The organism is Proteus sp. PR00224 (genome assembly GCF_016238105.1).
Taxonomy (GTDB): domain Bacteria; phylum Pseudomonadota; class Gammaproteobacteria; order Enterobacterales; family Enterobacteriaceae; genus Proteus.
In genome coordinates this window covers 1-230,686 of record NZ_JAEHQU010000005.1, presented here as the reverse complement: position 1 = coordinate 230,686, position 230,686 = coordinate 1, and the positions used below count along the sequence as shown (strand labels likewise).

The 230,686-nt window shown below is 38.6% G+C and carries 195 protein-coding genes, 6 tRNA genes, 4 pseudogenes and 2 riboswitches (1 of these 207 cut by a window edge); of the genes and pseudogenes, 119 read left to right on the top strand and 86 right to left on the bottom strand.

Annotation, left to right across the window (positions count from 1 at the left end):
- The 4 genes in view from JEP71_RS11160 to JEP71_RS11145 are tightly spaced (at most 59 nt apart) and all read left to right on the top strand, a layout consistent with a single transcriptional unit that may run on beyond the window.
- Window positions 1–88: the final stretch of an ABC transporter permease gene (locus tag JEP71_RS11160; RefSeq protein ID WP_416303606.1), read on the top strand. The gene continues 896 nt to the left of window position 1, outside the view; 88 of the gene's 984 nt are visible here — the last part of the coding sequence; the start codon falls outside the window, past its left edge; the stop codon is at window positions 86–88.
- Window positions 85–897 carry an ABC transporter permease gene (locus JEP71_RS11155; RefSeq protein ID WP_198626234.1) on the top strand — a complete coding sequence of 271 codons (813 nt, stop codon included), beginning with the start codon at window positions 85–87 and terminating at the stop codon, window positions 895–897. The genes JEP71_RS11160 and JEP71_RS11155 overlap by 4 nt, the downstream gene beginning before the upstream one ends.
- Window positions 891–1,688 carry an ATP-binding cassette domain-containing protein gene (locus JEP71_RS11150; RefSeq protein ID WP_198621045.1) on the top strand — a complete coding sequence of 266 codons (798 nt, stop codon included), beginning with the start codon at window positions 891–893 and terminating at the stop codon, window positions 1,686–1,688. The genes JEP71_RS11155 and JEP71_RS11150 overlap by 7 nt, the downstream gene beginning before the upstream one ends.
- Window positions 1,689–1,747: 59 nt before the next feature.
- Window positions 1,748–2,386: an ATP-binding cassette domain-containing protein gene (locus JEP71_RS11145; RefSeq protein WP_198626233.1), complete on the top strand. Its 639-nt coding sequence runs from the start codon at window positions 1,748–1,750 to the stop codon at window positions 2,384–2,386.
- Between the two features lie 75 nt (window positions 2,387–2,461).
- Here JEP71_RS11145 and JEP71_RS17555 read toward each other — a convergent pair whose 3' ends face one another.
- The 4 genes from JEP71_RS17555 to JEP71_RS11125 all read right to left on the bottom strand — a co-directional run bounded on the left by JEP71_RS17555 (window position 2,462) and on the right by JEP71_RS11125 (window position 9,063).
- Complete coding sequence (locus JEP71_RS17555; protein WP_232797592.1) at window positions 2,462–5,218, bottom strand: autotransporter domain-containing protein; 2,757 nt, start codon at window positions 5,216–5,218, stop codon at window positions 2,462–2,464.
- Between the two features lie 510 nt (window positions 5,219–5,728).
- Complete coding sequence (locus tag JEP71_RS11135) at window positions 5,729–6,595, bottom strand: YjjW family glycine radical enzyme activase (protein WP_198626232.1); 867 nt, start codon at window positions 6,593–6,595, stop codon at window positions 5,729–5,731.
- Window positions 6,567–8,108 (bottom strand): YjjI family glycine radical enzyme, encoded by a 1,542-nt coding sequence (locus JEP71_RS11130; RefSeq protein WP_198626231.1) that lies wholly within the window; start codon window positions 8,106–8,108, stop codon window positions 6,567–6,569. Before JEP71_RS11130 ends, JEP71_RS11135 begins: the two co-directional genes overlap by 29 nt.
- A 226-nt stretch (window positions 8,109–8,334) precedes the next feature.
- A complete protein-coding gene (locus tag JEP71_RS11125; protein WP_196532861.1) occupies window positions 8,335–9,063 on the bottom strand; it encodes a YtjB family periplasmic protein in 729 nt (242 codons plus the stop codon).
- 109 nt (window positions 9,064–9,172) lie between these two features.
- Here JEP71_RS11125 and serB point away from each other — a divergent pair, with 109 nt between their 5' ends.
- The 4 genes from serB to JEP71_RS11105 all read left to right on the top strand — a co-directional run bounded on the left by serB (window position 9,173) and on the right by JEP71_RS11105 (window position 14,356).
- On the top strand, window positions 9,173–10,150 hold the full coding sequence (gene serB / locus JEP71_RS11120) for a phosphoserine phosphatase (protein ID WP_109374385.1): 978 nt from the start codon (window positions 9,173–9,175) through the stop codon (window positions 10,148–10,150).
- A gap of 38 nt (window positions 10,151–10,188) precedes the next feature.
- The gene (gene radA / locus JEP71_RS11115) at window positions 10,189–11,580 is read left to right on the top strand and encodes a DNA repair protein RadA (RefSeq protein WP_075672711.1); all 1,392 of its coding nucleotides are present in this window, start codon (window positions 10,189–10,191) and stop codon (window positions 11,578–11,580) included.
- An 11-nt stretch (window positions 11,581–11,591) separates the two neighbouring features.
- Entirely contained in the window at window positions 11,592–12,836 is a 1,245-nt protein-coding gene (gene nadR / locus JEP71_RS11110) for a multifunctional transcriptional regulator/nicotinamide-nucleotide adenylyltransferase/ribosylnicotinamide kinase NadR (RefSeq protein WP_109374384.1), read from the top strand.
- Window positions 12,837–13,216: 380 nt separating this feature from the next.
- Window positions 13,217–14,356, top strand: a complete 1,140-nt coding sequence (locus JEP71_RS11105) for an ElyC/SanA/YdcF family protein (RefSeq protein ID WP_198620698.1) — start codon at window positions 13,217–13,219, stop codon at window positions 14,354–14,356.
- A 73-nt stretch (window positions 14,357–14,429) separates the two neighbouring features.
- On the opposite strand, the gene JEP71_RS11100 is transcribed toward JEP71_RS11105, so the two are convergent.
- Together JEP71_RS11100 and JEP71_RS11095 are read right to left on the bottom strand one after the other, a co-directional pair.
- Window positions 14,430–14,780 (bottom strand): type II toxin-antitoxin system RelE/ParE family toxin, encoded by a 351-nt coding sequence (locus JEP71_RS11100; protein ID WP_198620701.1) that lies wholly within the window; start codon window positions 14,778–14,780, stop codon window positions 14,430–14,432.
- Window positions 14,781–14,794: 14 nt separating this feature from the next.
- Entirely contained in the window at window positions 14,795–15,064 is a 270-nt protein-coding gene (locus tag JEP71_RS11095; RefSeq protein WP_072069015.1) for a hypothetical protein, read from the bottom strand.
- Between the two features lie 231 nt (window positions 15,065–15,295).
- Here JEP71_RS11095 and JEP71_RS11090 point away from each other — a divergent pair, with 231 nt between their 5' ends.
- From JEP71_RS11090 to JEP71_RS11070, 5 genes are all read left to right on the top strand, one after another.
- Window positions 15,296–16,855, top strand: a complete 1,560-nt coding sequence (locus JEP71_RS11090; protein WP_332872273.1) for an alpha/beta hydrolase-fold protein — start codon at window positions 15,296–15,298, stop codon at window positions 16,853–16,855.
- Window positions 16,856–17,042: 187 nt separating this feature from the next.
- A complete protein-coding gene (gene phoA / locus JEP71_RS11085) occupies window positions 17,043–18,482 on the top strand; it encodes an alkaline phosphatase (protein ID WP_196532858.1) in 1,440 nt (479 codons plus the stop codon).
- 420 nt (window positions 18,483–18,902) lie between these two features.
- Window positions 18,903–20,528: a Na/Pi cotransporter family protein gene (locus JEP71_RS11080; RefSeq protein WP_198626230.1), complete on the top strand. Its 1,626-nt coding sequence runs from the start codon at window positions 18,903–18,905 to the stop codon at window positions 20,526–20,528.
- Between the two features lie 2 nt (window positions 20,529–20,530).
- On the top strand, window positions 20,531–21,079 hold the full coding sequence (locus JEP71_RS11075; protein ID WP_198620702.1) for a GNAT family N-acetyltransferase: 549 nt from the start codon (window positions 20,531–20,533) through the stop codon (window positions 21,077–21,079).
- Between the two features lie 207 nt (window positions 21,080–21,286).
- A complete protein-coding gene (locus JEP71_RS11070; RefSeq protein WP_198620703.1) occupies window positions 21,287–21,550 on the top strand; it encodes a DUF1435 family protein in 264 nt (87 codons plus the stop codon).
- 66 nt (window positions 21,551–21,616) lie between these two features.
- On the opposite strand, the gene JEP71_RS11065 is transcribed toward JEP71_RS11070, so the two are convergent.
- The 3 genes from JEP71_RS11065 to rsmC form a co-directional block, all read right to left on the bottom strand.
- Window positions 21,617–21,703: transfer RNA gene (locus tag JEP71_RS11065), tRNA-Leu, on the bottom strand.
- 35 nt (window positions 21,704–21,738) lie between these two features.
- Window positions 21,739–21,825: transfer RNA gene (locus JEP71_RS11060), tRNA-Leu, on the bottom strand.
- 169 nt (window positions 21,826–21,994) lie between these two features.
- Window positions 21,995–23,011, bottom strand: coding sequence for a 16S rRNA (guanine(1207)-N(2))-methyltransferase RsmC (gene rsmC / locus JEP71_RS11055; protein ID WP_198620704.1), 1,017 nt, complete (start codon window positions 23,009–23,011; stop codon window positions 21,995–21,997).
- Window positions 23,012–23,140: 129 nt separating this feature from the next.
- Between rsmC and JEP71_RS11050 the strand changes: the two genes are divergently transcribed.
- The 14 genes from JEP71_RS11050 (at window position 23,141) to deoD (ending at window position 36,876) form a co-directional block, all read left to right on the top strand.
- Window positions 23,141–23,551 (top strand): DNA polymerase III subunit psi, encoded by a 411-nt coding sequence (locus tag JEP71_RS11050; protein WP_023582915.1) that lies wholly within the window; start codon window positions 23,141–23,143, stop codon window positions 23,549–23,551.
- Window positions 23,520–23,966: a ribosomal protein S18-alanine N-acetyltransferase gene (gene rimI, locus JEP71_RS11045; RefSeq protein ID WP_109374374.1), complete on the top strand. Its 447-nt coding sequence runs from the start codon at window positions 23,520–23,522 to the stop codon at window positions 23,964–23,966. The genes JEP71_RS11050 and rimI overlap by 32 nt, the downstream gene beginning before the upstream one ends.
- Window positions 23,967–24,599: 633 nt before the next feature.
- Window positions 24,600–24,830 carry an AbiEi antitoxin N-terminal domain-containing protein gene (locus tag JEP71_RS17550; RefSeq protein WP_232797591.1) on the top strand — a complete coding sequence of 77 codons (231 nt, stop codon included), beginning with the start codon at window positions 24,600–24,602 and terminating at the stop codon, window positions 24,828–24,830.
- Window positions 24,831–24,833: 3 nt separating this feature from the next.
- The gene (locus tag JEP71_RS11040) at window positions 24,834–25,442 is read left to right on the top strand and encodes a type IV toxin-antitoxin system AbiEi family antitoxin domain-containing protein (protein WP_232797590.1); all 609 of its coding nucleotides are present in this window, start codon (window positions 24,834–24,836) and stop codon (window positions 25,440–25,442) included.
- Entirely contained in the window at window positions 25,442–25,678 is a 237-nt protein-coding gene (locus tag JEP71_RS11035; protein ID WP_196564177.1) for a hypothetical protein, read from the top strand. Before JEP71_RS11040 ends, JEP71_RS11035 begins: the two co-directional genes overlap by 1 nt.
- Before the next feature lie 277 nt (window positions 25,679–25,955).
- Window positions 25,956–27,545, top strand: a complete 1,590-nt coding sequence (gene prfC / locus JEP71_RS11030) for a peptide chain release factor 3 (RefSeq protein WP_109374372.1) — start codon at window positions 25,956–25,958, stop codon at window positions 27,543–27,545.
- Window positions 27,546–28,127: 582 nt separating this feature from the next.
- The gene (locus JEP71_RS11025; RefSeq protein WP_198620706.1) at window positions 28,128–28,472 is read left to right on the top strand and encodes a BON domain-containing protein; all 345 of its coding nucleotides are present in this window, start codon (window positions 28,128–28,130) and stop codon (window positions 28,470–28,472) included.
- 129 nt (window positions 28,473–28,601) lie between these two features.
- Window positions 28,602–29,666, top strand: coding sequence for a patatin-like phospholipase family protein (locus JEP71_RS11020; RefSeq protein WP_109372965.1), 1,065 nt, complete (start codon window positions 28,602–28,604; stop codon window positions 29,664–29,666).
- A complete protein-coding gene (locus JEP71_RS11015) occupies window positions 29,659–30,453 on the top strand; it encodes a TatD family hydrolase (RefSeq protein ID WP_198620707.1) in 795 nt (264 codons plus the stop codon). The genes JEP71_RS11020 and JEP71_RS11015 overlap by 8 nt, the downstream gene beginning before the upstream one ends.
- Before the next feature lie 342 nt (window positions 30,454–30,795).
- Window positions 30,796–32,097: a NupC/NupG family nucleoside CNT transporter gene (locus JEP71_RS11010; protein WP_109372967.1), complete on the top strand. Its 1,302-nt coding sequence runs from the start codon at window positions 30,796–30,798 to the stop codon at window positions 32,095–32,097.
- Window positions 32,098–32,616: 519 nt separating this feature from the next.
- Window positions 32,617–33,396, top strand: coding sequence for a deoxyribose-phosphate aldolase (gene deoC / locus JEP71_RS11005; protein ID WP_109372968.1), 780 nt, complete (start codon window positions 32,617–32,619; stop codon window positions 33,394–33,396).
- Between the two features lie 70 nt (window positions 33,397–33,466).
- A complete protein-coding gene (gene deoA / locus JEP71_RS11000; RefSeq protein WP_198626229.1) occupies window positions 33,467–34,789 on the top strand; it encodes a thymidine phosphorylase in 1,323 nt (440 codons plus the stop codon).
- A gap of 66 nt (window positions 34,790–34,855) precedes the next feature.
- Complete coding sequence (deoB, locus tag JEP71_RS10995) at window positions 34,856–36,082, top strand: phosphopentomutase (RefSeq protein WP_099074519.1); 1,227 nt, start codon at window positions 34,856–34,858, stop codon at window positions 36,080–36,082.
- 77 nt (window positions 36,083–36,159) lie between these two features.
- On the top strand, window positions 36,160–36,876 hold the full coding sequence (deoD, locus tag JEP71_RS10990) for a purine-nucleoside phosphorylase (RefSeq protein ID WP_100158856.1): 717 nt from the start codon (window positions 36,160–36,162) through the stop codon (window positions 36,874–36,876).
- 83 nt (window positions 36,877–36,959) lie between these two features.
- Here deoD and JEP71_RS10985 read toward each other — a convergent pair whose 3' ends face one another.
- Window positions 36,960–37,409, bottom strand: coding sequence for a hypothetical protein (locus JEP71_RS10985; RefSeq protein ID WP_196532848.1), 450 nt, complete (start codon window positions 37,407–37,409; stop codon window positions 36,960–36,962).
- 693 nt (window positions 37,410–38,102) lie between these two features.
- Here JEP71_RS10985 and JEP71_RS10980 point away from each other — a divergent pair.
- Window positions 38,103–39,839: a pyridoxal phosphate-dependent decarboxylase family protein gene (locus tag JEP71_RS10980; RefSeq protein WP_198620710.1), complete on the top strand. Its 1,737-nt coding sequence runs from the start codon at window positions 38,103–38,105 to the stop codon at window positions 39,837–39,839.
- Between the two features lie 96 nt (window positions 39,840–39,935).
- Here the strand turns inward: JEP71_RS10980 and JEP71_RS10975 are convergent, their stop codons facing one another.
- The 4 genes from JEP71_RS10975 to JEP71_RS10960 all read right to left on the bottom strand — a co-directional run bounded on the left by JEP71_RS10975 (window position 39,936) and on the right by JEP71_RS10960 (window position 44,077).
- Window positions 39,936–40,202, bottom strand: coding sequence for a DksA/TraR family C4-type zinc finger protein (locus tag JEP71_RS10975; RefSeq protein WP_198620711.1), 267 nt, complete (start codon window positions 40,200–40,202; stop codon window positions 39,936–39,938).
- Between the two features lie 158 nt (window positions 40,203–40,360).
- Window positions 40,361–41,521 carry an MFS transporter gene (locus JEP71_RS10970; protein ID WP_099660231.1) on the bottom strand — a complete coding sequence of 387 codons (1,161 nt, stop codon included), beginning with the start codon at window positions 41,519–41,521 and terminating at the stop codon, window positions 40,361–40,363.
- 27 nt (window positions 41,522–41,548) lie between these two features.
- Window positions 41,549–42,850, bottom strand: coding sequence for a hypothetical protein (locus tag JEP71_RS10965; protein ID WP_198626228.1), 1,302 nt, complete (start codon window positions 42,848–42,850; stop codon window positions 41,549–41,551).
- Window positions 42,851–42,889: 39 nt separating this feature from the next.
- The gene (locus JEP71_RS10960; protein WP_285714945.1) at window positions 42,890–44,077 is read right to left on the bottom strand and encodes an ROK family transcriptional regulator; all 1,188 of its coding nucleotides are present in this window, start codon (window positions 44,075–44,077) and stop codon (window positions 42,890–42,892) included.
- A gap of 285 nt (window positions 44,078–44,362) precedes the next feature.
- Here JEP71_RS10960 and JEP71_RS10955 point away from each other — a divergent pair, with 285 nt between their 5' ends.
- A complete protein-coding gene (locus tag JEP71_RS10955; protein ID WP_109372974.1) occupies window positions 44,363–44,767 on the top strand; it encodes a Rap1a/Tai family immunity protein in 405 nt (134 codons plus the stop codon).
- 106 nt (window positions 44,768–44,873) lie between these two features.
- On the opposite strand, the gene pyk is transcribed toward JEP71_RS10955, so the two are convergent.
- On the bottom strand, window positions 44,874–46,325 hold the full coding sequence (pyk, locus tag JEP71_RS10950) for a pyruvate kinase (RefSeq protein ID WP_198626227.1): 1,452 nt from the start codon (window positions 46,323–46,325) through the stop codon (window positions 44,874–44,876).
- A gap of 65 nt (window positions 46,326–46,390) precedes the next feature.
- Window positions 46,391–47,728, bottom strand: a complete 1,338-nt coding sequence (locus JEP71_RS10945) for an MFS transporter (RefSeq protein ID WP_109372976.1) — start codon at window positions 47,726–47,728, stop codon at window positions 46,391–46,393.
- A gap of 313 nt (window positions 47,729–48,041) precedes the next feature.
- Here JEP71_RS10945 and JEP71_RS10940 point away from each other — a divergent pair, with 313 nt between their 5' ends.
- The 10 genes from JEP71_RS10940 (at window position 48,042) to JEP71_RS10895 (ending at window position 60,564) form a co-directional block, all read left to right on the top strand.
- Complete coding sequence (locus tag JEP71_RS10940; protein ID WP_109372977.1) at window positions 48,042–49,331, top strand: ABC transporter substrate-binding protein; 1,290 nt, start codon at window positions 48,042–48,044, stop codon at window positions 49,329–49,331.
- A 57-nt stretch (window positions 49,332–49,388) separates the two neighbouring features.
- Window positions 49,389–51,764 carry an ATP-binding protein gene (locus JEP71_RS10935; protein WP_198620716.1) on the top strand — a complete coding sequence of 792 codons (2,376 nt, stop codon included), beginning with the start codon at window positions 49,389–49,391 and terminating at the stop codon, window positions 51,762–51,764.
- Entirely contained in the window at window positions 51,742–53,019 is a 1,278-nt protein-coding gene (locus JEP71_RS10930; protein WP_196532842.1) for a sigma-54-dependent transcriptional regulator, read from the top strand. The genes JEP71_RS10935 and JEP71_RS10930 overlap by 23 nt, the downstream gene beginning before the upstream one ends.
- A 1,223-nt stretch (window positions 53,020–54,242) precedes the next feature.
- On the top strand, window positions 54,243–54,809 hold the full coding sequence (locus JEP71_RS10925) for a fimbrial protein (RefSeq protein ID WP_109372980.1): 567 nt from the start codon (window positions 54,243–54,245) through the stop codon (window positions 54,807–54,809).
- Between the two features lie 94 nt (window positions 54,810–54,903).
- Complete coding sequence (locus JEP71_RS10920) at window positions 54,904–57,399, top strand: fimbria/pilus outer membrane usher protein (protein ID WP_198626226.1); 2,496 nt, start codon at window positions 54,904–54,906, stop codon at window positions 57,397–57,399.
- Between the two features lie 26 nt (window positions 57,400–57,425).
- Complete coding sequence (locus tag JEP71_RS10915) at window positions 57,426–58,172, top strand: fimbrial biogenesis chaperone (protein ID WP_198626225.1); 747 nt, start codon at window positions 57,426–57,428, stop codon at window positions 58,170–58,172.
- A gap of 4 nt (window positions 58,173–58,176) precedes the next feature.
- Window positions 58,177–58,662, top strand: a complete 486-nt coding sequence (locus JEP71_RS10910) for a fimbrial protein (protein WP_109372983.1) — start codon at window positions 58,177–58,179, stop codon at window positions 58,660–58,662.
- A 16-nt stretch (window positions 58,663–58,678) separates the two neighbouring features.
- On the top strand, window positions 58,679–59,170 hold the full coding sequence (locus tag JEP71_RS10905) for a fimbrial protein (protein WP_109372984.1): 492 nt from the start codon (window positions 58,679–58,681) through the stop codon (window positions 59,168–59,170).
- The gene (locus JEP71_RS10900) at window positions 59,170–59,706 is read left to right on the top strand and encodes a fimbrial protein (protein WP_198626224.1); all 537 of its coding nucleotides are present in this window, start codon (window positions 59,170–59,172) and stop codon (window positions 59,704–59,706) included. The genes JEP71_RS10905 and JEP71_RS10900 overlap by 1 nt, the downstream gene beginning before the upstream one ends.
- 6 nt (window positions 59,707–59,712) lie before the next feature.
- Window positions 59,713–60,564, top strand: a complete 852-nt coding sequence (locus JEP71_RS10895; RefSeq protein WP_198620722.1) for an MrpH family fimbial adhesin — start codon at window positions 59,713–59,715, stop codon at window positions 60,562–60,564.
- 104 nt (window positions 60,565–60,668) lie between these two features.
- Here JEP71_RS10895 and dhaM read toward each other — a convergent pair whose 3' ends face one another.
- The 4 genes from dhaM to JEP71_RS10875 form a co-directional block, all read right to left on the bottom strand.
- Entirely contained in the window at window positions 60,669–62,117 is a 1,449-nt protein-coding gene (gene dhaM, locus JEP71_RS10890; protein WP_198626223.1) for a dihydroxyacetone kinase phosphoryl donor subunit DhaM, read from the bottom strand.
- 41 nt (window positions 62,118–62,158) lie between these two features.
- Window positions 62,159–62,791, bottom strand: a complete 633-nt coding sequence (gene dhaL / locus JEP71_RS10885) for a dihydroxyacetone kinase subunit DhaL (protein WP_198620724.1) — start codon at window positions 62,789–62,791, stop codon at window positions 62,159–62,161.
- A gap of 29 nt (window positions 62,792–62,820) precedes the next feature.
- On the bottom strand, window positions 62,821–63,885 hold the full coding sequence (gene dhaK / locus JEP71_RS10880) for a dihydroxyacetone kinase subunit DhaK (protein WP_198620725.1): 1,065 nt from the start codon (window positions 63,883–63,885) through the stop codon (window positions 62,821–62,823).
- 272 nt (window positions 63,886–64,157) lie between these two features.
- On the bottom strand, window positions 64,158–64,418 hold the full coding sequence (locus tag JEP71_RS10875) for an ogr/Delta-like zinc finger family protein (protein ID WP_109372990.1): 261 nt from the start codon (window positions 64,416–64,418) through the stop codon (window positions 64,158–64,160).
- A gap of 504 nt (window positions 64,419–64,922) precedes the next feature.
- On the opposite strand from JEP71_RS10875, the gene JEP71_RS10870 reads away from it, so the two are divergent.
- Window positions 64,923–65,258: a hypothetical protein gene (locus JEP71_RS10870; RefSeq protein WP_198626222.1), complete on the top strand. Its 336-nt coding sequence runs from the start codon at window positions 64,923–64,925 to the stop codon at window positions 65,256–65,258.
- A gap of 63 nt (window positions 65,259–65,321) precedes the next feature.
- On the opposite strand, the gene JEP71_RS10865 is transcribed toward JEP71_RS10870, so the two are convergent.
- Window positions 65,322–66,266, bottom strand: a complete 945-nt coding sequence (locus JEP71_RS10865; RefSeq protein ID WP_198626221.1) for a sugar kinase — start codon at window positions 66,264–66,266, stop codon at window positions 65,322–65,324.
- A complete protein-coding gene (locus tag JEP71_RS10860) occupies window positions 66,266–67,285 on the bottom strand; it encodes an SPFH domain-containing protein (protein WP_198620728.1) in 1,020 nt (339 codons plus the stop codon). Before JEP71_RS10860 ends, JEP71_RS10865 begins: the two co-directional genes overlap by 1 nt.
- 153 nt (window positions 67,286–67,438) lie before the next feature.
- On the opposite strand from JEP71_RS10860, the gene JEP71_RS10855 reads away from it, so the two are divergent.
- Complete coding sequence (locus tag JEP71_RS10855) at window positions 67,439–68,152, top strand: NUDIX hydrolase (protein WP_198620729.1); 714 nt, start codon at window positions 67,439–67,441, stop codon at window positions 68,150–68,152.
- Here JEP71_RS10855 and aes read toward each other — a convergent pair.
- Entirely contained in the window at window positions 68,149–69,117 is a 969-nt protein-coding gene (aes, locus tag JEP71_RS10850) for an acetyl esterase (protein WP_198626220.1), read from the bottom strand. The two genes, JEP71_RS10855 and aes, sit on opposite strands and share 4 nt — an antisense overlap.
- Before the next feature lie 257 nt (window positions 69,118–69,374).
- Here aes and JEP71_RS10845 point away from each other — a divergent pair, with 257 nt between their 5' ends.
- The gene (locus tag JEP71_RS10845; RefSeq protein WP_198626219.1) at window positions 69,375–69,791 is read left to right on the top strand and encodes a TonB family protein; all 417 of its coding nucleotides are present in this window, start codon (window positions 69,375–69,377) and stop codon (window positions 69,789–69,791) included.
- A gap of 67 nt (window positions 69,792–69,858) precedes the next feature.
- Here JEP71_RS10845 and JEP71_RS10840 read toward each other — a convergent pair whose 3' ends face one another.
- The 13 genes and pseudogenes from JEP71_RS10840 to JEP71_RS10785 all read right to left on the bottom strand — a co-directional run bounded on the left by JEP71_RS10840 (window position 69,859) and on the right by JEP71_RS10785 (window position 82,263).
- Window positions 69,859–71,358 (bottom strand): helix-hairpin-helix domain-containing protein, encoded by a 1,500-nt coding sequence (locus JEP71_RS10840; RefSeq protein WP_198626218.1) that lies wholly within the window; start codon window positions 71,356–71,358, stop codon window positions 69,859–69,861.
- Between the two features lie 27 nt (window positions 71,359–71,385).
- Entirely contained in the window at window positions 71,386–72,882 is a 1,497-nt protein-coding gene (locus tag JEP71_RS10835; RefSeq protein ID WP_232797588.1) for a PP2C family serine/threonine-protein phosphatase, read from the bottom strand.
- Window positions 72,882–73,922, bottom strand: coding sequence for a TerY-C metal binding domain-containing protein (locus JEP71_RS10830; RefSeq protein ID WP_198620733.1), 1,041 nt, complete (start codon window positions 73,920–73,922; stop codon window positions 72,882–72,884). Before JEP71_RS10830 ends, JEP71_RS10835 begins: the two co-directional genes overlap by 1 nt.
- Before the next feature lie 105 nt (window positions 73,923–74,027).
- Complete coding sequence (locus JEP71_RS10825; protein WP_075672662.1) at window positions 74,028–74,666, bottom strand: vWA domain-containing protein; 639 nt, start codon at window positions 74,664–74,666, stop codon at window positions 74,028–74,030.
- Complete coding sequence (locus JEP71_RS10820) at window positions 74,666–75,307, bottom strand: TerD family protein (protein ID WP_198626217.1); 642 nt, start codon at window positions 75,305–75,307, stop codon at window positions 74,666–74,668. The genes JEP71_RS10825 and JEP71_RS10820 overlap by 1 nt, the downstream gene beginning before the upstream one ends.
- Before the next feature lie 17 nt (window positions 75,308–75,324).
- Entirely contained in the window at window positions 75,325–75,963 is a 639-nt protein-coding gene (locus JEP71_RS10815; RefSeq protein ID WP_198626216.1) for a vWA domain-containing protein, read from the bottom strand.
- A gap of 513 nt (window positions 75,964–76,476) precedes the next feature.
- The gene (locus JEP71_RS10810; protein ID WP_109373001.1) at window positions 76,477–76,974 is read right to left on the bottom strand and encodes a tellurium resistance protein TerW; all 498 of its coding nucleotides are present in this window, start codon (window positions 76,972–76,974) and stop codon (window positions 76,477–76,479) included.
- Window positions 76,975–77,258: 284 nt separating this feature from the next.
- On the bottom strand, window positions 77,259–78,203 hold the full coding sequence (locus JEP71_RS10805) for an HpcH/HpaI aldolase/citrate lyase family protein (RefSeq protein ID WP_109373002.1): 945 nt from the start codon (window positions 78,201–78,203) through the stop codon (window positions 77,259–77,261).
- Window positions 78,203–78,409: pseudogene (locus tag JEP71_RS17755) on the bottom strand (RNA-binding protein); the annotation flags it as partial. The pseudogene JEP71_RS17755 and the gene JEP71_RS10805, both read right to left, overlap by 1 nt.
- Before the next feature lie 125 nt (window positions 78,410–78,534).
- A pseudogene (locus JEP71_RS10800) lies at window positions 78,535–79,279 on the bottom strand (cysteine protease StiP domain-containing protein); the annotation flags it as partial.
- A 2-nt stretch (window positions 79,280–79,281) separates the two neighbouring features.
- Window positions 79,282–80,052 (bottom strand): hypothetical protein, encoded by a 771-nt coding sequence (locus JEP71_RS10795; protein WP_198620738.1) that lies wholly within the window; start codon window positions 80,050–80,052, stop codon window positions 79,282–79,284.
- The gene (locus tag JEP71_RS10790) at window positions 80,045–81,181 is read right to left on the bottom strand and encodes a phosphoribosyltransferase domain-containing protein (RefSeq protein WP_198626215.1); all 1,137 of its coding nucleotides are present in this window, start codon (window positions 81,179–81,181) and stop codon (window positions 80,045–80,047) included. Before JEP71_RS10790 ends, JEP71_RS10795 begins: the two co-directional genes overlap by 8 nt.
- 14 nt (window positions 81,182–81,195) lie before the next feature.
- Window positions 81,196–82,263, bottom strand: a complete 1,068-nt coding sequence (locus tag JEP71_RS10785) for an ATP-grasp domain-containing protein (RefSeq protein WP_198620740.1) — start codon at window positions 82,261–82,263, stop codon at window positions 81,196–81,198.
- A gap of 324 nt (window positions 82,264–82,587) precedes the next feature.
- Between JEP71_RS10785 and JEP71_RS10780 the strand changes: the two genes are divergently transcribed.
- From JEP71_RS10780 to JEP71_RS10755, 6 genes are all read left to right on the top strand, one after another.
- Window positions 82,588–83,172: a TerD family protein gene (locus tag JEP71_RS10780; protein ID WP_198620741.1), complete on the top strand. Its 585-nt coding sequence runs from the start codon at window positions 82,588–82,590 to the stop codon at window positions 83,170–83,172.
- Window positions 83,173–84,351 (top strand): TerD family protein, encoded by a 1,179-nt coding sequence (locus tag JEP71_RS10775; protein ID WP_198626214.1) that lies wholly within the window; start codon window positions 83,173–83,175, stop codon window positions 84,349–84,351.
- A gap of 25 nt (window positions 84,352–84,376) precedes the next feature.
- Entirely contained in the window at window positions 84,377–84,832 is a 456-nt protein-coding gene (locus JEP71_RS10770; RefSeq protein ID WP_109373009.1) for a tellurite resistance TerB family protein, read from the top strand.
- Window positions 84,833–84,866: 34 nt separating this feature from the next.
- A complete protein-coding gene (locus tag JEP71_RS10765; protein ID WP_198620743.1) occupies window positions 84,867–85,907 on the top strand; it encodes a TerC/Alx family metal homeostasis membrane protein in 1,041 nt (346 codons plus the stop codon).
- Window positions 85,908–85,960: 53 nt separating this feature from the next.
- Window positions 85,961–86,539: a TerD family protein gene (locus JEP71_RS10760; protein ID WP_100158820.1), complete on the top strand. Its 579-nt coding sequence runs from the start codon at window positions 85,961–85,963 to the stop codon at window positions 86,537–86,539.
- A gap of 79 nt (window positions 86,540–86,618) precedes the next feature.
- Window positions 86,619–87,194 (top strand): TerD family protein, encoded by a 576-nt coding sequence (locus tag JEP71_RS10755; protein ID WP_109373011.1) that lies wholly within the window; start codon window positions 86,619–86,621, stop codon window positions 87,192–87,194.
- Between the two features lie 90 nt (window positions 87,195–87,284).
- Here the strand turns inward: JEP71_RS10755 and JEP71_RS10750 are convergent, their stop codons facing one another.
- Window positions 87,285–87,959, bottom strand: a complete 675-nt coding sequence (locus tag JEP71_RS10750) for an HAD family hydrolase (RefSeq protein WP_198620744.1) — start codon at window positions 87,957–87,959, stop codon at window positions 87,285–87,287.
- A 417-nt stretch (window positions 87,960–88,376) separates the two neighbouring features.
- Here JEP71_RS10750 and JEP71_RS10745 point away from each other — a divergent pair, with 417 nt between their 5' ends.
- Together JEP71_RS10745 and JEP71_RS10740 are read left to right on the top strand one after the other, a co-directional pair.
- The gene (locus tag JEP71_RS10745) at window positions 88,377–89,903 is read left to right on the top strand and encodes a methyl-accepting chemotaxis protein (RefSeq protein ID WP_198620745.1); all 1,527 of its coding nucleotides are present in this window, start codon (window positions 88,377–88,379) and stop codon (window positions 89,901–89,903) included.
- 267 nt (window positions 89,904–90,170) lie between these two features.
- The gene (locus tag JEP71_RS10740; protein WP_198620746.1) at window positions 90,171–91,700 is read left to right on the top strand and encodes a methyl-accepting chemotaxis protein; all 1,530 of its coding nucleotides are present in this window, start codon (window positions 90,171–90,173) and stop codon (window positions 91,698–91,700) included.
- A 158-nt stretch (window positions 91,701–91,858) separates the two neighbouring features.
- Here JEP71_RS10740 and JEP71_RS10735 read toward each other — a convergent pair whose 3' ends face one another.
- The 7 genes from JEP71_RS10735 to rpsU all read right to left on the bottom strand — a co-directional run bounded on the left by JEP71_RS10735 (window position 91,859) and on the right by rpsU (window position 99,218).
- On the bottom strand, window positions 91,859–92,776 hold the full coding sequence (locus JEP71_RS10735; RefSeq protein ID WP_198620771.1) for a bestrophin family protein: 918 nt from the start codon (window positions 92,774–92,776) through the stop codon (window positions 91,859–91,861).
- A 207-nt stretch (window positions 92,777–92,983) separates the two neighbouring features.
- Entirely contained in the window at window positions 92,984–93,703 is a 720-nt protein-coding gene (locus JEP71_RS10730; protein ID WP_198620747.1) for a scabin-related ADP-ribosyltransferase, read from the bottom strand.
- An 87-nt stretch (window positions 93,704–93,790) separates the two neighbouring features.
- Window positions 93,791–94,150: a hypothetical protein gene (locus tag JEP71_RS10725; RefSeq protein ID WP_198626213.1), complete on the bottom strand. Its 360-nt coding sequence runs from the start codon at window positions 94,148–94,150 to the stop codon at window positions 93,791–93,793.
- Between the two features lie 554 nt (window positions 94,151–94,704).
- Window positions 94,705–94,781 (bottom strand) — tRNA-Ile (locus JEP71_RS10720).
- Window positions 94,782–95,098: 317 nt separating this feature from the next.
- Window positions 95,099–96,955, bottom strand: a complete 1,857-nt coding sequence (gene rpoD, locus JEP71_RS10715; protein WP_198620772.1) for an RNA polymerase sigma factor RpoD — start codon at window positions 96,953–96,955, stop codon at window positions 95,099–95,101.
- 186 nt (window positions 96,956–97,141) lie between these two features.
- Window positions 97,142–98,890 carry a DNA primase gene (dnaG, locus tag JEP71_RS10710; protein ID WP_198620773.1) on the bottom strand — a complete coding sequence of 583 codons (1,749 nt, stop codon included), beginning with the start codon at window positions 98,888–98,890 and terminating at the stop codon, window positions 97,142–97,144.
- A gap of 112 nt (window positions 98,891–99,002) precedes the next feature.
- Window positions 99,003–99,218 carry a 30S ribosomal protein S21 gene (gene rpsU, locus JEP71_RS10705; RefSeq protein ID WP_001144069.1) on the bottom strand — a complete coding sequence of 72 codons (216 nt, stop codon included), beginning with the start codon at window positions 99,216–99,218 and terminating at the stop codon, window positions 99,003–99,005.
- 342 nt (window positions 99,219–99,560) lie between these two features.
- On the opposite strand from rpsU, the gene tsaD reads away from it, so the two are divergent.
- Both tsaD and JEP71_RS10695 read left to right on the top strand, forming a co-directional pair.
- Window positions 99,561–100,580 carry a tRNA (adenosine(37)-N6)-threonylcarbamoyltransferase complex transferase subunit TsaD gene (gene tsaD / locus JEP71_RS10700; RefSeq protein ID WP_198626212.1) on the top strand — a complete coding sequence of 340 codons (1,020 nt, stop codon included), beginning with the start codon at window positions 99,561–99,563 and terminating at the stop codon, window positions 100,578–100,580.
- Between the two features lie 137 nt (window positions 100,581–100,717).
- A pseudogene (locus JEP71_RS10695) lies at window positions 100,718–101,504 on the top strand (IS3 family transposase).
- A 49-nt stretch (window positions 101,505–101,553) separates the two neighbouring features.
- On the opposite strand, the gene plsY reads toward JEP71_RS10695, so the two are convergent.
- Window positions 101,554–102,210, bottom strand: coding sequence for a glycerol-3-phosphate 1-O-acyltransferase PlsY (gene plsY, locus JEP71_RS10690; RefSeq protein ID WP_023582777.1), 657 nt, complete (start codon window positions 102,208–102,210; stop codon window positions 101,554–101,556).
- Window positions 102,211–102,314: 104 nt separating this feature from the next.
- Between plsY and folB the strand changes: the two genes are divergently transcribed.
- Entirely contained in the window at window positions 102,315–102,665 is a 351-nt protein-coding gene (gene folB, locus JEP71_RS10685; RefSeq protein ID WP_099074474.1) for a bifunctional dihydroneopterin aldolase/7,8-dihydroneopterin epimerase, read from the top strand.
- Here folB and JEP71_RS10680 read toward each other — a convergent pair whose 3' ends face one another.
- On the bottom strand, window positions 102,666–103,904 hold the full coding sequence (locus tag JEP71_RS10680; RefSeq protein WP_198626211.1) for a multifunctional CCA addition/repair protein: 1,239 nt from the start codon (window positions 103,902–103,904) through the stop codon (window positions 102,666–102,668).
- A 26-nt stretch (window positions 103,905–103,930) separates the two neighbouring features.
- On the bottom strand, window positions 103,931–104,551 hold the full coding sequence (locus JEP71_RS10675; protein WP_109373056.1) for a TIGR04211 family SH3 domain-containing protein: 621 nt from the start codon (window positions 104,549–104,551) through the stop codon (window positions 103,931–103,933).
- Window positions 104,552–104,770: 219 nt separating this feature from the next.
- On the opposite strand from JEP71_RS10675, the gene JEP71_RS10670 reads away from it, so the two are divergent.
- From JEP71_RS10670 to hldE, 3 genes are all read left to right on the top strand, one after another.
- Complete coding sequence (locus JEP71_RS10670) at window positions 104,771–105,694, top strand: CYTH domain-containing protein (protein ID WP_198626210.1); 924 nt, start codon at window positions 104,771–104,773, stop codon at window positions 105,692–105,694.
- Window positions 105,695–105,720: 26 nt separating this feature from the next.
- Window positions 105,721–108,561 carry a bifunctional [glutamate--ammonia ligase]-adenylyl-L-tyrosine phosphorylase/[glutamate--ammonia-ligase] adenylyltransferase gene (glnE, locus tag JEP71_RS10665; RefSeq protein WP_198626209.1) on the top strand — a complete coding sequence of 947 codons (2,841 nt, stop codon included), beginning with the start codon at window positions 105,721–105,723 and terminating at the stop codon, window positions 108,559–108,561.
- 95 nt (window positions 108,562–108,656) lie between these two features.
- Window positions 108,657–110,081 (top strand): bifunctional D-glycero-beta-D-manno-heptose-7-phosphate kinase/D-glycero-beta-D-manno-heptose 1-phosphate adenylyltransferase HldE, encoded by a 1,425-nt coding sequence (gene hldE / locus JEP71_RS10660; RefSeq protein WP_109373059.1) that lies wholly within the window; start codon window positions 108,657–108,659, stop codon window positions 110,079–110,081.
- Window positions 110,082–110,188: 107 nt separating this feature from the next.
- Here the strand turns inward: hldE and JEP71_RS10655 are convergent, their stop codons facing one another.
- The gene (locus JEP71_RS10655) at window positions 110,189–110,893 is read right to left on the bottom strand and encodes a GntR family transcriptional regulator (protein ID WP_198626208.1); all 705 of its coding nucleotides are present in this window, start codon (window positions 110,891–110,893) and stop codon (window positions 110,189–110,191) included.
- A gap of 301 nt (window positions 110,894–111,194) precedes the next feature.
- Here JEP71_RS10655 and JEP71_RS10650 point away from each other — a divergent pair, with 301 nt between their 5' ends.
- Both JEP71_RS10650 and JEP71_RS10645 read left to right on the top strand, forming a co-directional pair.
- Window positions 111,195–112,823, top strand: a complete 1,629-nt coding sequence (locus JEP71_RS10650) for an alpha-glucoside-specific PTS transporter subunit IIBC (RefSeq protein ID WP_198620758.1) — start codon at window positions 111,195–111,197, stop codon at window positions 112,821–112,823.
- Window positions 112,823–114,145 carry a 6-phospho-alpha-glucosidase gene (locus JEP71_RS10645; RefSeq protein WP_198626207.1) on the top strand — a complete coding sequence of 441 codons (1,323 nt, stop codon included), beginning with the start codon at window positions 112,823–112,825 and terminating at the stop codon, window positions 114,143–114,145. Before JEP71_RS10650 ends, JEP71_RS10645 begins: the two co-directional genes overlap by 1 nt.
- Before the next feature lie 101 nt (window positions 114,146–114,246).
- Here the strand turns inward: JEP71_RS10645 and ubiK are convergent, their stop codons facing one another.
- Window positions 114,247–114,567, bottom strand: coding sequence for a ubiquinone biosynthesis accessory factor UbiK (gene ubiK / locus JEP71_RS10640; RefSeq protein ID WP_160230658.1), 321 nt, complete (start codon window positions 114,565–114,567; stop codon window positions 114,247–114,249).
- A 202-nt stretch (window positions 114,568–114,769) separates the two neighbouring features.
- A riboswitch (FMN riboswitch) is annotated at window positions 114,770–114,928 on the top strand.
- A gap of 124 nt (window positions 114,929–115,052) precedes the next feature.
- Here ubiK and ribB point away from each other — a divergent pair.
- The 4 genes from ribB to JEP71_RS10620 all read left to right on the top strand — a co-directional run bounded on the left by ribB (window position 115,053) and on the right by JEP71_RS10620 (window position 117,586).
- On the top strand, window positions 115,053–115,706 hold the full coding sequence (ribB, locus tag JEP71_RS10635; RefSeq protein ID WP_023582768.1) for a 3,4-dihydroxy-2-butanone-4-phosphate synthase: 654 nt from the start codon (window positions 115,053–115,055) through the stop codon (window positions 115,704–115,706).
- A 178-nt stretch (window positions 115,707–115,884) separates the two neighbouring features.
- Window positions 115,885–116,670: a 4,5-DOPA dioxygenase extradiol gene (gene ygiD / locus JEP71_RS10630; RefSeq protein ID WP_198620760.1), complete on the top strand. Its 786-nt coding sequence runs from the start codon at window positions 115,885–115,887 to the stop codon at window positions 116,668–116,670.
- A 344-nt stretch (window positions 116,671–117,014) separates the two neighbouring features.
- Window positions 117,015–117,266 (top strand): type II toxin-antitoxin system CcdA family antitoxin, encoded by a 252-nt coding sequence (locus tag JEP71_RS10625; RefSeq protein WP_198626206.1) that lies wholly within the window; start codon window positions 117,015–117,017, stop codon window positions 117,264–117,266.
- A complete protein-coding gene (locus tag JEP71_RS10620) occupies window positions 117,266–117,586 on the top strand; it encodes a CcdB family protein (protein WP_198626205.1) in 321 nt (106 codons plus the stop codon). The genes JEP71_RS10625 and JEP71_RS10620 overlap by 1 nt, the downstream gene beginning before the upstream one ends.
- Before the next feature lie 98 nt (window positions 117,587–117,684).
- Here JEP71_RS10620 and JEP71_RS10615 read toward each other — a convergent pair whose 3' ends face one another.
- From JEP71_RS10615 to tolC, 3 genes are all read right to left on the bottom strand, one after another.
- Window positions 117,685–118,848, bottom strand: a complete 1,164-nt coding sequence (locus JEP71_RS10615; protein ID WP_109373065.1) for a glutathionylspermidine synthase family protein — start codon at window positions 118,846–118,848, stop codon at window positions 117,685–117,687.
- Window positions 118,849–118,856: 8 nt separating this feature from the next.
- Window positions 118,857–119,585, bottom strand: coding sequence for a DUF1190 family protein (locus JEP71_RS10610; protein ID WP_072070058.1), 729 nt, complete (start codon window positions 119,583–119,585; stop codon window positions 118,857–118,859).
- A 329-nt stretch (window positions 119,586–119,914) separates the two neighbouring features.
- A complete protein-coding gene (tolC, locus tag JEP71_RS10605; protein WP_109373066.1) occupies window positions 119,915–121,312 on the bottom strand; it encodes an outer membrane channel protein TolC in 1,398 nt (465 codons plus the stop codon).
- A gap of 213 nt (window positions 121,313–121,525) precedes the next feature.
- On the opposite strand from tolC, the gene nudF reads away from it, so the two are divergent.
- The 10 genes and pseudogenes from nudF (at window position 121,526) to JEP71_RS10560 (ending at window position 136,365) form a co-directional block, all read left to right on the top strand.
- Window positions 121,526–122,161, top strand: coding sequence for an ADP-ribose diphosphatase (gene nudF / locus JEP71_RS10600; protein ID WP_198620761.1), 636 nt, complete (start codon window positions 121,526–121,528; stop codon window positions 122,159–122,161).
- A 226-nt stretch (window positions 122,162–122,387) separates the two neighbouring features.
- Window positions 122,388–123,227 carry a 3',5'-cyclic-AMP phosphodiesterase gene (gene cpdA / locus JEP71_RS10595; protein ID WP_109373068.1) on the top strand — a complete coding sequence of 280 codons (840 nt, stop codon included), beginning with the start codon at window positions 122,388–122,390 and terminating at the stop codon, window positions 123,225–123,227.
- 3 nt (window positions 123,228–123,230) lie between these two features.
- Complete coding sequence (gene yqiA, locus JEP71_RS10590) at window positions 123,231–123,806, top strand: esterase YqiA (RefSeq protein WP_198620762.1); 576 nt, start codon at window positions 123,231–123,233, stop codon at window positions 123,804–123,806.
- Between the two features lie 124 nt (window positions 123,807–123,930).
- The gene (parE, locus tag JEP71_RS10585; protein ID WP_198620763.1) at window positions 123,931–125,826 is read left to right on the top strand and encodes a DNA topoisomerase IV subunit B; all 1,896 of its coding nucleotides are present in this window, start codon (window positions 123,931–123,933) and stop codon (window positions 125,824–125,826) included.
- Window positions 125,827–125,857: 31 nt separating this feature from the next.
- Window positions 125,858–128,038: pseudogene (parC, locus tag JEP71_RS10580) on the top strand (DNA topoisomerase IV subunit A); the annotation flags it as partial.
- Window positions 128,039–128,089: 51 nt separating this feature from the next.
- Window positions 128,090–128,815 (top strand): DNA gyrase C-terminal beta-propeller domain-containing protein, encoded by a 726-nt coding sequence (locus JEP71_RS17750; protein ID WP_406588771.1) that lies wholly within the window; start codon window positions 128,090–128,092, stop codon window positions 128,813–128,815.
- A 64-nt stretch (window positions 128,816–128,879) separates the two neighbouring features.
- On the top strand, window positions 128,880–129,629 hold the full coding sequence (locus tag JEP71_RS10575) for a 1-acylglycerol-3-phosphate O-acyltransferase (RefSeq protein WP_198620765.1): 750 nt from the start codon (window positions 128,880–128,882) through the stop codon (window positions 129,627–129,629).
- Between the two features lie 387 nt (window positions 129,630–130,016).
- The gene (ftsP, locus tag JEP71_RS10570; protein ID WP_198620766.1) at window positions 130,017–131,438 is read left to right on the top strand and encodes a cell division protein FtsP; all 1,422 of its coding nucleotides are present in this window, start codon (window positions 130,017–130,019) and stop codon (window positions 131,436–131,438) included.
- 451 nt (window positions 131,439–131,889) lie between these two features.
- On the top strand, window positions 131,890–135,120 hold the full coding sequence (pta, locus tag JEP71_RS10565; protein WP_198626204.1) for an autotransporter Pta: 3,231 nt from the start codon (window positions 131,890–131,892) through the stop codon (window positions 135,118–135,120).
- 108 nt (window positions 135,121–135,228) lie between these two features.
- Window positions 135,229–136,365 carry a hypothetical protein gene (locus tag JEP71_RS10560; protein ID WP_198626203.1) on the top strand — a complete coding sequence of 379 codons (1,137 nt, stop codon included), beginning with the start codon at window positions 135,229–135,231 and terminating at the stop codon, window positions 136,363–136,365.
- Window positions 136,366–136,415: 50 nt separating this feature from the next.
- On the opposite strand, the gene JEP71_RS10555 is transcribed toward JEP71_RS10560, so the two are convergent.
- Window positions 136,416–137,030 carry a LysE family translocator gene (locus JEP71_RS10555; RefSeq protein ID WP_109373076.1) on the bottom strand — a complete coding sequence of 205 codons (615 nt, stop codon included), beginning with the start codon at window positions 137,028–137,030 and terminating at the stop codon, window positions 136,416–136,418.
- 175 nt (window positions 137,031–137,205) lie between these two features.
- Here JEP71_RS10555 and folA point away from each other — a divergent pair, with 175 nt between their 5' ends.
- On the top strand, window positions 137,206–137,691 hold the full coding sequence (gene folA, locus JEP71_RS10550) for a type 3 dihydrofolate reductase (RefSeq protein WP_088494660.1): 486 nt from the start codon (window positions 137,206–137,208) through the stop codon (window positions 137,689–137,691).
- A gap of 438 nt (window positions 137,692–138,129) precedes the next feature.
- Here folA and apaH read toward each other — a convergent pair whose 3' ends face one another.
- From apaH to lptD, 6 genes are read right to left on the bottom strand one after another with little or no spacing between them, the layout of a single operon-like run.
- On the bottom strand, window positions 138,130–138,951 hold the full coding sequence (gene apaH, locus JEP71_RS10545) for a bis(5'-nucleosyl)-tetraphosphatase (symmetrical) ApaH (protein WP_198620961.1): 822 nt from the start codon (window positions 138,949–138,951) through the stop codon (window positions 138,130–138,132).
- Window positions 138,952–138,953: 2 nt separating this feature from the next.
- Window positions 138,954–139,331 carry a Co2+/Mg2+ efflux protein ApaG gene (apaG, locus tag JEP71_RS10540; protein WP_006535978.1) on the bottom strand — a complete coding sequence of 126 codons (378 nt, stop codon included), beginning with the start codon at window positions 139,329–139,331 and terminating at the stop codon, window positions 138,954–138,956.
- Between the two features lie 25 nt (window positions 139,332–139,356).
- Window positions 139,357–140,175, bottom strand: a complete 819-nt coding sequence (gene rsmA / locus JEP71_RS10535; RefSeq protein WP_156734007.1) for a 16S rRNA (adenine(1518)-N(6)/adenine(1519)-N(6))-dimethyltransferase RsmA — start codon at window positions 140,173–140,175, stop codon at window positions 139,357–139,359.
- Complete coding sequence (gene pdxA / locus JEP71_RS10530) at window positions 140,168–141,166, bottom strand: 4-hydroxythreonine-4-phosphate dehydrogenase PdxA (protein ID WP_198620960.1); 999 nt, start codon at window positions 141,164–141,166, stop codon at window positions 140,168–140,170. Before pdxA ends, rsmA begins: the two co-directional genes overlap by 8 nt.
- On the bottom strand, window positions 141,156–142,493 hold the full coding sequence (gene surA, locus JEP71_RS10525) for a peptidylprolyl isomerase SurA (protein WP_198620959.1): 1,338 nt from the start codon (window positions 142,491–142,493) through the stop codon (window positions 141,156–141,158). The genes pdxA and surA overlap by 11 nt, the downstream gene beginning before the upstream one ends.
- A gap of 50 nt (window positions 142,494–142,543) precedes the next feature.
- Window positions 142,544–144,916 carry an LPS assembly protein LptD gene (gene lptD, locus JEP71_RS10520; protein ID WP_198620958.1) on the bottom strand — a complete coding sequence of 791 codons (2,373 nt, stop codon included), beginning with the start codon at window positions 144,914–144,916 and terminating at the stop codon, window positions 142,544–142,546.
- Window positions 144,917–145,346: 430 nt separating this feature from the next.
- On the opposite strand from lptD, the gene djlA reads away from it, so the two are divergent.
- Window positions 145,347–146,147: a co-chaperone DjlA gene (gene djlA / locus JEP71_RS10515; protein ID WP_023582748.1), complete on the top strand. Its 801-nt coding sequence runs from the start codon at window positions 145,347–145,349 to the stop codon at window positions 146,145–146,147.
- Between the two features lie 243 nt (window positions 146,148–146,390).
- On the opposite strand, the gene rluA is transcribed toward djlA, so the two are convergent.
- From rluA to thiB, 6 genes are all read right to left on the bottom strand, one after another.
- Complete coding sequence (gene rluA / locus JEP71_RS10510; RefSeq protein ID WP_072064290.1) at window positions 146,391–147,044, bottom strand: bifunctional tRNA pseudouridine(32) synthase/23S rRNA pseudouridine(746) synthase RluA; 654 nt, start codon at window positions 147,042–147,044, stop codon at window positions 146,391–146,393.
- A 55-nt stretch (window positions 147,045–147,099) separates the two neighbouring features.
- The gene (rapA, locus tag JEP71_RS10505; protein WP_198626202.1) at window positions 147,100–150,003 is read right to left on the bottom strand and encodes an RNA polymerase-associated protein RapA; all 2,904 of its coding nucleotides are present in this window, start codon (window positions 150,001–150,003) and stop codon (window positions 147,100–147,102) included.
- 185 nt (window positions 150,004–150,188) lie between these two features.
- A complete protein-coding gene (locus tag JEP71_RS10500) occupies window positions 150,189–152,543 on the bottom strand; it encodes a DNA polymerase II (RefSeq protein WP_198626201.1) in 2,355 nt (784 codons plus the stop codon).
- A gap of 88 nt (window positions 152,544–152,631) precedes the next feature.
- Window positions 152,632–153,333, bottom strand: a complete 702-nt coding sequence (gene thiQ / locus JEP71_RS10495; protein WP_198626200.1) for a thiamine ABC transporter ATP-binding protein ThiQ — start codon at window positions 153,331–153,333, stop codon at window positions 152,632–152,634.
- Complete coding sequence (gene thiP, locus JEP71_RS10490; RefSeq protein ID WP_198626199.1) at window positions 153,326–154,906, bottom strand: thiamine/thiamine pyrophosphate ABC transporter permease ThiP; 1,581 nt, start codon at window positions 154,904–154,906, stop codon at window positions 153,326–153,328. Before thiP ends, thiQ begins: the two co-directional genes overlap by 8 nt.
- Window positions 154,906–155,868: a thiamine ABC transporter substrate binding subunit gene (thiB, locus tag JEP71_RS10485; RefSeq protein ID WP_198626244.1), complete on the bottom strand. Its 963-nt coding sequence runs from the start codon at window positions 155,866–155,868 to the stop codon at window positions 154,906–154,908. The genes thiP and thiB overlap by 1 nt, the downstream gene beginning before the upstream one ends.
- Before the next feature lie 115 nt (window positions 155,869–155,983).
- Window positions 155,984–156,075: riboswitch (TPP riboswitch) on the bottom strand.
- A gap of 112 nt (window positions 156,076–156,187) precedes the next feature.
- Between thiB and rppH the strand changes: the two genes are divergently transcribed.
- The 7 genes from rppH (at window position 156,188) to JEP71_RS10450 (ending at window position 162,628) form a co-directional block, all read left to right on the top strand.
- Window positions 156,188–156,718 carry an RNA pyrophosphohydrolase gene (rppH, locus tag JEP71_RS10480; protein ID WP_036934096.1) on the top strand — a complete coding sequence of 177 codons (531 nt, stop codon included), beginning with the start codon at window positions 156,188–156,190 and terminating at the stop codon, window positions 156,716–156,718.
- Window positions 156,719–156,726: 8 nt separating this feature from the next.
- The gene (ptsP, locus tag JEP71_RS10475; RefSeq protein ID WP_196532776.1) at window positions 156,727–158,973 is read left to right on the top strand and encodes a phosphoenolpyruvate--protein phosphotransferase; all 2,247 of its coding nucleotides are present in this window, start codon (window positions 156,727–156,729) and stop codon (window positions 158,971–158,973) included.
- Between the two features lie 79 nt (window positions 158,974–159,052).
- Entirely contained in the window at window positions 159,053–159,943 is an 891-nt protein-coding gene (gene lgt / locus JEP71_RS10470) for a prolipoprotein diacylglyceryl transferase (protein ID WP_109373089.1), read from the top strand.
- 46 nt (window positions 159,944–159,989) lie between these two features.
- Window positions 159,990–160,841 carry a thymidylate synthase gene (locus JEP71_RS10465; RefSeq protein ID WP_198626198.1) on the top strand — a complete coding sequence of 284 codons (852 nt, stop codon included), beginning with the start codon at window positions 159,990–159,992 and terminating at the stop codon, window positions 160,839–160,841.
- 181 nt (window positions 160,842–161,022) lie between these two features.
- Window positions 161,023–161,532, top strand: coding sequence for a potassium:proton antiporter (locus tag JEP71_RS10460; RefSeq protein ID WP_232797586.1), 510 nt, complete (start codon window positions 161,023–161,025; stop codon window positions 161,530–161,532).
- Complete coding sequence (locus JEP71_RS10455) at window positions 161,526–162,170, top strand: prepilin peptidase-dependent protein (protein ID WP_198626197.1); 645 nt, start codon at window positions 161,526–161,528, stop codon at window positions 162,168–162,170. The genes JEP71_RS10460 and JEP71_RS10455 overlap by 7 nt, the downstream gene beginning before the upstream one ends.
- Window positions 162,167–162,628 (top strand): DUF2509 family protein, encoded by a 462-nt coding sequence (locus JEP71_RS10450; RefSeq protein WP_198620951.1) that lies wholly within the window; start codon window positions 162,167–162,169, stop codon window positions 162,626–162,628. Before JEP71_RS10455 ends, JEP71_RS10450 begins: the two co-directional genes overlap by 4 nt.
- 87 nt (window positions 162,629–162,715) lie before the next feature.
- Here the strand turns inward: JEP71_RS10450 and JEP71_RS17660 are convergent, their stop codons facing one another.
- Window positions 162,716–162,838 carry a hypothetical protein gene (locus JEP71_RS17660; RefSeq protein WP_269812639.1) on the bottom strand — a complete coding sequence of 41 codons (123 nt, stop codon included), beginning with the start codon at window positions 162,836–162,838 and terminating at the stop codon, window positions 162,716–162,718.
- A gap of 134 nt (window positions 162,839–162,972) precedes the next feature.
- Here JEP71_RS17660 and recC point away from each other — a divergent pair, with 134 nt between their 5' ends.
- The 4 genes from recC to recD are packed head-to-tail and all read left to right on the top strand — an operon-like array spanning window position 162,973 to window position 174,781.
- Complete coding sequence (gene recC / locus JEP71_RS10445) at window positions 162,973–166,356, top strand: exodeoxyribonuclease V subunit gamma (protein WP_198626196.1); 3,384 nt, start codon at window positions 162,973–162,975, stop codon at window positions 166,354–166,356.
- 15 nt (window positions 166,357–166,371) lie between these two features.
- On the top strand, window positions 166,372–169,260 hold the full coding sequence (gene ptrA, locus JEP71_RS10440; protein WP_198626195.1) for a pitrilysin: 2,889 nt from the start codon (window positions 166,372–166,374) through the stop codon (window positions 169,258–169,260).
- On the top strand, window positions 169,257–172,868 hold the full coding sequence (gene recB, locus JEP71_RS10435; RefSeq protein ID WP_198626194.1) for an exodeoxyribonuclease V subunit beta: 3,612 nt from the start codon (window positions 169,257–169,259) through the stop codon (window positions 172,866–172,868). Before ptrA ends, recB begins: the two co-directional genes overlap by 4 nt.
- Before the next feature lie 2 nt (window positions 172,869–172,870).
- A complete protein-coding gene (gene recD / locus JEP71_RS10430) occupies window positions 172,871–174,781 on the top strand; it encodes an exodeoxyribonuclease V subunit alpha (RefSeq protein ID WP_198626193.1) in 1,911 nt (636 codons plus the stop codon).
- Between the two features lie 72 nt (window positions 174,782–174,853).
- Here recD and argA read toward each other — a convergent pair whose 3' ends face one another.
- Window positions 174,854–176,188 carry an amino-acid N-acetyltransferase gene (gene argA, locus JEP71_RS10425; RefSeq protein ID WP_196532769.1) on the bottom strand — a complete coding sequence of 445 codons (1,335 nt, stop codon included), beginning with the start codon at window positions 176,186–176,188 and terminating at the stop codon, window positions 174,854–174,856.
- A gap of 240 nt (window positions 176,189–176,428) precedes the next feature.
- On the opposite strand from argA, the gene amiC reads away from it, so the two are divergent.
- The gene (gene amiC / locus JEP71_RS10420) at window positions 176,429–177,691 is read left to right on the top strand and encodes an N-acetylmuramoyl-L-alanine amidase AmiC (protein ID WP_109373098.1); all 1,263 of its coding nucleotides are present in this window, start codon (window positions 176,429–176,431) and stop codon (window positions 177,689–177,691) included.
- Between the two features lie 204 nt (window positions 177,692–177,895).
- Here the strand turns inward: amiC and JEP71_RS10415 are convergent.
- The 3 genes from JEP71_RS10415 to JEP71_RS10405 form a co-directional block, all read right to left on the bottom strand.
- A tRNA-Met gene (locus JEP71_RS10415) sits at window positions 177,896–177,972 on the bottom strand.
- 22 nt (window positions 177,973–177,994) lie between these two features.
- Window positions 177,995–178,071 (bottom strand) — tRNA-Met (locus JEP71_RS10410).
- A 30-nt stretch (window positions 178,072–178,101) separates the two neighbouring features.
- Window positions 178,102–178,178 (bottom strand) — tRNA-Met (locus tag JEP71_RS10405).
- Window positions 178,179–178,474: 296 nt separating this feature from the next.
- Between JEP71_RS10405 and mltA the strand changes: the two genes are divergently transcribed.
- Together mltA and tcdA are read left to right on the top strand one after the other, a co-directional pair.
- Entirely contained in the window at window positions 178,475–179,569 is a 1,095-nt protein-coding gene (mltA, locus tag JEP71_RS10400) for a murein transglycosylase A (RefSeq protein ID WP_198620946.1), read from the top strand.
- 110 nt (window positions 179,570–179,679) lie between these two features.
- Window positions 179,680–180,528, top strand: coding sequence for a tRNA cyclic N6-threonylcarbamoyladenosine(37) synthase TcdA (tcdA, locus tag JEP71_RS10395; protein WP_198626243.1), 849 nt, complete (start codon window positions 179,680–179,682; stop codon window positions 180,526–180,528).
- A gap of 77 nt (window positions 180,529–180,605) precedes the next feature.
- Here tcdA and csdE read toward each other — a convergent pair whose 3' ends face one another.
- Both csdE and csdA read right to left on the bottom strand, forming a co-directional pair.
- Entirely contained in the window at window positions 180,606–181,046 is a 441-nt protein-coding gene (gene csdE / locus JEP71_RS10390; protein ID WP_198620945.1) for a cysteine desulfurase sulfur acceptor subunit CsdE, read from the bottom strand.
- 5 nt (window positions 181,047–181,051) lie between these two features.
- A complete protein-coding gene (csdA, locus tag JEP71_RS10385) occupies window positions 181,052–182,263 on the bottom strand; it encodes a cysteine desulfurase CsdA (RefSeq protein WP_198626192.1) in 1,212 nt (403 codons plus the stop codon).
- 664 nt (window positions 182,264–182,927) lie between these two features.
- Here csdA and JEP71_RS10380 point away from each other — a divergent pair.
- The 3 genes from JEP71_RS10380 to rlmM are packed head-to-tail and all read left to right on the top strand — an operon-like array spanning window position 182,928 to window position 185,377.
- Window positions 182,928–183,848 carry a transcriptional regulator GcvA gene (locus JEP71_RS10380; RefSeq protein WP_023582728.1) on the top strand — a complete coding sequence of 307 codons (921 nt, stop codon included), beginning with the start codon at window positions 182,928–182,930 and terminating at the stop codon, window positions 183,846–183,848.
- A 43-nt stretch (window positions 183,849–183,891) separates the two neighbouring features.
- The gene (locus tag JEP71_RS10375) at window positions 183,892–184,287 is read left to right on the top strand and encodes a DUF423 domain-containing protein (protein WP_036913817.1); all 396 of its coding nucleotides are present in this window, start codon (window positions 183,892–183,894) and stop codon (window positions 184,285–184,287) included.
- Window positions 184,280–185,377, top strand: coding sequence for a 23S rRNA (cytidine(2498)-2'-O)-methyltransferase RlmM (gene rlmM, locus JEP71_RS10370; RefSeq protein ID WP_109373102.1), 1,098 nt, complete (start codon window positions 184,280–184,282; stop codon window positions 185,375–185,377). The genes JEP71_RS10375 and rlmM overlap by 8 nt, the downstream gene beginning before the upstream one ends.
- 132 nt (window positions 185,378–185,509) lie before the next feature.
- On the opposite strand, the gene xni is transcribed toward rlmM, so the two are convergent.
- The 3 genes from xni to queF form a co-directional block, all read right to left on the bottom strand.
- Window positions 185,510–186,259: a flap endonuclease Xni gene (xni, locus tag JEP71_RS10365; RefSeq protein ID WP_198626191.1), complete on the bottom strand. Its 750-nt coding sequence runs from the start codon at window positions 186,257–186,259 to the stop codon at window positions 185,510–185,512.
- A 6-nt stretch (window positions 186,260–186,265) separates the two neighbouring features.
- Complete coding sequence (gene ppnN / locus JEP71_RS10360; RefSeq protein ID WP_109373104.1) at window positions 186,266–187,633, bottom strand: nucleotide 5'-monophosphate nucleosidase PpnN; 1,368 nt, start codon at window positions 187,631–187,633, stop codon at window positions 186,266–186,268.
- A 90-nt stretch (window positions 187,634–187,723) separates the two neighbouring features.
- Window positions 187,724–188,569, bottom strand: coding sequence for an NADPH-dependent 7-cyano-7-deazaguanine reductase QueF (gene queF, locus JEP71_RS10355; protein WP_198626190.1), 846 nt, complete (start codon window positions 188,567–188,569; stop codon window positions 187,724–187,726).
- Between the two features lie 156 nt (window positions 188,570–188,725).
- On the opposite strand from queF, the gene syd reads away from it, so the two are divergent.
- The 7 genes from syd (at window position 188,726) to JEP71_RS10320 (ending at window position 194,792) form a co-directional block, all read left to right on the top strand.
- Window positions 188,726–189,277 (top strand): SecY-interacting protein, encoded by a 552-nt coding sequence (gene syd, locus JEP71_RS10350; protein WP_196532763.1) that lies wholly within the window; start codon window positions 188,726–188,728, stop codon window positions 189,275–189,277.
- A gap of 465 nt (window positions 189,278–189,742) precedes the next feature.
- Entirely contained in the window at window positions 189,743–190,066 is a 324-nt protein-coding gene (locus JEP71_RS10345) for a YqcC family protein (RefSeq protein ID WP_109373107.1), read from the top strand.
- Between the two features lie 8 nt (window positions 190,067–190,074).
- Window positions 190,075–190,839, top strand: coding sequence for a tRNA pseudouridine(65) synthase TruC (truC, locus tag JEP71_RS10340; protein WP_198626189.1), 765 nt, complete (start codon window positions 190,075–190,077; stop codon window positions 190,837–190,839).
- Window positions 190,840–191,141: 302 nt separating this feature from the next.
- Window positions 191,142–192,587, top strand: a complete 1,446-nt coding sequence (gene ptsG, locus JEP71_RS10335) for a PTS glucose transporter subunit IIBC (protein WP_198620940.1) — start codon at window positions 191,142–191,144, stop codon at window positions 192,585–192,587.
- Window positions 192,588–192,745: 158 nt separating this feature from the next.
- Entirely contained in the window at window positions 192,746–193,234 is a 489-nt protein-coding gene (locus JEP71_RS10330) for a hypothetical protein (protein ID WP_198626188.1), read from the top strand.
- The gene (locus tag JEP71_RS10325; protein WP_198626187.1) at window positions 193,198–194,259 is read left to right on the top strand and encodes a hypothetical protein; all 1,062 of its coding nucleotides are present in this window, start codon (window positions 193,198–193,200) and stop codon (window positions 194,257–194,259) included. Before JEP71_RS10330 ends, JEP71_RS10325 begins: the two co-directional genes overlap by 37 nt.
- Before the next feature lie 89 nt (window positions 194,260–194,348).
- Entirely contained in the window at window positions 194,349–194,792 is a 444-nt protein-coding gene (locus JEP71_RS10320) for a flavodoxin (RefSeq protein WP_198626186.1), read from the top strand.
- A 146-nt stretch (window positions 194,793–194,938) separates the two neighbouring features.
- Here JEP71_RS10320 and JEP71_RS10315 read toward each other — a convergent pair whose 3' ends face one another.
- From JEP71_RS10315 to map, 4 genes are all read right to left on the bottom strand, one after another.
- A complete protein-coding gene (locus JEP71_RS10315) occupies window positions 194,939–195,325 on the bottom strand; it encodes a DUF3461 family protein (RefSeq protein ID WP_006535910.1) in 387 nt (128 codons plus the stop codon).
- Window positions 195,326–195,395: 70 nt separating this feature from the next.
- Window positions 195,396–196,220 (bottom strand): 2,3,4,5-tetrahydropyridine-2,6-dicarboxylate N-succinyltransferase, encoded by an 825-nt coding sequence (dapD, locus tag JEP71_RS10310; RefSeq protein WP_160230642.1) that lies wholly within the window; start codon window positions 196,218–196,220, stop codon window positions 195,396–195,398.
- Window positions 196,221–196,254: 34 nt separating this feature from the next.
- Window positions 196,255–198,900: a bifunctional uridylyltransferase/uridylyl-removing protein GlnD gene (gene glnD / locus JEP71_RS10305; RefSeq protein ID WP_198626185.1), complete on the bottom strand. Its 2,646-nt coding sequence runs from the start codon at window positions 198,898–198,900 to the stop codon at window positions 196,255–196,257.
- 157 nt (window positions 198,901–199,057) lie between these two features.
- The gene (gene map / locus JEP71_RS10300; RefSeq protein WP_075671708.1) at window positions 199,058–199,855 is read right to left on the bottom strand and encodes a type I methionyl aminopeptidase; all 798 of its coding nucleotides are present in this window, start codon (window positions 199,853–199,855) and stop codon (window positions 199,058–199,060) included.
- Between the two features lie 597 nt (window positions 199,856–200,452).
- Between map and rpsB the strand changes: the two genes are divergently transcribed.
- The 19 genes from rpsB (at window position 200,453) to tilS (ending at window position 222,470) form a co-directional block, all read left to right on the top strand.
- On the top strand, window positions 200,453–201,178 hold the full coding sequence (rpsB, locus tag JEP71_RS10295) for a 30S ribosomal protein S2 (RefSeq protein WP_023582712.1): 726 nt from the start codon (window positions 200,453–200,455) through the stop codon (window positions 201,176–201,178).
- Between the two features lie 135 nt (window positions 201,179–201,313).
- Window positions 201,314–202,165, top strand: coding sequence for a translation elongation factor Ts (tsf, locus tag JEP71_RS10290; RefSeq protein ID WP_109373115.1), 852 nt, complete (start codon window positions 201,314–201,316; stop codon window positions 202,163–202,165).
- 136 nt (window positions 202,166–202,301) lie between these two features.
- Complete coding sequence (gene pyrH, locus JEP71_RS10285; protein ID WP_023582710.1) at window positions 202,302–203,030, top strand: UMP kinase; 729 nt, start codon at window positions 202,302–202,304, stop codon at window positions 203,028–203,030.
- 112 nt (window positions 203,031–203,142) lie between these two features.
- Window positions 203,143–203,700, top strand: a complete 558-nt coding sequence (frr, locus tag JEP71_RS10280; RefSeq protein WP_109373116.1) for a ribosome recycling factor — start codon at window positions 203,143–203,145, stop codon at window positions 203,698–203,700.
- A gap of 192 nt (window positions 203,701–203,892) precedes the next feature.
- Window positions 203,893–205,086 carry a 1-deoxy-D-xylulose-5-phosphate reductoisomerase gene (gene ispC / locus JEP71_RS10275; protein ID WP_198626184.1) on the top strand — a complete coding sequence of 398 codons (1,194 nt, stop codon included), beginning with the start codon at window positions 203,893–203,895 and terminating at the stop codon, window positions 205,084–205,086.
- Window positions 205,087–205,369: 283 nt separating this feature from the next.
- A complete protein-coding gene (gene uppS / locus JEP71_RS10270) occupies window positions 205,370–206,071 on the top strand; it encodes a polyprenyl diphosphate synthase (RefSeq protein WP_232797595.1) in 702 nt (233 codons plus the stop codon).
- Window position 206,072: 1 nt separating this feature from the next.
- The gene (gene cdsA / locus JEP71_RS10265) at window positions 206,073–206,936 is read left to right on the top strand and encodes a phosphatidate cytidylyltransferase (RefSeq protein WP_198620934.1); all 864 of its coding nucleotides are present in this window, start codon (window positions 206,073–206,075) and stop codon (window positions 206,934–206,936) included.
- Window positions 206,937–206,945: 9 nt separating this feature from the next.
- Window positions 206,946–208,298 carry a sigma E protease regulator RseP gene (gene rseP / locus JEP71_RS10260; RefSeq protein ID WP_198626183.1) on the top strand — a complete coding sequence of 451 codons (1,353 nt, stop codon included), beginning with the start codon at window positions 206,946–206,948 and terminating at the stop codon, window positions 208,296–208,298.
- 39 nt (window positions 208,299–208,337) lie between these two features.
- A complete protein-coding gene (gene bamA, locus JEP71_RS10255) occupies window positions 208,338–210,731 on the top strand; it encodes an outer membrane protein assembly factor BamA (protein ID WP_196532754.1) in 2,394 nt (797 codons plus the stop codon).
- Between the two features lie 92 nt (window positions 210,732–210,823).
- On the top strand, window positions 210,824–211,321 hold the full coding sequence (locus tag JEP71_RS10250) for an OmpH family outer membrane protein (RefSeq protein WP_036934019.1): 498 nt from the start codon (window positions 210,824–210,826) through the stop codon (window positions 211,319–211,321).
- A 3-nt stretch (window positions 211,322–211,324) separates the two neighbouring features.
- Window positions 211,325–212,353, top strand: coding sequence for a UDP-3-O-(3-hydroxymyristoyl)glucosamine N-acyltransferase (lpxD, locus tag JEP71_RS10245; protein WP_109373121.1), 1,029 nt, complete (start codon window positions 211,325–211,327; stop codon window positions 212,351–212,353).
- A gap of 123 nt (window positions 212,354–212,476) precedes the next feature.
- Window positions 212,477–212,929: a 3-hydroxyacyl-ACP dehydratase FabZ gene (gene fabZ / locus JEP71_RS10240; RefSeq protein ID WP_006535887.1), complete on the top strand. Its 453-nt coding sequence runs from the start codon at window positions 212,477–212,479 to the stop codon at window positions 212,927–212,929.
- Window positions 212,930–212,932: 3 nt separating this feature from the next.
- Window positions 212,933–213,736: an acyl-ACP--UDP-N-acetylglucosamine O-acyltransferase gene (gene lpxA, locus JEP71_RS10235; RefSeq protein ID WP_088494703.1), complete on the top strand. Its 804-nt coding sequence runs from the start codon at window positions 212,933–212,935 to the stop codon at window positions 213,734–213,736.
- 7 nt (window positions 213,737–213,743) lie between these two features.
- Window positions 213,744–214,916 (top strand): lipid-A-disaccharide synthase, encoded by a 1,173-nt coding sequence (lpxB, locus tag JEP71_RS10230; protein WP_109373122.1) that lies wholly within the window; start codon window positions 213,744–213,746, stop codon window positions 214,914–214,916.
- Complete coding sequence (gene rnhB / locus JEP71_RS10225) at window positions 214,916–215,506, top strand: ribonuclease HII (RefSeq protein WP_006535883.1); 591 nt, start codon at window positions 214,916–214,918, stop codon at window positions 215,504–215,506. Before lpxB ends, rnhB begins: the two co-directional genes overlap by 1 nt.
- Window positions 215,507–215,527: 21 nt before the next feature.
- Entirely contained in the window at window positions 215,528–219,010 is a 3,483-nt protein-coding gene (dnaE, locus tag JEP71_RS10220) for a DNA polymerase III subunit alpha (protein WP_198620932.1), read from the top strand.
- Window positions 219,011–219,022: 12 nt separating this feature from the next.
- The gene (gene accA, locus JEP71_RS10215) at window positions 219,023–219,982 is read left to right on the top strand and encodes an acetyl-CoA carboxylase carboxyl transferase subunit alpha (RefSeq protein WP_109373124.1); all 960 of its coding nucleotides are present in this window, start codon (window positions 219,023–219,025) and stop codon (window positions 219,980–219,982) included.
- A 239-nt stretch (window positions 219,983–220,221) separates the two neighbouring features.
- Window positions 220,222–220,965 (top strand): SDR family NAD(P)-dependent oxidoreductase, encoded by a 744-nt coding sequence (locus JEP71_RS10210; RefSeq protein WP_198626182.1) that lies wholly within the window; start codon window positions 220,222–220,224, stop codon window positions 220,963–220,965.
- 173 nt (window positions 220,966–221,138) lie between these two features.
- On the top strand, window positions 221,139–222,470 hold the full coding sequence (gene tilS, locus JEP71_RS10205) for a tRNA lysidine(34) synthetase TilS (protein WP_198626181.1): 1,332 nt from the start codon (window positions 221,139–221,141) through the stop codon (window positions 222,468–222,470).
- Window positions 222,471–222,503: 33 nt separating this feature from the next.
- Here tilS and rof read toward each other — a convergent pair whose 3' ends face one another.
- The gene (rof, locus tag JEP71_RS10200; RefSeq protein ID WP_109373127.1) at window positions 222,504–222,764 is read right to left on the bottom strand and encodes a Rho-binding antiterminator; all 261 of its coding nucleotides are present in this window, start codon (window positions 222,762–222,764) and stop codon (window positions 222,504–222,506) included.
- A gap of 262 nt (window positions 222,765–223,026) precedes the next feature.
- On the opposite strand from rof, the gene nlpE reads away from it, so the two are divergent.
- Window positions 223,027–223,707 (top strand): envelope stress response activation lipoprotein NlpE, encoded by a 681-nt coding sequence (gene nlpE, locus JEP71_RS10195; protein WP_160230640.1) that lies wholly within the window; start codon window positions 223,027–223,029, stop codon window positions 223,705–223,707.
- An 89-nt stretch (window positions 223,708–223,796) separates the two neighbouring features.
- On the opposite strand, the gene proS is transcribed toward nlpE, so the two are convergent.
- The 6 genes from proS to metN form a co-directional block, all read right to left on the bottom strand.
- Complete coding sequence (proS, locus tag JEP71_RS10190; RefSeq protein ID WP_198620929.1) at window positions 223,797–225,512, bottom strand: proline--tRNA ligase; 1,716 nt, start codon at window positions 225,510–225,512, stop codon at window positions 223,797–223,799.
- A gap of 478 nt (window positions 225,513–225,990) precedes the next feature.
- Window positions 225,991–226,698, bottom strand: coding sequence for a tRNA (N6-threonylcarbamoyladenosine(37)-N6)-methyltransferase TrmO (gene tsaA, locus JEP71_RS10185; protein ID WP_198626180.1), 708 nt, complete (start codon window positions 226,696–226,698; stop codon window positions 225,991–225,993).
- Window positions 226,695–227,105 (bottom strand): Rcs stress response system protein RcsF, encoded by a 411-nt coding sequence (gene rcsF / locus JEP71_RS10180; RefSeq protein ID WP_109373131.1) that lies wholly within the window; start codon window positions 227,103–227,105, stop codon window positions 226,695–226,697. Before rcsF ends, tsaA begins: the two co-directional genes overlap by 4 nt.
- A 130-nt stretch (window positions 227,106–227,235) precedes the next feature.
- The gene (locus tag JEP71_RS10175; protein WP_109373132.1) at window positions 227,236–228,051 is read right to left on the bottom strand and encodes a MetQ/NlpA family lipoprotein; all 816 of its coding nucleotides are present in this window, start codon (window positions 228,049–228,051) and stop codon (window positions 227,236–227,238) included.
- 66 nt (window positions 228,052–228,117) lie between these two features.
- Window positions 228,118–228,771, bottom strand: a complete 654-nt coding sequence (locus JEP71_RS10170) for a methionine ABC transporter permease MetI (RefSeq protein WP_109373133.1) — start codon at window positions 228,769–228,771, stop codon at window positions 228,118–228,120.
- Window positions 228,764–229,795: a methionine ABC transporter ATP-binding protein MetN gene (gene metN / locus JEP71_RS10165; protein ID WP_099074391.1), complete on the bottom strand. Its 1,032-nt coding sequence runs from the start codon at window positions 229,793–229,795 to the stop codon at window positions 228,764–228,766. The genes JEP71_RS10170 and metN overlap by 8 nt, the downstream gene beginning before the upstream one ends.
- 192 nt (window positions 229,796–229,987) lie before the next feature.
- Between metN and gmhB the strand changes: the two genes are divergently transcribed.
- The gene (gene gmhB, locus JEP71_RS10160; RefSeq protein ID WP_109373134.1) at window positions 229,988–230,554 is read left to right on the top strand and encodes a D-glycero-beta-D-manno-heptose 1,7-bisphosphate 7-phosphatase; all 567 of its coding nucleotides are present in this window, start codon (window positions 229,988–229,990) and stop codon (window positions 230,552–230,554) included.
- Window positions 230,555–230,686: the final 132 nt, after the last annotated feature.

Genomic DNA, 230,686 nt, shown 5'->3' with positions numbered 1-230,686 from the left:
TTTCAGCACTATTTTGATTTTCTTCGGTAATAGCATTTCTAACGGTCTATTACGGCGTATTAATAAAGGAATTTTGCGAGACTCATGATTTACGATCCGAACAAGCCATTGTTGCGACTTTTGTTAGTTACCCTCGCGTTAATTGGGTTAGTGGCGTATGGCTTTTCTGTTTCTCATACTGATATCGCAATGGATTTTCTGGCTAGGAATCAAGCCCCATCAGGTCAATATTGGTTTGGGACGGATAACTTAGGTCGTTCATTATGGCTACGTTGTTTTCAAGGCATGTTAAGTAGCTTAAATATTGGTGTAACAAGTGCGGTTGTGAGTGGCACGATTGCGTTGATTTTTGCGGGAATTTCTTCCATTAATCGCTATTGCGATTTTTTTGTAAGAGGTGTTGTTGATGCGCTCTTAGCTCTACCTCATTTATTACTGCTGATTTTGATCTGTTTTACGTTAGGTGGTGGGCAACAAGGGGTGATTTGGGCAGTGGCATTAACTCACTGGCCTAAACTTGCATTGATTTTACGAGGTGAAATACAGCGTATCCGTGAAGCGGATTATGTGATGTTATCGCGTCGTATTGGCAATTCACCTTTTGAGTGCGTAAAAAAACACTATATTCCAATGCTATTACCTCAGTGGATCGTGGGAACCTTGTTAATGTTCCCTCATGCAGTATTGCATAGCGCAGCGTTAAGTTTCCTCGGTTTTGGTCAGGCTGCGCATGAACCTTCACTCGGCTTATTACTGGCAGATGCACTACGCTATTTAAGTACTGGCTCTTGGTGGATGGTGGTGTTTCCGGGGTTAATTTTGATGTGCTTAGTATTGATTTTCGATCAATTTGCTAAAGCAATGCAGCAATTATGGCTAAGAGGGGCAGGATGTTAAGTTTTGAACAGCTTTCCATTGATATCGCACAGTTTCGTTGGTTAGGAAAACGAAATTGGCAGCCGTTGCTAAAATCAATCTCATTGGATATTAAACCCGGAAAGATGCTGGCATTAGTGGGCGGCAGTGGTGAAGGTAAAAGTCTGTTATTACAAAGTGCGCTAGGACTTTTGCCTGCCAATATGCGAGTTCGTGGCGCGATTAAACTGAATGGGCATACATTAAGTGAACGAGAGCTTATTGCTTATCGTGGCAATACTTTTTGTTATATTCCGCAAGGCGTCAGTGCTCTCAATCCATTGATCTGTATCGGTGAGCAGCTTAGCCGTTCTGCGCGTTTAAGTGGTGCTGATATCACAACCGAAGATATTGTCGAGCAACTCGGTCTTTATCATCTTTCTAGCTCATTAGTAAAAACCTATCCAGCAAAACTGTCTGGTGGAATGGCAAAACGAGTATTAGCCTGTAATGCAACACTCTCTAATGCACAATATATTTTGGCTGATGAAATCACCTCGTGGCTTGATGATGAACATGCGTGTTTGTTATTAGGGCATTTAAGAGCGTTATGCAATCAAGGTAAATCAGTGCTTTGGGTTACACATGATTTAGCTTTAGCTGCACGGTTTGCGGATACGATAGCGGTGCTTAATCAGGGAGAGGTTAACGAAATTATTCCCGCTAATGTGCTTAATCGTCATGAAGGTAGTGAGTGGTTGAAGACACTCTGGAGTGCATTACCTGAACAACAATTTATAAATACAAAAGAAACATCACTTAACCCATTATAATATTGTGTTCTTAAGTCTTATTTTTATACATTTCATCTGTTATTTCTGGAGTTATCTTTATGCCACTTTTAGAGTTAAAACAATTATCTGTGGAACAAGCAGGTAAGGTGTTATGGCAAGATCTCTCCTTTTCGTTAAATGCGGGAGACCGACTTGGTATTTCAGCGCCAAGTGGCACAGGAAAAACAACCTTAGGTCGTGTTTTAGCACAGTGGCAAGCACCCACTCAAGGTTCAATTCTTGTTAATGGCAACCCATTGCCTAAAAAGGGTTATTGCCCCATTCAATTAGTTCCTCAACATCCTGATAAGTGTTTTAATCCTTTTCGAACAACAGGGGATAGCCTCCGAGATGCTTGGACGCCTGATGAAAGTTGGTTTGAGAAATTACGGATAAAGCAAGAGTGGTTAACGCGTAGGCCTAATGAATTATCGGGTGGAGAGCTGGCGCGTATTGCTTTATTAAGAGCGTTAGATCCTCGCACTCAAATATTGATTGCGGATGAAGTAACGGCACAATTGGATGCCCAAATTCAAGCTGAAATTTGGAAAGTTTTAATTGATGAAAGCCAAAAAAGACCTTTAAGCTTGATTATCTTTAGTCACAATAAGGCGTTACTTGAAAAAGTCTCGACTAAAGTGTGGTGGGTTGATACGGAAAAAAGTATTTCTACTATTAAAAATAACGGACTATCTTAATCCGTTAGTGAAAAAAATGGCTTCCTATATTTTTATAGGAAGCCAAATATTACTGCTAAACGTAACAATATGGAATTAGAAACGATAGGTGTAGTTAATACCAAATTGCATATCGTGATTGCGATACGTGGTCATTTCCCAATTTGCTTTAGTACCAATAGATGAGTGTTTATCCACTTGATACGTTAATCCAATATGAGCAAATGGGCGTTGTTTTAACTGCTTTTTATTTTCTGAATAATCAATATCCTGTTGACCTAAATAATCAATATGGCTACGAAAATCACCTTGATGATGTGATAGGTTCCATAATAAACCCGCTTTGGTGTTTAGTATGAAAGATGAACCCAATAAATGATCCATGCCTAATCCCATTTTGGCTAACAATGAGTGTGCGTTAAGCGCATCATAGTGTACGGCAAATTGTGCATTTTGAGTTTCACTATAAGCTGAACGTGAGATTTGATTAAAAGTAAGCCCAGCAAAGGGTGTCAGTAATAAATCATTGTTTATTGAATAAGGGTAGTAACCTTGTAACTCAATGTGATAACCAGAAATCTTAGCATTACCTTTACCCGCTTCAGTATCTTCTAATACCAGTCTTTCGATAGAAACTTTTCGATTTAAATAAGCCCCTTTTAATGACAGATGTAATGCATTGCTATTTAATTCTGCATTGAGTGATGGCATTAAATCTAGGCTAAAACCAATTAAAGGTAATGCATAACCTTGATATTGATACCCTTTAGGTAATGAGGAATAGACATCAGTATCAATGGCAAGTCCGACAACGAATGGAATAGCGTTGATATCAAAACGATAAGCACCACTTAATCCCGTTTGTGTTGCATTGGCTTTATTTATGTTTTGGTAGTGTGCAAAGCCACTAATACAGGCTTTTTCAGTACCCACAGAACAAGTTGCTGAAGCTAAATGGCGCAGTTGTCCTTGTTGCATATCCATCAGTTTATAACCGTTTTCAGCCATTAATTGCATTGATTTATAAGTATTTTCAATGTCGATAGGTTTGCTGATAACGATCGATGGTTTTGTGTTTTCTTTCTCTTTGGCCTTTTCTTTAGTGCGTTGTGCAAGTTCATCTTCTACAGAGATAGTGTTTCCAATATTTTTATCTATCTCAACATTAGTATTTTCTTGGCGTTGTTTCTCTTCTTGTTCAAGGCGCTTAGCCTCTTCTTGTCGCTGTTTCTCTGCGAGTTCTTGGCGTTTAGCTTCTTCTTGGCGCTGTTTCTCTGCGAGTTCTTGGCGTTTAGCTTCTTCTTGTCGCTGTTTCTCTGCGAGTTCTTGGCGCTTAGCTTCTTCTTGGCGTTGTTTCTCTGCTAGTTCAAGGCGCTTAGCTTCTTCTTGGCGTTGTTTCTCTGCTTGTTCTTGGCGTTTAGCTTCTTCTTGTCGCTGTTTCTCTGCGAGTTCTTGACGCTTAGCTTCTTCTTGGCGTTGTTTCTCTGCGAGTTCTTGGCGTTTAGCCTCTTCTTGTCGCTGTTTCTCTGCGAGTTCTTGGCGTTTAGCCTCTTCTTGTCGCTGTTTCTCTGCGAGTTCTTGACGCTTAGCTTCTTCTTGGCGTTGTTTCTCTGCGAGTTCTTGGCGTTTAGCCTCTTCTTGTCGCAGTGTTTCTTCATCGATAATTTGTTTATCTTCTTTTGTATTATTTATTTTCCATGCGACAAGTTTCCATTTATTATCTCCATCTTGTGCAACACCAAAAATAGAATGACCATCTCTAGACAATGAGTGGGCTTCGGATTCATTATCAGCATTTCCTAGACCTTGTAATGAAATCATTTCGTTCTTATTATAAAAATAAGCAAAGCCATTTCTCAGATTTTCTGATTCAATATCACTATTTTCATCGTTGTATTCTTTTACAAAATTCTTTCTTTTTTTATTATTTTCTGACCAACCAACAATAATGTTACCATCACGAGAAATATCGGTTGCTTCGGAGTTGTAATTTTCGTTTTTAGTGAATGCTTGAGGTGTTATTATTTTATTTAATTTTGCATCATAGACGAATGCTTTACGTAACAGTTTGATATCTTTGCCAATAACATTATCAATACCATAATCAATAGCTACTTTTTCGGTTAACATTGTCTCTAACCAACCAATGGCTATATTGTTATCAGAAAAAGCATTTATTTTTGATGAACCATAACCATAAGTAGTTTTTCGAATAATATTTAACTTATTTTTTTTTCTATCATAAACATAACCTAATCTTATTCTTTTTATTACCTCGTAAGCTAATGCACCAGTTTTCTCTATTTCTTCAATATCTTTTTCAGTTAGTTTTAAATCTTTTCCATCCTTTAAACTGGGTATTATTTTCTCTAATTTTTTCCATTGAGCCGGAAAGCGTGGATTACCTTTTCTGTCTAGTGAACCATATAGAAAATGACCATCTGCTGATACTCCCATAATATCAGGACTTTGATCTTCGATTATGTTATCACGATCATATTCATCTTGTTGATTATCTTTTAAAAAATCGAGAGTTTGATAAGCTTTAAATTTCTCTTTTTCTTGATGATCTTTTAGTGCGCTATTTTCAAGTTCAGAAAGTAATATCTTTGTTTTATTATTAAGATCATAAATAAAAAATGTTCTTTTTTTAAAAGGAACATAAGTTTTCTCTCTATCATTATCTCTTGAATAAAGACTGAATAAACCGTCATGAGTAGTGAAATAATGATTGTCTATATCATCAATAGTTACAATTTCTTTTGATTGTGTATCATAGATGAAAAAAACATTTTCTTTGTCATCTGTTTTTCCATAACCTGTCGCAAATTGTCCATTATCTGATAAAGACAAAAAATTTATTCTGTGCAAGTTGTCTATTTTTATTTCTTCAAAGCTCGCTCCAGAATTGTAGCTAATAAGATTTCTTTTTCTTTTACTTAAAATTTTATCTTTACCATCAAGGATTATATCTGTAATAATTAGAGTGTTTTTCTGATTTAAAAAATGAGGTAAATCTCTATCGGAAAACGTACCATGTAAATGTCTATTATTACCTAAGTTTAAATTATTACGATTAATCTCCTGAAATTTAAATTCAATGTCATTTGTTTCTATTAATGGTGATGGACTATTTAAAGCGTAGCTATATGTAGAATTAATTATTATTGAAGCAATAATTGATAGTTTTAGTTTTTTTTTATTCATAAGCATAAATTGTATTCCATTTATATTGGCAGGTTTTTTTGAAGACTAATTTGATCTTCTTTTTCTGTCAATATAAATGGATTTTATTTTAAAATGCATTGCTAATTATATTTATTATAATTTTAAATTATTATTTTTTGTTTTTATTGATTTTTGTTATGAATATATTTCAGGGGTTTTAACGTTGAATATATTTCTTTTATTTAATTCTTTACTAAATAAATCAATATGTTGTTTTTGTGCTGATGTCCATTTACTTGCTTCGCCATATACGCCATGCTGATGAAAAGCATTAATTCTAACTAATACTGATTTACCAAGCGAATTAATAAACTGAGAAAGTAATTCAATATTCTCTAAATAATCAGTTTTTTCTGGAATATATAAAAGGCGTAATTCTGTAAGCAAATTATTATTAGCTAACCATTTGATTGATTCTTTAATACGCTGATTGCTACGACCGGTTAAATAAACATGTGTCTTTTCACTCCAACTTTTTAAATCGATCATGGCACCATCCATATAAGGGGCTATTTTTTGCCAACCATTAAGAGAAAGTGTGCCATTGCTGTCGATTAAACAGGTGAGATGCTTGAGATCGGGGGCTTGCTTAATTGTTTTAAAGTATTCGATTAAAAAAGGAAGTTGTAACGTCGATTCTCCGCCACTGACAGTGACACCATTAATAAATGCAGCGTATTTACGTGTAATAGTGATTAACTCATCAACGGTATAACTTAATGTCATCGGGCTTGATTGACGAGGGCATTGCTGAATACAGGTGTCGCATTGTTCACAACTGGCACTGTTCCAACTTATAACACCATTTTGTAATGAAAGTGCTTGTTGTGGGCAAGTCAGAATGCAGTCACCACAATTGTCACAGATCCCCATTGTGTAGGGATTGTGGCAATTTTTACAGCGTAGATTGCACCCTTGTAGGAAGATGGCTAGGCGATTGCCCGGGCCATCGACACAAGAGAAGGGCAGTATCTTATTTATCGAAACGCATCTGCTGTTCATAACTGATCACACGCGGTTTACGCTCAGTAATATGGCAGTTCGCGGTGGCTTCATCGCCTAACCAAGTGGTGTTTAAACGAGAGCCTTCTTCTTTGTATTTTTTCAAATCAGATAAGCGCACCATATAACCGGTGACTCTCACTAAATCATTTCCACCCACATTTGCTGAGAACTCCCTTAGCCCTGAAGCGAAAGCGCCTAAACACAGTTGCATTAATGCATCAGGGTTTTGTTTAATGGTTTCATCTACCGTTAAAATATCGCTAATACCTGAAGTATAAAACGCATGATGTGGTGCAACAGTCATTAAGTGGGTAACGGGATCTGGCTCTTTACCATAAGGAATACGCGTTGCAGGAGTGGTGCCAATATCCGAACTAATGCCCGATTGTGCATGTAGCATGGCACGCTGTTTCCAGCCATATTTCACAGGGGTATCCGCGACAAATTGCGCTAATTTTTCACTAATAATATAGCTGAGTTTATTTGCTGATTCGTTATCGCCATAAGCGACTTGTTTGCCTTCTTTTTCAAGTAATAAAGCAACGGCTTCTGCCATACCGTAAATTCCAAACATAGGGGCAAAGCGATCAGGTGAGATCAAACCTTCTTCCACTAAGAAGCTTTGTTTAAAGAAGTGGGATTTTTCATAGAGAAACTCACAGCGGGCATCGATGATCTCGATTTGTTTTTGCATATAAAATGGCAAGACATTTTCAAGAAAATCGCAGCTATTTTGGCTGCGCTTTGCCACTTCTTTAAGGTTAATCCGTACTAAAGTGCTACCACCACCACTTTGAGGTAAAGAGTTATAACAACTCACAATACCGTATTCATCTTTACCAAATACGGCATCTTGTAAAGTACCGTTGGCAATATGGGGTTTACTGCTATGGCAAATATTGGTTATAGCTTGATGCAATAGGTCAGAAGGCGTCGAATTCGCATCATAAATAAAGGTGAGATTAGGCGCGACTTGTTGAAGCTCGACATCTACTTTTAGAATTAATCGCGTGATGATGGAGTCTTCAGGGCCAATATTGGCATGCATAAACGCATCAGGCAGTGTTCTATCAAGATAGCGCCAAAAACGTTTTAATTTAGGATAAAGCTGCTCTTCGGTAAGAGAACCGACATAAGGCAGTAAAATTTTATCAATACGTCCTAAGTAAACGGGCATTGAGGTAACTGATGGAACATGATGATAAAGAATGGTCAGCATGTTTAGTGCATCATCAAAATCTTGTGCAGGTTCTAGCTCTAAATAGCGAGAGCCTTGTGCTAAAAATTTCGCGTAATCAGGTAATACATAACGAGGTTTATAAGGTGCATGACCTTCATACATATCGCAAATGACCCGTTCATCTAATGCGCTAGCTGCATCTTTAGGAAGTGCAGGATAAGGCAGCATATTTTCAGCTTCTAAAGCGAGAAAATGACGTTTTTGTTCAGGGGAAAGGGTTGGGTTTTCTACGATTTGTTGACAACGTTGGATAACAGATTGTTCAGTCATAACCACCTCAGCACTCAAAGAGCCAGAAAAAGATTTAAAACTTATCTTTTTAGATTAATGAATTGGCTAAGGTTTACTGTGATTTTAAACAAATCCCTTTTAAAGATTAAGGGAATAGCACGAAAATACGCATAAATTAGATATATCTAAATTCAATTTGTGTTGGCTAAAAAGTGAGTTCAGCTCATCACTCAACTCACTTTTTATTTTTTAATCGGATAAGAGTTTATGCTTTATTTGAGCTATTTTCGGTGTCGTTATCTCTCTCTTTGACATTATTTTCTTCTCCTTCTTCTTCATCACTTTCTTTTTCTTCAATATCATCTTTTTCAGTGCGAGGTGGTAAATTGGCCGTTAATAAATACGGCGATTGTTGCCAATGAACAGGTGTTAATTGAAGAAGGTTATGAGAAAGCAAAAAGCCAATGGCAAGTGCGACCAATAACATCACACGTAATAAATTCGTGGTGTTATCCACTTGGCTAGATTCAGTGACAAGCTGATGAGTATCCAGTGTGAGCCTTAAAAAGCCTTTGGGTTTATCTTTACCTGGCACAGGCACAACAAGCTGGTGATTAAACGAGCCCCCACTTTTTTGCCCTTCTAGTGCTAATCGCTCTTTAACCGTGACATTTTCACCACTATGCGCTATTTGTGTGCCATCTTCTAAATAAAGGCTGGCATCAAGTACCCGACTATCATGAGTTAGATGATTTAAATTAGCCATAATGAGGGGATTTACGTTATCTTTGCTACTGTCATCTATATAAGTGGATAAAGAGAACGCAACTTGTTCTGCCAGCGTTTTTGCAAGCTCTTCAAACTGAGTAATACGGGCATGCTGATTAGCACGGCTAAAATAAGACGCGCCTTGCATAAGAAATGCCAATAGTGCGATACAAATCAGTATAATCGCCGTTTTTTGGAGTTTGAATTTTAGTTTGTCTTTAAGCATGTTCATCCTTTTGCGTAAGCAAGTATATGCATGTTGCCAGATGAGCCAGAGATAGAATAGGCTGAATAACGATTATTTTGTTCCGACAGGGGAAAACAGGAGAATAAGTATGTCAAATAGTCTGACCTATTGCTATTTACCGGATGAGATCCGTAAATGGCCAGGTCTGCCGTTATCACTCAGTGGTGAAGAGGTGATGCCACTGGATTATCGTGCGGGTGATAGCGGATGGTTACTTTATGGACGTGAACTTGATAAGAAAAGAATAAGTGAGTTCCAACATAAATTAGGCGTGGCAATCGTGGTGGTTTCTTCATGGCGCATTGACGATTACCAAGTGGTACGTATCGCAGGTAGTCTAACCCGTCGAATTCGCCGTTTATCTGATGAATGTGGCCTAGATGTCGTTCCTCTAGGTGAAATTCCTCGCTTACGTTCTCCAGGACTTTTAGTGATGGATATGGATTCAACGGCGATTCAAATTGAATGTATTGATGAAATAGCCAAACTTGCTGGCGTGGGGGATAAAGTTGCAGAGATAACAGAACGTGCCATGCAAGGGGAAATGGATTTTAGTGAAAGCTTAAAGTTGCGTGTTGCTGAACTGAAAGGCGCTGATGCATCTATCTTGCAAAAGGTGATGGATGATTTGCCTCTTATGCCGGGATTAACCAGCTTAGTGCGTAAACTTCAGGCGATGGATTGGCATATTGCTATTGCGTCAGGTGGCTTTACTTATTTTGCGGATAATTTAAAACAAAAATTACGCTTAGTGTCTGCTGTTGCTAATCATCTTGAAATTAAAGATGGCAAGTTGACAGGTAAAGTCAAAGGTACGATTGTTGATGCGAAGTACAAAGCACAAGTGTTAGCGCGTTTAGCGAAAGATTTAGAGATCCCAATGGAGCAAACCATTGCCATTGGTGATGGGGCAAACGATCTTAAAATGTTGAGAAAAGCAGGGCTTGGTATTGCTTATCATGCAAAACCTAAAGTGTATGCTCAAGCAAAAGTCGCTATTCGTCACGCCGACCTAATGGGTGTATTGTGCGTTTTAAGTGGTGGTCTAAAACACGAAGAGCGTTAAGCGCGTTTTTCTAAAATTGTTATTGTTGGGAGAGAAGTGTGGCAAAAGCAGCAAAAAGAGCCTTTGTATGTAATGAATGTGGTGCAGATTATCCTCGTTGGCAAGGGCAATGCTCTGCTTGTCATGCGTGGAATACAATTACAGAAGTGCGCCTTGCTGCCGCCCCTTCTTCCCGTAATGAGCGCTTTAGTGGATTTGCGGGTGATGCAAAAGGCGTTAGCCGAGTTCAAAAGCTCTCTGAAATTAGCCTTGAAGCCTTACCGCGTTTCTCAACGGGCTTTAAAGAGTTTGATCGCGTATTAGGTGGTGGTGTAGTCCCTGGAAGTGCCATTTTAATCGGGGGAAGCCCGGGCGCGGGTAAGAGTACCTTATTGCTACAAACCATGTGTCGTTTAGCAACAGAAATGAAAACGCTATATGTTACAGGTGAAGAGTCACTCCAACAGGTAGCTATGCGTGCACATCGATTAGGTTTACCGACAGCAGAGCTAAATATGTTGTCAGAAACTAGCATTGAGCAAATTTGTTTAATTGCCTCACAAGAACAACCTAAATTAATGGTGATTGACTCTATTCAAGTGATGCATATGGCAGATATTCAATCTTCACCGGGTAGTGTTGCTCAAGTGCGAGAAACCGCTGCTTATCTAACTCGTTTTGCTAAAACCAATGATGTTGCCATTATCATGGTTGGTCATGTGACAAAAGATGGCACATTGGCAGGGCCTAAAGTATTGGAACACTGTATTGACTGTTCTGTCATGCTAGATGGTGAAACGGATTCTCGTTTTCGTACCTTACGCAGTCATAAAAACCGTTTCGGCGCCGTTAATGAGTTAGGCGTTTTTGCGATGACAGAGCAAGGATTACGAGAAGTGAGCAATCCATCTGCTATCTTTTTAAGTCGAGGTGATGAAATCACATCAGGTAGCTCTGTTATGGTTGTGTGGGAAGGTACAAGACCTTTGCTGGTGGAGATACAAGCCTTAGTTGACCACTCTATGTTGTCCAATCCTCGCCGTGTTGCAGTGGGATTAGAGCAAAATAGATTAGCTATTCTGCTTGCTGTATTACATCGTCATGGCGGGTTACAAATGTCTGATCAAGACGTTTTTGTGAATGTGGTTGGTGGGGTAAAAGTCACAGAAACCAGTGCAGATTTAGCCTTGTTATTGTCATTAGTATCCAGTTTTCGTAATCGTCCTTTACCTCGTGATTTAGTGATATTTGGCGAAGTCGGACTTGCAGGTGAAATTCGACCAGTCCCTAGCGGACAAGAGCGTATTGCAGAAGCAGCAAAACATGGATTTAAACGAGCGATTGTACCTAGTGCAAATATGCCGAAAAAAAATCCCCCTGATATGAAAGTGTATGGTGTGAAAAAGCTGTCAGATGCGTTATCTGTCCTCGATGATTTAGAAGATTTCTAAAGGAGTGAAATATGGGACCTTTTGATTATATCAAACAGGCTATCAGAAAAAATGGTTATACTTTACAACAGGTTGCTGATGAAAGTGATATGACAAAAGGCTATCTTAGCCAATTAATTAATAATAAAATCAAAAGTCCCAGCGCTCAAAAGATGTCGGCTTTACACCAATTTTTAGGGTTAGAATATCCCGTAAAAAAGAAAACGATTGGTGTTATTTTTGGTAAGTTTTATCCGCTTCATACGGGGCATATTTATTTAATTCAACGTGCTTGCAGCCAAGTAGATGAATTACATGTCATTTTATGTCATGACGAGCCTCGTGATAAAAATCTATTTATCAACAGTGCAATGTCACAACAGCCAACGGTGAGTGATAGATTGCGTTGGTTATTACAAACCTTTAAATATCAAAAAAATATTCGTATTCATGAGTTTGACGAGCACGGTATAGAGCCACAACCCCATGGCTGGGAAATGTGGAGTGAAGGGATCAAAATGTTTTTGCGAGAAAAGCAGATAACCCCTGATTTTATCTATACCAGCGAACGAGAAGATGCGGATCAATATAATGCTTTCTTGGGGATTGAAACGGTTTTGATTGATCCTGAGCGTTCATTTATGAATATCAGTGGCAGTCAAATTCGCCAAGCACCATTTAAATATTGGGAATATATTCCAACGGAAGTAAAACCCTTCTTTGTGCGCACAGTGGCGATTTTAGGCGGTGAATCCAGTGGTAAATCCACGTTAGTCAATAAGCTCGCCAATATTTTCAATACCACCAGCGCATGGGAATATGGTCGTGATTATGTGTTTTCTCACCTTGGTGGGGATGAAATGGCCTTACAATATTCTGACTACGATAAAATTGCATTGGGACATGCTCAATATATTGATTTTGCTGTTAAATATGCAAATAAAGTGGCATTTGTTGATACGGATTTTGTCACCACACAAGCATTTTGTTTACGTTATGAAGGTAAAGAGCATCCCTTTGTTCAAGCGCTGATTGATGAATACCGTTTTGATTTAGTTATCTTGCTAGAAAACAATACGCCGTGGGTAGCAGATGGCTTGCGTAGTTTAGGCAGTGATAAAGAGAGACGTTATTTCCAAACCTTACTGATGGAAATGCTCGATAAAAATAATATTGAATATATTAAAGTTAATTCCCCTGATTATGACGAACGTTTCTTAAGTTGCGTTGAATTAGTGAGAGAATTATTGATGATGCAATCAAAGCATATTGAATAATATAAAGATTAAAAACGCCATTAGTGGCGTTTTTTACATTGAATAATAAAAATAATTACTCAATTTTAAACGTCTCTCTTCCCTCTAAAGAATAGATCGTTTGTATTCTTTATCACTGATGATCTATCAGAACAAAATCACTTACCAAAAGATAAAAATACATAAAAAAATCTGTCAAATAAGCTATCTACGTAATAATGCTATTTTTTTCAATAAGGTGAAAAAGATTACTGAAAATTAATGCAGGGATCTCTATTATAGATAGCAGGTATAGATTTATCGGTGTGTATTTCTTTTGCCATTAGGTGTGGGGAGTCACACTCTCTATCTTCATTCGCTCAGGTGAAGAAGCAGACTATTTTTCGTAAAAGGACAAGATAATGGCGCAACCTTCCCGTGTTTCACTTCATATCAAGAAAACAGTCATTTCGTTAGCGATCGCTGCTTTAGGTTTTACCGTCTCATCAAATGCATTGGCTTACCAAAAAGTTCATCAACCAGATAATAGCTATCAACAGTATGTCTCTCAGCGCCAAACGGTTGATAGTTTGATCCAAGATGCATTAGATGCTTTTAAGTCACCAGCGCGTGTCTCTGATGCTGGCTTTACGGGAAAACTGCCATCCAATATGGAAATTGTGGCGCAAAAACTACAGCAAGCTTATAAGTTAGAACCTTATCGCCTCGATTTATTATTTAGTACCGCGAGTGCTTATATCTATAACAATGATGTTTCTCGCGCAATTACGATTTATAAACAGATTTTAGAAGCGGCTCCTGATGATATTGATGCGCTAATTTATGTCACTTCATGGACTCGTTTTGAAGGTAAAGATAAAGAGAGCGAAGCGTATTTCAATAAATTGAAATCATTAAATCCAGCAAAAGCAGAAGAAATCAGTCGTTTCTTTGCACAAATTGATCGCGTTAGCAAAATGCCGTTAAGCGATAAATTAACGCCTGCTGATTTAGCGAAATTGAAGAAAACCAAAGATAATAATGCGATTGTGACATTAGGTTATGCGTTAAATCCTGATGGCACTATGAATAAGATTTTAATTGAGCGCTTAAATAAAACTTTAGAAGTCGCTAAACAATTGCCTGAAGCAATGATTGTTGTGACTGGGGGCGTACCTAAAGCGCACCAAACTGAAGGTAAGTTAATGGCAGATTGGCTGGTGAAAAATGGGATTGCACCAGAACGTATTTTCCAAGAGAACTATGCGCGTACAACTGTCGAAAATGCGTTATTTAGTCGCTATGCTTTAACCAAACATCGTATTAAAACAGCAGTGATTATTAGCTCTGGTAGCCATGTTCGTCGTGCTGACGCAATTTTCACTATCGCAAGTTGGCAAAGTGGCCCAAGTGATATTACTTACTTAACGGTTGTCGCTCCTGATAAACCATTGGCCGAATTACAAAAAGCCAGCAAATCAGATATACAGGGCATTTATCGTGATGGCTTAAAAGCGTTGGGCTTATGGAGTTTCCGCAGCTATCCATTAGAAGAGCGTTGATGGGAGCGTTTTAACGTTAATTAACTTAGAAAGAAAGTCTCCTCAATAACAAAAATGATTGAGGAGGTTTTCATCATTTTTTCAATATTAAACAACGATAAAGCATTCCTTCAATATCTTGTTTTGTACTTATAAAAAGTAATATATCGACCGTATTATTTTCTTCATTGAATTCATATAAACAACGAAACTGACTGTTTACATCAATACGTTCACGAATAGCGATCCCTTTATCTGCCAACATTGCATTATAACGATAACGGGTAGGATCTTGAGAAATAGCATCAATAGCTGAGTCAAAAAGTTGATCTATAAATACAGCCGCGGTTTCACTGTTATTGGTGCAACTGAGTTTAAATGATTCCGCATCTTTTAATGACCATAGAGCCGTCTCTGATACTCTAATGTTTACAGTTTTTTTCAAAAGCACCTCTAATATTAAGTTCGAGATCCACGTAGTTTTCTTTTGACATCTTCAGGAGACATAACTTGCTCATTTGCTATATCTTCTTTCGCTATCATTACCAATTTCAATAGAGCATTTGATTGACGCTCTTTTTCTCTTTCTTGTAACTCCAGTTGTCTTTCTTCGGCTGTTTGTACAAAAAGCTCCGCTTGACCATTTTTTGTAATATAAACACCACCTTGAAATAATTCTGGATTACCAAGTCCTTCTCGAGCTAGTTTTTGCGACATCGTTATAGACATAATAATTACCTTCATTTAATTGCTATTCATATGCAAGATAGACATAAATAGCGAACTCCTATAATTATTGACTTTATCTTGCTATCACATAGGGTGTGATAATGATTATTTTATTATTTTTCGCTGGGGTGTCAAATTTATTATAAATTTGTACACGCTTAATTTTTATTGAATTGATAACAATTATCATTACTATTGTTTCTCACAATAGTTTATAACGAGAATAATAAAGTGAGAATTCCTCTGATGATATGTGCATTAATGGCATCTTTCCCTAGTTTTTCCAATTGCTTAACCGTAACCGAAGGCAAAGAAATAACAGGTCAGTTTGATAACAACAACACGTTGTGTTTTACCACGCAACTAGAGAGTCAACGTTATGCCGAACTGAATGTGAAAGGGATACAAAACCTGCGATTAGAAACCCCAAATGGCACACATATCCGTAGCTTATTAAAAGATATTCCTGCGGATGGGCAACAAAAAGTGCGTTTTTTATTGCCTGAAACCGCAAGTTATCAATTAGTTGCACAGGGTGAAAAGGGAAAATCATGGCAACTCATACTGACAACACAGCCTTATCAACCTTTAGATAAAGATGCGAAAATTGCACCTATTAGTCCTCGTTTACAAACACTTGCTCAACAACTCAATCAACAAAGTATTCAGGCATTTTGGCAACAAGTACGCCATGAAGGTACACCCCTTATTGAGCCTTATGATAAGGATAAAAAGTTAGTCACTTTCTTATGGCAAGGTGCAAAGAAGAATGTCTATTTATTGGGATCACCAGAGGGTAATCATGATCCATTAACCCATTTAGCCAATAGTGATATTTGGTATCGTAGCTATATCGTACCTAACGATACATTAATGCAATATAAATTAGCGCCTGATGTGCCTATCATTGAAAATGCAGAGCCATTCGAACAACGTCGCGCTATTTTAACCACAGCACAGGCAGATCCGCTGAATTCTCAAGATTCACCAAGCAAATCTGAGGATATTTATAATCACTTTTCTTTATTATCGTTAGATAGTCAACGTGAATGCCAATTGCCTGATATTCTTGATAGAAAAATGAAAGGCAACACAGAAATTGTGCGTTTTTACAGTCAGCTCTTAAATAACGATCGTGAAATAGCGCTTTACCAGCCCGCTCAAAAAATGGAAGTACCTCGACTCTTAGTGTTATTTGATGGTCAAACTTATCGTCGTCAATATGGTATTGATCAGTTTTTTGATAAGCAGATCGAAGACGGGAAATTGGCGCCGATGATGATCCTCTTTGTTGATAGCATTGATAGTGATCGCCGTAGTATTGAATTACCGCCTAATCCTGATTTTTATCGCTTTTTAGCCGACGAATTATTTGTTTGGTTGGAAAAAGAGAAAGGTATTCACGTATCAGGAGAAGAAACCATTGTGGCAGGTTCGAGTTATGGAGGATTAGCGTCTTCATGGGTGGCATTTAATCGCCCTGATCGCTTTGGTAAAGTGCTGAGTATGTCAGGCTCTTATTGGTGGGCGCCTGAAAATGAAGAGCCTGAATGGCTTATTCGACAATTTGAGCAAGCAGATAAAAAGCCATTACAGTTTTTCTTAGAGGCGGGGTTATTTGAAAACCGTGGTGATAAAGGGGGGATTTTAAGTAATAATCGCCATCTTAAACGGGTTTTAGAACAAAAAGGTTACCCAGTTCAATCGCTAGAAATGGCAAGTGGGCATGATTATATCTCTTGGTGTGAAACGCTATATCTCGGTGCGAAAGCATTAACTAAAGAACATTAATATTGATAATGACAGGAGCTTATGAGTGATGATAAACGGCATAAGCTTCTGATTTGTCACCAACCTGTCATAAAGCTGTCATCAAAATCGCATTTACTCTTCATTTCTCTGTCATTTAACTGCCGTAAGCTTTTCCTGACTTAAAACATTAACCCTGTTTTTTACTTTAGAGTGCAAGGAAAAAGCTATGTCTCATCGTTACCAACGTTCTATTTTATCCGTTATTGTAACAACGCTATTAGCTGGCGCGAGTTTCTCTTCTTTTGCTGCTCCCGTTGCTGCTGATGCCATTTTAGCTCAAGATCGTGCAGCAAAAGGTAATATCACGGAATTTGGCGGTGCTCGCCGTATGACTCAAGATCAAACTGAGGCATTAAAAGCCGCTTTAAATAATAACCAAGCGAAAAATGTAATCCTCTTTATTGGTGATGGTATGGGGGATTCTGAAATCACCGTTGCACGTAACTATGCCGAAGGTGCGGGTGGTTTCTTTAAAGGTATCGATGCCTTACCTATTACGGGTCAATACACACACTACGCTTTAGACAGAAAAACCCAAAAACCTAATTATGTAACAGACTCTGCCGCTTCTGCGACAGCATGGGCTTCGGGTGTGAAAACCTATAATGGTGCATTAGGGATTGATGTGTTTGGTAAGGATCATCAAACTATTTTGGAATTAGCAAAAGCCAATGGAAAGGCGACAGGGAACGTGACAACCTCTGAAATTCAAGATGCAACACCTGCGGCTCTGTTCTCGCATGTAACAGGACGTAAATGCTATGGCCCTGTTGAAACCTTAGAGAAATGCTCAACAAACGCATTGGAAAATGGCGGTAGAGGTTCTATCTCTGAGCAATTATTAGTGACTCGCGCTGATGTCACATTAGGTGGTGGAGCAAAAAGTTTTGCTCAAACGGCTGTAGCGGGTGAATACAAAGGCAAAACGTTAGAGCAACAAGCCATTGAGCGTGGTTATCAAATCGTGAAAGATGCCAAATCACTCGATGCGATTACGCTTGCGAACCAAGATAAGCCTGTACTAGGTTTATTCCATGAAGGCAATATGGCAGTGGCATGGGAAGGCCCTAAAGCGACTTACCACGGTAATTTAAACAACCCACCTTTAGAGTGCAAACCTAACGCTAAACTTGATCCGAATGCGCCAACACTGGCACAAATGACCAAAAAAGCGATCGATTTGCTGAAAACCAATGAAAATGGCTTCTTCTTACAAGTCGAAAGTGCCTCTATCGATAAGCAAGATCATAATGCGAATCCTTGCGGACAAATTGGTGAAACTGTTGCGCTAGATGAAGCCGTACAAATCGGTTTAGATTTTGCTAAACAAAACGGCGACACTCTGATTATCGTGACTGCTGATCATGCTCATTCAAGCCAAATTATTGAAGCTGATGTGAAATCCAGCGGGTTAACACAGGCACTTATCACTAAAGATGGTGCGGTTATGGTGGTGAATTACGGTAACTCAGAAGAAGAGTCTCAAGAGCATACAGGAGCACAATTACGCGTTGCCGCTTATGGTCCACATGCGGCTAATGTGGTTGGGTTAACTGACCAAACAGATTTGTTTTTCACAATGCGTGATGCGATGGGTCTGAAGTAAGTTCAAGTTGAATTTATAGTCTGTCTGAACTTGTAGTCGAATTGCCTTACTAAATTGTTGTATTTTCGCGCGACTTAGAGAGATACCCTCTAGTCGCGTTTTTTTATTAAGAATTGAGTCTGCTAAAAATAAAATGATAATAAATCAATAGGTTATTTATAGTCTGATTTTGAAAGTGACACTTTCTCTGCTATAATTAGCAGAATTCACACATTAATCCATATAATATTCTCAACTTCTCCATTGATTATTGCACTTAAGTTGCAATATCTTTTTGTCTAATAACCCAATGTGTTATTAAGGCATTACCAGCAAATATCTTTTCTCAGAGCGTTATCTGCTCATGGTCTTTCTCTTTTTTATGAGATTGAAGGAGAACAGAGTCAAACAAACAACGATAAGAATAAGGTTATTTTTTCTATGCTGACACTGCTTCATTTACTCTCATCTGTCGCGCTTCTTGTCTGGGGAACACATATTGTTCGTACAGGCATTATGCGTGTTTTTGGCTCTGATTTACGCCGAATTTTAGGTAAAAGTATTAATAAAAAATCCAACGCCTTTCTTGCGGGGGTGGGCGTAACGGCATTAGTGCAAAGCAGTAATGCGACGGCACTTTTGGTTATCTCTTTTGTGACGCAAGGACTGATTTCGATTACACCAGCACTTGTTATTATGCTAGGCGCGGATGTGGGTACTGCGTTAATGGCGCGTGTGCTGACATTTGATCTCTCTTGGTTATCGCCACTCCTTATCCTTATCGGTGTTATTACTTTTTTAAGTCGTAAAAAAGAGCGAGTAGGACAACTAGGACGTGTGGGCATTGGTCTTGGTTTGATTTTGTTGGCTTTACAACTCATTGTGGCATCGGCAGAACCTATTATGCACGCAAGTGCAGTCCAAGCTATTTTTACCTCTCTCAGTGGCGATACTATTTTAGCGCTATTGGTGGGGGCACTCTTTGCAATGGTGAGTTACTCGAGCCTTGCGGCAGTGTTGTTAACGGCAACATTAAGTGCAACAGGGTTAATGCCATTATATATCAGCCTTTCCATTGTAATTGGCTCAAATATTGGTAGTGGGTTGCTTGCATTAATAAGTAGTCGGGGACAAAGCGTTGCCTCTCGACAAGTTGTGTTGGGAAGCTTATTTTTTAAACTGATTGGCGCATTGATTGTTTTACCATGGATAACGTATCTTGCTTCTGAAATACAAAAATATGGCTTTTCACCGGCTGAAGTCGTTATCTATTTTCATGTTATTTATAATCTTGCTCGCTGTATTTTGATGATCCCTTTTGTCGGCATAATGGCGAAATTATGTCAGCGACTCATTCCTGAATTACCGACCACGGGCTCTGAAATGGCACCGCGTTATTTAGATCAATCCGCTATTGATACGCCTTCATTGGCAATTGCTAATGCGGTTAGAGAATCACTACGATTAGGTGATGTTATAGAACAAATGCTGCAACGTTTTACTGCGTTAATGGAAGGCGATCGTCAGCAAAAAAGGGAAATTAGCCAGTTAGAAGAAGAGGTAGAATTACTCCACAGCAGCATTAAATTGTATATGGCACAAATTCAACAGCATGATCTAGGAGCTGAAGATTCTCGACGTTGGGCTGAAATTATTGATACAGCGATGAATTTACAACAATCATCCGCTATTATTGCGCGTATGTCGGCTGAAGTGGTTAGCAAAGGTTTAAATCACCACTTGTTTTTATCGGAGGAAGGACGTCGTGAATTACAGACACTCCTTGAGCGTCTGCAAAGTAATCTGAATCTGGCGATGTCGGTATTTGTTTCCGGCAACATGGAACATGCTCGTAAATTACGTCGAGCAAAACATCGTTTCCGTTTACTCAACCAGCGTTACTCGTTTGCCCATGTAGAACGTCTTCATTTGCATAATATGCAAAGCATTGAAACCAGTTCACTGCATACCAGTTTGCTCGGTGATATGAAACGGTTGAATTCCTTGTTCTGTGCTGTGGCTTATCACGTACTAGAACGAAGTGAATCATCATCAGAACAGGTTTAATAATGAAATACATTATTCGTCAATTAACACGAAATGAAATTCCACAAGTATGGGCAATTGATAGAACCGAGCTTATTGAAAAGCTATATGTCTTAAAAGAAGGAATATTGCTTTTATCAGAGCAACGCTTTGATATGAAAGGTTGGCCAGAAGGTGAATCAGAACATTACACACCTGTTTTACTTGAAAGTTTTGATCGAGGAGCGCCTTTTTGGGGTGTTTTTAAACAAGATCAGTTGGTCGCGGCGGCAAGTGTTGATCCACAAAAACGGGGTCAAAATGGCACTTTACTTCAACTCTCTTTTTTACATGTTAGCCACCAGCAACGTGGGCAAGGTTTAGCACGAATATTATTTGATTATTGTGTGGAATATGCGAAGAAAAAAGGGGCTGGTGGATTATATATCTCATCAACACCTTCTGAAAATAGCGTGAATTTTTATCAGCATTTAGGGTGTCGTTTAATTGATATTCCTGATCCTGAGCTTTATGAAAGAGAGCCTGAAGATATTCATTTAGTCTTTCATTTTATCGAGCCAAATAACGCTTAATTTTGTTTATTGACTATGATAACAACATAATAAAATGAAATGCTTTATCGTGAAAATGATAAGGCATTTTTTATGCCTGAGACTAAAGAATACACATAACCATTTAAAAAATAAGGATATAAGGTAAGTTTTTTTCTTTATATAAGTTGATTTAGCATAAGTGTTATATATAATAATGAAAATCATTATCATTAATGGTGAGTTATTATGGCTAAATCAACGCGCTTATCTCCAGTTACGTCTTGGACATCTCGCATTAGTTTATGGGAAATGTTGGCGGTTTCTTCTTTACTAACAGTGATCACGCATTCTATTGCAGGAACATCCGCTTTTACGCTGGTTTTAGTGGTTTCAATGCTGTTATCAACCTTGATGCTGTTCCATAAAAAATTACAAATGTGGGTAATGATCCCCGCAGGCGTTGTATTAACCTACAGTTTGATGACACTTTTAGTCGCGTATCATGGATAGAGAAAAGAACACTCGGTGTGTAATCGAATGGGTGTTATTACAAGGAAAAAATAAAGGCTCATTGAGTGGTGCGAAGAGGGGGACTTGAACCCCCACGTCCGTAAGAACACTAACACCTGAAGCTAGCGCGTCTACCAATTCCGCCATCCTCGCAGTTTTACTCAATCATTTTTGCTCTACAAATTGTTTGGTGCGAAAGGGGGGACTTGAACCCCCACGTCCGTAAGGACACTAACACCTGAAGCTAGTGCGTCTACCAATTCCGCCACTCTCGCAATATCAACATCATCTGTGCAGATAGGTGGCGAATTTTATGCTTTTTATTTTTGGCGTCAATTATTTTTTATCAATAAATTATCTTGGTGATGAAAAATAAAACACCTTGGAGCATTACTTAAAATCAGTCCAAAAATAAAGCCCTGTTATAAATAACAGGGCTTGTGATTACTCTTTTTTAGTTGCTTGGTAAACTTTGAATTTACCTGTTGATGCAAGCACTTCATGAGAGCCAAATACATGATCCAGTATATCTGGATAAGGGATAAATGAATTCGCCACAATGCGTAATTTACCGCCTCTTTTTAGATAATTTGGTGCAAGGCGTATAATATCTTCAGCTGCTTCATAGCTTGTACCTAAACCATCATGGAAAGGTGGGTTTGAGATTATCCAATCATAAGTCTCTTCAACTGCTGAATAGACATTACTCGCAATCACTCGACCTTCTAATTCATTCACGTTTAAGGTAGCGATACTAGAAGAAATTGCCGCAGCATTCACATCACACAGTGTTAGTTTCAACATTGGGTTTTTCTTGCCAAGTACAGTAGCAAGAACACCACAACCACATGCCATATCCAGTAAATCTCCAACCATTGCATCATCAAAAGTTGATAGTAATAAACGGCTACCCTCATCTAATGCATTTTGGCTAAATACACCCGGTAATGCCATTACAGTAAGATCGTCATGGCGATAAGTTTGCCACCAGTTATTACGGTCAAACAGTGTTTGATATGTTTGAGTACCAAAAAATAAGCTACAACGGCGTGCTGAATCTATTTTTTTAAGTTTAGCGATACCGTTCATTAATTCTGTGGCACTTTTAACACCGCTACGGTTTTCACCGACGATAAAGATTTCAGTACCCACTTGTAAGTTAGAGCAAAGGCTACGCAGTTGGAAAGTGGCTTCGTTTTTATTTTTAGGCCAAAAATAGATCAAGGTATTGCAATATTTCACAAAGGATTGATCAGCAACTAAACCAAAGAGTACGTTATCACCCATTGATTTTAGTAATGGTAGCCATTGGTGATATTGGTTGGTATATGCTCTGACACTTTTCGCCTGAATTTGCGCCGCGAAAGTATCTTGAAGATCACCTGCAATAAGTACATGCCTGTCTGCGAAATGATCTAGGTGACGAAGAATAACTTCGCTAGCAGGGGACAGTGAGGACATTATGATTATTACTCCTTAAAAAACATGAGACGCATGATATCAGATATAAAGAAACCGACGCTATTTATTGGCGTAGTTTATGCCCTCTGATACTATGTACCGTTGTTCTACACTTGATAGGTAAGCATAATGAGCCGTAAAGACAGAATGTTATCCCAACTTGGAATTCGTCAGTGGGTACTTCGTAAGCCTGCTGTGTTAAAAGGCGAGCATTCTGTTCAATTTCCGGATACAACACGTTTACTTATCATTACTGATGATACCGTTGATCTAAATAACGGGCTTTTCTCTGATATTTTTAGCGCCATGGGGATAGATAAAGACGAAATCTATTGTATTACAACAGATGATGTGAGCATGCTCACAGAATCATTTGATCTTCCCTGCTGGTTATTAGGCACTGATCTCATACTTCCCTCTGAATATACTTCTCTGAGAAGCCCTTCATTACATCAGTTATATTTTGATGCTGATGCAAAACGCGATCTTTGGAAACAAATCTATCAATATGAAGACCATTTCACTCTTAAACCCTGCTGATTTACCTTTAGCATGGCAAATTGAAAAATTAAGTCACTCATTCCCTTGGAGTGAAGAAACATTTTATAGTAACCAAGGAAGTCATTATTTTAATCTGAAAATTTGCATTGATAATATTATTGTAGGTTTCGCAATTACGCAATTAATATTAGATGAGGCAACACTTTTTAATATTGCAATCCATCCTGATTATCAGGGAAAAGGTTATGGCAAAGCGCTTTTACTAGAACTAATTGAAAAACTTGAGAAAAAAAATATCACCACCTTGTGGTTAGAGGTGCGAGAATCTAATGAAAAAGCGTTCAATCTCTATGAATCTATAGGATTTAATTTCGTTTCGAAACGCAAAAACTATTACCCAACAAAGACGGGGAATGAAGATGCGATTATCATGGCTTATCCTATTTCTTTCTAATTAAATTTTTATTTAAGTTAAATTTTAAACGCCTTCTATTAGGCGTTTTTTATTTTATTTAAAGTATTAGAATTTTATTTTTTATTAATTGTATTTAAAATTTATCTTTATTTTTACTTAATGTAAATTTATAAAGTTAATTTCACTTTTGTCATCGTTTAATTTTAAAACACTAGGTGATTATCACGGTGTTAAAAAGGTGAATAGTATTTAAAATAAGTAAATTGAGTATTTATTTTTGTTTTAAATAAAGTGATTGATCTCTAAATATAGAAAAATTAAATCTAAATAAAGGTGTATTTATTTTGGTTTTTATATTCAATCCCAATTTTAACCGAAAATAAATAGGCTAATTCTTTGCTTTATTAGTAGCTCAAAAAGGTAACTTGTAAAATTTTTAGTAAACATCGGTATGCTGAGAGTTTCAATGAAAACAAGGTTACTCTATGAGGCGATAGTTAGATTGGTTCTTACAAAGCAAACAAACCAAAGCATTGCAGATGTTACTCGCAGACTGAACTAAGTAAGCCTTCTAGGTTTTAGTAATGTGGGTTTAAAAATTGGCTATTATACGGCGATTCTCGCCGTAAAATGATAAAAAGATAAACTAGAGAAAGGATTTGGTGTTTAGAAATGATTAGTCATTCCCTGCGAGAAACGGTGAAAGAGTCTTATAAACAGTCTCTTAAAACTCTTTTACCTTATGGCATGTTAGCTACAAAGAAATGGCTTGCAGAGCAGGGCTTGAGTGCGCATTCATTAGATAACGCTGTCAAAACCGATACGTTATTGCTACTAGCTACAGGTGTTTACAGCCAGTATTCCCGATCTGTCACTTGGGAAGGCGTAGTAGCTTCTATGTAGCGTATGATGGGTAAAAGTGTAGATGAACAACTTCCGCCTGTTGTGGTAGGTGGATTATCAGCGCTTTCCATATCTGGTTTGTCACAATATTTGTCATTAGGGAGTACACCTCATATTCATTTATATGCAGCGAAAAAGCTTCCCTCCTGGCTTGCGAGACTGTCATTACCAATTAAGTTCGAAGGGCATAGTACAAGTAAACTTTGGCCTGATAGCTTATTCAAAGATAGAGCATTTGTTAAAGAGTATAAATGGGAAGAGCAATTGCCACCTGTGTATTTTTCATGCCCGGAAAAAGCCATATTGGAGGTGTTGGTGGATTTGCCTGAAAGTGAGTCATTTGAACATGCCGATGAGTTAATGCAGGGGTTGGTGAACTTATCTCCAAGAAAGCTTGATACGCTCTTAAAAGCATGTAAAAGCGTAAAGGCCAAACGCTTGTTCTTTTGGCTTGCAAAACGCCAAGCTTATCCTTGGTTTGATAAGTTAAATGTAGAAAATTACGATTTAGGCTCAGGTAAACGTGTTGTTGCTAAAGGTGGAAAGTTGGATACAGAGTATCTAATAACAGTACCTCAGCATATGGCATTGGCAAGTAAAGGATCAGTTTAGTGGAACTAGAAGCCGTAAGGGTGCGCCTAGTAGACCTCATTCACCAAGGACTGACCAATATTGAAAAGGCTTTTTTGCTATCCTTTAAAAATCGAAAGCCCAATTGGTCTTTACTCAGCTTGGATGGAGCCAGTGAGCTTCCTGCCATCAAATGGAAACAAATCAATTTGGCAAGAATGCCGAATGAAAAACATGCACAAGCCCTAGAAAAGCTGAAAGATGTTCTCGGTATATGATTTCTAAAAAATAGACATTTATGTCGTGTTGAACACTTCCATGCCGTGCTCCTGTTACAATATTAACTGTTACAAGATCGAGTATTGCAGTTTAAATTGTAGAAATGGTAACCAATTACGCAACCATTGATTGTTTATACTGACAAGATAGGCGAAAATAAGCGCCAATTAAGATTAACTTACGGGTTGAATGTCTTTATAGTCACTTTAATTGTTACTTATAGCAATATATCAGTGTTTTACATTCTCTCGTCTATCAACTAGAAGATCACCATTGATGTCTAATCCTATTTTTCAGCAAGAAGTTGCTCGTCGTAGAACTTTTGCCATTATTTCCCACCCCGATGCGGGTAAGACAACCATCACTGAAAAAGTGTTGTTATTCGGACAAGCAATTCAACGTGCAGGAACCGTAAAAGGCCGCGGTTCAAATCAGCATGCAAAGTCTGACTGGATGGAAATGGAAAAACAACGTGGTATTTCTATTACAACCTCAGTCATGCAGTTCCCTTATGCAGATTGCTTAGTTAACTTATTAGATACCCCGGGGCATGAAGACTTCTCTGAAGATACTTATCGTACTTTAACCGCAGTTGACTGCTGTTTAATGGTCATTGACTCCTCTAAAGGTGTCGAAGATCGTACTCGTAAGTTAATGGAAGTAACACGTTTACGTGATACCCCAATTCTGACCTTTATGAATAAACTCGACCGTGATATTCGTGATCCAATGGAAGTCATGGACGAAGTTGAAACAGAATTAAAAATTGCGTGTAGCCCAGTTACTTGGCCTATTGGTTGCGGAAAGCTCTTCAAAGGGGTTTACCACATTCTGAAAGATGAAACTTATCTTTATCAAACAGGTCAAGGTCACACTATTCAGGATTCTCGTGTCATCAAAGGGTTAGATAACCCTGAGCTTGATGAAGCTATTGGTGATGATTTAGCAAGTCAATTACGTGATGAATTAGAATTAGTATTAGGTGCTTCTCATGAATTTGATCATGAGGCATTTTTAGCTGGCGAATTAACTCCAGTGTTCTTTGGTACAGCATTAGGTAACTTTGGTGTTAACCATATGCTTGATGGCCTTGTAAAATGGGCGCCAGCACCAATGCCACGCGAAACCGATGTGCGTAAAGTTACCGCTTCTGAAGAAACGTTCACAGGTTTCGTCTTTAAGATCCAAGCAAATATGGATCCTAAACACCGCGACCGTGTTGCATTCTTACGTGTTGTATCTGGTATGTATGATAAAGGCATGAAACTGCATCAAGTTCGTCTCAAAAAAGATGTGGTAATTTCAGATGCATTAACCTTTATGGCGGGTGACCGTTCTCATGTTGAGCATGCTTATCCTGGGGATATTATTGGTCTTCACAACCACGGAACCATTCAAATTGGTGACACCTTTACTCAAGGTGAGATCCTGAAGTTTACAGGTATTCCAAACTTTGCCCCAGAATTGTTCCGCCGTATTCGTTTACGTGATCCGTTAAAACAGAAACAGTTACTTAAAGGATTGGTACAGTTATCAGAAGAGGGTGCTGTACAGGTCTTTAGACCATTGGCAAATAACGATTTAATCGTAGGTGCCGTGGGTGTGCTTCAGTTTGATGTGGTTGTTGCAAGACTGAAGAGTGAATATAACGTTGAAGCAATTTATGAATCCGTTAACGTTTCAACAGCACGCTGGGTTGAATGTAATAACGAGAAAAAACTCGAAGAGTTTAAACGTAAAAATGAACAAAACTTGGCACTTGATGGCGGCGATAATTTAACTTATATCGCACCAACGATGGTCAACTTGAATTTAACGCGTGAGCGTTATCCTGAGGTTGAGTTCCATCAGACCCGTGAACACTAAATACTCGTTCTTACTCGTCATACTTCAAGCTGCAACGTTGTTGACTGTGGCGTTCACTCGCACTAGTCACATACTGATGTATGCTCCTAGCGACTCATTCACTTGTCGCCTAGTTGCACCTTGAATTATTTAGAGTAAGGGTGCTGTTATTTGAATATTTAACTCAATGAAAAGGCTATATTTTTAATATAGCCTTTTTTGTTTTTTTACCTCATTGCACATTATTTAACAATAACACTCTGTGAGATACTCGATTTCTCTATCAAATTCGTTTTGTATACCCTGAATATCCTGCCCAAAACCCTTCTTCATTCGGAATTACTCTTTTTTTTTTCTGCTAAAATTATACTCGTTTTTATACTTATTTATAAATAAATGTAAAATTTTTTATAATTTTATGGGTTGTTAATAGAATAAAATCATTAGGATTAGTCTTTATTTGTTATTTTTTGCTTTATTAAATGCCAATAGATTATTAGTGTAATAGCTTAGTTTGTTAAAATTTTTTAGTACTTAATAAAAATACACATATTAAAAATACACATATTTCCTATCGCAGTTATTGTGATTAGGGGGAGAGCAATGAAACAATATAAAACGCTAAAATTAGCGTTAGTAATGTCAATGGGCTTAACTTTTTTCAGTATGGGCGCGTCAGCCGAAACATCGTGGTATAGCGAAATTAATACTGTAACGAATAACACAGGGCAGAATCTAAGCGATACTTCTATTTCTAATAAAATTAAAGATACGCTATTGGCAATGCAAGATATCGATAGTGACAATATTTCTATTCGTACTGAATTTGGGCATGTCTTTCTTTCAGGTTTTGTTGATAGTAAAGCGCAAGAAGAAAAAATATTGCAAGTTATTGAAAAAATTGCAGGTGTTAAAAGCGTAGACTCAGATGTAAATATCAAATCATAAATATGATTTTCTTTTATATTCGTCATATTCTAAGAAGATATTGTCTAAATTATTTATATGAATACGTAAAAAGAATGACGCCAAAAAAATGTGAGGGTATCCTTTGTTAAGTTGTATAAAGGAGACATTATGGGGAAGTATATACCTGTCACATTAAATAATATTACAGCACTCGAATTTCAATCATCACTGCCACAAGGTAAAGTTGCTTTAGTTTGTGAAGGCGGGGGGCAACGCGGGATCTTTACTGCGGGTGTTCTTGATGAATTTATGCGTTCACAGTTTGATCCCTTTGATATTTTACTTGGGGTATCTGCGGGAGCGCAAAATTTATCTGCTTTTGCCTGTGGTCAGCGTGGGTATGCACGTAAAATTATTAATCGCTATACAACCAATAATCAATTCTTCAATCCTATTCGCTTTGTTCGTGGCGGTAATTTACTCGATCTTGATTGGTATATAGAAACAACGGCTAAAGAAATGCCTCTTGATATGCCAACAGCATTACGCCGTTTTGATGCGGGTCGCGAATTTTATATGGTGGCAAGTCGTTCTGATAATTTTCAGGCAAATTATTTTCAGCCCGATGAACCGACTTGGCTTGAGATAATCAAAGCATCCAGTGCCATTCCTGCTTTTTATCGTAATGGTGTCTTATTTCATGATGTTGTTTATCATGACGGCGGTATCAGCGATGCTATTCCTGTGAGAGAAGCTTATCGACGTGGTTGTCGTACTATTGTCGTTGTTCGTACCGTTCCTTCTGAATATCAATACACAACAGAATGGGTTGAGCGTATGGGAAAATGGTTTGAAAATAGCCGTTTACAGCGCTTTATGGCGATGGCTCAAGTCCATATCGAAACCTATACCGACACAATTAAATTTATCCAATCTCCCCCAGAAGATGTTGTTGTTATTGAAATATATCCACCAACTACATTGCAATCTAGTGCATTAGGAAGTCGTTTAAATGCATTAAATCATGATTATCATGTGGGTAGACGTTGCGGGCGTTATTTTCTGGCGACAATTGGCCAGCATTTTTCTAAGAAAAAATTCAAACAGTACGATAGAAAAGTCTTTAGTTTGTTTGAACAAGAAGCGAAGGCTGATAAAGCGGAGAATGCTTCTATTATTCAACAAGGAACTCGGAGCGTACATCCTGACGTGAGGCAAATTCAGAATGAATAAATTTATTGATACTCACTGCCATTTTGATTTTCCGGTTTTTTATGATGATATTGCCAACAGCTTGTCACTAGCACATCAAGCTCATATTGAAAAAATAATTATTCCCGCCGTTGCACGTTGGAATTTTGATGTTGTTGCAGAGTTAGCGAATAATCATCATCAATTATATTGTGCATTGGGGTTACACCCTTTATATATTGAAGAGCACACTGAACAGCATCTCTTGGAATTAAAACAGAAATTAAAAACAGCTTCTCGTTGTGTTGCCATCGGAGAGATAGGGCTTGATGACTATATGGATAATCCTCAGCCTGAGAAGCAAGAGGCGTTTTTAATTGCACAGCTTAAACTAGCGATTGAATTTGATTTGCCTGTGATCCTACATTCACGTAAAACCCACGATAAGTTAAGCGCACTTTTACGCCGTTATGATGTGCCTCGCAAAGGGGTTATTCATGGTTTTGCAGGAAGTCTGCAACAGGCAGAAAAGTTTATTCAGCAAGGCTATTTTATTGGCGTTGGTGGAACTATTACTTATGAGCGAGCACAAAAAACTCGCCGCGCAATTGCCTCGTTACCACTAGAATATCTGTTATTAGAGACAGATGCTCCTGATATGCCTGTGAGTGGTTTTCAAGGTGAACCTAATCGCCCTGAGCGTATTCAGAACGTTTTTTCCCAACTCTGTGAGCTGCGTCAAGGATCACCAGAGGTGATCGCAGAGCAACTCTATCTCAATAGCCTACAATTATTCCGATTAAAAGATAACACCTCGTCTTTATCCTAAACTTATTTAATCAAAAAGATTAAAAATACGCCTTATTTTAATTGTACTTATACAAATAAAACGTTCATTTATTTCTGCTATTTAAGATTAAAGCCATCATTTGTTAATCGAATGATATTTTTTTTAAATTAGCCTATTCAATAAGTGCGTTTTTTAGGTTTATTTATGTGATCTACTTCTCATTTGTGGGTTTTGTGTTGCTTTTTTCAAGCGCTATTTGTGATGGATATAGAGGGTTCTTTTTCTGGACTAGGTATAATTATCTGGCAAAAAGAGTCAATAATCTCAGGCTAGAGCATTATTGATAATCCATTAAATTTTTATGTGAACAGGGATCCTTCAATGCAACTCATTATGAGCTTGGTCGGAATGGCAACATTAATATTGATAGCCATTCTATTTTCCAGCAATCGACGTGCAATTAGACTACGTACAGTTGGTGGCGCATTCCTTATTCAGATTGGCTTAGGTGCATTTGTTCTTTATTCCGACGGTGGTCGCGAAGTGCTTCTTGCGGTTTCTGATGGTGTTAAGAATGTTATTGATTACGGCAATAATGGGATGAGCTTCCTATTTGCAGGCCTAGTATCAGATAAAATGTTCGAGTTGTTTGGTGGTGGCGGTTTCGTATTCGCCCTACGCGTACTGCCTGTTATCGTGTTTTTCTCCTCTTTAATTGCTGTGCTGTATTACCTCGGCATTATGCAAATTGTGATTAAGATTCTTGGTGGTGGTTTACAAAAAGTCCTTGGTACATCACGTACAGAATCGATGTCTGCAACAGCCAATATCTTTGTGGGTCAGACCGAAGCTCCGCTTGTTGTTCGTCCTTATATTGCAAGAATGACAACCTCTGAGTTATTCGCTGTTATGTGTGGTGGTCTTGCTTCTGTTGCGGGTTCTGTTCTTGCTGGATATGCAAGCATGGGTGTGCCATTAGAGTATTTGATTACGGCATCATTTATGGCAGCACCAGGTGGTTTACTCTTTGCTAAGCTGTTGATCCCTGAAACAGAAACGCCAGACGATCAAAAAGATGCGCTGGATAAAATGACCGATGAAGAAAAACCAGCAAATATTATTGATGCGGCCGCAGCTGGCGCATCTTCAGGTCTACAACTGGCACTTAACGTCGGTGCTATGTTACTTGCTTTCGTTGCGTTAATTGCATTAGTCAATGGTATCTTAGGTGGCATTGGTGGCTGGTTTGGTTATGAGAATTTCTCATTAGAATTAGTATTAGGTTGGGTTTTTGCACCTATTGCTTTCTTAATCGGTGTACCTTGGAGTGAAGCGACCGTTGCTGGCTCATTTATTGGTCAAAAACTAGTTATTAATGAATTCTATGCTTACTCTGAATTTAGCAAATATCTACAAGATGAAGCTCAAGTTGCTGCATCAGGCTTAATCATCTTATCAGAGCAAACAAAGATAATTATCTCCTTTGCACTGTGCGGTTTTGCTAACCTCTCTTCCGTTGCTGTACTGCTAGGTGGTTTAGGCGGAATGGCTCCAAATCGCCGTAAAGACGTGGCTCGTTTAGGGATGAAAGCCGTACTTGCTGGTACACTCTCTAACTTAATGAGTGCGACGATTGCAGGTTTCTTCTTTGCATTAACCGCAATGGCTGTTGTTGCTGCTTAATTGATTTTGATTATAAAGAGCAGATGGGTTTTGCCTGTCTGCTCTTTTATGTTTGTTTTCTGCTGTAATGTTAACTACTTTTATTGTGAGAGATATTTCGCAATTTGTATTGAATAGGGTCAATAGCGATATCATTTCATATTGATCTCGCTTTTTTTGCGTTATAAAGACGACTTAGAGGCGTTATTCGAGTAACATTAAACCAGAAAATGACCTAATTGTGATGTTGGTCACACTTATATGTCATTGTTTGCAAGTTGCATTTGATTAGTGTGACGTAAAGCACATCTAATTGTTCCTTAGCGTGTTCAAATAAGATGTGCTGAAACTTCATGGAATGGCGAAGGCTCAATGACGGGTCGCCGAAGTGAGCATAGCGCGGTGAGAGGGAGCTCAGCTGTCGTTGTAGCGCAAGTTACAACAACATCTTCAAGGAACCAAGTCCGCTCGCCAACAAATTTAATCGCTAACCTTAAGCGTACGCCCAAAAGGGCTTGAGAAACATCGTTGGAGAGTTTTATGACAGATTTAACCGCTGCAGCGCGCCTTGCGCTGTCTTTGATGGATTTAACTACATTAAATGATGACGACACTGATGCAAAAGTGACTGCATTGTGTCATCAGGCTAAAAGCCCTGAAGGGAATACAGCCGCTATTTGTATCTATCCACGTTTTATTCCGTTAGCACGTAAAGTGTTACGCGAACAGGGTACTCCAGAAGTCCGTATCGCAACCGTAACTAACTTCCCTCATGGTAATGATGATTTAGATATCGCATTAGCAGAAACCAACGCGGCATTAGCTTATGGCGCAGATGAGGTTGACGTAGTTTTCCCTTACCGTGCATTTATGGCAGGTAACGAGCAAATCGGTTTTGATATCGTTAAAGCATGTAAAGAAGCTTGCGCAGACGCGGGTGCTTTACTGAAAGTAATTATTGAAACGGGTGAGCTGAAAGATCCAGCGCTTATCCGTAAAGCATCTGAAATTTCAATCAAAGCAGGTGCTGACTTTATTAAAACTTCCACAGGTAAAGTACCTGTAAATGCAACACTGGAAAGCGCTGAGTTAATGATCCAAGTGATCCACGATATGGGTGTTGGCAAAGAAGTTGGTTTCAAACCAGCGGGTGGTGTACGTACCGCTGAAGAAGCTGCTCAATACCTTGCATTAGCTAACCGCATTATGGGTGACAACTGGGTTGATGCCCGTCACTTCCGCTTTGGTGCGTCAAGCCTGTTAGGTAATTTATTAGCCACTTTAGGTCATGGCGAACAAAAATCGTCTAGTGGTTACTAATCCATTCGTGAAATACGCCCACTTTTCGTTATTGTGGGCGTTACCAATGCTATAAAACCAGGAGGTTGCAGTGTTTCTTGCCCAAGAGATTATTCGTAAAAAGCGTGATGGTCATCCTTTAACTGAGGAAGAAATTCGTTTTTTCATTAATGGCGTCAGAGATAATACTGTTTCTGAAGGTCAAATTGCTGCCTTAGCAATGACTATTTATTTCCACGACATGACAATGCCAGAGCGTGTTGCTTTGACATTAGCTATGCGTGATTCCGGTTCAGTACTGAACTGGAAAAGCTTAAACTTAAATGGCCCAATTGTTGATAAACATTCAACCGGTGGTGTGGGTGATGTTACTTCACTGATGTTAGGGCCAATGGTTGCTGCTTGTGGTGGTTATGTTCCTATGATTTCTGGTCGTGGATTAGGTCACACAGGCGGAACATTAGATAAGCTTGAAGCAATACCGGGCTTTGATATTTTCCCTGATGATGAGAAATTCCGCGACATTATTCGCAATGTCGGCGTTGCCATCATTGGACAAACTAATTCATTAGCACCTGCTGACAAACGCTTTTATGCTACCCGTGATATTACTGCTACAGTTGATTCAATCCCGCTTATCACTGCATCTATTTTAGGTAAAAAATTAGCTGAAGGCTTAGATGCATTAGTGATGGACGTTAAAGTTGGCTCGGGTGCTTTTATGCCGACTTATCAAAAATCGGAAGAGCTGGCTGAGTCAATTGTCCAAGTAGCAAATGGCGCTGGCTGTCAAACCACTGCACTGTTAACTGATATGAACGAAGTATTAGCTTCTAGCGCAGGTAATGCGGTTGAAGTTCGTGAAGCGGTTCAATTCTTAACAGGCGAATATCGTAATCCACGTCTATTTGAAGTCACTATGGCGCTGTGTGTTGAAATGTTAGTATCAGGTCGTTTAGCGGATGATCGTCAACAAGCTCGCCAAAAACTGCAAGATGTGTTGGATAACGGTAAAGCAGCAGAAGTCTTTGGTCGTATGGTTACAGCACAGAAAGGCCCAACTGATTTTGTTGAAAACTACAATAAATACCTGCCAACTGCGGTATTAAGTAAACCTGTATTCGCTGAGAAAACAGGATTCATCACAGAAATGGATACACGTGCATTAGGTATGTCTGTTGTGACATTAGGTGGCGGTCGCCGTAAAGCGACTGATGCTATTGATTACAGTGTTGGCTTAAGCGACATCGCAGCACTTGGTGCTGAGATCAATACAGATACACCTTTAGCAATGATCCATGCTAACAGTGAAAAGTCATGGCAAGAAGCTGCGGCTGAAGTCCGTAAAGCGATGGTAATTGGTGACAGCAAACGCGAAGCTTCACCAATGGTGTACCGCCAAATCAGCGAATAAGAACTCAATTACGATTTATAAGTGACATATCCGTAGCCTACGGAGAATGACACAGGAGAGAGAATTATGAAACGTGTACATATCATGGTATTAGATTCCTTCGGTATCGGTGCTGCCGGTGATGCGGAGAAATTCGGTGACCAAGGTTCAGACACTTTAGGGCATATCGCACAAGCGTTTGCTGACGGTAAAGCAGATAGAGACGGCCGTAAAGGTCCTCTTCATTTACCTAATCTTTGCCGTTTAGGTTTAGGTAAAGCTGCGGAAGAATCAACAGGTAAATTCCCTATCGGTTTAGACAAAAACGCAGATATTATCGGTGCTTATGGCTACGCGAGTGAAATCTCTTCTGGTAAAGATACTCCGTCAGGCCACTGGGAAATCGCAGGTGTTCCTGTTCTATTTGATTGGGGATACTTCAAAGAACTGAAAAATTCATTCCCACAAGAGCTGTTAGAAAACATCGTTAAACGTGCCAAATTACCTGGATACTTAGGTAACTGCCACGCATCTGGTACAGTGATTCTGGATGAACTGGGTGAAGAGCATATGAAAACTGGTAAGCCGATTTTCTATACCTCTGCTGACTCTGTATTCCAAATTGCATGTCATGAAGAAACTTACGGTTTAGATGAATTATATGAGCTGTGTGAAATTGCTCGTGATGAACTAAACAAAGGCGATTACAATATTGGTCGTGTTATTGCGCGTCCATTTATCGGTGACAAACCAGGTAACTTCGCTCGTACAGGTAACCGTCATGATTTAGCGGTTGAGCCACCAGCACCAACTATGTTGAAAAAACTGGTTGATGAAAAACAAGGCCACGTTGTTTCTATCGGTAAAATTGCTGACATCTACGCAAACGTAGGTATCACTAAGAAAGTGAAAGCAACGGGTATTGATGCTCTGTTTGATGCGACACTTGAAGAAATGAAACTTGCGGGTGATAACACTATCGTCTTTACCAACTTTGTTGATTTTGACTCCTCTTACGGTCACCGTCGTGATGCTGTAGGTTATGGTGAAGCACTTGAGTTATTCGATCGTCGCTTACCAGAACTGATGGAACTGGTAAAAGAAGATGACATTCTTATTTTAACCGCAGACCACGGTTGCGACCCAACTTGGCCAGGTTCTGATCATACTCGTGAGCACATTCCTGTTCTGGTTTATGGTCCTAAAGTTAAACCAGGTTCATTAGGTCATCGTGAAACCTTCGCGGATATCGGTCAAACTGTTGTGAAATACTTCGGTTTATCACCAGTCGATTACGGTAAAGCGATGTTCTAATTTTATTTCGGTAGGTATAGCAATATACCTACCGAATAATATTTAAATAGTAAAAAGATCAATTAAAAGGAAGAGTTATGGCTACCCCTCATATTAACGCAGAAATGGGCGATTTTGCTGATGTCGTTTTAATGCCGGGCGACCCGCTTCGTGCTAAATACATCGCTGAAACTTTTTTACAAGATGTCCGTCAAGTAAATAACGTTCGTGGTATGTTAGGTTTTACAGGTACGTATAAAGGCCGTAAGATTTCTGTTATGGGTCACGGTATGGGTATTCCTTCTTGCTCAATTTACGCAAAAGAATTAATTACTGATTTCGGCGTAAAAGTGATCATCCGTGTGGGCTCATGTGGTGCGGTATTACCAGACGTTGAACTACGTGACGTTGTTATCGGTATGGGTGCATGTACAGACTCTAAAGTTAACCGTCTACGTTTCAAAGACCAAGACTTTGCCGCTATTGCAGATTTTGAATTAGTTCAAAATGCAGTATCTGCAGCTAAAGCAAAAGATATTAAAGTTCGTGTTGGTAATATCTTCTCTGCTGATCTGTTCTACTCTCCAGATCCAGAAATGTTTGATGTTATGGAAAAATACGGCATCCTTGGTGTTGAAATGGAAGCTGCTGGTATCTATGGTGTTGCCGCTGAATATGGTGCAAGAGCACTAACTATCTGTACTGTCTCTGATCACATCAAAAAAGGGACACAAACTACAGCAGAAGAGCGTCAAACGACTTTTAACGAAATGATTGAAATTGCATTAGAATCTGTTCTGTTATTAGAAGACTAATCAATACATCTCGTTGCTTAATAATAGTAAAAACCCAATTCTTTGAATTGGGTTTTTTTATGTCTAATCAATAATATGGCAAATTAAGGCGCATAAATATAGGTTTCTAAATAAGGATCCATTTTAATTGAGTAATTTTTTAAATTATCCAGACTTGGTGTTAATGGCCCTTTGCACTCTTTTTTACTGATAATATTATTGTCTTTATAAACAATAACACCATTAAATTGCCATCCTCTACCTTCACCGTCGTAAACAACGTAGCTGTAGTTCCCATTCTTAAATCGAACATAAGTCGATGCCCCTGCAACAAACATCTGATGCCCGTAAAAGACATTATTATTGGGTTGTTGAGGTACTGGTAGTGTTATCTCTGTTTTAGCAAGTGTGCCATAACGATACACAGGGGGTTTTCCCTGTTCAGCGGATACACTGACATACTTACCATTTTCAAGTTGGCAGGTAAATTCTTCAGCATGGACACTTGCGGATAATAATACGAATACAGCAACAACAGCCATATGTGCTTTCATATTGTGTTCTCCGTTAATTACCTACTCTATTACTTTAAGTATCGGCAAAGAAAACAAAATATGTAGAGTAAATATTCTGATTATTTAGCCAAGTTACTAATTTTCATTTTAACCAATATTTGTTTTATTTCCAGAATAATCAACTGTGATAATTTCTTTGTTTATTTTTTCATTGAATGTTATCTGCCAAACCAGCCTTATCCAATATTTTATACCTAATAATAGTTAAAATTAGAATTAATTTGCTAATTATGAAAAATATCATAGTGATTTCTTTTGATTTTGTTCTTTTTAATTAAATTAAATGTAATTTTCACTGTGCCAATTGTAGAAATAACAGATTAATTCAATTAATTAAATTAAGAGTTCAGTAATATCAGTTGGTTAGCATTCTATTGTTATATTTTGATTATATTTCAAATAGTTAATAGTATTGCAGGTGATTATTTTTGTTTTTATCTTTATTTTCATTGTGATGTCAGTCACATAAGCATATAAATGAAATAATCACATCTGTAAATTTAACTTTCCGAAAATTTCTATTGTATTGATATTAAATAAAATATTTTGTTTTATGTGGTTGCCAGCAGAACCTATGCGATCGCATGAAGCACTAACTAATTTAATTAGAAAATGTATAGTATTGCTATGCAATCAATTTAAAATTTTGTCGGTTTCTATTTGGAGAATATAGTGAAAAATCAAGATTTATTAGGTCTATCTTCTGCTAACATTCTAAATGCGGAATTTGAGAAGAAATACCACGACGTTATTGCTCACTTTTTCAGCCGAGATCCGAAGTATTGGCCGATATTTCAGGATAAAACCATCCAATCGATTACACAGTTTAGAAAAACAACGACTAATGATAATGACCAATTACAGCGTTATTCTAATGGGCCACAATTACTTGAACGTTTAATGGCAGATACACAAATCCAACAAAACATTAATTACCCAGAAAACGATCCTAATGAATTACTGATGTTAGTTTCGACACTGTGTAAAAACTGGGAAAACCCACTCGCTGTTGAAAACGTTATTGCGATGCCAAGTGATCCAGGTGTTTATGGATCAATCTTAGGATTAATGGGCAATCCTAATATGGTGTATTGCGAATATTCAGGTGTTGCTGATGCGTTAGAAAAAGTGACGATCAAAAAAGTCGCAAAATTAGTGGGATACGATCCTGAAGTTGCCTCTGGTGTATTCACTCAAGGTGGCACCATGTGTAACTTATATGGTTATCTTTTTGGCTTACGTAAATCTATGCCAAATTCTAAACATTTAGGTATGGCAGCAGATCAAGACTATCGCATTATTAACTCTCAAGGTGGTCACTATTCAAACATGACCAACCTTGCACTATTAGGTGTTGATGTCGATAACAAAACGATCCGCATTAAAGTATCTGAAGATAATACTATTAATTTAGAACACTTAGAGCGTGAATTAAGAGCCTGCTTTACTGTTAAGTGTAAAGTGCCAACTATCATGTTAACCACAGGCACAACAGATACCTTTGGTGTCGATGATGTGAAAGGTGTTTGTGAATTACGTGACCGCTTATGTGAAGAATTTGAGATCCCTGTTAAGCCACATGTCCACGTTGATGCTGCCGTTGGTTGGCCGATTATTTTCTTCTTAGAATATGACTTTAGCGGTAACCCTCTAGCAATTAATGATGTCACTTTAGAAGGCTTACGCCAGAACGTTGAGAAATTCAAACATCTGAAATATGCCGACTCTATCACTATCGACTTCCACAAATGGGGATATGTACCTTACACCTCAAGCTTAGTACTAGTGAAAAATGGTAATGACTTCGTTGCACTGGAAAACGATCCTGAAAACTTCACCTATTTTGAGCACGAATTAGAAGGTCAAACCCACTTACAATCAACTATTGAATGTACACGTAGTGGTGTGGGTATTTTTGGTGCTTATTCTGCGATGCACTATATGGGCATTGAAGGTTACCAAACTATTATTGCCCACTGTTTGCAAAACGCGAACTATATGCGCCATCAGTTATTAGAGATGGGCAATGCAAAAGTGATCGTGCCACAAAACCAAGGGCCAAGTGTTGGCTTTAAATTGTATGATCCAAACTTAGTGAAAGATCCTAATGTTGCTTTTGATCTAGAGTTAACGTGCGCTACAGACAAAGAAGCGTATGATTTTATGGTTCACAATACTCAGTGGCATAGAAAACTTTTCTTACAGCGCGGTAGAGAAGGCTTATTTACTAACTGGGTTGATTCTATTGCTTGTTCTAAATATGCAAAAAATAACCGTTATATTTATCTTCCAGGTGAAAAAGCGGTATTTATGAACCCAAATACTGAACGCGCACATATTGATAATTTCATGAAGATTTTAACTGAAATGAGTCAAAATATGAGCTGGAAAAAGGCTGCAAAAATCTAATTAAATCCTTGTCTGATTAAATAAAACAAACTGTACTTTAGTAGAGGAAACTCATATTAAGGTACAGTTTTTGTTTTATATGATAATAGTTGCAGATTATCTGAGTTGGCTATCTTTACTACCACGGCGATTATATCCACTAAAGGCATTATTCTTTTTATCAATTACCTCTTGGCAATTTAAACAATAACGTACGCCAGGAACGGCTTTTTGCCGAGCCACAGAGATTGGCTCACCGCACTCATCACAAAACGCAGCGCTTTCGCCGTGTGTCATTTGATTGCGAGCTCTTGCAATTGCATCATCAATGGTGGCATCGATTTGCTCTTGAACAGCACTATCATTAGCCCATCCACTTGCCATCATATTCTCCTACTTTAACAGTGAATATAAACATTATTATTGGGGCTTTGGTGAAAAAATCAACAGAGAGAAAGGGGAAATGCGTCTTAGGATATTGCAAGAGAAATAAAAAACCCCTCATGCAGAGGGGTAAATTTTAGAGGCATAATACGTCGTTGTTATTGTTTTTGTTCTCTAATAAACAGAGAAATAATAAAGAAGAGGGCGACGAATACGATAATTAGGTTAAAGCCAACAGAAACATTATAGCTTTCTGAAACCTGACCTATTAATGAACCAGCTAAGGCTCCGCCCAATCCTGAAGCAACATAAATAAGTCCCATCACCGAGCCACTTTTGCTGGTTAATTTTGTAGCAACCGCTGCGGCTGTTGGAAATAGAACAGATAATGCAAAACCAAACACCATAAATAGATAAACAACATCTTGCACAAAAATACGGCTGACAATAATGGCTATCAGAGAGAACAGTGAGAACAGAATAAGCGTTTTGCGATCACCTAATGCAAGGTTAATAAAGCCACCAATAAAGCGACCGATGGTAAATAAGAAAGCAAAACTAGAAATAACATAAGCCGCTGTTTCTGCTTTTTGCGCATTGCTCATATTCCCAATATCCATAGAGGTATAGAAAATAGGGAAGAAGTTTAAGAACGCGGCTTCGGCGGCAACATATAAAGTGATAAATAAAATAACCAGTAACAGTGACTTTTGTGTCAGTAACTCTAAAAAGTCACTGAATTTCATATCGACTTGTGCGCTACTTTCTATTTTTAAGGTGCTTAATACTAAAATAATCACAGCAACAATAACAGCAACACCCACATAAAAGGTACGCCATGAAATAGAGTGTGAGAAGAGATATTGTAAAATAAGTGGGGTGACAATCATCCCTACACCAAACATGGCGTTAGAGACGTTAAACATCATCCCTGCTTTCTCTTTATAGAAAGTCGGAATAACCGTCACGATAGAGACAAGCATCGAGCCAATCCCTAAACCAATCACCAGATAAAAGCCAAAAAATAGCATCACATTGAAAGCAAGGCTGGTTCCTGTTAAACCGACAGCCATCATTAATGAGCCAATAAACATCATGACTTTTAACCCTTTCTTATCGGTAAAATAGCCCGTTAATAAACTGGCGACTAAAAAGCCGATTTGGAAAAAGGTAATTAATGAGCCTACTTGGCTCATATTTAATGAAATATCATGTTGAACCTGTTCGAGAATAAGCCCTTTTGTATTTTGAATGCCACCGAGTAAAAACATCGTGACAAACAGAAGGAAAAAAACTTTCCATTTTTGTTGTTTAGCCATAATTTGATCCTGATTTTCCACGGTGTATTATTTTTTAACTGTGTTGTTGTTATAAGAGTTATTATTAGGTGTATTGTGTTCACCAATCGCATCAAATAATTCTTGCGTCGCCCATCCGTAGCAATAATAAAGCAGAGAATCACATGCACTTTCTTCTGCAGCAATAACCGCTTCAATTAATTGAGAGGCTGGTAAATTCCACATTTGAATACCGCTATAAATAAAGGTATTTGGCTGTGAAAGCTGGCGAACTTTATTATTTTGTTCTGCAACAAAGTGAATAGGGAAGCCTTGCTGTTTAAAGGTTTCATATGAAATATCATAAGGTAGTTCAAATAAACGTTTAAACGCAGTAAATGCACGCTCTTGGCTTTCACTGTCATGAGTAAAATGATTAATTAACCCTTGAACATCTGCACCACCCCCTAATTTATGATAAGGGAAATGTTTGAGTGTTGAAGAATAACGCGTTAATTCATGATAGTTCTGACCTAAGATCCAACTGTAAGCGGGTGGCCACAAATCGAGCCATAACGTAATTCCACCTGCTGTTTGTTTTGCATCAGACAGTAATCTTTCAACCAATTGAGTCACACTTTGTTGGCGAAATAGTTGCCATGCTTTTAACAGAGGTTCTTCTTTTAATGCGGTAACAGGCGTTTCGAAATCCCCTTGTTTTAATGAATCAGCTAAAGCAGCAAGGCGATGTTTGATTTTATTAACGGGTAAACCTTGTTGCACCATTTTCTTTTCACAGTGAGGGCAAAAACAGGTAAATAGCCCTGCTGGATTCACTTCTTTGCCTGCCCAATCAGGGAATCGAATTCGATCAATTAAAAAGGTGTCATAACCGTAGTTTTGTTTTAATGCTGTGAATGTCTTTTGCCAAAGTTGTGCAACATCGGGAGCGTTAGGGCAGAGCCAATGCGCTTGTGGACGGCCTTTAAAGTCCACTACTTGATTATGTTCTACATCCCCGATGAAGTCGCCATTAAGAATATTAGCCCATGGAATGACTTTATATTTTCCACCATCAGTGGCTTTTTTTATCGTCATTAGCGGATCTGCACCCGATAAAATTGTGGGATCAACACGTTGGCTTAGACGAGGAAAATCGGTATGAGTATTGATGTGTAATGTACCTGTTCCCATAACCACATTATGAATAGGGTTATGAGGCAGATCGCCAACAGGGTAAGGGTTACGTTCAAAAATCGTATTAATTTCGACAAATAAATGCTCAACATGCTTCATACCGTCAAGGCGTTGAAGAATAGCGGGCATGCCTTCGTCTAAAATATCATGTGGGTGAAGATGTATTCCTGCCATGAGTCGCTCCCATCTCGTTTAAAGACTTTTTTATTAGGGTTATCTCAATTGGATCTCGGGCATAAATTGAATTGATGGATAAACCGTAGCTAAGGCGAGAATAGCAATGCCATAAAGCGGGCCTTTTTCCCATAATTCAGAAAGCTCGATATTCACTTTGGTGTTAGCAAATAAATGTCTATCTAGATTTGCCTGAACACGCGGTAAAAAGGTGTCAGCAGAACGGGTGATCCCGCCTGTTAATACCACTTTTTCCAGATTTGCAATGGCGACTAAATTCATAATGCCGATAGCAAGATAATCTGCCATTTCCTCAACTAAGGATTGAGCAAGCGGATCACCTTGTTGTGAGGCTTGAATAATCTCAATCGCACTAAGATTTTCCCCTCGCAAGCTCGCCATTCGCTCACTTAAACCTGAGCCGGAGCAGAAACTCTCAAAGCACCCTTTATTGCGCCAATTACGAAAAAGATGATCACGAGCAAACATCATATAGCCGATTTCACCAGCCGCATTGTTTGCGCCGCGGATAACTTTTCCATCCATCAGCAAGGCGGAGCCTAATCCTGTGCCAATACCAATCAGTGCACAACTGTGTGTATGACGGCAGCGGCCTTTCCACATTTCACCCACAAGTGCTGCACGAATATCATTTTCGAGTACAACGGGTACATTGAGTTTTTCTGTAAGCTGTTGTGCTAAAGGTAAGTTATCCCATTGAGGTAAGTTAGGGGAGCCTTCTAGCACAACACCATTTTTGATATCGATGATCCCTGGTGTGGCGACACCGATAACATTGATCTTTTGACGGTCTACGCCGCTTTTTTCGATCACATTTTCAATACTTTGTGCAAATTGCGTAATAAAGTCATCACGGTCGTCAGTATCAAAGGTAGGTTCTTGATATTCATACAACAATTCGGCATCTAAGTTAAAAACCGCATAAGCTATCTTGGTTCCACCTAAGTCAATGCTGACACCTAAACTGTGTTGAGGATCGAAGTTAACTAAAATACCTTTTCTGCCTTGTCCGGCTGGCGAACTGACTCCGCTTTCATAAACGATTTTTTCTTCAAGGAGATCGTTAATAATTTCAGACACCGTCGCTTTTGTAATTCCGCTAATTTTGGCTATCTGAGCCCGTGACAAAGGACCTTGATGACGAATGACATTTAATACAAGCGAGGCATTCATTTGCCGTAATGTATTGGGTACGTTCGGTGTCACGTTACTACTCCATTTGTTTAGAAACAAAACTAAAAGATGTTTTTTTTATATAAAATCGTCTGTGTTTGACAGTTATGCACCGTTTTATTTACTTTGTAAAGTATAAAGCAACTAATTAGTTTAGAAACCATCCTAAATGAGTTTATGATCACAATTTGATGAGTTTGATTTGCACAATGTGATCCTCTAAAAAATCTTCAGTGTATATATTCACTGCACATATTCTTAACGCAATAAAACGGCTAGAATTAAATCCATATCTATTGAAATAAAGAGAACATTAGAATGAAAAAAGGAATGTTATTAAAGGGGGTGATAGGGATGTTATTGTTATTCCCAGTGTATTCACAAGCGATAACGCTGAGTGCTTATCTTCAAGTTAAACAATTACTTACTCAAGATAATCCTGCTAATAAACAATTAGAGTCCGTGACACAAGCTTATTTAAACGGTATTGCGAATGGATTGAATTTTTATGCTGTTGCTGTGAAAATTGAGAATCAAAATAACGATGATTTTCGTCCTCTTTATTGTCCACCGCCTAAAATAGAACAAAATGGAGATTTTATGGTTAAGCATATTGATGCTTATTTAGATAAAAATCCCATTGTTAAGCAGAAACAAAAAAATGCACCCATAGAATTGGTTTATATTCTTGCATTACAAGATGCTTATCCTTGCGATAAGTAGAAAGAAAAATAGCCACACTCCTTGTGGCTAAAATGATTTTGGTGTGCTCTTTTTCTTGTTATTTACTTCAGGTTGCCTCTCTCATAAGCCCCTTGATGGAAGACACTCAAGCCGTCGCTGCTTCAACTTGTTTTACAGGAACAAGATGACAACAATCGCTTTCACCGGTTTTCTCAAAAGTTGATAAACGGGTGATCAAGAGTGAATTCATGTCTGTTAATAATCCCTCTGTTTGCAGTTTTTGCATGATGCTTTCATCGCAGTCATTGTTATTTTGACGTTGATAAGCCACAGGTGTTACACCACGTAATACAGTTAATTGACCTGCAAGTGCGGGATTATCTGTTAATGCATATACGTTGTTGTTCGGCATAAAGCGTGACAATAAGGTCACTGATTTGCCATTTTCTGTTAATGCGGCAACACTTAAATGCTTGTCGTCATGGAATGCTGTGGTTGCCGCGGCTAATGCAATCCAACGACCTGTTTGTGAATAGTAAGACGGTGATTGCCATGGGTTTTCTGTGTTTGCTGCAAAAGAACGCTCAGCTCCCTCAGCGACTCGCGCCATTGCACTAACGGCTTCTACAGGGTATTTCCCTGCTGCCGTTTCTGCTGAAAGCATCACAGCATCCGTTCCATCACCTACGGCATTAGCGATATCCATCACTTCAGCACGCGTTGGCATTGGGCTTTCAATCATCGATTCCATCATTTGAGTTGCGGTAATAACAGGGCAACCTAATGCGCGACAACGTGCAATGAGTTGCTTTTGTGCGCCTGGTAAGCTGGCATCACCAATTTCTACTGCTAAATCACCGCGTGCCACCATAATGACATCAGATGCTTTAATGATGTCATCCATGTTTTCTTCACAAGAAACCACTTCTGCTCGTTCAACTTTAGCAACGATTTTGGCGTGACTCCCTGCTGCAATCACTAAGCCTCGTGCATATTCAATATCAGCACCATTACGTGGGAATGAAACGGCGATGTAGTCTGCTTGAATAGCCGCTGCTGTGTGTATGTCTTGTTTATCTTTGTCTGTTAATGCAGGAGCAGATAAACCACCACCAAGTAAGTTAATGCCTTTACGGTTAGATAATTTGCCTCCAACAGTAACGACAGTCTCTATTTTATTATTATTGACGGCGCTGACTTGTAATTGAATATTGCCATCATCAAGTAACAGAATATTCCCTGGTGTGACTTCTTGAACAAGTTGTGGGTAGTCCAAACCAACTTGTTGTTCGTCGCCTAATGTGCTGTCTAAATCTGCATTTAGAATAAAGCTATCGCCTTGTTTTAATTGAACTGAATCATTTTTAAAGTTAGCGATACGAATTTTCGGGCCTTGCAGGTCAGCTAAGATCCCGATAAATACACGATGTTTTTCTGCGACCTGACGGATAGTTGCGGCTGTGGCCTGATGCTGTTCGCGAGTGCCGTGTGAAAAGTTTAAACGAAATACGTTAGCACCCGCCATAATCAGCTTTTCAATCATCTGTTCTGAACAGCTAGCTGGGCCAAGAGTCGCAACAATTTTTGTCTTACGCATAATGACATTCTCTTTTTAAAGAGGGATACCCAAAGGTATCCCTTGATGACAACTTAATTAATTCATTAATCCATGGTAACTTTTTTCGCATTCCAGACTAGCGTCGCTAAAATCATGGAAACGATGGCAGAACCAATCCAGAAATACTGTACTGTGGTGAAGTCGTAGTGAGTGATATCGCCAACTTGTGTGACTTTAATCAGTGATGCTGAAATCAGTTCTTGAGCCGATGCTGCAATGTAAGCGAACAGTCCGATAAAGCCTTTTACTGCACCTACTGCGTTTTTCGGCATCAGGTCACAAGCGGTTAAACCTGCTAAGAACACAACCAGACCACCCATTGCAAAACCAACCATACTTAATGCAACAGCATCCATAACACGGCTTTGTGGACCCCAGAACATCAGTGCAAAACCAGCGATGTTGGCGATACCATAAATTAGAGTTGGAATATGACGGTTAGCGTTAAACAGTTTGTCTGAAGCCATACCCGCTAAGATTGCGCCGAAGAAACCCGCGATTGGGTAAGTAGACATGGCGAAACCCGCATCAATCAGTGAGTAGCCTTTTGAACCTTGTAGGTAAAGAACGGCCCATGAACTGATTGCATAACGAGAGATATACATAGCCGCACATGCTGCTGCGATGATCCACACTGTTGGTTGTTTTAATACGAATAACTGAGCGCGACGTGTTTCTTTAGGATCGCTTGATTTAACGGCTTCTGACTCTTCGCCATATGCGGTTGCTGGATCAGGTAAGCCATAAGTACGAGGACGATCTTTCAAAATCATCAGCAAGATGATGCCCGCAGCAATACCTGCGATACCTGCACCGATAAAACCTGCACGCCAGCCGAAGAAGCTCACTATGGTTGCCGTTAAGATCCACGTAATTGCTTCACCGATATTACGCGAGCCACCCCAGATGGAATAAACTGTACCGCGCTGTTTTGGCGAGAACCATTGGAAGATAGAGACACAAGAAGGTGCCGAACCGACAGATTGGAACCAGCCGTTAATACCCCATAATAGGATAAAGAATAGGCTCGCCGTTGACATTCCCATGAAGATACAAACAAAGGATGAGGCAATCAACGAGATGGACATAAAGCGTCCAATATTGGCATAATCTGACAAGAAGCCGTTAGAGAACTTACCAAAAGCGTAGGTAAAGAAGAACGCAGAACCCATTAAACCGAGTTCAGCGGTGGTTACGATACCTGCATCCAGCATAGGTTTTTTCACCACACCGAGTGCCATACGAACCACATAGAACATGGCATAACCAAGAACAAGACCAAAGAAGACCTGCCATTGGTGCTTTTTATATATTGCGCGGATCTTTTCACTTGACGCTTCTATTAGCGGCAGATCCTTTCTGGTTTTAAAGAAACTTAGCATAGAGATGACTCCGAATATTATTCATGTCTGAAGCTGATTTTGGTTTTCAGAGCTGATGCTATTCATTTAGGTCATCTTGGTGCAAAAGAGGGAATTTGAGTCATCGATGACACATTCTGCTGAATCGGTGAGTCAAATTTGTAACATCGCTATTAGGCGTTGGTTTAAAAATGAGTGAAGATATCGTCGTATCATTGTTAGAAATGAGTCATTAAGGACTCATTAGCCCAAAATAATAAATATTGCTAAATATCAGAAGTTTGAAGTTCGACACATTTTTATGTTTATTCAAAACAAAACCAGGGGTATGTCCATGAGAATAAAAATAACACTGAGCCTCGTCTGTTTACTGTTTAGTTGGCTGTTTATCACACCGGTGCGTAGTGATGAGCAGCCACTTGTTATACTGACGACACTTTCAGATACACCAATGCGACCACTTACAGAGGCTTTTAGCGCTCGTTATCCAGATACTAAGGTGCAAGTGGTTTATCGTCGCGTCGCGATTGCAACACGGATGATGAAACAATATCCCACACAGCCAGTTGATATTGTGATGTCGTCATCGGCTAATTTTTTCCATCATCTAGATAGAGAAGGGCTACTAGCTCGATTACCCGTAAATTACGAAACGCCAAAATGGTTAACGCGCCATAGTGATATCTTAAACGATAAGATAACCACGGTTGGTTATTCCGGTATTGGGATTATGAGTAATACGCAATACTTACAAAAACTCGGTATTCCTGCACCTAAAAGTTGGGTTGATTTAAGTGATCCTATTTACCAAGGGCACTTAACCATGACCACTCCAGCGAACTCTGGCACGATGCAATTAATGGTGGAAAATGTGCTACAAGAGTACGGCTGGGAGCGTGGATGGCAGATCTTACTCGAAACCAGTGGTAATCTTTCCTCGATTTCGGCACGTAGTTCCCGTGTCAGTGATGCTATCGCCAGAGGCATTGTAGGTGCAGGCCCAATTATCGATAACTACGCTTTTAATCATCAGAAACGCTTTGATTTTGTCGAATTTAGCTATTTTGATAAGTCGATTATTTTACCGGCTTATGTTGCTATTGTTGCCGAAAGCAGTAAAAGAGACACCGCAGCTAAATTTATTGCCTTTCTTTTATCGGATGAAGGACAAGAGATCATCTATAAAAGTGATATGGCAAAGATCCCATTAAGCAAAGAGATTTTACGTAATAACGATGAACTTGCTAATAACACGGAATTTATTTTAAACAGCAATGAGGCGTATCGCCGTAGTGAAGTCGTTAATGCGTTATTTGATCAAATGATCACCCATAATTTTCCTTTAATGCGCCAAGTTTGGAATGATATCCACGAAGCAGAAAGACAGGAAAATAAAACGCCAGAACGTATTTCTGCGATCAGTAAAGCGCGAAAAATAGCAAGTTCAGTGCTTATTAGCGAAAAAGAGGCTAATTCACCGACATTACAAGCGTTATTTATGAAAGAAGCCGATCAGCGAGAATACTCTGATCAAGCATTAGCTGTGCTGTATCAATGGCGCACATTAGAAGCTGAAAGGCTTGAACAAGCACTGGTTTTATTGAAAGAGACAAAATCACCCTAACCGCCTTGTGGTTCAAATATACAGCAGGAAGCGCTGTTTTTATGAAAGGTATTACGGATGAAATTATTAGTGCCTAAACAATTTGGCAAACTAGGTAGACGCCTGTATATGGCGTTTATCTTTAGTTCTTTACTCACCTTATTGATTGGTGTGGTTATCTTTTTTATGTGGGGAAAACTGGCGACACAAATTAATGCGTCAGTGGGAGAGTCTCTACCGATGTTAACCACCAGCTATACCATGGAGCGTTATAGCACCAATTTACAGATGCTATTAAAAGAGCGAGAACAGACTCAACGAAAATCGATTTCAGAGCAACAACAGCAGGAAATTCATCAGTTATTAGATAATTTGCGTGAGTTTCCTATTGAGCAAAAGCCACAGCGTGATTTTTATACTCAACTTGTTGATGAGTTATCGGAGCTTATTAATCAACAAGATGTATTATTGGATAAACGACGTGAATTAGAAAACCGCCTTGCACAATTATTAGGGCAATTGGCGTGGATGCATGACGCCGTTGGTGAAGACATTAAACCACTCCTTAATGAAATTGAGTGGCATGTCAGCCAAATGATCAATGAAAAAAATGTACAGGAAAACAGCCTACAACTCCTATTGGAATCAACCTTATTACAAGAGTTGTTTACGACAGAAAATGAATTAATCAGCTTGGTTGAAGAAATTGCACATCAACGTTATAGCCGTGATATTGATGTCGCTTTCCACTATATCAGCGTCAAAATTGATGAAATTATTGCCTTAAATCAGAAACTAAAAAGCTATCCATCGACTATTGCCCATCGTCAGGTATTACAAGAGATTATTGCGATCACCCGTTATGACGGTGATATCTATCAAACACTGATTGATGATGTGGAAAACGAGAAAAAGCTCAAAGCATTAACTCCTGAATTAAATGAAAAATTATCACAATTTGATAATGCCGTCAGAGGTAATGTTTTTGCTACAAGTGAAGCGCTAAATAAGCTTAATGATAATACCCGCAAACTAATGGCAACAGGGAAAATCGTTATTGTAGTCATCATTATTGCATCACTATTGCTGAGTATTATTGTGATGAAAATCTTGATTGATAGAAGACTTATCGCAAGATTGAATAAACTAAGTGATGACTTAGCGCATGTAGCCAAAGGTCATTTAACCGAGCCTGTACTGATTGAAGGACAAGATGAAATTGGCCTGTTAAGTCGCCGGCTTCGTCGATTTTGGCGTCAAATGAAAGAAGTTGAAACCAGCAATGCGTTAAATCTTATTAATAATACCGATGCAAGTTTAATTACCTGTCACCACGATGGCAGAATAGAAACGGTAAACCCAAGTGCAGCAACACTATTAGGTACAGGAAAAGAACAAAATAATAAGCCACTTTGGTTACTGTTTAGTGGTGAGGCGAGCACCATGCTTAAAGCGCAATTTAGTTCAAGTGGTCAGCTTTACTTATTAGGGCAGAGTGAATGTACTATCAGGATGGTAAAAGAAGGTGAGCCTCATTTCTTACAATTTAATATTCGAGAATATCCTCATAAAGATGAACACAAATATATTGTGACGATCACGGATATTACGCGCCAAGAGCTAAGCAGATTAGAGCTTCAACGGCTGGTGGCATTAAAAACACAAGATTTGCAGGATAAAAACCAGCAATTAAATGAAGAGATATTGCGCCGTGAACAGGCACAGAAACATTTAATTCAGACACAAGAAGAGTTAGTACAAGCAGCTAAAATGGCAGTTGTAGGGCAGGCGATGACAAGCCTTGCACATGAGCTTAATCAGCCACTCTCTGCAATCAACACCTATCTATACAGTGCAAAACTGACTATGCAGATGGAAAAATACGATCAATTACCTGATTCTATCGAACGCATTGAAAAGCTGTGCGCACGAATGAATCGAATAATTACTGCATTGCGTAATTTTTCACGTAAATCTTCGTCTGAAATTAGCTTTGTTTCAGCGCCATTAAAAGAGCTGGTAGATAGTGCGATGGTGCTGGTGGAGTCCCGTTCTAAACGAGAGCAGTGCATTATTACGAATAATATTCCTGATGAATTAACCATTTGTGCAGACCCGACACAAATTGAGCAAGTCTTGGTTAATTTGTTTGTTAATGCAATGGATGCTATTGCGGGTGTTGGTGAAAGCCAAATCACAATTGATCTTTTATCTGTTGATCCTAAACGAAAATTAGTGGCGATCGCGGACAGTGGAAAAGGATTCAATTCAGATGTTTTACCAAAACTATTTACCCCATTTACAACAACAAAAGATGTGGGGCTTGGGTTAGGGTTATCCATTTGCCGTTCAATTATGCAACGGTTTGGTTATGAAATTTACTTGGCCTCTACATTAAATGGTGGCGCCATGGTTGTTTTGGAGTTTACAGATGACACAATCACACATGCCTGATATCGACGTTTTATTAATTGATGACGATGAAGATATTCTTGAATCTTATCGCCATTTACTCAATCTTGCGGGAATGGTTGCTAGAGTAACCGACTCACCAGAAAAAGCATTAAGCCTTTTAACACCAGAATGGCAGGGTGCTGTTGTACTTGATATCTATATGCCAGCAATGAATGGCATGGAAGTATTAGAGCGCATTAAACAAATTGACTCTCGTATCCCCGTTATCATGATCACAGGACATGGCGATATACCGTTAGCAGTAGAAGCGGTAAAAAAAGGCGCTTATGATTTTATTGAAAAACCGATTAATCCACCTGTTTTCTTAGAGTTAGTGGCGAAGGCACACAAAGAGCGTCAATCCATTCTTTCGCTTAGGAATGCGGTAATAAGTACCACACAAGAGCGATTAGTGGGAGACAGTGCGCAAATCACCGCGATTAGAGAGCAAGTACAACAAATTGCCGATATTGATAAAGATTTAATGATAGAAGGGGAAATGGGAACAGGGCGTCATCTTCTTGCTCAGCTATTGCATGAATTAAGCCCACATAGTGATAAAGCTATCCAAACAGTCGATTGCCAAAATTTATCAGATATCAAACAGGTTATTGCTCAAATTGAAGCGGATGAAGTAGGAACGCTGATTTTACGTTCTCCATATGATTTATCATCTGAGGCACAACGCTGGTTAAGTTCTTATCTATTAGATATGGAACGCCAAGGAAAGCGCCACTTTAGAACGATTGCGATTTTAGAAAATAATACACAGCAACTGGTAACAGAAGGACGATTAATCCCTGAATTCTATTACTATTTTTCACAAATCACTTTTTCACTGCCTCCGTTAAGTGCCAGACGCCCAGACATTATTCCGTTATTTAGGGCTTTCTTACGACAAAGTGCACAGAGGCTCGGTATTGCGGTACCGAAAATTGATCGTAATTATCTCGATATTTTAAAGCGTTACGATTGGCCGGGTAATATTCGTGAGTTACGAAATGTTGCTGAATTATATGCGGTAGGCATTGTGAAAATGGTTGATAGTGAACAACATCGCGCCATTATTCCACCTGAAGGCCCTTTGGATAATCTTGTGGATGAATATGAGCGTCGATTAATCGAAGATGCGTTATATTTATTTGCGGGACGTGTTAGTGATGTGGCGGATTATTTGGGTATTCCACGTAAAAAGCTGTATTTACGAATGAAAAAACATGATCTCGATAAAGATAGCTATAAACCAAAAGTTTGATTTACCCACTATTCAATAACAAAGAAGCGCCATACTGGCGCTCTTTCACAGTTTTCTTTTGTTGTTATTATATTTAATATTTTATATTAAGTTTATTTTGCCTTTTATTTTACCTGTAATCGTAAAAAGATAGAATTTATCATTTTTTATATTTTAATAGGTCTTGTTGTGGATAAAAACTCTGTTATTTTTTTATTCAATATTTACACCTTTTGCGTGTCAAAATAGTGAGCTGTTTTAAATTTATTTTTCTTAAAATCTTATTAATAGCTAAATATAAAAATTGGGTGTCTTTATTTGACGTTAATAATGGTATTTTTTATATAACAGTTACGAGATATTATTGTTATTGCTCCATAATTGACTATATTAAAAAGAATGCTCTTTAAAGGAGTATCATATTTAATTTGTATTTATAATTTATTTTTAATTCTTGTTGAGAACAAATTAACGATATTTAAATATGTTGTCATAATTAGATTATCTTATTTCTAATTAAATTAAAGAATATAATATAATTTCTCAATTGAGATGAATCCTAAGTGTTTTTGTATATATGCTGGCTTTATCGTGTCAGCAAGATATTATTTTCTATATTTTGATATTTTTTCGTTATAAAAAACTTATTATTTTTATTTGTTTGGTTTTTATATTCATTTTACTTGCTATGAGTGTTAATGATGGCGGCTTTATTTTTTATTAAGTAATAATATCTAATCTATATGTAATTTTAGTTTAAAATACTTTAATTGCTCATCTAAAGAATTGTTTCATTTGATAACTATCCTCTTATTATACTAATAATATCATTTTTTGACTTTTGACTTAATTTACGCCTTTTGCGAGTATTTCATTGCAAAACAAGTAAAGAAATATTATTTAAATTGTTTCTTTTCTTTAATTTCTTACTCTTACTTTCTGATTAAAATTTATTAATTATTTATATGTCAAATTAAGATGTTTTTATTAATTAAGAAACTTAATTTCTAAAATATTTAAAAATGACGTTTAAAAAGTTAATAAGGTTAACTTATTCCGTAAATTAATTTGAATATGAATGCATAAAGGACACATTCGTAGAATATCCCCTATTTTGGTTTTATATGGATCTGTGAAGTTTAAAGAAGTTTAAATTGTAGAAGGGCGATGTATTTATTATTTATCGCTTATTTAGTCAGAAGCCAAGAAATATCACTATCTTTATTGTATATAAAGGAAATTTTATGAAATTTACTAAATTAGCTTTAGGTGTTGCGTTATCTTTAGTTGTTGCTGCTCCTAGCTTTGCAGCAGATCCAGCGGAAAGCCGTGAAGGTAAAGTGCGTTTTACTGGCTTTATCAATGATGTTCCTTGTTCAATCGATGATAAAAGTTTAGATCAAACTGTTAAGTTTGGTGAAATCGCATTGCATGAACTGACTAGCAATAAATTCCGTTCAGATAGCGAAAACTTCGATATTATTCTGAAAAACTGCTCAACTGAAACTTACAAAACTGCAAAAGTATCATTCACTGGTGCAACCGTAAGTGGTTTTGACGGTTATACTGGCGAATTACTGGGCTTAGGTGGCAAAGTACAAAATGCAGGTATCGTTATCACTGACCGTGGTAATAATCCAATTACTTTTGGTCAAGGTTTCCCAGTAGCAGGTCACGCTTTAAATAATGGTGACGGCTCTCTCACAACATTGCAGTTCTCAGCTTACGTGAAAGGTAATGAAGCTGTTGATAAGAAAGCAACAACGGGTTCTTTCGACACAGTAGCTAATTTCAAAGTTATCTACGAATAATTGTTGTTTTTTTTTATAAGATGTGTGGCGCTTAGGCGCCATGCATCTCATCAATATTGTCTTCTGTTAATAATGCTGAGGATGGCATAGCAAAATGAAAAGCATGAAAATAAATACGATCACAAAAGTAATGCTTTTATTCTTTGTTCCTTTTTCGTTGCCTATTTTTGCAGAAGAAGCTGTAGATTTTAATACCGATTTCTTAACAGACAAAGGTATTGAAAATACTGACTTTACTAAATTCTCTTACGCAAATTATATTCAACCAGGCACTCATTTACTGGCAACTGACGTTAATAAACAAAGAGTAAGAAACGAAGAGCCTATTTTATTTTTTTCCCCAGATTACAACGCAGAGTTATCTATTCCTTGTATCACCCCAGAGGTTTACCCCATTTTAGGTTTAAAATCTGAATGGGAAAAAAAAGTCACTTGGTTAACAACGAATAATACCCAGTGTCTTGATTTCCGCTCCGTGCCAAATATGAATGCTGTGGGTGATCTCTACACCGGTATTTTAAGTATCAGCATTCCTCAAGCCTTTATGGAATATCAAGATCCAAGTTGGGATCCGCCATCACGTTGGGATGATGGTATTGCGGGATCCTTTCTTGATTACAATATGAGTAATCGCCTTATTCGATATGAAAACAACGATAAAAGGACCGAAACGGGAACCAATATTAGTGGTGTAATGGGCATTAATATGGGCGCTTGGCGTTTTCGTTCAGATTGGCAAGCCTCTGGCGGTAATTTAAATAGCAACGATAAATCATGGCGTTGGAACCAGCTTTATATTTTCCGAGCTATTCGATCTTTAGGTGCAAAATTAACGTTAGGTGAACAATATCTCTCATCAGAGCTTTTTGATAGCTTCCGTTATCTTGGTGCTTCATTAGAAAGTGATAACGCGATGATCCCGCCTCGTTTACAGGGCTATGCACCTGAAATTGCGGGAGTTGCAAGAACGAACGCCACGGTTATTGTGCGTCAAGATGGTCGTATTGTTTATCAAAATGAAGTAAGTCCAGGGCCGTTTCGAATTCAAGATGTCAACACATTTGGGGGCGGTACCTTAGATGTTTCTATTGAAGAACAAGATGGTTCTGTTCAAACATTTAAAGTAGAAACCTCGCGTTTAGGTACACTGACAAGACCTGGCCAGTTTTTATATAAGCTGGTGATGGGTAAGCCAACTAAAAATGAACATGACACTGAAGGTCCTGCATTTTCATTAGGCTCCTTTTCATGGGGGGCAGCGAATAACACCACGATTTATGGCGGATTATTAGCCTCAACTGAATATCAAAATATTGCTTTAGGTCTAGGGCAAGACTTAGCGCCATTTGGGGTGCTTTCTTTTAATATTTCGGCTTCGCGTGCTGAGATGGGCAGTAATTTTGATGATAAGACACTATCTGGTACTTCTTATAACGTTACCTATTCGAAACAATTTGATCAAATAAATAGCCAGATTACGTTTGCGGGTTATCGCTTCTCTCAACGAGACTATTTAAGTATGACTCAATTTTTAGATGGTCGTTATCGTGGGCTTCATATTGATAGTGGTAAAGAGCTTTATACCGCCATCTTTGGTACAGCTTTCCCTGATTACAATATCAATACGTATTTAAACTATTCTCGCCAAACCTATTGGAATCGACCTTCAACTGATAACTACAGTTTTACGGTTTCTAGTTATTTTGATTGGGCTAATTTTAAAAATTTATCCATTAACTTATCCGCGTATAAAGTGGAATCTAGCCATAATAATGATGAAGGGGTTTATGTGTCATTAGGTGTACCGCTAGAGCGTAATGATGCCAATATTAGTTATTCGGGATCATTTAATCGCCATAATACGAGTAATTCTGTTAACTATTATGAGCGACTGAATGAAAGAAGTACCTATAACTTATCTGCGGGTACGTGGGATAGCGATAAAGTGAATCTGTCAGGTTTCTATAATTACGACGGTAATTTAGCAAAACTGACGACAAGTGGAACTTATACCCAAAATAATCAAAGCGCTTTATCGATGCAATTAATGGGTGGGATAACGCTAACCCCAGAAGGGGGAGCATTGCACCGAGTCACTTCAATGGGAAATTCACGCATATTGGTTGATACCAATAATGTTGAAGATATTCCGATTAAAACAGGTTTAACACCAATTGAAACTAACCGTCACGGTAAAGCAGTTTTAATGGGTGTGCAAAACTATTCTCGTAGCCATATTACGATTGATATCAATAATCTTCCTGAAAATGCTGATGCTGTTCAATCATCCCAATACGCTACCTTGACAGAAGGGGCGATCGGTTACCGTAAATTTAACGTGATTGAAGGTGAGAAAGTCTTAGCGGTGATCACGATGGCTGATAAGAAACATCCTCCTTTTGGCGCCAGTGTTTATAACAAAGATAAATTAGAAGTCGGCATTATTTCAGATGATGGTTTTGTTTATTTATCAGGTGTAAAAGCAGGTGAAACATTAGATCTTGCTTGGAATGGCGAAACTTGCCAATTCCAATTACCTCAAGTGCTAGAAAATAATTTAAGCAACATGTTGTTGCTTCCTTGTAAGTAATTAAATTTAAGTCAACGGTGAATGAAATGAAATATATCAATACAAAAACATTGGGCGCTATCGTTACACTTTGCCTTTTTTCTCAATCCGCTTATTCCGCTATCGCATTAGATAGAACTCGTGTTTTATATAATGAAGGTGAGCGCTCAGTCAGTATGGTTTTAGAAAATGAAAATGAATCTAAACCTTATTTAGCACAGTCTTGGCTTGAGAATAGTAAAGATGAAAAAATCAATTCTCCTTTTGTGGTAACACCGCCAGTTCAGCGTATCGAAGCCGGTAGCAAAAGCCAAATTAAAATACAGGCATTACCAGCAACAAATATGTTGCCCACAGACAGAGAAAGTATTTATTACCTTAATGTTCGTGAAATTCCACCTCGTAGTGATTCTCCTAATGTTTTACAGATTGCATTGCAGACAAAAATTAAAGTGTTTTATCGACCAAAAAGCATTGTTGCACCAAGCCGTTTAGAGGCTAATCCAATGGAAAAAGACATTGTGATTGACAAACAAAGTGACCATTACAATGTGAAAAATCCGTCGCCTTATTACTTAACCATTACCAAAGTCAGAAAGAACAATACGGAAGTAAAAGACTTTGAAGCGGTGATGATTGAACCTTTTGGTCAACGTTCACTGGGAACAAAAGTGGGTGATTTAGGTACGACACCTACCCTTGAATATCTCAATGATTTTGGTGGGCTGGTTGACTTAACATTCCAATGTCGTGGAGATATTTGTTCAGCAAATATCAAAGATAAGAAGGCGTAATATTATGCTTATATTCCGAGGTGTAATACTTTTTCTTTGTATGAGTTTTCTCGCTCCTTCTGTATGGGCTGTTTCTGGCTTTTTAAGAGTGACTGTGAGTGGGAGTGTGGAGTCACGCCCTTGCAAGATTAACGATGGTAAACCTATTGAAGTGAACTTTAATGATGTGATGACCACAAGAATAGAAAACGAAAATTATAAACAAAAAATGGATTACACCTTGGATTGTAAAACAACAGGTGACCCAAGTATGTCACTGAAATTTACCGGTGACGGCGCTGGGTTTGATACGCGTTATTTAAAAACAAGCGTGACAGATTTAGGGGTGTTATTTAAAACCGCTGACACCAATGTTTATATGACAGAGCCGTTTAAGTTTAACTATCAAACTCGACCTGAGCTTTATGCTGTACTCGTGAAAAAAAGTGGCGCCGCGCTACCAACTGGCTCCTTTACGGCGACTGCAACTATGCAGGTTTATTACAACTAACGGAGGAATAAACAGTATGCGTTATTATCCATTCCTCACGATGTTATTTTTATTTTCAATATCATCTTCACCTAGTCTAGCGAAAGATAATGAGACACAGGTGCTGATTAAAGGTAATTTATTAACGCCACCACCTTGCAAAGTGAATGACGGTAATATGATTGAGGTGAATTTTGGTCCTGTGGCGATAAAAACGATTAAAGGCTATGACCAAAAAAGAGAAATTAATTACCAAATTACCTGTGAAGAAAATTTAAATAACTGGAATATGTATTTATCGATTGATGGTAATAAAAGTAGCTTCGATCCTAATGGGCTGAGAACCAATATTAATGAGTTAACCGTAAAATTTATGATGGGTGATTCCATTATTGATTTAAATAAAAAGTATTCGGTTAATTTAAATAACCCTGAAAAAATTTGGGCAGTATTGGTGAAAAAAGAAAATAGTGAACTGGTACCAGGTAATTTTACCGCGGGTGGTACCTTGTTTGTGGAGTACCAATAATGAATAAATCAATGTTATCTGGTTGTATTATTGGTAGTTGTTTATTGTTTTCATCTTCTGTCTTTGCGGCTGAAAATCTTAATATCTTTGGTTCATTAATTATCGCACCTTGCAAAGTTCTACCTGAACACTCTCAGGTTGATGTGGTATTTGATGAAATTCGCTTAGATGATATTTATAAAAGTTATTTTGAATTCGAGAAAAAGGATTTCAAAATTACTTTATCAGAGTGCGATATCTCTATTGCCAAGCAAGTGAAAATAAAATTTGAAGGGGCAACTCATAATGAACTTGCCGGATTATTAGCATTAGACGATAACGCTAATAATCCTGATTTAGGAATACAAATTACGACTAAAGAAGGAGTCCCTATTAAATTAGGGGATTACACTAGCTTATATAATATTCCTAATAATGGCATTTTTGAGCTTAATTTTATTGCTTATTTGCAAGCGACAGCAAAAGCGATCGCAGATAAATCAATTAAGCCGGGGCATTTTTCTGCTACTGCCGTGTTTTCTTTGAAATATGAGTAAAAGATAATGAAAAAAATACAGCAAATTTTAAAGTTATTAATTGTACTATGCAGTTTTTCTCTATTTAGTGTACAAGCAGGTTATTTTACTTATATTACTAAATCAGGTCCTTCTCCAGAAATTAAAGGTAATATTCGTTATGACTATGTGTTGGAATATTGGACGGAAATGGGATTTACGCCAAACCCTTGTAAAAGTTTAGGTTTGAGTGGTCGGTGTTATATTCAATTAAACCACTTCCACTCAAAACCTGATAAAGGAGGAACGGGTACTGAGCATCGAGCGAGATGGCGGTGTGATGTAGATTTACAACATTTAAGCTCTATGGCTGAAATACGCGATGTGGCTGTTAATCAATGCGGGTTGACTTTCCCTTATGTGAATTATAGTACTCATGCTGGATCTGTTACTGTTGATGAATGTATTGCTTTTTTTATGACGAGTAGTGCAACGGGAGGAAGTGGAAGAATGGTACCTGGTGGCGTATGTGGTATTGCTCCACCGCCTGAAGGTAAATGTGCATTTGTTTCTAATAATCTTACTATTTCACATGGTGTACTTGATGTGACACAAGTTGATGGTAATGAGGCGGAAGAACAATTTGCGCTCACTTGTAATGAAACTATGCCAGTAAAAATTACCAGTTCGATGGAAGATCATTTTTTAAACTTAAAACCAGATGGTAGCATCCGTTCTTTTTTAACGTTAAATGGTTCACCTGCATCAATTGGTACACAAGTTAACGCAATAATGAATGAATACACCTATGTAAGAGTGAAGTCAAAACTTCAAACTAATGGCACTCCTTCATTAGGTAACTTTAGTGGTGCTACGACATTGGTATTATCAATACCTTAATAAAATTAGAAGAGTCAATAATGACCTAGATTTGATAGCGTTTTTCGTTGACTTACCCGCACATTATTGTGCGGGTTTTTTTTGTGGTTAATTTGAAAAGCGGTTTATAACATTATCGGTTCGATAACTAATTCGCTCTTATTGGTATCTAATTTTAACTTTTGGGATTCAGTGACTTTTAATAGTTCGGAACCTAAATTGACTAACATCGGTAAGCGCATTTCAGCCGCGATAATGGCGCTGTGAGAGAGACTATCACCTTTTGCTAAAGCAATACCGACCAATTGACTATCAACTAATTGAATTAATGTGGAAGGGAAAAGCTCTTTTGCGACCAAAATAGCGGGTTGTGAAGGGGTAAAGCTTGGGCGAGTTTTATCTTGTAAATGGTAAAGCACTTGATTACGTAGATCACGAAGATCGAGTTCACGCGCGCGTAAATAGGGATCGGTAAGTGCGCAATACATCTGTGTTCTTTCTTGCATTTCATCCGACCAACTTTGCTGGGCACTGATCTTCTCTGTTTTGATGCGATCTATCACGCTTGTTATTAACTCATCATCATCTAACATCATGATATGACCGTTAAAAATAGCACCAATATGCTCACCTAATTTTTGGCTAGCTTTATTGGCACTCTGTTTTAGTGCTTTTAGCGTACTCTTTATTGCAAAATTAAGTTTGCCAATTTGAGCATCAATATCAATCGGTTCTGATAAGTTTTCGACGGGTGAGAGCTCTATTTCATGCCAAACAAAAGCAGGTGCTTTAATTTGAGATACAGGGGCTAAAATACCGTTTAATGTTATGGTATTAGAATCAGAAGGTAGCTCTTCACCAAAGCCATTTCGGGCAAGTTCAAGAAAAGCCGCAATCGCCTCATTTTCTTGTTCACCAGAGGCAATTAGCGTTATCTCATCGCCTTGGCGAATTTGTATTAATGAAAGCTGATTTAAACTGAGAGGATTAATACGTCTATCCCCTTTAACTAATTGATAATCAGCTTGAAAAGTAGAAAGCACCTCAACTAAAGTTGCCGCCGGTCTTACGTGTAAACCATGAGGATTACGAACTACCCAACTTGCCTCTTTACCATGAATTTTGACAGGGGCATTAATATCATTTTTAGGTTGAACGAAATTTTCACCAAGTTGGATTTTCTTTGGATATAAAGAATTTGAAGCTTCTTCAATCACTTTTTCTAGTGATGCCCCTGAAGATGCCGCTACAACTGCTGCAAGTGTACCTTCAACTAAAGGTGCTGAGCAGAGAGTGACTTTCTCAGCTAGCTCGGGATCAAGTAACTCAATCGCAGTTTCTGCACTTAAGATTGCACTGCCTAAATCCATCATCACAACAATAGATTGTGCTTGTGATAGCGATTCTATCGCCGTCATAATTTTAACGGCATCAGTACCAATCGCATGTTCTTCATCGTTGATACCTGCGGCAACCGCAAGTTGGCAATGAGTCGGATTAAGCATCTGACTGGCAAGTTCTGCCACACCATCAGCGAGATGTTTACTATGAGAAACAATAACAATATTTATCATGGTAGACCTTTATTGGTTGCTTGTATTGGTTGCTTGGTCAGTTATGCATTAATACTATTAGCAAGGGCTTGTATCATCAGTACCACAGAAGCACTGCCAGGATCTTTATGTCCGATACTGCGCTCACCTAAGTAACTTGCTCGCCCTTTTCGAGCTTGCATCGCAATGGTGTTTTCAGCGGCTTTTTCAGCGACAACTTGTGCTTGAGAGAGGGCTTCTTTGATAGAAAGGTTTTGTTCATTAGCGTGTTTTAATGACTCAACCACAGGCCACCAAACATCACACATGGTTTTGTCATTTGGCTCTGCTTTTCCTCGGCTTACAATGCCTTCTACACCTTCTGTTACCATTTCAACAAGTTGATTTAGTTCTAGGTTTTGCAATGAAGCTGTAGGTTTGGCTGCACGAATAAAGAAGGTACCAAATAAAGGACCACTTGCACCGCCAATATTTGAAAGCAATGTCATGCCCGTAGTTTTGAGGATAGTGCCAATATCTTGTCCTGCAAACTCAGGTAGTTTTTCCTGCACTTTTCTAAAGCCACGGTTCATATTTAAACCGTGGTCAGCATCACCAATTTCACGATCTAAATCCGTTAAATAATCACTATTTTGTTCAAACAGTAGTGCACATTGTTGTAACCAAAGAATAATTTGAGCGTGAGTTAAAGCCATTTTGTGTTCCTTTTCTTGTTATTAAAGACTTATTTCACCATCGCAGGTGTATTCACAGGGGCATCCCATAAGGTAAGTAACTCGTTATCAACTTTTAATAACGTAATTGAGATCCCTGACATATCAAGCGAAGTACAATAAGAACCAATTAAAGAACGTTCGATGGTTAAGCCAAATTTTTCACAGCATTGAGTTAAACGGTTATAAACACCATAAAGTTCAGATTGTGGTGTGGCACCAAGGTTATTAACTAAAACAATGACGCGATCGCCAGATTTTAAAGGCTGTTTTTCCTGATTTTCCTCGATCCAAGTGCCGCTTTCACGATCCCAATTGCGGATCACTCGTTGATAGTGACCATTCTCAATCAAGGTATTAAACATGGCATCAACAGTATCATTGAGAGAGGTAAATTTACGACGGTCAATACCTGGTTCGCCGTGAATACCGACACCAAACTCCATTTCATTTTCAGGTAAAGTAAAAGAAGGTTTTCCTGCGGCTGGAACGGTACAAGCTTCCAAGGCAATGCCGATAGAAAAACCATTGTTATTAATGTGATGACCTAATTTAACCAGTTCATCAAGAGAGTCGCCTCTTTCAGCTGCCGCACCCAGTAGTTTTTCTATTAAAACGGTATTGGCAACACCACGGCGTCCTGCGGTATATAAGCTATCTTTTACCGCCACGTCATCATCAACTAATACCGTTGCAATTTTTACACCATCGTCATGAAGCAGTTCTGTCGCTGTTTCAAAGTTAAGCACATCACCGGTGTAGTTTTTTACGATCATTAAAACGCCTTCACCGCTATCAATCTCTTTGGCACAGTCATACATTTTATCAGGTGTTGGTGACGTAAATATTTCACCAGGACATGCACCATCAAGCATTCCTTTACCGACAAAACCTGCATGCATGGGTTCATGTCCGCTACCACCGCCAGACAATAGAGCAACTTTACCTTTTACTGGAGCATCTTTTCGCGTGACATAAAAAGAGGAGGGATGAAGTTTGATTTCAGGATGGGCTTTAGCAAAGCCTTGTAGTTGTTCAGATAACACATCATCAACTCGATTAATCAGCTTTTTCATCTTAAATGCTCCATTTGAAATTTGTGTTTAGTCTTCAAACCAGAAATGAGGTTTCTGGTTTAGGGGCTGACACATTATTTATTAAAGGATTGGTAAACACGGCATCAATAGGCGATGTTTGTTTTATTTAAAACATAAGAATTATTTTTATTTAGATTAAAAATGAATCTACATCATTTATCTTTCTATAAGAATAGGTTAGTCAAATAACCTGTCAGAATGGGAGCAAGATCATAAAAATAAATGAAAAAAAGAGTGTCTGTTCGAGATGATTACATGCCTTGCAAAAGAGTAAGTGCTTTCTCTCGTTGCTCTGGAGAAAGATTTTTAATCACGTCTAATAACAACGTATCTTTGTTTTTTGCACTTGGCATAAGAGTGTGACTAAACGTGAGGTTTAAAACAAAGGTATGTCCGCATTCAGGATCACGACAAGCACAATAGAGATCAGATAACTCTTTGTGTTTACGATTACTTTTCTTTATAAGCGCTTTTTCGCCACATTCAGGACAATAAATAGTTAGGACACGCATGTTATTTTTCTCTTTATTATCAGTTCTATTATGCTTTCTATATTAGCTTAAATTTGTATTATAACCAGTCTTATTATTGTTTTTTGATGTAAATAATTGTTTTGAAGCGATTTAAAGGTGCTAAAAACAAATAAAATTGTTTTAAGTGGGTGGGTTAGTTCGGTTATTGTCGGATAAACACACATAACCGATGTTAACCGAACAAACTTACTAGCCTAAAATACAAAGTTTGTAGATAATGGCTTCACGTTAAATCATACGGAGATGAGCAACATATTGAATTTATTATTTATTTTTTCTGTTGTTTTTCAGTGTGAGTAGAAGGCAATAGACAAGGATGTCTATTACAAGTTAACAAGGAAGTGAGTAAAAATACTTTTCAATAGTTGAGGGCTGGGTGTGAAAGGATTTCGCATAGCGTTCAAGTGAAAAGTGTTAAAAGCTGATCTTTATAATAAAAGTCGATGAAATAAGTTTTGTCTCGAATGACTAAGGAGTTAGGTCATGTTCAACACACAAGCGTTATATGCATGGATTGCACTCATGGCGTTTAGTTTGGGTTGGATTGCTCAAGGATGGCATCGAGACAATATGACGTTAGAACAACGGATGTTAATAACGGTAATCGAAGATCAGGTGAGCATGGATGCTTGCCCTGATCTTCAACTTTTTTCTTCTTTTTTTGGCGATAAATCACTAGAACACGCTTCTTCACTTCGGTTTTCTCCGTCATATCAAGAGATGGTGAAATTGAGTTTAAATAATCAGTGTGCCAATGCTGACTTTATTACTGTGTTTAATAATACACAATGTGAAGTTGGTGGCGATTTAATTAACTGATAATTAATAGATTTATTCTATTTTTGTCATGTCTTTATTGTTATTTATTCACCCTCATCAAGCCTAAATACGCTGACGCCCTTTAGGGCTAATAAGTTGGCCTTGTATGTCCGCGATACCAATATGTGCTATACAGCCTGCATTAAACTGTAAATAGTCATCTTCGATACCATCAGAAAAAATAACCCCATTTTCAGGCATTAAAGATTCTAATTGTAAAGGTGAATCAGGCTCAATTGTTCCAAAGGTTAGAGCTACGCCTGTTGTTCGACTTGGAAAAGGTTCTCTCACACTAAATTGCAGCTTTTTGTCACCCCAGCTAAATCCTTGTAACAGGGGATGTGATGCTTCTCCTGTGATTGCCATCGCGCCAGCGAGAATAGATTGAAACCAACCTGTCGAGCCAAGTCCCGTAGACACAATAATTCCTGATGAAGATTGTGCTTCTTGAGCACCACTCCATTGTAAAATATAGCGTGCAGACGTGTGGCTTTTGGGGCCAATAAATAGATCATTAACGGCTAACAGTGATTGGCCATCATTGGTTGTCGCTTGTGCAAAGGTCACGGATTTAAACGGCATTTTCTGATTAATGGTATTAATCACCGTCTCTTTTAATTCACCTATTTCAAAAGGAAGTAATTTGCCATCCCATCTTGAAGGATCGGGATTGATGGCAATAATAGGCTGTCCATTAAGGTATTTCAGTGTATTGGCGACCAGCCCATCTTGACCAATCACCACCACAATATCGTGGGGTGAGAATTGATAGCTAGGCAATAAGTTTCTTTCTAATAGCTGAAAACGTCCCAATGATTTTAAAACCAGCTCTGCTTCTGTTAGTTGTTTTTGATATAAGTTGTGTTCGTTGAGGTAATCCGTTACCTCAACATTGTTGTGTTCTAAATAGAATTTGGCTTGTGACCACGTATTAAAACGCTCAATTAATTCCTGTAAGCGGCTTTTTCTCATCACCAGCACAAAGCGAAAATCTTCGTTACGTTGCATTATTTACTCCCTTTTTTCATAAATTGGCTAAATAAATCAGGAGTGATATTTAACTCACCAATTTTCCCTGAATTCAGCGCTAAGGTTTCAAATGCCATTGCCATTAATTGCTGAGAGTCCATTTTTGCTAGTGCCATGGCTTTTAGGTTTTCAACTGGCAGTTCACGATAAGCACGCATGGTCGCTTCAATAGCATAAGCATCAGCTTCTGATTGTGTTCGCTGATTTTCAGCACTTAACGCGACCAGTTCTTTACGTTTTGCTTCAGCATTTACTTTGGCTTCAAGGCGCTCTTTTTCAATCTCCGCTTGTTCCCGTAATAATGTGCGTTCGTTTTCTAAACGTGCTTCTTCAATTTCTTGTCGTTTACGTTGAACAGATAAGTCGGTTTCCAATTCAGCCTCTTTAATGGTGCGTTCTTGTTCTACCGAGAATTTACGACGAGCATAAATGGCATCGTCGGCTTCTTTCAGTAAGGATTCTCTTGCTTCGGCTTCGAGTGCTTTTAAGGTTTCTGGTGATGGAGTGATTGCTGCAATAGAGACATCTAAAATCGCAATACCTAATGCATCTAATGATGGGTGTTCAATTAATTGTTCCATCACCAAAGTAACTAATGATTGGCTAAGTAATAACGCTTCTCTAAGTGGTGTACTTTGGATCTTTGCTTGGATTAAGGTTTGTGCAATACGCACAACACGATCACTGAGTTTTAGTGGATCTTCTGATGCATAAGATTTGCCGTTTTTGCTCAAGTTAAAATTGAGCACTTCTGCGGCTTTTTCAGGTGTTTTGACCTGAAATGAAATTTGTCCTTGAATGCGTAAGCCCTGAAAGTCCGAGGTTTGAAAGTTGAAAATAAATGGCGCTTCTTGGGCGTTTAAAGGTAGTGCGGCAATAGAGGTTGTGGCTGAGTTATACCAAAAACTCAATCCTTTACCTTGCTGGCGAATTTTGCCGTTTACCGATTTAATAATGAAAGTTGATGAGTCTGCTTTGAAATAATTTAAGTTAAACATAGGATATCTCCAATTAGTGTCCTTATGACAATAACTTGATTGTGTCCTATCGACACTATGCTTGTCAACTGATTTAGTGTCTTTATGACAAAATTTGATTTTTTGCTGTTTAGGCTTAAAATAGTTTCATCGTTTTCTAATAAAGCTTACGCCATGAATGAACAAGATTTTTTAGCCAGTTATAACCGCCGTGATTTCCTATCCCCACTGATTACTGTTGATGCGGTACTGTTTACTTATCATGAAGAGCAGTTAAAAGTATTGTTAGTGAAAAGAGGAGAGCATCCTGAAAAAGGAAAATGGGGTTTACCTGGTGGATTTGTCGATGAAGTTCAGGACAAATGCCTTGAAGATACTGTGCTAAGAAAATTAAAAGAGAAAACGGGTGTGATCCCTCCTTATATTGAGCAACTTTGTTCCGTGGGAAATAACCAGCGTGATGTAAGAGGTTGGTCTGTGACGGTCTGTTATACCGCGTTGATTGCACATCAAGTGTGTGAAGCACATATTGATTCCGTGGATTCGGTAATGTGGTGTCCTATTGATGAGATTGCACAACAACGCTTAGCTTTTGATCACCATGAATTAATTACACAAGCAAGAGAGCGATTAAAGCAAAAATCACTCTATTCGATTGTTCCCGGATTTGCATTGCCAGAAGTTTTTACCTTGCCAGAGTTGCAACATGTTCATGAAATTCTGATTGGTAAAGAGATCCAGAAAAAATCCTTTAGACGACGCATCGAACAAGCCGATTTATTGATTGATACAGGAGAAAAACGGGCAGAGAGAGGACGCCCTGCAAGTCTGTATCGACTTAAAGAGGCGTCTGCGGATTATCGTTTTATTCGAAATCTTGAGTTTTAATTCTTAAGTTGTTTTACAAAGTAATGAGCGCCATCTCGAATGGCGTCATCAGCCACTTTCATCATGCGTGAGTAGTGTAAAAAGGCATGTAATGTGCCTGGATACATTTTATATTCACAAGGTGATTGATGTGCTTCAAGGGTTTTAAAGAGAGTCACGCTATCATCAATAAGTGGGTCGTATTGTGCGCTGGCGATAAAGCAAGGGGGAATATCTTGCGTTAAATCGTTATTAAATAAGCAATAATAAGGTGCATCACGATTGCCTAACGCGGTTAAATACGCATTATCATATTCTTCTAGATCTTGCTGGCGCAACCCATCCCATTCACCACCATAAAGCCGACGGCTAGTGGAATCACGTAAACCGTATAATCCATACCATAATAAAGCTGCACTTACCTTGCCACAGTGGATTTGTTTGTCGCGTAACCACAGTACAGTAGCAAGCGATAACATGGCTCCCGCAGAATCGCCTGCAAAACCAATGTGTTGAGTGTTAATACCGTAGTGTTCAGCATGTTGATCATAAAACTGGCAGACTTGCGCTGATTCATCAATCGCTTGTGGATAATGTGCTTCTGGTGATAGTGAGTAATCAATACCAATCACTGCACAACTTGTATAAGACGCGAGTAAACGCATAATGCGATCGTGGGTATCTAAATTCCCTAAAATAAAGCCCCCACCATGAAGATAATAGAGTGTTGCGGGTGTTTTTTCTGTGGGTTGATAAAGGCGTGTTAGAACCTCGCCATAAGACGTGCTAACGGAAATATCTTGAATGCTAAACATTTCGGGTGCATCTGCATTCCAATAACGTCTGTCTTGATTGTAAGCAAGGCGCATAGAAGGGTAGTCATTACTTTCTGGCGCAGGTTGCGGATTATCTGCATAAAATTGCATAACTTGCTGCATTTCTGGCGAAATAAGTTCTAGTACATTGATTTTATTTTTAGTTTTCATTAGCCCCTCCAATTATCACTGCTCGGTATTGTAAATACTGGGGCTTAATAAACTGGGATCTTGATATCCAATATTGAACGTTAGCGCTAAATAGCAAGGGTGAGACGTGAATATGTGATCTGACTTTGATTTAAATAGGACGACTGAAATATGATTAATTGCACAGTTTTTCTTAACTAAATATTTAATTGAGAATAGAAATGATAATGAGATATATTATTGTGTCTTTATATTTAATCTTATTTCAGAAAAGAAAAATGAAAATAAAATTAGCTATTTTAAGTTTACTTTGCAGCACCATTTTATTAAATGGATGTGCTATTCAATCAACACAGTCGGATGTGCAATTATTGAAAGCAAAATTAGCCGATAAACCAGAGGAAATAACTCAGAGTGAAATAAATGAGTCAAATCTTACGGTTAAAAATCATCCTAAGAATTTATTACGAGTATTTCCTAATTATCCTGCAAAAGCGTATTCTCAAGGCATTGAGGGAGCGTTAAATATAAAATTTGATATTGATGAAAATGGATATGTGCAAAATATTAGGATGTTAGATTCCCCTTTAGTGGAGGTTTTTGGTTTATCGACTATTCGAGCTATGGAAAAATGGCGTTATGAGTCAGGAAAACCGACAAAAGATTTAAATTTAACAATGGAATTTAAACGTTGATTTAAAAATAGCTTATAGCAAAGAGAATAACCCACGATAAATTAAATGGATTATTCTCTCTTTATCGTTAATTTGAGACTAATTGCACCACAACCAGTCGTCCGCCTTCTTCTGTTGATAATACAAATTGCAACCCATCTGTTAGCGCAATTTTATCGCCAATGGCTATCTGTTTTTTCTCTGGCAATACCATCAATCCCTCAATACGTTCATTCACCAGCCACCATGTTGAATTGTGAAAAACGAAATAACCGACACGTTTTTTCTGTTCATCAGTAGTGCGTTCATTGGGCGCAATAAGGCGATTAACATGCCAAGGAAAGAGTGATTGATTACTCCATACCATTAAGCGGTGATCGTCAGGTCTGAAACTGCCTGCCTTACGTGAAGAGTAGAGATTTAAAATCGGCAATTGGCCTTTATAAGGCGTATGGCAATAAGGACAAACGGGCTGTGTTTTTCCAGAAAAAACATACCATTGCTGTTCACAATCTTTATTTTGACAAGGCTGAACTAAATCTACCGTTTTGACTAAAGCCGTCTCCCATTCATCTGCGGTAGGGCGTTGTGAAGGATCGTGTAATCCCGTGATAAACGCTCTTTCAAAAAGAGGCGTAAGGTAAGGCCCCATAATGGTATAAGGGATTTTTTGGGGATCAGCCCAAGGTAGCGATGACGGTTTTACCTGATTAAGTTTTACCGCATTGCTACGATCAGTTGGGTGCTCAATAAATAACGCTTTTTCACCCATAGAGAGCGTTTCATCACGCATTTCATCGTCAAGATCGTGAATTTTACCGCCCCGTAATGGGTGACGATAAAACAGATACATATAGATTAATACTGCAAGTGCGTGTCTATCTGTCGTGATGCTTGGCAAAATACGGTTAGGATCTTCTTTCGGTAAATGGCTGGTTTTTACTACTTCAGATGCAATAAAGTCAGGGGTTCCCACCACATCAGGCGGATATTTACCGGGAACCACTAAACCGTCAATATCAATCACACAGGCATGACCTTGCTCAGGATCGATAAGGACGTTTTTATAGCTTAAATCACTGTGGCATAAGCCTGCTGCATGCATTCGTCGTACTGCACGAGAGAGCAATAAACAGACTTTAAGGTAATTTAATAGATTGCCTCTTTCACGAGGATCGAGAAATTTATTTTGGTTATTGGCACTTGCAAACCATTTACCTTCTTTTTCTCGACCTTTTATCGCAAGAAAGTCATTGTTTTTAGAACCATATTTAAAGAAAAAGTGGGATTGATAAGTTGGAACAACAATACCAATTTTGCCTTGATGTTCGACAACATCCGTTGGCCAGCAAAAGAGGTTTTTCCAATATTCTCCACCACTTTGTTCAAAGATATTATGTCGATAAGAGCCTGTTATCATATCGATTCTATCTTTGGCTTGTGCATTCTGTTGTGTTTTATAGAAGGCAACAACGTAGGTTCGGTCAGGGGAAAAATAGACATCTTTCATTGAGCCAGAGCCAATGATCTCATTGACGTACTGAACTGTTTTTCCACTTTGCGTTGTACAGGTAATGATCTCTGCCATGAAACTCACCCATTCTCTCTTTTATGATTACCAAGCCACAACCAGAGTGCGGTCATCGTGATTGCCTGCTGAAAAGAAATTCAGCCATTCAGCCAATGCGCTATCTGCATGTTCAGGAGAGGCTAAACAAGGCGATATTTCATCAATGAATGCAGCCCATTTATTGGGATCTTGTAAGCCATTATCCGTTTCAAATACGGGATCGGACACTCCGTCTGTCATTAAAATAAGATGTGAAATTTCTTTCCACTTACCAATAATAATGCGTCGATTAAATTCAGCATCGTTGAGCGCACTATCATCAAGAAAACGGGTTTGTCCTGCATATTCACCACTATCAGGAATACCTAAAATACGCACTTTTCCAGCAGGACCATAAGCGGCAATCGCACCATCTCCCATCCAAAATGAGGCAGCAAATAACTCATCATTGATACGCAAAGAAACCGTGGCTAATAACGTTGTTGAAAATGATTTTACGGGTTCATTAATATGAATCGCTTCATTTTTGAGGTTATTAATTGCTAATTGGGCGGCATTACGAAAGAGTTGTGCAAAGAAGCTTCCTACTTGATTAATGGCGCTGTTGTTATTCCATTGATGGATGGTTTCAAGATGAGGTTTAATTGCTTCATTTTCCACATTTAATTGTGATTTTAAATAGTGGCTGACCGTATTGATAGCAATGCGTGAGCCTTCGCGAGAATAGCGAGCACTGCCTGCACCATCAGCAACAATTAAAATATTCCATTGGCTTTGGTTATCGTGGTGAATATAAAAATCATCATCACGGAATGTGCCTGCATGTTCATGAGAACGCCCACGACGGCTTGCTCCTACAATTCGAATGTCTTCTTCAAGAATAAGTTGGCTATCGATGTGGGCTTTGGGATAAGGGCTATCAGCGGGAGGTTCATTGATTTGCCATAAGCTACGCGGATCAGGATTGATGATTAATAAGACTTCATCTTGATAACGAATAGCATTAACAGACCAATGGACAACCAATATGAAATTGCCACTTTTTGTTGGCATTCCTACTAAGCAACAACTTTCATGATCAAAGGTTATTCCAACTCCTTCAGGGACATCAACCGCTTCAATTTCGGCAATTTCGAGGGTATTTAGCTCGATACTGAGCGTAGAATTGAATGCAGTGCCTACTTTTGCATTAGAAAGGGTAATTTTTGCCGTAGGGCGATGAATAATCGGTTTTTCTGTTGGCATTGGTGATGAGTGTGTTGGAATTTGACCTGGCTTTAATGGACACTCTTCTGGTAATGATGTTTCTTCAGCAGCTAAATTGCGAGCTGGTGGCAATAACAGAAGAATAGGGGGGATTTTGTCTTGTGGTGTTATTTTTTCTGCCGCTTTAGCATTGATTTTATCAATAATAAAATCAATGTATTGAGCGATTTCCACATCTTCATACAACGCAATAACGAGCTCCTCATGTACAGGAATGCGATGTTGTGTCAGTGTGTCATCAATAATCAGTTTTGTGAGTAGGGCTTTTTTATCCATTAGCCTTTACCTCGTGTGACATCAAAGTCAGATTGGCTGCTGTTATCACCAAAGGTGATGTTGTTATCACACCAAGGGCAAACAACGCTTTCAGGGCCATTCACACAAAGTAATTTACCACATTGGCAAACGGCAAAAGCAGTAGCATTGCCACAATAAGGGCAGCCAGGTGTACCATGAAGTTCGCTGGTGTTAACTTGATATGCCGTGGCACTGAGATCACTCCATGCAAAGTAATCTTCATTTAAGGTGTAGCAACCCGTTAAGTTAAAACCATTAAGATTGAGGTTAAAATCGAGCCCTGAAGCTTTCATTGGTGGTCGTTCATATTTCATTAAATAAGGTGAACGTGTGTGGCTACAACGCCCGACAAAAGTGACACAAGACTCATCATAGGCACGAGCAACATCATCTTTCGCAAGACGAACAATATACTCTGTTTGATTTAAAAGTGGCGGTGGCTCTTCGCCAACACTTCGGCTATGAGAAACCACTGACATCGTTATCCATTTAATGAAACGAGTAAAATCGCCTTCTTGTGCTTCGGTAAATAACAGCACGTTTTCAGTTAATTGCGATAGCACATGTAAGTCTGCACTTAAGCCTAATCCAATCGCAATTAAGTTAACTTTGTTGGCGTAGTGAGCTTTCCAGCGCTTGATCTCTTGCGCGTAATCATCAGTAGGTCTGCCGTCAGTTAAAAGATAAACGACAGGTTTCCAATCGCCTTTTTGCTCAAGTGTGGTTTTTCTTACTTGCGTGTCGATTTGGTGAGAAAGTTCTCGTAATGCGCTGCCTAATGACGTGCCTCCGCCTAAAGGAAGTTGAGGAGGATAAAAAGAGACGACTTCAGTGAGTGGAACAATCGTTTTTGCAACACCAGCAAAGGCGATAACAGAAATACAAGCCGTTTCAAGGGCGTGCGGATCTCTTCTCAGATCGTTAATAATAGTTGTTAGACCGTCATTCATCTTTTTTAGGTTTTCACCGATCATTGATTCTGAACAATCTAAAACAAAGAAAATGGGTAGCCTTCTCATTGTTATACCTTATCTCTTTATCGTGGCTGTTATGTATTGTGATGGATAAACCAAAGTCTGAATAAAATAAAAGCAAAGCCTTTTGGAGCGCTTTGCTTTTATAGATCACAGTACCAGTTGGATTTCAGGAGGTGGCGGCGGTAGGGTGTCTTTATCCGTATTCACTCCTGCACTTGAACTGCCAGATGCGACACTGGCAGAAACCCATTTAAAAAAGCCAGAGAAGGCATTGGAGTCTAGCGTTTCTAAAGCTACCACTTGAGATGTAAGCTCTTTAAGGTGATCGTGTTTGGCTTTAGGGCCAACAGCACAAGCGATGATCGAACCAAATGAACGCTTTTTCACTTCTTTAATCGCTTCACCATAGGCGTAAGCATCAGACGGTGTGCCATCCGTCATTAAAAAAACGAGAGGACGCCAGTCACCTTTTTGGTCACCATCGGAACGTTTAATATCACGATCGACACACTTGATTAAACATTCCAGCGCAGCACCAGTGAAAGTACCGCCAGAGCTAGGTACGGTGATATCTGAGAATTGGAAATCTTCTAATGCAGTTAATGGGATAAATTCACGAGCCTCGTTATCATAGGTAATGATAGAGATATGCACGCTTTCTAATGCGTAAGGATCTTGTCTCAATGCATTAAGCATTGTTTGTATCCCAACGTTAACCGCATGAATAGATTCACCTCTCATTGATCCTGAAGTATCAATCAGCAGGTAAACGGGAAGTCTTCTCATTAGGCGAAATCCTTTAAGTAAGAAATAAAGCTATCTGAACTTGAAGGCTCTCCAATGGCGTTCAGTTTCCAGCCATTATCTTCTCTGACTAATTCAGCAAACAGCATTGAACGTTGGTTGTTGAAGGCTTCGCCTCCAGATAAATCAAAACGAGCCATTTCTACATTTTTCGCATCAACAGCGCGGATAAAGGCGTTTTGTACTTTACCAAAATGTTGTTGTAGTTCTCGACCATTGTAAATCTGAACAATAAAGACAATTTTGGTAAATTTAGGATCAAGTGTGTTTAATTTCACAATGATCTGTTCATCATCGCCATCACCTGCGCCTGTTCGGTTATCACCCGTTAACCAAATTTGTCCTGATTTGTGTTGTAGGCTATTAAAGAAAATAATATCGCCATTAACGAGAGAAGGTTGCCCACCTTCAATTTGACCTAAATCGTTTACTTTGCCATTTTCACCACATAAGAAGGCAATAACATCTAAATCGTATTCTTCGCTTTTTTTACCAAAAAGCCCACCAAGGAATCCGCGTTTTTCTTCGTTGATATCCCAGCCTAAACCGATAGTGACAGAGGAAAGGTCATATTCATTTTTCTTTAAACTAACACCTTGTCCTTTTTTTAAACTAATAGACATATTCATTCCTTTTTTATTTAAAGTACAACGTTAACCTCAGGAGGTGGCGGTGGTAAGTCATCAAGATCACTAATATCTTTCTTAGTTAAATCGACTTTTTGACTACCGACAGAAATACTGGCTGAAACCCACTTAAAGAATGACTTAATGGTATTGGAGTCCGCAGTATCTAGCTGTAATACAATTTCAGTGATATTTTTTAGTACATCAGTTTGTGCTGATTGTCCTGCTGCACACGCAATAACAACGCCAGTGCGTGCCGCTTTAAATTTCTCAACGCCTTTTTTCCAATCGTCTGTGGGGGCGCCATCTGTCATCACAAAAACTAACGGACGCCAATCTCCTTTTGTTTCAGCTGTAGTTTTTTGTACTTCTTTTTCAATACGACTAGAAACTAAAGTGAGCGCAGAACCTAATGCTGTTGTTCCACTTGCGACTAAATCTGGTACTTTAAAATTGATTAAATCAGTGAGTGGCACAACCTGTTGCGCGATTGAGTCAAAGGTGATGATAGAAATATAAGCAGTTTCTAATGCGTAAGGATCTTGGCGTAGTGTTGATAAGAGCATTTCAACGCCATTTTTTACTGCTGCAATAGGCTCTCCATACATGGAAGTCGATGTATCAAGCAAAAGGTAAACTGGCAATCTTCTCATGCATTTATCCTGTGAGTGAGATAGAAATAAGCGATTAATATACTAACCGACCCATGAAGGTGTTCAATTGAGATTATGCTTAGTTTAATTAAATTAGAGAAAAAACGCAGTGATGATTGTCCAATATTATTAATCTGAATGAAGATAGTATGAAAAGTAAAATAAAAGAGAAATTAGCCTGTTTGTCATCCTTAAATTGAGTGATGGAGCGATTTTATTTTATTAAAGAAAATATATTTTATTGAACCGTCTTAATAAGAGTAATGCTAAATGAATGACTAATAGTGATTAGGTATAAATACTCTTTTTAATTAAAAAATAACAATTATAAAAGTCAATAAATTCAAAGTATTAGTTAATTGGTGTTTTTTGTTTTTAAAGTAATTTAAAATAAATTAAGAGTGTGAGGAAATATATGAAACAATTCTATTAGATAAGTGTTTTTATATATTTTCTGCTTTTGTTGTTTTTATAAAATAACTTGATACCGAAGTATCAAGTTGCTTTTTTTATTTAATTCGAATTCTTTTTTTCTTTTTCTTTCTCTGCTATTTCAGCGAGTGTTGATTGAATTAAATTTTCAATATAGTGATCAACTAATAATTCAACAGCTTCACTACGTGTGGAATTATTTAAATAAGATAATCTATCAATCTTGCGCAATGCTGACATTTTTAATGAAAGTGAAACAGATTTCTTCTTATCTTTATCGAGATAAACTCGGCTTGTCATTCCATTGTGGCGTAGATCTTCGCTGGCGGATAATGCCTCACGCATACGGCGTAACGCCTTACTATCGAGTTGACCTCGTTCAGTCATTTGATATGCACGAGAGGCTTTGCTGTATTTTATTTCAGCACCATAAGAATCTCTTATCTCTTTTAATACACGAGTTAACGTAGGCTCTGAGCATTCAAGAGCAGAAATAATCTTAATGGTTGGAACCTTTTTTCCTGAGCTTAAAAGGGTTGCCAGTGTAAAGACTCTGACCTGACGAGTGCTTAATTGCATGCTTAGTTACCACTTATTTTGTCATTGGTGTGTTAAAATATTCAGCAATAATTTCTATTATTCTTGTTCTGTGTTGACAAGGATAAATAAAATAAGCTGCCTATTAAATGTAGTATAAATTAATAACTGAAATAAAAAAAATACACTTTTTTAAATAAAAAGATTCACGTTGTTCTTATAAGTTCTAGTTAAAGATAACATGCTTTAACTAGAAACTTATAAATCGAAATCAATATAAGATAATTATTTTATCTTATCGAATTTATCACCTGCTATAGAGTATTTTATGTTGCGTTAAAACGTTGAGCATTATTTTGTTGGTTAGGAATAATGCCATAAATTTTAGCTCTGGTTAAAATACTCAATGCCCAGCGACGATGTGTTGCTGGTTCACACATTGCACCTTGTGATTTAAAGACGGCTTGTGTTGAATTTAAAATACGTAATGCATCTGAATGATCGGATTGAGACACCATGAGAGCTTGTTCAATTTTATGAATTTGCTTTGGATGGATCGCTGTTTTACCGACAAGGCCATTAGCAATATCAAGTGCCAGCTCTTTATCCATAATATGGTGATCATCAATATGCTCACAAACAGGTGCTGTGAGGGCAAATTGGCGAGCGCCAAAGACAGCAACTAACATTTTTATCACGTAACCCATTGGGCCATCATAAAGTGTTAATTGGCGATTACGTCTAAGAGAAATGACATTCATTAAATCATTACCACCAATACGTAATGCAATAATTCTGTTATGACAAGGGTGAGTTAGTAGGTGGTTTGCAAGCTCTGTCATTTGAATAACATCAAACACTTCTTCTGTTTCAAGTGTTGGCATCATACATAAATGCGTATTTTCAATAATATTCCACCAAATTGGCAGAGAAACTTGTGTGAACTTAGGCAAAACAAGACCATCGATGGCGCTGACATCAAGATTTTCAGTGATCCATTGACCCATTTCAGTGTGGCGAGGGCGAATAAACAGCAGTGGCCAATGGCTACAATCGCTGTTTTTTTTGTGCTCTGCTAAGGTATTTAATAAGGCTGCCAAGTTTTCTAATGCAACAGGAATATCTGCATCACTCACGGCATCTTCTAAACAGATAATTAAAGAGCGTAACCCTTCAATTTTCTGATTGATGATTGTGGGTGCGATATCTGTTCGTGTCGCGGGCATATAAAGCGTTGCCCCTAAATTCCATGGGGATAATCGTTCAATCATTATTTCACCTTTTTAATGATAGTCACTGCACGATATTGACCAAGCGCTTGCCCTATTTCAATAACAGCAATATTTTTTTCCTGCGCAAGATAAACCAGTAACGCGACATCAGGATCGGTTATTTCTCTCACAAGAACATGATCAGGTACACGGCGTAAAACAGCGCGTGTAGCTTCAGCAATACCGGGTTTTATACGATTGATATTTGAAATATCATATTTGTTTGCAAGTGAACTAACGACGTTTTCGCTCAGCTTTTTTAAGTCTGATTGTTGTTCTTTAAATGTAGCTAGTGGAGTATCGTTATCGATTAATGTATCAACAACTTTTCCAACAGTATCAACAAGGTAACGACTGCATTCATACTGTTTTAAATGTTGGCAATCCACAAAACCGTGAAAGCCTTCTTCAGTCCAAATTGAACGTGAAATTAATCCTGAAACAGGCGCTCCCATGATCCCAAATGGGATAAGCCAATCTTCATCGCTGGCACTTAACCATGCACAGCCACAAGGATCAGCAAGGACGACAAGACGAGGCTGAGCTGGATAGCCTTTTCGCCCTGATAACGAACGAATAAGTTCACCTGTAATAGCGCCTTTTCCTGTCCATCCATCGACAAACACAATACCTTCTGTACCGTGGCGTTGTTCTATCCATGAAAGCGCTTCGCTATCAATGCCTCTATCTCGAATAATACTAATGCCGTAGTGATAAGAGGTTTTTCCCATTTTACGTAATGTTTGTTGCAACATGACGCCTAAAGGAACACCTGCACGAACAAGGCTTGTCAAGATAATTGGGGTATCACCAAAGCGTTCAATCAATGATTTAGCCAGCATTATGACTTCAGTTGCTAAGCGTGTAGCGCCTGTTTCTAGCGCTTTTTCAAAGAGATCTAGATGCCATGTTGTTGGCTCTGGCTCTTGACTTAGCATGTCAGAATAGTGGCGCTTACCCGATTGTATCAGCTCTTCTTTTAACTCAACGGGCGTCATTTCGATATTAACCGGTTGAAGTAGAAAATCGACATCCCCTGATACATAAGAGCCCGAAAAAGGCTTATGATCCATCATGTTTATTCTCCAAAAATTTTTGTGTTGATCGCATCCGCAAATTGGCTTTGACGAGGAAGTCCATACCAACTACATAATTTCATAAAGCGATGATCACTTAGGCTGTCACCGAGTCCAATCACAGGAAAAACACCACGCTCAGTTTTTAATTTATTGAGCAAATAGGTGGCAGCTTTGCCTTTTTCGATAGGCTCAGGTAACCAAGCAATATTGTTGCTGTTACGATGAATATAAAAACCTTCAGTTGAGAATGTTTTTTCTATCTCATCACCTATGGTGTATAGCTCGTCTAATCGTGTGCTATCGTTATGCTTCATGACTAAATAAATAGGCAAATCACCGTATTCATAGTTAATTCGCGCCCAACCATCAATATTTCGTTCCGCCATTAATTGCGTGATTGATTGTTGTAGAGTCAATAAACGCTGTGTATATGGCGCTAAGCTTTGAGTGATGTGGTTTTGCCATTGTGTATCAGCATTGCCTTCTGGCGTTAATATCACCGCACCATGTGTAGTAATCGCCCAAGAATGAAAAGGAATGGTCACTCGGCTAATCTCTTCTGTTCCACGAGCAGTAACAGGAATTAAATCCGCGTGCTCTAACATCCAATCTACAAGCATGGCTTGCTCTTGGGTCATAAAGCTACGGGGTTCTAAGCTTCTATCTAGCGCGCCAGTCTTATAGGGTTCTAGTGCTAATTCATCCACCATCTTACGACGTGTTTGAAATAGTGTGTCATCGAGATCAGTTAAAATAACGGGCTTAGTCATAACTAATTACCTCAACAATAGGTGCAACTTTATTGAGGGCTTCAATCAGTTGGCTATCAATGCTTTCAGCTGGTGTTTCACAACAAAGCAAAATGCGATCAAATTGTTGATGCGCCACGTTATAGACGAAGTTAGGAATACCTAAACCATAATTATCAGTAAATGTGATCGCTGATTGAATGGCAAAATTAGTTGAAATAGGTGAACGCGTTGTCGAACTATATTTTACGATAGCACCTTGTTTTTCAAGACGTTCAGCCAATAAAAACGGCTCCCAAACAAATTCTCCCGATCCTAAAACAAGGATTTTTTCACCTAAAGAAGCATTGATGGATAAACCCAGATCGCTTGCGGGCGTTGTCATCCCTAATCGACCCCAGCTCTGTTTACCAGTGATAGCAACTTGCCCTGATGCAGTGATATTAACGTTAGGCATAACAGGTAAAGGCGCATTTGGATCGGCATCCCATTGCCACTTCCCTTGAACTAAAGAGAGGGTTTTAATCGGTAATGGGGAGCGCTCAGCGATAGAATCACCACTCCAATCGGTTAAGGTTACCGCTATAACCTGCTCAATATGGGTTAATCCACCTTCTTCACGTAGTGCTGAAAGCAGGTTGATAAAGGTATTACCTGTAGTCGCTTCATCATCAATTAATACAACGGTTTTTGCTTTTTGTACCCACTGGCGTTGCTCTGCTGTTGTAGGTAAATAGAGTAAGTGATCAGTCGCGTGGCTGTGATTTTCTTTAAATTCACACAGCAACTCACCTTTATCAACAGGATGACGTGTTGATGTTAAATAAATGGCTTGTTGATAGCGATTTCTCACTTCATCAAAAATGCCAGCACCTAAACCCACCGCCGTTTCTGCCATACCAATAAACAGTACAGGACCTTCAAGTGAGTCAGGAAATTGATGGGCAAGTTTTTGGTAGGTTTCACGCATTTTTTTCGGTGAAACAGGAATATGACGACCTAATACTTTACTGACAAATAGAAATGCACGCTTAGGATTGCGTCTTTCTGCAATATCAAATAATTCATCAAGTAACTCAATAGAACAATTTGGCGTCACACTTAATGTGCCACAAGAAAGAAGGCGACGATAAACGGATGAGTCACTCATACTATTTTTCATTATTAATTATTATCCGTACTGATTAAGTTTGTTAACGCTGAATTGAAAACAATAGAATCGGTGATTGAGCGTATTTTTGTTGGTGTAAAATGGTTATTTTGGGCTTCAGCCTCTTCAATACTTATTAATCCTAATTGGCGTAAAGCAAAAATACCTGCAAGATTAATTCCACAATGTTGGGTATAACCAATACCACCAGAAGGGCGCATATTAATTTCAAGTAAGAGTGGGCGACCTTGATGATTATTTCGAGTTTGCACATTCACAAGACCATCGGCTTTCATCGCCGTTGCGCACGCTTTACCTAATTCATAAGCCTCGCCTGAGATCTCTAGATGTTGTATTGCACCCTCTTTGCGTCGAGCTACAGCTGCAATAACATCACCTTGTTCAACCACCATATCAACAGAGTATTCAGGACCAGGCAAATAAGGCATTAAGACTAAAGGTTCAAAATGTTCAACTGCCTTTAATGCATCAAGATATTGTTGAGGATTGACTTGGCGATTTTCTGGGTGATTAAACAGTGCCATCGGTGAAACTTGATTATCAAAGCGCCAAAAACCCATACCATAAATCCCTTTTACAGGTTTGATGCATAAAGGTATTTCGCCAAAAGGAGGCTCTTTTATATGCGTTTCTAATTCATCGATAGATTTAATGTAAATAGAAGGTACTGCAGGAAGCCCACATTGTTCCATCGCTTGTGCAAATGCAACTTTATTATCAGCTAACTGAAGCTGTTCAAGTTGTGTGGCCCCAGTTGTTAATTTTACCCCAAATGACTCAATTTCTTGGCGGTGTAATTCAAACCATGCGCTATTACGACCGGTGTGAATGGCACGGACTTGATGCTGTCTTACAACATCATCGATAAATTGTAAGCGTAATGTCTCTTCAAGAGGTTCATAAAAAGCCCCATCAGCAAGCGATAAAATCTCATTTCGAGTATGACGATGAGATGCGAGCACAAAGATCTCTTGGTGCTGCTGTTTTGCAAAGTCTTTAACACTTTGAATTATATCGCGTTGTGATGATAAACCTTCCATAAACCAAATTGTGTTATTCATTACTCTGTATACCGTGAAATAAAAGTGTAGGGTTCAATGCTTATAATCATGAAGATTTCGAAGAACTGTGTCAATCATAATATGATTTATTTGAGTTAATTTTTAAATTGGGTAATTGAGTAAGTTATTATTATGATTTTTTTGTGTTTTTAATATTTTATTACAATGAAAATATCATTAATATCAATAAATTGACAAAACTTTAAATTTAAGTGAGAAAAATAGTCTTGCTCGTGTACTTCATCATGATATGATGATTTTCATGATATGGAATTAATCACAAATGGCGTTATTGTTTCACTCTACCTCTGAAGGAATTTAATTATGGTTTCATTAAGCAAGAATCAAACAGTTTCTCTCAGTAAACAAGTACCTACACTGAGCCACTTAATGTTTGGTTTGGGCTGGGATCCGATTAAGAAAAAAGGATTATTAGGCGGTCTTTTTGGTGGTGGTGGTTCTATCGATTTAGATGCAAGTTGCGTATTACTTGACGCAAATGGTAATCAAATCGATACCATTTGGTTTAGAAAATTAAAATCAAGTTGTCAGTCGGTTATTCACTCTGGTGATAACTTAACGGGTGACGGTGATGGCGATGATGAAACAATTTTCGTTGATTTAAACCGTTTACCAACAAATGTTGAATACTTGGTATTTACAGTAAATAGTTTCCGTGGACAAACATTTAATGAAGTTGAAAACGCATTCTGCCGAGTTGTTGATAAAACAACGAATAAAGAGCTAGTGCGTTATACCTTAACAGAGCAAGGCTCTCATACAGGTATCGTGATTGCTTCTTTACAACGTAATCATGGTCAATGGGATTTCACTGCGTTTGGTGCGCCTTGTAAAGGCCGTGTTATTAATGACATGATGCCTGATATTGTGGCTACGGTGGTGCGATAAATGAATATGACTCCAGGCGGTAACGTACCTGTTCCTAATCAAACATTAATCATTAGAATTCAATCAGGTGCACCAGTTGATGTGTCTGCTTTTAGACTTTATGCGTCAGGTAAAGTGAATGGCGACACCGATATGGTGTTTTATGGACAGACAGCTAATGATGATCGCACCGTTATTTATGCGACAGCAGGAAACAGCACATCTTTTACGGTGGATCTAACGCGCTTACGTCCAGATGTTGAAAAAATTGCGTTTACGGCGACTTGTGAAGGTCAACAAACTATCGCAAATTTACAACGATTATCAATTCAAGTTGATGCTAATAACGAAGTTGTGGCAAACGGTAATGTTGATATTAACGGTCGTCCTGAAGCGGCATTAATTTTAGGTGAATTGTATCTTCGTAATGGTAGTTGGAAGTTCCGTTTTATCGCTCAAGGATTTAACGGCGGTTTAAAGCCATTAGCTGAACATTTTGGTGTTGATATTGCAGACTCTGCACCAGCACCAGCACCAGCACCAGCACCAGCACCAGCACCAAAACCGGCGCCAGCGCCAAGTTCGGTGAACTTAAGTAAGGTTTCTTTAACTAAAGAAAAACCGGCAATTAGCCTAACGAAGAAAGATGACTTCGGTAAAATTCGGATCAACCTTGATTGGCATCGAGAAAGCAAAAGTGGGGGTTCTGGGTTATTAGGTGGGTTGTTCGGTGGCAATAAAGGTATCGATTTAGATATCGGTGCTTTTGTTGAACTTCAGCAAGGACATAAGTCCGTTATTCAAGCATTAGGAAACGGGTTTGGTGATTTCAATCGTATTCCTTATGTTGAATTGCAAGGCGATGATCGTACGGGAGATGTTGCTGGTGGTGAATGGATCTTTGTGAATGGACGTGAATGGAAAAATATCAAGCAAGTGCTGATTTTCGCGTTTATTTATGAAGGTGTACCGAATTGGAGCAAAACAGATGGTGTTGTCACCATTCATGTACCAGAACAACCTCCTATCGAAACCCGTTTAACTGACGGTAATAATGGTCGCAATATGTGTGCGATTGCACGACTCGTTAATGAGAATGGTTCGATAAAAGTTGAACGTCTCAATGAGTTTTTTAAAGGTCACCGTGATATGGATAATGCCTACGGGTGGGGATTTCGCTGGACAGCGGGTTCTAAGTGATCAAGTTGATATAAGGAAAAATAGCATGAGTTTTTTTAACAAATTAAAAGATGGTTTTAATTCAGGTCGCTCTGAGTTAGCAAAGCAAGTTGGTCGCTTTAAAAACAAAAAATTTATGCAAGGCACTGTTGCTGTTTGCGCACGTATTGCCATTGCCAGCGGTGGAGTGAGTTCTGAAGAAAAACAGAAGATGCTCGGTTTTTTAAAAGCATCGGATGAACTTAAAGTTTTTGATACTTCTGAAGTTATCGAATTCTTTAATAAGCTAATCCTGAGTTTCGAATTTGATACTGAAGTCGGTAAAGGCGAAACCATGAAGTATATTCTGGCAATGAAAGATCAGCCAGAAGCTGCGCAATTAGCTATTCGTGTCGGTATTGCTGTTGCGAAAAGTGATGGTGATTTTGACAATGATGAAAAAGAAGCTGTGCGCGCTATTGCCATTGCATTAGGTTTTGAGCCCGCAGAATTTGGTTTGTAATTAATTTAATATAGGGAACCGTTTAGGAATTATTATGGTATCCACACATATTGGTTTTCCGACAGAAACTGTCATTGTCTTTGTTGTACTTGCGATTGGCGCTATTTTTATCGACTTATTTATGCATCGCTCAGATAAGCCGATAACATTAAAGAATGCCATATTTTGGTCTATATTCTGGGTTGCTATTGCAATGGTATTCGCAGGATTCCTTTATATTCACCATGGTGCAGAGGTTGCGAGCTTATTCGTAACAGGTTATGCGCTAGAGAAAGTGCTTTCGGTTGATAACTTGTTTGTCATGATGGCGATTTTCTCTTGGTTTGCTGTGCCTGATCGCTTCCGTCACCGCGTTCTTTATTGGGGTATCATCGGTGCTATTGTTTTCCGTGGGATCTTTGTTGCCATCGGTACAGGACTGTTAAGTTTAGGACCATATGTTGAGATAGTATTTGCCTTAATCGTGGCTTGGACGGCAGTTATGATGCTGAAAAGCGGTGATGATAGTGAAGAAATTGAAGACTATTCGCAGCATCTTGCTTATCGCTTAGTAAAACGATTTTTCCCTATATGGCCAAAAATCACTGGACATGCATTCTTACTAACACAAAAAGAAGTTGATGTAGAGTTAGCGAAACCTGAAAACAAAGATATTACTATCGGTCGTGGTACAAAAGCTGCGCTATATGCAACGCCACTGATGCTGTGTGTGGCAGTCGTAGAGCTTTCTGATGTGATGTTTGCTTTCGACTCGGTTCCCGCTATTATCGCAGTAAGCCGTGAACCTTTAATTGTATATAGTGCAATGATGTTCGCAATTTTAGGCTTACGTACGCTTTACTTCGTGTTAGAAGCGTTAAAACAGTATCTCGTTTACCTTGAAAAAGCGGTTATTGTGTTGTTGTTCTTTATTGCTGTAAAACTGGGTCTAAATGCAACAGATCATATTTGGCAACATGGATACAGCATCTCCGCGACAACCAGCCTATTTGTTGTGCTTGGTGTTCTTGCTCTGGGTATTATTGCAAGTTTCTTATTCCCAGAGAAAAAGGATAATGAAGGTAAGTCAGAATAATTAGTATTCTTGAGAAATCAGAATATCAAAAACTAAATTAAAGAGGTTAAAAAATGAGCGTTTCTCTTTCTAAAGGTGGTAATGTCTCTCTGAGCAAAGCAGCCCCAACGATGAAAAACGTCCTTGTCGGACTTGGTTGGGATGCCCGTTCTACAGATGGTCAAGATTTTGACTTAGATGCATCTGTATTTCTGTTAGCGGCTAATGGAAAAGTACGTAGCGATGCCGATTTCATTTTTTATAACAACTTAAGATCTGCTGATGGCTCTGTTGTTCACACGGGTGATAACCGTACTGGTGAAGGCGATGGTGATGATGAAGCGCTGAAAATCAAATTAGACATGATCCCAAATGATGTCGATAAGGTTATCTTCGTTGTGACTATCCATGATGCGCAAGCTCGTCGCCAAAGCTTTGGCCAAGTATCAGGTGCATTTATTCGTTTAGTTAATGATGACAACCAAATTGAAGTTGCTCGTTATGACTTAACGGAAGATGCATCAACAGAAACAGCAATGTTATTTGGTGAGCTATATCGCCATAACTCGGAGTGGAAATTCCGTGCTGTTGGTCAAGGTTATGCAGGTGGTTTAGGTTCAGTTTGTGCTCAATACGGTATTAATGCCTCTTGATAGTGGATTTATAAGACACTAACCGCTGGCAGTCATAAGATGTGATTGCCAGTTTATTCAATAAAGTAGGAGCTTTGATATGGCAGTTTCCCTTGTTAAAGGCGGTAATGTTTCTCTGACTAAAGAAGCACCAACAATGTCGGTTGCTATGGTTGGTCTAGGATGGGATGCCCGCGTGACTGATGGCGCAGAGTTCGATTTAGATGCGTCAGTGTTCATGGTAGGTGAAGATGGAAAAGTACTTTCAGACGCAAGTTTTATCTTCTTTAATAACAAAGTGAGTCAATGTGGAAGCGTTGAACACCAAGGAGATAACCGTACTGGGGAAGGCGATGGTGATGATGAGCAAGTAAAAATCACCCTATCAAAAGTCCCTGCTGAAGTGAAAAAATTGGTATTCGCAGTCACTATTTATGATGCTGAAAATCGTAAACAAAACTTCGGTATGGTGAGCAACAGTTTTATGCGCGTTTTTAATAACGACAATAATACTGAAATTGCACGCTTTGATCTTTCTGAAGATGCATCTACAGAAACTGCAATGATCTTTGGTGAGTTATATCGCCATGGTACAGAGTGGAAATTTAAAGCTGTAGGTCAAGGTTTTGCGGGTGGTTTAGGTGCATTAGCATCACAACACGGCGTGAATATCTAATCTCTACACTATTAGTACATATAGTACATAGTGCATGGTAAAAACCCTCGTTAATCGAGGGTTTTTTTGTGCTCAATTTTGTGGGTAAGATTATTTTTTTGTTTCTATCTTTATGGGGGATTTTTTCGATTTACTTTTACCTGTATGAAAGTGGCGCCAATGAGGATCTTGTGCTGCAAAAAGCAACTCATGATCACCTCGAGAATCTCCCCAAGCTCTTAAATGATATTGTGTGAGATCCCCATAAACACTTTCTAACCGCTTGATTTTTTCACCACAGCGACAGTTATTACCAATAATTTTCCCCGTTAATACACCTTCAACAACCTCGAGCGTTGTACCAATTAATTTAATGCCTAAGCGATCAGCAAAGGGTTGTAATACCATTGCTGGTGATGCTGAACAAATGGTGACTTCAGCGTGACTGTTCACCTCTTCAGCAACGGCTAATAAACCGGTAGGGCGCATTAGTTTAGCCCAGTAAAGTTGGCAGAAGGCTTCGGCTTTTTCTTTTAACCAATTCTCATCAATGTTGGTTAAAAAGGTTTTAATAAGTACTTCTTTTAATTCATCACGAGTAAGTTTGCGTCTAAAGCAACGTAATGTGGGCAATACCATCTTAATCAAACGGCGTGAAAATTTACGTTTACCAAAAGCAAACTTTAAAAAAGGAATAAAACTGTCGTGATAGGTCAGCGTGCCATCAAAATCAAACACTGATAATGTTTTTACGGTGTTTTTTGAGTTTTCAAACTGAGGTTGCATAAAAAGTTAAGCTCCGTAAATCATCAGAGTTTTTTAAGGTCATGGTGCATATTATATCATCGTTCTCAAAATGAGATAGTACGGTTGTTACTTATTGAAAATAAAACTATTTATACTTTTATGAATAATAGGGTGTAGGAGTAATCGATGAAAAGCATCAGTAGATATTGGCTACCCAATAAAGTAATGCGTGATTGATAAAAAATAGCGTATTTATTATTAACATTATTGGTTGCATTATTTTATAAAATAAGAATAAAGCGTGATTTATTTAAAATATGATTAGTGGTTATTTATAGAATAAAAATTTTTAAATAAAAATTATTAACTTATATGTATCAATGATAATTAAATAAAAAAATAACTTCGTCGATAAAAAATAAAGTTTATCGATATGTACATATAGGTATTTTTATTATGAGTATTAAACAAAGTGCTAAAATAGGCGCATCTGCACTGTTATTAATTTTTATTTTATCCTCTGTATTATCTACATTTTTCATCTATAAAATGAAAAATAATTTTACTCAAGTTGAAGTATTATTGACACGTTACACCGATGTTTTGATGGCGCGTTATCAATTAGCGATTATGCGTTCTAATGTGAATTTTCTGATACAAGATACCGCCGAAACAAATGCTAAAGATGCTGAAATTATTGAGAAAAACAAAAAAATTGCGGTAAGTGCTAAACATGCAATGGATATATGGGTAAAAGAAAAGAAAGTCACAGTAGAAGCACAAAAAAGTGCAGATGAAATAGCAAAGTTATTTTATAGCCTAATTGATAGACTCTTGATTGCGTCAAATGGCTCAGAAGCAATACATATAAAGGATACAGAGTTTGCCAATGATTTTGATAGATTAAATAATTTATTTGATAACTATGTTTCTGTTAAAGCCAAAAATAGTGCTGGGCTCAGAAATAGACAAGATACGATGGTTCAGCTTTCTATTTATTCCACTCTCATATCCTTATTAATTCTATTCGTTATTTTATATTTTGCTATTCGTTGGATAAACAAAACCTTTATTTATAACCTTAATACGTTGTCTAATGTGTTAAATAAAGTTGGTAAAGGGGAATTAGTTTTCGATTTACCTAAAATGAAAAAAGATGAATTTGGTGAGTTATTTTCACATGTGAGTGATATGCAAAAAGCGTTAACTTCTACCATTCTTACCGTAAAAAGAGAAACGTTAGAGATAAAACGAGGAGCTTCTGAAATTGCATCAGGTAATCAGGAGCTCTCTGCTCGTACTGAAGAGCAAGCTAGTGCATTACAACAAACCGCAGCCAGTATGGAAGAGATTAAAACCGCAGTAGCCAATAACACCGAAAATACTCAAGAAGCCAATGAGATTATTAATCAATCCAATGACATCGTTATAGATGGTGCTAGTGTAATGAAAGAAGCTATCTCATCGATGAAAAAAATAGAGCAAGGCGCGTTAAAAGTGGGTGAGATTAACGAAGTGATTAATAATCTTGCGAGTCAAACGAATATTTTAGCGCTAAATGCAGCAGTAGAAGCTGCGAGAGCAGGGGAACAAGGGCGAGGTTTTACCGTTGTTGCTGCTGAAGTAAGAAATTTAGCAGCCAAAAGTGCAGATGCTGCAAAAGAGATCAGCCAGATATTAAAAGCATCTATAAAAGATGTCGCAGAAGGAACCGCTCTCGTTAATAAAACGGGAAAACATATGCAAGAGATCGTTTCTTCAATTACAAAAGTAAATAATATTATGCAAGGGATAAGTCTCGCTTCTGAAGAGCAACGGGTTGGTATTGAACAAATTGCGGTGGCGATTAATCAGATGGATACGGTTGTGCAACAAAACGCCTCTTTAGTGGATCAAGGCGCATCTTCAACGATGATGTTAGACGAAAAAGCGCAGGTATTGATGGATAATGTAGCGGTATTTCAGATTGAGGAACCGATGTAATAACGATTAAAACAGCTCACTTTGAAGTATTGTATTGAAGTGCGCTGTTTTATTTTTAACTTATTAATAACACTAAAATATTATTTCATTGTGAGATATTATCAAAGTTAAAATATGAATATCAGTATAAAAAACTAGTCGCAATCATTGATTGAAAACTGTAATAAGTGTTTGTATCGATAATTCTGATTAATAAGTAAATAAAATCTATTTCGTGCCGATAAATGAGTACATTTGTATCACTTTATTACCGGGGTGGATTATTTCATGAGTATTGAAAGATCAGCTAAAGTAGGTTCTATCATATTATTAGCCATTTTCTTATTATCATCTGTATTGTCGTCATTTTTTATTTATAGGATGCAAGAGAACTTCGCATCATTGGATTCTTTGAATACCAGATTGAATAGTGTTCAAGAAGCAAGGTATGAATTAGCGACCATTCGTTCTCACGTCAACTACCTAATGTTGTTGAAAACAATGACGGATGAGAATAAGCAAGAAACAATTAAATCACTTGTTGCTGAAGCGAAAGAGTTGGCGACAAAATCAAAAGCGACTATCACACATTGGGTAGGCGTGAAGAAGATAAGTCCTGACGCTCAACGTAATTCAGAACAACTATCAGTGTTATTCTATTATCTTCTAGATGAACTTATTGCACCTATAGATACGCTAGATTACACAGAATCAAACCTCTCTGGTGACTTTAATCGTTTATCTGATCTCTTTGATGAATATCTTATGATCACTAAAGCTGTGAATGATGATATTAAAACACAGCAAGCTTGGATGGTTCATCTTTCTATTTATACCTCGATTATTGCGTTAGCCATTATCCTTTCTCTGCTTTATATGGTTATTCGTTGGATAAACAAAACTTTTATCTTCAATCTCAATACATTGTCTTCGATTTTACAAAAAGTGGGAGAGGGAGATTTAAGTTTCACTCTACCTAAGAAACGAAATGATGAGTTTGGAACTTTGTTCTCTAATGTAGGGGATATGCAAACAGCGCTAACATCGACTATTCAACTTGTTAAAGAAGAAGCGCTAGAGATCAAAAAAGGTTCGGCAGAAATTGCTTCTGGCAACCAAGATCTCTCTTCTCGTACTGAGGAGCAAGCAAGTGCTTTACAACAAACAGCAGCAAGTATGGAAGAGATAAAAATCGCAGTAGTGAATAATACGGATAATGCGATTTTAGCAAACTCCATTACCGCAGAAACACGCGATTTAGCGATTGATGGTTCTAACATTATGAATGATGCGATTAACTCAATGAAGAAAATTGAGGTAGGAACATTAAAAGTTGCTGAAATCAATGATGTGGTTAATAACATAGCAAGCCAAACCAATATTCTGGCATTAAACGCAGCCGTTGAAGCGGCGCGTGCAGGTGAGCAAGGCCGTGGATTTACTGTTGTTGCAACAGAAGTGAGAAATTTAGCAGCAAGAAGTGCAGATGCTGCGCGTGAAATTAATCAAATTATCAGAGAATCCGTTGCTGATGTGGCTCATGGCCGTGAGTTGGTTAATAAAACGGGTGAGCATATGCAAGAGATAGTCTCTTCTATTACTAAAGTCAGCGATATTATGCAGGGCATTAGTATTGCATCAGAAGAGCAAAAAGTCGGGATCGAACAAATTGCTGTCGCAATTAACCAAATGGATTCTGTTGTACAGCAAAATGCTGCCTTGGTTGAACAAGGTGCAACATCAACAATGATCTTAGATGAGAAAGCACAAAACTTAACAGATAAAGTTTCAGTCTTTCAAATTAAAGAACAATATTAATCCGTTAAGTTAGTCTGTTAATATTGTATTCAAAACAAGCTCACTCTGAGTGTAAAACTCAAGTGAGCTTTATTATTATTGGCTTTAGCCAGTTTAAGTCGCGTCAGCGTCTTAAATATAAAATCACCCGCTTACGGGTGGTTATGATTATTTATTGATCATAGTAAGTTATAATGTTTATCTGGTCTTACAGTTATCGGTAATGGGGTAATATCTTGCATTTCTAATAAGTTTCTTTCAATCGTATTACAAATGGCATTTAAGGGTAAGTCATTTGCAGATACACCAAAAGGATCTTCTAATTCTTCAGCTAATGAATCCCAAGATAAAAAAGTATAAGAGATAAAAACTGATACAAACGGTGTCATATAATGGAGATCTGCTACCAAAGCAAAAGGTAATAATGTACAAAATAAATAAACAGTACGTTGCAATATCAAAGTATAAGCAAATGGAACTGGGGTATTTGAGATCCGTTCGCAACCTCCGAGTACATCAGATAAATTATTAATATCTTTATTAATTGATTGAAAAATAACATCACTTATCATCTTGTTATCTCTCAGTTCACCTATTTTTAAACCGATATGTAATAAAATACGATTAGTGGGATAAGGGCTATTCATTATTTCATTAAATAAAGTTCGAGGTAATAGGCGGTAAAGATCAACCATTGGATCTGTTTTTCTTAGCTCGTGCTTTAAGCTCCAACTAAAAGCAATTAATAGATTAGAAAAGTCTCGATTAAATTGTTTATCTTCAGGTAATAATGCTTTTATATTTCTTAATATATTACGATGAGTAATTAACATATTACCCCATAGGGTTCTGGCTTCCACAAGCCTGCTATAGCTTGCATTATTTCTGAAACCAAGGAATATTGCGATGGCAATACCGAGTAAACTAAAAGGAGCAACTGTTAAGTGTATTCCTAATTGTTCATACCATTGATAAATCAAAATAGCGATAATTGACATGATAACATTAAGGCATAAACGAAAGATTATTTTTGAAAGCACTGAACCATGCCAATCAAATAACCGAAAGAACCAGTGTTGATTAGGACGAATGACCATAATAGTAATTATATAAGACAAGATTTGAATTGTGAGAATATTATCTCAATAAAAGAAGTAATAAGCCAATTAATTCTATTAAAATAATTAATAAGTATGAAAGTTCTGATTCATATATACCTATATGAATCAGAAAGATAAATTTATATTATTAGACATGAGTATCGTTAATGTAATAATGCAGACATAGTTGATTTGATTTATTAATCATAATGCTTCAGCCACCTCCATAACTGTACTTAGTACAGAACCCCAAGTGAATGAAGATGAAGGTAGCACTGCGGATGCTTCTGCTAACTCATTGTTTATATTTGTCATAGATAATCCCATCACTAGATGAGGTAAATTATCTATTTTTAATGGGTTATAACCTTTATAGGGTTCATCAGATGAATGTGTTTTTTCTGGTGAATAATGAGGATTTACCATTGTTTCTTCAAGGATCTCACTACCTTCTTTAGTGTAAATAGTGACAAGTTCTATTAATTGATTTGGAATATTTATATATGCAGAATATTCTTGCTCTTCAGTTAATACTGATCTTAATACGTCACTAACACGTTCTTTAATTTTATCATGATAATAATAGACAGTCTCAAGTGCAGAATAAAAATTATTTGTTGCTCTTATCTTATAAATATAAGATTTATTTTCGCTTGAGACATTGAGTAAATCTTTTGCGAATTTTTCACTTGATTTAAAACTTGATGTTGTCGGAATAAATGCAGAGTCTTTACTCCCTCTTCTCCCTGAAACACCGTTTACATGGGAATGAAAATTGATATTATTTCCCCAAGCGACAAATCCTTTTTTAAATACCTCCTCGGGTGGTCTTGAGTCTGCTCGGTACACTTTACTAACAGGTCTTGCATATGATAGTTGTATATTAAATAAAATAAATAATATAATTAAAATTATTTTTTTCATTATAACCTCTATTTTTCAATAAATGCTTTATAGTGTTATGTCATTTCCCTTTTTTATTTAGTCATGATTTCTTTTACTTTTGGATAATTAGTGTCTTGATAACCCAATCATAAAGAGGGCATCGTTACCAGGAAAAGTTTTTTCACTTCCAATACATACGGCTATATTTGTTTGTGTCAGAAATGAAACCTTAGCGATATCGTAAAGTGCAGTTGCGTTGTACATAATGCCATAATGATAAGAGCCACCAGTGGTAGGGACAAATTTTATATTGGCTGCTAACACTGGTTTTTCCCCATCGTTATAACTATTAGTTACAACCGTGAGGCTGGAAATTTTGCCATTTTTTACTTTTCCATTTAGTTTTTTGCAATAACCGTCAAAATCAATACCGGCATGCGAAAATGCTGAAAAGGAAAGAATACTAATAATAAGTAATTTTTTCATTTATAACCTCTATATTTGTTTACGGTATTTATATGTGATTGTTGTGTATTCCATTCAATAAATAATTAATGTTTATTGTGGGGGCTAATATGTACATCAAGGTAATGGAAACGATTTAAATATACAGAGGTGAATTATTTTTTAAATATTTTATTTTAATATGTTGTAATGGAAAAATAATATGCTTTTTTAGATCAAGAAATTTTCATATTCTATTAATGAAAGAATAAAGTTTGAGATGTGGAAAAAGGAACACGATAAAAAATAACACATTAATAGTAAAAGAAATTTCATGCTTTACGTGGGATTGATGATCCATATTTTACGCGAGAGAATTTTAGAGAATATTTATTTTTCAGTGAGTTATAGATTTTTGAAACTGAAATAGAATGGAATTCAAAACAAATAATAAAAAATTTTTAAAATGTAGTGATTCTATAAATATTAACGTAGCTAAAAATATCTGATGGGGCAAAAATGGGGCAATGGTTTATAGAAACAAAAAAGCCACTTGCTAAGAAGTGGCTTAATATGCTGATTTAACAGCTAAAATTTGGTGGCCCCTACTGGACTTGAACCAGTGACCAAGCGATTATGAGTCGCCTGCTCTAACCAACTGAGCTAAGGGGCCTTAATGGAGTGTGATTATACGTGCCATTTGGCACGAGGTCTAGCCTTTGAATGACTGTATGCGCAAATTCTGTTCAATCTAAACAATAAAAAAATAAAACGGAGAATAACTGTGATATCAATAACATAGCGTAACGAGTTATGGATAAGCTTACGTACAGGTACAATAATATAAATAATAAGGCTATTTTTTATAAATATATGTAGGTGAAATCTATCGTAGATTAGATAGATTGTAGATACCGTATCGAAATTCCATAAAAAAACGCCTGTGATATCACAGGCGTTTGTTATAACTTTTATTGAAAAGTAAGTCGATTACTCATCAAGGAAGCTGCGTAACACTTCAGAACGGCTTGGGTGGCGTAATTTACGCAGTGCCTTCGCTTCAATCTGACGAATACGTTCACGGGTAACATCAAACTGTTTACCCACTTCTTCCAAGGTATGGTCGGTATTCATATCGATACCAAAACGCATACGCAGGACTTTCGCTTCACGCAATGTTAAGCCTGCTAACACTTCGTGAGTTGCTGAACGTAAGCTTTCTGATGTTGCAGAATCCAGTGGTAATTCGAGAGTAGTATCCTCGATAAAATCACCTAAATGTGAATCTTCATCGTCACCGATTGGGGTTTCCATGGAGATTGGTTCTTTAGCGATTTTCAGTACCTTACGGATCTTGTCTTCAGGCATCAGCATGCGTTCTGCAAGCTCTTCTGGTGAAGGTTCACGCCCCATCTCTTGCAACATTTGACGAGAGATACGGTTCAGTTTATTAATCGTTTCGATCATGTGAACAGGGATACGGATTGTACGCGCCTGATCAGCGATTGAACGAGTAATTGCCTGACGGATCCACCATGTTGCATAAGTTGAGAACTTATAACCACGACGGTATTCAAATTTATCAACCGCTTTCATCAGACCAATATTCCCTTCCTGAATCAGGTCAAGGAACTGTAAGCCACGGTTGGTATATTTTTTCGCGATAGAGATAACGAGACGTAAGTTCGCTTCGACCATCTCTTTTTTCGCACGACGTGCTTTTGCTTCACCGATAGACATACGACGGTTAATATCTTTAACCTGTTCGATTGTCAGTCCAGTTTCAACTTCAATTTGTTGCAGTTTTTGTAAGCTGCGTTGTACTTCTTCTTCAATACCTGCCAGTTTTTCAGACCAAGGCTTATTCATTGCACGAGCAGCAGTGAACCATGTGTCATTGGTTTCGTTACCTGTAAACAGCGTAATGAAGGTTTTCTTTGGCATCTTAACTTGATCAACACAAAGACGCATGATGTGACGTTCTTGAGCACGAACTCTGTCCATCATGTCACGCATATTGTTAACCAAATAATCAAATTGTTTCGGTACTAAACGGAACTGTTTGAAAATTTCAGATAATAATAAGATTTCAAGCTCTGTATCTTTGTGGTTGCGACCTTTCGCCTTGATAGTTTGGCGAGTTTTTTCATATTGCTCACGAAGCTCAGTAAATTTCTGACGCGCTAATTCAGGATCGATGCTGTTATCATCATCGCTATCGCTGTCATTGTCGCCATCTTCATCTTCGTCTTCATCTTCGTCTTCAGCGCTGTTGTCAACTTCATCATCATCTTTGCCTAAGTTGACATCTTCACTTTCTGCCATTTCTTCGGCATTAGGGTCAATAAACGCAGTAATTAAGTCTGAAAGACGTGCTTCGCCAGCTTCAACGCGATCATACTGTTCAAGAAGATAAGTAATTGCTTCAGGATATTCTGCAACGGAACATTGAACTTGGTTAATACCATCTTCAATGCGTTTTGCGATATCAATTTCACCTTCCCGGGTGAGCAGTTCAACGGTACCCATTTCGCGCATATACATACGCACAGGGTCGGTTGTACGGCCAATCTCAGATTCTACACTAGAAAGTACCTGAGCTGCGGCTTCTGCAGCATCATCATCAGTATCATTTGAATTTTCTGCCAGCATCAGATCATCGGCGTCAGGTGCTTCTTCCATAACCTGAATGCCCATGTCGTTAATCATCTGGATGATGTCTTCGATTTGATCTGAATCGACGATATCTTCCGGCAGATGGTCATTGACCTCAGCATAGGTCAGGTAGCCTTGCTCCTTACCTTTAGTAACAAGTAGCTTCAGCTGTGACTGCGGGTTTTGCTCCATAAGACGGTATCCACACTTCAAAGTAATTTGGGTTGGTGTCGGTCGGCGATAACTGTTCAGCCAACAATAACTACGGAGGGGCATTTTCATTGTCGATTGCTACGGTCCCCTCAGCGTAGCAAATGTAGGTTTTTAGTACCTACCGATAGCGGCAATTAAGCCGTGTTTTTAATCTTAATTCTGTGTTTACTTTTTAACGCGTGCCTGTATTATCAATTGGACTTCTTCGCGTTCATCTTGCGTTAGGCCTTCTGTTCTCTCTTTCGCAATAAGTGTGTTTAAACGTTCATCCATTGCGGTTAAAAAAAGATGATCTAACGTGTCTGTAAAGGTTTTTTCTGCAATCTCATCTATATCTATATCGTTCCACATTGCCAATTTTTCAAGCTGTTTACCGAATTTATTCTCTCTATAGAGTTCGATAATTTGTCCCGTATTTAGGCCAGGTTGTGCTTGGCAAACAGAAACTAATTCAATAAAAAGTGATAGACCTGCAATTTTTTCTGTACTTAATCCCTCGAGAGGGGGCACTAATTTAGAGAATTCTGGGTTTTGTATCAATAGGGCAATCAATATACGCATCGGTGTTGTGCGTAATTTTGTCGGTTGATACGATAAATCGTGATTAACCGGCGTTCTACCAAATAAACGATCCATCTGCTCAATATCGGGATTTCCCGTTAAGCTTCCAAGCTCTCTTAATAAATATAGACGTAAAGTTTCACTTGGGATCTTATCTATTAATGGTCTGGCTAAACTATATAGCTTACCATTGCCTTCTTGAGTACTCAGATCCACTTGAGGAACGAGTGAATCAAATAAAAATTCTGATAATGAATGTGCTTGTTCCATACGTTTTTCAAAAGCTTCTTTACCTTCACGACGAACCAATGAATCGGGATCATCACCTTCGGGTAAAAACATAAAACGTAAAGAGCGACCATCATTTAAAAAAGGAAGGGCGGTTTCTAATGCTCGCCATGCGGCATCACGTCCAGCTCTATCTCCATCATAGCAGCAAATAATGTTATCCGTTGTCCGAAAGAGCAACTGGATATGTTCTGCTGTGGTGGAGGTTCCTAATGAGGCAACGGCATAATCAATACCAAACTGCGCTAATGCCACAACATCCATATAACCTTCAACAACTAATAGCTTTGTGACGTTATTATTAGATTGTTGCGCTTCATAAAGTCCGTAAAGTTGACGTCCTTTATGGAATATCTCTGTTTCTGGTGAGTTTAAGTATTTAGGTAAATCATCACCTAAAACACGCCCACCAAAGGCAATAACACGACCACGTCTATCTCGGATAGGAAACATGACTCGTTGGCGAAAACGATCATAAGTGCGACCATTATCGTTAGTTATTACCATACCCGCTTCAAGAAGTAAGGCTTTATTATCGGCACTTTGACCAAAACGTTTTAGGACGTTATCCCAACCTGTTGGTACAAATCCAATAGAAAAACGGGTAATAATATCTTCACTAAGCCCACGATGCGCAAGGTAGTTTCTTGCTTCCTGTGCATCAGGTTTATTGAGAGCGCTACTATAATACTGATTCAATTTCTCCATCACTTGATAGAGATTTTGTCTTATATGTCGTTCAATAGGGCTACTGCTTGTTCCTGATTCATAAGGAACGTCTAACCCATGCATTGCTGCTAACTCTTCAATGGTTTCGACAAAATCGAGTCTGTCGTAATTCATCAAAAAATCAATAGCATTGCCATGCGCGCCGCAACCAAAACAGTGGTAAAACTGTTTGTCGCTATTTACTGTGAAAGAGGGCGTTTTTTCATTATGAAACGGACAACACGCTGAATGATTTTTGCCTTGTTTTTTTAACGGCACGCGAGCGTCGATAAGATCGATGATATCGGTTCGAGCTAGCAAATCATTGATAAATGAACGTGGAATTCGTCCAGCCATAAGCCCTTTTACGCCTGTTGTTGAACGAGAATAAGCCGCGCTCTCAGGAGAAAGCACGGCCTTTAACTGCGACTACAGTGTCTGCATACGTTGCGGTATAAGCCGCAAAATATTAGTACAGACGAGTACGACGTGCGTTTTCGCGAGCTAATTTTTTAGCGTGACGTTTTACTGCTGATGCTTTAGCGCGTTTACGTTCAGTCGTTGGTTTTTCATAAAACTCACGACGACGAACTTCTGCTAATACGCCTGCTTTTTCACAAGAGCGTTTGAAACGACGAAGAGCAACGTCAAATGGCTCGTTTTCACGTACTTTGATTACCGGCATGTGCCTCTCACCTCAATAGAAATCGGTTTGCGCTGGCATTATTTAAGCCAGCCGACATTTAAAATGGTGCGGAATTTTACTTCAAAGCAGGGCACTTTGTAAAGAGATGCACAAAATTGAAACGCAAACTCTCACTTTTGTGTCTTTTTAATAAGTACACAAAAAGCGACAGTCGCTAACCACACATTTAAATCACTTAAAATAGGTGAATAATTATAGACCAGAAAAAGGAATTTGTCACATGCTGGTATGTAAAAGATGTTGCGAAGGCGTATAAAATCACCGAAATAATGATACAATCGATTTATTACGCGAGTTAGCGAAGAAGAATTTGGAAGCGTCATGCGAGTTTTAGGTATTGAAACATCTTGCGATGAAACCGGTATCGCAATCTATGATGATAAAGCCGGCCTATTAGCGAATCAACTTTATAGCCAGATTAAACTGCACGCCGATTATGGTGGGGTAGTTCCTGAGCTTGCTTCACGGGATCATATCCGTAAAACAGTACCTCTTATTCAAGCGGCACTGAAAGAAGCAAATCTTACGGCGCAAGATATTGATGCGGTTGCTTATACTGCTGGCCCCGGTCTTGTTGGCGCGTTGCTTGTAGGGGCAACCATTGGACGCTCATTAGCTTTTGCGTGGGATGTCCCAGCTATTCCTGTTCATCATATGGAAGGCCATTTATTGGCTCCAATGCTTGAAGAGAAAACACCAGAGTTTCCATTTGTGGCACTTTTGGTTTCTGGTGGTCATACACAGTTAATTAGTGTGACGGGAATTGGCGAATACACCTTATTAGGTGAATCTATTGATGATGCTGCTGGCGAAGCTTTTGATAAAACGGCAAAACTGCTGGGATTAGATTACCCTGGTGGCCCAGTATTATCGAAAATGGCGCAACAAGGCACAGAAGGTCGCTTTGTCTTTCCTCGCCCAATGACAGATAGACCTGGACTTGATTTTAGTTTCTCGGGTTTAAAAACCTTTGCAGCTAATACTATTCGTCAAAATGATGATTCAGACCAAACTCGTGCTGATATTGCACGGGCATTTGAAGATGCGGTTGTTGATACGCTTGCGATAAAATGTCGTAGAGCTTTAGAACAAACAGGCTTTAAACGTTTGGTTATGGCAGGTGGTGTAAGTGCTAATCGTACATTACGTGCAAAAATGGAAACCGTAATGAAGCAATTAGGTGGCGAAGTTTTTTATGCGCGTCCTGAATTATGTACTGATAATGGCGCAATGATTGCACTAGCAGGAATGATCCGCTTTAAAGGCGGTACAGAAGGCCCGTTAAGTGTGACCGTAAGACCTCGCTGGCCTTTAGCTGAGTTGCCTGCATTAACGCGTTAATAGTTATAAGCTAAAAAATAATTCAAAATTGAAGCGCTTTGGTGTGTTATCAAAGCGCTTTTTTGTATCTTTATTTTAAAGCTATGACCCGTCCTAAATAAGGTTGACACTTTTCCAATCTAAAATTGGAGAGTGTAATGAAACCAATCACTAAACGAACTCAACGCGATTATTCTCTCGCTTTTAAATTACAGCTTGTTGACCAAGTTGAAAAAGGCGAAATGACATATAAACAAGATCACTATGGTATACAAGGATACTCTACGGTTTTGGTTTGGCTTCGTAAGCATGGTAGATTAGATTGGTCGTGATCGGTTATTTTCTTTATTGAAAGAGCATCAATTACTGGTGCCTAATAAGCGGGCTTATCATCGGACAACCTTAAGCCATCATCGTTTTCATCGTCATCCAAATTTAATTAAGTCGGGATTTATTCCCACACAACCAGAGCAACTTTGGGTGGCAGATATTACTTATCTATCAACCCATGAGGGTGACACCTATTTAAGTTTAATTACAGATGCTTATTCGCGAAAAATCGTGGGATATCATTTAGATAACAATATGAAAACAAGTTCAGTAAAAAGGTCGTTAATTCAGGCGTTAAAGAAACGAGTTTTAACAACCTTATTAATTCATCATTCAGATCGAGGAATACAGTATTGTTCTTCAGAATATCAGGAGATACATAAAGAGCATAATATTCAATGTTCTATGACTGATGGGTATGATTGTTATCAAAATGCCTTAGCAGAACGAATCAATGGAATATTAAAAATGGAGTATCTACTGATAAAACCGAGTAATTTGGAACAAGCAAGAAAATTAGTTGAAGAATCAATACAGCTCTATAATGAAAAACGACCGCATTTATCATTAAACTATAAAACGCCCGATGAAGTTCATCGAGCGCTTTATGCCTGAAAAGTTGTCAACCTATATCAGGACTAGTCAGACATTTGGGCAAAGGAGGTTAATCTTCTTTTTCTTGCTCTTTAGCTTCTTGAATGATCTCTTTTTCTGTTTTTTCAGTCTTTTTCTTTAATTTATGCCAGATACGGCTCTCTTGACCACGCCATAAACGTTGAATATTGTCGTGATGACGGTAAAGTACCAGACATGATAATAAAGCAACGGGATAAGTGAATTCTGGTTTAAACCACCAAACATAAAAAGGGGCAAGGAGTGCGCTGATAATCGCACCAAGCGATGAATAGCCACTCAGTAAGACGGTGAGTAACCACGTTCCTGCGATAAGCCCACTTAAATCCCAACCAATGGCAGCGATAGCACCAAATGCAGTGGCTACACCTTTTCCGCCTTTAAAGTGGAAAAAAACAGGATAAATATGACCTAGACAAGCTGCTATTGCGACAATACCGAGGTAAAAAGGAGGCACATTTAAGTAATAGGCGAGCCAAACAGGGATCATCCCTTTTAGGACGTCACAAATAAGAACGGCTGCCGCGGCTGCTTTTCCTCCAATACGTAGGACGTTGGTTGCTCCGGGATTGCCAGAGCCAAATTTTCTTGGATCAGGGAGTCTTGCCAGTCGGCAAATCAATATCGCGCTGGAGATTGAGCCGCACAAGTAGGCGAAGATGATCATTCCAAGTGCGTTAGCACTCATTTGTATTCTCCAATGTTTATGTAAGTTCGTTAAGCATGTATGGATAATACGCATATTTCATCGGAAGTGGTATCCGATGAGCAGAAAAAATAAGAGATGACGTGATGGATATCGTATTTATTGAGCAATTATCAGTAATAACCACAATCGGTGTTTATGATTGGGAAAAAACCATAAAACAAAAATTAGTGTTCGATATCGAAATGGAATGGGATAACAAACGCGCATCCCAAACTGATGATGTGGTTCATTGTTTAGATTATGCCAGTGTGAGCAATGCAATTATTGACTATGTTGAGACTCGACGTTTTGAATTAGTTGAACGTGTTGCTGAAGAAGTGGCACAGCTATTGATAACGCAATTTGCTGTACCAAGAGTAAAAATTAAATTAGCGAAACCAGGAGCTGTTGCACAAGCCACAAATGTAGGTGTGATTATTGAGCGTAAAGCTTAATTAGCGCTGTTCCTGATTAAGTCGCGATTTCCATTTTATAATCGCGACTTCTCGTTGCTTGGTTAGCGCATCTCGTATTGCACTGCCTTTTAATCCACTTTCAATGATTGGCTTAATATCCACATTATTTGCAACAAGGAAAGCTTGGCAAAGAAACGCACGTTGTGGATAAGCAATATTTTCTAAGCCCTTACGTCCTCTCGCATCCGCTTCACTCACCATTGCAAGTTGTTCAACACGTTCTGGTTTTCGCCATGCATCAATAGCATCAAATAAGCGGATTATTTTAGAGGGGCGCATTCTATCAATACGATGGATATGATCATGAAATCTTGCCGTTAAACGCGCGAGATCACGGATATGATTAGGAATATGATAACGTTGACACAAGGCTTCAACTAAAGGCACACCCGCAGGACCATGACCGTGATGATGAGGCCAATTTTCAGGAGGTGTTAATCCTTTTCCCAAATCATGGCATAAGGCACTAAAGCGCACCGCAATATCGTCTGTTAATTGACTGGCGATATTAAGTACCATCATGGCATGAATGCCAGTATCGATTTCTGGGTGCCATTTTTCAGGAGCAGGTACACCAAACAAAGCATCAATTTCAGGAAAAAGAACGCTTAAAGCACCACATTGACGTAAAACTTCAAAATAGACTTGAGGCGCGGGGCTCTCAAGGGCTTTTTCAGTCTCTTTCCAAACACGTTCAGCAGTCAGTGCATTTAACTCACCACTTTGTGCCATCGTCTTCATTAATTGCAGTGTTTCAGGTGCAACATTAAATCCTAAAGGCGCAAACCGTGCCGCAAAACGTGCAACTCGCAAAACTCTTAACGGATCTTCTGAAAATGCCTCAGAAACATGGCGAAGTTGTCTCGCATTGATGTCATCTATGCCGTGGTAAGGATCGACATATCCGCCATCAACGGAATAAGCGATAGCGTTAATGGTGAGATCACGACGCGCAAGATCGTCTTCTAATGTGACATCGGGTGCTGCATAGCAAGTGAATCCCGTGTAACCTGAGCCTGATTTTCGTTCTGTACGCGCAAGGGCATATTCTTCATGAGTATCTGGATGAAGAAAAACAGGAAAATCTTTGCCTACTTGTTGATAGCCTTGTTGTAATAGCATTTGAGGTGTTGCACCAACAACAACCCAATCTCTGTCTTTTACTGGCATCTGTAACAGTTGGTCGCGTACAGCGCCACCAACAAGGTATATATTCACGGGATCACTGTTCCTTTGGTTGGATATTAGTTCATCCAACGATCATTACGTTTACGACGACGCGGAATAATATGTGGAAGGATCAGGCCAAAGACAAGACCTGCACCAGCAACACCACCACCATACATAAACCACTGTAAGATGATATCGCGTTGTCTGTCATCTAATTGTTGATTAGCAAAATCGAGTTTTTTCTCTGCGACAGCGAGCTTAGTTCTCATTTGTTCATTTTCTTTTTTCAAGCCATTGATGATGTCATCACTGTTTGAAACTTTATTTTGCATATCTATTGTACGTTGATTCCAACTTTGGTCGATATTCGCCAGTTTGTCGCGCAGTGTTTGGATCTCTTTTTCCATCGCAGGAATGCGAGTACGCATGCTTGGCTGAGCACTCAGTTGGCTTTCAGGTATCCAAACAGTACGATCTTTATCGTCTTTAATTTGTACGTAACCCGTTGCTGCATTACGAGAAAGTACGGTGACTGTTGAGCCAGAATTTAAAGAGCCAACGATTCGATACTGATTTCCTGGTCCACTATGCACATAAGTGGATAATTCATCGGAAACATAACGAGTTTCTGCGTGTGAGCTCAGAGAAAAGCCTAAGCCAAGTAAGGAAAGAAAAAGTAAGGGTAATTTTCGCATTATGTTTTCAACTTTTTTATCTATACAAGAGAATATTTTTACTGATACTAAAGAGTAAAGTTTGCGTAAGCAAATAGTAAACCAGAATGAGAACAGTCTTAACTGGTAGAATATAGGGATAATCTGCCTTTTATTCATTATTGTTATTAGGCTATCACTTGCAAAATGAAAATGCGTCAAATATTTTACTAATCAATTGATTTACTTAAGGGAAATAGAATGAGCCAATTAGAAACTGAACTCAAAATGAGTGCCATACCTGCCACTATTCCTCACATTATTCAGCGCATTCTGACTCTACCTCATCAGCATACTGCACCCAAAAAGCTGACTAATCTTTACTTTGAAACCGCAGATAATCAAATTCGTCGCTGGGATATGGGGCTGCGTATTCGTGGTGTTGATGAACGTTATGAAATGACAATTAAAACTGCCGGTAAAGTCGTTGCTGGTTTGCATCAACGTCCAGAATATAACGTGGAATTAGAACAACCTAAATTAGATCTAGCACGATTCCCAGCAGAAATCTGGCCTGAAAATACCGACCTTACACAATTAGAGTCTCAACTTGATGTGCTGTTTAATACGGACTTTTACCGTGAAATTTGGCTGGTGGATTTTCAAAATAGCCAAATTGAAGTGGTGTTAGATAAAGGTGCTATTCGCACTCATCAATATGAGTTGCCCATTGAAGAGTTCGAGTTAGAACTCAAAAAAGGCAATGTGTCAGATGTTATCGCATTAGCGACTTATTTAGGTGAAAAGGGCGGATTGCGTCTTGCTTCTCGCAGTAAGGCGGCTCGAGGCTATTATTTGGCGAAAGATAAACCTGCATTATCGTTGAGTGTGGTGAATCTTTCTCCTAGTGATACAACGGCTCAGCAATTGACTAAATGGTTAAGTGCGATACAGGCATTAGAAGAAGCGATTTTTGCCAATCCGACGCCACCGACAATTACCATGCCTGCCATGTTGGCATTATTTTCAGATTGGTGCAAAAAACAGTCTGATTTGCCTAGATCTATGGAACAATCACTCAATGCGATTTCACCGTTAACATTTACAACAGCAACCGACTATTATCATGTTTTATGGTTGAATTTTAAGTTATCTTCTATGGCATGGTTACTGTCTATTGCTTAATTTCCTGACAACTTGAGAGTCTATTTATGTCTGTTATCGGTGTATTTCAACAATTGTGGAATAAAGCACAGTGTGGGTTCTCTTCTCAATTGAATGCGTTAGCGCCTTTTAGTGAACAAGAACAACAGTTTTTTGCTTTTAGCCCCTTTGTAACAGAGCATTTGCGCGTTAATCCTCAATGGTTGACTGATATCAGACAAAATCCGCCAACGAGTGTGGAATGGCAGAGTTATGAGCCTCAATTGACAGCAAAATTAGCCGATATTGATAATGAAGATGACGTTATGCGAGTTTTACGCCAATTTCGTCATCAACAATTAGTGCGCATTGCATGGCTACAATTTTTTCAATTAGCCGATATTCCTTGTGTGCTAAAACATTTGAGCGTATTAGCTGAAACATTAATTTGTGGCGCAAGAGATACGCTTTATCAGCAATGTTGCCAACAATGGGGAACGCCTTGTGATAATGAGGGAAAACCTCAGCCATTACTGATTTTAGGAATGGGAAAACTAGGTGGGTTTGAACTTAACTTTTCTTCTGATATCGACTTAATTTTCGCCTATCCTGAAAATGGGTTTACACAAGGTGGACGACGAGAATTAGATAATGCGCAGTTTTTTACGCGCTTAGGTCAAAAGCTGATTAAAGCGCTGGATCAGCATACTATTGATGGTTTTGTCTACCGCGTTGATATGCGGTTACGTCCTTTTGGCGAAAGTGGGCCTTTGGTAATGAGCTTTGCGGCACTGGAAGATTATTATCAAGAGCAAGGGCGCGATTGGGAACGTTACGCCATGATCAAAGCACGCGTTTTGGGGGCAGAAAAGAAAGAGTATTGCCAAGTATTGCGTCAAATGTTGCGTCCTTTTGTTTATCGTCGTTATATTGATTTTAGTGTTATTCAATCACTTAGAAATATGAAATCCATGATAAGTCGTGAAGTTCGTCGTCGTGGCATGATTGATAATATAAAATTAGGCTCTGGTGGTATTCGTGAAATCGAATTTATTACGCAAGTTTTCCAGCTAATTCGTGGTGGTAGAGAGCCTGAGCTTCAAAGCAATTCATTGTTAACGGTGCTTAACGTTATTGCGAAACTTGAATTACTCACCGCAGAAGAAACGGCACAATTGACTGAAAGCTACCTTTTTCTTCGCCGATTAGAAAATCTTTTACAGTCTATTGGTGATCAACAAACCCAAACCTTACCTGAAAGTGAAGAAGATAAAGCCAGATTGACTTTGGCAATGGGATTTGATGATTGGGAAGCGCTTTATCAAGAAATTAACCACAAGATGCAGGCTGTTTCCGTTATTTTCACGCAATTAATTGGTGAAGAAGACGAAAACGATGATGAAGACGATATCTCTGAATTTAAGCGTCTTTGGTTACTTGGTCGCTTGCCTGAAACATCATCATTATTTCATGAAACATTAACCAGTGAAGCGCTTGAGGCAATAAATCAGACGTTGCAGAATTTTCGCCAAGATATTGGCAAGCGAACCATTGGGCCAAGAGGACGCGATGTTCTTGATGCCTTAATGCCAAAACTATTGGCTAAAATTTGCCAGCAACCCCTTACCTTAGTGACACTACAACGCGTGACGCCTTTGCTATTAAGCATTGTGAGTCGTACAACGTATTTAGAGTTGATGCAAGAATCGGATGAAGTTTTAACGCATGTTATACGACTTTGTGCGGCATCACCGATGATCGCTGAACAATTAGCGCTTCATCCTTTACTATTGGACGAATTACTTGATCCTAATTCTCTCTATCAACCCCTGCCTTTAGATGCGTATCGTGATGAATTACGCCAATATTTATTACGTGTACCAGAAGAAGATGAAGAGCAACGATTAGAAGCATTACGCCAGTTTAAGCAAGCCCAATTACTACGTATCGCCGCTGAAGATATTACAGGTGTATTGCCAGTAATGAAGGTTAGCGATCACTTAACGTATTTAGCGGAAGCTATTATTCATGCTGTTGTTCATCAAGCTTGGTCATATATGGTGAAACGTTATGGTGAACCTGAACATTTAGCTCATCGTGATGGGCTGGGTTTTGCGGTGATTGGATACGGTAAATTGGGGGGATGGGAGTTAGGATATAGCTCTGATTTGGACTTGGTCTTTTTATTAGATTGTCCAATAAACACTGTGACAACAGGGGCAAAACAGATTGATGCTCGCCAGTTTTATCTGCGTTTAGCACAGCGTATTATCCATTTGTTTAGTACCAGAACATCTTCTGGCGTGTTGTATGAAGTCGATGCGCGTTTACGTCCTTCGGGTGAATCAGGTATGTTGGTTAGTACTATTCAAGCTTTTGATGAATATCAGAAAAATGAAGCTTGGACTTGGGAGCATCAAGCTTTAATTCGCGCTAGAATGATTTATGGCGATGATAAATTACAACAGATGTTTTCACGTATTCGTCATGAAACGTTATGCCTTTCTCGTGATGCTGATGTGTTACAAAATGAAGTACGCGATATGCGTAAAAAAATGGTGCAACATCTTGCACCAACGCAAGCCGATAAGTTTGATTTAAAAACCTCATCTGGCGGTATTACTGATATTGAATTTATTGCGCAATATTTAGTATTGCGTTTTTCTCACCAATACCCAGGTTTAACTCGTTGGTCTGATAATGTGCGTATTTTCGAGTTAATGGCAAAGCATCAAGTGATGGATGAAGATGAAGCTCTCGCTTTAACACATGCTTATGTCACATTGCGTAATGAATTACATCATCTGGCGCTACAAGCATTACCTGCCATTGTGGATAATCATTGTTTTATCGCAGAGCGAGAGTGTGTATTAAAAAGCAAATTGAAGTGGCTTGGTGAACAAGAGTAATGGTTTGTTGGCATGAAGTCTTATGTGTATCTCTTTTTGCTTAACAAGTTATGGTATTATTTCGGCTTATTTTGAAAATAAATGTGGAGTATGGGATGAAAGTAACGCTACCGGATTTTAATAAAGCCAATGTGTTGGTTGTCGGTGACGTCATGTTAGACCGCTATTGGTATGGCCCAACAAGTCGAATTTCACCAGAAGCCCCAGTGCCAGTGGTTAAAGTTGATACCACAGAAGAGCGACCAGGTGGTGCAGCAAACGTTGCGATGAATATTGCGTCTCTTGGTGCTAATTCGCGTTTAGTGGGTTTAACAGGTATCGATGAAGCCGCAAAAGCATTGAGCAATACATTAAATCAGGTCAATGTGCGTTGTGATTTTGTCTCTGTTGCGACACACCCAACGATCACAAAATTACGTGTACTTTCACGTAATCAGCAATTAATCCGTCTTGATTTTGAAGAAGGATTTAGCAATGTTGATCCTCAACCTATTTATGAACGTATTCAGCAAGCATTACCTTCTATTGGCGCATTGGTTTTATCTGACTATGCCAAAGGGGCACTTTCTCATGTTCAAGAGATGATCCAACTGGCAAAAAAAGCGGGTGTACCTGTATTAATCGATCCTAAGGGATCAGATTTTGAACGCTATCGCGGTGCGACGCTATTAACGCCAAATATGTCTGAATTTGAACAAGTGGTTGGTGTTTGTAAAACTGATGATGAGCTGGTGGAAAAAGGGACTCAATTAGTTCGAGATTTAGATCTTGAAGCGTTGCTGATCACTCGCTCAGAGCGAGGAATGAGCTTACTGCGTGCTAATGAAGCTCCATTGCATTTACCAACCCAAGCCCAAGAAGTTTATGATGTAACAGGGGCAGGTGATACAGTAATTGGCGTATTAGCAACCTCTTTAGCTGCTGGCAAACCTTTAGGTGAAGCCTGTTTCCTTGCTAACGCAGCGGCAGGCGTTGTTGTGGGTAAATTAGGGACATCAACGGTATCACCTATTGAGCTTGAAAATGCTATTCGTGGTCGAGCTGATAACGGGTTTGGCATGATGGAAGAAGAACAATTAAAACAAGCCGTCGAATTAGCGCGTCAGCGCGGTGAGCGTATTGTGATGACAAATGGTTGTTTTGATATTCTTCATGCAGGGCATGTTAGCTATTTAGCGAATGCACGTAAATTAGGTGATCGCCTTATTGTTGCGGTAAATAGTGATGCGTCTACTAAGCGCTTAAAAGGTGAAAGTCGTCCTGTTAACCCATTAGAACAGCGTATGACTGTGTTGGGCGCATTAGGTGCCGTCGATTGGGTTGTTGCGTTTGAAGAAGATACACCACAGCGCTTAATTGCCTCTGTATTACCAGATATCTTAGTTAAAGGTGGCGACTATAAGCCTGAAGATATCGCAGGTAGCAAAGAAGTTTGGGCAGCAGGTGGTGAAGTAAAAGTGCTGAATTTTGAAGACGGCATTTCTACAACAAATATTATTAATGCGATTAAAAAGAAATAATGGCATTTATAAAAATGAAAGGCACTCTCCGGAGTGCTTTTTTTTGCTCTTATAACAATAAATCTAATTATTAATATTAAAGTTTCAATATTATTTTATATTAATGATTATTGTTCTCGTTTTAAATGATATTCAACAATATAATCTTGGGTGTTTCTATGCATTATTGAGTAATTAATATAATCACCATGAATACTGTATGATAATGTGCTGAGCCTTAATATGGGAATGTTATTCTCTATTTTTAATAATTGACAAATATTGTTATCTGGCATGATAGGGTGGAAAGTTTCGTAACTTCCCGCTATTTTTATTTGGCAAACATTTTCAATAAAATCAAATTTAGATCCTTCTAAGTGCGTTAATGTTAAATTACTAAAATATTTTACGGGCATATAACTGTCTTCAACAATAAGCGGTTTGTTGTCTACAAAACGTATTCGTCTTGAATAAAATATACGTTCATTTGAATTAATACGTAATTTGCTAGAAATAGATAAAGGGCAGGGAATAACACTAAACTCTATCACTTCGCTTCTTACGTTGTGCCCTGTATTTGCCATTAATTCGACAAAGCCTTTTAGGCTAGCATTTTCATGATGAACATCTTTTTCTTTAATATAAGTCCCTGAGCCATGTTTTCGTTCTAATAATCCTGCAATAACTAATAAATCTACTGCTTTACGTATTGTCATTCTTGATGCGTTGTATTGTTGCGCTAATGTTTTTTCTGCGGGTAGTGGGTCGCCAATTTGATATCCAGCAGAATTTATTTGAATTCTTAGGCTTTTTGCAATGTCTTTATAGATCATTTTTATACCTCTTTTTATTATAAAAATTAGCTTATTCTATTTAATTTATATGAATCTAATCTTTTGATATATAGCATAATCATTTATACCTTTAAAATGTGAACGTTATCAAAAAATAAAAAATGATCTGTCTTTTAACTAAAAAGTAGATCACTTAGTGTGAAAGATTAGTATGAATCAGATCACGAATAGTTCATTTGAGATGAGAGAATAAAGAGAAAAGAATCTAATCTAATTTCACAGAATAAAAATAAATTAAAAAGCGTGTCATTTCAGTAGCAGTAAATAAGAGGATATTTTTATGCTCAGTCAAATACAAAGATTTGGTGGAGCCATGTTTACCCCTGTCCTGCTATTTCCTTTTGCAGGTATTGTTGTAGGCATTGCAATTCTATTACAGAATCCATTATTTATTAGTGAAGATTTATTAAAACCCGATAGTTTATTCGCTCAAATTGTTCATATTATTGAAGAAGGAGGGTGGACTGTTTTTCGTAATATGCCTCTTATTTTTGCAATTGGTTTACCAATAGGTTTAGCTAAAACTGCACAAGCAAGAGCTTGCCTTGCCGTTATGGTGAGTTTTCTCACTTGGAATTATTTTATTAATGCAATGGGAATTGTTTGGGGCAGTTATTTTGGCGTGGACTTTACAAATGAAGTCGGTGGAAATAGTGGTCTTACAATGATTGCTGGTATTAAAACATTAGATACCAGTATTATTGGTGCAATTATTATCGCTGGTATTGTCACGGGTATTCATAATCGTTATTTCGATAAACAACTTCCGGTATTTTTGGGGATATTTCAAGGAACATCTTATGTCGTATTAATTAGTTTTTTTATGATGTTACCGTTAGCGTGGATAACGTTATTTTTCTGGCCTAAAGTGCAAATTGGTATTCAATCTTTGCAAGTATTTATGGTTGAATCGGGTTCTTTGGGTGTTTGGATATATACCTTTCTTGAGCGTATTTTAATTCCTACTGGTTTACATCACTTTATTTACGGACCTTTTATTTTCGGCCCAGCAGTCACTGAACATGGTATTCAAGTTGATTGGGCTCAAAATATGCAATATTTCAGTCAAAGTACCCAATCTTTAAAAGAGTTATTTCCTGAAGGTGGTTTTGCGCTACATGGCAATAGCAAAGTTTTTGGTTCTATTGGTATAGCGCTTGCTCTTTATTTTACGGCTGCACCTAAAAATAGAGCTAAAATTGCTGGCTTACTTATACCTTCTGCATTGACCGCTGTATTTGTGGGAATAACAGAACCATTAGAATTTACGTTCTTATTTATCTCACCTCTCTTATTTGCCATTCATGCAGTATTGGCTGCCACACTAGCCACAACCCTCTATCACTTTGGGGTTGTTGGGAATATGGGCGGTGGGATCATTGATAATTTCCTTCCGATGAATTGGATCCCAATGTTTCATAACCATTACGGAATGATTATTACACAGATAGTCATCGGCCTTATTTTTACAATGATTTGGTTTGTGGTGTTTAGAACGTTAATTATCAAACTTAATTTAAAAACACCTGGTCGTGAAGAAGACGACGAAGAGATCAAACTTTATAGCAAACAAGATTATAAAAATAAAAAGTCACAGGCTTCAGATAATCCCAAATCGGCAAAAGAAGACCGCAAACTTGCACTACCTAAAGGCATTCTCGATGGCTTAGGTGGAAGTGCAAATATCAAATCTTTAAATAACTGTGCAACACGTTTACGTATTGAAGTGATAGATAGCGAACTAGTTGAAACAGATGCCTATTTTAAAGGGCTCGGTGTACATGGTGTGGTGCGCAAAGGTCATGCATTACAAATTATTATCGGGCTACACGTTTCTCAAGTGAGAGACCAAATTGAACAATTAATGAAAGAAGATACACAAAAAATCACCTTGTCGGAGGCTATATAATGAAGAAGTTCTCAGTCGTAATTGCAGGTGGCGGTAGTACATTTACACCCGGTATTATTTTGATGCTATTGGAAAATTTAAAGCGTTTTCCATTAAGAGCCATCAAATTTTATGACAATGATGCCGAGCGGCAAGAAACTATTGCTAAAGCGTGTGAAATTATTCTTACTGAAAAAGCACCTGATATTGAATTTTGCTATACCACTGATCCTAAAACAGCTTTTACTGATGTTGATTTTGTTATGGCACATATTCGTGTCGGTAAATACCCAATGCGTGAAAAAGATGAAAAAATTCCTTTACGTCACGGTGTGTTAGGGCAAGAAACGTGTGGGCCTGGTGGTATTGCTTACGGCATGCGCTCTATTGGCGGCGTGTTAGAATTGGTTGAATATATGGAAAAATATTCACCAAATGCATGGATGCTAAATTATTCTAATCCAGCAGCTATTGTCGCTGAAGCTACCCGTCGTTTAAAACCAAATGCAAAAATCTTAAATATCTGCGATATGCCAATTGGTATTGAATCACGCATGGCACAAATTGCAGGATTAAAGTCACGTAAAGAGATGCGTGTCCGTTATTATGGTTTAAATCACTTTGGCTGGTGGACACAAATTGAAGATTTGCAAGGTAATGATTTATTACCCATTATCCGTAAGCATGTTGCTGAACATGGATATATTCCAAAAGTGGCAGGGGAGCCTGTTGAAGCAAGCTGGAATGATACATTCGGTAAAGCAAAAGATGTGTGGGCATTAGATCCTGATACGATGCCAAATACTTATCTTAAATATTATCTATTCCCTGATTATGTTGTTGAGCATTCTGATCCTAACCATACGCGTGCGAATGAAGTGATGGAGCACAGAGAAAAGAATGTTTTCAGTGCTTGTCGTGCCATTACGGCAGCGGGTAAATCATCAGCGGGTCATCTTGAGATAGATGAACATGCCTCTTATATTGTCGATCTCGCAACGGCGATCGCATTTAATACTCAAGAAAGAATGTTACTGATCGTTCCTAATAATGGATCAATTATTAATTTTGATCCTGATGCAATGGTTGAGATCCCTTGCATTGTCGGAAGTCACGGGCCAGAGCCGTTAGTGATGGGCAAAATTCCATTATTCCAAAAAGGGATGATGAGTCAGCAAGTTGCAGTTGAAAAATTAGTGGTAGAAGCATGGATTGAAAAATCATATTTGAAACTGTGGCAGGCTATTACAATGTCCAAAACGGTGCCAAGTGCGACTGTCGCAAAAGCAATTTTAGATGATTTAATTGAAGTTAATAAAGACTATTGGCCAGAGTTAAAATAGTGATCAATTGACTTGTTGTGTATAAAAAATAACCCTGCGTCTTTGTGAGATACAGGGTTTTGCTTTATTACTAAATCAAAATCAGCAATAAAGTGAACGAATTAAGCTTTATTGTCAGCTTGCGCCTCTACCACAATTTCAACTTCTTCAATTTGAGCAACTTCAGCTTGAGGTTTTGCAAGCAGACCCGCTTCTAGCTCATTTAAACGTTGTTCTAAACGATTAAGTTTTTCACGAGTACGTAATAAGACTTGAGTTTGTACATCAAACTCTTCGCGATTGACTAAATCCAATTTGTTTAATTGAGATTGCAGAACAGTGCGGATTTTTTTATCAATATCATCACCAAAATCTTTAATGCCTTGTGGCAGAACGTTTTGGATTTGGCGCGCGACTTGTTCAAGTTTTTTCGGGTCCAACATGGGGAGTCCTCACAAATAAAATAGAAAGCTGAGGCTAAGTGTAATATGAGGGCAGAGGGAATTAAACCAGATATCAAGATTATTGTTACTTTTTTATTATAAATCGTTAAATAACCGTATGTCATAAAATGATAATGTGATGAAACAAAGATTGTCACCGATTGATGATTGCCTCTTATAATTTTAAAGCGTATAGTTTCACCGTTAATCTCAGGGCGGGGTGTAAGTCCCCACCGGCGGTAGATACCTAAAATTTAGGTAAAGCCCGCGAGCGCTTTGTGTTGCCATTGTAATGCAAAGGTCAGCAGATCCAGTGTGATTCTGGAGCCGACAGTTAAAGTCTGGATGGGAGAGAATAAAATAGCATCAGTAGGATCATTGTATCCATTCCTGTTGTTTCTGCTTGTGTGTTTATTAAGCAGAGATCCACTCCTAAGACTGCCCTGATTCTGGTAACTTTCATTAATTATTGAGGTTTTTTTACCATGAATCAGACGCTACTTTCCGAATTCGGTAATCCATTTGAGCGTGTTGAACTTGCTCTAGAAGCCCTTCGTGCTGGTAAAGGCGTGATGGTGCTCGACGACGAGAACCGTGAAAATGAAGGCGATATGGTTTTCGCAGCAGAAACTATGACCACAGAACAGATGGCGATGTCTATTCGTCATGGTAGTGGCATTGTTTGTTTATGCATTACAGAAGAACGCCGTCAACAACTTGATTTGCCTATGATGGTGGAAAATAACACCAGTCATTTTCATACCGCGTTTACGGTAACAATTGAAGCGGCACAAGGGGTTACAACGGGTGTTTCAGCATCAGATCGTTTAACCACAGTACGTGCAGCGGCAGCTGATAATGCAAAACCAAGTGATTTAAATCGTCCAGGTCACGTATTCCCATTACGTGCTCAACCTGGCGGTGTGTTAACGCGTGGCGGACACACTGAAGCTTCGATTGATTTAGCAACTTTAGCCGGTTTTAAACCTGTTGCAGTGTTATGCGAGTTAACAAACGATGATGGCACAATGGCAAGAGCACCAGAAGTGATCACTTTTGCTAAAAAGCACAATATGCCAGTGTTAACTATTGAAGATTTAGTGGCTTATCGTCTTCGTGAGGAGAAAAAAGCTGGCTGAAATTAACATGTTATAAACGACACTGAAAACACACACACACTTATATCAAGCCACTTAAGGAAACTTAGGTGGCTTTTTTCATATTTTTTGAATAACTATTTCATACTTCTTTGACTATATTTCAAGTAAGAAGGCAGTATGCTTATGTGATAAGAACACTCGCCATAAGAGGTGGTTTATGGAAACAAAAATGATGCCAGCGCTGTTTATTGGGCATGGTAGTCCAATGAATGTATTAGAAGATAATACATATACTCGCCTCTGGTCAAAATTAGGGGAAACGCTTCCTCAACCTAAAGCGATTTTAGTGATTTCAGCCCATTGGTATACCGATGGAACTTATGTAACAGCAATGTCGCAACCAAAGACAATTCATGATTTTTATGGATTTCCACCAGAATTGTATGCAATAGAATACCCAGCGCGAGGCTCAATAGGTTTAGCAGCGCTGATTGAAGATCTTATTGATCCGATTAAATTAAAACTCGATATGGATCAATGGGGATTCGATCATGGAAGTTGGGGAATACTTGAAAAAATGTACCCGAATGCCAATATCCCAGTTGTTCAATTAAGTATTGATGCACGTCAATCGGCACAATGGCATTATGAATTAGGTCAAAAATTAGTTGAGCTACGTAAAGAAGGTGTCTTAATTATTGGTAGCGGTAATATTGTTCATAACTTAAGAATGATGGATTGGCAAAACAGTGATGCAGCGCCTTATCCTTGGGCACTTTCGTTTAGTGAAGCAATAGAAAGTAGCTTGCAAAGTGACAAAGAGCCAACTGACCTCTTTACGATTTTATCAACGGAAGAAGGACGATTGTCACATCCAACAGCAGAGCATTTTTTACCCGCGTTATACCTATTAGGTTTAAAACAGGAAGGTGAAAAAGTAACGTTGCTAAATAATGATATCGTTAATAAATCGCTCAGTATGATGACATTTCAAATTGGATAAGATTGTTCAATAAAAACTAATTTATAATATCTAAAGGTCAAATGCACTTTTGTGGAATTTGACCTTTTTTATATTAAATATAATGTATCGACTCATTATATTTCCCTCGTTATTGACCTTTCCAATTTTCTATATAGATATAACAAATAATTTTAACCTTTTGTTTATATTGATTTTATTTTTATTTGGATAAATATCTGATAAGCTTCATTACTATTCAATGAATGCTTTTTATATTCTATTAAATAAGTCAATTATGTTTTTTTGAATATCTCTAGTTTGATGTTGATAATTATCTGCTCTACACTTATGCACATAAATGATGCGCATAAATGGAGTTTATAATGAAAACATTGGTAATGAGTAAAAAAGATAAACGAGGAGTTAATGTGTATCTAACTGCAAAATTGGTGGACGAAGCACGAGAGCTTGGAATTAATTTATCAGCAACACTCGATCAAATGTTATCTGATGCAATTCGTGAAAAAAAGCGGGAACAGTGGAAAGCTGAAAACAAAAACGGCATTCAAGCGCTTAATGAATTTGAACAGGAAATGGGGTTGTTTACTGATGATGATGAATATGGGGTTATTTAATGTCTCAATATACGGTATATCGTAATAAATCCCTTAAATCGAAAGAACAGTACCCTTATTTTATTGATATTCAAAATGAGCTACTAAGTGATATTGATTCTCGGGTTATTATACCGATTACCCAGTTATCATATAAGAATTCTCAAGTAGAAATATTGACACCCATTATTGAAATAGATAATCAGAAATATGTTGTTATGACGAAATCTATAACAGTCGTGGCAAAGAATAAGTTAAGAACAGCTGATATCGTGTGTATTAAGCCTGAGATCCATACAGCGATTGTGTCTGCTATGGATATGATTATTTCTGGAATATAGTCATATATTGAAATCATCAAAATGGAAAGATTTTTGCAATAAAAAACACCTTACTGCTTATAAGCAATAAGGTGCTCAATATAATTTTAAGATTTCTATTAATCTAAAATAATATGTGGATAGAAGCGTGAGAGATCTTGAGTGATAAGCTCTCTATCTTCTCTAATACAAATACCTGCGGATTGGTCGTTAACCAACCAACTACCAATTAATGTATAGCTATCACCAAATTTTGGTAGTGGATGGAAATCTTGAACAATAAAGCCTTCTTCACCGTAAGGACCATCTGCAACAGCAATATCTTTGCCATTTTCAACAATACGAATATTTGCACCTTCACGTGAAAACAGTGGCTTGATAACATAACGTGATAATGAATCAGGTGCTTTACCATCATAAAAATAAGCAGGTAGCAGATTTGGGTGATTAGGGAACATCTCCCAAAGCATTGGCAGTAATGCTTTATTCGAGATAATACTCTTCCAAGATGGCTCCAACCAACGAATTCCCGCATCAGCTAACTTAGTTGAGAAGTCTTCGCGGAACATAAATTCCCAAGGGTAAAGCTTAAACATATTGCTGATTATCTGATCTTGCAGATCAGTCAACTCACCACGTTCACCTAGACCTAGATCTTCAATAAACACAAAGTCAGTTGTTACTTCGGCTTCTTCAGCACAATCTTGTAAATATTGAACCGTACCGCGATCTTCTTCAGTATCTTGGCAACAAGACATATGCAGATAACGCATTCCATATTGATCACGAAGCTCTGCGAATCGATCAATTAACTTCTCTTGAATGCTATTAAATTGATCGGCATTTTGCGGTAAACGACCTGCGTTGACTTGATCTTCAAGCCAGATCCATTGGAAAAAAGCAGATTCATACAGCGATGTTGGCGTATCTGCATTATTTTCTAACAGTTTTGCTGGGCTTTTGCCGTCATAGGCTAAATCAAGACGTGAATAGAGCGAAGGTTGAGATGATTTCCATGAATCACGTACAAAATCCCAGCAGTGACGAGGAATTTGAAAACGAGTCAGCAACTCTTCACTATTAGCCACTTTATCAGCGACCTGTAAGCACATCTGATGCAACTCTTCTGTTGTTTCTTCTAACGTTTCAACCTCTTCCATTGAGAATTGATAATAAGCATCTTCAGACCAATAAGGCTCGCCATACATTGTATGAAAATTAAAGCCAAATTCAGTGGCTTTTTCACGCCAATCTGGGCGCTCAATGATATTTTCGCGTTTCATGGTTTTAATTAACCACCTGAACGATAAGAAGATGAACCGGTTGAGCTACGGTTATTATTTGTTGCACTGGTACGTTGAGCCGCTGCTTGTCTCGAAACTGTATTACCAAAGCCACCACGAGTTACTGTCGAGGTTGTTGATGGTTTTGGTGTCATGGCTGTTTTTGGTACGTTCATTTGACGACCACCAACTGCAGGACCATAGTTACGGCCTGTTGCGTCCACAAATTTACCATTCGCAGGGCTTGTTGGATTACGTGAACTAAACAGAGGTTGTGCTGGCGCCCCACCACCCATTAGGCGACCCATCATATAACCCGCCATTAATGGCATAAAGAAGCTACCACCAGAGTTAGCTTGGGCCATTTGTGAGCTGTCTGGGCTTAAATTATTTGCATTTTCGGTACTAACAGGCTGTCCATCGATAGACGCTGTTTGTGTACATTGTGCATCACCAAATTCAGCTACGCAGTCTTCTAATGTTGCATATTTCGGTGCTGTACGCTGTGCTTCTTGCAATGCAGTGCGATAAGAGTCTTCGCACTGTGCCGCTTGTGAAGGATTCGCTTGAGCACATTCTTGTGCATTCATATACAGTGAAACTGTCTCATCGCTCTCTTCACATCCTGAAAGCGCGAATACAGCAGTGATGGCGATTGCAACAGGCGCCAGACGATAAGGACGAAATGCTTTACGGAAAGCATCACGATTAATCGATTTGGTACGTTTCATTGGCATATTGATAAGATCCATAAAAGGTAAAACGTTCAAAATAAAAGCTAGGATAGGTTAAATAGTCTAGAAAATAAATAAGAAACGCCTAATCATCAGGGATAACCAGAAATTTGTGATCTTTATAAGGTTAAGAGTAATGAAATTAGGTAAATCCTCTCTTTTTAACCTAATTGTAATTAAGGTATTTGTTAATACAAGAATATAGATATTGCTGAGATCTTAATTTAAGCCATAACACAATATCTTATGCGGAGAGGAAGTATAAAAAAAACCGCTTATCAGTTTATCGCTGAAAGCGGTTTTTTATAAGTGACTAAATTCTTAATTCACGATCAAGGCGCAACGTTAAGAGCAGGGCTTGTTAACGAGCGAATAATGCTATCTGGTGAAGTAGAAACTTCTGCACCTAGTGCATTATTTAACTGAATTAAGTCATTTTCATTTAATGTACCACGCGCATATTCAATATTTAATTGGTTAATTAAATAGTCATAACGTGCGTTGGATAATTTCTGTTTTGCATCATAAAGCGTTGTGGTGGCATTCAACACATCAACAATAGTACGAGTACCTACTTGATAACCCGCTTCAGTTGCATCTAATGAACTTTGCGCAGAAACAACAACTTGTTGATACGCTTTAATGCTACTGATTGATGCAGAAATATTGTTATAAGAAGAACGCGCGATTTGAACAATAGAACGATAAACCGATTCTAATTGTTCGCTTGCACTCGTAAAACCATATTGTGCTTGTTCAACTTGTGAGCTTGTTTTGCCGCCGGTATACAGAGGGATACTAACAGATAGACCAATACTATTTTGACCACTGTAACTATTGCGACTATTACCCGCTGTTGCTGGTGGTAATGCGCTACCGTGGCTATGGCTATTGGACACACCCGTTGATGCATTTAAATCTACTGTTGGTAAGTGACCTGATTGTGCTAAACGAATATTTTCGCGCGCTAAATCTTGACCTAAACGTGCGCTTAATAAACTTAAGTTACGTTCTTCAGCATCTTTTAGTAGTTTCTCAATAGAGTCTGGTGACGTTGTTGAAAAACGGCTGATGTTTAGTGATGCTAGATTAATGTAATAGATACCACTTACTTGGCGTAGTTTTTCTAATGCATTATCTAATTGATTTCGGCCAGCCACTTCTTGTGCCAGTACGCTATCGTAATTTGCACGCGCATTTTGTACGTCAGTAATAGCCACTAAACCTACGTTAAAACGTTGAGTTGTTTGATCTAACTGACGGTAAACTTGCTCTTTTTGCGCTTCAATAAATGATAATGAATCGATAGCACGCAAAACATCAAAGTAAGCGGTCGCGGTGTCTAAAATCAGTTTTTGCTGACTTGTTTGGTAAGTCACATCGCTCATGCCCGCTGTTTTTTCTTGAATGTTTAATTGGCGCCATAACGCCATGTTAAACACACTTTGAGTCAGCGTTAAACTTGCACCAATAGCGTTGGATTCGGTGTTGCTATTATCACGGTAGCCACTTTTATAATCTGCGGATGCGCCTAATCCTAATTGTGGTAATAATGAGCCACGAGCTTCATTAATTTTTTCAAAAGCTTGATTTCGTTCAGCTAATGACTTGCGTAACTCAGGGTTACTGTCCTTTGCTTTTTGATAAACTTGAAGCAGATCCTCAGCCTGACTTGCAGTGCTGAATCCTGCCAAACTCATCGTGACCAAAAGAGAGAGCAGTTTTTTCATTTTAATTCCTTGTTGCAACAGTTTCGCTGAGTTGCCTCTGTTAATCTTGATTGGGGATAATTCTAGCAGATTGTTTCCCTAACTAGGGGTAGCCATTTGTGCCATATCCTTTTATTTTAGATTAACTTTACATGAATTGTTGGCAAATTTCTTTAAATCTGTATTAAACGTAAGCAATAAAAAGACTCTTAAATGTAACTTAAGGAACATTGTATGAAGAAAAGGGAAAATACACCATTTTTATACGGTCGTGAAGATGTGAAATTGCTCAATCAAAGAGATTTATACAAAGGCTTTTTCCGCATGACCGAATATCGCTTTAAACATCGCCTTTTTGAAGGTGGATGGAGTGAGGAAGTTAAGCGAGAGGTTTTTGAACGAGGCAATGCAGGTGTTTTGCTTGCTTACGATCCCAAACGTGATGAAGTGGTGTTAATTGAGCAAATTCGTATTCCTGCGTATGAAACCAGTGATACACCTTGGTTGCTTGAAGTGGTTGCGGGCATGGTCGAACCAGGAGAAAGTCCAGAAGATGTTGTTAGACGTGAAGCCCAAGAAGAAGCGGGTGTTATTGTTGGACGATGTGAACCTATTGTGAGTTATCTTTCAAGCCCCGGCGGTACGAGCGAAAGAATGCATGTTTACGTTGGTGAAGTTGATGCAACAACAGCAAAAGGTATTCATGGATTAGCGTGTGAGAATGAAGATATTCGTGTTCATGTTGTTAGCAGAGAACAAGCTTATCTTTGGGTTGAAGAGGGGGTTATTGACAACGCAGCATCCGTTATCGCGCTTCAATGGCTACAACTTCATCATGTTGCGTTAAGAAAGCGTTGGTCGATAATTTAATACATTAATCAATCTTTAAAGGATGTTTTTAGTAATATTATCAAGTAGAGTAACTATCTCTAAGTGTACGATATCAAATGAATTAAATTGTAAAATGAAGTGAAAAAAACGTGATTGAAAGCGAGAATATTTCTCACTAATCTTTTGAAATGTGTATTGGTTGGCAGATCTTTACTACGAAAATACGTTAACATAACGGCTAATGAGAGTGAAACAAGGAAACCTTTTGGAAAGCCAGCTTGAATTATCGGTGAAACACAAAAACACCGTAAGAATATTACAAATCACAGACACCCACCTCTTTGCTAATGTGGAAGATACTCTGCTGGGTATAAATACCTATCGTAGTTACCATGCGGTATTAAATACGATTAGAGAGCAGGGTCTTGATGTTGACTTGATTGTTGCGACAGGTGATTTAGTTCAAGATCAAACCTTTGAAGCTTATCAGCATTTTGCTGATGGCATTGCAACGCTGACACCTCCTTGTGTTTGGTTGCCGGGTAATCATGACTATCAACCTGCAATGATTGATGCTTTAAATCAGGCAGGAATTTTGTCAGCTAAACAAGTGTTGATTGGTGATAATTGGCAAATGCTGTTATTAGATAGCCAAATTCAAGGCGTTCCTCATGGTGAGTTATCAGATTGTCAGTTAGATTGGCTAACACGCTGTCTCGAAAGTCAAAAGCACAGAGATACGATTATCTTGTTGCATCATCATCCTATGCCTTCAGGGTGTACATGGTTAGATCAACACAGTTTAAGAAATTCTCAAGAATTGGCAGAACGTTTAAGAAATCACTCTCAAGTCAAAATGATGCTTTGTGGCCATATTCACCAAGAAATGGATGAAATGTGGAATGGAATTCGTTTGTTGGCAACGCCTTCTACATGCATTCAGTTTCGCCCTCATTGTACGAATTTTACATTAGATACTGTTTCTCCAGGCTGGCGCTATTTGGAAATGTCACTTTCATCTGATGAGAAGGGCAAAATTGAAACACAAGTTTACCGTTTAGCGGGCACTGAATTTTGTCCTGATCTTGATGCGGATGGCTATTAAGTTATGCCTCGTATTCTTTACTTGCATGGCTTTAATAGCTCACCTCAATCAGCAAAGGCACAGGCTTTTCGTCAATGGCTTGAAGGAACACATCCTGAAATTGAATTGTTAGTACCTCAACTGCCACCTTATCCTCAAGAAGCCGCTCAGCTAATTGAAACGTTAGTTAAAGAGAGTACAGATGACAAGCTTGGATTAATTGGCTCATCATTAGGTGGCTATTTATCTATTTGGCTATCTCAACGTTTTAATTTACCCGCTGTTGTTGTTAATCCTGCGATACGTCCTTTCGATCTTTTGCAAGATTTCTTGGGTGAGAACGAAAATCCTTATACACATCAAAAATATAAGCTAGAACCTCATCATATGGATGAGTTGCTTGCTTTGCGTATTCCTGCAATTACCTCACCAGAACTTATTTGGTTGCTTCAACAAACTGGAGATGAAATACTTGATTATCGTCAAGCTGTCTCATATCTTGGCGCGTGTAGGCAAACCATAGAATCGGATGGAAACCATGCTTTTGTGGGTTTTGAACGTTTTTTTCCGAAAATTATTCAATTTTTAAAGATAATTTAGCCTTTCGGTCGATTAACCTGTAAAACGTAGGTTGATGTATCTAGCCGAAAATTAATATCATATTGCCGCCAACACCTGTTATTATAAACAGTATTTTTCTAACAGCGAACCGCAGATTAAAACAATGACTCAATCAAGTTATAACGCAAAGGATATTGAGGTTCTTAATGGTCTAGAGCCTGTACGTCGTCGTCCGGGGATGTATACAGATACAACAAGACCGAACCATTTGGCACAGGAAGTGATAGATAATAGCGTGGACGAGGCGCTTGCGGGACACGCATCGAAGGTCGATGTCATTTTATATGCAGACCAATCTATCGAAGTTATCGATAATGGGCGAGGAATGCCTGTCGATATTCACCCTGAACTTAACGTTTCTGCTATCGAGCTAATCCTTGCTCACCTCCACGCCGGAGGAAAATTCTCTAATAAAAATTATCAATTTTCTGGCGGGTTACATGGTGTGGGGATCTCGGTTGTTAACGCCCTCTCAAAGCGTATTGAAGTAACTGTTCGTCGTGATGGTAAAATTTACCAAATTGCTTTTGAAAATGGCGATAAAGTTGAAGAGTTACATGAGATTGGCACCTGTGCAAAACGGGACACAGGAACGAGTGTGCATTTTTGGCCTGATGGCTCTTATTTTGATGTTCCTCGTTTTTCTTCTAAAAGCTTATCTCACGTATTAAAAGCCAAAGCAGTATTGTGTCCGGGCGTTAATGTTTCTTTTGTCGATAAAGTAAACAACACCCAAGAAAATTGGTGCTACGCTGATGGTTTAACCGATTATTTAAGTGAAGCTGTTGCTGAGTTTGTTCGCCTTCCTGAAGAGCCTTTTACAGGCAAATTTGAAGGTGATAATGAAGCTGTTGAATGGTCTATGTTATGGCTGCCTGAAGGTGGCGATCTACTCACTGAAAGCTATGTTAACTTAATTCCGACAGTTCAAGGTGGTACACACGTAAATGGTTTACGCCAAGGTGTGTTAGATGCAATGCGTGAATTTTGTGAATTCCGTAATTTACTACCGAGAGGTCTTAAATTAACTGCCGATGATACATGGGATCGTTGTGCTTATGTATTATCAGTGAAAATGCAAGATCCTCAATTTGCAGGGCAAACCAAAGAGCGACTCTCTTCAAGACAAACCAGTGCGTTTGTTGCAAATGCTGTAAAAAATGCTTTTAGCTTATGGCTAAATCAGAATGTTCAAGTCGGTGAGTTACTTGCTGAAATGGCAATTAGCAGCGCTCAACGTCGTATGCGAGCTGCTAAAAAAGTGGTGAGAAAGAAACTCACTTCAGGGCCAGCATTGCCGGGTAAATTGGCTGATTGTACTTCTCAAGATTTACGTTACACCGAACTGTTTTTAGTTGAAGGGGACTCTGCTGGAGGCTCTGCTAAACAAGCTCGAGATCGTGAATATCAAGCGATTATGCCTCTGCGCGGTAAAATCTTAAATACATGGGAAGTCTCTTCAGATGAAGTACTTGCGTCACAAGAAGTCCATGATATTTCGGTAGCAATTGGTATGGACCCTGATAGTGATGATTTAAGCCAACTGCGTTACGGTAAAGTGTGTATTCTTGCGGATGCGGACTCGGATGGTTTACATATCGCAACCTTATTGTGTGCTTTATTTGTGCGCCACTTCCCTGCTCTTGTTAAGGAAGGGCACGTTTATATGGCAATGCCACCACTTTACCGCATCGACTTAGGTAAAGAAGTTCATTATGCCCTTGATGAATCAGAAAAAAATGCCATTTTACAACGTTTAAGCCGTAAAAAAGGAAAGCCTAACGTACAGCGCTTTAAAGGGTTGGGTGAAATGAACCCACTTCAACTGCGTGAAACAACGCTTGATCCTAATACGCGTCGTTTAGTGCAATTGGTGATTGATGATGAAAATTATCAAGAAACCCTAGGCATGATGGATATGTTGTTAGCGAAGAAACGCTCTGAAGATCGCCGAAATTGGTTACAAGAGAAAGGCGATGAAGTTGACATCGAAGTGTAATGGATACCACAAGAGTCTGAGGAAAAATTGAATGAGTGAATTGACTCATGATGGTGTAGAGCGCCAACCGCTCCACTTATTTACAGAAAATGCCTATCTCAACTACTCCATGTACGTCATTATGGATCGTGCATTACCTTTTATTGGAGATGGGCTAAAACCCGTACAACGTCGCATCGTTTATGCGATGTCAGAGCTTGGCTTAAGTAATAACGCTAAATTTAAAAAATCAGCCCGTACTGTGGGTGACGTGCTAGGTAAATATCACCCGCATGGTGATAGTGCATGTTATGAAGCAATGGTACTTATGGCTCAGCCGTTCTCTTACCGTTATCCGTTAATTGATGGACAAGGTAACTGGGGTGCGCCGGATGATCCAAAATCTTTCGCCGCGATGCGTTATACCGAATCACGTCTTTCTAAATATTCACAAACATTATTGAGTGAGTTAGGACATGGTACGGTAGATTGGATCCCTAACTTTGACGGCACGATGCAAGAGCCGAAAATGTTGCCTGCACGCTTACCTAATATCGTGCTTAATGGCACAACGGGTATTGCTGTTGGGATGGCAACGGATATTCCACCTCACAATGCGCGTGAAATAGGGCAAGCTTTAGTGATGCTTTTAGATAATCCTGATGCAGGATTATCTGACGTAATGCAATATGTTCAAGGCCCTGATTATCCGACTGAAGCTGAAATTATTACGGCTCAAGACGATATCAAGAAGATTTATAAAACAGGGCGTGGTTCTGTCAGAATGCGTGCTGTTTGGCAAAAAGAAGAGGGATGTGCAGTGATCACTGCATTGCCTCATCAAGTTTCTGGCGCCAAAGTACTTGAGCAAATCGCAGCATTGATGCGTGCCAAAAAACTGCCTTTAGTTGAAGATTTACGTGATGAATCTGATCATGAAAATCCTACTAGACTTGTTATTGTTCCTCGTAGTAATCGTGTTGATTTAGAACAAGTCATGTACTACTTGTTTGTGAATACTGACTTGGAGAAAAGTTATCGCGTTAACCTGAATATGATTGGGTTAGATAACCGTCCAGCAGTAAAAGGACTACTAACTATTTTAAACGAATGGTTAGTTTATCGTCGCCAAACAGTGACAAACCGCTTAAATCATCGTTTAGAGAAAGTTTTACGCCGCTTAGAAATCCTCAAAGGTTTATTAATTGCTTATCTCAATATTGATGAAGTGATTGAAATTATTCGTCATGAAGATGAACCCAAAGCAGAATTAATGCGTCGCTTTGAGTTATCTGATATTCAAGCTGAAGCTATTTTAGAACTACGTTTGCGTCATTTAGCCAAACTTGAAGAGATGAAACTAAAAGGCGAAAGTGATGAGCTTGAAAAAGAACGCGACAGCATTGAGAAATTGTTAAGTTCACCACGCCGTTTAAATACTTTACTGAAAAAAGAGATTGAAGCCGACGCGAAAGAATTTGGTGATGATCGACGCTCACCTATTCGCCCTCAAGAAGAGGCGAAAGTGGTGAATGAACAAGATATGTTGCCATCAGAGCCTGTGACTATTGTGTTGTCTGAAATGGGCTGGGTACGTAATGCAAAAGGGCATGATATTGATCCTAGTGGCATGAGTTATCGCGCAGGGGATAGTTATCACAGTGCAGTACGAGGCATGAGTAATCAGCCTGTTCTGTTCCTTGATTCCACAGGTCGAAGCTATACCTTAAGTCCAAATGATATGCCTTCAGGACGTAGCCAAGGCGAACCACTAACCGGTAAGTTAACTTTCCCACCTGAAGCCAGCGTGAAATACATGTTAGCGGGAAGTGCTGGACAAGAATATTTATTGGCAACAAAAGAAGGTTATGGTTCGGTTCTCTCTTACGATGAGATGGAAACGAAGAATAAGACAGGTAAAGGGCTACTCACTGTTTCTGAAGAGACTGAATTATTAGCACCGCTCTTAGTTGATCCTCAAAAGAAAAATGAGCAACACTGGTTTATTATCATCACTGACAAAACACGTATTTTAGCCATTTCAGCAGAACAACTGAATGAAATGAATAAAAAAGGGCGTGGTACGCGTCTTGTTGCTTTAGGAAAAGAGCAAGGCGATGTGATTGAACAAATGCTGTTTGCACCTAAAGATGAAGCATTAATCTTTACTGTTGATGGTCAGCAAGAAGTGCTTAAAGCAGAAGAGATCAACTATTTTAGTGGTAATGCGGGTGATGAACCTATTCCGTTAAAACATCTACATCCTGAAGCTGTTACCGTCATTATGTCTGAAAAAGGGCTTATTCGTTGCCAAAAAGGACATAACATTGATGCAAAATCGGCTGGTTTTAAATCTGGTGATGACTATTTTGATGCCGTTGAAGGTATGAGTAATCAACCAGTACACTTAATTGATACCACAGGTCAAAGCTATACCGTTGATGTTGATGCATTACCTTCTGGTCGTAGCAAAGGCGATGCGCTAACTGAACGATTAAAAGTTCAGAAAGGTGCGCAATTACGTCATGTTGTTATGGGCGAAAATACCGATAAGATCTTAATGGCATCTGATGCTGGTTATGGTTTTATCTGTCAGGTTGATGATTTAACTTCTAAAAATAAAGCAGGAAAATCACTACTGACTTTACCTGAAAATGCATTACCATTACCGCCACAACGCTTGAATAATGAGCTCACTGATCTCATTATGATCATTACTAAAGGCGGTAGAATGCTGATTTTTGAAGCAGCAGAATTACCAACTATGGTAAAAGGAAAGGGAAATCAGATGGTTTCTATTCCAGCTTCACAAGCAGCAAGTGGTGAGGATAACGTCGCTTGGTTACGAGTATTACCTGAAAATGCCTCTGTTACCCTGCATTTTGGTAAACGTAAAATGACAATGTCGATGAATGAGTTAGTTAGCTTTAAAGCAAAACGTGGACGTCGAGGAACCTCTTTACCTCGCGGTGCTCAAGTTATCGATCATATTGATATTGAAACAAATTAAATCTAATACTTAATTGATATTGAGTGGGTCTGTTGACCCACTTCTATTTAGGACGCTAAAACTTATGTTAGCCATTATTCGAGGCATCATTGTCATTCTTTACACCATTATTGTGGTGACGTTTGGAATGATTTATTGCATGTTTTCACCAAGAAATCCTAAACATGTAATGACTTACGGACGCTTATTCGGCAAGTTATCTACTGTTTTTGGGATTAAACTCGTTGAGCGTTTTCCAAAAGAAGCGGAAAGCTATGGCCCAAGTATTTATATCGGAAACCATCAAAACAATTTTGATATGGTGACGATGTCAAATGCGGTACAACCTAATACCGTAACAGTGGGTAAAAAAAGCTTAATTTTTATTCCTTTCTTTGGTCAGTTGTATTGGATAACGGGTAATATTTTGATTGATAGAGCAAATCGCTCTAAAGCGCATGGCACTATTTCACAAGTTGCCGATCAAATTAAATCGAAGAAGATTTCTGTTTGGATGTTTCCTGAAGGAACTCGTAGCCGTGGTCGCGGCCTTTTACCGTTTAAAACAGGGGCGTTCCATGCGGCCATTCAAGCTGGTGTGCCTATTATTCCTGTTTGTGTTTCTACAACACAGGGTAAAATTAAGCTAAATCGTTGGAACAATGGTTACGTTATTGTTGAAATGTTGCCTCCAATTGATGTTTCAAAATACGGCAAAGATCAAGTTCGAGAATTAGCAGAAGATTGTCGTCAAATTATGAAAGCGAAAATCGAAGAGCTAGATAAAGAAGTTGAAGAAATGAATAAGCGTGATTTTCCCGGTAAATTAAATTAATACTTATTTAGTTTCTTTGTTAGTACGAATATAAGCCTGATTTTCATATACTCGTCATACTTCAAGGTGCAACGTTGTTGACTATGCTCATTCGCACTAGTCACATACTTATGTATGCTCCTAGCGAATCATTCACTTGTCGCCTAGTTGCACCTTGAATTATTTAGAGTATATATTTTTATGTATTCCAGTTGTTCCCTAGCTGCATTTTGAATTATTTAGTGTGCTGGTTATCAACTATTTTTAGGATTTATGTCACATCCGCGCTATTATGCTCCCGTAATTTCATTTAAGTCCTTTTGTCTTTAAATCACAGCAGCTTTTTTTTCCTGTCACAGCATTTTTGATTATGCGATAGGAATATTTGTACTTTGTTGCGGAGAAAGTATGTCATTTAGTCGTCGCCAGTTTATTCAGGCTTCAGGCTTAGCGGTATGTCTGGGCTCTATATCTTCTTCTGTTCGTGCTGAATCAGTCAATGATAAACAATTACCTATACCGCCATTGTTGGAATCTCGTCGTGGTCAGCCGCTGTTTTTGACGTTGCAAAATGTTCATTGGGCGTTTAATGGTACGCAAAAAGCGGAAGTTTGGGGGATCAATGGCTCAACTCCGGGACCGACAATCAAAGTCAAAAGTGGCGATGATATAAAACTTATTTATAGTAACCGCCTTAATGAAGCGGTATCAATGACGGTAAGCGGCTTATTAGTTCCGGGTACACAAGTCGGTGGCGCGGCAAGATTAATGTCACCTGGTGCTTACTGGTCGCCAGTATTGCCTATTCGTCAGAAAGCAGCCACATGTTGGTATCACGCCAATACTCCCTTTAAAATGGCACCTCATGTTTATAATGGGTTGGTGGGAATGTGGATTGTGGAAGATGAAGAGAGCAAATCCCTACCTTTACCAAAACATTATGGAGTGAATGACTTTCCGATCATTATTCAAGATAAGCGGATTGATAATTTTGGTACACCACAATACGACAAAGAAGCCGCTAGTGATGGTTTCTATGGTGATACATTGCTAGTCAATGGACGTGAAGATCCTTATATTGAAGTCTCTAGAGGTTGGATCCGCTTACGTTTAGTCAATGCATCTAATGCTCGTCGTTATGAGCTAACCGCAAATGATGGTCGTTCACTTTACCTTATCGCCTCTGATCAAGGTCTATTAACATCACCCGTTGAGTTGAAATCAATTCCTATGGCTCCGGGCGAGAGACGCGAAATATTGGTGGATATGTCTGAAGGGAGTGAAGTCACAATTACCGCAGGGCAAAGTGCGGGTTTTATGGATAGACTTCGCGGTATTTTTGAACCTTCAGATTTACTACGTAATGCCAATATACTAACCATTAAACCAACTGGGTTAATGTCATTAGTAACAGACAAAGCACCTGCACAATTAGCGGTAGATGACACACAAATTACCACCTCTATTCAGCCTAGAACCATTCAACTGCATAACAGTCCTCCGGGAATAAACAATGCTCGTTGGGAGCTTTCAAGAATTGATTTAGTCGGTAAGCAAAATGGGTGGGAGCGTTGGCTTGTAACAGTACCGACGCCGCAACCATTCCATATTGAAGGTGCCCGTTTTAAAGTGATTAACCATAATGGTCAGAAACCCGCACCTGCAGATTTTGGCTGGAAAGATACTGTTTGGATCGAAAGCCAAAGTGAATTGCTGGTGGAATTAAAACAACCTTCTTATTCGCATTTTCCTTTTCTATATTACAGTCAGTTATTAGAAAATGCAGATAAAGGTATGGTAGGACAAATGGAAGTTACACCTTTAGAATAAAAACTAAGTAGTAACACCAAATTAAAAGGAAAACAGTATTTTTAAAATAAAGATACTGTTTTTTTATATCAAAAATAATGTGGATTATATTTTTTAGACTAAAGTTAAATAGAGAAAAATATTCTCAAAAAAAATGTTAATCAATTTGATATTTTTGTTTATTTATTTAAGTTCTCTTTATTAAGTTGATTTAAATATTGTCATTAATGAGGTTAATATTGAAATAGGTTAATTTTGGTTGTTTGTAATATAATAACAAGTGATCTAATTTTGTTTAATCTATCTATTAATTTGTGATTACGTAGTCAATCTATCTATTTTTGTGGCATGAAAACCTATTTTTGAGATGCCCTTCAAGTAATTATTTCTCTAGAAACTAGAGAATCTTTGCGTCTTTTATTTTTGATCCTTAATTAATGTTATTAAATTTTAATATAACTGAAGGTACAGAATGAACAAAGAAATAGCTTTAAGTCATCATCACAAAATGAATAAAAAAAATAAAATAAATAATAATATATTTCAACTTTCCATTGTTGCATCAGCACTTCTTTTTTCTGGATATTCCGTAGCATATTCAGAAGCTGGGCAATTAGGAGATACCAAAAGTTGGGAAAGCCAAGAATATCAAAAAGACTGGGGGCTGGCTGCCATGAATGCCTCTAGTGCTTATGCACTTGGTTTTCATGGGCAGGGTGCCAAAATCGGTGTAATGGACTCAGGTGCATTATTATCACATGAAGAGTTAAGTGGTTCACGTTTTCATGCGGTGAAAGCCAAAGGTCAATATGGCTCAACAGGGATGCGTTATCCTCAAGAAATGGGGGGGCATTATGAAAAAGGTCAAGCCTTTGATGTTGATGGAGGTTGGATCAAAGGTGTGAATGATACACATGGTACGCACGTTACAGGAACAGTCGGTGCTAACCGTGACGGTAATGGCATGCATGGGGTTGCGTGGGGTTCTGATGTTTATTTAGGAAATACTGGCGCAACAGATAGCAATAACTACGGCCCTTATCAAGATTACACTTATTTCTACACTGGCTGGAAAGCGATGGTAGATGCAGGGGCGCAGGTAATTAATAACAGTTGGGGAACAAACCCTCGAATTGTTAATACTATTCCAACTAAAGGTCCTGATGGGGGGAATACCACTGTACACATGCCTGTTGATACCACAGCGCAAACTGAATACGAATATTTTTATTTCAAGAAAGTTTATGGTGATAAACCTTCTTTTGTTGATGCCGCTTATGATGCTGTAAAAGGGACTAATACCGTACAAGTATTCACAACGGGTAATCGTGACTTTGCCCAGCCTTATTATCGTCCTCTTTATCCTTATTTTAATCCAGAAGCAGAAAAGCATTGGATTGCAGTCGCTGGTCTTGAACAAACCGCAGATAAATCGGGGTATCAATTAATTAAAGTCTTCAATGAAGCGGGTAATGCGAAATGGTGGACGGTTGTTGCACCGGGTCGTGCTATTTATTCTTCAGTTGTTGATGAAGAAGGTAACGCAGGCTGGAATACCTTTAGTGGTACATCAATGGCGGCGCCTCATGTTACTGGTGCGATGGGGGTATTAATGTCACGTTATGCATCAATGAATGCAATGCAAGTACGTGATGTGATGTTTACAACGGCTAATCACCGTAATCCAGATGGCTCTTTATATGATAGCTGGACTGCGGCGGAAGGCACTCCTGATGTGCGTTATGGTTGGGGTACACCGGATTTAGATAAAGGCATGTATGGACCGGGTCAATTCTTAGGTAAATTTGAGTATGACCTAAGCATGACGCCACTTGATGTATGGACAAATGATATCTCACAAGTAGCTTTAGATTTACGTGAACAAGAAGATCTTGCCTGGTTAAATGAATATAAAGACAAAGGCATTGCTGCGGGAGGTGACTACAATTTAGGCACTGATTTTGTTATCAATGATGGTAACTCAGATCCAACCTCACACATTGTCAGCAAAGAAGATGCTGAAAAATGGCGTAAAGAGTATTACCAAAAACGTGCTGATGCTATTCAGGCTAAAATTGACGCGGGTTTATATGACGGCGCTTTAGTTAAAAAAGGTGAAGGTACATTAGTGATGACTGGCGATAATACTTATCGCGGAGGTACAACAGTCGAACAAGGTACTTTATATGGCTTTACAGAATCATTTGGCACAGAAGCGATCAATGTGAATGGCGGCAAATTAAGTGTTATTGATCGCTATAACGATACTTTTACTCAAAAAGGTCAATTGGCCTCAAATGAAAGCCACAAAGCCAATATTAATATCAACGATAAAGGGACTTATTTAGTTACCGTTGGACATGATGTTAATGTTGGTGATATTGCACTCAACAAAGGCGCGAATTTAGACGTTGGTGCTGATAGTGAAGGGCAATTAAAAGATATCTACCTTAATAACACGGTCGCAACAGGTACAGTTAATGCAGACAATTTAGTTGATAATCGTGTTAAAACTAAAATGTTAGCGAATAACGATATTGCTTCAAATAATGATTATGCATTATTTGATAAAAATGTGTCTGTAAAAGACAACACCATTACAGGTACATTAAGTAAGAAAGAAAATACCTCACTGGCAACTTTTGCAAATAATGAAAATGGTCGCTCAATTGCTAATACTTTAGACAATACAGGCAGTGGTGATTTATTTAATGCAGTATTACCAATGAATGAAAGAGATCTGAATAAGACCTATGGATCATTAGGTAGTGATATGTATTTAAATGCCAATAGTGCGAGTGTGGTTAATGTTTTAGGGTTAACGCGGACAGTGAAAGATCAAGCTATGGGTATTGGTCAAGGTCGCTATGCTAAATTGGATAACAGCAACGCGCGTATTTGGATGACAGGTATTGGTCAATGGGGTAATGCTGATTATGGTCACAGCAATATGGATGTTGATTTCTATGTCGGCTTATTAGGCGCAGAAATTGATGTGACTGAAAATACTAAGGCGGGTCTGTTCTTTGGTGCGGGTTCAACCAAATATAAAGGTAATGAGCACGGTAAAATAGACAGCAACGATATTCATATTGGTGCTTACGGTGTGTCTAATTTGTATGACGTGGCTTCATTGAACTATGGTTTCACACATACTAACCAAGATAGAGATGCAAAAAGAACACTTTGGGTAGGACAAAATGCAGGTTATAACTCTACCAGTTATGATGCAAAAATTACTCAAATTTTCTTAGAGGGTGCTTATACTCAATTTAATACCAATCAGTATTCTATTGAACCATACGCAGGATTTAGCTGGTTACGTGTATCAACTGATGATATCAATGAGAATGTCGGTAATATGAAATTTACCACTAAGACAGACTCACAAGATATTCAAGTGGGTACTATCGGTTTACGTGGTGGCTATCCATTTATGGCAGGTAATATAAATATGGCATTAAAAGGCGATATTTCTGCAAGCCATCTGTTTGGTGATAATCGTCCTGAATCACGCCTCTTCTTATCAAATTCCGGTGATGCAACATTACGCGGTGGTAAGCTGGATAATTTATTTGGTGTTGGCTTAGGTGTTGATGCACAGTTAAGTAAATCAACGACTTTCGGACTTTCTTACCAAGGTCAATATAATAGTGATGTAAGTTCAAGTGGAATTAATGCAACATTGAAAATTAATTTCTAAATTGTATTAATTAATTTAAATATTAAAGCCCTTAGTAATAAGGGCTTTTTTTTTGTATGAAGATGCAGGTAAATAAAGGATTGTTTTATTATGAAATAAGGAGTCATTATGAATGTAAATGATACACGTATCCAAACTACACCAATAACATACTGCAATATAGATAAAAAAGAAAAACATAAAATAAAAAATGAAATTAATAGTATTTTAAATGGTTTTAGTAACTTTTATGTAGGGATGGAAAATAAAAGTTTTTTATCTAAAATATCTTTTTTTATAAAGAAAGTATTTAATTTAAAGACCGATTTAACTTTTTTGTTAGATAAAGGTCAACATGCTAAGTTAAACAATTTATCTACTTTTTTTTGTGGTGGTGAAAAAATAGAATTTAAGAATTATAAATTAATAAATTCTGACTTTGTTAGTTTTAAAAGAGAGTTATTAGATTCGTTCTTTTTAAGTTTAAATACTGCAATAAAAAATGATTGTCATGATTATGCCAAGAGACTAATACAAAATTATCTCTATAAAAAACCAAAAACAAAAGGAGATTTTATTGTTATGCTCAGCATCTCTTTCGATATAATTAATAATTATCAAAAAGAAAAATTTGAACAATTGAATAGGCATAGTTCAGAATGTGATAGTACGTTAAATTATATTAAATTTAACTATAAACAACATATTGATATGGCATTGAATTATGCTTGTAAAGAGATTGATGAAAAAAAATCTAATAAGTTAGGTAATTCAATAATGTATTTTGTTAATACAATGCATGATATTTACTCTATGGAAATGGAGAAGAATTTTATTATAAATATAGCTAAGTGTTTTATGGATAAAGTAGTGAAGTATAATGTTGGAAATTATAATAATGATAGTTTTAGAAAGTTGATAATAAATCTCTTAGTAAATAAATTAAAGAATAATGAAGGTATTAAGGCGTTTTTAGATAATATGCTTAGTTCAGGGGTGTTAGAATATGATGACATTATTAAAGAAAAAGAAAAAACAGCAGAGGATAGATTTTTTATATCTGAATATAATCGAAAAATGAAAAATTATTTTTTTGAAAATATAATCAATTTTGAAATGAAAAATAATATTGCAAATATTATTAGAGATAATTATGAATTTATTTTAAACCAAATGAAAAATAAGTCTAATTATCTTGAGAATGAAATGGTTTTACTAGATATTATTGATTATTTAAAGAGTGAGAATGATTGGAATTTAAATTAATTATAAATGAGTTATACCTCTTTAATAAATCTTACTAAAGAGGTTTTTATTTAACTCAACGCGACTTTAATCCCCAAACCAATCAGTACCACACCTAGCACTTTATCAATGCTTTTTTGGATTTTATTGAGCATTTTTCTGACTGGCGCACTTTGGATTAATAGAACCAATAAAGGCCAATAGACTAAAGCTAAACCCCAAATAATAAAGGCATACCACAATTTTTCACCGATGCTGGAATCAACACTTAATACTTGAGTGAAAACGGCAAGGAAGAACAAGGTGGCTTTAGGGTTAAGTAAATTGCAGAGAAAACCTTGCATAAAGGCTTTTTTAAAGCTGATTTGTGAATGTTGTGCTGCTTTTTCATCAATCGAATGATTAGATTTTGAGAGTAAGCTCTGAAAACCAATCCACAGTAAATAAGCGGCTCCAGCATATTTTAAGATGGAAAAAAGCCAAGGTGTTGTGGTGATAAGCACAGCAATACCTGCAACACAATATGACATATGCACAAGTAATGCAGCTACAATACCCATTGCGGTCATCATTGCCGCAGAACGTTGATAACGCGCAGCATTTTTTACAACGAGAAAAAAGTCAGGGCCTGGTGAGATCATACCAAGTAAAGCAATTGTAAAAACAACTAAAGAAGTTTCAAGCATAATAGCGCCTTGTATATAACAATATTATAATGATTGAATCTTATATGATTAAGTTAACATTTCGAGTATAAAGCAATTATTTATTATCAAGGAAGCATAATTTGTATCGACTCAGGTTTTAGCTTTACGTATAGTGTGAACAGTTTTTTTCCCATCTTTACCCGTAGGTGTGTAAATGAATATTAGTTTAATCGCAGCATTAGCGATGGATCGCATTATTGGTATGGAAAAGGCAATGCCTTGGACATTACCGGGTGACCTAGCATGGTTTAAAAAGAATACGCTAAATAAACCCGTTATTATGGGTCGGGTGACTTATGAGTCTATTGGACGTCCTTTACCGAATCGTCTTAATATTGTTTTAAGTAGCCAGCCAGGAACAGATAGCGATGTTGTTTGGGTTAAATCCGTAGAAGAAGCCTTGCAAGCTGCTGAAAATCATGAAGAAATTATGGTTATCGGTGGTGGAAAAGTGTATGAGCAATTTCTGCCTATGGCAAATACACTCTATTTAACTCATATCGATGCTGAAGTCATCGGTGATACAACATTCCCAGATTATGAGCCTGATGAGTGGGATTCTACCTTCATGGAATACCATGAAGCAGATGAAAATAACTCACATAACTACTGCTTCGAAATATTAAAAAGAAGAAAATAACAAGAATTAAATAAAAAGGGAGATTAAATATCTCCCTTTTTATTATTCCTATTTTATTAATATAAGAATAATAAAAAATAAGATTTATTATTCTAACTAAAATTTTTATTTATAAAGATTTATTTATTAAATGTAATCATTATTTATATTTTAATAAACTCATTTTATAAGAATAATATATGAGATATTAATCAATATAGCGATTTTTTATTCTCAATATTGTGTTTTTTTGCACTTATTTTTCTATGAAAAAAAATAACATATTGATTATTAATAGTTAAATTTAGAGATATTTTAAAGTGTTCGTTTTTGTATATAAAATGTTCTCTTTAGAATAAAAAAGAGTAATTTAGGTAATATGTGAGGATAAAACCCGCATAGCGCAAAAGGCAATGTGGCCATTTTTGCGCTTTAAGAAAGAAGGGGATAATAAGTGATTTATTTGGGAGCAGATAGGCTAGATTGAGTGAAATATTGTTTGTCTTCCCAACGTAAACAAGTGAGATCCCCACCCCAGCAACATCCTGTATCTAACGCATAAATATTATCAGGAGTGCCTTTCCCTTCAAGAGAGGCCCAATGCCCAAATATAATGCTATAGCCTTCAGGTAATTGGCTTGGCAAATCGAACCAAGGCTTTAATGGTGCAGGCGCGTCTTGTGGTTTATCTTTGCAAATCATATCAAGCTGACCATTAGGAAAGCAGTAACGCATACGAGTGAGTGCATTAGTACTAAAGCGTAATCGCGCTAGACCCGAAAGTTCTGGTGACCAGTTGTTTGGTAAATCACCATACATTGAGTTAATAAATAAAGGGTAGCTATCACTACTTAAAATAGCTTCGACTTCACGAGCGCACATTTGGGCTGTTTCTAAATCCCATTGTGGCGTGATCCCTGCGTGAGCCATGATGATTTTTTTGTCTTCATCAACTTGCAATACAGGTTGGCGTCTTAACCAATTAATTAATTCGTCTGCATCTGGCGCATTAAGTAAATCATTCAACTTATCTCTTGGTTTATTGCGGCTAATTTTTGCAAATACACCTAAAAGATGAAGATCATGATTGCCCAAGACGAGTTTAAGTGAAGTCCCTAAGCTTTTTACAAAGCGCAGTACTTCAAGAGAATCAGGGCCTCGTGCAACAAGATCACCCGTTAACCACAATGTGTCTTGTGCTGGATTGAAACTGACTTTATCAAGAAGGTGGCGCAGTTCATGGTAACAGCCATGAATATCACCAATTAAATAAGTTGCCATAGTTAGTTTATCAATGTTGGAAGTGCAAGGCGGAAAACAGGGATCTCTATTTGAAATAATCGACCATCAGTGTCAATCATTTCATAATGACCTTCCATTGTTCCCATTGGTGTTTCAAGAACGGCACCACTGGTATAGCGATATTGTGTGCCAGGTTCAATAAGCGGCTGTTCGCCAACAACACCTTCACCTCGAACTTCAGTGGTATTACCTTGTGCATTGGTGATCAACCAATAGCGGCGCAGGAGGCGAATTGCACATTTATTCAAATTATGAATTGATATGGTATAAGCAAAAACATATCGCTCATCTTCAGGGGAAGATTGGCTTTCAATGTAAACGCTTTGTACCTGTATCGCCACTTTTGATGAGGTAAACATAGTGCCTCCTGTCTCTGGCTTTATCTTATGCTTGTGAGTCTTGCTTTTGCGATAACCAGTTTGCCACTTTGCAGTATTGCTCAACAGAAATATTTTCTGCTCTTGCAGTTGGATCGATATCAAGAGCTATCATATCTTCTGCTGTGAGTAATCCACCTAAGCTATTACGTAGTGTTTTACGGCGTTGATTGAATGCTTGAGCGGTAATACGGCTAAGCATTGTAATATCCGTTACTGGGTATGGCTTTTCTTTGTAAGGGATCAAGCGAACAACCGCTGAATCAACTTTAGGTGCCGGTTTAAATGAAGTTGGTGGAACTTCAAGTACAGGGATGATTTGGCAATAATATTGCGCCATCACACTTAGGCGACCATAAGTTTTGCTGCCGTGACCAGCAACAAGGCGATTGACCACTTCTTTTTGCAACATAAATGTCATGTCAGAAATTGCGTCAGCAAAACTGAATAAGTGGAACATGAGTGGTGTAGAAATGTTATAAGGCAAGTTACCAAAAACACGCAGAGGCTGCTGACGCTCTTTTGCTAATTGCGCAAAATCAATCGTCATAGCATCTTGCTGAATAATGGTCAGCTTGTCTTTTAATGTAGGATGAACTTCTAAACGAGCGGCTAAATCACGGTCAATTTCTACAACCGTCATTTTATCCATTCTTGCGCCTACTGGCTCTGTAATTGCACCTAAACCAGGACCAATTTCAACAATGGCTTCACCAGGTTGAGGATAAATGGATTCAACAATACTTTCAATAATATAGCTGTCTGTTAAAAAGTTCTGCCCGAAGCGTTTGCGGGCAAAGTGCCCCTGATGGACTCTATTATTCATTACAATTTTGTATCATATTAATGGCTAAATTTAATGCGGTGCAAAAACTGCCAGCATCTGCGCTTTTCGTACCTGCAAGCTCAAGGGCGGTGCCATGATCAACAGAAGTACGGATAAAAGGAAGGCCGAGAGTTATATTCACGGCACGACCGAAACCTTCGTATTTTAGCACAGGTAATCCCTGATCGTGATACATCGCAAGTACCGCATCAGCATGTGTTAAATATTTAGGTTGGAATAAGGTATCAGCAGGATAAGGACCATGAAGATGAATGCCTTGCTGACGTAATTGTGTTAATGCAGGCTCAATAATATCAATTTCTTCACGTCCCATATGACCGCTTTCCCCTGCATGAGGATTAAGGCCACAAACATAAATTTGAGGTTCTGCTATACCAAATTTGGTTTTTAAATCGTGGTTTAAAATAGTGATAATTTCATGCAGAAGCTCACCTGTAATTGCATCCGCCACATCTCGTAATGGTAAATGTGTGGTTGCTAATGCGACTCTTAATGTATCTGTCGCCAGCATCATAACGACACGTTCACAGTGGCTACGATCAGCAAAAAATTCGGTGTGTCCTGTAAAATGCACACCTGCATCATTGATAATGCCTTTATGAACTGGTCCAGTCACGAGTGCCGAAAACTCACCATTTAGGCAACCATCACAAGCACGAGCTAATGTTTCTACAACGTATAAACCATTGCGTGCATCTAATGTACTTGGAATGACATTAGTGTGAAGTGCAATTGGGAGTACATAAATTTGGCTTGGTGTGTGTATTTGAGGTGGCGTAGCAGGATCGTATTCAACTAATGAAAGAGGCAGGTTTAACAATTCTGCTCTTGTTTTAAGTAACTGAGGATCAGCACAAACAACCCAAGGTAAATCCCAACTCATTTGTGCTAATGAGATAATAAGGTCAGGACCAACCCCGGCTGGTTCGCCGGGGGTGATAACAAGTGGTTTTATTTGCTTAGTTTGCATTATTCTCGTTCATTATTTTCACATAAGCCCCTACTCGTAGCTCTTGCATCCAGTTTTGTACTTCTTCATTAAATTTACGGTTGAAGAGTAAACGGTATGCTTGTTCTTTATTCGCGGCATCTGTTTTATCAACACTACGTGTGTCTTCTAATTCAATTAAATGCCAGCCAAAGTTTGAGCGAACAGGTTGGCTTAATTCGTTTTTATTTAAGCGCATCAACGCATCACGGAATGCCGGATCGTAAACATCAGGCATTGACCATCCTAACTCACCGCCGCGTAATGCTGAACCTGGATCTTCAGAGTACTCTTTTGCTGCATCAGCAAAGGTTATTTTACCACTGCGAATATCGGCAGAGATCTGCTGTAACTTGGCATAGGCTTGCTCATCATTCATGATTGGCGAGCTTTTTAGCAGAATATGACGGCTTTTCACTTCTGTAACAGAAAGGGTATTAGAACCACCACGAATATCGTTTACTTTGATAATGTGTAAGCCAACACCAGAGTGAAGAGGCCCTACGATTTGGCCTTTTTGCGCATTTGCTAATTCTTTTGCAAATAGTGTTGGTAATTCATCAATAGATGCCCAACCCATATTACCGCCATTTAAAGCTTGTGGATCAGCAGAATAAGTTGCAGCCAATTTACCGAAATCCGCACCATTTTTAAGCTGATTCATAATGCGAGCAATGACTTGCTTTGCTTTTTCCATTTCTGCTGGCGCAGGATTTTCTGATAATGGAATTAAGATATGGCTCAGGTTTAGATCAACACTTTGGCTTGCTTGACCTTCAATTTGCTTCGCAAGAGAATCAACTTCTTGAGGCAAAATAGTAATACGGCGACGCACTTCATTGTTGCGAACTTCAGCTAGCATCATCTCTTTACGGATATCTTGTCGATATTCGTTATAAGAAATCCCATCGCCAGCAAGACGCTTTTTCAGTTGCTCAAGAGAGAGTTTATTTTCAGCAGCAATACCCTGAATTGTAGATTCTACTGCGGCATCAGGAATATCAATTTGCATTTGCTGTGCCATTTGCAAAATGATGTTATCCATCACCAAACGCTCTAGAATTTGTTGGCGAAGAACTTGCTCATCAGGCATCTCTTGTCCCGCATTTTTTGCGTTCATTTTGACTGTCTGTAGCATTCTATTGACGTCACTTTCTAGAACGACACCGTTATTGACAATCGCCGATACACGGTTTAATTCTTGAGCAGCAAATGTTGTTGAGCTGGTGGCTGCACCGACCGTGATCATTAAGCCGATAAACAGCGTTTTCCAATTTTTCATAAGTTTCCCATTATGTATTTTCCGCATCTTATTGCGGGGTGACATATTTATTCAGCCAATTCCGTAGTCTGATTAAATCAGAATGCTCTTTGATAAGGTAAGATACCGCGTTCAAGCATTTTCTGGCTACCCAAACTATGATTGTTACTTAGGCCTCTGAGTTCCACATTGACAGACCATTTATTATCAATATCGCTGTGGTCAACTTTCCAGCCAACAATTTTCCGTTCATAACCCACATTCACAGCCCAGCAACAGGTGTTGTATTGTAGACCAACCATTTGGCTAACAGGCTCTGATTCTTTGGTATCAAAGTAATAAGCACCCACAAGTCCCCAACGCTCTGCTAATGGCCAGCTTCCTACGACACCGACTTGTGAAATACCTTTTTGGTATTCAGGAAGTTTATTAATACCACCATCATAAGGGCGAACACGCGTGGCTTGGATATAGTCACGATCAACATAACGATAGCTTAACTGTAGAAGATGATCGCTATCTGCGCGATATTCCATAATCGCATCGCCCATTGAGACGCTACCTAAGCGACGGTCATATTGTAAACCACCACGCATACCTACAGTATCTGTGATCCGCCAGTAGGCATCACCCGCCCATACCATTGAACCTGTTTCATCTTTGCTATTAATAATCTCATTACCAATAGAAGAAGGACCTGTTCTTGGACGCTCAAAGAAGTAGATTTGACCTACAGAAACGTTAAAACGTTCAACTAATTCGCTATCATAAAAACGCGAAGTTACACCCGTGGTTAATTGGTTTGCAGAAGCAATGCGGTCTAAACCACCATACATTCTATCGCGGAAAAGTCCGCCATAGTTTGATTGTAATAATGCGGAGTCAAAGTTATTGATATTAGACTGATCTTTATAAGGAACATAAAGATATTGCACACGAGGTTCGAGGGTTTGAGTAATATCATTGGTTTGATATTGGCGCTCGAAAACCACTTTCATATCAGATTTAAACTGTGGCAATACACGATTAACGCTGTCATCTAATTGGTTAGGATATCTTTTCTTATAAGCCTCAGGAATGTCCTGATCGTAATGAGTTGCCATCACTTTCAGTTCATTATTAAAGCTTGCCCAACCTGTTGATGCAGGCAGTGAGATCGTTGGCTCAATATGGAAACGATTTGCTTCAGGGGTGTTATCTCCCACACTGGTAAAGCGAACAAATTGAGCGTAAGTACGGAAATCAAACGGCCCGATATCATTCTTATAATAATTGAGATCAAGTTGTGGCTCTGCACGATAAGCCCTTGCATCTTTATTATCAGAGAAGACTTGGAACTGTTTGGTTGTTAATGTGGCATTCCAGTTCTGTTGCGCATAACCCGTACTAAATTTCTGAGTTGCATAACCATCTGTGGTGTTACCATATTGAGAGGTGAAATCAGTGAAGTACTTGTTATCACTTACTTTTGTGTAATCGATATTAAATCGCCACACATTGTTCATGACGCCACTATGTCCCCAGTAGAATAACCAACGTGTTGCAGAATCACGAGGAAGATAGCCAGCTTTATTTTCTTCTTTATCTTTATTGTATTGGCTATCGTGATTAATCCAATCAACGGCAATCGTACCGCTACCTGGAGTCGTTAAATAACGGAATTCATTATCTAATTTTAAACCACGACGGCTGATATAGTTAGTCGTAATGGTCGCATCATAATTAGGAGCTATATTCCAATAATAAGGGAGTTGGAAATCAAATCCAGAGCTACGGGAATAGCTTCCGTTAGGAATTAAGAAACCAGAACGGCGTTTATCACCAATTGGTAATTGAAGATAAGGGCTATAAAAAATAGGCACATTGGCGACACGAAAACGCGCATTCCAAATTTCAGCGACTTGTTCTTCACGGTCTAAAATAACCTCTGAGCCAACAACGCTCCAGCTATCATCTCCTGGTAAACAAGAGGTGAACATGCCTTTATCCATAATGGTATAGCGGTTTTCGCCACGCATTTGCATTTTATCTGCGTAACCACGGCCTTGACGGCCAACCATTTGGTAATCACCTTGCTCAATATCCGTATCTTTATTATTAAGATTAGACCAAGCACGCGGGCCTTTTAAGATGATTTGAGGATCATCATAAGACACATTTCCCGTTGCTGTGACCATTCTTAATGGTGTTTCTCCCTCAGTCTGTGTCAGTTCAACACTGTCGGCACTTAAGGTTTGGTTTCCCTGTTTAATATCAACATCACCTTTATATTTGACCATGCGAGGATATTCACCTTGCATATCATTTGCAGTGATGGTGACGGGCAAGCTGTTAGGATCGCCTTGTACTAATGGTTTGTTATAAACAGGAACTCCCAGTAAACATTGGGAGGCAAGATCAGCATAAGCAGGCTGACCGTATATTGTGGCCCAAACTAGGGTGGCCAGCAGTGTGGGATAACTTTTTTTCATAAGTATTTATGTGCTTCCGTCATCAGTGGCTTCGTGCTGATAAACAGCGAGAAACTAACGCAGGGAGTTATGCGACACCAGCCCAACGTTCTGAACATTGTTCTAACGGTAACCGAAAAATAGGCGTATGCCTCATTTTTTCGATGTTTCTGTGTTGAAATAGGGTTATAGCCTTATTAGAAACAAAAAAACACCGCGCTGATGCGGTATTTCGTGCTGTATAACAACGCTAAAGTTATTCGTTTGGTCACTCATTTTACTTTAACACAATTTAAACGAAAACAGCATTACCTCTGTCCAAAGAGAAACAGTAAATCTCTTCATTTTAAGAAAAAGTCTATTTAGAGGTTGCTTGGTGTTAGGTGTGCAAGCAAATGAATAGTATGATAATGCAAAATTGCAGTCAGAGCATTGAAGATTTGAGGAGTCTATGCGCTATTGGGGAAAATTATTAGGCCTTACCATTGGTAGTTTTGCAGGAATAGGCTTTTGGGGCATTGTTATTGGTGTTTTTCTTGGGCACCTCTATGACATGCAACGAAGTAAATTAGGAAGTGGTGGGCGCTATACGCGTGATAGACAAGCTTTTTTCTTTGCCGCAACCTTTCAAGTTTTAGGCCATCTGACAAAATCAAAAGGGCGAGTGACTCAAACCGATATCTCTCTTGCCAGCGAATTAATGGATCGCATGAATCTGCATGGTGTTGGTCGCCAAGCCGCGCAACAAGCTTTTAGAGAAGGCAAATCACCCGATTTTCCATTAAGAGCCACATTGCAACGTGTTCGGCAAATTTGTGTTGGGCGCCGTGACTTACTTCAGATGTTTCTGGAAATCCAATTACAAGCTGCTTTTGCAGATGGTCAACTGCATCCAAATGAAAGAAAAATGTTGTTTATCATTATCGATGAGCTAGGTTTTTCTCGTGCGCATTTTGAACATATATTAGCAATGATGCAGGCTGGTCAGAATTTTCATTATCAAAATGGACAGGGTTATCAGCCCCAACCTCAAGGTCCAACGCTCTCTGATGCGTGTAAGGTACTTGGCGTCGATGAGAATGATGATGTTAAAACCATAAAAAGAGCTTATAGAAAATTGATGGGAGAACATCATCCGGATAAACTTGTAGCGAAAGGTTTACCGCCAGAAATGATGGAAATCGCAAAACAAAAAGCACAGTCTATACAAGTTGCTTACGATTTGATTAAAAAAGAAAAAGGATTTCGTTAACATCTTGTAAAAGAAGATGAGAAAAGAGAGAATTATTCCGTGATAGAGATAACTTAGACTGAGTTGAGTTTATTATTTATCACGGTAAAATATAAGTGAAATTTAATTATTTCATTCTCTCTTCTCTTAAAAAAGGAACTATATCCATGTCAAACGTCCGTGTTCTTGTTGGGGTTATGGGATTAGCGCTTTGCCTGCTCCTTGCTTCATTGAGTTCAGTGACTGTTTTAGTGTCATAAGACACTAAAAATCGGCAAGGCATTCAAAATGTATCGGGGATCGAAAAGCAGGATGCGTAATAAATAATTCCTGAGCATGTAACTGCAGGCGAGGCGCCATCGCTCTTGCCTGTGGGTGTGCATAAAAGCGATCCCCAAGAATTGGATGCCCCAACGCTAGCATATGTACCCGCAATTGATGTGAACGCCCAGTAATTGGTGAGAGTTTCACTCTTGTCGCATTCTCTTCATATTCCAACACTTCATAAAAAGTTTGCGCCGCTTTCCCTGTTTCATGACAGACTTTTTGTTTTGGTCGATTAGGCCAATCACAAATCAAAGGTAAATCAACCAAACCCTCTTCTTTTTCGATATGTCCCCAAACGCGTGCGATATAGGTTTTTTTGGGTTCACGTTCACGAAATTGACGCTTTAGTTCACGCTCTGCTTCTTTATTTAGTGCAACAACAATAACGCCACTGGTTGCCATATCAAGGCGATGCACACATTCAGCATTAGGAAATTCAGCTTTAATGCGCGACATAATACTGTCGTTATGCTCTGGCGCTTTGCCCGGTACTGACAGTAATCCGCTGGGTTTATTGACGGCAATAATATGCTCATCTTGATATAAAACATGTAACCAAGGATCTGTCGGCGGGTTATACACTTCCATCATGGTGGATATCTCATCAAAACAACGGGGAGTAAAATACTCCCCGCTTTAACGGTGATTATTGGTGGGTAACAACAATGAGGCGAATTGAATCTAAACGCCACGTTGCTTCATCTAAATGGTTAAGAATATGAGCACGTTCATTTTCAATTGCTTCGACTTCATCATCACGAATATTTGGGTTTACCGCACGTAAAGCTTCTAAGCGCGACAATTCATGAGTCAGCACGCGATCCGCTTCTTCTTTCGCTTTTTGGATAAGTCCTTTCGCTTCAACTTCCATTAATGGTTCAGAAGCTTTAAGTACATGGTGGACTTCACTTTGTACCGCATTGACCAGTTTGCTCGAAGTATGACGATTAACCGCATTTAATTGGCGATTAAAGCTTTCAAACTCAACTTGAGATGCAAGATTATTACCTTTCAGATCAAGTAATAAGCGAACTGGTGTTGCCGGTAAGAAACGACTTAAGTGAAGATGTTTAGGCGCTTGCGCTTCGACCACATAAATCAGTTCCACTAACAGCGTTCCCACTGGCAATGCTTTATTTTTTAGTAAAGAAACGGCACAACTTCCTGTATCGCCAGACAAAATTAAATCTAAGCCATTACGGATAATTGGGTGTTCCCAACTAATAAATTGGGTATCTTCACGAGATAATGCTTGCTCTCTATCAAATGTGATGGTGCAACCATCTTGCGGTAATCCTGGGAAATCAGGCACTAACATATGATCGGATGGCGTTAAAATAATTAAGCTATCACTGCGATCTTCTTGATTAATACCGACGATATCAAATAAGTTTAGTGCAAAGTTCACTAACTCAGGATCGTTATCTTGCGCTGCAATCTCACCTGCTAATTCAACACCAACTTCACCACCGTTAGAATGCATTTCTAATAGGCGGTCGCGGCCTTGCTCAAGTTTGAGCTTCATTTCATCATGCTGTTTACGGCAAGCAGCGATAAACTCGTCAAAGTCCGCTAATTCATTAGGTTGCGCAAGGTAATTGACGAGAGCATCATATTTGCTGTCATAAATAGTACGACCTGTTGGACAAGTATGCTCAAAGGCATCTAAGCCTTCGTGATACCAACGCAATAATACGGATTGAGCCGTACCTTCAAGATAAGGAATGCTAATATCAATGTCGCGATTTTGACCAATTCGATCGAGGCGACCAATACGTTGTTCTAGTAAATCAGGGTTAAATGGCAGATCAAACATAACCAGTTGATTAGCAAACTGGAAGTTACGTCCTTCAGAGCCGATTTCTGAACATAGTAGAACTTGCGCGCCTTCTTCTTCAGACGCGAAATAAGCAGCTGCACGGTCGCGTTCAAGTAATGACATACCTTCGTGGAAGACTGCCGCGCGAATACCTTCACGCTCACGTAAAACTTGTTCTAATTGCAGTGCGGTTGCTGCTTGAGCACAAATTACCAGTACTTTTTCATTACGATTTGCAGTTAAGAAACCCAGTAACCATTCAACACGAGGGTCAAAGTTCCACCATGTTGCATTTTCACCTTCGAATTCTTGGTAAATACGTTCAGGGTAGAGCATCTCTTTTGCACGAACTTCGAGGTTCTTTTTCGCTGCCATAATTTCAGCCACTTTAATTGCGGTTTGATATTGTGTTGGCAGTGGCATTTTTATCGCGTGAAGTAAGCGATTCGGGAAACCTTTAACACCAGAACGAGTGTTACGGAATAACAAACGACCTGTTCCGTGTCTGTCCATTAGCATATGGATAAGTTCTTGGCGGGATTTAGTACGTTCTTCACCTTGGGTATTTGCCGCTTTCAGTAATGGCTCAACATCTTGCTCGCTGATCATTTCACTGATGATATTTTGTTGTTCGGTATTTAAATCATCTTCTGATAGCAAAATAGTGACAGCATCAGCAACAGGGCGATATTTTTGTTGCTCATTAATAAATTCGTTGTAGTCATGGAAACGGCTTGGATCAAGCAGACGTAAACGGGCAAAGTGGCTTTCTTGACCTAATTGCTCAGGGGTTGCGGTTAATAGCAATACCGAAGGAATAGATTCAGCTAATTCTTCAATTACTTGATATTCACGGCTTGGAGCATCTTCACTCCAAACAAGGTGATGAGCTTCATCGACAACTAACATATCCCATGTTGCTTCAACCAAGTGTTCAAAACGTTGTTTGTTTTTACGCACAAAATCTAAAGAGCAGATGATCATCTGTTCTGTTTCAAATGGATTATCGCTATCTAATAAAGATTCGCTATAACGGCTATCATCAAACAGTGAGAAACGGAGGTTGAAACGGCGTAACATTTCAACTAACCACTGATGTTGTAAGCTTTCAGGCACAATAATCAACACGCGCTCAGCACGACCATCCATTAATTGTTGATGGATAATCATACCAGCTTCAATCGTTTTACCTAAACCCACTTCATCAGCTAATAATACACGAGGGTTATGACGTTTACCCACTTCATTGGCGATATAAAGCTGATGAGGAATAAGGCTTGCGCGGATACCACGTAAACCACTTTGTGCTTGCTTAAACTGCTCGCTCATAAACTTACGAGCGCGGTAGCGTAATGCAAAGCGATCCATACGGTCGATTTGACCTGCAAAAAGGCGATCTTGAGGCTTATTAAAAGTGAGTTTGTTATCTAAGAACACTTCACGTAATTGTGCAGGCTCTTCAGTGTCTAAACGTACACCCTGATAGATAAGTAGGCCGTTATCTTCTACAACGTTATCGATGGCGAGTTTCCAGCCTTCGTGACTGGTGACGGTATCCCCTGCATTGAACATCACCCGCGTTATTGGTGCATCATGACGGGAGTAAAGGCGGTTTTCGCCACAGGCAGGAAAAAGTAAGGTAACCATGCGGGCATCAATTGCCACAACAGTACCCAGTCCAAGCTCGCTTTCAGTATCGCTAATCCAACGTTGACCAAGAGTAAAAGGCATATATATAAACTCAGCTCTCAAATATATAATTTAGGAATTATTAATGAATGCAGTATTGCGGTGTTGTCATTAAAATCTGCGGGATAAAAAGTGCTTGTTCCTTGAACAAAGAAAAGCTAATTATCACCAAAGGGGCGTTATGTTAATAGATGCAAAGCAAACCGTCACCTGCAAAATGACACAACTTAAAATGAGAGTGTCATTTGCCCATTTAACAAGGTTGAAAAATCATCTTGTATAAAAGGTAGGATTGCATCTGCGATAGGCATTAATTGCTTATTGATATAGTGCTCATAATCAGGTGCAGTGGTAATGTGCTCTAATGGCTCAGGCCCCAAGAGGGTAATTATATAACTAATCCAACCGCCTTGCTGATATTGTTGAGGTCTATTTTGGGATAAATTATATTCATCCGCCTTACGTGCTGCTTTGACGTGAGGGGGGACGTGGTGCTGATATTCTGATAATTTTCGACGTAATCTTTTACGATACACTAATCTCTCATCATATTTTCCCGCAAGCGTATCCGCAACATAATCACGAATGAACTGCTGATAAGGTTGCTGATGAAAAATGCGTGTATAAAGCTCTTGTTGAAATTTTTGAGCAAGGGGAGTCCAATCTGTTCTGACGGTTTCTAATCCTTTAAATACCATTTTATCATTGCTGAGTCCGGCGTAGCGTTTCTTGCTACCCGTTTCCATACCTCGGATGGTAGGCATTAAAAAGCGGCGGTAATGGGTTTCGTATTCTAGTTCTAATTTGCAATCTAGTTGGTAGTTTTCAAAGAGATGTGTTTTCCACCATTGATTTACCTCTTGTACTAATTGATACCCAATCTGTTGTGCTTGTTGTTCTGTGTGAGGTGACTTCAGCCAAACAAAGGTTGAATCCGTATCGCCATAAATAACTTGATAACCTTTGGCCTCAATTAATTCTCGTGTTTTTTTCATAATTTCATGACCTCGTAGCGTAATGGAAGACGCTAAACGAGGATCAAAAAAGCGACAACCCACAGAGCCTAAAACACCATAAAAAGCATTCATAATGATTTTGAGCGCTTGAGAGAGCGGGGCATTTTTATGTAATTTGGCATTATCTCTTTCATGCCAAATTTGCGACACAATAGCGGGTAAACAGTGCAGTTCTCGTGAAAATCGTGCTTGGCGAAATCCAGGAATAGAAAACTTTTCGTCAGGTTGGTGCATTCCTTCAATCATTCCTACTGGATCGATTAAAAAAGTACGAATAATAGAGGGATAAAGGCTTTTGTAATCAAGCACAACAACAGAATCATATAAGCCGGGAGCAGAATCCATCACAAAGCCACCGGGGCTATGCTCTTCAGGTTTTTCACCTTGATTAGGCGCAACATATCCAATGCGATGCATTGAGGGTAAGTAGAGGTGAGTAAAAGCCGCGACAGAGCCACCGCTTCTATCAACTGAAAGCCCTGTAACACAGGCTCTTTCTAATAAGAATGCCATAAGAGATGTCGCATCAAAGATACGGTTCACTAAGACACAATCTTGCCAATTATAATAAGCCAGTGCAGGTTTATCTTCTTTAAAGCGCCGATTAATTTCATCCATTCTGGCATAAGGTGTATCGATGGCTTTACCTTCACCTAACAGTGTTTGAGCAACCGATTCTAGGCTAAAAGAGGGAAAATTCCACGTCGCCATTTTCAATGCTTCAATGCCATCGATAATTAAACGACCTTGAGCCGATGCAAAAAAATGTCCTTTTTTAAATCCATGCTCACGCCATTCTAACGGGCTATTTTGACGACCTAATAATAAACTGACGCCATACCGTTGGGCATGCGTGTACAAAATACGTAGATCGAATTGAATTAAATTCCAACCAATAATGGCATCGGGATCATAGTGTTGTATCCATTCATTTAGCTTTTCAATTAAACGTAATCGGCTACTGACATAACATAAACGATAGCCTTGAAATTGTTGGCTTTCACACTCTGCGGGCAACTCATCAGTAAGCATAAACACCACATTATCGCCACAACCTGCAAGCCCAATGGAGTAAAGTTCACCAAACTCACTGGTTTCAATATCCAAAGACACGGTTCGAAGCGTTGGGCGATAATCAGGAGCGGGTTTTAATGTAGCAATATTATTTTGTTGATAACGAAACCAGACTGGTGCGGTGATAAAGCGCTCCATCATATAACGTTCATGTGGGCGGATATCCGCTTCATAAAGTCGGATGTGATGCTCTTTAAGTTGTTGCTCAAGTTGAACAAGTTGGCGGTATTGTTTGCAATAAACACCAAAAACGGGCTGTCTTTCGAAATCTTTTAACTCGAGGGGGCGAATTTCAATATCAGGATTTTTATTAACGAGTGAGCGTAAAACAGTTTCATATTGACGGGCAACAAAACCGATAGCACGTTGCATAGGAACAGTCACTTTATGCGGACCATGATCTGTCGCCAGCCAATAAGAGACGACAATACCTTTTGGTGTGTCGCTCCAGTGGCGAGTAAGAATAAAACCTTGTTCCGTATGACCAATCATGAGCACCCAATAAACACAAATAATTTACTAAATATGTGTTTATTATAGTCAATATAGTGGTTATTTATACAGTTAATTTTAGCTAAGATTAATTAAACGGAATACCTAAAATAAGTGATTGATCCACTTTACCATTTATTAGTGATTGTGTATTTCCATCATACACAATCATACCGTTATCAATCACAATCGCTCTTGAGGCGATTTTTGCAGCATCTTCTAAACTATGCGAAACCATCAATAAGGTTAACGTCTTCTCACCACAAAGTTGCTCAAGTAGTGCCAGCATTTCAATGCGTAAAGCGGGATCTAATGCAGAAAAAGGCTCATCGAGTAATAAAATCGGTTGTTCACGTACCAAGCAGCGTGCAATTGCGACACGTTGACGCTGCCCCCCCGATAATTGGGATGGTAAGCGTTCAAGATATTCACTGAGAGCCACTTGTTTAGCGCGATCTTCTAATAGTGCTTTTTGCGCATCAGTCAGTTTTAAACTGGGATTTAACCCTAAACCAATATTCTGTCTGACAGTTAAATGTGGAAATAAGTTATTATCTTGAAATAACATGGAGATAGGACGTTTAGCAGGGACGGTTTTAGTATGGTTTTCACCATTGAGAAAAAGGCTTCCTTTTTCTGACGGTAAAAAACCCGCAATTAAACTGAGTAATGTACTTTTTCCAGCGCCACTGGGGCCTAACACAGCGATACGCTCTCCCGTATTAACGGTTAAATTAAATAAGAGATGTTGGTGTTCATAGGTGTAAGAAAGGTGCTCTAATTTAATCATGAGATTTTCCTGCCAATCGTTCTATTAGGCTAAAAAGAGTGAAGCAAAGTAGCAATAAGATCATGGCGGTCACGGCACCATCTTGAGTGTGATAAGCACCAATTTGCTGATAAAGATAGAAAGGTAAGGTTCTAAAGGTTTCATTACCAAAAAGAGCCACAATACCGAAATCCCCAATAGAAATCACACAAGCAAAAGCAAGGGCTTGTGAAATTGGTTTTTTTAATGCGCGTAATTCTATCCAACGGAGTCGATTTATACCTTGTAAATTGAGCGACTGACACAAAAGACCATAACGTGAAGCGATGTCATTCATTGGATTTTCAAGTACTTTTAATGCATACGGAATAGCAATTAATGCGTTGGTTAAAATGACTAAAACATACGGTGATTCGGGTAATCCAATCGTATTGTTGAATAGAAGGAAAAAGCCTGTTGCCAACACAATCCCCGGCATCGCCAGAATAATCAAACCACTCATTTCCATGGCTTGTCCTGCTTTTTTAAAGTGCCGTAAGCGAAGTTCTCGGCTACTCCATAGCAACATCATCGTTAATACAACACAAACAATACCTGCACCAACCGCAATAATCAGTGAGGTAGTAAACGCCTGCCAAAGTACAGGTTGTTGTATGACACGTATAAATTGACTGTTAAGACCGTCCGTTATTACCGCTAGAATTGGCGGTACTAAAAAGAGGATCGCAAGAGTGATCACTAAACCATCGATTATTTTGCTAAAGATAGGATCATAGGGATCACGCCAATGTAGCTTTTGACTGCTTCCCACAAAAAGGGTGCCTTTTAGCTTTTGGCTAATAAGCACTAAACCTAAACAACAAAAAAGCTGGATCAACGCTAACAGTGCAGCGCGATGTAAATCGTAGTCATAGCTTAACGCTTGATAAATCGCGAGTTCAACAGTCGTTGCCGCAGGACCTCCGCCTAATGCCAATACAGTGGCAAAGCTTGCAAAGCAGAGCATAAAAATGAGTGATGCCGTGGGCAGAATTTGACGCCACAAATAGGGAAATTCAAGAAAACGAAAACGTTGCCAGCCATTCATGCCAAGCTGTGAGGCTAATTGGCGTTGTTCTGACGAAATACTTTCGAGTGCTTGTAATAGCATTCGGGTTGCTAACGGCATATTGAAAAAAATATGAGCTAATAGAATGCCTTGCAAACCATAAGGGGTAAATTGGTAGTCGATCCCTAGCCATTCACAAATTTGAGCAATCCATCCCACTCTGCCATAAATCGTTAAAATACCAAAAAGTGCAACTAGAACAGGTAACACAAGACTCATGGCACATAGGCGTAAAAACAGTGTTCGTCCTTTAAATTGGCGTCGATAGAGTGCTTTGGCGAGCCAAATAGCAGGTAATATCGAAAACAGCGCAGATAAAAAGGCTTGCCAAAAAGTAAAGCGGACAACATGCCATAAATATTCATCAGCAAAAATTGAGGTCAGCTCACCACTTGGTGCGTTAAACCACAATGCGCCAAATGACAATAACGCCACAATAAGCAGTAAACCCGAGGCACATAGTCCCGGGATAAGCCATCTTCCCATTAGCGACTAACCGCAGATTGCCAATTACGAGTCCATGTTTGGCGCTCTTTTGCGACAACATCTGCATCGAATTGCAATGATTTTTCGGGTTTAGTCATCACGGAATAGACGTCAGGTAATGGAATATCAATAACAGGATACATCCAATTGGTTGTAGGAATAGTTTCTTGGAAAGCAGGGGTGAGCATAAATTGCATAAATTGTTGCGCTAATTCAGGTTGTTTGCTCGATTTCAATTTTGCCGCGACTTCGACTTGTAAGTAATGTCCTTCATCGAAAATTGCCGCTGCATAGTTATCTTTTTTATCCGCTAAAATGTGATAACCCGGAGATGATGTGTAACTAAGCACAAAATCACCTTCACCTTTTAAGAATAAGCCATAAGACTCACTCCAACCTTTAGTCACTGTCAGCGTTTTCTCTGACAATTTTTTCCATTCAGAGGCCGTATTTTCAGGATAAAGTGACTGCATCCATAGCATTAAACCCAAACCCGGTGTGCTGGTGCGAGGATCTTGATACAAAATCTTCCACTTTTCTTTGCTATTTAGCAGTTCAGCCATACTTTTGGGCGGATTAGCAATGCGGTTTTTATCATAGATAAAAGCAAAATAACCGTAGTCATAAGGCACAAAGGTATCATCAGCCCATTTTTCAGGTAGGGTGAGTTTTGATGTATCGATATGACTTGGTGCGAAAAGTCCCGTTTCTTTTGCTGCGTGGATCAGATTGTTATCCAAACCCAAAATAATATCAGCCTTACTCTTATCACCTTCCATACGTAAGCGATTAAGCAGAGAAACACCATCAGAAAGGGCAACAAGTTTTAATTCGCAATCACATTGTTGTTCAAACGCTTTTTTTATTGCAGGCCCTGGCCCCCAATCTGCGGTAAATGAATCATAAGTGTAAACAGTCAGTGTGGTTTTTTGTGCTAAGGCTTGAGTTGAAAAAGTGCTCATAATGCCTAGAGCGCCCAGAAGGAAAGTAAAGCGAAGCGATTTAGTTAACACGTTTAGTTCCTCAGTAAAAGTCAGGTAGGATCTGAGGAGTGAGGATGGCAAATCAATGAATATTGCAACATCCTGACTCAAATCCCTACGCCAGTATTAGCTGGATCAGGTTCCACGAGTTTTTCTCAGCCTAAAAAGGCACCCCGTTGAGACTTTCCCATTGTAGATAAATACGCGCGTCGTGCAAAGTCTGTTGATAGAGGTTTACCGTTTGTGGGTAGTATGAAACAATGAGTTATCTTTCAAATTTGGTTATTGAGGTAGTCTAGTGATCGATGATGATGGCTACCGCCCGAATGTAGGGATTGTAATTTGTAATCGGCAAGGGCAAGTGCTTTGGGCTCGTCGCTATGGGCAACATTCATGGCAGTTTCCTCAAGGGGGAATTAATCCTGGAGAATCGCCAGAGCAGGCAATGTACCGAGAGTTGTTCGAAGAAGTTGGGTTAAGTCGCAAGGATGTTAAAATTCTTGCCTCCACACGTAACTGGTTACGTTACAAGTTACCGAAGCGTTTGGTGCGTTGGGACACAAAACCTGTTTGTATTGGACAAAAACAGCGTTGGTTCCTCTTGCAGTTAACAAGTAATGATAAAGACATTAATGTTCAACAAAGCAAAACGCCAGAATTTGATGGCTGGCGTTGGGTGAGTTACTGGTATCCTGTTAGACAAGTCGTCTCTTTTAAACGCGATGTTTATCGACGTGTAATGAAAGAGTTCGCACCCGTAGTCATGCCGTTGCAAGAACAAGTGTCTTTACCTCGTCCATCGTATGGATATCGGCGTAAAAGGTATTAGATAACACTATGCTGACACGTTTGCGAGAAATTGTAGAAAAAGTGGCTATGGCAGCGGGGCTTCCAGAAGCGCTTGAACTCTTAGTCAAGGAAACGTGTCAGGCAATGCACACGGATGTGTGTTCTATTTATCTTGCCGATAAACAACGTAGTTGTTTTTATCTTATGGCGACCAAAGGGTTAAAAAAACCCAGAGGGAGAGCCGTTAGCCTCTCATTTGATGAAGGCGTTGTTGGTGAAGTGGGGCGTCTTTCAGAGCTCATCAACCTCGCTGATATTCGCGAGCATCCTAGCTTTAAATACCTTCCTCAAGTTAAAGAAGATGATCTCCGTGCTTTTCTCGGTGTACCTATTGTCTATCGTCGCCAACTCCTTGGTGTATTAGTCGTTCAGCAAAAAGAGCGTCGCTTATTTAATGAAAGCGAAGAATCTTTTATGGTGACACTGGCGACACAATTAGGTGCAACGTTATCGCAAGTACAAACTAAAGGGCTTTTTGGACAATATCGTCAAAGCCGTATTAAAGCACTTTCGGTTTCGACGGGGGTGGTGATGGCATATGGCTGGCAAGAAGTCGCTCAGCCAATCCTTGAAAATGTATTTAAAGCCAGTGCACTTGATATAAAAGCAGAGCTAAATCGACTCACTGTTGCTTTAGAAGATGCGACAGCAGAATGTCGCCGTTTTAGTAAGCGTTTTATGGCGAATGCACAAAAAGAGAGTGCGGCCATTTTTGATCTCTACTCGCATTTACTTAATGATCCACAGCTTAAACATAAAATGACCGCGATAATCACACAAGGTTATGTCGCAGAATGGGCAGTTAAAGTGGTGGTTGAGAAAGTATCAGCACAATTTTCCAGCCTGAAAGACGGTTATATGCGAGAAAGAGCGTCTGATCTTAAAGCATTAGGACAGCGTTTATTATTCCATTTAGATGATGATCTAAGCTCAACCAATATTTGGCCAGAGCGTTTTATTTTGGTCGCTGATGAATTAAGTGCCAGTTTATTGGCGGAGTTACCAGAGCAACAACTTGCTGGTGTCATTGTTCGAGATGGCGCAACTCACTCACATTCTGCCATTCTTGTTAGAGCGATGGGAATACCTGCGATTATGGGAGCAGATATTCAACCTGAGCTGTTACATAATCGCATGCTTATTCTTGATGGTTATCGTGGTGAAATATTTATTGAGCCAGAGCCTTTTATTACTCAAGAATATAAACAAATTATTGATGAAGAGAGTGTATTAAGCCAAATTGCAGAAGATCAACTTGAACAGCAAGCGGTTTTAAAAAATGGTGAAGCAGTTAGCGTTCAATTGAATGCGGGATTAAATATAAAATATGAGCAACGCATTAGTGTGGGAATAGATGGTGTGGGTTTATATCGCACCGAAATTCCTTTTATGTTGCAAAGTGGTTTTCCCTCTGAAGATGAACAAAAAAACCGTTATCGTGAAATTCTCTCTTTTTTTCCAGATAAACCCGTTGTATTGCGCGCTTTAGACATTGGTGCTGATAAGCAACTTCCTTATATGCCAATTAATGAGGAAAATCCCTGCTTAGGTTGGAGAGGAATAAGAATATTGCTCGATCAACCTGAAATCTTCCTTATTCAGCTACGTGCAATGCTAAAAGCAAATCTCGAATTTAAAAATTTGAAAATATTGTTGCCGATGGTGACAAGTCTTGATGAAATCGACGAAGCAAGAACATTGCTGCTACGAGCATGTGATGAAGTTAGTCGAGAAATAAAGTGTGAGTGTGTTCCACCACCGTTAGGCATCATGCTTGAAGTTCCTTCGTTGGTGTTTATGCTGTCACAATTAGCCAATCGGGTTGATTTTATCTCTGTTGGAACAAACGATTTGACTCAGTATTTACTTGCTGTCGATCGTAATAATACCCATGTAGCATCACTCTATGATAATTTGCATCCTGCGTTATTGCGTTCACTGAATTTGATTGCAACACAATGCCAATATTATCAGTTGCCAGTGAGTGTTTGTGGTGAAATGGCAGGTACGCCAATAGGGGCATTGCTGTTAATAGGGCTCGGTTTTAGGCAGTTAAGCATGAGTGGTCGTAGTTTACCTAGGGTAAAATACTTATTGCGCCATCTTGATCCTGTGATGTTACAGCCTTTTATGCAACAGGTGTTGCAAGCTGAAACCACAACAGAAATCAAAAAATTGTCTTCTGAATTTATGGAACGGCAAGGATTAGGTGGATTAATTCGCGGAGGTATCTAGCAGACCTTCGTATAAGCCTTTTCTGTGTTGGTAATAAATAACCAGCACAGAAATTATTGATTAAGTGAAGTAGGGAATAATGAGTATAAGCTACCTTAAATTTCCAGAGATTGATCCCGTTATGTTCTCTATCGGGCCTGTGTCACTACACTGGTACGGTATGATGTATTTAGTTGGGTTTGTCTTTGCCTTATGGCTTGCAAATCGCCGAGCTGCAAAACCGAATAGTGGTTGGAATAAAAATGAAGTTGAAACATTACTTTATGTCGGTTTTGTGGGGGTATTTATCGGTGGTCGTTTAGGTTATGTTTTATTTTATAACCTACCTGTCTTTTTAAATGATCCTCTTTACCTCTTTAAAGTGTGGGATGGCGGAATGTCGTTCCATGGCGGTTTAATTGGGGTCATTTGTGCCATGATTTGGTTTGCTAAACGCACTAAACGTAAATTTTTCCAAGTGGCAGACTTTGTTGCACCGTTAATTCCATTTGGATTAGGGCTAGGCCGTATTGGTAACTTTATCAATGGCGAATTATGGGGACGTGTCACATTAGATACGCCTTGGGCGTTCTTATTCCCAACCTCGCGTTCTGCGGATCTCCAGCTTGTTGCTCAAGATCCAACAACGTTACTGCCTATTATTCAAGAATATGGTGTTTTACCTCGTCATCCCTCTCAGCTTTATGAAATGCTGTTAGAAGGCGTGGTGTTATTTATTATTCTGAATATTTTTGTGCGTAAAAGTCGTCCTGTCGGAAGTGTGTCGGGTCTATTCCTGATTGGTTATGGCGCATTCCGTATTATTGTTGAATTCTTCCGTCAACCAGACGCACAACTAGGATTATTTGGTGGTGTGAGTATGGGGCAAATACTTTCAATTCCAATGATTCTGTTGGGTATTATTTTTATGGTATGGGCTTATCGTCAAGATAAAAAAACGGCACAAAACCCAACATCTGCTCACAAATAGTGTGAGATAAATTTTTTATTATTAGCTAATTAACAAGAGAGACAACATGAAGCAGTATCTGGCATTGTGTCAACGCATTATCGATGAAGGGCAATGGATTGATAATAAACGGACAGGAACCCGTTGTTTAACGGTGATTAATGCCGATCTGGAATATGATGTTGCGAATAACCAATTTCCGCTGATAACAACACGAAAAAGTTTTTATAAAGCGGCCATTGCAGAACTGTTAGGGTATTTACGTGGCTATGACAATGCCGCTCAATTTCGTGAAATTGGTTGCAATACATGGAATGCCAATGCAAATGAAAATGGTGCATGGTTAAATAACCCTCATCGTAAAGGCGAAGACGATATGGGGCGTGTTTATGGCGTTCAAGGACGTCAATGGCAACGCCCTGATGGTTCTCATTTTGATCAATTACGTAAAGTGGTAGATGACCTGACTAAAGGTATCGATGATCGTGGTGAAATCGTAACGTTCTATAATCCGGGTGAAACGGAACTGGGTTGTTTACGCCCTTGTATGCATACGCATACCTTTTCACTTGTGGGTGATACGCTTTATTTAACCTCTTATCAGCGCAGTTGTGATGTGCCGCTAGGTTTGAATTTCAACCAAATTCAGTGCTTTGTTTTATTGGCGCTGGTGGCTCAAATTACAGGGCATAAGCCGGGTAAAGCATTTCATAAGATAATCAATGCACATATCTATGAAAATCAATTACCTCTAATGCGTGATGTGCAGTTAAAAAGAGAGCCATTACCGTTACCAACATTACATATCAATCCAAAAATCAAAACGTTGGAAGATATTGAAACTTGGGTAACAACGGATGATTTTACTGTTGAAGGTTATCAATGCCATGAAGCAATAAAATATCCATTTACAGTTTAGTTTATTCCTTGCTTTAAAGGCCTCTGTTTAGCAATAAACAGGGGCTTTTTTCATTTTTACCCTTATTTTGTATTTATTCTGAAAATACGGTTATTGCGTTGTTGTTCGAAAAAAACACTTTCCTTTATTTACCTTTAAATGTTTTGTCTGCATTCTCGCAGTAGGTTAAAAGGAGAAATAAATGAACAATAACATGGATATAAGCCTAAGTAGGGCACATCAGCAAGAGGGCGAATTTGGTATAAGCTTACTTGAAATATTGGTTGTGATGATGATAGTTTCTATTTTAAGCTATTTATCAATTCCTGCTTATCAGCATTTTACTTACCAGCGTCAGTTACTGCATAGCGTGCGTGAAACCATTGCTTTTCTTTCTTATCAGCAACAACAAGCTCTATTATTTAATGTAAGAATTAAAATTACGCTTTTGTTATCACCAAATAATAAAATAATTGCGACTCCTCTTCATTCTCGCCATTTATCAGAGCAACAAGATATTTTTCAATTAGCTTCAGGCATTCAACTTAAGCAATCAACAGTTTCAAACTTTACGTTTGGTGGAATTCGTCAAACGTTAAAACCCATGAGCTTTGTTCTTCACAGTGTAGAAGGCGAAGTGAAAATTATTATTTCATCATTAGGCAGAATAAGAGCATGTAGTCAGAGCATGAAGGCATTTCCATCATGTTGAAACGATCTGGAATTTCATTTTCGTCTGGCATGATGTTGATGGAATGCCTTTTTGCTATCGCGATAAGTGGGGTTTTATTTCTATGTATCAGTCGGGCTTATCCTCAAATAATGAACACACTGATCTATTCTTACCAACAATACCAGTTAGATATTTTTTTAAGAGAACGGTTATTGGTGTTAGAAGCACAATTAAGACGCACAGGGTATTGTTATGACAGTTGTGTTAATACGTTGAAGCCAAACGGCTTGGCTGAGTCTTCTTTAAAGATAGGACAATACCCCCTTCAAGAGAAAAACTCCTGCGTTATTTTTGCTTACGACATAAACAGCAATGGCAAATGGGAACCGCCTTCTTCAAAAGAGAGTGATTATTTTGGATACCGTCTTAAAAATGGACAACTAGAACAACGAAGAGGAGTCAAAGATTGCGCCTCTTCAGGATGGCAACGTTTTTTTGAGAGTAATGAAATTGAGGTGACTGAATTTACTTTGCGTTCTTATTCAAAGCCCCATTTAATAAAAGGGATGTCTCTTTTTTATCTTTCAGTTTCTTTAAAATTTCATTTAAAACAAAATCATAAAGTGAAGTCGCATTATCAAAATATCATGCGTTTAAGGAATGTGACCTTGTTATGAATACCGATTTTACATATAGAAAAGATGAACAGGGGTTTGCAAGTTTATTGATGGTAATGGGTTTTGTTGTGATGAGTTTATCTGTACTTGGAAACTTTGCTTATCATTACAGGCAGTCTCAACAAATAGTGATGCAAGAGTTACAAGCACGACAGGCTTTTTTATTTGCTGAATCTGCATTGCAGTGGGGGATTGCACTTAATTGGGATCTTTCATCAACTCGATTAAATAAATGGCAATGTCATACTTTTCATGCAAATCCTAAAATAAAAAGCTGCCTACTTTTGCTCTCTCTAGATAAGGGCTTACTTCAAGGACAAGCAGAAAGCTTAAAAGGTTATAAAATATATCATTACCAATGGGTTAGTATCTTAAAGGATAAAAATAGAACAATAACTATTCATCCAAGCGGATGGCTAGATTATTGCCCATTAGTGCATAAGGAGTGTGTGTTATAGATAATATTCAAAATAAATCAGAAAGTGGCTCTATATTACTTAATACAATGTTTATATTGCTGTTTTTTAATATTAGTTTTGTCGCTATTATAGCGTATAGTCAATCATTAAAAGCTGATTTTCAGCAGCTAATTCAAATTCAGCAGTCAGGGCAGGAACTTTTTGTTTTATTTGAACAAATGTCTGATAAATCACCTGATTATTTCGCATCTAACCCCAAAATAATGACACGCTCACTTTTACAGTCTGAAGGTTGTCAGCAAATAGAAGGTTATGTTGCCAATAATGTATTACCCGAAATAAGGCTGTATTACTGGTCATGCTATTAATAAGATGAGGATCTGATGTTTCATATATATCACTCAAATCAGTTGTCATTACTAAAGTCACTTATGGTGCACTTTATGCAGACCAGGCCACTTTCTTCTCCTTTTGAACAAGAAGTGATCCTTGTACAAAGCCCTGGAATGTCTCAATGGTTGCAAATCCAGCTTGCCGAAAGCTTGGGTATTGCTGCTAATATCCGTTATCCATTACCAGCAACCTTTATTTGGGAAATGTTTACTCGGGTGTTATCAGGTATACCTAAAGAAAGCGCTTTTTCTAAAGATGCGATGACATGGAAATTAATGGCATTACTTCCTGAATTTTTGCCTAATGAAGAATTTAAACCCTTACTGCATTACCTTGATGATGATGAAGATAAACGTAAACTTCACCAGTTAGCAGGACGTGTAGCTGACTTATTTGACCAATATTTAGTTTATCGTTCAGATTGGTTAGCTTCGTGGGAAAATGATGAGTTAATCGAAGGGTTGAGTGAAAATCAACGCTGGCAAAAAATATTGTGGGTAGCATTACAGCAATACACAAAAGATCTTAATCAGCCTCAATGGCACCGTTCTAACCTTTATCAGCAATTTATTTCGACTTTAAATAATGCAAAAGAAGGGGAGCTTCAACACTGTTTTCCACCTCGTATTTTTATTTGTGGGATTTCGGCTCTACCTCAAGTTTATTTGCAGGCATTACAAGCGATAGGGCGTCATACTGAGATCTATTTACTCTTTACTAATCCTTGCCGTTACTATTGGGGAGATATTCAAGATCCTAAATTTCTCTCTCGTCTTAATAGCAGAAAGCCACGCCATTATAAGCAATTGCATGAATCGCCTTGGTTTAAAGATGAAAAAAATGCTTCTTCGTTATTTAATGATGAGGGCGAGCAAAACATCGGTAATCCGTTATTAGCATCATGGGGAAAACTAGGTAAAGATAATCTTTATTTCCTCTCTGAACTTGAATATACCGATGTGTTAGATGCGTTTGTTGAGATCCCAAGAGATAATTTACTCCATCAATTACAAGCAGATATTCTTGATTTAGAAGATTTTTCGCAATTAGGTACAACACTTGAAACTTATGAGTGTAGTGAAAATAAACGAGTGATTTCACCAGATGATCACTCACTGACTTTCCATGCAAGCCATAGCCCACAGCGCGAAGTCGAAGTACTGCAAGACCAATTACTGCATTTATTAGAACAAGATCCTGAATTGTTACCGCGCGATATTATTGTGATGGTTGCGGATATCGATAGCTATACACCTTATATTCAAGCAGTGTTTGGTAATGCATCTTCAGAACGTTATCTTCCTTTTGCTATTTCAGATAGAAAAGCGCGTCAAGCGCACCCTGTATTACAGGCTTTTATTACGTTGCTAGAACTTCCTCAAAGTCGTTTTACCGCTGAACAAGTGTTGGCACTGCTTGAAGTCCCTGCTTTAGCAGGGCATTTTTCTATTTTTGAAAATGAACTAAAACTACTACGTCGTTGGGTTGATGAGTCAGGCATACGCTGGGGATTAGATGATGAGAATGTGGCTTCATTCTTATTGCCAATCACGGGCAAAAATACATGGGAGTTTGGCTTACTGCGCATGTTGCTTGGTTATGCGATGGAAAGTGAAAATGGTCCTTGGAAAGGTGTGCTTCCTTATGATGAATCCAGTGGATTAGTTGCGGAGCTTGCAGGGCATCTCGCTGATTTTCTTTATACATTAAGTGATTGGCGTACACGTTTAAGTGAAACTCGTTCATTAGAATCATGGCTAGAAGTTGGACAACAATTAGTTGATGCCTTTTTTGAGTCTGATGAGGAAACGGAATTAGTTTTAGTGCTTATTATCCAACAATGGCAAAAAGTGATTGAAAATGGATTGAAAGCGCAATATCAAAATGAAATTCCGCTGGTCCTTATTCGGGATGAATTAACAGTACGGTTCGATGATGAAAAAATTAGTCAGCGTTTTTTAGCTGGCAGCATTAATTTCTGTACACTAATGCCTATGCGCTCCATTCCCTTTAAAGCAGTGTGTTTATTAGGTATGAACGATGGTATTTATCCTCGTAATATTCAGCCGTTAGGATTTGATTTAATGGCGGAAAAACGCCGTCGTGGTGATAGAAAACGTCGTGATGATGACCGCTATTTATTCCTTGAAGCGCTTAGCTCAGCTGAAAAATACCTTTATATCAGCTATATCGGAAAATCGATACGTGACGATCGAGAATGCAATCCATCAGTTTTAATCAAAGAGTTACAAGATTATATTGGGCAAAATTTCCGTTTACCGGAGGATGATGAACTCAATGTCGATGACAGTGCGGCTCGTATAAATCAGCATCTATTAACACAACATAGCCGTGTTCCTTTTGCTCAAGAAAATTTCCAAATAGGCGCTTTCTTTCGTTCTTATACCTCTGAATGGCTGCCTGCTGCCAGTGGGCAGGGAATGGTTCATCAAACTTTTACCGAGCCACTAAACGATGATGACACAATAGATCAAGTCTCTGTTGATGCGCTTGCACGTTTTTATCGTCATCCTATTCGTGCATTCTTCCAACAAAGATTAAAAATAAACTTTGTTATTGAAGAAACAGAATTACCCGAAGAAGAGCCATTTGTGATAAATGCTCTTCAACGTTATCTATTGAATCAATGGTTATTAAAAGCATTGATTGATCAAACTTCAACAGAAGCTTTGTTTGAGCGTATCAAAGCAGCAGGTCAACTTCCTGCAAGTGCATTTGGTCAAATTTATTGGGAGCAGCAAATAGAAGAGTTACTTCCTTTAGCTGAAAAGATAAGAAGTGAACGATTAGCTACACATTCTGTCACATTAGAGCAAAGCTTTAGTGCAATGCCATTGATTGGTCGTTTAAATGAGGTACAAGCTGATGGTTTATTACGTTGGCGACCTGCCAGCTTAACCGCTAATGACTTATTGCAGCTGTGGATTGAGCACCTAGTTTATTGTTTGAAACAGGGAACGGGTGAGAGTCGGTTTTACGGCAGAAAAGAGACTCAATGGTGTTTATTACCAGTTGATCCTGAATTTGCCTATTCAACGTTAGACAAGTTAATCAGTGACTATAAACAAGGGTTAAACAGCCCATTAGCGCTATTTGCGAAAAGTGGCTGGGCTTGGTTACAAGCTTGCTATGATAAAAAATCACAAGAGTTTTTACTTGATGATGAAGAGACACTTGAGAAAGCAGAATTAGTACTGATGCAACATTTAACGGATAGCTATAATCGAGATGGTGAAATGAGTGATATGTATGTTCAGCGTGCTTTCTCTCAATTAGACGAGCCTTTTTTACAAACGGTCAAACAGACGGCATTAACAATATTTAAACCAATAATTCCATTTCTGAAAAAATAAGGGAGCTCATATCAGATGAGAAAGTACTGCTCGCAACTATGGATCATGTTGCTATTGATGCTAGTGAGTATCAACAGCTTTGCCGCTGATCCACTCTGGCAAGTATTGCCTGATAGCATTGAAAAAAGTGAGAGCGATCCACGGCAATATCAAGCGATTAAACTACCTAATGAAATGACAGTATTACTGGTTTCTGATGAAAAAGCAGTTAAATCATTAACGGCAGTTGCGCTACCTGTTGGCGCATTAGAAGATCCTGATAGTCAGCAAGGTCTTGCGCACTATTTAGAACATATGGTGTTAATGGGATCGGTGAAATATCCTCAATCAGGCAGCATGTCTGAGTTCTTACAAAAGAATGGTGGCTCTCATAATGCGAGTACAACGACTTATCGTACTGCATTCTATTTAGAAGTGGAAAATAGTGCCATTAATGAAGCGGTTGATCGACTTGCTGATGCTTTAGCTGAACCTTTACTTGATCCTAAAAATGCAGATCGTGAACGTAATGCTGTTAATGCAGAATTAACTATGGCGCGCGCGCGCGATGGTATGCGTTTTTGGCAAGTCAGGGCAGAAACCTTAAACCCTGCTCATCCAAGTTCCCGTTTTATGGGCGGAAATTTAGAAACGCTGAGTGATAAGCCAAACAGTAAATTACAAGATGAATTAATTAAATTTTATCAAACGCACTATTCTGGCAACTTAATGAATGGGGTAATTTACAGTAATAAGTCACTTGAGGAATTATCTAAATTAGCCGCAGACACTTTCGCTCGTATCCCGAATAAAAAGGCAGATGTGCCTGTCACCACTGTACCTGCTATGACGGATAAAGAAAAAGGGTTAATGATCCACTTAGTACCGGCTCAACCGCAAAAGACTTTACAAATTGAGTTTGGTATAGATAACAACGTTGCTGATTTTCGCAGTAAAACGGACGAATACATTGGCTATTTAATTGGTAATCGTAGTTCAGGCACTTTAGCAACATGGTTACAAGACCAAGGTTTAGCCGAAAATATTAGTGCGTTCTCAGAGCCCTATATTGATCGTAACCAAGGCTCGTTTACCATTTATGTTTCGTTAACCGATAAAGGGTTAGCGCAAAAAGACAAAGTGATTTCCGCTATCTTTTCGTACATTCGTTTAATTCAAACAGAAGGTATCAGTCAGCGTTACTTTGATGAAATTGCGAATGTATTGGATCTCTCATTCCGTTATGGCTCTATTGTAAGAGATATGAATTACATAGAAGGCATTTCGGATATGATGCTGCGTTATCCAGTCAAAAATATCCTTAATGCAGACTATATCGCTGATAATTATGAGCCTTCAGCTATCCTTTCACGTCTTGATTCACTGACACCAGAGAAGGCTCGTATTTGGGTAATAAGTCCTAATGAACCTTCTAACAAACAAGCTTACTTTGTTAACGCGCCTTATCAGGTTGATAAAATCACAGATAAGCAATTAAAAACATGGCAAACATTATCAGATGATATTTCATTATCATTGCCAGCACTTAACCCTTACATCCCTGATAATCTTTCACTGATTGATGCGGACAGTAAAATCATCAAACCACAATTGTTGTGGCAGGATAAAAGTGCTCGTCTGTTCTATATGCCATCACACTATTTTTCTGATGAACCGAAAGCGAGTGTGACATTAAGTTTGGTGAATAAAAAATCGGATATCACTGTTAAGCAACAAGTGACACAAACTTTAACAGACTATCTTGCAGGTCTAGCATTAAGTGAATTATCTTACCAAGCTTCTGTTGCGGGAATGAATATCTCATCTACATCAGGACAAGGTATTGATTTTTCAATGAATGGTTATACGCAACATTTACCAGAACTCGTTAATGCGACACTGAAAAGCTATATGAATTTTGAGTCAACTCAAGAAGAGCTAGATCAAGCTAAATCTTGGTATCGTGAACAACTTGAAGTGACCCATAACTTAAAAGCATTTGAAGCAGCTATGCTACCAGCTCGCCGATTAAATACGATCCCGTACTATGAAGAAGCTGACAAACTCAAAGCATTAGAGTCAATTACGCTGCAAGATATTATTGATAATCGCCGTGAAGTCATTAAAAACGCGGCACTTCAAGCGCTGATTATTGGTAACTTAACGCCAGAGCAAAGCCGCAATATTGCTAAATCTGCACACGAATTATTAGGTAATCAAGGCACAGAATATTGGATCGGTGAAACATTAGTATTCAATAAATTAAATGCAGTTGAATTCCAAAATAAATCGAAGAGCACAGATAACGCATTAGGTGAGCTTTATATCCCAACGGGTTATAGCCGCCTTGAAGGTCAGGCAATTTCTTCAGTGTTATCGTCTATTATCAAACCTTGGTTCTATGATCAATTAAGAACAGAAGAGCAACTTGGTTATGCTGTATTTGCTTATCAAGCTACTATGGGTGAGCAATCAGGTATCGGCTTTTTACTGCAAAGTAATGCAAAACCGCCTGTCTATTTAAATGAGCGCTATAACGCATTTTATCAACAAGCTTACGAGCGTTTGAAAAAAATGAAAGAGGCTGATTTTAATCAGTATAAACAAGCGATTATTACCGAAGTTAAACAGCCACCTCAAACATTCTATGAAGAAGTTTCTCTTTATCGAAATGACTTCCATCGTAATAACTTAAAATATGATGGACGTGAAAAATTCTTAGCTGAGCTTAATAAAGTAACGTTAAAACAAGCTATTGAGTTTTATGAAAAAGCAATTATAAAACCAAACGGATTTATTTTTGTTTCTCAAATTATTGGTAAAGATGGCAAAGATGCTGATTACGCCGAAAATAAACAATGGAAACGTTATGCTACGGTAAGTGAATTACAAAAAACCTTACCTATTGAGGAAATTAAAGAGTGAGTGAAGTGATACAGGCACAGCCATTAAACCCGTATACACTCCCTCTGTACCAAAGACGCCTCATCGAGGCGTCAGCAGGAACAGGGAAAACTTATACAATAGGGTTGTTGTATTTACGGTTGCTTCTTGGATTAGGCGGAGAGTCTGCATTCTACCGCCCTCTCAGTGTTGAAGAGATTTTAGTTGTGACATTTACGGATGCGGCGACAGATGAATTACGAGCCCGTATTCGTAAAAATATCCATGAACTAAGACTTGCCTGTATCCGTCATGATGTTGAAAGTAGTGATAACGCTTACCACGAATTACTTAAACAAATCCCGAATAAAGAGCTGGCTGCACAGTGGTTGTTAGAAGCAGAACGACAAATGGATGAAGCGGCTATTTATACTATTCATGGATTTTGCCAGCGTATGTTGGCAAACAATGCATTTGAATCAGGAGTCTTGTTTGAACAAGTCTTGATCCAAGATGAATATGAGCTTAAAAAACGGGTATGTGCTGACTTTTGGCGCCGTCATTGTTATCCACTTTCTTATGATGTTGCTAATGCAGTAAGCCAGATTTGGTCTGGCCCTGAACAGCTACTTTATGAAATACAGCCTTATTTACAAGGTGAAATGCCTGAAATCGAAGGTGTGGCATTAGACAGTGAAAATGAATCAGTCAAAGAGCGTCATCAAGCGGTTATTGAAGCAATTAACAAGGTGAAAACTCGTTGGCATGAACATCATCATGAAGTTGAAGCATGGATAACCGCTTCAGGTGTTGATAAACGTAGTTATAGCAGTCGTTTCTTACCTAAATGGATTGAAGAAATTACTCTGTGGGCATCAACATTAGAAACGAAAAGCTATCAATTACCTGATTGTTTGGTTCGTTTTTCTCAAGAAACGCTGAATGAAAAGGCAACGAAAGGCCCAGCACCAGAGCATATTCTTTTTATTGAAATTGAACGATTAACAAAGCAGAGCCTAACTCTGCGAGATGTTATTCTTGCCAACGCCATTCCTGAAATACGCCAAGGTATTGAAAATGAAAAGATGCGTCGTGGTGAAATGGGATTTGATGATTTATTAACACGTCTAGACAGAGCGTTAAAACGTGAAAGTGGCGAGGCTTTAGCGCAAGCTATTCGTGAACGTTATCCAGTTGCAATGATCGATGAATTCCAAGACACCGATCCTCAACAATATCGTATTTTTGATGCCATTTATGGTGAGCATGAAAATAGTGGTTTGCTGTTTATTGGTGATCCTAAACAGGCAATTTATGCTTTCCGTGGTGCGGATATTTTTACTTATATTCAAGCACGAAAGCAGACATCTCATCACTACACATTAAATACTAACTGGCGCTCTGCGCCGGGTATGGTGAATGCAGTTAACAAGCTTTTTATGCGTTCCAAGGCCCCATTTTTATTTGAACATATCCCTTTTATTGAAGTAAGTTCGGCTGAAAAAAACCAAGACATGGTCTTTATTTACCATGATGAGCCGATTTCGCCTTTTAATTTTTGGCTTGCTGAAGGCGAAAGTGTTTCTACGGGAAATTATGAGCAAATCATGGCAGCGCAATGTGCCGCACAAATTCGTGATTGGTTATCAGCAGGGGATCAGCAACAGGCTTGGCTGATTGAGCAAGGTGCAAGAAGAGCGGTTACGTCTGCTGATATTATGGTACTGGTGCGTAGCCGTAGAGAAGCGATACTGATCCGTGATGCACTGAATTTACTTTCAATACAATCCGTATTCTTATCCAATCGTGAAAGTGTATTTGAAACCAATGAAGCGAAAGATCTACTTTGGTTACTACAAGCGGTTGTAACACCAGAGAAAGAGCGTGTTTTAAGAGCCTCTTTAGCCAGCCGATTATTTGGTTTTAGCGCGAAGCAAATTGATAGCCTAAATCATGATGAACATCGCTGGAATAATTATGTAGAAAAATTTGCTGATTATTATGCATTATGGCAAAAGCGTGGTGTTTTACCAATGTTGCGTAAAATCATGATGGATAATCAAATTGCGGAAAATTTACTCGCAAGTATTGATGGTGAGCGCCGGCTTACAGATATCATGCATATTGGTGAATTATTACAAGAAACATCATTACAACTTGATAGTGAACACGCCCTTATTCGTTGGTTAGCACAACAGATTTCTCATCCTGATGCGCAATCTGAAAGTCAACAAATGCGCTTGGAAAGCGACCGAAATCTTGTGCGAATTTGTACTATTCATAAATCTAAAGGCCTTGAATATCCTATTGTTTGCTTACCTTTTGCTTGTAATTACCAAGAACAAAAAGGGGCGCTTTATCATGACAGAGAAAAATTTCACGCGAAATTAGATATTTTTAGCCGACCTGAAAGCTTACGTTTAGCAGATGAAGAGCGCTTAGCTGAAGATTTACGCTTACTTTATGTGGCATTAACACGATCTAAATTCTGCTGTTATGTTGGTGTTGCTCCTCTTGTTAAAGGGACTAAACGTAAATCAGGGCTTACTGATCTGCATAAAAATGCTTTAGGGTATTTATTACAGCAAGGTGAAGAAGGCGATAGTGAATTATTACATCAATCAATTCACGCTTTATTAGATGATAATATCAGTGTAACAACGCTTGATAACATATCAGTACATCGCTATCAGCCTCAATTAATGGCAGAAACAAAACTTGAAGCCGCTATATTTAAACGTCAGATCCATGATAATTGGCGTATAACGAGTTATTCAGGATTAACCTATCAGCATTCAAATCGTAATTATCATTTTGATTTGGGTGATATTGAGGCTTTGGTGCAATCTATCGCACCAGGACTTGATACAGATGCTAAAGGTGAGAAGCAACAAGGAGAGGTTGATGAAAATTCTATTCATCATTTCCCTCGTGGTGCAGTAGCAGGAACATTCTTACATAGTTTGCTTGAAGTGTTGGATTTTTCGCAGCCTATTGATGAACTGTGGATACAAGGACAATTGACAGCTCAAGGCTTTGATGAAAAGTGGACTCCTCTTTTAGTTACATGGATGGAAACGCTGTTTCATACGCCTCTTAATTCTCAAGGATTATGTCTTGCTGATATCCCAAAATCACAACAACTTGATGAATTACAATTCTATTTACCTATTGAGAAAGAAGTATCATCAGCTCAATTGACTCAATTAATAAGTCAGTTTGATCCTCTATCAAAACGTTGTCCTGCTTTGCAATTTCAACAAGTAGAAGGGATGCTCAAAGGCTTTATTGATTTAGTTTTTTCTTGGGAAGGTAAATACTATGTTGTGGATTATAAATCGAATTGGTTAGGTGGATCGAGTGAGGATTACACACAAGAAGCGATGATGAATGCAATGATGGATCATCGCTACGACTTGCAATATCAACTCTATACCTTAGCGTTACATCGTTTTTTACAGCAACGTATTCCTGATTATGATTATCGAACTCATTTTGGTGGTATTTATTATCTTTTTTTACGGGGTATAGATAAAGAACATCCCGGAAATGGGGTTTACGCTTATTTGCCTGATGAAGCTTTTGTTTTGGCGTTGGATTCATTATTTACAGGTAAAAGTAGCAAATCCGATGTAGTCGGTGAGAAATAAAAATGATCAAACTATTAGAACAAGCGATTACACAAAACTTATTACGACCTTTAGATCTCCGATTTGCACAAATGCTGGTTGAAGATGAAAACCCTATTTTACTATTTGTATTTGCTTATTTGAGTGCTCAAACTGGAGCGGGGCATGTTTGTTTACCATTGAGTATTATTCAAAAAGATCAACTGTTTGATGGTAGACAAAAAGAGTTTGCACAAGAAATTTGGCAAAAAATGGGTAAGCCTTCTGCTAAAAAAATAGTAGAAGAGTTGGCTCATTGTCATTGCGTTAGTCAAAGTAACGATGATTCTCCTTTCCCCATTATTTTAGATAATGGACTTCTTTATCTACAAAGAATGTGGAGCTATGAAGAGAAAGTAGCGCAATTTTTTAGGCAAGAGCACAGCATTGTTGATATTGATGAAAATGAATTAACTAAGGTACTTAACCAGCTTTTTCCAGCAACGAAAGAAAGCCAAGAAACAAATTGGCAAAAAGTAGCTGCCAGTGTTGCTATCACAAGCCCCATTTCTATTATTTCAGGGGGGCCAGGAACGGGGAAAACCACGACAGTTGCTAAAATTTTAGCGGCTTTTGTGATGCTCACATCAAATGAGAAGCCCATTATTCAATTAGCGGCGCCAACTGGAAAAGCCGCTGCGAGATTAACGGAATCTTTAGGTAAGGCTTTGGCGCAACTTAATTTAAGCGAAGAAGAAAATAAGTGGATGCCAAAGCAGGCACAGACTATTCATCGTTTATTAGGGGCTCAGCCTGAAAGTCAGCAAGTGCGTTACCACAAAGATAATCCATTACAGCTTGATATTTTAGTTGTTGATGAAGCCTCAATGGTTGATTTACCCATGATGGCACGCTTGATTGAGGCACTTCCATCAAAATGTCACGTCATTTTCTTAGGTGATAAAGACCAACTTGCTTCTGTTGAGGCAGGGGCTGTATTAGGTGATATTTGCCGTTTTTCTGAAGATGGTTTTAGTCAAAAAAGATTTGATCAGATTAATCACTTAACTCAAGGTGAATTGGTTAAATCTACTGATATTATTCCTGTTTCTCAAACTCCAGTGTCTGTCGTCAGTGATTCTCTGTGTCTATTACGTAAAAGCTACCGTTTTGGTGAAGATTCAGGGATAGGACAACTTGCTTTGGCGGTTAATAAAGGACAAACCAAAATTGCTATTGCGTTGTTGAAAAAAGCAGAGGTTAGCCCACAACAGCTTGAAATAGCATTAGAGCCTCAAGATGTGAGCTTTATTGCTTTAGAGTCAAAAGAAAGTTATTTACTGATGATACAAGATGCTGTTAATGCTTATCGAGAGTATCTCACTTTAGTTTCTCAAAAAGCATCACCTGATATTATTCTTAATGCATTTAACCAATACCGTTTATTGTGCGCACGAAGAGAAGGTCCTTTTGGTGTGAGTGGTTTAAATGACAGAATTGAAATGTTATTGCATCGCCAGCGATTGATCCGTCGTCCTACAAACAGTTATCAAAGTGATTATATTGGTCGCCCAATTATGATCCAACGAAATGACAGTACGTTAGGTCTGTTTAATGGTGATATTGGCATTATGCTCAATAACGATGAAGGTGAAATGAAAGCATTTTTCCAACTACCAGATGGAAAATTGAAAGCGATCCAACCTAGCCGATTACCACAACATGAAACTGCGTATGTAATGACGGTGCATAAATCACAAGGTTCGGAATTTACCCATACAGCATTAGTTCTTCCCGATAAATTTTCACCTGTTGTTAGTCGAGAATTGTTGTATACCGCATTAACACGCGCTAAACAGAAGCTTTCTCTTTATGCTTCAGAGTCTATGGTGAAAATGGCAATACAAACGCGTATTCAACGTCGAAGTGGATTAATTGATAAATTACGTTATTAGCGGTTAGTTAATAATGGAAAATAATAAAAGACAGGCATTGAGAGGGATACCTGTCTTTTTTGTGCTTGGTAATTACTCTTTATGTAAGTCTAAAATTAAAATTTTAGAACGGCGTTGGTAATTATAGAGTGCTTGTTTTTCAATGGGTAATTTATCAATTTCAGCAGGTTCAAATCCTTTTTCTTGAAACCAGTGTATGCTACGAGTTGTTAGAACAAATAGCTTTTCTAACCCCAATTGCTTAGCATGCGCTGAAATGCGCTGTAGTAAAACCTCACCACGACAAGAGCTACGATAATCAGGATGCACTGCAACACAGGCCATTTCACCAATTTTTTCTGATGGATAAGGGTAGAGCGCTGCGCATGCGATAGTCATATTATCGCGTTCAATAATAGTGAATTGATCAATTTCAATTTCCAATTGTTCTCTTGAACGTCTGACTAAAATACCTTGCTGTTCTAATGGGCGAATAAGTTCGAGTATGCCACCAATATCATTAATATTTGCTCTACGAACTTTCTCTGCACTCTCCATGACGATTTGAGTACCAATACCATCACGAGAGAATAATTCTTGAATAAGCGCACCATCAGATTGATAACTTAATAAGTGGCTACGCTCTACACCACGACGACAGGCTTTAACAGCTCCCCGTAAGAATCTTACTGTGCCTGAGTGATAATCGCCTTCTGTTTGTAGCTCTCGAATTTTATCTTCAGCTTGATTAGGCAGCAGTTCAGAAACAATGTGACCTTCTTCATCGATAACACCTTGGAATGAGCAAAAACCAATCAGCTTTTGTGCTTTAAGTTTTATCGCAAGCTGTGTTGCCACTTCTTCTGAGGTGAGATTAAAGCTTTCACCAGTAACAGACACTGCAACAGGGCCAATTAATACAATAGCATTACTGTCTAACTGGCGATGAATAGCTTCTTCATCGATACGACGAATTTTTCCGCTATGACAATAATCAACGCCATCATCAACCCCTAATGGCTGTGCGATAACAAAGTTACCACTAACAACATTAATATGCGCACCTTGTAATGGCGTATTGCTTAAACTCATTGATAGGCGAGCCGTAATATCAAGTTGCAATGTACCCGCAGCTTGTTTAACGATTTCTAAGGTTTTACTATCTGTGATGCGCGTATATTTATGATAAATCGGAGATACTTTTTGTATTTCAAGAGCAGTATCAATTTGTGGGCGAGCACCATAAACAACCACTAAACGAATGCCTAGGCTGTGTAACAACCCAATATCATTAATGATAGATGGGAAGTTTTCGTGAGCAATGGCTTCGCCACCTAGCATAATGACAAATGTTTTGCCTCTATGTGCATTAATATACGGAACCGAGTGGCGAAATCCATCGACCAATTCGGTGCTACGCTCTTTCATAAAACCCTCTCAAGTGAATTTTTATTCGAATTTAATGTATTTTTATTCTTTTTGGAGAGGAATGGCAAGTAAAATCCTATCTTATTGTTTTCCCTGAAGGCAGAATATTCGTGTAAAAGTGAGTAATTGTGCTGTTTTTAAGTGACAGTGAAGTGTGGATTGGGTAAAGTTTTTCGTTCTTAACTTTTTTTATCTCTTTTTAGAGTTTATTGACGTTAATCGTTTTTTTGGAATATTTTCATGAGTCATTCTGAGCACAATCAAACTCGTCGTCGTCTTGTTAAAGGAATTGGCGCGTTATTATTGTTAAGTATTAGTCCTGTTGGTCTTGCAGCCACAGCATCTATTGTTGCTGTGAGGGTTTGGCCTGCCTCGACTTATACTCGCGTGACTATAGAATCCAGTACACCACTGAAATATCGTCAGTTTGCATTGTCAAACCCTGAACGTATTGTGGTGGATTTAGAAGGTATTCAACTTAATAGCGTATTGAAAGGTGTTGCTAATCAAGTTCAGACTAGCGATCCGTATTTAAAACTTATTCGGGTTGGTCAAAATACACCTAAAACAGTGCGACTGGTATTTGAAGTAAAAACGCCTGTACAACCACAAATGTTTACGCTTAAACCTGTGGCTGAATTTAAAAACCGTTTAGTGCTAGATTTCTACCCAAGTCATGGGGCTGATACTGAAGATGATCCACTATTAGCACTATTGCGTGAATATAACGACGGTGATTTACAACAAGCTGTACCCGCACAAACAGACACACGTAAACCTGGCAGAGCGGGGCGTGATAGGCCGATTATTATCATGATCGATCCTGGTCATGGTGGAGAAGATCCGGGAGCAATCGGCAAATATAAAACTCGTGAAAAAGATGTGGTTTTACAAATTGCTCGTCGCTTAAGAACGCTTATTGATAAAGATGCCAAAATGAAGGCGTATATGACACGTAATGAAGATGTCTTTATTCCATTGACTGTACGTGTTGCTAAAGCGCGAAAAATGCAGGCAGATTTATTTGTCTCTATCCATGCTGATGCATTTACAAACCGCTCTGCAAGAGGTTCATCTGTTTTTGCATTATCAAAAACCGGCGCAACCAGTAATACAGCGCGTTATCTTGCTCAAACACAAAATGAGTCTGACTTAATTGGTGGGGTGAGTAAAAGTGGTGACCGTTACGTTGACCATGCAATGCTTGATCTTGTGCAAACAGCCACTATCAACGACAGTCTGAAATTTGGTAGTGAAGTGCTTAAGCTGATGGGGGGGATTAATAAATTGCATAAAAATAAAGTCGATCAGGCTGGGTTTGCGGTATTAAAAGCGCCAGAAATTCCGTCAATTCTGGTTGAAACGGCCTTTATCAGTAATATCGAAGAAGAGAAAAAGCTGAAAACAGCAAAATTCCAGCAACAGATTGCAGAATCTATTTTCAAAGGTATCAAAGCTTATTTTGCTAATGGCGGTGAATTAACGTTAGCTGATCGTAGTTAAATTCTTTTTATACCTTCTTTTCATATTCCAGTAGAAAGTGAATATCATCTGCTTTCTATTGGAATGTCTTATTGTTTTTCAACACAATAATCTTATTAAAATAAAAGAGAATGATCAGAATAAATGTATAAATAAGTTGGGTAATAGATTTGAATTAATAAATCAAAAGAGATGGTAAAAATGAGGAATAACATTGAAAAGAATTGGTTGCGGGAGCTGGATTTGAACCAACGACCTTCGGGTTATGAGCCCGACGAGCTACCATGCTGCTCCATCCCGCGACTGAATTGTTGTTTATAGAATTGGTTGCGGGAGCTGGATTTGAACCAACGACCTTCGGGTTATGAGCCCGACGAGCTACCATGCTGCTCCATCCCGCGACTGATACTATAACTTACTGCTTTGTGAATTGGTTGCGGGGGCCAGATTTGAACTGACGACCTTCGGGTTATGAGCCCGACGAGCTACCAAGCTGCTCCACCCCGCGTCTCCACAGAGGGGCACTATACTCAGGATCTGCCGAGTTGCAAGTTTTTTATGAAATTTTTACAGTTTTCTTTTAAAAACGGTCAGAAATAACACATCAAGATGCAAATTTAGGCAGTTATACTCGTCATACTTCAAGTTATTTAGAGAGTATATACTTGATGTTTAAAAGTCATATTGATTGGGTGATAATAGAATGCAGGTACAACATGTATATTCATTATCTTTATTGATTTGGCTTTGGTATCTTTCTCATTCAAAATCAGTACTCAAATTTAGTTATTAAGCGGGAAAAAAATGGTTACTTGGCGAAAATCGTTAATTTTAGGTATGTTAGCGCTTGCCTTGACTGGATGTCATCGTCCAACAGAGCAAGGGCAACAGTATAAAGATGGAAAGCTTAAGCAAGATCTCATTGAGGTAAGTTCGCCAAATACACAAGGTACACCCATTAATGGCCCTGATTACTTACAACAAGTAAGCCAGATAAACCAAACATCATCCCGTTTATACAATAGCAATAAAGAAACTTATCAAGCGGTAGAAAACTGGTTACGATCTGGTGCTGATACTCGCCAATTACGCCAATTCAATCTTTCTGCATTTCAAATGGAAGGGGTTGATAAGTACGGTAATGTTCAATTTACTGGATATTACACACCTGTTCTTGAAGCCCGTTTAACGCAACAAGGTGAATTCCAATACCCTCTTTATAAAATGCCAGCTAATAGCCGTTCAAAGTTGCCGTCTCGTGCTGCTATTTATAATGGTGCATTAAGCCAATCTTTAATTGCAGCTTACAGTAACTCCATTATGGATAATTTTATGATGGAAGTTCAGGGAAGTGGTTATGTTGATTTTGGTGATGGTAAACCTTTAACGTTCTTTGGTTATGCAGGGAAAAACGGACACCCTTACCGTAGTATTGGTAAAGTGCTTATTGATAATGGCGAAGTAGAAAGAAAAGATATGTCTATGCTGGCTATCAGAGAGTGGGCAGATAAACATAGTGATACCGAAGTGAGAAAATTATTAGAAGAAAACCCTTCATTTGTTTTTTTCAAACCAGAGCCTTTTACACCGGTTAGAGGCGCTAGTGCTATCCCACTTGTTGCACTTGCCTCTGTGGCTTCTGACAGAAGTATTATTCCTGCCGGAACTGTGTTGCTTGCTGAAATTCCTGTACTTGATAATACCGGTAATTTTACAGGCGAATATCAAATGCGTTTAATGGTGGCATTAGATGTAGGTGGGGCAATTAAAGGGCATCATTTCGATATTTATCATGGAATTGGTAAAGATGCGGGTCATATGGCAGGTTTTTATAATCATTATGGGCGTGTTTGGGTATTAAAAAAATCACAACTTAACTCATTAAATCCTTCGTCATAAAAACGATTTGCTATTTATCTGTTCGTTATTAACGGTAAAATTATGCAAACGACATGGCTATGGATATTAAGAGCCATGATTATTTCTGTTATTTAGGTTGTTATCGCATTATGCAAAATTCATTATCAGATTCATATTTACAACGCTTTTCTGGAATAGGGCGACTCTATGGGCAAAACGCGTTGTCTTATTTTGCTCAGGCTCATATCTGTGTCGTGGGTATAGGTGGAGTTGGCAGTTGGGCTGCTGAAGCATTAGCACGTAGTGGTATTGGTGCCATCACCTTAATTGATATGGATGATGTGTGTGTGACTAACACTAATCGTCAAATACATGCGTTAAAAGAAAGCGTGGGTCAGCCTAAATGCGATGTGATGAAACAGCGTATTTTAGAAATTAATCCAGAATGCAAAGTGACTAGTATTGATGATTTTGTCACGGTTGATAATGTCGCTGAAATGATGAATAACGACTTTGATTATGTTATTGATGCAATTGATAGTGTAAGACCAAAGGCTGCATTATTAGCTTATTGTCGCCGTTATAAAATTCCGGTGATCACAACGGGTGGTGCTGGTGGACAAATCGATCCAACACAAATCCAAGTGGTGGATTTAGCAAAAACAATTCAAGATCCGTTAGCCGCTAAATTAAGAGAGCGTTTGAAATCTGATTTTAATGTCGTAAAAAATAGTAAGGGAAAATTAGGGATTGATTGTGTTTTCTCAACAGAACAACTCGTTTATCCACAAGGCGATGGTACGGTTTGTGCGGCAAAAAGTACGGCGGATGGTGTGAAACGTATGGATTGTTCAGCCGGTTTTGGTGCTGTAACGATGGTAACGGCATCGTTTGGTTTTATTGCGGTGTCTCATGCTTTGAAGAAGATGCTAGCAAAGGTGCAGCGTGCTCGTCATACTTCAAGTTGTAGCGTTGTTGACGGCGTTCATTCACACTAGTCACATACTGATGTATGCTCCTAGCGACTCATTCACTTTTCGCCTAGCTACATCTTGAATTATTTAGAGTATAAAACTTAATGCTGGGATGTGAGTGATTTCAATCGCGCGATAATTGCATTCACTCCGTCAGTGCGAGATTGGCTAATTTGATTAGCCAATCCTAATTGTTCAAAAATCGCTAACATATCGATATCAGCTATTTCTTGTGCCGTTTTATTTTCAACAGCGACTAAAATAATAGCCAGTAAGCCTTTTACAATACGACCATCGCTATCACCATAAACATGGTATTTGCCGTCATTATTTAATTCAACGCCTAGCCACACTCTGTTCTCACATCCTTTGATTTCTTTTTCTGTTGTTTTTAATTCATCAGGTAATGCAGGTAATTTACGAGAAAGTTGAATTAATTGGCGATATTTATCTTCCCATGCTTTTGATTTTTGAAAATCATTAAGCAAGATATCTAGGGTGATTTCATTGCCAAAAGGATGCTGTGTTGTAATGTTGGTCATGATAATTATTCGTCTTTTAAGAGTGTTAACGCAAAAATAACAGCGTCAATAAAGGCATCAATATCAGAAAGTTGATTATAAGGCATAAAAGAAATGCGTAAACAGCCTGAAATATTTAATGAATCAATAAGAGGTTGTGCGCAGTGTTGCCCTGTGCGTAATGCAATACCTTTCTCTGTGATTAATGTTGCTAAATCACTATGATGAACACCTTCGAAATTGAAAGAAACAATCGATGAGTTGGTGGCTCGGTAACTGATAAACCCATTTAGCTCACTCAGACGCCTCTCTGCTTCTTCTGCAAGCTCAAGAGCATATTGGTTAGCATGATGCATATCTTGTTTTTCTAACCAGGCTAATGTGGCTGAAAATGCAATAACACCCGCAACATTAGGCGTTCCAGCTTCAAAACGCTGAGGAATAGGCGCGGGAGTAAAACCATCAAATGTTGCGTTAGTGAGCATCTTTCCACCACCATGCCAAGGTGCCATGTCTTTTAAATGTTTTCGTTTACCATAACAAATACCTAACCCATTAGGGCCATAAAGTTTATGAGCAGAAAAAACATAGAAATCGATATCAAATGCTGTGACATCTGTTGGGTGATGCGCAATACCTTGCGCTCCATCGACAACCAGTAAGCAATTATCATATTGATGAACGCATTGAGACACTTTATCTAATGCGATTTGAGCACCTGTCACATTCGACATTTGGCTAACAGCAACAATTCGTGTCCGCTTATTGATTAAAGCATTTAAGCTATTAATTGAAGGTAAAAAATGCTCCTCAATAGCCCAACGGATCACTCGAGCGCCTGTTTGTTCCGCTAGTATCAACCAAGGAATAAGGTTTGCATGGTGTTCTTGCTCACTAACAATTATTTCATCACCTGCTTGTAAGCGTGGACGAAAATAACCTTGAGCAATAAAGTTGAGTGATTCTGTGGTGCCTTTTGTCCAAATAATCGTATCACTATCAGCACTATTGATTAATTCGGCAACTTGTTGACGTGTCGCCTCATATTGTTGCGTTGTCTCTTTAGCATGCTGATATTGGCTACGGTGAACCGTCGCAAAATTATGGCGATAAAACGCATCTGAGGCTTCTATCATGGCGAGAGGCTTTAATGCAGTTGCTGCACTATCGAGATAAATAGTTTTTTCTTTAAGAGCAGGAAATTGTTGTCGAAATAAATCAGGTGAAAATACGTTCATAGTTAGGCTGTATTGGTAGACGAATAAATTTTCGTGATTTGTCGTTAAAAATAGGGCGTATAGATTATACGGTTAATTATATTTATTTATAACGGAAACCTAAAGGCACCCGTTTGTTATAAGTCATTGCGCTCATAATAACACGATTAAGATGATGAAAGTTCACTCAATAAAAAATCACTGAGATCAGATTAAGATCCTATTTTTTCTTGTTTTAATTTATTGGGGATAATTTGTAGTGAGTTTTTTTAGAATAAAGATGATAAGTTCATTATAAAAAATGGATGAAAACATCAAAACGGTATGTGTGAGTCATTCAAAAGTAGAGAAAAATAGGGAATAAAAAAAGCACCGCCTTGGCGGTGCACTATAAAATCACTATGGACAGACAGGGTAAATGTACAGGAAGTGAAAAAAAAACAGTAGCATCAGCTACTAAGTCTGGAATTTCCAGACAACTTGCAAACACAACATCACAACCACAAAGCCAAAAGTTTCGCAGTATTACTACTACACAACTTTTCGTTCCGGCTTAGGAAGTGCGCTTACTATAGGTATTTACTGGCTAATCATCAAGGGACAATTTATAATGCTTCGCATAAAAAAAACTAATGATGAAAGTTAGGATCTACTAATAGCCAAAATAGGGGTTTAAGAACTGAATATGTCTAAACGTTTACCGCCATTAAATGCGCTTAGGGTTTTTGATTCAGCGGCACGTCATTTAAGTTTTACTAAAGCCGCTGAAGAATTATTTGTGACACAAGCAGCAGTGAGCCACCAAATTAAAACATTAGAAGAATTCCTTGGGCTAAAATTATTTAGAAGACGCAACCGCTCTCTTTTATTAACCGAAGAAGGGCAGAGTTATTACCTCGATATTAAGGAAATCTTTTCATCAATTAACGAGGCAACTCGCAAATTATTAGCTCGAAGCGCGAAAGGCGCACTTACTGTTAGCCTTTCTCCAAGTTTTGCTATTCAATGGTTAGTACCACGGCTATCTGGATTTAATCAAGCTTATCCGGGAATTGATGTGCGAATTCAGGCTGTTGATAGAGAAGAAGATAAGCTGGCTGATGATGTTGATGTAGCTATTTTTTATGGTCGAGGAAATTGGACTGGTTTACGTACAGACCGCCTTTATGCGGAATATTTGATCCCTGTTTGTGCACCATCTTTACTTACAGGTGAAAAACCACTAAAAACCCCATCCGATCTGATTTATCATACATTGCTACATGATACATCTCGTCGAGATTGGCAAGCTTATGTACGTCAATTAGAGATACAAAATCAGATAAATGTGCAACAAGGGCCTATTTTTAGCCATAGTTCAATGGTGATACAGGCCGCTGTACATGGACAAGGCGTTGCATTAGTTAATAATGTAATGGCACGTAGTGAAATAGAATCAGGTCGATTAGTAAGACCTTTTCCAGATGTCCTTGTTAGTAAAAATGCATTTTATTTAGTTTGCCAAGATAGCCAGGCTGAATTAGGTAAAATTGCGGCTTTTCGCCAATGGATTTTATCTCAAGCAGCGAATGAGCAAGAAAAGCTGGGTTTACTGACATCATCTTAATATTGCGATTGGCAAATATCTTCTAGATAGGAAGGAATAAACAGTGAATAGTCGTACATTGCTTATGTTTTCCGCGATTAGTGGCTTCTTTTATGTTGCTTTTGGTGCATTTGCAACTCATAAACTTGCACCGCATTTATCGCCACAACATTGGGAATACATTCAGTTAGCGATGCGCTACCAAATCGTCCATACCTTATTACTTGTCGGGATCGCGGCAATGTTAATGCGTAAAACCATTTTATGGTTTTATTGGGCAGGTATTTTCTTTGGTGTTGGTATTCTACTTTTCAGTGGTAGCCTTTATTGTATGGCGCTAACACAAGTTAGGTTGTTATCTTATTTTACGCCAATTGGTGGATTTAGTTTTCTTATTGGTTGGGCTTTAATTTTTATTGGCGCTTTGCGTCTAAGGGCACCGGCGTCTCGCCATGAATAAAGTTGCATTATATTGTCGCCAAGGTTTTGAAAAAGAGTGCGCGGCTGAGATTACGGATAAAGCAGGTCAAATCGGCGTTTATGGCTTTCCTCGTGTTAAAGAGGGAAGCGGTTATGTGATCTTTGAATGCTACCAAGAAGGTGAAGCAGACAAGATCGCGCGTGAAGTGAGTTTCCGTGAATTAATTTTTGCTCGTCAGATGTTTGTAACAGGTGAATTACTTAAAGATTTACCGCCAGAAGATAGAATCACACCGATTGTTGGAATGTTAAAAGGTGCTGTCGAAAAAGCGGGTGAACTTCGAGTTGAAGTTGCAGATACTAACGAAAGCAAAGAATTATTAAAATTCTGCCGTAAATTTACGGTGCCATTACGTAATCATTTACGTAATGAGAAAATTTTGCTGAAAGTAGAGAATTTTAGCCGCCCTATTATCCATGTGTTTTTTATTGCACCGGGATGTTGTTATGTTGGCTACTCTTATAGTTTTAATAATTCCGCATTTTATATGGGTATTCCTCGATTAAAATTCCCATCAGATGCACCAAGTCGTTCGACATTAAAACTTGAAGAAGCATTTCATATTTTCATTCCTTATGAGGAGTGGGAAGAGCGTTTAGCAAGTGGAATGAAAGCGGTTGATTTAGGAGCATGCCCCGGTGGTTGGACATATCAATTAGTGAAACGCAGTATGATGGTACATGCTGTTGATAATGGCCCAATGGCACAATCTTTGATGGATACAGGACAAGTTCGTCATCACCAAGTTGATGGTTTTAAATTTGAGCCTACAACTAAAAATATCACATGGCTTGTTTGTGATATGGTTGAAAAACCAGCTAAAGTTGCTGCATTAATGACAACTTGGATTGCTAATGAATGGTGTCGCGAAGCTATCTTTAATCTAAAACTGCCAATGAAAAAGCGCTATGAGGAAGTCTCTCATATCCTTGAAAAAATAAAGTCAGAGTTAGCGGAAAAAGGGATCAACGTTAAGATCCAAGCTAAGCACCTTTATCATGATAGAGAAGAGATAACGGTTCATATTCAAAATATTTGGGCTGCTTATCGACCAGATCGTGAGTTCTAAAACTGTTCAAAGCACATCGATTTGTTGATGGCAATAAAAGGCTAAGTTTATAAAGAAACTTAGCCTTTTTTAATGGAAGCGAGTTATTCAAAGATATATTTGCTCGTTGAGTTTTAATAACTAAGAACTGAGCTATTTTAACCGTAACTGTTGTAGATTACCGTTTAATTGAATATCAGTACGTAATGTCGTGATTTTCCGACTGATAAATGCAGACTCTTTATGGGTAATAAGTTTGTTTTTCCATTTAGTCGGAACATCATCAATATGCAGATAGAGTGATTCTAGATCTGGGTGAATTTGTAAAAGTTCGGTAGCACTTTTAGGCCCAATACCAGGAACGCCTGCAACCTTACTGCTACTTACGCCTGTTAATCCCCAATAGTCGGTAAGTTGAGATGGCTCGACACCAAACTCAGCTCTAATAAATTCTAAATCTAACCAGCGTCGTTGAAAATAATCGCGTATACGAACAGAGGGCGAAAGCAACTGGCAATAGCCTTTATCCGTTGAAATAATCGTGACTCGAAAACCTGCACTTGCCACTTTAGTTGCCAATGTTGCGGCAACGTCATCAGCTTCATCACCACCTGAGTGCCAGCTCTGTATTCCTAAATTAAGTAACATTGCTTTAATTTTAGGTAATTGTTGTCGCAAGTCATCAGGCATTGGTGTGCGACCCGCTTTATAATCGGGTAACAGTTTATGTCGCCAGCTACCGTCTCTGTCGTCTTCGTCAAAAACTGCTACGGCATGAGTAGGTTGTGTGTGGCCAAGTAGTTGATTGACACTTTGTTCGCACACTGTAAGGCAGGAAGAACCTGATGCCGCATGAATGCGGCGGATCAGGTTTAAAGCATCAATAATCAGCAAATGTATCATAATAAATTAGCTGATAATCTCGTAACACGGTTGGTAAGCTGTACCACCGGGAAGTTTCATACGGTGTTGCTCAACAAAGCCTGCTAATAAAATATCCATGCGACGCATAATTTCACTATCACCATGAATTTTATAAGGGCCATGAGCTTCAATCGCTTTCATACCCACTTCTTTTACGTTACCCGCGACAATACCCGAGAAAGCACGACGTAAGTCAGCGGCTAATTTTTCTGGTGATTGATTTGTGCTTAGATTAAGTGATGCCATGTTTTCATGGGTTGGTTCAAAAGGATGTTGTAAATCAGCATTGATCTTCATTGACCAGTTAAAGCTATAAGCATCACCTGTGCTACGACGATTATCTTTTACCAATGGCATATATTTTTTCATGATACGAGCTACTTCAGGTGCATCATCAATAATGATTTGGTAATGACGACGAGCTTCGTCGCCTAATGTATTGGCGATAAAGTCATCTAATACATTAAAGTAGTCTGCACTTTCTTTAGGACCAGTTAAAATTAGTGGTAATACTTGGTCTTGGTTTTCTGGAGACATAAGAATACCAAGCAGATACAGCAATTCTTCTGCTGTTCCTACACCGCCTGGGAAAATAATAATACCATGTCCAATTCGTACGAAAGATTCCAGACGTTTTTCAATATCTGGCATAATAATCAGTTCGTTAACTAATGGATTTGGTGGCTCTGCCGCAATGATTGACGGTTCTGTCATACCAATAAAACGGCTATTTCTATAACGTTGTTGAGCATGACCCACAGCAGCACCTTTCATTGGTGCTTCCATTGCTCCGGGACCACAACCCGTACAGATATTAAGCTCACGTAGCCCTAATTCGTTACCTACTTTTCTGCCGTAAAGGTATTCAGTTTCATTGATTGAGTGACCACCCCAGCAAACGATCATATTAGGATCTTCATCAATATGAAGAGCTCGTGCATTACGCAAAATCGAGAAAATGGTATTAGTGATGTGAGTACTATTTTCTAAGTTCAGGTGAAGATCACGTTTTGCTGTTGTGATTTGCCCGTGAACAAACAATATGTCACGAAGCACTGCAAATAAGTTAGCTTGTAATGAGCGAATAATTTTTCCGTCAACAAAAGCGTCTTCAGGAGGATTGACTAACTCTAGTTTTACGCCACGTTCACGGCGCAGTACGTTAATATCAAAATCTTGGTATTTAGATAACAGTTCTTTACTACTATCAGTAAGGCTACCAGAGTTGAGAACAGCGAGAGAACAATTGCGAAACAGCTGATAAAGATCACTGCTTGCGGTTCTCTTTAGCATATCAACTTCTAGCTGTGAAAGCAGATCCATGGAACCTAATGGGCTGACATGAGTTATCACGTAGGACTCCTTTTTCTCCTGAAATAACAAACTGAAGTGCAACTGATCTTGGTATAACACAGATCATATTAACATACAGGCATTATTCCGTTATTGTCTGGCTAATCGACTAATTTCTGGAACAAACTCACAATTACTACGCCAAGGATTGATGTCTAATCCACCGCGTCGTGTATATCTTGCATAAATAGTTAATGTTTCTGGAGCACATAATTGCATGATATCGTGGAAAATTCGCTCAACACACTGTTCATGAAATTCATTGTGTTGTCTAAATGAAACTAAATAGCGTAGTAGTTTTTCACGATCAATCTTTTTACCCTTATATTGAATAGCAACTGAGCCCCAATCTGGTTGATTAGTAATAAGGCAATTTGATTTTAACAGATGGCTGACAAGGGTTTCTTCAACTAGTGTATCGGTTGTCGATTCGTTTAACCATTGCGCATCAAACTGATAATTATCAATTTCAATATCTTGTTCATCAATACACTCTCCAGCAAAATCAACAATAGGTTGTGATGTAAAATGCGAAAGTGGATAAATGGTTAGATTAACTTTGCCTTTAGCACAAGTCGTTAAATCTTTAAGTAAGGTTTTTTCGACGATATCCCAACTTTCAAAACGAGTTTGATTAAAACTATTGAGATATAATTTAAAACTTTTAGATTCAATAAGATTTTCAGTGGTTGCATCTAATTCAACATGACCAATAGCAACTTGTGGTAAGCCTTTGCTATTAAGCCATGAGAGCTCATACATGGTCCAAATATCACCACCATGAAAAGGTAAATTTTCAGCAGTTAAAGAGAGTGAATCTCGATTTAGGCTACGTGGTACACCTTGCAATAATCCGGCATCATATTGATCATGATATTGAGTCTCTTTGCCCAGAGATAATGCTTCAAGAGATTTATCACCTTGATATAAAGACATAATTTACATCCTAACTTTAGCTGAAAATAAAAGAAGGTTAATTATACTATTGAAACATCAATAGTATATGAATGCTTTATTTTTGATGCTCTGAATTAGTGACATAATCAGGTAACATAAAGGAAATTCTTATTTAAATAGATAAAACAGATAATCATGACTGAAAACATCTCCTCCGAACTAAAAGCCTTTACACAAAAGTATGTTGATTTATGGCAAGAAAAATCAGGCTTACCTCCTGCAAGTGAAGATCTTTATGGTGTTCCTTCTATTTGTATATCAAGAACAGGCGATGAAGTTGTTTACTGGTTACCGCAACCTTTTGTAGGAACAGATAAACTAGAAAAAGTTGAAAAAGCAATGGGGATTATTATTCGCCCTGAATTGCACAATTACTTTACCACTCAGTATGCTGGAGATATGCAGGTTCGTTTTAGAGAGATAGATTTCAGCTTGATCCAAGTGTGGAGTGAAGAGGATTTTATTCGCTTACAAGAAAACATTATTGGTCATTTGGTGACTCAAAAGCGTTTAAAACTTACACCAACATTGTTTATCGGCACCACAGATTCAGAAAATGAAATAATTTCTGTGTGTAATGTTTCAGGGGAAGTCATTCTTGAAACTTTCGGCAAACAGAAAAGAGAAGTTTTAGCTGAAAATTTATCTCTCTTTCTGTCAGAATTAGTCGCTGTATATAATGAGTGACGTAGTCTATAAACCTTTTTTCTTGTGAGATATGTCTTACAAAAAAGCGTGTGTTTTTTTATCAAAAAACGTCACTGATAAAAATATAATCGGTTTATTTAAATAGAACAATAAGTTATTAACTTATTGTTTTTATTTATAGTTATGGCTCTTTAATTGCTTTTGTTTTGTGGGTTGTTTAACTAATCAATTATTGGCATTCTACGTTCACCAAATAAGGGACTGTTTGGTGACCGATAAAATGTAGAGTAATCAAGGACACAGGAAATAGGATATTTCCATTAATGTGGATACGGACTTAATCACAGGGATAGATAAAAACGGTCTTGCTTGGATGCATGTGTTGTACAGACAACTATTTTTCTTGTCTAAAAGGAGTTTCGGCTCCTTTTATTTTTTTATTTGTTTTCTGCTATTCCATCCCAATGTTATCCTTATTCGTAAGTTTTATATAAGGGATAAATGATGACACCAGAACAACGCATTTTAGCAAAATTGCTCTTGATTGAAGAAGAGATGAAGAACATTGAGCTATGGCAATTAGAATCTCCTACTGAACAAGCATTTGAAAGTGTTGAGCCTTTCTGTATTGATACAATGAGTGCTCATGAATGGTTGCAGTGGGTATTAATTCCGCGATTGTCATCGATGATTGAAAATGAGATGCCATTACCTAATAAATTCGCAATCGCACCTTATTACGAAGAAGCATTTAAAGAAGATAAGAGTCGAGATGTTACTGATTTACTCAATCATTTGCGTGAACTTGACGCAATGTTTAAATCATAAGGTCGATAATGCTAGATATTATTTATCAAGATGAACATCTTGTTGCGGTGAATAAACCTGCGGGTTGGCTTGTTCACCGCAGTTGGTTAGATAGACATGAAACAGTGTTTGTGATGCAGACCCTAAGAGATCAAATAGGGCAACATGTTTTCCCTGTTCATCGTTTAGATAGGCCTACATCAGGTGTTCTATTAATGGCACTTTCTTCTGATGTTGCTAGAGCGCTATCTCAATCTTTTGAACAACATAAAACAGAAAAAATTTATCACGCTATTGTTCGAGGATACGTTGAAGAGGCGTCTGTTATTGATAGCCCTTTAGTCGAGGAGCTCGACAAAATTGCAGACAAATTTGCAACTCAACCTCCACAAATTCAAGATTGCGTGACGCACTGCCAGCCATTAGGAATTGTTGAAAAAGAGGTTGCGATTGGGCGCTATCCTACATCTCGATTTAGTTTATTAGAGCTACGTCCTGAAACGGGACGCAAGCACCAATTACGTCGCCATATGTCTCATATTCGACACCCAATTATTGGTGATACTGCTCATGGTGATTTACGTCAAAACCGTGGTGTTGTAAATCATTTTCAATCTCATCGCTTGATGTTACATGCAAGCCATCTAAACTTAATTCATCCAATCACATTGCAACCACTTAACTTAACAGCTAAATGGGATCTGCCTTGGCAACACCTTATTAATCAATTTGGTTGGCGTGGATTAAGACCTGAATTAGAGCAGTATGGTGAAGATTTAGCTCATCATTTTTAATTCCTTTCTTAATTTCAAATATTACTTTCTTTGCGTGACTATTAAGGCTTTTTTACTTAAGTCTTAATGGTTTGCGCAAATTTATAATCTATTTTAACTATTTGTAAAATATATAATTCTATTAATTGATCTGATCACATGTTTGAAACGTGACAGCTATCATGTATTCATTAAGCGATTTATTTTATGATGTAAAATAAATAAGGCTTATCATTAGATAAGTTTATGAAATAAAACCCACACTACTTTAAACAAATAAAAACTTACAACATATAAAAACCCACATTCCGGGAGTCTGCTTGATGTTTAAAAACCTATTTGTTGTTTTACAAAAAATCGGAAAGTCCTTGATGTTACCGGTATCTGTACTACCTATTGCCGGTATTTTATTAGGGGTTGGTTCCGCTGATCTTTCATGGATCCCTTCTTCTGTTTCTCAAGTTATGGCAGAGGCTGGTGGTTCGGTTTTCTCTAATATGCCACTTATTTTTGCCATTGGTGTTGCGTTAGGTTTTACCAATAATGATGGGGTATCAGCACTGGCCTCTGTTGTGGCTTATGGCATTATGTCTAAAACCATGATTGTGGTTGCTCCTTGGGTTTTAGGTTTAACACCAGCAGAAATTGAGGCTCAGCACCTTACTGATACAGGAGTATTAGGGGGGATCATCGCTGGTATTATTGCCGCCTCTATGTTTAATCGTTTTTATCGCATCAAATTACCTGAGTATTTAGGCTTCTTTGCTGGTAAGCGTTTTGTTCCTATTATTTCAGGTTTAATCGCTATTTTTGTTGGGATTATCTTAGCCTTTATTTGGCCTCCTATTGGTACAGCAATTCAACGTTTTTCTGAATGGGCTGCGTATCAAAACCCTGCTGTCGCTTTTGGTATTTATGGTGTTGTAGAGCGTGCATTAGTACCATTTGGTTTACACCATATCTGGAACGTGCCATTCCAAATGCAAGTGGGTGAATACGTAAATAGTGCAGGGCAAGTATTCCACGGTGATATTCCTCGCTATATGGCAGGTGATCCAACTGCGGGTATGTTGTCAGGTGGCTTTTTATTTAAGATGTTTGGTTTACCTGCTGCCGCGATTGCGATATGGCATTCAGCACGTCCAGAGAACCGTGTAAAAGTCGGTGGTATCATGATTTCTGCGGCATTAACTGCCTTCTTAACAGGGATCACAGAACCTATCGAATTCTCATTTATGTTCGTCGCACCTATTCTTTACGTTATTCACGCTATTTTAGCGGGCTTAGCATTCGTTATTTGTATCTTGTTAGGTATGCGTGATGGAACCAGTTTCTCTCATGGCCTAATTGATTTTATCGTATTGAGTGGTAATAGCAGTAAACTGTATCTATTCCCAATTATTGGCATACTCTATGCAATAACTTATTACTCTATTTTCCGTTTCTTAATCGTGAAATTAAACCTGAAAACTCCAGGCCGAGAAGTAGAAGATAAAAATGCGAAACAAGCGGATAAAAGTGCTATGGGACAATCTTTAGTCGCTGCGTTTGGTGGCAAAGACAATATCAGTAGTTTAGATGCTTGTATTACTCGTTTACGTATTGGCGTTAAAGAGATTGAAAAAGTCGATCGTGATGAGTTGAAAAGACTAGGTGCTGCAGGTGTTGTGGTTGTTGGCTCGGGTATTCAAGCGATTTTTGGTCCTAAGTCAGATAATCTAAAAACTGAAATGGATGAATATATTCGGTCTTTGGATTCTGGTAAGTGATAAATAATAGTCTTTAATTAAAATAACACGCTTAAATTTATTATTGGGCGTGTTTTTTTATATCATAGCGCATATGAATTAAACTCTTTTTTGAAATTATTATCTGCTATTCAATAATATTATGGTTGTAATATTATAATTGAATATGAGTAATAATAATGAAAATATATTTCGATAAGTTAGCAAAATTTTTACCTGCAAATGATAAAAGAGAGAATGTGGTATTTTTACTATCTGAAAAAATAGCTAATTGTTTAAACTCATTACCTAATGATAATTTTTTTATTTTAAAACATAAAATTAGTAACGTTTATGTTGATAAGAATTTTTTCACTGAAATAAAAAATGAATTAACTGATGTAATTAATAAATATATAGAGGGTAATATTCATCATTTAGATAAAATTAATAAAGCTAATAATAAATGCGGTGGTGTTTTTTTAGATAGAGAAAATATTAATTGTCTTACAGTTATAAACCTTAACTCATTAGATACTGTACAAAAATTTATTGAGACTATAATTAGTGAAACAGGCTCTTCTTCTCTGAAAGATAAAATTCTTAATAAAGATAATAACCCAGCTATTAATTTATTTTTTGAGAAGGGTTTTTGTGTAGATTTGAGAGAAAATCTATTAGTCAGTTAATTAAAGAGATAAAAAATAAAATAATAGAGTTAAATCCCGGGTGTAACCTACCTTTTATAATCGGTAAGAAAGAATATATATTTGTTAAGTTAGGTAATGTAGAAGCTGCTAATAATCAAGTTAAAATAGAAAGTAAAGATGATAATAATATTAAAATTTGTTTTAATAAAGATAATAATTCATTAAATAAAGAAAAAATTGAATCTGCGCTTACTAAATTTGAAATATCATTTAATTTTCTTAATGAAAATATCAATAAATTATATGATGTAATAAATAAATATTATAAATTTGCAAGTCTTAATAATGCTAATAATACCTTTGGCTTTATTAAGGATGGTGATGAAACGCTTGAGGATATTAATAAAGTTATTAATGAAAAAGACGAAGAACAATCTATAAAAAAACATTCGGATGTTTATAATGAATGTAATAAAACCTGTAAATTACTTAATGTATTTCATCAAGATTTCGTTAAAAAGTTTAGAGAAAAATCTTTAGAAAAAAATGATATTGATAAATTATCAGAAATGATAAAAAAAATTGAATCCAATACGGATTCCTTAGCGATTGAATTAAAATCTCTGGCATCTTTCTCTAATGCTTATAATAATTATGAAAATAAAATAAAAAATAAAGTTTCTAATATAGCAATCAAAAATAGCTCTTGCTGTTCGATTAATGAAATCACAACAAAAACAAATGAATGCTTATCATTATTAGATGGTTTTATAAAAAGAAAGGAGACGGGTTTTTTGTCTAAAGTGTATAAGTTTTTTTTTCCTAAAAAACATAATGAATCTTTGAGTCTATTAATTAATTATAAGAGTGAAATTAATAAGATATCATCTTATCTTAATAGTTATAAAGAAAAAAATGAATATTTTACTATCAATGATATTAGTTTAATGGTTACATCAAGGTTATCTAAAATAAATTACCCTGAAAGTTTATTAGGTTATTTATATGGAGAAAAGAGTAAGTGTAATAATTTCATTCAGTCTCTTTTTAAAAAGGATGACTGAATTTATTCTCATTGAGAATAAATTGACAATATTATATGTTTGATGCTTAGTTTATTAGTTATCAAACAGTATTAAGTGGGCTAAATATTATGGCTAAAGTAGGTATTTTTGTAGGGACTGTTTACGGTAATGCATTAGCAGTTGCTGAAGAGGCACAGCGTATTTTACTTGAGCATAATCATCAAGCTAATGTTTACGAAGAAGGCACACTTGCAGATTGGGAAAAATATTCAACAGTACTTGTGATAACGTCAAGTACTGGGCAAGGTGATTTACCTGATACCATTGCTCCTCTATTTCATGAACTACGTGATAATGTAGGATATCAGCCAAATCTAAATTATGGCTTGATTGCCTTAGGCGATAGTAGTTATGACTATTTTTGTGGTGCAGGGATGCAATTTGATGAATTACTGCAAGAGCACCAATCAAAGCGTATCGGTGAAATATTAAAAATAGACGGTATGGATGTCGCGGAGCCAGAAGTATTTGCTATAGGTTGGCTTGAAAACTGGGTTGGCCTATTAAATTAAGTAGAAAATAATCTGATATTTAATTGGTTAATAAAATAATGAGCCATATTCAGTATCTTAAAACACCGCTTGTTTCTATTTTATACAGTAACTAAGCGGTGTTTTTCTATAAAACTGACATACATAACAGTTAAAATGCCTTGTTATTAACGACGAGTCAGTTTTTCTAAATCGGCTTCGATTTCAGCAATTTTATTTGCTACAACGTGCTCAAGATGACGCAAGTCGTCCAGAATTTTATGTTTTAAATCGACTTCTACTTGGTCTTGTTGGCAAATTTGATCTAATTCTTCAATAACATAACGTAAGTTAGTATTGATTTCATTAACTTCTTTAAAACCTTGTCCTGATTGACCATCAGAAATTGTTTTACGTTGGCGTGGATATTTAAATTTTACGCTTTTTGCAAAGAATTCACCTTTATCTTTGCGAAAATAGATTTTTAAAATATCGTTGTTAGCTTCTTGGCGTAGAGTATAGCGGTCAATATCTTCAGGATGCGGGATCCCTAAATTTTTTAAATTATCGTACATATATTGGCACCTGATAGAAAGATGAGTGAAAGAATAGCGAACAGAATTAATTCTATCCGCTGTTCTTATATTAGTCGATAGTTCTTAACAATTCATTAATGCCTACTTTTCCACGCGTTTTAGCATCAACTTTTTTCACAATTACGGCGCAGTAAAGGCTGTAACTTCCATCTTTGGACGGTAAATTACCAGAAACAACAACAGAGCCAGCAGGGACTCGACCGTAATGAACTTCGCCTGTTTCTCTGTCATAAATTTTGGTACTTTGACCAATATAAACGCCCATTGAAATAACCGCGCCTTCTTCGACAATAACGCCTTCAACAATTTCAGAACGCGCGCCAATAAAGCAGTTATCTTCAATAATGGTTGGGTTTGCTTGTAGTGGCTCTAAAACACCACCAATACCAACGCCACCAGAGAGATGAACATTTTTCCCGATTTGAGCACATGAACCTACTGTTGCCCATGTATCAACCATGCTACCTTCATCAACGTAAGCACCAATGTTGACATAAGATGGCATTAAAACAGTGTTGCGAGCGATGTAAGCCCCTTGTCTAACTGCTGCGGGAGGAACAACACGAAAACCTTCTTTTTCAAAACGTGCTTGATCATAATCAGCAAATTTCATAGGCACTTTGTCAAAATAGCGACTTTCATTGCCATCTATCACTTGATTGTGATTAATACGAAAAGAGAGCAAAACCGCTTTTTTCAACCATTGATGAGTCACCCACTGACCATCAATTTTTTCCGCGACACGCAGTTTCCCGCTGTCTAGCAGTGCAATAACGCTATTAATAGCATCACGAATATGAGGCTCAACGTTGTTTGGAGTGATATCAGCACGATGTTCGAAGGCGTTATCAATAATAGATTGTAATGCTTGCATTAATAGTATTTCCTATATGTATTGTCGTGGGTTTCTATATTTTATCCTTTGAAACTAGGGCTTTTGTCAACCTTTCTACGACTTCATCCTTCATTTTTTGGTTTAATGCCTTATTTTCGCTATCGGTTAATACGAAGAAGTCCTCAACACGTTCGCCTATTGTGGTTATTCTGGCACCATGTAATGAAAGTGAAAGATCAGCAAACACTTTACCAATAATTGCTAATAATCCTGGACGATCTCGTGCAAATAGTTCCATATAGGTGCGCTTATTATGGTTAGAAGCGATAAAGTTAATTTTTGTCGGAACGTCAAAATGGCGTAATTTGGCGGGTAATGAGCGTGTTTTTGCATTGGCGTTATAAGGGGCGGATACAACTTGGATAAGAGCGTTGCGGATTGCATTATATCTATCAATTGCCAGAGGTTTACCATTAGGCTCTAACACAATAAAAGTATCCATAGCCATGTTATCGCGGTTAGTAAAAATTTGAGCGTTATGGATACTTAAATTGCGTCTATCCAATTCACCTGCAACAGATGCAAAAAGGGATGGTCTATCAGCACACCAAATAAAGATTTCAGTACCACCATGCTCAGTTTGTTGGCTGATTAGCACCATAGGTTCAGCGCTATTATGCTCAATTAATGCAAGCGCATGCCATGCAATTTGTTCTGGTGTATGTCGTAAAAAATAGTCGGCATGGCAACGTCCCCAAATTGCCTGCAATTTATCTTCATCAACCTGTTTCATTCGTAAAATAGTTAGTGCTTGCAAACGATGATGGCGAATACGTTCACGTAAATCGGGAATAGAGTGCATACCTTGGCGTAGCTGATTTTCTGTTGATAAAAAAAGTTCACGTAATAGGCTCTGTTTCCAGCTATTCCATAGGCTACTATTAGTTGCACAGATATCCGCAACCGTTAAGCACAAAAGATAACGTAATCGACTTTCATTTTTTACTTCTGATGCAAACTGAAAAATAATGTCAGGATCTTGAATATCACGTCGCTGTGCTGTAACAGACATAAGTAAGTGATGACTAACAAGCCATTCAACTAATGCCGATTCTCTTTGATTTAAACCATGTTGTTGAGCAAAATGAACAACATCTTGGGCTCCTAATACGGAGTGATCACCATGGCGACCTTTGGCAATATCATGAAAAAGTGCAGCTAAACGTAATAATTCAAGTTGAGGAAGTTTGGGATAAATATCAACACAAAGCGGATGTTGCTCGTGGTTTTCATAAGAATCAAAACTTTCCAGTTTTTGTAAAACACGAATTGTATGTTCATCAACGGTATAGGCATGGAATAAATCAAACTGCATTTGACCCACAATATTATTCCATTGTGGGAAGTAAGCCGCTAATACACTATGTTTGTGCATGGGAACGAAAGCACCAGAAACTGCACGAGGATGGCGCAAGATCTGCATAAAAACTTGACGTGCGAGTGGGTACTCACATAACGGCTGTACTAGATGCCGACGAGCGTAACGTAAATGGCGGAGTGTTGTTGAATAAATTCCTGTGATCTCTTTATGCTCAGCCATACGTAAAAAGAGGCGCATAATAGCGATAGGATCATCAAGGAAGCAACTGTCATCAACGACATCAATTAATGAGCCTCTTAGTTGAAATTCATTATCTAAAGGTCGCGGTTTTACATTAGGTTGCAGAGCAAGAATGGCTTCATCAAATAATTGAAGTAACATATCATTTAACTCACTGACACGACGAGTTACGCGATAATAATCCTTCATCATTTTTTCAACGGGCTGATTGCCTTCGCCTTCATAATTTAAAAGTTGAGCAACATTGAGTTGTCTATCAAACAATAGACGATTGTCATAGCGAGAAAGTACAAGATGGAGAGCAAAGCGAATTTTCCATAGTGTGTATTGGCACTCTAGTAGCTCTTGTCCTTCCGCTGGCGTTAAAAAGCCAAAGTTGACCATTTCAGAAACTGAAGCAGCACCAAAATGGCGATGTGCTACCCAAATTAGAGTGTGGATATCGCGCAGTCCACCAGGGCTGCTTTTGATATCAGGCTCTAGATTATAACTAGTGCTATGGTATCGTTGATGTCTCTGTTTTTGTTCTTCAACTTTTGCAGCAAAAAAATCAGGTGATGGCCAAAATCCTTGGCTAAAAATATGGTTAATTAATTGCTGATAAAGTGAATTATTCCCACAAATAAGACGTGCTTCTAGTAAGTTTGTTGCAACCGTTAAGTCTGAAAGACCTTCTAAAAGACATTCTTCCATTGTTCTAACACTGGCACCAATTTCAAGGCGTACATCCCACAGTAATGTAATGAGTTTGCTGACTTTATCTTCTGCTTCTGGTGATAAAGGTGTCTCACTTAAAAAGAGAAGGTCAATATCAGAAAGTGGATGTAACTCTTGCCTGCCATAACCACCGACCGCAATGATACTAAGGTCTGGATAATCGGATAATTGTGTATAGCGCCATAATTGTGTTAATAGTTGATCAATGAAATGGCTACGAGCTTGAAGTAATAAAGCGACATCAACATCATGGTGAAAAGCCTCTGTTAACCAAGACTGAAATTGTTCGATTGATTGCTTAAGTTCAGCACAATTTTGTGTATTTTCTGTCAGCAAAAAAGGGGAAGGGGGCGGAGTTTGAAATGCGTTTTTATGAGTCATTGTTCGTCTTCTTTCTCAATGTTTGCTTATGACATTAAGACTAATGTTAAAACGATAACCTGACTAGTAATTCTGCTGTTTCATAGCAAATAAAATAAAAAAAGCGACACATCTCGAAAAAATATGTCGCTTTTACATTTTTAGCTAAAAAAGAATCTTATTCGTTGACTAATACCGCAGAAATAAACGGTTCTTCTTCTTTGCGTAATGTCATGATTTCACAGCCATTATCGGTAACGACTAACGTATGTTCGTATTGTGCTGACCAACCTCTGTCTTTAGTTTTAACAGTCCAGCCATCTTTCATTGTACGAATACGGTAATCACCTGTGTTTACCATTGGTTCAATGGTGAATGCCATGCCTTTTTGTAACACAACACCGCTATCATCTGCATCGTAGTGTAGAACTTGAGGTTCTTCATGGAACCCTTCACCAATACCATGACCACAATATTCGCGAACAACAGAATAGTCATGACCTTCAACAAATTTTTGAATTGCTTTGCCAAGTTCACGTAAGCGAATACCTGGTTTAACCATTTTAATGGCAAGGTAGAGGCTTTCTTGGGTGATACGACATAAACGTTCACCTTGTATTGTTGGTTTACCTACGATAAACATTTTTGAAGTATCGCCATGAAAACCATCTTTAATGACAGTGACATCAATATTAACGATATCACCATCTTTAAGGATTTTCTCTTCGCTAGGAATACCGTGGCAAATAACATCGTTAACCGAAATACAGACTGATTTAGGGAAACCATGATAGTTAAGACAAGCAGGAATAGCCTGTTGTGCGTTAACAATATGTTCATGACAAATACGGTCTAATTCAGCGGTGTTTACGCCAGGTTTTACGAACGGTGCGATAATTTCAAGAACTTCTGCCGCAAGACGACCTGCGACGCGCATTTTTTGAATATCTTCTTCTGTCTTGATTACAATAGCCATTTGAGTTCTTCGTCTAGATTAAAAGCCACAATACGAATTAGATAACACACTTTGTTGTATTCATATTTTGTATTGCAGGTTAAATGAATGATGATGAGAAATAATTCTGATTACCATTTATAATATCAGCAGAAAGTAGGTGTGCCAATAAAGAGGATATGTGCAATCTGTCTGATATCGAGAATAATGACGAACATTACGCCTTCTTAATCTGATTGTCTTTACATATTGCGCTTTTCTATTTGGTGTTTTTCTAGCAAATTGATATTAGAGCAATATTTCTCATCATTGCGTTAGTCTCGCTTTTTTCTTTGTTCAAATGATGTGTTTTTATGTCAAATAAGCCCGTGGCAAACGCAAGTAATAGTGGTTTCTTGAGGTTATTTATGGTATAAAGCGCGCCGGAGTTCTGTTATTGCATCACACTGTGAGTAATAGCCGTAAATCTGAAACATTCAATTGTGTTAATTACACACACAAATCGGCACATAACGCCGGGGTGCTCTTATGTAAAGGCCAAACCTTTACAGCTGATGAGTCGGTCGTATGGGATTTGTGGACGAAATAACCCCAAATTTAAATTTATAGAGGTCTAAAATGGCAACTGTTTCAATGCGCGATATGCTGCAAGCCGGTGTTCACTTCGGTCACCAAACTCGTTACTGGAATCCAAAAATGAAACCATTCATCTTTGGTGCGCGTAACAAAGTTCATATCATTAACTTGGAAAAAACTGTTCCAATGTTCAATGAAGCTCTGGTTGAACTGAACAAAATTGCTTCTCGTAAAGGCAAAATCCTGTTTGTTGGTACTAAGCGCTCTGCCGTTGAAGCTGTTAAAGAAGCAGCAGAAAGCTGTGACCAGTTTTATGTAAACCACCGCTGGTTAGGCGGTATGCTGACTAACTGGAAAACTGTTCGTCAGTCAATCAAACGCCTGAAAGATTTAGAATCACAATCTCAGGACGGTACTTTTGACAAACTGACCAAGAAAGAAGCGTTAATGCGTTCTCGTGAACTTGGTAAGTTAGAAAACAGCCTGGGTGGTATCAAAGACATGGGCGGTTTACCTGACGCTCTGTTTGTTATCGATGCTGAACACGAACACATTGCTATCAAAGAAGCAAACAACCTGGGTATTCCAGTATTTGCTATCGTTGATACTAACTCTGATCCAGATGGTATCGACTTCATTATCCCTGGTAATGACGATGCAATCCGTGCGGTTAAATTATATCTGACCGCTGCAGCTACAGCTGTTCGTGAAGGTCGTTCTCAAGATCTGGCTGTTCAGGCTGAAGAAGGCTTAGTCGAAGCTGAATAATAAGGCATGCTCGTAAGAGCCCTTATTTAACCAGGTATTGCTATATATTGGTTAGGGGGCCTCAATAGGCCCCCTTTACACATCTGCTATGAGAACATCTATGGCTAGTCCATAGAAAAGTCGAGGAAGAAACAAATGTCTGGAATTACCGCTGCATTGGTAAAAGAACTGCGTGAACGTACTGGCGCAGGCATGATGGAATGTAAAAAAGCGCTAGTTGAAGCTAATGGTGATATCGAATTAGCAATCGACAACATGCGTAAATCAGGTCAAGCTAAAGCTGCTAAAAAAGCAGGCCGTGTTGCTGCTGAAGGTATCATCCTTGCAGAAGTTGCTGCTGATGGTAAATTCGGTGCGCTGGTTGAGCTGAACTGTGAAACAGACTTCGTTGCTAAAGATGCTGGTTTCATCGCTTTCGGTAAAGAAGTTATGGCTGCTGTATTAGCAGACAAAACTGATGATATCGATGCTCTGAAAGCTAAATTCGAAGAAGCACGTACTGCATTAGTTGCTAAAATCGGTGAAAACATCAACATTCGTCGTGTTGCTGTATTAGAAGCTGACGAATTAGGTACTTACCTACACGGTGCTCGCATCGGTGTTCTAGTTTCAGCTAAAGGCGCTAACGAAGAACTGATCAAACACATTGCTATGCACGTTGCTGCAAGCAAACCAGAATATGTTCGTCCTGAAGATGTTCCTGCTGATGTTGTTGAACATGAGCACCAAATTCAGATGGATATTGCAATGCAATCAGGTAAACCACGCGAAATCGCAGAAAAAATGGTTATCGGTCGCATGAACAAATTCACCGGTGAGATTTCTCTGACTGGTCAGCATTTCGTAATGGATCCAAGCAAAACTGTTGGCGAACTGCTGAAAGAAAACAATGCTGATGTTATCAACTTCGTTCGTTTCGAAGTTGGTGAAGGTATTGAGAAAGTTGAAGCTGATTTCGCAGCTGAAGTTGCTGCAATGAGCAAATAATAACGCTTAGCGTTAACAGAACCGCCTAATGGCGGTTCTGTTTTGTTGTAATCTCCACTGGCTGTTTGCTTTTTTTTGTTAAAAAGAGAAGCTATCTAAAACCTCCAATTAACTAATCTGCTTAGGACAGAACACCATGGCTACCAATGCAAAACCTGTATATCAGCGAATTTTATTAAAGCTGAGTGGCGAAGCCCTGCAAGGCGCAGAAGGTTTCGGTATCGATGCGAGCGTACTTGATCGCATGGCTCAGGAAATCAAAGAACTCGTTGAATTAGGTATACAAGTCGGTGTCGTAATTGGCGGTGGTAACTTGTTCCGTGGCGCGGGTCTTGCTGCGGCAGGTATGAACCGTGTTGTGGGTGACCACATGGGAATGCTCGCGACAGTAATGAATGGTTTAGCAATGCGTGATTCATTGCACCGTGCTTATGTAAACGCACGCCTTATGTCTGCATTTCCACTGAATGGTGTCTGCGATAACTACAGTTGGGCAGAAGCAATTAGCTTATTACGCCACGGTCGAGTCGTTATTTTCTCGGCTGGTACAGGTAACCCATTCTTTACTACCGATTCAGCTGCGTGTTTACGCGGTATTGAAATTGAAGCTGACGTTGTATTAAAAGCAACGAAAGTGGACGGCGTTTATTCTGCCGATCCAACCAAAGATCCTGATGCAGTACTTTATGAAACACTGACTTATCAGGATGTATTAGAACGTGAATTGAAAGTCATGGATCTTGCTGCATTCACATTAGCCCGAGATCATAATTTACCTATCCGCGTATTCAATATGAATAAACCGGGTGCATTACGTCGGGTTGTAATGGGTGAAAGTGAAGGAACTTTGATTTCTCACGCTTAATACACAGAGACAACGGTATAATTTGGCGCTAACATCTAGAGTACGCCAATTCATTTATGTCGATATGATTTCATATCGACTGGAAGATAACCAGTTCCCAAGGGTTTATAACGTGATTAATGAAATCAAAAAAGATGCTCAAGAACGCATGGATAAAAGCGTTGAAGCACTAAAAAGCCAGATTAATAAAGTTCGTACTGGTCGTGCGTCTCCTAGCCTTTTAGATGGCATTGTAGTTGAATACTACGGAGCGCCAACGCCATTAAACCAAGTTGCTAACGTTGTCGCAGAAGATGGCCGTACACTGGCAATCACTGTATTCGACCGTACTTTAGCACCAGCTGTTGAAAAAGCGATTATGGCATCAGATTTAGGTTTAAATCCTTCATCTGCTGGCACCATTATCCGTGTTCCACTGCCTCCGTTAACTGAAGAACGTCGTAAAGACTTAATCAAAGTTGTTCGTGGTGATGCAGAACAAGGTCGCGTTTCTGTTCGTAATATCCGTCGTGATGCTAACGATAAAATAAAAGCATTACTGAAAGATAAAGAAATCAGCGAAGATGATGAACGCCGTTCACAAGATGACATTCAGAAGTTAACTGACATGTTCATTAAAAAAATTGATGATGCATTAGCGCTGAAAGAAGCAGAGTTAATGGAATTCTAATTTTTATATCTTTTTTCGATAATGCCGCTCTTTAGCGGCATTATTTTTAATTATTTATTTGAAAATTCGTGCTTAATACCTTCTTTTGTCACATTATTTATTAAAGTTTTCATCTTTAATCCTCATTTACCTTGCCATACTGATATAATTCTCTTTAATTAAAACGTTGTAGACATACTGATTGATTAATAAATGAAACAAATAACTATATTAGGCTCAACAGGATCTATCGGAACTAGCACTCTTTCCGTAATTGAAAATAATCCTGATGAGTATCAGGTCCTTGCTCTAGCCGCAGGTAAAAATGCAGACAAGATGGCACAGCAGTGCCTTGCTTTCCAGCCTAAATACGCTGTGATGTCTGATGAAAAAAGTGCAAATCAACTTAAACAGTTACTCGCTAATACATCTTGTAAAACAGAAATTCTATCTGGCTCTCATGCGATCAATGAAATTGCAGCTCTTGATGAAGCTGATCAGGTCATGTCTGCTATAACTGGTGTTGCAGGATTAAAACCGACACTTGCAGCCATTGAAAAAGGCAAAAGAATTCTGTTAGCGAATAAAGAATCACTGATAACGAGTGGGCGTCTTTTCTTTGATGCGGTTGCTAAATATGGTGCGACAATTTTACCCATTGATAGCGAACATAATGCAATTTATCAAAGCTTACCTAAAGCAATCCAAGAAAATCTAGGTCATGCGTCTTTAGCGAATGAAGGTGTGACAAGCATTTTGTTAACAGGCTCTGGTGGGCCATTTCGCTATACGCCATTAGAAGAGCTGGATGTAATGACGCCAGATCAAGCGTGTGCGCATCCAAATTGGTCTATGGGGCGTAAAATTTCGGTTGATTCTGCAACGATGATGAATAAAGGGCTTGAGTATATTGAAGCTCGTTACTTCTTTAATGCTTCTGAAGAAGAAATGGAAGTTATTATTCATCCACAATCTGTCATTCATTCAATGGTTCGCTATCGAGATGGCAGTATTATCGCTCAAATTGGTGAGCCCGATATGAGAACACCAATTGCGTACTCAATGGCTTATCCTCATCGTACTCAATCTGGTGCAAAAGCATTAGATTTCTTTGAGATTCAATCTCTAGAGTTTATTCGCCCAGATTATCAACGTTACCCTTGTTTAGCACTTGCTATTGAAGCGTCAAAACGTGGGCAAGCGGCAACAACAGTGTTAAATGCGGCTAATGAAGTGGTTGTTGATGCATTTTTACACGAAAAAGTGAAATTTACTGATATTGCTAAAATTAATCGCAAAGTTGTTGAACATTTTGACCTATCAGAGCCTCAAAGTATTAATGATGTCCTAGAAATTGATAAATTAGCAAGATTAGAAACTCATCAGATAATCACCCAATTTGTATAATGGTGATTATATTTAATATAGGGTGTTTGTTCGTCTTTCTGGCTAATGGTATAGTTGCCGAATCACTAAAGACAATAATGAAAATTAACAGTTCATTACTAAGGCTATCGCTTTAGCAACTTTGAGGCTTTGCCAAAGGCCGTGGGTGACACGGTTTTTTTTTGTGCATAGGTTATCCGAAGAGGACTGTCTGTATCAGTATCAGATTAGCAAAGGGTTAAATTGAGTGAACTTATCCAGTGATGATTCATCCGCATCAAAACCAAAGCATGTTGCTATCATTATGGATGGCAATGGACGCTGGGCAAAAAAGCAAGGGAAGCTCCGAGTAACGGGGCATCGCGCGGGAATTAAAGCAGTTCGGGATGCAGTTAGCTTTTCCGTAAAACACAAAATTGAATCGCTAACGTTATATGCATTTAGTAGCGAAAACTGGAATAGACCAGAGCAGGAAGTGAGTTCTCTCATGGAGTTATTCGTTTTCGCTTTAGATAACGAAGTGAAGAGCCTGCATAAACATAATGTTAAATTAACGGTTATTGGTGATATTAGCCGTTTTAGCCGTCGTTTACAGGACCGAATTAAAAGTTCTGAGGCACTCACTGCGAATAATACAGGGCTTAATTTAAATATTGCGGCTAATTATGGCGGTCGGTGGGATATTACTCAAAGCGTAAAACAATTAGCGACATCCCTCGCAAAAGGGGAAATTAGTCTCGAAGATATTAATGAAAATGCAATATCTTCACATCTTTGCTTGCATAATCAGCCTGAAGTCGATCTTGTTATTCGTACAGGTGGTGAGCATCGTATAAGTAATTTTCTTATTTGGCAGATTGCTTATGCTGAGCTTTATTTTACACAGGTTTTATGGCCTGATTTTGATGAACAAGTTTTTCAGAATGCATTAGATGCTTTTGCTAAACGGGAAAGACGTTTCGGTGGTACTACATCAGAAACAGATACTATAAATCTGGGAGGATAACTTGCTTAAGTATCGTGTCATCACCGCATTAATTTTAATCCCTATTGTTATTGCTGCACTATTTCTACTTCCTCCAGCAGGTTTTGGATTAGTGATTATCGCAATATCAGGCTTAGCGGGTTGGGAATGGGCACAATTTATTGGCTGGCATTCTCAAGGCAAACGTATTGCAACAGGGATCGGTTTTGCTGCATTGTTACTCGTTATGCAGTTTTCTTTACCTAATTTTGACCACCTACTAGACACTCCAATGATAAAAAATGGTTTGTGGGCGGGTTTAATTTGGTGGGTAGCAGCAATTTTATTAGTTGTAAGTTATCCTAATTCAGCCAATATGTGGAAAAATTCAGTTTTTATTAAGCTATTGTTCGGTATATTGACGATTGTTCCTTTTTATTGTGGCATGATGGCGCTGCGTATGCTGGGTTATAACACTGACACTTATACAGGCGCATGGTGGTTACTGTATGTCATGTTATTAGTTTGGGCTGCTGACTCTGGAGCTTATGCTTTCGGACGTTTAATTGGAAAACATAAAATGGCGCCTAAAGTATCCCCAGGTAAAACCCTCGAAGGGTTAGTTGGTGGGTTGATTACGGCAGGTGTTGCATCGTGGTTATTTACTTATTTTGCACCTGTGACTGAAGTACCCAATAACTTGTTATTAATATCTGGCGTTGTCGTCATAGTATCGGTATTTGGTGATCTAGCAGAAAGCATGTTTAAACGTGTTGCAGGCATTAAAGACAGTAGCCAATTGATACCGGGACATGGTGGTGTGCTTGATAGAATTGATAGTTTGACTGCGGCTATTCCAGTCTTTGCAGGATTGGTCTTTCTGATTTCTTCTGGCTTTAAACTATAAAGGTAAGTAATGGGTATCCTGTGGAATCTTGCCGCATTTATTATCGTTTTAGGTATTTTAATTACGGTACATGAGTTTGGACATTTTTGGGTAGCTAGGCGCTGTGGTATTTATGTCGAGCGTTTTTCTATTGGTTTTGGAAAAGCAATTTGGCGCAAAATAGATAAACATGGCACTGAATTTGTTATCGCATGGATACCTTTGGGTGGCTATGTAAAAATGTTAGATGAAAGAGTCGCTGAGGTTGCACCTGAGCGCCGTCATCTTGCATTTAATAATAAAACAGTTGGTCAGCGTGCTGCGGTTGTTGCCGCAGGACCTATTGCCAACTTTTTGTTAGCGATTGTCGCCTATTGGATAGTTTTTATGATAGGTGTTCCTGCATTAAAACCTATAATTGCAGACATTCGTCCGAATTCTATCGCAGAACAAGCAAAATTAACGCCTGGAATGGAACTAAAATCCGTTGCAGGTATCGAAACGCCTGATCAGAATGCAGTTCGTTTAGCGTTAGTTAGTCAAATTGGTGCCAAAGAGGTTTCATTCGTTGTTTCAGATCTAAATTCTCTTTCTGAGAGTGAGAATATACTGAATTTACAACAATGGAATTTTGATCCTGAAAAACAAGATCCTATCTTGTCCCTAGGGATAATGCCTGTTGGCGCAAGGTTAGACTCAAAGATTATTGAAGTTACGGAAGGCTCCGCTGCTGAAAAAGCGGGTTTACAGGCAGGGGATCGTATCGTTAAAGTTGACGGTCAGCCAATTGATACATGGCATCCATTTACTTATTTTGTTCGACAAAGTCCAAATAAAGTCTTGGAGCTTCTTGTTGAACGTAACGGCTCGTCGTTGATGTTGAATATTACACCGACAGCTGTTGCACTGAAAGATGGTACTGAAATAGGGCAAGTTGGTGCGCAATTGCAAATATTACCTCCTGATGAGCAATATTTGATAATGCAGCAATACAACCCATTTTCAGCGCTCTATGAAGCATCTGATAAAACATGGCAGTTGATGGGTTTAACTGTCAAAATGATTGGCAAGTTAGTGGTTGGTGACGTCAAATTAACTAACCTTAGTGGACCTGTTTCTATCGCGAAAGGCGCAGGAATGTCTGCTGATTCTGGTTTTGTTTATTATTTGATGTTTATGGCGCTTATCAGTGTCAATTTGGGGATCATTAACTTGTTTCCCCTGCCTGTCCTAGATGGCGGGCACCTGCTTTTCCTGGTTATCGAGAAGATAAAGGGAGGGCCGGTATCTGAGCGTGTACAAGATTTCTGTTATCGTATTGGTATTATGGCACTGATGCTTTTAATGGGACTTGCACTTTTCAATGATTTCTCTCGCTTATAATTGGTAAGCAGGGACCGGTTAGGAAAACACAAAACAACGATGGCGATGAAAAAGTTGCTTATAGCGTCGCTGCTGCTGGGCAGCGCCACTGCATACGGTTCAGACGGATTCGTAGTTCAGGACATTCAATTTGAAGGTCTTCAACGCGTCGCCGTTGGTGCAGCATTACTGAACATGCCTGTCCGAGTTGGAGACTCGGTCGGTAATGATGATATCAGCCGAACTATCCGTTCATTATTTGCGACAGGAAACTTTGATGATGTTCGTGTCCTGCGTGACGGAAATACTCTGATTGTTCAAGTAAAAGAGCGTCCAACTATTGCCAGCATTACTTTCTCTGGTAACAAAGCAATCAAGGAAGAGATGCTAAAACAGAATCTTGATGCTTCTAACATTCGTATCGGTGAAACACTTGACCGCACAATGCTAGCGAATATCGAGAAAGGGCTTGAAGATTTCTATTATAGTGTTGGTAAATATAATGCAACTGTAAAAGTGGTTGTTACACCTCTTCCTCGTAATCGTGTTGACTTAAAACTCGTGTTTGCAGAGGGTGTTTCAGCAACTATTCAGCAAATCAACATTGTTGGTAATAAAGCATTTTCTACTGCTGAGCTCGTTAACCGTTTCCAATTACGTGATGATGTTCCTTGGTGGAACTTAGCGGCTGATGAAAAATATCAGAAGCAAAAACTGGCTGGTGACTTAGAAACATTAAGAAGCTTCTATCTTGATCGTGGTTATGCACGTTTTGATATTGAATCGACGAATGTCAGTTTAACGCCAGACAAAAAGGGAATTTACATTACCATTAACCTGAAAGAAGGTGATAAATACACAGTAGAAAATACTGAAGTCAATGGTAATACTGCGGGCTACACTAAACAAATTGAAGAGCTTATCGAAATTGCACCCGGCTCTCTTTATAATGGCGCGCAAGTCACTAAAACAGAAAATGATATTAAAAATCTGTTAGGTCGTTATGGATATGCTTATCCTCGCGTTATGACAAACCCTGAAATTAATGATGAAAATAAAACCGTCAAACTGCATGTAAACGTAGATGCAGGAAACCGTTTCTATGTTCGTCAAGTCCGTTTCGCTGGTAATGACATCACTAAAGACTCTGTTTTACGTCGTGAAATGCGTCAAATGGAAGGTGCATGGTTAGGTAGCGATTTAGTTGAACAAGGTAAAGAGCGTTTAAATCGTTTAGGTTATTTCGAAACGGTTGAAACAGAAACTCAGCGTATTCCAGGTTCTCCTGATCAGGTTGATATCGTTTATCGTGTCAAAGAGCGTAACACAGGCTCTCTTAACTTTGGTGTCGGTTTCGGTACTGAAAGTGGCGTGAGCTTCCAAGTAGGTGTTACTCAAGATAACTGGTTAGGTACAGGTAACGCAGTTGCTATTAACGCGAGTAAAAATGATTACTCAACTTACGCAGAATTATCTGTGACTGACCCATACTTTACCGTTAATGGTGTGAGTTTAGGCGGTCGAATTTTCTATAATGATTTCCGCGCTAATGATGCTGATTTATCTGGTTATACCAATAAATCTTATGGTGTAGATGGTACATTAGGCTTCCCAATTAATGAATATAACTCAGCACGTCTTGGCTTAGGCTATACTCATAATGGTCTGTCACGTATGGAACCGCAGGTTGCAATGTGGCGTTACCTAGAAAGTATGGGTGAAAATCCAGGCTTTGATAAACGTGAATCGTTTAATGCTGATGACTATACTGTCAGTATGGGTTGGACATTTAATAACTTAAACAAAGGTTTCTTCCCAACATCAGGTGCGAGAAGTAACTTAAGTGGACGTGTGACTGTACCGGGCTCTGACAACAAGTACTATAAAGTCACTTGGGACGGTATGTACTATTACCCAATTAATGAGAAAGAGTCTTGGGTAACCTTACTTAAAGGTCGTTTAGGCTACGGTGATGGTTTAGGTGGTAAAGAATTACCATTCTATGAAAACTTCTATGCAGGTGGTTCGGGTACAGTTCGTGGTTTCCGTTCAAATAATATCGGTCCTAAAGCGGTTTACCTTGATGCAAATGGTAAGCCAAAACCAGGTGAGCCATCTAGCGATGCTATCGGTGGTAACGCAATGGCTGTGGCAAGTTTTGAGCTGATCACTCCAACGCCATTTGTAGATGATAAATACTCATCTTCAGTCAGAACCTCTCTGTTTGTTGATGCAGGTACGGTGTGGGATACTAAGTGGAGTAGCACTAACTCAGCTTGGACAGCAGGTATGCCTGATTATAGCCGTGCAAGTGATATACGTGTTTCAACCGGTGTTGCGTTACAATGGTTATCTCCTTTAGGTCCGTTAGTATTCTCTTATGCTAAGCCAATAAAAGATTACGAAGGCGATAAATCAGAGCAATTCCAGTTTAATATTGGTAGAACGTGGTAGCGATGTAAGTAAAGTTGATGCCTGATTCACAATGCTGAAAAAGGCATCCGATTTCTGACAAAAAATTATTTTTGGTTTTAAGGAGTTTAATCGTGAAAAAATTGTTATGTGCCGCTGCCCTAGGAATGGCATTGACCATGTCAGCAGGTGTTCAAGCCGCAGATAAAGTAGGTGTTGTGAACATCGGTCAAGTTCTCCAACAAATTCCTAACCGTGATGCGGTAGAGAAACAATTGGAAAATGAATTCAAATCACGTGACACTGAATTGCAGAACTTAGGTAAAGCATTACAGACAGCTGTTGAGAAATATCAAAAAGACGCGCCAACTATGAATGCAACACAACGTGCAAATACAGAGAAAGATCTGGTTGCTAAACGTGAAGCATATGCACAAAAAGCACAAGCTTTTGAGCAAGACTTTAGCCGTCGTCAAGCTGAAGAACGTAACAAAATCATGAAACGTGTATTAGACGCTGTTGATGCAGTAGCGAAGAAAGAAGGCTATGATGTGATCCTTGATGCTAACACTGTACCTTATTTCGCAGATGGTAAAGATATTACTGCTCAGGTTCAAAAACAGGTTAAATAATAGATGTTTTCAATTCGATTAGCTGATCTTGCTCAGCAGTTGAATGCACAGTTACACGGCGATGGTGATATCACTATCGCCGGTCTTGCTTCAATGAGCCTAGCAAATAGCGAACAAATTACATTTCTTTCCGATAGTCGCTATCGTGAAAAATTAAGTGAATGTCAGGCTGCTGCTGTTGTATTAACAGAAGCTGATCTTCCGTTTTGTCCCGTTGCCGCACTTGTGGTGAAAAACCCGTATCTTGCCTATGCTCAAATGGCACAGATAATGGATACAACACCGCAGCCAGCACAGGATATCCATCCAAGTGCTGTTATTTCTCCTGACGCTAAGTTAGGAAAAAATGTATCAGTGGGTGCAAATGCCGTTATCGAATCTGATGTTATCCTTGGTGATAATGTTGTGATTGGTGCTGGTTGTTTTGTGGGTAAAAAAGCACATATTGGCGATAATAGCCGTTTATGGGCAAATGTATCTATTTATCATGAAGTTATCATTGGTAAAGATTGTTTGGTTCAGTCAGGTACTGTGATTGGTTCAGATGGTTTTGGTTATGCTAATGAACGTGGTAATTGGATCAAAATTCCACAATTAGGTTCAGTAGTGATTGGTGATCGCGTTGAAATCGGTGCATGTACTACAATCGACCGAGGCGCATTAGATAACACAGTTATCGGTAATGGTGTTATCATTGATAACCAGTGCCAAATCGCACATAACGTTATTATTGGTGATAATACCGCAGTTGCTGGTGGTGTCATCATGGCGGGCAGCCTGAAAATAGGCCGCTATTGTATGATTGGTGGAGCAAGTGTTATCAATGGTCACATGGAAATCTGTGATAAAGTCACGGTAACAGGTATGGGAATGGTAATGCGTCCTATCACTGAGCCGGGTGTTTATTCTTCAGGAATTCCGCTGCAATCGAATAAAGCATGGCGTAAAACCGCAGCTCTTGTGTTGCGAATTGATGAAATGCAAAAAAGGCTCAAGTCGCTTGAACGTCAAGTAGAAAGTAGCGACAAGTAACAATATACGTCATTGACGAATGTTACCCATTTTGCGACCTGCGGGTTAACTCACTTTTTGAGTCACAGCAGGTCGTGTCATTATTAATTAGACTCAGTTTTATTAGACAGGAAGAGTATTGCAATGAGTGAGAATCATACTCTGCAAATCGAAGAAATTTTAGATTTACTTCCACACCGTTACCCATTCTTATTGGTTGATCGTGTCCTTGATTTTGAAGAAAAGAAATTTCTAAGAGCAGTAAAAAATGTATCTTTTAATGAGCCTTTCTTTCAAGGTCACTTTCCAGGAAAACCAATTTTTCCGGGCGTACTGATCCTCGAAGCCATGGCACAGGCAACGGGTATTTTAGCATTCAAAAGCGTAGGAAAGCTGGAACCTGGTGAACTCTACTATTTTGCTGCTATTGACGGTGCTCGCTTTAAACGTCCTGTCTTACCTGGGGATCAAATGATCCTAGAGGTAGAATTCATTAAAGAACGTCGTGGTGTTGCTCGCTTTAAAGGCGTCGCTAAAGTTGATGGGGAAATTGCTTGCGAAGCTGAAATGATGTGTGCTCGCCGCCGTGAGGTCTAGCCTATGATAGATAAATCCGCAGTAATTCACCCTTCCTCAATTATTGAAGAGGGTGCGGTAATCGGTGCTAATGTTCGCATTGGCCCTTTTTGTGTCATTGGTGCTAACGTTGAGATTGGTGAAGGTACTGACATCAAATCTCATGTTGTTATCAATGGGCACACACGCATTGGCCGAGATAATCAGATTTATCAATTCACTTCTATCGGTGAAGTTAATCAGGATCTGAAATATCGTGGTGAACCAACGCAAGTCATTATTGGTGATCGAAACCTTATTCGTGAAAGTGTGACTATCCACCGTGGAACAACCCAAGGTGGCAATATCACAAAAATTGGTAACGATAATCTACTGATGATTAATACCCACGTCGCACATGATTGTATCATTGGTGATCGTTGTATTATTGCAAATAACGGCACACTGGGTGGTCACGTCACTTTAGGTGATTTTGTGATTATCGGTGGTATGAGCGCCGTTCATCAGTTTTGCCAAATTGGCTCTCATGTGATGGTCGGTGGATGTTCAGGCGTGGCACAAGACGTTCCTCCTTTTGTTATTGCACAAGGAAACCACGCGACGCCTTATGGGCTGAATATAGAAGGATTAAAGCGCAGAGGTTTTGCTAAAGAAGATCTTCATGCAATTCGTAATGCTTACAAAGTACTTTACCGTAATGGTAAAACACTGGAAGAAGCGCGTGAAGAAATTGGACAATTGGTTGCTGATAATAATAATCCGCATGTCAAACTGTTCAGTGATTTTCTGGAGAACTCAGCAAAATCTAACCGCGGTATCATTCGCTAATTAGGATATGACCTTGTCAGGCCAATTATCTACTACTCAGTGTCCGTTAGTTATCGGCTTAGTTGCTGGTGAAACGTCCGGTGATATCTTGGGCGCGGGATTAATCCGCGCTCTAAAACAAATGCATCCCAATGTTCGCTTTGTCGGCGTTGCTGGACCTCTTATGCAAGCTGAAGGTTGTGAAGCTTGGTATGAGATGGAAGAGCTTGCCGTCATGGGGATCGTTGAAGTTCTCGAACGATTACCTCGCTTATTAAAGATCAGAAAAGATCTCACTCAACGATTCTCAGAATTAAAACCAGATGTTTTCGTGGGGATTGACGCACCTGATTTTAATATCACTCTTGAAGGTCGTTTAAAGCAAAAAGGGATCAAAACTATTCACTATGTCAGTCCATCTGTGTGGGCTTGGCGTCAAAAACGTGTTTTCAAAATTGGTAAAGCGACAGATCTCGTCTTAGCTTTTCTGCCTTTTGAAAAAGCGTTTTATGATAAGTATCAGGTTCCTTGTCGTTTTATTGGTCATACAATGGCTGATGCCATAGCCTTAAATCCAGATAAAAAGGCTGCTCGTGAACATCTAGGGATATCTGAAGAAATCCCTTGTCTAGCACTGCTTCCTGGTAGTCGTCATGCTGAAGTTGAAATGCTAAGTGCTGATTTTATAAAAACAGCACAGTTACTAAAACAGCAAATCCCCGCTCTTCATATTGTTGTGCCATTAGTTAATGCTAAGCGACGAGCCCAATTTGAACAGATACATCAAAATGTGGCACCAGAACTTGAAATACAACTTCTTGATGGGCAAGCAAGAGAAGCAATGACAGCGAGCGATGCGACATTGTTAGCATCAGGCACAGCTGCATTAGAATGCATGTTAACGAAATGCCCGATGGTTGTTGGCTATCGCATGAAACCATTTACTTTCTGGTTAGCAAAAAGGTTAGTTAAAACGCCTTATGTCTCGTTACCTAATTTGTTAGCTGGCCGAGAAATTATCAAAGAATTATTGCAAGAAGAGTGCGAACCCTCAGCGTTAGCACAACAACTTTTACCTCTTTTAACCGATGAAGAAAAAGTACGTCAATTAAAAGAGATATTTTTACAGCTACATAGTGACATTCGTTGTAATGCGGATGAGCAAGCAGCAAATGCAGTATTAGAATTGGTAGAAAAATAATGGAATTTGTATATCCAAAAGCAAATCTTATTGCTGGAGTTGATGAGGTTGGTCGAGGCCCATTAGTCGGTGCAGTAGTTACCGCTGCTGTTATTCTTGATCCAGCAAATCCAATTGAAGGATTAACAGACTCCAAAAAGCTAACAGAAAAAAAGCGTAATGCTCTTTATGACGAAATAAAAGAAAAAGCATTATGCTGGGCGATAGGCCGTGCAGAGCCAGAAGAAATTGATGAATTAAATATTCTTTGGGCAACCATGAAAGCAATGGAACGTGCTGTTGCGGGATTATCAATAACACCTGATATGGTCTTAATTGATGGTAATCGTTGCCCTAAATTACCAATGGCCTCTCAAGCGGTTATAAAAGGTGATAGTTTAGTTCAAGAAATTAGTGCAGCTTCTATTCTTGCTAAAGTGACTCGTGATAGAGAAATGGAAGAGTTAGATAAGCTTTACCCTGATTATGGTTTTGCTAAACATAAAGGGTATCCAACTGTTTTCCATATGGAAAAACTAGCCTTATTAGGGGCAACACCCTATCATCGAAAAAGTTTTGCGCCTGTAAAACGTGCTTTAAATTTAAAGTAATCCACAGAGTAATTAAACACTATGGCAGATCCTCGTTTTATCCATCTTAGGGTACACAGCGATTATTCAATGATCGATGGATTGGCAAAAACAGGGCCTCTTGTGAAGAAAGTGGCTTCGCTGGGAATGCCTGCTTTTGCGATTACTGATTTCACTAACTTATGTGGGTTAGTGAAATTTTATGGTGCTGCACATGGTGCTGGCATTAAACCTATCATTGGTGCTGATGTTTACCTTGAAACAGAATTATTAGGTGATGAATATGCTCATCTTACTATTCTTGCCCGTAATAATGTAGGCTACCAAAACCTCACTTTATTGATTTCAGAAGCTTACAAACACGGTTATGGTGCTGTTGGACCGACGATTAAACAAGAGTGGTTAACAACCTACAAAGAAGGGCTCTTGTTGCTTTCTGGCGGTAGAATGGGGGATGTGGGTAAGTTCCTACTTCGCGGAAATCGCGCTTTAGTTGATCAGTGCCTTGAATATTATCAAACTCATTTTCCCGATAGTTATTATCTAGAGCTTATTCGTACAGGCCGTACTGATGAGGAAACTTATCTTCATGAAGCAGTAGCACTGGCTTCTGAAAAAGGTCTGCCCGTCGTTGCAACCAATGATGTCTGTTTTCTCGACAGTGATGATTTTGACGCACATGAAATTCGTGTCGCAATTCATGACGGTTTTACGTTATCTGATCCCAAACGTCCTAAGAATTATAGTCCTCAGCAATATATGCGCACAGAAGAAGAAATGTGTGAATTATTTGCTGATATACCTGAAGCATTAGAAAACAGTGTTGAAATCGCTAAACGCTGTAATGTCACGATCCGCTTAGGGGAATACTTTCTTCCACAATTCCCAACAGGGGATATGAGCACAGAAGATTTCCTCGTCAAAAAATCGAAAGAAGGTTTAGAAGAACGCTTAGCCTTTTTATTTCCCGATCCTGAAGAGCGACAAAAAAGACGCCCTGAATATGATGAGCGTCTTGATATTGAGCTGCAAGTGATTAACCAAATGGGATTCCCTGGTTACTTCCTGATCGTGATGGAATTTATTCAGTGGTCTAAAGATAACGGTGTTCCTGTAGGACCAGGGCGTGGTTCTGGTGCTGGTTCATTAGTCGCCTACTCACTCAAAATCACTGACCTTGATCCTCTTGAATTCGACTTACTTTTCGAACGTTTTCTTAACCCAGAACGTGTATCGATGCCAGACTTTGACGTCGATTTCTGTATGGAAAAACGCGATAGAGTTATCGACCACGTTGCTGAAATGTATGGTCGAGATGCGGTATCTCAGATCATTACATTTGGTACGATGGCGGCGAAAGCCGTTATTCGCGATGTTGGCCGTGTTTTAGGACACCCTTACGGTTTTGTTGATAGAATTTCAAAACTCGTTCCTCCTGATCCAGGTATGACGCTGGAAAAAGCGTTTGCAGCCGAGCCTCAATTACCAGAAATTTATGAAGCCGACGAAGAGGTTAAATCTCTTATTGATATGGCTCGTAAATTAGAAGGTGTGACGCGTAATGCAGGTAAACACGCGGGTGGTGTCGTTATTTCACCAACGAAAATCACCGATTTTGCGCCACTTTATTGTGATGCTGAGGGAAATAACCCCGTTACACAATTTGATAAGAACGACGTTGAATACGCGGGTCTTGTTAAATTCGACTTCTTAGGTTTAAGAACACTAACCATCATTAACTGGGCATTAGAAATGATTAATGCCCGACGAGCTAAAAAATCTCTCGAACCTGTTGATATTTCGGCGATCCCATTAACGGATCAGCGCAGTTTTGACATGTTGCAGCGTTCAGAAACGACCGCGGTATTCCAGTTGGAATCTCGTGGTATGAAAGATCTCATCAAACGCCTACGTCCTGACTGTTTTGAAGATATGATTGCACTTGTTGCCCTATTTCGTCCGGGGCCATTGCAATCAGGCATGGTAGATAACTTTATTGACCGTAAACACGGTGTTGAAGAGATCTCATATCCTGATGTTAAGTGGCAACATGAAAGCTTACAGCCCGTTCTAGAACCAACCTATGGTGTTATCCTATACCAAGAACAAGTTATGCAAATTGCACAGGTTCTTGCGGGATATACGCTAGGTGGCGCGGATATGTTACGACGCGCAATGGGTAAGAAAAAACCTGAAGAAATGGCAAAGCAACGCTCTGTTTTTGAAGAGGGTGCTATTAAAAACGGTGTCGATGGTGAGCTTGCCATGAGGATCTTTGACTTGGTGGAGAAATTCGCCGGTTATGGATTTAACAAATCACACTCAGCAGCGTATGCATTAGTTTCTTATCAAACATTGTGGCTAAAAGCCCACTATCCAGCTGAATTTATGGCTGCTGTAATGACGGCTGATATGGATAACACTGAAAAAGTGGTGGGATTGGTTGATGAATGTTGGAGAATGGGCTTAAAGGTTCTTCCTCCTGATATCAATAGTGGTCTTTATCATTTCCACGTAAATGATGAAGGCGAAATCGTTTATGGTATTGGTGCCATTAAAGGTGTGGGTGAAGGGCCAATTGAAGCGATTGTAGAGGCGCGTCAGCAAGGCGGTCACTTTAAAGATATTTTTGATCTCTGTGCTAGAACAGAAACCAAAAAATTGAATCGCCGAGTGATGGAAAAACTGATAATGTCAGGCGCATTCGATAAGCTGGGACCTCATCGTGCTGCTTTAATGTCTTCATTAGAAGATGCATTAAAAGCCGCAGACCAACATGCCAAGGCTGAAGCAATAGGCCAATCGGATATGTTTGGTGTGTTAGCTGAAGCGCCTGAACAAGTTGAGCGTTCTTATGCCAATATACCTAAATGGCCAGACCAAGTCGTTTTAGAAGGTGAGCGAGAGACGTTAGGTTTATATTTAACAGGTCATCCGATCACACGTTATTTAAAAGAAATTGAACGATATGCGGCAGGAACGCGTCTAAAAGATTTAGTACCAACACCTCGTGGTCAAATGGTGAAGGTAGCAGGCTTAGTACTTGCTTCTAAAGTATTTACAACGAAACGCGGAAATCGGATCGGCGTTTGTACCTTAGATGATCGTTCAGGTCGCTTAGAAATTATGTTATTTTCTGATGCATTGGATAAATACCAACATTTATTAGAACAAGACAAGATTTTAATTGCTACTGGGCAGGTCAGCTTTGATGATTTCAATGGTGGGCTTAAAATGACAGTCCGCGAACTTATGGATATCAACGAAGCCCGTGAAAAATATGCACGAGGACTTGCTATCTCATTATCAGACAGGCAAATTAATGAGCAATTATTAAATCGTCTTCGCGGCGTTTTAGAACCTCATCGTTCAGGCACGATACCGGTTCATCTTTATTTTGAAAAGCATGATGCCTGCGCACGTTTACGATTTGGTGCGACTTGGCGTGTAACGCCAACAGATATGCTTTTAACGGATCTGCGAACTCTGCTGGGTAATGAGCAGGTAGAATTAGAATTTGACTAAAATAGGAATGTTATGAGTCTTAATTTTCTGGATTTTGAACAGCCAATTGCCGAGTTAGAAGCGAAAATTGATTCGCTAACCGCAGTTAGCCAACATGATGAAAAAATTGATATTAATATCGATGAAGAAGTTTCACGCTTAAGAGAAAAAAGCCTAGAGCTAACGCGTAAGATTTTTTCTGATCTTGGTGCATGGCAAGTAGCACAACTTGCACGTCATCCATTAAGACCTTACACACTGGATTATATTCATCGTATCTTTACTGACTTCCAAGAATTAGCAGGCGACCGTGCTTATGCTGATGATAAAGCCATTGTTGGTGGTATCGCTCGTTTAGATGGTCGTCCAGTGATGGTTATTGGGCACCAAAAAGGGCGTGAAACGAAAGAGAAAATCCGCCGTAACTTTGGTATGCCAGCGCCAGAAGGCTATCGCAAAGCGCTTCGTTTAATGGAAATGGCGCAACGTTTTAATCTTCCTATTATCACTTTTATTGATACTCCAGGTGCTTATCCTGGTGTTGGTGCTGAAGAGCGCGGTCAATCAGAAGCGATTGCACGTAACTTACGTGAAATGTCACGCTTTGGCGTGCCAATCATCTGTACTGTTATTGGCGAAGGTGGTTCTGGTGGTGCACTGGCCATTGGTGTTGGTGATAAAGTGAATATGCTGCAATACAGCACCTATTCTGTTATTTCACCAGAAGGTTGTGCATCTATCCTTTGGAAAAGTGCTGATAAAGCACCATTAGCCGCAGAAGCGATGGGTATCACTGCAAATCGTTTAAAAGAGCTTAAGCTGATTGATACAGTTATTCCTGAGCCTTTAGGTGGCGCACATCGTCACTATGATGAAATTGCAGCGTCTTTAAAAGCACAAATCAAAGCTGATTTAGACGAGTTAGATGCATTTGAATCAGAAGAGCTAACAAACCGTCGCTACCAACGTTTAATGGAATACGGTTACTGCTAATAGCACCACGTTATTCAAAAAGTAAAAGAAAACCTCATGTTGATAACATGAGGTTTTTTTGTCTCTAAAAACTATCCTCATTGAGATAATAAAATGAGGTTATATTCACTATAATGCATTATATATCAATGTGTTAAGTTGATCTCAAAAACAATATTAATTCACTTTTTTACTAAAAGAATAATCAACCCTATCTATTATTTTATAGGGTCATTTACTTCTTTTGTGAGGAAAAAGCGATGATATCGTTTAATGGTAAGGTTGGGATAATTACAGGTGGTAATAGCGGGATTGGATTAGCTTCTGCGGAAAAGTTTCTATCTTTAGGCGCATCTGTTGTTATCACTGGCTGTAATTTAACCCGAGGGCAAAAAGCAGAAAAATACCTAAAAGAAAAAGGGCTTTCGGGTGAATTTATACAAATGGATGTGAAAAGTGAAAAAGAGAACGAACAACTTATTGATTATGTAGTAAATAAATATGGGCGACTGGATTTCATCTTTGCTAATGCTGGTATTTTAACTGATAACATCGCAGATAAATTAGAATATGAAAAATGGAAAGGAGTATTAGACGTTAATCTTAATGGGCTCTTTCTGATTAATCGTGCAGCTATTCAATATTGGCTGAAAAACAAACTATCAGGTGCAATTGTTAATTGTAGCTCGATTTGCTCTTTTGTTGGTCAACACGAGTTTCCTGCCTATTGTGCATCAAAAGGTGGTGTTAAATTACTGACACAAACACTTGCTATTGATTATGCAAGCAAAGGTATTCGTATTAATGCGGTTTGTCCAGGTTATATTGATACACCTTTATTAGAAGGGCGTGAACTAGATAAGCAAAAGTTGGCGACATTGCACCCGATTGGTCGTCTTGGTACGCCAGAAGAAGTGGCTAATGTTGTAGCATTTTTGGCTAGTGACGCAGCTTCGTTTGTCACTGGAGCCTCTTATTTGGTCGATGGTGGTTTTACAGCATAAATAGCTTTTGTTCAAAGGCAGAATAATCAATATTCTGCTTTCTTTTGGCTCTTTCTATGAGCCATTCAAGATCCTTGGATATGGTATTAATTGCAGGAATGCTTTGTATTCGTGCAAAATCAGGTAGAAAAGCTTAACATAATCATCTGAATTCACAGATAAATGATAATGCTATGGAACTGGAAAACTGTTCACTTCTTGAAGAAATCAAACAACAGATTGATCCTTACACTAAAATTTTGGTGGGTTTTAGTGGTGGGGTAGATTCAACAGTTTTATTGCATGGGCTTGTTCGTTTGCGTGATGAATTCCAGTTACCTTTAGAATTAACAGCTATCTATATTCATCATGGATTAAATATCAAAGCAGATGATTGGCTTGCCCACTGTAAACAATATTGTCAGCAATGGCGTGTCGATTTTATCAGTGAAAAAGTGAATGTAGACCCTAAAGAAGGCGGTCTTGAGAATGGTGCAAGAGAGGCGCGTTATCAAGCTTTTCGCCGATATTTACAGCCACAACAAGTATTAGTGACTGCTCAACACCAAGATGATCAAGCTGAAACTTTTTTACTGGCTTTAAAGCGAGGCAGTGGCCCTGCTGGATTGTCTTCAATGCCTGCCAAGATGGTGTTTGAGAATAGTTATTTACTTCGACCATTACTTAATATTACTCGTGAGCAAATCGAGTCCTATGCGACAGAGCAACGATTAATTTGGATAGAAGACGATAGTAATCAAGATGATCGTTATGATCGCAATTTTTTACGATTGCGTGTTATGCCCTTACTAGCTCAACGTTGGCCTCATTTTTCACAAGCGGTAACTAGAAGTGCTGCATTGTGTGGTGAACAAGAAGCACTACTAGACGAACTATTAGATTCTGAACTTAATAGTTTAATGGACAGTGAACACAGCTTAGATATTAATCAACTTGCCCATTGTAGTGTTATAAAGCGCAATGCTTTACTGAGGCGCTGGTTTGCTAAACACAATAAAACCATGCCTTCAAGACAACAAATATTACGACTATGGCAAGAAGTGGCTTTAGCCAAAGCGGATGCTGAACCTAGATTACAATTTTATCAAGATGAAGTCAGACGTTATAAACAGCGCCTTTATCTAGTTCCAATCATTAAAGAGCCTGCTGAGCATGCTATTGAGTGGTCGCTCAATGAGCCTTTATGTTTACCTAATGGATTAGGTGCTCTATCACTCGTAGCCGAAACTGGAAAAAACACTGTCAGAAAGCCTTCGAGTGATGAAAAAGTCACTGTGCGTTTTGGTTTAACACAAGCATCTTTACGTATTGTAGGGCGAGAGCATGCTCGACATAGTAAAAAGATTTGGCAAGAGCTTGAAGTTGCACCTTGGCGTAGAACCCGGATCCCTTTGATTTATTATAATGATACGTTAATTGCAGCTATTGACACATTTGTTACTTTTGAGGGAAAAGCAACATCAGAACACGCTATTACTATTGAGTGGCGAAAGGCTCATGAATGAACAACCGCCAGTTGGCGGTTGTTCTTTATTCGGTTATTCCGATTTTATAACAATTGTCCCAAGTTCGGGATTAGAAAAGCTGGCAATAACATCCAGTCGTAAATCTTTAGAGCCTTCAGACGTTTTGACTTTTAGGTATTCAACTTTCTTGCTTAAGAAAAGGTCATCCGCAACACCTTCAATAAGCTCACCATCATGCAGTTCAATATGGAGCGCTAAACCACGCTGGCATGCTAACTCCAGATACTCATAATCATCACAGTTAATTGGTTGATATTCTGTATTTGTTGACATATTCCCTCACCACTCTTTCGTGGCGGTGTTGCCGCCAGTGAATAATTCAGAATAAAATCATTATGCTGTTATTCGATGTGAGCACAATAGTTATTATAATAATTTTCTGAAATAGTTCTTTATTCGAAGTGATTTGAGAAATAATTAACAATTATGGGTGCATTTATCTTAAAGCTTGTTTTATTGCCCCCTTTTATTTTAAAAAATGTTAGAATCATATAGAGAATGATTTATTAAAAAGTACCCAGAATGTAGGGAGTCGATGATGGGGAAAAAATTTTTATTTGCAGCCGTTGCTGCTGGGTTATTTATACTGTCAGGTTGCCAAAATAATATTGGCTTATCACTTGATGGAAAAATTGTAGACCAAACTTACAACAGTATTCTGCCTTGTGCCGATTGCTCTGGCATCGACACGACAATTCTTGTTAATCAAGATGGCTCTTATGTTATGGAGCAAAGCTATCAAGGTTCACCTGATGATAAACGTAGTTTCTTTGAATCAGGAACATGGGTATTAGGTAAAGATAAGCTGACATTGACTAATAGTTATGGTGAGAAGAGCTATTATTTACCTCGTGAAGATAAATTAGTCATGCTTGATATTGATGGCAACGTTATTAATTCAGAACTAAATTATACTTTAGCTAAGGTTCAACCTAAACAGCTTGCCGGCGAGTTCACTTATTTTGCTGATGCAGGTACGTTTAAAGATTGCCAATCAGGGCGTGTTTACGCAGCCAGTGGTATTGAATTGGAAAAAGGCTATTTCTCAACGGGTGTTGAGGGTGGAACACCTGTTTACCTCGAAGTAAATGGTTATTACAGTATTCGTCCTTCAATGGAAGACGGTCAATATGACCGAGCTTTAGTTGTTGCAGATGAAAAACCTCGTTTTAATCGTCATGGTTCTTGTGGAAATCATCGTGGTAGCAGAAGCTAAGTTTTAGTTATTCTATTCCTAATAAAAAACCCGCTTTTGCGGGTTTTTTGTTGCTCAATGAAGCCTCTTATCGTCAAGAGGCTTAATGATTAAGCGAGTTGCTCTTTGATAAAGGCAACAACATCATCAACATTGACTAGTGATTTATCATCACTACGACGTGCTTTATATTCGATTTGATTGTTATCGAGGTTACGATCACCAATCACGATCGTGTGTGGAATACCGATAAGTTCCATATCAGCAAACATTACACCCGGACGTTCTTTACGATCATCAAACAGAACATCAATACCTTGAGCACGTAATTCGTCATAAAGTTTGTCAGCGACTTCTTTAACACGATAAGAACGATGCATATTCATTGGTAAAATAGCAACTTGGAATGGTGCAATCGCATCTGGCCAAATAATACCGCGAGCATCATGATTTTGTTCAATAGCGGCAGCAACAATACGAGTTACACCGATACCATAGCAGCCCATAGTAACGATTTGGTTATGACCTTCTTCGTTTTGTACGGTTGCTTTTAATGCTTCTGAATATTTTGTGCCAAGTTGGAAGATATGACCAACTTCAATACCACGTTTGATTAGTAATGTTCCTTTACCGTCAGGGCTTGGATCGCCTTCAACAACATTACGGATGTCTGCAATTTCAGCAACAGGTAGGTCACGCTCCCAGTTGATACCAAAATAGTGTTTACCATCAACGTTTGCACCTGCACCGAAATCACTCATCACAGAAACAGAACGATCCATAATAACAGGTAGTGGCAGATTAACTGGGCCTAATGAACCTGGACCTGCATTGACAGCTTGGCGAATCTCAGCTTCAGTAGCGAAAGTTAAAGGTGCTGCAACAATAGCGCATTTTTCTGCTTTAACTTCATTAAGTTCGTGATCGCCACGGACTAATAATGCAACTAATGGGTGACCACTCTCTTTTGTACCATGAACAATCAGTGTCTTAACTGTTTTTTCAATTGGTAGATTGAATTGTTCAACTAATTCAGCAATTGTTTTAGCGTTTGGTGTATCCACTAAACGTAATTCTTCAGTTGCAGCAGCTCGTGGAGTTGCAGGCATTACTGCTTCTGCTAATTCGATATTGGCTGCATAGTCAGAGCCAGTTGAGAAGACGATGTCATCTTCACCGCTGTCTGCTAAAACTTGGAATTCATGAGAGGCATTGCCACCGATAGAGCCTGTATCTGCAAGTACTGGACGGAAATCTAAACCAATACGTGAGAAAATTTTGCTGTAAGCTTCATACATTCTGTCGTAAGTCTCTTGTAAAGACTCTTGAGAGATATGGAAAGAGTAAGCATCTTTCATGATAAATTCACGAGAACGCATAACACCAAAACGAGGGCGTACTTCGTCGCGGAATTTAGTTTGAATTTGATATAAGTTCAGTGGAAGTTGTTTGTAAGAGGTAATTTCATTACGAACAATATCAGTAACAACTTCTTCATGAGTTGGGCCTAAAACGAATGGGCGCTCACCTCTATCTGAAAAACGCAGTAATTCAGGGCCATACTGTTCCCAACGACCACTTTCTAGCCATAAGTCAGCGGGTTGAACAACGGGCATTGAAATCTCAAGAGATCCTGCGTTGTCCATCTCTTCACGAACAATTTTTTCAATTTTTCTTAGAACACGAACCCCTGTCGGCATCCAATCATAAAGACCAGAAGCGAGTTTACGGATCATGCCTGCGCGAAGCATAAGTTGATGGCTGACAATTTCTGCATCAGCAGGTGTCTCTTTTAAAGTAGAGAGCAAATAGTGGCTAGTACGCATTATTAGGTTCCATTAGAACAAAAATACTTAGGCTGACTGTCACGCCAGTCTATATCAATATAATTAGAGAAAGACTCTAGAGCGTGTTGATCTTTGCTGCTTATTTTTACAGCAAAAGAAATTTATAAAACAAGCAATATATTCAACATTTTGGGTTTGGGCATTGATTGATATTAACAATGACCACTTAAAAATAAAAACAGCCCTACGGGTTCGATTAAAAGACGTTTCACTCATTTTATTCTGCGTTGAGAGGCGCTAGCCTAATTCACTAGGCGGCGAGCCCCTCTCCTTGCCTAAAATGCTTTTAATTCGAATAAAAATCGACCATCAAAGGTCAACACGCTCTAGTCTACCAGTGACTTAGGTCTGCCAAAAGGGGCAAAGCATTTTTTTCAATCTGATTTGTCTAAAGACATGAGAATGACTCTCAGATTAGATTATTCATGATAGCAATATCAATGAAGATAATAGCAAGTTACCGCGGTTCTACACTAAGAACAAGTGTCTGTTGTCCATTGACTTGCCAGCGAACATTGAATTCGAGTAAGTGTACCGCATAAATTCTATCATTTTGTTCTCCCTTTTTATAAGCAGGACGAGGATCTTGCTGTAATACTTGGGTAATAAAGCGTGAAAGATGAGGGTATTCACTTGCATAGTGTTGCAGTTGTTCGGATGCAATCTGTGAAAAGAAAACTGGCATTTCGTTATTAGGGGCTTCTTGTGCAAACCCTGCAATCGCATTTGGACGAGATTCTGCAAACGGTAAATAAGGTTTGATATCAAGAATAGGAGTGCCATCCACTAAATCGAGACTGCCTAATTCTAAAATAACAGACTGATTTTCGGCATTTACTTTTTTTAATTCAACTAACGACATACCAATTGGATTAGGACGAAAGGTTGAACGGGTGGCGAAAACGCCAATCTTTGCGTTTCCACCCAATCTCGGTGGGCGAACCAAAGGATGCCAACCTTGTTGTGCTGTTTGGTGAAAAACAAACAGTAACCAAAGGTGGCTAAATTGTTCTAAACCTCTGACTGCATCGGGGTGATTATAAGGGGTATGTAGAATAAGTTGACCGCCGCCATCCTGGACTAATCCAGGTTGGCGTGGAACGGCAAATTTTTCTTTATAAGGGCTTGAAATATACCCTATAGGATTCATTTGGTAGGTGTTCATTTTGTAATGAGTAGGGCTGTGCCTTCACAAATGGCGGATTGATAGCAACCTAAGCCTGTGACAATTTGGCATTCATGCAATAAAACGGCATTCGCATTTTTGTAAGCCGCTTTTGTTGCCATTCTTTTTTTAGCAATAGGTAAGCTTGCTGGTGGGTCTTGTAATGTTTGACGACAAGACTCGCCAGCGACAATACCGAGATCTTTAAAAGGTGCACCTAAAAGGTCTTCTGTTTTTTCAACAATACGCACTGAAGGTAAAGTTTGTGACCTCGGTTTTTGTGGTTGTCCTGGTTTATTTAAACGCATATCCGTAAATTTAGACTGATCAACATCAGATGATTTTTGCATTGAACAGCCTGTCATAAACAGCGCCATGATGCCAAGAAGTAGCAAGCGCATGTGCATGGGTTATATCCTCTTTATTATTGTCTATACAAAAATTAAACGGCACTAATTTAATGCAAATTAGCCAAGTAAAAAAGAGAAAGGCGAACAAATGTCCGCCTTTTTTATAATTAAGTTAAATTTTAACGTATTACCAGCCTTTTACAGCACCGCCGTTAAAGATTTTATTTGCAGCACTATCAACTTCATCAGTTTGGTAAGCTTGAATAAATTTCTTCACATTCTCACTGTCTTTATTATCTTCGCGAGCAACAATGATATTTACATATGGAGATTCTTTGTCTTCAACAAAAATACCGTCTTTTGCTGGTGTTAAGTTTACTTGGCTTGCATAAGTGGTATTGATTACCGCCAAATAGATTTTTTGATCATCTAATGAACGTGGTAATTGAGGTGCTTCTAATTCTACTAATTTTAGATTTTTAGGATTCTCAATAATATCTAAAGACGTTGGTAATAAGCCTACACCATCTTTTAATTTAATTAATCCCACTTTTTCTAATAACAGCAGTGAACGACCTAAGTTAGTTGGATCGTTAGGGATAGCCACTTGAGCGCCATCAGGTAAATCAGCTAAATCAGTAATTTTTTTAGAGTAACCCGCGATAGGGTAAATAAACGTATTTCCTACTGCAGTAATCTTGAAATTACGATCTTTAATTTGTTGATCCAAATAAGGCTTGTGTTGGAATGCATTAAGATCGATATCACCACGACTTAATGATTCATTAGGCATTACGAAGTCATTGAAAGTAACGAGTTCTACATCAAGACCATATTTATCTTTAGCAACTTGTTTTGCTACTTCTGCAACTTGTTGTTCAGAGCCAGAAATAACACCAACACGAATATGGTTTGGATCTTTTTCTTTTTCACCACAACCAGCTAATACTAATGCGCCAACTAAAGCACTTACGACTGCGAGCGATTTAAATTTCAATGACATACATTTACCCTTATTTGATCTGTTAATTAAAAGGTTTCGATTTAATAATTGAAACCTTCAATCTAATTATTTATGTGTTGTCAGCTTCACTAAGCGATCGCCGAAAAACTGAATGATAAAAACAAGAATAACGAGTAGAACAATCACAATATTCATTACAGTTGCATTATAGCCAACGTAACCATATTGATAGCCAATTTGACCTAAACCACCTGCACCAACAGCACCACCCATCGCTGAGTAACCCACTAATGTAATTAGTGTAATGGTTGCAGCATTAATCAAGCCTGGTAAAGATTCTGGTAATAAAATTTTCTTAATAATTTGCATTGGTGTTGCACCCATAGAACGAGATGCTTCAATTAATCCTTGTGGGATTTCCAATAGCGTATTTTCGACCATACGAGCAATAAAAGGTGCTGCGGCAACAGTTAATGGCACGATGGCTGCTTGCAAGCCAATAGATGTTCCTACAATCAAGCGAGTAAAAGGGATCATCCATACTAGTAAGATAATAAAAGGGATAGCCCTAAAAATATTCACAAGTGCTGAGATAACACGATAGGCAGGTGGATTTGCCATAATTTGTTCAGGACGAGTGACATAAAGTAAAACACCAAGTGGTAGCCCGATGACAAAACCAAAGAAGCCTGAAACGAAGGTCATGACTAAGGTTTCCCAGATCCCACTAATTAATAAATAAACCATTCCTTCAGACATAACCGAGAACCTCTACTTTCACATGATGCTCTTCTAAAAACGCAATCGACTTTTCAGTATTACCATTCTTACCGTGTAGCTCAGCTAACATCACGCCAAACTTCACACCACCGGCATAGTCCATTTGTGAACTTAAGATATTAATATCTGCGTCAAAACGACGAGCAACGATGGACATCAATGGTGCATCAACGGATTGACCGTTAAATTCAAGTTTCAATAATGGGAACAAACCTTCTTCCCACTCTGGCTTCATACGTTCTTTGTAATCTTCAGGAATATCCAATTGTAGTGTTGATTGGATAAAAGCCTGAGAAACAGGTGTTTTTGGATGAGAGAAAACTTCACTCACTGCATCACTTTCAACTAATTCACCACCACTTATTACTGCGACTTGATCACAAATGCGTTTTACAACGTCCATTTCATGAGTGATTAATAAAATGGTGAGGCCTAAACGACGGTTAATGTCTTTCAGCAATTCTAAAATAGAACGTGTTGTTGCTGGATCAAGTGCGCTGGTGGCTTCATCACACAACAAAACGTTGGGTGAATTTGCTAATGCACGCGCTATTGCAACACGTTGCTTTTGTCCACCAGATAAGTTTGCTGGGTAATACTCTTTCTTATCTGATAAACCAACTAATTCAAGTAATTCATTAACACGCTTATTAATCTCAGCGCGAGGTGTGTTATCAAGTTCTAATGGCAGTGCCACATTATCAAATACGGTACGTGAAGACAGTAAGTTGAAATGTTGGAAAATCATGCCAATACCACGACGTGCTTTCGTTAATTCTTTATCAGATAACTTTGTGAGATCACGCCCATCAACAAGCACTTCACCTGAAGTGGGTTTTTCTAACATATTCACACAACGTATAAGTGTACTTTTACCCGCACCTGACGATCCGATAACACCAAAAATCTGCCCTTGTGGCACATGCAGGTTAATATTTGATAGCGCTTGTATAGAACGCTCTCCCTGCTTAAATACTTTGTTTATATTCGTCAGTTTAATCATGTTTTTCTTTATATAAGTAGATATGGGACATAAAGACTATTCTGCCCGAGTTAAAATAGATGTTAAGGCGTCTAGACGGCTAAGTCAATAAAAAAGAGTTGAAGACTAATAAAGAAAGAAAGCCGTGGATATCATTCTCTATATAAGAAAAAACATGCGATACTAATAAAAATATCTAAATGGAGTAATGCTGTGAGCAAGGGGATTTCTGCGATTTTCTTAGATCGCGATGGAACTATTAATATAGACCATGGTTATGTGTCTGAAATTGATAACTTTGAATTTATCGATGGCGTGATTGAGGCAATGGCTGAATTAAAAGCTATGGGATATGCCTTGGTACTAGTGACTAATCAATCGGGCATTGGGCGTGGCTACTATAGTGAAGATCAATTTTTACACCTAACAGAGTGGATGGATTGGTCTTTGGCAGATAGAGGTGTTGATTTAGATGGTATCTATTATTGTCCTCATCATCCTGACGCCACTGTAGAAGAATATAAGAAAGAATGTGATTGTCGCAAACCAGCCTCAGGTATGTTTATGGATGCAAAAGCACAATTAAACATCGATATGGCTTCTTCTTATATGGTTGGCGATAAAAAAGAAGATATGTTGGCAGCAAAAACTGCGGGAGTGGGTCATAAAATTCTTGTTCGCACTGGAAAAGAGATAACTGAAGAGGCACAACAGTGTGCAGATTTTGTTCTCGATAGCCTTGCAGACTTGCCAAAATGGCTAAAAAGCCACAAAAAATAGGCACTTCGTTTAATTTACCAACAAACGAACATTTTTTTTAAAAAAACTATTGCCAGCCTCAGAAAACTCCCTATAATGCGTCCTCGTTGTCACGGCACAGGGCGCTAAGCAAACTGACTGAGAGAATGAAGA

What these genes read in the sequence shown, in the direction of transcription:
- JEP71_RS11155 (WP_198626234.1), top strand. Translation starts at nt 85, where the DNA reads ATGATTTACGATCCGAACAAGCCATTGTTGCGACTTTTGTTAGTTACC.
- JEP71_RS11150 (WP_198621045.1), top strand. Translation starts at nt 891, where the DNA reads ATGTTAAGTTTTGAACAGCTTTCCATTGATATCGCACAGTTTCGTTGG.
- JEP71_RS11145 (WP_198626233.1), top strand. Translation starts at nt 1,748, where the DNA reads ATGCCACTTTTAGAGTTAAAACAATTATCTGTGGAACAAGCAGGTAAG.
- JEP71_RS11135 (WP_198626232.1), bottom strand. Translation starts at nt 6,595, where the DNA reads ATGAACAGCAGATGCGTTTCGATAAATAAGATACTGCCCTTCTCTTGT.
- JEP71_RS11130 (WP_198626231.1), bottom strand. Translation starts at nt 8,108, where the DNA reads ATGACTGAACAATCTGTTATCCAACGTTGTCAACAAATCGTAGAAAAC.
- JEP71_RS11125 (WP_196532861.1), bottom strand. Translation starts at nt 9,063, where the DNA reads ATGCTTAAAGACAAACTAAAATTCAAACTCCAAAAAACGGCGATTATA.
- serB (WP_109374385.1), top strand. Translation starts at nt 9,173, where the DNA reads ATGTCAAATAGTCTGACCTATTGCTATTTACCGGATGAGATCCGTAAA.
- nadR (WP_109374384.1), top strand. Translation starts at nt 11,592, where the DNA reads ATGGGACCTTTTGATTATATCAAACAGGCTATCAGAAAAAATGGTTAT.
- JEP71_RS11105 (WP_198620698.1), top strand. Translation starts at nt 13,217, where the DNA reads ATGGCGCAACCTTCCCGTGTTTCACTTCATATCAAGAAAACAGTCATT.
- JEP71_RS11095 (WP_072069015.1), bottom strand. Translation starts at nt 15,064, where the DNA reads ATGTCTATAACGATGTCGCAAAAACTAGCTCGAGAAGGACTTGGTAAT.
- phoA (WP_196532858.1), top strand. Translation starts at nt 17,043, where the DNA reads ATGTCTCATCGTTACCAACGTTCTATTTTATCCGTTATTGTAACAACG.
- JEP71_RS11080 (WP_198626230.1), top strand. Translation starts at nt 18,903, where the DNA reads ATGCTGACACTGCTTCATTTACTCTCATCTGTCGCGCTTCTTGTCTGG.
- JEP71_RS11075 (WP_198620702.1), top strand. Translation starts at nt 20,531, where the DNA reads ATGAAATACATTATTCGTCAATTAACACGAAATGAAATTCCACAAGTA.
- JEP71_RS11070 (WP_198620703.1), top strand. Translation starts at nt 21,287, where the DNA reads ATGGCTAAATCAACGCGCTTATCTCCAGTTACGTCTTGGACATCTCGC.
- rsmC (WP_198620704.1), bottom strand. Translation starts at nt 23,011, where the DNA reads ATGTCCTCACTGTCCCCTGCTAGCGAAGTTATTCTTCGTCACCTAGAT.
- JEP71_RS11050 (WP_023582915.1), top strand. Translation starts at nt 23,141, where the DNA reads ATGAGCCGTAAAGACAGAATGTTATCCCAACTTGGAATTCGTCAGTGG.
- rimI (WP_109374374.1), top strand. Translation starts at nt 23,520, where the DNA reads ATGAAGACCATTTCACTCTTAAACCCTGCTGATTTACCTTTAGCATGG.
- JEP71_RS17550 (WP_232797591.1), top strand. Translation starts at nt 24,600, where the DNA reads ATGATTAGTCATTCCCTGCGAGAAACGGTGAAAGAGTCTTATAAACAG.
- JEP71_RS11040 (WP_232797590.1), top strand. Translation starts at nt 24,834, where the DNA reads ATGATGGGTAAAAGTGTAGATGAACAACTTCCGCCTGTTGTGGTAGGT.
- prfC (WP_109374372.1), top strand. Translation starts at nt 25,956, where the DNA reads ATGTCTAATCCTATTTTTCAGCAAGAAGTTGCTCGTCGTAGAACTTTT.
- JEP71_RS11025 (WP_198620706.1), top strand. Translation starts at nt 28,128, where the DNA reads ATGAAACAATATAAAACGCTAAAATTAGCGTTAGTAATGTCAATGGGC.
- JEP71_RS11020 (WP_109372965.1), top strand. Translation starts at nt 28,602, where the DNA reads ATGGGGAAGTATATACCTGTCACATTAAATAATATTACAGCACTCGAA.
- JEP71_RS11015 (WP_198620707.1), top strand. Translation starts at nt 29,659, where the DNA reads ATGAATAAATTTATTGATACTCACTGCCATTTTGATTTTCCGGTTTTT.
- JEP71_RS11010 (WP_109372967.1), top strand. Translation starts at nt 30,796, where the DNA reads ATGCAACTCATTATGAGCTTGGTCGGAATGGCAACATTAATATTGATA.
- deoC (WP_109372968.1), top strand. Translation starts at nt 32,617, where the DNA reads ATGACAGATTTAACCGCTGCAGCGCGCCTTGCGCTGTCTTTGATGGAT.
- deoB (WP_099074519.1), top strand. Translation starts at nt 34,856, where the DNA reads ATGAAACGTGTACATATCATGGTATTAGATTCCTTCGGTATCGGTGCT.
- deoD (WP_100158856.1), top strand. Translation starts at nt 36,160, where the DNA reads ATGGCTACCCCTCATATTAACGCAGAAATGGGCGATTTTGCTGATGTC.
- JEP71_RS10985 (WP_196532848.1), bottom strand. Translation starts at nt 37,409, where the DNA reads ATGAAAGCACATATGGCTGTTGTTGCTGTATTCGTATTATTATCCGCA.
- JEP71_RS10975 (WP_198620711.1), bottom strand. Translation starts at nt 40,202, where the DNA reads ATGGCAAGTGGATGGGCTAATGATAGTGCTGTTCAAGAGCAAATCGAT.
- JEP71_RS10970 (WP_099660231.1), bottom strand. Translation starts at nt 41,521, where the DNA reads ATGGCTAAACAACAAAAATGGAAAGTTTTTTTCCTTCTGTTTGTCACG.
- JEP71_RS10965 (WP_198626228.1), bottom strand. Translation starts at nt 42,850, where the DNA reads ATGGCAGGAATACATCTTCACCCACATGATATTTTAGACGAAGGCATG.
- JEP71_RS10955 (WP_109372974.1), top strand. Translation starts at nt 44,363, where the DNA reads ATGAAAAAAGGAATGTTATTAAAGGGGGTGATAGGGATGTTATTGTTA.
- pyk (WP_198626227.1), bottom strand. Translation starts at nt 46,325, where the DNA reads ATGCGTAAGACAAAAATTGTTGCGACTCTTGGCCCAGCTAGCTGTTCA.
- JEP71_RS10945 (WP_109372976.1), bottom strand. Translation starts at nt 47,728, where the DNA reads ATGCTAAGTTTCTTTAAAACCAGAAAGGATCTGCCGCTAATAGAAGCG.
- JEP71_RS10940 (WP_109372977.1), top strand. Translation starts at nt 48,042, where the DNA reads ATGAGAATAAAAATAACACTGAGCCTCGTCTGTTTACTGTTTAGTTGG.
- JEP71_RS10935 (WP_198620716.1), top strand. Translation starts at nt 49,389, where the DNA reads ATGAAATTATTAGTGCCTAAACAATTTGGCAAACTAGGTAGACGCCTG.
- JEP71_RS10930 (WP_196532842.1), top strand. Translation starts at nt 51,742, where the DNA reads ATGACACAATCACACATGCCTGATATCGACGTTTTATTAATTGATGAC.
- JEP71_RS10925 (WP_109372980.1), top strand. Translation starts at nt 54,243, where the DNA reads ATGAAATTTACTAAATTAGCTTTAGGTGTTGCGTTATCTTTAGTTGTT.
- JEP71_RS10920 (WP_198626226.1), top strand. Translation starts at nt 54,904, where the DNA reads ATGAAAAGCATGAAAATAAATACGATCACAAAAGTAATGCTTTTATTC.
- JEP71_RS10915 (WP_198626225.1), top strand. Translation starts at nt 57,426, where the DNA reads ATGAAATATATCAATACAAAAACATTGGGCGCTATCGTTACACTTTGC.
- JEP71_RS10910 (WP_109372983.1), top strand. Translation starts at nt 58,177, where the DNA reads ATGCTTATATTCCGAGGTGTAATACTTTTTCTTTGTATGAGTTTTCTC.
- JEP71_RS10905 (WP_109372984.1), top strand. Translation starts at nt 58,679, where the DNA reads ATGCGTTATTATCCATTCCTCACGATGTTATTTTTATTTTCAATATCA.
- JEP71_RS10900 (WP_198626224.1), top strand. Translation starts at nt 59,170, where the DNA reads ATGAATAAATCAATGTTATCTGGTTGTATTATTGGTAGTTGTTTATTG.
- JEP71_RS10895 (WP_198620722.1), top strand. Translation starts at nt 59,713, where the DNA reads ATGAAAAAAATACAGCAAATTTTAAAGTTATTAATTGTACTATGCAGT.
- dhaM (WP_198626223.1), bottom strand. Translation starts at nt 62,117, where the DNA reads ATGATAAATATTGTTATTGTTTCTCATAGTAAACATCTCGCTGATGGT.
- dhaL (WP_198620724.1), bottom strand. Translation starts at nt 62,791, where the DNA reads ATGGCTTTAACTCACGCTCAAATTATTCTTTGGTTACAACAATGTGCA.
- dhaK (WP_198620725.1), bottom strand. Translation starts at nt 63,885, where the DNA reads ATGAAAAAGCTGATTAATCGAGTTGATGATGTGTTATCTGAACAACTA.
- JEP71_RS10875 (WP_109372990.1), bottom strand. Translation starts at nt 64,418, where the DNA reads ATGCGTGTCCTAACTATTTATTGTCCTGAATGTGGCGAAAAAGCGCTT.
- JEP71_RS10870 (WP_198626222.1), top strand. Translation starts at nt 64,923, where the DNA reads ATGTTCAACACACAAGCGTTATATGCATGGATTGCACTCATGGCGTTT.
- JEP71_RS10865 (WP_198626221.1), bottom strand. Translation starts at nt 66,266, where the DNA reads ATGCAACGTAACGAAGATTTTCGCTTTGTGCTGGTGATGAGAAAAAGC.
- JEP71_RS10860 (WP_198620728.1), bottom strand. Translation starts at nt 67,285, where the DNA reads ATGTTTAACTTAAATTATTTCAAAGCAGACTCATCAACTTTCATTATT.
- JEP71_RS10855 (WP_198620729.1), top strand. Translation starts at nt 67,439, where the DNA reads ATGAATGAACAAGATTTTTTAGCCAGTTATAACCGCCGTGATTTCCTA.
- aes (WP_198626220.1), bottom strand. Translation starts at nt 69,117, where the DNA reads ATGAAAACTAAAAATAAAATCAATGTACTAGAACTTATTTCGCCAGAA.
- JEP71_RS10845 (WP_198626219.1), top strand. Translation starts at nt 69,375, where the DNA reads ATGAAAATAAAATTAGCTATTTTAAGTTTACTTTGCAGCACCATTTTA.
- JEP71_RS10840 (WP_198626218.1), bottom strand. Translation starts at nt 71,358, where the DNA reads ATGGCAGAGATCATTACCTGTACAACGCAAAGTGGAAAAACAGTTCAG.
- JEP71_RS10835 (WP_232797588.1), bottom strand. Translation starts at nt 72,882, where the DNA reads ATGGATAAAAAAGCCCTACTCACAAAACTGATTATTGATGACACACTG.
- JEP71_RS10830 (WP_198620733.1), bottom strand. Translation starts at nt 73,922, where the DNA reads ATGAGAAGGCTACCCATTTTCTTTGTTTTAGATTGTTCAGAATCAATG.
- JEP71_RS10825 (WP_075672662.1), bottom strand. Translation starts at nt 74,666, where the DNA reads ATGAGAAGACTTCCCGTTTACCTGCTGATTGATACTTCAGGATCAATG.
- JEP71_RS10820 (WP_198626217.1), bottom strand. Translation starts at nt 75,307, where the DNA reads ATGTCTATTAGTTTAAAAAAAGGACAAGGTGTTAGTTTAAAGAAAAAT.
- JEP71_RS10815 (WP_198626216.1), bottom strand. Translation starts at nt 75,963, where the DNA reads ATGAGAAGATTGCCAGTTTACCTTTTGCTTGATACATCGACTTCCATG.
- JEP71_RS10810 (WP_109373001.1), bottom strand. Translation starts at nt 76,974, where the DNA reads ATGCAATTAAGCACTCGTCAGGTCAGAGTCTTTACACTGGCAACCCTT.
- JEP71_RS10805 (WP_109373002.1), bottom strand. Translation starts at nt 78,203, where the DNA reads ATGATTGAACGATTATCCCCATGGAATTTAGGGGCAACGCTTTATATG.
- JEP71_RS10795 (WP_198620738.1), bottom strand. Translation starts at nt 80,052, where the DNA reads ATGACTAAGCCCGTTATTTTAACTGATCTCGATGACACACTATTTCAA.
- JEP71_RS10790 (WP_198626215.1), bottom strand. Translation starts at nt 81,181, where the DNA reads ATGAGTGACTCATCCGTTTATCGTCGCCTTCTTTCTTGTGGCACATTA.
- JEP71_RS10785 (WP_198620740.1), bottom strand. Translation starts at nt 82,263, where the DNA reads ATGAATAACACAATTTGGTTTATGGAAGGTTTATCATCACAACGCGAT.
- JEP71_RS10780 (WP_198620741.1), top strand. Translation starts at nt 82,588, where the DNA reads ATGGTTTCATTAAGCAAGAATCAAACAGTTTCTCTCAGTAAACAAGTA.
- JEP71_RS10775 (WP_198626214.1), top strand. Translation starts at nt 83,173, where the DNA reads ATGAATATGACTCCAGGCGGTAACGTACCTGTTCCTAATCAAACATTA.
- JEP71_RS10770 (WP_109373009.1), top strand. Translation starts at nt 84,377, where the DNA reads ATGAGTTTTTTTAACAAATTAAAAGATGGTTTTAATTCAGGTCGCTCT.
- JEP71_RS10765 (WP_198620743.1), top strand. Translation starts at nt 84,867, where the DNA reads ATGGTATCCACACATATTGGTTTTCCGACAGAAACTGTCATTGTCTTT.
- JEP71_RS10760 (WP_100158820.1), top strand. Translation starts at nt 85,961, where the DNA reads ATGAGCGTTTCTCTTTCTAAAGGTGGTAATGTCTCTCTGAGCAAAGCA.
- JEP71_RS10755 (WP_109373011.1), top strand. Translation starts at nt 86,619, where the DNA reads ATGGCAGTTTCCCTTGTTAAAGGCGGTAATGTTTCTCTGACTAAAGAA.
- JEP71_RS10750 (WP_198620744.1), bottom strand. Translation starts at nt 87,959, where the DNA reads ATGCAACCTCAGTTTGAAAACTCAAAAAACACCGTAAAAACATTATCA.
- JEP71_RS10745 (WP_198620745.1), top strand. Translation starts at nt 88,377, where the DNA reads ATGAGTATTAAACAAAGTGCTAAAATAGGCGCATCTGCACTGTTATTA.
- JEP71_RS10740 (WP_198620746.1), top strand. Translation starts at nt 90,171, where the DNA reads ATGAGTATTGAAAGATCAGCTAAAGTAGGTTCTATCATATTATTAGCC.
- JEP71_RS10735 (WP_198620771.1), bottom strand. Translation starts at nt 92,776, where the DNA reads ATGGTCATTCGTCCTAATCAACACTGGTTCTTTCGGTTATTTGATTGG.
- JEP71_RS10730 (WP_198620747.1), bottom strand. Translation starts at nt 93,703, where the DNA reads ATGAAAAAAATAATTTTAATTATATTATTTATTTTATTTAATATACAA.
- JEP71_RS10725 (WP_198626213.1), bottom strand. Translation starts at nt 94,150, where the DNA reads ATGAAAAAATTACTTATTATTAGTATTCTTTCCTTTTCAGCATTTTCG.
- rpoD (WP_198620772.1), bottom strand. Translation starts at nt 96,955, where the DNA reads ATGGAGCAAAACCCGCAGTCACAGCTGAAGCTACTTGTTACTAAAGGT.
- dnaG (WP_198620773.1), bottom strand. Translation starts at nt 98,890, where the DNA reads ATGGCTGGACGAATTCCACGTTCATTTATCAATGATTTGCTAGCTCGA.
- rpsU (WP_001144069.1), bottom strand. Translation starts at nt 99,218, where the DNA reads ATGCCGGTAATCAAAGTACGTGAAAACGAGCCATTTGACGTTGCTCTT.
- tsaD (WP_198626212.1), top strand. Translation starts at nt 99,561, where the DNA reads ATGCGAGTTTTAGGTATTGAAACATCTTGCGATGAAACCGGTATCGCA.
- plsY (WP_023582777.1), bottom strand. Translation starts at nt 102,210, where the DNA reads ATGAGTGCTAACGCACTTGGAATGATCATCTTCGCCTACTTGTGCGGC.
- folB (WP_099074474.1), top strand. Translation starts at nt 102,315, where the DNA reads ATGGATATCGTATTTATTGAGCAATTATCAGTAATAACCACAATCGGT.
- JEP71_RS10675 (WP_109373056.1), bottom strand. Translation starts at nt 104,551, where the DNA reads ATGCGAAAATTACCCTTACTTTTTCTTTCCTTACTTGGCTTAGGCTTT.
- JEP71_RS10670 (WP_198626210.1), top strand. Translation starts at nt 104,771, where the DNA reads ATGAGCCAATTAGAAACTGAACTCAAAATGAGTGCCATACCTGCCACT.
- glnE (WP_198626209.1), top strand. Translation starts at nt 105,721, where the DNA reads ATGTCTGTTATCGGTGTATTTCAACAATTGTGGAATAAAGCACAGTGT.
- hldE (WP_109373059.1), top strand. Translation starts at nt 108,657, where the DNA reads ATGAAAGTAACGCTACCGGATTTTAATAAAGCCAATGTGTTGGTTGTC.
- JEP71_RS10655 (WP_198626208.1), bottom strand. Translation starts at nt 110,893, where the DNA reads ATGATCTATAAAGACATTGCAAAAAGCCTAAGAATTCAAATAAATTCT.
- JEP71_RS10650 (WP_198620758.1), top strand. Translation starts at nt 111,195, where the DNA reads ATGCTCAGTCAAATACAAAGATTTGGTGGAGCCATGTTTACCCCTGTC.
- JEP71_RS10645 (WP_198626207.1), top strand. Translation starts at nt 112,823, where the DNA reads ATGAAGAAGTTCTCAGTCGTAATTGCAGGTGGCGGTAGTACATTTACA.
- ubiK (WP_160230658.1), bottom strand. Translation starts at nt 114,567, where the DNA reads ATGTTGGACCCGAAAAAACTTGAACAAGTCGCGCGCCAAATCCAAAAC.
- ribB (WP_023582768.1), top strand. Translation starts at nt 115,053, where the DNA reads ATGAATCAGACGCTACTTTCCGAATTCGGTAATCCATTTGAGCGTGTT.
- ygiD (WP_198620760.1), top strand. Translation starts at nt 115,885, where the DNA reads ATGGAAACAAAAATGATGCCAGCGCTGTTTATTGGGCATGGTAGTCCA.
- JEP71_RS10625 (WP_198626206.1), top strand. Translation starts at nt 117,015, where the DNA reads ATGAAAACATTGGTAATGAGTAAAAAAGATAAACGAGGAGTTAATGTG.
- JEP71_RS10620 (WP_198626205.1), top strand. Translation starts at nt 117,266, where the DNA reads ATGTCTCAATATACGGTATATCGTAATAAATCCCTTAAATCGAAAGAA.
- JEP71_RS10615 (WP_109373065.1), bottom strand. Translation starts at nt 118,848, where the DNA reads ATGAAACGCGAAAATATCATTGAGCGCCCAGATTGGCGTGAAAAAGCC.
- JEP71_RS10610 (WP_072070058.1), bottom strand. Translation starts at nt 119,585, where the DNA reads ATGCCAATGAAACGTACCAAATCGATTAATCGTGATGCTTTCCGTAAA.
- tolC (WP_109373066.1), bottom strand. Translation starts at nt 121,312, where the DNA reads ATGAAAAAACTGCTCTCTCTTTTGGTCACGATGAGTTTGGCAGGATTC.
- nudF (WP_198620761.1), top strand. Translation starts at nt 121,526, where the DNA reads ATGAAGAAAAGGGAAAATACACCATTTTTATACGGTCGTGAAGATGTG.
- yqiA (WP_198620762.1), top strand. Translation starts at nt 123,231, where the DNA reads ATGCCTCGTATTCTTTACTTGCATGGCTTTAATAGCTCACCTCAATCA.
- parE (WP_198620763.1), top strand. Translation starts at nt 123,931, where the DNA reads ATGACTCAATCAAGTTATAACGCAAAGGATATTGAGGTTCTTAATGGT.
- JEP71_RS17750 (WP_406588771.1), top strand. Translation starts at nt 128,090, where the DNA reads ATGTCTGAAAAAGGGCTTATTCGTTGCCAAAAAGGACATAACATTGAT.
- JEP71_RS10575 (WP_198620765.1), top strand. Translation starts at nt 128,880, where the DNA reads ATGTTAGCCATTATTCGAGGCATCATTGTCATTCTTTACACCATTATT.
- ftsP (WP_198620766.1), top strand. Translation starts at nt 130,017, where the DNA reads ATGTCATTTAGTCGTCGCCAGTTTATTCAGGCTTCAGGCTTAGCGGTA.
- pta (WP_198626204.1), top strand. Translation starts at nt 131,890, where the DNA reads ATGAACAAAGAAATAGCTTTAAGTCATCATCACAAAATGAATAAAAAA.
- JEP71_RS10560 (WP_198626203.1), top strand. Translation starts at nt 135,229, where the DNA reads ATGAATGTAAATGATACACGTATCCAAACTACACCAATAACATACTGC.
- JEP71_RS10555 (WP_109373076.1), bottom strand. Translation starts at nt 137,030, where the DNA reads ATGCTTGAAACTTCTTTAGTTGTTTTTACAATTGCTTTACTTGGTATG.
- folA (WP_088494660.1), top strand. Translation starts at nt 137,206, where the DNA reads ATGAATATTAGTTTAATCGCAGCATTAGCGATGGATCGCATTATTGGT.
- apaH (WP_198620961.1), bottom strand. Translation starts at nt 138,951, where the DNA reads ATGGCAACTTATTTAATTGGTGATATTCATGGCTGTTACCATGAACTG.
- apaG (WP_006535978.1), bottom strand. Translation starts at nt 139,331, where the DNA reads ATGTTTACCTCATCAAAAGTGGCGATACAGGTACAAAGCGTTTACATT.
- rsmA (WP_156734007.1), bottom strand. Translation starts at nt 140,175, where the DNA reads ATGAATAATAGAGTCCATCAGGGGCACTTTGCCCGCAAACGCTTCGGG.
- pdxA (WP_198620960.1), bottom strand. Translation starts at nt 141,166, where the DNA reads ATGCAAACTAAGCAAATAAAACCACTTGTTATCACCCCCGGCGAACCA.
- surA (WP_198620959.1), bottom strand. Translation starts at nt 142,493, where the DNA reads ATGCGGAAAATACATAATGGGAAACTTATGAAAAATTGGAAAACGCTG.
- lptD (WP_198620958.1), bottom strand. Translation starts at nt 144,916, where the DNA reads ATGAAAAAAAGTTATCCCACACTGCTGGCCACCCTAGTTTGGGCCACA.
- djlA (WP_023582748.1), top strand. Translation starts at nt 145,347, where the DNA reads ATGCGCTATTGGGGAAAATTATTAGGCCTTACCATTGGTAGTTTTGCA.
- rluA (WP_072064290.1), bottom strand. Translation starts at nt 147,044, where the DNA reads ATGATGGAAGTGTATAACCCGCCGACAGATCCTTGGTTACATGTTTTA.
- rapA (WP_198626202.1), bottom strand. Translation starts at nt 150,003, where the DNA reads ATGCCTTTTACTCTTGGTCAACGTTGGATTAGCGATACTGAAAGCGAG.
- JEP71_RS10500 (WP_198626201.1), bottom strand. Translation starts at nt 152,543, where the DNA reads ATGATTGGTCATACGGAACAAGGTTTTATTCTTACTCGCCACTGGAGC.
- thiQ (WP_198626200.1), bottom strand. Translation starts at nt 153,333, where the DNA reads ATGATTAAATTAGAGCACCTTTCTTACACCTATGAACACCAACATCTC.
- thiP (WP_198626199.1), bottom strand. Translation starts at nt 154,906, where the DNA reads ATGGGAAGATGGCTTATCCCGGGACTATGTGCCTCGGGTTTACTGCTT.
- thiB (WP_198626244.1), bottom strand. Translation starts at nt 155,868, where the DNA reads ATGAGCACTTTTTCAACTCAAGCCTTAGCACAAAAAACCACACTGACT.
- ptsP (WP_196532776.1), top strand. Translation starts at nt 156,727, where the DNA reads ATGCTGACACGTTTGCGAGAAATTGTAGAAAAAGTGGCTATGGCAGCG.
- lgt (WP_109373089.1), top strand. Translation starts at nt 159,053, where the DNA reads ATGAGTATAAGCTACCTTAAATTTCCAGAGATTGATCCCGTTATGTTC.
- JEP71_RS10465 (WP_198626198.1), top strand. Translation starts at nt 159,990, where the DNA reads ATGAAGCAGTATCTGGCATTGTGTCAACGCATTATCGATGAAGGGCAA.
- JEP71_RS10460 (WP_232797586.1), top strand. Translation starts at nt 161,023, where the DNA reads ATGAACAATAACATGGATATAAGCCTAAGTAGGGCACATCAGCAAGAG.
- JEP71_RS10455 (WP_198626197.1), top strand. Translation starts at nt 161,526, where the DNA reads ATGTTGAAACGATCTGGAATTTCATTTTCGTCTGGCATGATGTTGATG.
- JEP71_RS10450 (WP_198620951.1), top strand. Translation starts at nt 162,167, where the DNA reads ATGAATACCGATTTTACATATAGAAAAGATGAACAGGGGTTTGCAAGT.
- JEP71_RS17660 (WP_269812639.1), bottom strand. Translation starts at nt 162,838, where the DNA reads ATGCGAAATAATCAGGTGATTTATCAGACATTTGTTCAAATAAAACAA.
- recC (WP_198626196.1), top strand. Translation starts at nt 162,973, where the DNA reads ATGTTTCATATATATCACTCAAATCAGTTGTCATTACTAAAGTCACTT.
- ptrA (WP_198626195.1), top strand. Translation starts at nt 166,372, where the DNA reads ATGAGAAAGTACTGCTCGCAACTATGGATCATGTTGCTATTGATGCTA.
- recD (WP_198626193.1), top strand. Translation starts at nt 172,871, where the DNA reads ATGATCAAACTATTAGAACAAGCGATTACACAAAACTTATTACGACCT.
- argA (WP_196532769.1), bottom strand. Translation starts at nt 176,188, where the DNA reads ATGAAAGAGCGTAGCACCGAATTGGTCGATGGATTTCGCCACTCGGTT.
- amiC (WP_109373098.1), top strand. Translation starts at nt 176,429, where the DNA reads ATGAGTCATTCTGAGCACAATCAAACTCGTCGTCGTCTTGTTAAAGGA.
- mltA (WP_198620946.1), top strand. Translation starts at nt 178,475, where the DNA reads ATGGTTACTTGGCGAAAATCGTTAATTTTAGGTATGTTAGCGCTTGCC.
- tcdA (WP_198626243.1), top strand. Translation starts at nt 179,680, where the DNA reads ATGCAAAATTCATTATCAGATTCATATTTACAACGCTTTTCTGGAATA.
- csdE (WP_198620945.1), bottom strand. Translation starts at nt 181,046, where the DNA reads ATGACCAACATTACAACACAGCATCCTTTTGGCAATGAAATCACCCTA.
- csdA (WP_198626192.1), bottom strand. Translation starts at nt 182,263, where the DNA reads ATGAACGTATTTTCACCTGATTTATTTCGACAACAATTTCCTGCTCTT.
- JEP71_RS10380 (WP_023582728.1), top strand. Translation starts at nt 182,928, where the DNA reads ATGTCTAAACGTTTACCGCCATTAAATGCGCTTAGGGTTTTTGATTCA.
- rlmM (WP_109373102.1), top strand. Translation starts at nt 184,280, where the DNA reads ATGAATAAAGTTGCATTATATTGTCGCCAAGGTTTTGAAAAAGAGTGC.
- xni (WP_198626191.1), bottom strand. Translation starts at nt 186,259, where the DNA reads ATGATACATTTGCTGATTATTGATGCTTTAAACCTGATCCGCCGCATT.
- queF (WP_198626190.1), bottom strand. Translation starts at nt 188,569, where the DNA reads ATGTCTTTATATCAAGGTGATAAATCTCTTGAAGCATTATCTCTGGGC.
- syd (WP_196532763.1), top strand. Translation starts at nt 188,726, where the DNA reads ATGACTGAAAACATCTCCTCCGAACTAAAAGCCTTTACACAAAAGTAT.
- JEP71_RS10345 (WP_109373107.1), top strand. Translation starts at nt 189,743, where the DNA reads ATGACACCAGAACAACGCATTTTAGCAAAATTGCTCTTGATTGAAGAA.
- truC (WP_198626189.1), top strand. Translation starts at nt 190,075, where the DNA reads ATGCTAGATATTATTTATCAAGATGAACATCTTGTTGCGGTGAATAAA.
- ptsG (WP_198620940.1), top strand. Translation starts at nt 191,142, where the DNA reads ATGTTTAAAAACCTATTTGTTGTTTTACAAAAAATCGGAAAGTCCTTG.
- JEP71_RS10330 (WP_198626188.1), top strand. Translation starts at nt 192,746, where the DNA reads ATGAAAATATATTTCGATAAGTTAGCAAAATTTTTACCTGCAAATGAT.
- JEP71_RS10320 (WP_198626186.1), top strand. Translation starts at nt 194,349, where the DNA reads ATGGCTAAAGTAGGTATTTTTGTAGGGACTGTTTACGGTAATGCATTA.
- JEP71_RS10315 (WP_006535910.1), bottom strand. Translation starts at nt 195,325, where the DNA reads ATGTACGATAATTTAAAAAATTTAGGGATCCCGCATCCTGAAGATATT.
- dapD (WP_160230642.1), bottom strand. Translation starts at nt 196,220, where the DNA reads ATGCAAGCATTACAATCTATTATTGATAACGCCTTCGAACATCGTGCT.
- glnD (WP_198626185.1), bottom strand. Translation starts at nt 198,900, where the DNA reads ATGACTCATAAAAACGCATTTCAAACTCCGCCCCCTTCCCCTTTTTTG.
- map (WP_075671708.1), bottom strand. Translation starts at nt 199,855, where the DNA reads ATGGCTATTGTAATCAAGACAGAAGAAGATATTCAAAAAATGCGCGTC.
- rpsB (WP_023582712.1), top strand. Translation starts at nt 200,453, where the DNA reads ATGGCAACTGTTTCAATGCGCGATATGCTGCAAGCCGGTGTTCACTTC.
- tsf (WP_109373115.1), top strand. Translation starts at nt 201,314, where the DNA reads ATGTCTGGAATTACCGCTGCATTGGTAAAAGAACTGCGTGAACGTACT.
- pyrH (WP_023582710.1), top strand. Translation starts at nt 202,302, where the DNA reads ATGGCTACCAATGCAAAACCTGTATATCAGCGAATTTTATTAAAGCTG.
- ispC (WP_198626184.1), top strand. Translation starts at nt 203,893, where the DNA reads ATGAAACAAATAACTATATTAGGCTCAACAGGATCTATCGGAACTAGC.
- uppS (WP_232797595.1), top strand. Translation starts at nt 205,370, where the DNA reads ATGGATGGCAATGGACGCTGGGCAAAAAAGCAAGGGAAGCTCCGAGTA.
- rseP (WP_198626183.1), top strand. Translation starts at nt 206,946, where the DNA reads ATGGGTATCCTGTGGAATCTTGCCGCATTTATTATCGTTTTAGGTATT.
- bamA (WP_196532754.1), top strand. Translation starts at nt 208,338, where the DNA reads ATGGCGATGAAAAAGTTGCTTATAGCGTCGCTGCTGCTGGGCAGCGCC.
- lpxD (WP_109373121.1), top strand. Translation starts at nt 211,325, where the DNA reads ATGTTTTCAATTCGATTAGCTGATCTTGCTCAGCAGTTGAATGCACAG.
- fabZ (WP_006535887.1), top strand. Translation starts at nt 212,477, where the DNA reads ATGAGTGAGAATCATACTCTGCAAATCGAAGAAATTTTAGATTTACTT.
- lpxA (WP_088494703.1), top strand. Translation starts at nt 212,933, where the DNA reads ATGATAGATAAATCCGCAGTAATTCACCCTTCCTCAATTATTGAAGAG.
- lpxB (WP_109373122.1), top strand. Translation starts at nt 213,744, where the DNA reads ATGACCTTGTCAGGCCAATTATCTACTACTCAGTGTCCGTTAGTTATC.
- rnhB (WP_006535883.1), top strand. Translation starts at nt 214,916, where the DNA reads ATGGAATTTGTATATCCAAAAGCAAATCTTATTGCTGGAGTTGATGAG.
- dnaE (WP_198620932.1), top strand. Translation starts at nt 215,528, where the DNA reads ATGGCAGATCCTCGTTTTATCCATCTTAGGGTACACAGCGATTATTCA.
- accA (WP_109373124.1), top strand. Translation starts at nt 219,023, where the DNA reads ATGAGTCTTAATTTTCTGGATTTTGAACAGCCAATTGCCGAGTTAGAA.
- JEP71_RS10210 (WP_198626182.1), top strand. Translation starts at nt 220,222, where the DNA reads ATGATATCGTTTAATGGTAAGGTTGGGATAATTACAGGTGGTAATAGC.
- tilS (WP_198626181.1), top strand. Translation starts at nt 221,139, where the DNA reads ATGGAACTGGAAAACTGTTCACTTCTTGAAGAAATCAAACAACAGATT.
- rof (WP_109373127.1), bottom strand. Translation starts at nt 222,764, where the DNA reads ATGTCAACAAATACAGAATATCAACCAATTAACTGTGATGATTATGAG.
- nlpE (WP_160230640.1), top strand. Translation starts at nt 223,027, where the DNA reads ATGATGGGGAAAAAATTTTTATTTGCAGCCGTTGCTGCTGGGTTATTT.
- proS (WP_198620929.1), bottom strand. Translation starts at nt 225,512, where the DNA reads ATGCGTACTAGCCACTATTTGCTCTCTACTTTAAAAGAGACACCTGCT.
- tsaA (WP_198626180.1), bottom strand. Translation starts at nt 226,698, where the DNA reads ATGAACACCTACCAAATGAATCCTATAGGGTATATTTCAAGCCCTTAT.
- rcsF (WP_109373131.1), bottom strand. Translation starts at nt 227,105, where the DNA reads ATGCACATGCGCTTGCTACTTCTTGGCATCATGGCGCTGTTTATGACA.
- JEP71_RS10175 (WP_109373132.1), bottom strand. Translation starts at nt 228,051, where the DNA reads ATGTCATTGAAATTTAAATCGCTCGCAGTCGTAAGTGCTTTAGTTGGC.
- JEP71_RS10170 (WP_109373133.1), bottom strand. Translation starts at nt 228,771, where the DNA reads ATGTCTGAAGGAATGGTTTATTTATTAATTAGTGGGATCTGGGAAACC.
- metN (WP_099074391.1), bottom strand. Translation starts at nt 229,795, where the DNA reads ATGATTAAACTGACGAATATAAACAAAGTATTTAAGCAGGGAGAGCGT.